The sequence below is a fragment of the Fibrisoma montanum genome, from assembly GCF_003583365.1.
Lineage (GTDB): Bacteria > Bacteroidota > Bacteroidia > Cytophagales > Spirosomataceae > Fibrisoma > Fibrisoma montanum.
In genome coordinates this window covers 864,881-1,095,566 of the sequence record NZ_QXED01000001.1, presented here as the reverse complement: position 1 = coordinate 1,095,566, position 230,686 = coordinate 864,881, and the positions used below count along the sequence as shown (strand labels likewise).

The 230,686-nt window shown below is 52.1% G+C and carries 217 protein-coding genes and 2 tRNA genes (2 of these 219 cut by a window edge); 126 read left to right on the top strand and 93 right to left on the bottom strand.

All coding sequences use genetic code 11. From position 1 onward, the window contains the following. Together DYU11_RS04670 and DYU11_RS04665 are read right to left on the bottom strand one after the other, a co-directional pair. Nucleotides 1-1,102, bottom strand: the 5' portion of a protein-coding gene (locus DYU11_RS04670) for a glycosyltransferase family protein (protein ID WP_119666443.1). The gene continues 44 nt to the left of window position 1, outside the view; 1,102 of the gene's 1,146 nt are visible here — the first part of the coding sequence; the start codon lies at nt 1,100-1,102; its stop codon lies beyond the left edge, outside the window. Between the two features lie 12 nt (nt 1,103-1,114). Next, nucleotides 1,115-1,948, bottom strand: a complete 834-nt coding sequence (locus tag DYU11_RS04665) for a UDP-2,3-diacylglucosamine diphosphatase (protein ID WP_119666442.1) — start codon at nt 1,946-1,948, stop codon at nt 1,115-1,117. Between the two features lie 112 nt (nt 1,949-2,060). On the opposite strand from DYU11_RS04665, the gene DYU11_RS04660 reads away from it, so the two are divergent. Beyond that, nucleotides 2,061-2,693 (top strand): acetyltransferase, encoded by a 633-nt coding sequence (locus tag DYU11_RS04660; RefSeq protein ID WP_119666441.1) that lies wholly within the window; start codon nt 2,061-2,063, stop codon nt 2,691-2,693. Nucleotides 2,694-2,759: 66 nt separating this feature from the next. Here DYU11_RS04660 and fcl read toward each other — a convergent pair whose 3' ends face one another. Both fcl and DYU11_RS33585 read right to left on the bottom strand, forming a co-directional pair. Further along, nucleotides 2,760-3,701, bottom strand: a complete 942-nt coding sequence (fcl, locus tag DYU11_RS04655; protein WP_119666440.1) for a GDP-L-fucose synthase — start codon at nt 3,699-3,701, stop codon at nt 2,760-2,762. A gap of 89 nt (nt 3,702-3,790) precedes the next feature. After that, nucleotides 3,791-4,006: a hypothetical protein gene (locus DYU11_RS33585; protein WP_229365693.1), complete on the bottom strand. Its 216-nt coding sequence runs from the start codon at nt 4,004-4,006 to the stop codon at nt 3,791-3,793. Between the two features lie 16 nt (nt 4,007-4,022). On the opposite strand from DYU11_RS33585, the gene DYU11_RS04650 reads away from it, so the two are divergent. After that, nucleotides 4,023-4,841, top strand: coding sequence for a toxin-antitoxin system YwqK family antitoxin (locus tag DYU11_RS04650; RefSeq protein ID WP_229365692.1), 819 nt, complete (start codon nt 4,023-4,025; stop codon nt 4,839-4,841). 3 nt (nt 4,842-4,844) lie between these two features. Here the strand turns inward: DYU11_RS04650 and DYU11_RS04645 are convergent, their stop codons facing one another. From DYU11_RS04645 to DYU11_RS04635, 3 genes are all read right to left on the bottom strand, one after another. Next, nucleotides 4,845-5,654 (bottom strand): tetratricopeptide repeat protein, encoded by an 810-nt coding sequence (locus tag DYU11_RS04645; RefSeq protein ID WP_119666438.1) that lies wholly within the window; start codon nt 5,652-5,654, stop codon nt 4,845-4,847. Between the two features lie 70 nt (nt 5,655-5,724). Then, entirely contained in the window at nt 5,725-7,152 is a 1,428-nt protein-coding gene (locus tag DYU11_RS04640; RefSeq protein WP_119666437.1) for a DEAD/DEAH box helicase, read from the bottom strand. Between the two features lie 41 nt (nt 7,153-7,193). Beyond that, a complete protein-coding gene (locus tag DYU11_RS04635; protein ID WP_119666436.1) occupies nt 7,194-8,078 on the bottom strand; it encodes a fructosamine kinase family protein in 885 nt (294 codons plus the stop codon). Between the two features lie 94 nt (nt 8,079-8,172). Here DYU11_RS04635 and DYU11_RS04630 point away from each other — a divergent pair, with 94 nt between their 5' ends. Further along, on the top strand, nt 8,173-9,387 hold the full coding sequence (locus tag DYU11_RS04630; protein ID WP_119666435.1) for an anhydro-N-acetylmuramic acid kinase: 1,215 nt from the start codon (nt 8,173-8,175) through the stop codon (nt 9,385-9,387). Here DYU11_RS04630 and mog read toward each other — a convergent pair. The 3 genes from mog to DYU11_RS04615 are packed head-to-tail and all read right to left on the bottom strand — an operon-like array spanning nt 9,384 to nt 12,759. Next, nucleotides 9,384-9,917 (bottom strand): molybdopterin adenylyltransferase, encoded by a 534-nt coding sequence (gene mog, locus DYU11_RS04625; RefSeq protein ID WP_119666434.1) that lies wholly within the window; start codon nt 9,915-9,917, stop codon nt 9,384-9,386. The two genes, DYU11_RS04630 and mog, sit on opposite strands and share 4 nt — an antisense overlap. Then, complete coding sequence (locus DYU11_RS04620; protein WP_119666433.1) at nt 9,917-11,734, bottom strand: glycosyltransferase; 1,818 nt, start codon at nt 11,732-11,734, stop codon at nt 9,917-9,919. The genes mog and DYU11_RS04620 overlap by 1 nt, the downstream gene beginning before the upstream one ends. Nucleotides 11,735-11,793: 59 nt before the next feature. Continuing rightward, nucleotides 11,794-12,759: an isoaspartyl peptidase/L-asparaginase family protein gene (locus DYU11_RS04615; RefSeq protein ID WP_119666432.1), complete on the bottom strand. Its 966-nt coding sequence runs from the start codon at nt 12,757-12,759 to the stop codon at nt 11,794-11,796. Between the two features lie 79 nt (nt 12,760-12,838). On the opposite strand from DYU11_RS04615, the gene purU reads away from it, so the two are divergent. Continuing rightward, complete coding sequence (purU, locus tag DYU11_RS04610) at nt 12,839-13,693, top strand: formyltetrahydrofolate deformylase (protein WP_119666431.1); 855 nt, start codon at nt 12,839-12,841, stop codon at nt 13,691-13,693. An 89-nt stretch (nt 13,694-13,782) separates the two neighbouring features. Next, complete coding sequence (locus DYU11_RS04605; RefSeq protein WP_119666430.1) at nt 13,783-15,378, top strand: sodium/sugar symporter; 1,596 nt, start codon at nt 13,783-13,785, stop codon at nt 15,376-15,378. A 47-nt stretch (nt 15,379-15,425) separates the two neighbouring features. Here DYU11_RS04605 and DYU11_RS04600 read toward each other — a convergent pair whose 3' ends face one another. Beyond that, a complete protein-coding gene (locus DYU11_RS04600; protein WP_119666429.1) occupies nt 15,426-16,154 on the bottom strand; it encodes a copper homeostasis protein CutC in 729 nt (242 codons plus the stop codon). A gap of 276 nt (nt 16,155-16,430) precedes the next feature. Here DYU11_RS04600 and DYU11_RS04595 point away from each other — a divergent pair, with 276 nt between their 5' ends. Continuing rightward, on the top strand, nt 16,431-16,652 hold the full coding sequence (locus DYU11_RS04595; protein WP_009284883.1) for a DUF2795 domain-containing protein: 222 nt from the start codon (nt 16,431-16,433) through the stop codon (nt 16,650-16,652). Between the two features lie 83 nt (nt 16,653-16,735). Here DYU11_RS04595 and DYU11_RS04590 read toward each other — a convergent pair whose 3' ends face one another. Beyond that, the gene (locus DYU11_RS04590; protein ID WP_199736662.1) at nt 16,736-17,218 is read right to left on the bottom strand and encodes a sterol desaturase family protein; all 483 of its coding nucleotides are present in this window, start codon (nt 17,216-17,218) and stop codon (nt 16,736-16,738) included. A gap of 189 nt (nt 17,219-17,407) precedes the next feature. Here DYU11_RS04590 and DYU11_RS04585 point away from each other — a divergent pair, with 189 nt between their 5' ends. Beyond that, entirely contained in the window at nt 17,408-18,058 is a 651-nt protein-coding gene (locus tag DYU11_RS04585; RefSeq protein WP_119666428.1) for an AlbA family DNA-binding domain-containing protein, read from the top strand. Nucleotides 18,059-18,117: 59 nt separating this feature from the next. Here DYU11_RS04585 and bioA read toward each other — a convergent pair whose 3' ends face one another. The 4 genes from bioA to DYU11_RS04565 form a co-directional block, all read right to left on the bottom strand. Beyond that, entirely contained in the window at nt 18,118-19,440 is a 1,323-nt protein-coding gene (gene bioA / locus DYU11_RS04580; protein WP_119666427.1) for an adenosylmethionine--8-amino-7-oxononanoate transaminase, read from the bottom strand. Further along, on the bottom strand, nt 19,394-20,020 hold the full coding sequence (gene bioD / locus DYU11_RS04575; protein WP_119666712.1) for a dethiobiotin synthase: 627 nt from the start codon (nt 20,018-20,020) through the stop codon (nt 19,394-19,396). Before bioD ends, bioA begins: the two co-directional genes overlap by 47 nt. A 58-nt stretch (nt 20,021-20,078) precedes the next feature. Further along, complete coding sequence (locus DYU11_RS04570; protein WP_119666426.1) at nt 20,079-21,218, bottom strand: aminotransferase class I/II-fold pyridoxal phosphate-dependent enzyme; 1,140 nt, start codon at nt 21,216-21,218, stop codon at nt 20,079-20,081. 180 nt (nt 21,219-21,398) lie between these two features. Further along, the gene (locus DYU11_RS04565; protein ID WP_119666425.1) at nt 21,399-22,424 is read right to left on the bottom strand and encodes a quinone oxidoreductase family protein; all 1,026 of its coding nucleotides are present in this window, start codon (nt 22,422-22,424) and stop codon (nt 21,399-21,401) included. Nucleotides 22,425-22,521: 97 nt separating this feature from the next. Here DYU11_RS04565 and ybeY point away from each other — a divergent pair, with 97 nt between their 5' ends. The 5 genes from ybeY to lhgD all read left to right on the top strand — a co-directional run bounded on the left by ybeY (nt 22,522) and on the right by lhgD (nt 27,051). Next, nucleotides 22,522-22,935, top strand: a complete 414-nt coding sequence (gene ybeY / locus DYU11_RS04560) for an rRNA maturation RNase YbeY (protein ID WP_119666424.1) — start codon at nt 22,522-22,524, stop codon at nt 22,933-22,935. 54 nt (nt 22,936-22,989) lie between these two features. After that, nucleotides 22,990-23,319 carry a YegP family protein gene (locus DYU11_RS04555; RefSeq protein ID WP_119666423.1) on the top strand — a complete coding sequence of 110 codons (330 nt, stop codon included), beginning with the start codon at nt 22,990-22,992 and terminating at the stop codon, nt 23,317-23,319. Nucleotides 23,320-23,412: 93 nt separating this feature from the next. Continuing rightward, nucleotides 23,413-24,360, top strand: a complete 948-nt coding sequence (locus DYU11_RS04550; protein ID WP_119666422.1) for a CPBP family intramembrane glutamic endopeptidase — start codon at nt 23,413-23,415, stop codon at nt 24,358-24,360. 132 nt (nt 24,361-24,492) lie between these two features. Further along, the gene (locus DYU11_RS04545; protein ID WP_229365691.1) at nt 24,493-25,764 is read left to right on the top strand and encodes an anthranilate phosphoribosyltransferase; all 1,272 of its coding nucleotides are present in this window, start codon (nt 24,493-24,495) and stop codon (nt 25,762-25,764) included. A 90-nt stretch (nt 25,765-25,854) separates the two neighbouring features. Beyond that, nucleotides 25,855-27,051: an L-2-hydroxyglutarate dehydrogenase gene (gene lhgD / locus DYU11_RS04540; protein ID WP_119666421.1), complete on the top strand. Its 1,197-nt coding sequence runs from the start codon at nt 25,855-25,857 to the stop codon at nt 27,049-27,051. Between the two features lie 189 nt (nt 27,052-27,240). On the opposite strand, the gene DYU11_RS04535 is transcribed toward lhgD, so the two are convergent. Next, nucleotides 27,241-27,639 (bottom strand): HNH endonuclease, encoded by a 399-nt coding sequence (locus tag DYU11_RS04535; RefSeq protein WP_262697093.1) that lies wholly within the window; start codon nt 27,637-27,639, stop codon nt 27,241-27,243. Continuing rightward, on the bottom strand, nt 27,639-28,037 hold the full coding sequence (locus DYU11_RS04530) for a hypothetical protein (protein ID WP_119666419.1): 399 nt from the start codon (nt 28,035-28,037) through the stop codon (nt 27,639-27,641). Before DYU11_RS04530 ends, DYU11_RS04535 begins: the two co-directional genes overlap by 1 nt. A 331-nt stretch (nt 28,038-28,368) precedes the next feature. Here DYU11_RS04530 and DYU11_RS04525 point away from each other — a divergent pair, with 331 nt between their 5' ends. Together DYU11_RS04525 and DYU11_RS04520 are read left to right on the top strand one after the other, a co-directional pair. Further along, the gene (locus DYU11_RS04525; RefSeq protein WP_119666418.1) at nt 28,369-28,875 is read left to right on the top strand and encodes a Dps family protein; all 507 of its coding nucleotides are present in this window, start codon (nt 28,369-28,371) and stop codon (nt 28,873-28,875) included. 81 nt (nt 28,876-28,956) lie between these two features. After that, entirely contained in the window at nt 28,957-29,409 is a 453-nt protein-coding gene (locus DYU11_RS04520) for an NUDIX domain-containing protein (protein WP_119666417.1), read from the top strand. Here DYU11_RS04520 and DYU11_RS04515 read toward each other — a convergent pair. The 4 genes from DYU11_RS04515 to DYU11_RS04500 all read right to left on the bottom strand — a co-directional run bounded on the left by DYU11_RS04515 (nt 29,360) and on the right by DYU11_RS04500 (nt 35,886). Next, nucleotides 29,360-30,760: a high affinity choline transporter 1 gene (locus DYU11_RS04515; protein ID WP_119666416.1), complete on the bottom strand. Its 1,401-nt coding sequence runs from the start codon at nt 30,758-30,760 to the stop codon at nt 29,360-29,362. The genes DYU11_RS04520 and DYU11_RS04515 overlap by 50 nt on opposite strands. Before the next feature lie 100 nt (nt 30,761-30,860). Beyond that, entirely contained in the window at nt 30,861-31,742 is an 882-nt protein-coding gene (locus tag DYU11_RS04510) for an inositol oxygenase family protein (RefSeq protein ID WP_119666415.1), read from the bottom strand. 88 nt (nt 31,743-31,830) lie between these two features. Next, nucleotides 31,831-33,468, bottom strand: a complete 1,638-nt coding sequence (locus DYU11_RS04505; RefSeq protein WP_119666414.1) for a sodium/sugar symporter — start codon at nt 33,466-33,468, stop codon at nt 31,831-31,833. A gap of 114 nt (nt 33,469-33,582) precedes the next feature. Then, the gene (locus DYU11_RS04500; RefSeq protein WP_119666413.1) at nt 33,583-35,886 is read right to left on the bottom strand and encodes an ATP-dependent helicase; all 2,304 of its coding nucleotides are present in this window, start codon (nt 35,884-35,886) and stop codon (nt 33,583-33,585) included. Nucleotides 35,887-36,173: 287 nt separating this feature from the next. On the opposite strand from DYU11_RS04500, the gene DYU11_RS04495 reads away from it, so the two are divergent. Genes DYU11_RS04495 through DYU11_RS32945 form a run of 4 tightly spaced genes read left to right on the top strand, consistent with a single transcriptional unit; the run spans nt 36,174 to nt 39,636 of the window. Further along, nucleotides 36,174-36,854, top strand: coding sequence for a response regulator transcription factor (locus tag DYU11_RS04495; RefSeq protein ID WP_119666412.1), 681 nt, complete (start codon nt 36,174-36,176; stop codon nt 36,852-36,854). A gap of 2 nt (nt 36,855-36,856) precedes the next feature. Beyond that, nucleotides 36,857-38,230 carry a HAMP domain-containing sensor histidine kinase gene (locus tag DYU11_RS04490; protein ID WP_119666411.1) on the top strand — a complete coding sequence of 458 codons (1,374 nt, stop codon included), beginning with the start codon at nt 36,857-36,859 and terminating at the stop codon, nt 38,228-38,230. Between the two features lie 57 nt (nt 38,231-38,287). Further along, nucleotides 38,288-39,262, top strand: a complete 975-nt coding sequence (locus tag DYU11_RS04485; protein ID WP_229365689.1) for a DUF8428 domain-containing protein — start codon at nt 38,288-38,290, stop codon at nt 39,260-39,262. A gap of 56 nt (nt 39,263-39,318) precedes the next feature. Further along, nucleotides 39,319-39,636, top strand: a complete 318-nt coding sequence (locus DYU11_RS32945; RefSeq protein WP_147367886.1) for a hypothetical protein — start codon at nt 39,319-39,321, stop codon at nt 39,634-39,636. Between the two features lie 114 nt (nt 39,637-39,750). On the opposite strand, the gene DYU11_RS04475 is transcribed toward DYU11_RS32945, so the two are convergent. Next, nucleotides 39,751-41,835, bottom strand: a complete 2,085-nt coding sequence (locus tag DYU11_RS04475; RefSeq protein WP_119666408.1) for a cation:proton antiporter — start codon at nt 41,833-41,835, stop codon at nt 39,751-39,753. Between the two features lie 22 nt (nt 41,836-41,857). Beyond that, entirely contained in the window at nt 41,858-42,430 is a 573-nt protein-coding gene (locus tag DYU11_RS04470; protein WP_119666407.1) for a hypothetical protein, read from the bottom strand. A 514-nt stretch (nt 42,431-42,944) separates the two neighbouring features. On the opposite strand from DYU11_RS04470, the gene DYU11_RS04465 reads away from it, so the two are divergent. From DYU11_RS04465 to DYU11_RS04455, 3 genes are read left to right on the top strand one after another with little or no spacing between them, the layout of a single operon-like run. Further along, nucleotides 42,945-43,520 carry an RNA polymerase sigma factor gene (locus DYU11_RS04465; protein ID WP_119666406.1) on the top strand — a complete coding sequence of 192 codons (576 nt, stop codon included), beginning with the start codon at nt 42,945-42,947 and terminating at the stop codon, nt 43,518-43,520. A 12-nt stretch (nt 43,521-43,532) separates the two neighbouring features. Beyond that, the gene (locus tag DYU11_RS04460) at nt 43,533-44,156 is read left to right on the top strand and encodes a hypothetical protein (protein ID WP_199736661.1); all 624 of its coding nucleotides are present in this window, start codon (nt 43,533-43,535) and stop codon (nt 44,154-44,156) included. Further along, nucleotides 44,140-45,189, top strand: a complete 1,050-nt coding sequence (locus DYU11_RS04455) for a hypothetical protein (protein WP_119666404.1) — start codon at nt 44,140-44,142, stop codon at nt 45,187-45,189. Before DYU11_RS04460 ends, DYU11_RS04455 begins: the two co-directional genes overlap by 17 nt. Before the next feature lie 34 nt (nt 45,190-45,223). Here the strand turns inward: DYU11_RS04455 and DYU11_RS04450 are convergent, their stop codons facing one another. Together DYU11_RS04450 and tpiA are read right to left on the bottom strand one after the other, a co-directional pair. Next, nucleotides 45,224-45,721 (bottom strand): cupin domain-containing protein, encoded by a 498-nt coding sequence (locus tag DYU11_RS04450; RefSeq protein ID WP_119666403.1) that lies wholly within the window; start codon nt 45,719-45,721, stop codon nt 45,224-45,226. Nucleotides 45,722-45,806: 85 nt separating this feature from the next. After that, on the bottom strand, nt 45,807-46,571 hold the full coding sequence (tpiA, locus tag DYU11_RS04445) for a triose-phosphate isomerase (RefSeq protein ID WP_119666402.1): 765 nt from the start codon (nt 46,569-46,571) through the stop codon (nt 45,807-45,809). Nucleotides 46,572-46,808: 237 nt separating this feature from the next. On the opposite strand from tpiA, the gene DYU11_RS04440 reads away from it, so the two are divergent. After that, the gene (locus DYU11_RS04440; RefSeq protein WP_119666401.1) at nt 46,809-48,068 is read left to right on the top strand and encodes an aspartyl protease family protein; all 1,260 of its coding nucleotides are present in this window, start codon (nt 46,809-46,811) and stop codon (nt 48,066-48,068) included. A 63-nt stretch (nt 48,069-48,131) separates the two neighbouring features. Here DYU11_RS04440 and DYU11_RS04435 read toward each other — a convergent pair whose 3' ends face one another. Continuing rightward, complete coding sequence (locus DYU11_RS04435; protein ID WP_119666400.1) at nt 48,132-48,854, bottom strand: hypothetical protein; 723 nt, start codon at nt 48,852-48,854, stop codon at nt 48,132-48,134. 141 nt (nt 48,855-48,995) lie between these two features. Next, on the bottom strand, nt 48,996-50,111 hold the full coding sequence (locus DYU11_RS04430; protein WP_147367885.1) for a hypothetical protein: 1,116 nt from the start codon (nt 50,109-50,111) through the stop codon (nt 48,996-48,998). A gap of 521 nt (nt 50,112-50,632) precedes the next feature. On the opposite strand from DYU11_RS04430, the gene DYU11_RS04425 reads away from it, so the two are divergent. Continuing rightward, nucleotides 50,633-51,406 (top strand): LuxR C-terminal-related transcriptional regulator, encoded by a 774-nt coding sequence (locus tag DYU11_RS04425; RefSeq protein ID WP_119666398.1) that lies wholly within the window; start codon nt 50,633-50,635, stop codon nt 51,404-51,406. A gap of 23 nt (nt 51,407-51,429) precedes the next feature. Here DYU11_RS04425 and DYU11_RS04420 read toward each other — a convergent pair whose 3' ends face one another. The 3 genes from DYU11_RS04420 to DYU11_RS04410 all read right to left on the bottom strand — a co-directional run bounded on the left by DYU11_RS04420 (nt 51,430) and on the right by DYU11_RS04410 (nt 54,112). Beyond that, on the bottom strand, nt 51,430-52,464 hold the full coding sequence (locus DYU11_RS04420; RefSeq protein WP_119666397.1) for a sensor histidine kinase: 1,035 nt from the start codon (nt 52,462-52,464) through the stop codon (nt 51,430-51,432). An 86-nt stretch (nt 52,465-52,550) separates the two neighbouring features. Continuing rightward, entirely contained in the window at nt 52,551-53,258 is a 708-nt protein-coding gene (locus DYU11_RS04415) for a response regulator transcription factor (protein WP_119666396.1), read from the bottom strand. Between the two features lie 116 nt (nt 53,259-53,374). Then, complete coding sequence (locus DYU11_RS04410) at nt 53,375-54,112, bottom strand: SdiA-regulated/phytase-like domain-containing protein (protein WP_158600212.1); 738 nt, start codon at nt 54,110-54,112, stop codon at nt 53,375-53,377. Between the two features lie 148 nt (nt 54,113-54,260). On the opposite strand from DYU11_RS04410, the gene DYU11_RS04405 reads away from it, so the two are divergent. After that, nucleotides 54,261-55,412: an AI-2E family transporter gene (locus DYU11_RS04405; protein ID WP_119666394.1), complete on the top strand. Its 1,152-nt coding sequence runs from the start codon at nt 54,261-54,263 to the stop codon at nt 55,410-55,412. A gap of 1 nt (nt 55,413) precedes the next feature. Here the strand turns inward: DYU11_RS04405 and DYU11_RS04400 are convergent, their stop codons facing one another. The 6 genes from DYU11_RS04400 to DYU11_RS04375 all read right to left on the bottom strand — a co-directional run bounded on the left by DYU11_RS04400 (nt 55,414) and on the right by DYU11_RS04375 (nt 60,451). Beyond that, the gene (locus tag DYU11_RS04400) at nt 55,414-56,043 is read right to left on the bottom strand and encodes an LON peptidase substrate-binding domain-containing protein (protein ID WP_119666393.1); all 630 of its coding nucleotides are present in this window, start codon (nt 56,041-56,043) and stop codon (nt 55,414-55,416) included. A 21-nt stretch (nt 56,044-56,064) separates the two neighbouring features. Then, complete coding sequence (locus DYU11_RS04395) at nt 56,065-56,853, bottom strand: cysteine hydrolase family protein (RefSeq protein ID WP_119666392.1); 789 nt, start codon at nt 56,851-56,853, stop codon at nt 56,065-56,067. Nucleotides 56,854-56,911: 58 nt separating this feature from the next. Then, nucleotides 56,912-57,970: a phosphotransferase family protein gene (locus DYU11_RS04390; protein ID WP_119666391.1), complete on the bottom strand. Its 1,059-nt coding sequence runs from the start codon at nt 57,968-57,970 to the stop codon at nt 56,912-56,914. 1 nt (nt 57,971) lies between these two features. Beyond that, on the bottom strand, nt 57,972-59,228 hold the full coding sequence (locus DYU11_RS04385) for an acyl-CoA dehydrogenase family protein (RefSeq protein WP_119666390.1): 1,257 nt from the start codon (nt 59,226-59,228) through the stop codon (nt 57,972-57,974). Between the two features lie 73 nt (nt 59,229-59,301). Then, complete coding sequence (locus DYU11_RS04380) at nt 59,302-59,511, bottom strand: hypothetical protein (RefSeq protein ID WP_119666389.1); 210 nt, start codon at nt 59,509-59,511, stop codon at nt 59,302-59,304. Between the two features lie 46 nt (nt 59,512-59,557). Then, nucleotides 59,558-60,451, bottom strand: a complete 894-nt coding sequence (locus DYU11_RS04375; RefSeq protein WP_119666388.1) for an EamA family transporter — start codon at nt 60,449-60,451, stop codon at nt 59,558-59,560. A 137-nt stretch (nt 60,452-60,588) separates the two neighbouring features. Between DYU11_RS04375 and DYU11_RS04370 the strand changes: the two genes are divergently transcribed. The 8 genes from DYU11_RS04370 (at nt 60,589) to DYU11_RS04330 (ending at nt 68,199) form a co-directional block, all read left to right on the top strand. Further along, nucleotides 60,589-61,134 (top strand): YceD family protein, encoded by a 546-nt coding sequence (locus tag DYU11_RS04370; protein WP_119666387.1) that lies wholly within the window; start codon nt 60,589-60,591, stop codon nt 61,132-61,134. 30 nt (nt 61,135-61,164) lie between these two features. Beyond that, complete coding sequence (rpmF, locus tag DYU11_RS04365; protein ID WP_119666386.1) at nt 61,165-61,359, top strand: 50S ribosomal protein L32; 195 nt, start codon at nt 61,165-61,167, stop codon at nt 61,357-61,359. Nucleotides 61,360-61,500: 141 nt separating this feature from the next. After that, nucleotides 61,501-62,442 (top strand): phosphate acyltransferase PlsX, encoded by a 942-nt coding sequence (plsX, locus tag DYU11_RS04360; protein WP_119666710.1) that lies wholly within the window; start codon nt 61,501-61,503, stop codon nt 62,440-62,442. A gap of 42 nt (nt 62,443-62,484) precedes the next feature. After that, entirely contained in the window at nt 62,485-63,468 is a 984-nt protein-coding gene (locus tag DYU11_RS04355) for a beta-ketoacyl-ACP synthase III (protein WP_119666385.1), read from the top strand. 92 nt (nt 63,469-63,560) lie between these two features. Beyond that, nucleotides 63,561-64,124 (top strand): elongation factor P, encoded by a 564-nt coding sequence (efp, locus tag DYU11_RS04350; protein ID WP_119666384.1) that lies wholly within the window; start codon nt 63,561-63,563, stop codon nt 64,122-64,124. Nucleotides 64,125-64,222: 98 nt separating this feature from the next. Then, on the top strand, nt 64,223-64,717 hold the full coding sequence (gene accB / locus DYU11_RS04345) for an acetyl-CoA carboxylase biotin carboxyl carrier protein (protein WP_119666383.1): 495 nt from the start codon (nt 64,223-64,225) through the stop codon (nt 64,715-64,717). 87 nt (nt 64,718-64,804) lie between these two features. Continuing rightward, on the top strand, nt 64,805-66,148 hold the full coding sequence (gene accC, locus DYU11_RS04340; protein WP_119666382.1) for an acetyl-CoA carboxylase biotin carboxylase subunit: 1,344 nt from the start codon (nt 64,805-64,807) through the stop codon (nt 66,146-66,148). A gap of 461 nt (nt 66,149-66,609) precedes the next feature. Next, a complete protein-coding gene (locus tag DYU11_RS04330; protein ID WP_119666380.1) occupies nt 66,610-68,199 on the top strand; it encodes an OmpA family protein in 1,590 nt (529 codons plus the stop codon). A 44-nt stretch (nt 68,200-68,243) separates the two neighbouring features. Here the strand turns inward: DYU11_RS04330 and DYU11_RS04325 are convergent, their stop codons facing one another. Continuing rightward, nucleotides 68,244-68,810, bottom strand: coding sequence for a hypothetical protein (locus DYU11_RS04325; protein ID WP_229365688.1), 567 nt, complete (start codon nt 68,808-68,810; stop codon nt 68,244-68,246). Nucleotides 68,811-69,193: 383 nt separating this feature from the next. Between DYU11_RS04325 and DYU11_RS04320 the strand changes: the two genes are divergently transcribed. Together DYU11_RS04320 and DYU11_RS04315 are read left to right on the top strand one after the other, a co-directional pair. Then, entirely contained in the window at nt 69,194-70,063 is an 870-nt protein-coding gene (locus DYU11_RS04320; protein ID WP_119666378.1) for a transglutaminase domain-containing protein, read from the top strand. Continuing rightward, nucleotides 70,060-70,506, top strand: a complete 447-nt coding sequence (locus DYU11_RS04315) for a hypothetical protein (RefSeq protein WP_119666377.1) — start codon at nt 70,060-70,062, stop codon at nt 70,504-70,506. The genes DYU11_RS04320 and DYU11_RS04315 overlap by 4 nt, the downstream gene beginning before the upstream one ends. Before the next feature lie 52 nt (nt 70,507-70,558). On the opposite strand, the gene DYU11_RS04310 is transcribed toward DYU11_RS04315, so the two are convergent. After that, entirely contained in the window at nt 70,559-71,494 is a 936-nt protein-coding gene (locus tag DYU11_RS04310; RefSeq protein WP_119666376.1) for a DUF8428 domain-containing protein, read from the bottom strand. Between the two features lie 336 nt (nt 71,495-71,830). On the opposite strand from DYU11_RS04310, the gene DYU11_RS04305 reads away from it, so the two are divergent. The 3 genes from DYU11_RS04305 to DYU11_RS04295 all read left to right on the top strand — a co-directional run bounded on the left by DYU11_RS04305 (nt 71,831) and on the right by DYU11_RS04295 (nt 74,524). Further along, nucleotides 71,831-72,652: an Fpg/Nei family DNA glycosylase gene (locus tag DYU11_RS04305; RefSeq protein WP_119666375.1), complete on the top strand. Its 822-nt coding sequence runs from the start codon at nt 71,831-71,833 to the stop codon at nt 72,650-72,652. 51 nt (nt 72,653-72,703) lie between these two features. Beyond that, nucleotides 72,704-73,564, top strand: coding sequence for a pirin family protein (locus tag DYU11_RS04300; protein ID WP_119666374.1), 861 nt, complete (start codon nt 72,704-72,706; stop codon nt 73,562-73,564). 249 nt (nt 73,565-73,813) lie between these two features. Next, the gene (locus DYU11_RS04295) at nt 73,814-74,524 is read left to right on the top strand and encodes a LexA family transcriptional regulator (RefSeq protein ID WP_199736660.1); all 711 of its coding nucleotides are present in this window, start codon (nt 73,814-73,816) and stop codon (nt 74,522-74,524) included. 76 nt (nt 74,525-74,600) lie between these two features. Here DYU11_RS04295 and DYU11_RS04290 read toward each other — a convergent pair whose 3' ends face one another. Beyond that, nucleotides 74,601-76,406, bottom strand: a complete 1,806-nt coding sequence (locus tag DYU11_RS04290) for an ABC transporter ATP-binding protein (protein WP_119666373.1) — start codon at nt 76,404-76,406, stop codon at nt 74,601-74,603. 316 nt (nt 76,407-76,722) lie between these two features. Between DYU11_RS04290 and fusA the strand changes: the two genes are divergently transcribed. Beyond that, nucleotides 76,723-78,843, top strand: a complete 2,121-nt coding sequence (fusA, locus tag DYU11_RS04285) for an elongation factor G (RefSeq protein WP_119666372.1) — start codon at nt 76,723-76,725, stop codon at nt 78,841-78,843. 113 nt (nt 78,844-78,956) lie between these two features. After that, complete coding sequence (rpsJ, locus tag DYU11_RS04280) at nt 78,957-79,262, top strand: 30S ribosomal protein S10 (protein ID WP_119666371.1); 306 nt, start codon at nt 78,957-78,959, stop codon at nt 79,260-79,262. Between the two features lie 125 nt (nt 79,263-79,387). On the opposite strand, the gene DYU11_RS32940 is transcribed toward rpsJ, so the two are convergent. Further along, the gene (locus DYU11_RS32940) at nt 79,388-79,591 is read right to left on the bottom strand and encodes a hypothetical protein (RefSeq protein WP_147367884.1); all 204 of its coding nucleotides are present in this window, start codon (nt 79,589-79,591) and stop codon (nt 79,388-79,390) included. A 27-nt stretch (nt 79,592-79,618) separates the two neighbouring features. On the opposite strand from DYU11_RS32940, the gene rplC reads away from it, so the two are divergent. The 30 genes from rplC (at nt 79,619) to carA (ending at nt 96,295) form a co-directional block, all read left to right on the top strand. Then, complete coding sequence (rplC, locus tag DYU11_RS04275; protein WP_119666370.1) at nt 79,619-80,239, top strand: 50S ribosomal protein L3; 621 nt, start codon at nt 79,619-79,621, stop codon at nt 80,237-80,239. Nucleotides 80,240-80,242: 3 nt separating this feature from the next. Beyond that, nucleotides 80,243-80,872, top strand: a complete 630-nt coding sequence (gene rplD, locus DYU11_RS04270; protein WP_119666369.1) for a 50S ribosomal protein L4 — start codon at nt 80,243-80,245, stop codon at nt 80,870-80,872. Nucleotides 80,873-80,874: 2 nt separating this feature from the next. Then, nucleotides 80,875-81,162 (top strand): 50S ribosomal protein L23, encoded by a 288-nt coding sequence (gene rplW / locus DYU11_RS04265; RefSeq protein ID WP_119666368.1) that lies wholly within the window; start codon nt 80,875-80,877, stop codon nt 81,160-81,162. 29 nt (nt 81,163-81,191) lie between these two features. Next, nucleotides 81,192-82,016 carry a 50S ribosomal protein L2 gene (rplB, locus tag DYU11_RS04260; RefSeq protein ID WP_119666367.1) on the top strand — a complete coding sequence of 275 codons (825 nt, stop codon included), beginning with the start codon at nt 81,192-81,194 and terminating at the stop codon, nt 82,014-82,016. A 7-nt stretch (nt 82,017-82,023) separates the two neighbouring features. Beyond that, nucleotides 82,024-82,302, top strand: coding sequence for a 30S ribosomal protein S19 (gene rpsS / locus DYU11_RS04255; protein ID WP_009284818.1), 279 nt, complete (start codon nt 82,024-82,026; stop codon nt 82,300-82,302). A gap of 82 nt (nt 82,303-82,384) precedes the next feature. After that, on the top strand, nt 82,385-82,780 hold the full coding sequence (gene rplV / locus DYU11_RS04250) for a 50S ribosomal protein L22 (protein ID WP_119666366.1): 396 nt from the start codon (nt 82,385-82,387) through the stop codon (nt 82,778-82,780). 6 nt (nt 82,781-82,786) lie between these two features. Beyond that, nucleotides 82,787-83,629 carry a 30S ribosomal protein S3 gene (gene rpsC / locus DYU11_RS04245; protein WP_119666365.1) on the top strand — a complete coding sequence of 281 codons (843 nt, stop codon included), beginning with the start codon at nt 82,787-82,789 and terminating at the stop codon, nt 83,627-83,629. Between the two features lie 83 nt (nt 83,630-83,712). Continuing rightward, nucleotides 83,713-84,144, top strand: coding sequence for a 50S ribosomal protein L16 (rplP, locus tag DYU11_RS04240; RefSeq protein WP_119666364.1), 432 nt, complete (start codon nt 83,713-83,715; stop codon nt 84,142-84,144). 19 nt (nt 84,145-84,163) lie between these two features. Continuing rightward, nucleotides 84,164-84,358: a 50S ribosomal protein L29 gene (rpmC, locus tag DYU11_RS04235; protein WP_119666363.1), complete on the top strand. Its 195-nt coding sequence runs from the start codon at nt 84,164-84,166 to the stop codon at nt 84,356-84,358. A 138-nt stretch (nt 84,359-84,496) separates the two neighbouring features. After that, a complete protein-coding gene (rpsQ, locus tag DYU11_RS33580; protein WP_040006866.1) occupies nt 84,497-84,724 on the top strand; it encodes a 30S ribosomal protein S17 in 228 nt (75 codons plus the stop codon). Nucleotides 84,725-84,727: 3 nt separating this feature from the next. Next, the gene (rplN, locus tag DYU11_RS04225) at nt 84,728-85,096 is read left to right on the top strand and encodes a 50S ribosomal protein L14 (protein WP_009284812.1); all 369 of its coding nucleotides are present in this window, start codon (nt 84,728-84,730) and stop codon (nt 85,094-85,096) included. 3 nt (nt 85,097-85,099) lie between these two features. Then, nucleotides 85,100-85,459 carry a 50S ribosomal protein L24 gene (gene rplX, locus DYU11_RS04220; protein WP_119666361.1) on the top strand — a complete coding sequence of 120 codons (360 nt, stop codon included), beginning with the start codon at nt 85,100-85,102 and terminating at the stop codon, nt 85,457-85,459. 20 nt (nt 85,460-85,479) lie between these two features. Next, on the top strand, nt 85,480-86,037 hold the full coding sequence (rplE, locus tag DYU11_RS04215) for a 50S ribosomal protein L5 (RefSeq protein WP_119666360.1): 558 nt from the start codon (nt 85,480-85,482) through the stop codon (nt 86,035-86,037). Between the two features lie 18 nt (nt 86,038-86,055). Next, the gene (gene rpsN / locus DYU11_RS04210; protein WP_009284809.1) at nt 86,056-86,325 is read left to right on the top strand and encodes a 30S ribosomal protein S14; all 270 of its coding nucleotides are present in this window, start codon (nt 86,056-86,058) and stop codon (nt 86,323-86,325) included. Nucleotides 86,326-86,414: 89 nt separating this feature from the next. After that, on the top strand, nt 86,415-86,813 hold the full coding sequence (gene rpsH, locus DYU11_RS04205) for a 30S ribosomal protein S8 (protein WP_119666359.1): 399 nt from the start codon (nt 86,415-86,417) through the stop codon (nt 86,811-86,813). 13 nt (nt 86,814-86,826) lie between these two features. Beyond that, complete coding sequence (gene rplF / locus DYU11_RS04200) at nt 86,827-87,381, top strand: 50S ribosomal protein L6 (protein WP_119666358.1); 555 nt, start codon at nt 86,827-86,829, stop codon at nt 87,379-87,381. Between the two features lie 31 nt (nt 87,382-87,412). Then, nucleotides 87,413-87,766, top strand: coding sequence for a 50S ribosomal protein L18 (rplR, locus tag DYU11_RS04195; protein ID WP_119666357.1), 354 nt, complete (start codon nt 87,413-87,415; stop codon nt 87,764-87,766). 7 nt (nt 87,767-87,773) lie between these two features. Further along, nucleotides 87,774-88,292 (top strand): 30S ribosomal protein S5, encoded by a 519-nt coding sequence (gene rpsE / locus DYU11_RS04190; RefSeq protein ID WP_040006521.1) that lies wholly within the window; start codon nt 87,774-87,776, stop codon nt 88,290-88,292. Between the two features lie 15 nt (nt 88,293-88,307). Next, complete coding sequence (gene rpmD / locus DYU11_RS04185; protein WP_119666356.1) at nt 88,308-88,487, top strand: 50S ribosomal protein L30; 180 nt, start codon at nt 88,308-88,310, stop codon at nt 88,485-88,487. A gap of 97 nt (nt 88,488-88,584) precedes the next feature. Beyond that, on the top strand, nt 88,585-89,061 hold the full coding sequence (gene rplO, locus DYU11_RS04180) for a 50S ribosomal protein L15 (RefSeq protein WP_119666355.1): 477 nt from the start codon (nt 88,585-88,587) through the stop codon (nt 89,059-89,061). Nucleotides 89,062-89,089: 28 nt separating this feature from the next. After that, nucleotides 89,090-90,406, top strand: coding sequence for a preprotein translocase subunit SecY (gene secY / locus DYU11_RS04175; RefSeq protein WP_119666354.1), 1,317 nt, complete (start codon nt 89,090-89,092; stop codon nt 90,404-90,406). A gap of 4 nt (nt 90,407-90,410) precedes the next feature. Next, complete coding sequence (gene map / locus DYU11_RS04170) at nt 90,411-91,247, top strand: type I methionyl aminopeptidase (RefSeq protein ID WP_374755979.1); 837 nt, start codon at nt 90,411-90,413, stop codon at nt 91,245-91,247. Nucleotides 91,248-91,254: 7 nt separating this feature from the next. Further along, nucleotides 91,255-91,473: a translation initiation factor IF-1 gene (gene infA / locus DYU11_RS04165; protein WP_009284801.1), complete on the top strand. Its 219-nt coding sequence runs from the start codon at nt 91,255-91,257 to the stop codon at nt 91,471-91,473. Nucleotides 91,474-91,558: 85 nt separating this feature from the next. Continuing rightward, the gene (gene ykgO / locus DYU11_RS04160) at nt 91,559-91,675 is read left to right on the top strand and encodes a type B 50S ribosomal protein L36 (RefSeq protein ID WP_009284800.1); all 117 of its coding nucleotides are present in this window, start codon (nt 91,559-91,561) and stop codon (nt 91,673-91,675) included. A 6-nt stretch (nt 91,676-91,681) separates the two neighbouring features. After that, the gene (gene rpsM, locus DYU11_RS04155; protein WP_009284799.1) at nt 91,682-92,059 is read left to right on the top strand and encodes a 30S ribosomal protein S13; all 378 of its coding nucleotides are present in this window, start codon (nt 91,682-91,684) and stop codon (nt 92,057-92,059) included. Between the two features lie 85 nt (nt 92,060-92,144). Then, entirely contained in the window at nt 92,145-92,540 is a 396-nt protein-coding gene (rpsK, locus tag DYU11_RS04150; protein WP_009284798.1) for a 30S ribosomal protein S11, read from the top strand. Between the two features lie 77 nt (nt 92,541-92,617). After that, nucleotides 92,618-93,223: a 30S ribosomal protein S4 gene (gene rpsD, locus DYU11_RS04145; RefSeq protein WP_119666353.1), complete on the top strand. Its 606-nt coding sequence runs from the start codon at nt 92,618-92,620 to the stop codon at nt 93,221-93,223. A gap of 165 nt (nt 93,224-93,388) precedes the next feature. Beyond that, on the top strand, nt 93,389-94,378 hold the full coding sequence (locus DYU11_RS04140; RefSeq protein ID WP_119666352.1) for a DNA-directed RNA polymerase subunit alpha: 990 nt from the start codon (nt 93,389-93,391) through the stop codon (nt 94,376-94,378). Nucleotides 94,379-94,462: 84 nt separating this feature from the next. Next, nucleotides 94,463-95,101 carry a 50S ribosomal protein L17 gene (gene rplQ, locus DYU11_RS04135; RefSeq protein WP_119666351.1) on the top strand — a complete coding sequence of 213 codons (639 nt, stop codon included), beginning with the start codon at nt 94,463-94,465 and terminating at the stop codon, nt 95,099-95,101. 90 nt (nt 95,102-95,191) lie between these two features. Continuing rightward, a complete protein-coding gene (gene carA / locus DYU11_RS04130) occupies nt 95,192-96,295 on the top strand; it encodes a glutamine-hydrolyzing carbamoyl-phosphate synthase small subunit (protein WP_119666350.1) in 1,104 nt (367 codons plus the stop codon). A gap of 39 nt (nt 96,296-96,334) precedes the next feature. On the opposite strand, the gene DYU11_RS04125 is transcribed toward carA, so the two are convergent. From DYU11_RS04125 to DYU11_RS04115, 3 genes are all read right to left on the bottom strand, one after another. Then, the gene (locus DYU11_RS04125; protein ID WP_119666349.1) at nt 96,335-98,515 is read right to left on the bottom strand and encodes a S8 family serine peptidase; all 2,181 of its coding nucleotides are present in this window, start codon (nt 98,513-98,515) and stop codon (nt 96,335-96,337) included. A gap of 119 nt (nt 98,516-98,634) precedes the next feature. Next, nucleotides 98,635-102,573: an AAA domain-containing protein gene (locus DYU11_RS04120; RefSeq protein ID WP_119666348.1), complete on the bottom strand. Its 3,939-nt coding sequence runs from the start codon at nt 102,571-102,573 to the stop codon at nt 98,635-98,637. 90 nt (nt 102,574-102,663) lie between these two features. Further along, a complete protein-coding gene (locus tag DYU11_RS04115) occupies nt 102,664-103,743 on the bottom strand; it encodes a TerC/Alx family metal homeostasis membrane protein (RefSeq protein ID WP_119666347.1) in 1,080 nt (359 codons plus the stop codon). Between the two features lie 145 nt (nt 103,744-103,888). On the opposite strand from DYU11_RS04115, the gene DYU11_RS04110 reads away from it, so the two are divergent. Beyond that, nucleotides 103,889-104,629 carry a glycosyltransferase family 2 protein gene (locus DYU11_RS04110; protein ID WP_009284790.1) on the top strand — a complete coding sequence of 247 codons (741 nt, stop codon included), beginning with the start codon at nt 103,889-103,891 and terminating at the stop codon, nt 104,627-104,629. Here the strand turns inward: DYU11_RS04110 and DYU11_RS04105 are convergent. Next, nucleotides 104,592-105,812, bottom strand: a complete 1,221-nt coding sequence (locus DYU11_RS04105; protein ID WP_119666346.1) for a type III polyketide synthase — start codon at nt 105,810-105,812, stop codon at nt 104,592-104,594. The two genes, DYU11_RS04110 and DYU11_RS04105, sit on opposite strands and share 38 nt — an antisense overlap. 100 nt (nt 105,813-105,912) lie before the next feature. On the opposite strand from DYU11_RS04105, the gene DYU11_RS04100 reads away from it, so the two are divergent. The 7 genes from DYU11_RS04100 (at nt 105,913) to DYU11_RS04070 (ending at nt 111,084) form a co-directional block, all read left to right on the top strand. Continuing rightward, complete coding sequence (locus DYU11_RS04100) at nt 105,913-106,776, top strand: UbiA family prenyltransferase (RefSeq protein ID WP_119666345.1); 864 nt, start codon at nt 105,913-105,915, stop codon at nt 106,774-106,776. Nucleotides 106,777-106,884: 108 nt separating this feature from the next. Next, nucleotides 106,885-106,957, top strand: a tRNA-Gly gene (locus DYU11_RS04095). A gap of 54 nt (nt 106,958-107,011) precedes the next feature. Beyond that, a tRNA-Leu gene (locus DYU11_RS04090) sits at nt 107,012-107,097 on the top strand. A 189-nt stretch (nt 107,098-107,286) separates the two neighbouring features. Next, nucleotides 107,287-107,895, top strand: a complete 609-nt coding sequence (locus tag DYU11_RS04085) for a phage integrase SAM-like domain and Arm DNA-binding domain-containing protein (protein ID WP_119666344.1) — start codon at nt 107,287-107,289, stop codon at nt 107,893-107,895. A gap of 1,264 nt (nt 107,896-109,159) precedes the next feature. After that, nucleotides 109,160-109,876: a TIGR04255 family protein gene (locus DYU11_RS04080; protein WP_147367883.1), complete on the top strand. Its 717-nt coding sequence runs from the start codon at nt 109,160-109,162 to the stop codon at nt 109,874-109,876. A 1-nt stretch (nt 109,877) separates the two neighbouring features. Continuing rightward, nucleotides 109,878-110,390, top strand: coding sequence for a hypothetical protein (locus tag DYU11_RS04075; RefSeq protein WP_147367882.1), 513 nt, complete (start codon nt 109,878-109,880; stop codon nt 110,388-110,390). Then, on the top strand, nt 110,338-111,084 hold the full coding sequence (locus tag DYU11_RS04070) for a hypothetical protein (RefSeq protein WP_147367881.1): 747 nt from the start codon (nt 110,338-110,340) through the stop codon (nt 111,082-111,084). The genes DYU11_RS04075 and DYU11_RS04070 overlap by 53 nt, the downstream gene beginning before the upstream one ends. A 178-nt stretch (nt 111,085-111,262) precedes the next feature. On the opposite strand, the gene DYU11_RS04065 is transcribed toward DYU11_RS04070, so the two are convergent. Next, the gene (locus DYU11_RS04065; protein WP_147367880.1) at nt 111,263-111,613 is read right to left on the bottom strand and encodes a hypothetical protein; all 351 of its coding nucleotides are present in this window, start codon (nt 111,611-111,613) and stop codon (nt 111,263-111,265) included. Nucleotides 111,614-112,057: 444 nt separating this feature from the next. Between DYU11_RS04065 and DYU11_RS33155 the strand changes: the two genes are divergently transcribed. After that, complete coding sequence (locus DYU11_RS33155) at nt 112,058-112,276, top strand: YodC family protein (RefSeq protein WP_119666339.1); 219 nt, start codon at nt 112,058-112,060, stop codon at nt 112,274-112,276. Nucleotides 112,277-112,335: 59 nt separating this feature from the next. Here the strand turns inward: DYU11_RS33155 and DYU11_RS04055 are convergent, their stop codons facing one another. From DYU11_RS04055 to DYU11_RS04010, 10 genes are all read right to left on the bottom strand, one after another. Beyond that, nucleotides 112,336-114,819: an OmpA family protein gene (locus DYU11_RS04055; RefSeq protein WP_119666338.1), complete on the bottom strand. Its 2,484-nt coding sequence runs from the start codon at nt 114,817-114,819 to the stop codon at nt 112,336-112,338. Between the two features lie 89 nt (nt 114,820-114,908). Continuing rightward, nucleotides 114,909-117,026, bottom strand: a complete 2,118-nt coding sequence (locus DYU11_RS04050) for a gliding motility-associated C-terminal domain-containing protein (RefSeq protein ID WP_229365687.1) — start codon at nt 117,024-117,026, stop codon at nt 114,909-114,911. A 383-nt stretch (nt 117,027-117,409) separates the two neighbouring features. After that, the gene (locus tag DYU11_RS04045) at nt 117,410-118,888 is read right to left on the bottom strand and encodes an ATP-binding cassette domain-containing protein (RefSeq protein ID WP_119666336.1); all 1,479 of its coding nucleotides are present in this window, start codon (nt 118,886-118,888) and stop codon (nt 117,410-117,412) included. Between the two features lie 99 nt (nt 118,889-118,987). After that, nucleotides 118,988-119,560 (bottom strand): hypothetical protein, encoded by a 573-nt coding sequence (locus DYU11_RS04040; RefSeq protein WP_119666335.1) that lies wholly within the window; start codon nt 119,558-119,560, stop codon nt 118,988-118,990. A gap of 283 nt (nt 119,561-119,843) precedes the next feature. After that, complete coding sequence (locus DYU11_RS04035; protein WP_119666334.1) at nt 119,844-121,178, bottom strand: hypothetical protein; 1,335 nt, start codon at nt 121,176-121,178, stop codon at nt 119,844-119,846. Next, nucleotides 121,165-121,716 carry an RNA polymerase sigma factor gene (locus tag DYU11_RS04030; protein WP_119666333.1) on the bottom strand — a complete coding sequence of 184 codons (552 nt, stop codon included), beginning with the start codon at nt 121,714-121,716 and terminating at the stop codon, nt 121,165-121,167. Before DYU11_RS04030 ends, DYU11_RS04035 begins: the two co-directional genes overlap by 14 nt. A 102-nt stretch (nt 121,717-121,818) precedes the next feature. After that, on the bottom strand, nt 121,819-123,111 hold the full coding sequence (locus DYU11_RS04025) for an Ig-like domain-containing protein (protein WP_119666332.1): 1,293 nt from the start codon (nt 123,109-123,111) through the stop codon (nt 121,819-121,821). Between the two features lie 105 nt (nt 123,112-123,216). Then, entirely contained in the window at nt 123,217-124,995 is a 1,779-nt protein-coding gene (locus tag DYU11_RS04020; protein WP_119666331.1) for a patatin-like phospholipase family protein, read from the bottom strand. Nucleotides 124,996-125,008: 13 nt separating this feature from the next. Then, nucleotides 125,009-126,619, bottom strand: coding sequence for an MBL fold metallo-hydrolase (locus DYU11_RS04015; RefSeq protein WP_119666330.1), 1,611 nt, complete (start codon nt 126,617-126,619; stop codon nt 125,009-125,011). A gap of 11 nt (nt 126,620-126,630) precedes the next feature. Beyond that, complete coding sequence (locus DYU11_RS04010; RefSeq protein ID WP_119666329.1) at nt 126,631-128,970, bottom strand: gluzincin family metallopeptidase; 2,340 nt, start codon at nt 128,968-128,970, stop codon at nt 126,631-126,633. Nucleotides 128,971-129,294: 324 nt separating this feature from the next. Here DYU11_RS04010 and DYU11_RS04005 point away from each other — a divergent pair, with 324 nt between their 5' ends. After that, entirely contained in the window at nt 129,295-132,156 is a 2,862-nt protein-coding gene (locus DYU11_RS04005; RefSeq protein ID WP_119666328.1) for a response regulator, read from the top strand. A gap of 80 nt (nt 132,157-132,236) precedes the next feature. Here DYU11_RS04005 and DYU11_RS04000 read toward each other — a convergent pair whose 3' ends face one another. Both DYU11_RS04000 and DYU11_RS03995 read right to left on the bottom strand, forming a co-directional pair. After that, on the bottom strand, nt 132,237-133,961 hold the full coding sequence (locus DYU11_RS04000) for a GMC oxidoreductase (protein ID WP_119666327.1): 1,725 nt from the start codon (nt 133,959-133,961) through the stop codon (nt 132,237-132,239). 107 nt (nt 133,962-134,068) lie between these two features. Further along, entirely contained in the window at nt 134,069-134,704 is a 636-nt protein-coding gene (locus DYU11_RS03995) for a gluconate 2-dehydrogenase subunit 3 family protein (RefSeq protein ID WP_229365686.1), read from the bottom strand. Nucleotides 134,705-134,946: 242 nt separating this feature from the next. Between DYU11_RS03995 and DYU11_RS03990 the strand changes: the two genes are divergently transcribed. Next, nucleotides 134,947-135,726 (top strand): MerR family transcriptional regulator, encoded by a 780-nt coding sequence (locus tag DYU11_RS03990; RefSeq protein WP_119666325.1) that lies wholly within the window; start codon nt 134,947-134,949, stop codon nt 135,724-135,726. Between the two features lie 47 nt (nt 135,727-135,773). Here DYU11_RS03990 and DYU11_RS03985 read toward each other — a convergent pair whose 3' ends face one another. Beyond that, a complete protein-coding gene (locus DYU11_RS03985) occupies nt 135,774-136,514 on the bottom strand; it encodes a nuclear transport factor 2 family protein (RefSeq protein ID WP_119666707.1) in 741 nt (246 codons plus the stop codon). 928 nt (nt 136,515-137,442) lie between these two features. Here DYU11_RS03985 and DYU11_RS03980 point away from each other — a divergent pair. From DYU11_RS03980 to DYU11_RS03970, 3 genes are read left to right on the top strand one after another with little or no spacing between them, the layout of a single operon-like run. After that, entirely contained in the window at nt 137,443-138,615 is a 1,173-nt protein-coding gene (locus DYU11_RS03980) for an acyltransferase family protein (RefSeq protein ID WP_119666324.1), read from the top strand. A 54-nt stretch (nt 138,616-138,669) separates the two neighbouring features. Beyond that, on the top strand, nt 138,670-139,857 hold the full coding sequence (locus DYU11_RS03975) for a hypothetical protein (RefSeq protein WP_229365685.1): 1,188 nt from the start codon (nt 138,670-138,672) through the stop codon (nt 139,855-139,857). 13 nt (nt 139,858-139,870) lie between these two features. Further along, nucleotides 139,871-141,520: a DUF8832 domain-containing protein gene (locus DYU11_RS03970; RefSeq protein WP_229365684.1), complete on the top strand. Its 1,650-nt coding sequence runs from the start codon at nt 139,871-139,873 to the stop codon at nt 141,518-141,520. Nucleotides 141,521-141,534: 14 nt separating this feature from the next. Here the strand turns inward: DYU11_RS03970 and DYU11_RS03965 are convergent, their stop codons facing one another. Next, a complete protein-coding gene (locus DYU11_RS03965; RefSeq protein WP_119666323.1) occupies nt 141,535-142,863 on the bottom strand; it encodes an esterase-like activity of phytase family protein in 1,329 nt (442 codons plus the stop codon). 263 nt (nt 142,864-143,126) lie between these two features. Between DYU11_RS03965 and DYU11_RS03960 the strand changes: the two genes are divergently transcribed. From DYU11_RS03960 to DYU11_RS03950, 3 genes are all read left to right on the top strand, one after another. Next, the gene (locus tag DYU11_RS03960; RefSeq protein ID WP_119666322.1) at nt 143,127-145,412 is read left to right on the top strand and encodes a glycoside hydrolase family 88 protein; all 2,286 of its coding nucleotides are present in this window, start codon (nt 143,127-143,129) and stop codon (nt 145,410-145,412) included. Between the two features lie 20 nt (nt 145,413-145,432). After that, nucleotides 145,433-146,188, top strand: a complete 756-nt coding sequence (locus tag DYU11_RS03955) for an SDR family oxidoreductase (RefSeq protein WP_119666321.1) — start codon at nt 145,433-145,435, stop codon at nt 146,186-146,188. Nucleotides 146,189-146,306: 118 nt separating this feature from the next. Further along, nucleotides 146,307-147,428: a glycoside hydrolase family 130 protein gene (locus tag DYU11_RS03950; protein ID WP_119666320.1), complete on the top strand. Its 1,122-nt coding sequence runs from the start codon at nt 146,307-146,309 to the stop codon at nt 147,426-147,428. Here DYU11_RS03950 and DYU11_RS03945 read toward each other — a convergent pair. The 3 genes from DYU11_RS03945 to DYU11_RS03935 form a co-directional block, all read right to left on the bottom strand. After that, complete coding sequence (locus DYU11_RS03945; RefSeq protein WP_119666319.1) at nt 147,397-149,619, bottom strand: sensor histidine kinase; 2,223 nt, start codon at nt 149,617-149,619, stop codon at nt 147,397-147,399. The genes DYU11_RS03950 and DYU11_RS03945 overlap by 32 nt on opposite strands. Nucleotides 149,620-149,632: 13 nt before the next feature. Further along, a complete protein-coding gene (locus tag DYU11_RS03940) occupies nt 149,633-150,820 on the bottom strand; it encodes a M20 metallopeptidase family protein (protein ID WP_119666318.1) in 1,188 nt (395 codons plus the stop codon). Nucleotides 150,821-150,892: 72 nt separating this feature from the next. Beyond that, nucleotides 150,893-151,588 (bottom strand): RDD family protein, encoded by a 696-nt coding sequence (locus DYU11_RS03935; protein ID WP_119666317.1) that lies wholly within the window; start codon nt 151,586-151,588, stop codon nt 150,893-150,895. Between the two features lie 183 nt (nt 151,589-151,771). On the opposite strand from DYU11_RS03935, the gene DYU11_RS03930 reads away from it, so the two are divergent. From DYU11_RS03930 to DYU11_RS03890, 9 genes are all read left to right on the top strand, one after another. Further along, entirely contained in the window at nt 151,772-152,716 is a 945-nt protein-coding gene (locus DYU11_RS03930; protein ID WP_119666316.1) for a stage II sporulation protein M, read from the top strand. After that, nucleotides 152,713-153,588, top strand: a complete 876-nt coding sequence (locus DYU11_RS03925) for a hypothetical protein (RefSeq protein WP_119666315.1) — start codon at nt 152,713-152,715, stop codon at nt 153,586-153,588. The genes DYU11_RS03930 and DYU11_RS03925 overlap by 4 nt, the downstream gene beginning before the upstream one ends. 24 nt (nt 153,589-153,612) lie before the next feature. Continuing rightward, nucleotides 153,613-154,497, top strand: a complete 885-nt coding sequence (locus DYU11_RS03920; protein ID WP_119666314.1) for a DUF7847 domain-containing protein — start codon at nt 153,613-153,615, stop codon at nt 154,495-154,497. Beyond that, nucleotides 154,481-155,260, top strand: coding sequence for a DUF4129 domain-containing protein (locus DYU11_RS03915; RefSeq protein WP_119666313.1), 780 nt, complete (start codon nt 154,481-154,483; stop codon nt 155,258-155,260). The genes DYU11_RS03920 and DYU11_RS03915 overlap by 17 nt, the downstream gene beginning before the upstream one ends. A 12-nt stretch (nt 155,261-155,272) precedes the next feature. Next, nucleotides 155,273-156,451, top strand: a complete 1,179-nt coding sequence (locus tag DYU11_RS03910) for a DUF4350 domain-containing protein (RefSeq protein ID WP_119666312.1) — start codon at nt 155,273-155,275, stop codon at nt 156,449-156,451. A gap of 96 nt (nt 156,452-156,547) precedes the next feature. Then, on the top strand, nt 156,548-157,537 hold the full coding sequence (locus tag DYU11_RS03905; protein ID WP_119666311.1) for an AAA family ATPase: 990 nt from the start codon (nt 156,548-156,550) through the stop codon (nt 157,535-157,537). Next, nucleotides 157,534-158,625 (top strand): hypothetical protein, encoded by a 1,092-nt coding sequence (locus tag DYU11_RS03900; protein WP_119666310.1) that lies wholly within the window; start codon nt 157,534-157,536, stop codon nt 158,623-158,625. The genes DYU11_RS03905 and DYU11_RS03900 overlap by 4 nt, the downstream gene beginning before the upstream one ends. Beyond that, nucleotides 158,622-159,449, top strand: coding sequence for a tetratricopeptide repeat protein (locus tag DYU11_RS03895; protein WP_119666309.1), 828 nt, complete (start codon nt 158,622-158,624; stop codon nt 159,447-159,449). The genes DYU11_RS03900 and DYU11_RS03895 overlap by 4 nt, the downstream gene beginning before the upstream one ends. Nucleotides 159,450-159,733: 284 nt before the next feature. Further along, the gene (locus DYU11_RS03890) at nt 159,734-161,083 is read left to right on the top strand and encodes a DUF58 domain-containing protein (protein ID WP_119666308.1); all 1,350 of its coding nucleotides are present in this window, start codon (nt 159,734-159,736) and stop codon (nt 161,081-161,083) included. Here the strand turns inward: DYU11_RS03890 and DYU11_RS03885 are convergent, their stop codons facing one another. The 9 genes from DYU11_RS03885 to DYU11_RS03845 form a co-directional block, all read right to left on the bottom strand. Continuing rightward, complete coding sequence (locus DYU11_RS03885) at nt 161,084-161,308, bottom strand: hypothetical protein (RefSeq protein WP_119666307.1); 225 nt, start codon at nt 161,306-161,308, stop codon at nt 161,084-161,086. Nucleotides 161,309-161,408: 100 nt separating this feature from the next. Further along, nucleotides 161,409-162,659 (bottom strand): NAD(P)/FAD-dependent oxidoreductase, encoded by a 1,251-nt coding sequence (locus tag DYU11_RS03880; protein WP_119666306.1) that lies wholly within the window; start codon nt 162,657-162,659, stop codon nt 161,409-161,411. A 3-nt stretch (nt 162,660-162,662) separates the two neighbouring features. Then, nucleotides 162,663-163,667, bottom strand: a complete 1,005-nt coding sequence (locus DYU11_RS03875) for a 4-hydroxyproline epimerase (RefSeq protein WP_119666305.1) — start codon at nt 163,665-163,667, stop codon at nt 162,663-162,665. An 11-nt stretch (nt 163,668-163,678) separates the two neighbouring features. After that, nucleotides 163,679-164,599: a dihydrodipicolinate synthase family protein gene (locus DYU11_RS03870; RefSeq protein ID WP_119666304.1), complete on the bottom strand. Its 921-nt coding sequence runs from the start codon at nt 164,597-164,599 to the stop codon at nt 163,679-163,681. Nucleotides 164,600-164,665: 66 nt separating this feature from the next. Beyond that, complete coding sequence (locus DYU11_RS03865) at nt 164,666-166,315, bottom strand: M1 family metallopeptidase (RefSeq protein ID WP_119666303.1); 1,650 nt, start codon at nt 166,313-166,315, stop codon at nt 164,666-164,668. An 88-nt stretch (nt 166,316-166,403) separates the two neighbouring features. Next, nucleotides 166,404-167,285, bottom strand: coding sequence for a twin-arginine translocase subunit TatC (gene tatC, locus DYU11_RS03860; RefSeq protein ID WP_119666302.1), 882 nt, complete (start codon nt 167,283-167,285; stop codon nt 166,404-166,406). A gap of 120 nt (nt 167,286-167,405) precedes the next feature. Then, nucleotides 167,406-168,695, bottom strand: coding sequence for a serine hydroxymethyltransferase (glyA, locus tag DYU11_RS03855; RefSeq protein WP_119666301.1), 1,290 nt, complete (start codon nt 168,693-168,695; stop codon nt 167,406-167,408). An 86-nt stretch (nt 168,696-168,781) separates the two neighbouring features. Then, nucleotides 168,782-170,137, bottom strand: coding sequence for a hypothetical protein (locus tag DYU11_RS03850; RefSeq protein ID WP_119666300.1), 1,356 nt, complete (start codon nt 170,135-170,137; stop codon nt 168,782-168,784). 34 nt (nt 170,138-170,171) lie between these two features. Next, nucleotides 170,172-171,041, bottom strand: a complete 870-nt coding sequence (locus DYU11_RS03845; RefSeq protein WP_119666299.1) for a helix-turn-helix domain-containing protein — start codon at nt 171,039-171,041, stop codon at nt 170,172-170,174. Nucleotides 171,042-171,201: 160 nt separating this feature from the next. On the opposite strand from DYU11_RS03845, the gene DYU11_RS03840 reads away from it, so the two are divergent. Both DYU11_RS03840 and DYU11_RS03835 read left to right on the top strand, forming a co-directional pair. Next, the gene (locus DYU11_RS03840; protein WP_119666298.1) at nt 171,202-172,035 is read left to right on the top strand and encodes a phytanoyl-CoA dioxygenase family protein; all 834 of its coding nucleotides are present in this window, start codon (nt 171,202-171,204) and stop codon (nt 172,033-172,035) included. 410 nt (nt 172,036-172,445) lie between these two features. Further along, nucleotides 172,446-174,554, top strand: a complete 2,109-nt coding sequence (locus DYU11_RS03835; RefSeq protein ID WP_119666297.1) for a cytochrome c biogenesis protein CcdA — start codon at nt 172,446-172,448, stop codon at nt 174,552-174,554. Between the two features lie 66 nt (nt 174,555-174,620). Here DYU11_RS03835 and DYU11_RS03830 read toward each other — a convergent pair whose 3' ends face one another. Together DYU11_RS03830 and DYU11_RS03825 are read right to left on the bottom strand one after the other, a co-directional pair. Then, on the bottom strand, nt 174,621-175,655 hold the full coding sequence (locus tag DYU11_RS03830; protein ID WP_119666296.1) for a fatty acid desaturase: 1,035 nt from the start codon (nt 175,653-175,655) through the stop codon (nt 174,621-174,623). Nucleotides 175,656-175,918: 263 nt separating this feature from the next. Further along, entirely contained in the window at nt 175,919-176,608 is a 690-nt protein-coding gene (locus DYU11_RS03825) for a porin family protein (protein WP_199736658.1), read from the bottom strand. A 144-nt stretch (nt 176,609-176,752) separates the two neighbouring features. Here DYU11_RS03825 and DYU11_RS03820 point away from each other — a divergent pair, with 144 nt between their 5' ends. Both DYU11_RS03820 and DYU11_RS03815 read left to right on the top strand, forming a co-directional pair. Continuing rightward, the gene (locus DYU11_RS03820) at nt 176,753-177,553 is read left to right on the top strand and encodes a DUF3050 domain-containing protein (RefSeq protein ID WP_119666294.1); all 801 of its coding nucleotides are present in this window, start codon (nt 176,753-176,755) and stop codon (nt 177,551-177,553) included. 141 nt (nt 177,554-177,694) lie between these two features. Further along, nucleotides 177,695-178,504, top strand: coding sequence for a lysophospholipid acyltransferase family protein (locus DYU11_RS03815; RefSeq protein ID WP_119666293.1), 810 nt, complete (start codon nt 177,695-177,697; stop codon nt 178,502-178,504). 60 nt (nt 178,505-178,564) lie between these two features. Here DYU11_RS03815 and DYU11_RS03810 read toward each other — a convergent pair whose 3' ends face one another. From DYU11_RS03810 to DYU11_RS03795, 4 genes are all read right to left on the bottom strand, one after another. Beyond that, entirely contained in the window at nt 178,565-179,986 is a 1,422-nt protein-coding gene (locus DYU11_RS03810) for an inorganic phosphate transporter (protein WP_119666292.1), read from the bottom strand. 151 nt (nt 179,987-180,137) lie between these two features. After that, nucleotides 180,138-181,205 (bottom strand): dual-specificity RNA methyltransferase RlmN, encoded by a 1,068-nt coding sequence (rlmN, locus tag DYU11_RS03805; RefSeq protein ID WP_119666291.1) that lies wholly within the window; start codon nt 181,203-181,205, stop codon nt 180,138-180,140. 49 nt (nt 181,206-181,254) lie between these two features. Further along, nucleotides 181,255-181,803 carry a CvpA family protein gene (locus DYU11_RS03800; protein WP_199736657.1) on the bottom strand — a complete coding sequence of 183 codons (549 nt, stop codon included), beginning with the start codon at nt 181,801-181,803 and terminating at the stop codon, nt 181,255-181,257. Nucleotides 181,804-181,867: 64 nt separating this feature from the next. After that, nucleotides 181,868-182,317, bottom strand: a complete 450-nt coding sequence (locus tag DYU11_RS03795) for a GatB/YqeY domain-containing protein (protein WP_119666290.1) — start codon at nt 182,315-182,317, stop codon at nt 181,868-181,870. A gap of 143 nt (nt 182,318-182,460) precedes the next feature. On the opposite strand from DYU11_RS03795, the gene DYU11_RS03790 reads away from it, so the two are divergent. Together DYU11_RS03790 and mnmH are read left to right on the top strand one after the other, a co-directional pair. Continuing rightward, nucleotides 182,461-183,180 carry a pyridoxine 5'-phosphate synthase gene (locus tag DYU11_RS03790; RefSeq protein WP_119666289.1) on the top strand — a complete coding sequence of 240 codons (720 nt, stop codon included), beginning with the start codon at nt 182,461-182,463 and terminating at the stop codon, nt 183,178-183,180. A 55-nt stretch (nt 183,181-183,235) separates the two neighbouring features. Beyond that, entirely contained in the window at nt 183,236-184,282 is a 1,047-nt protein-coding gene (gene mnmH / locus DYU11_RS03785; RefSeq protein WP_119666288.1) for a tRNA 2-selenouridine(34) synthase MnmH, read from the top strand. Here mnmH and DYU11_RS03780 read toward each other — a convergent pair whose 3' ends face one another. After that, complete coding sequence (locus DYU11_RS03780) at nt 184,283-184,864, bottom strand: hypothetical protein (protein ID WP_119666287.1); 582 nt, start codon at nt 184,862-184,864, stop codon at nt 184,283-184,285. A gap of 184 nt (nt 184,865-185,048) precedes the next feature. On the opposite strand from DYU11_RS03780, the gene prfA reads away from it, so the two are divergent. After that, complete coding sequence (gene prfA, locus DYU11_RS03775; protein WP_119666286.1) at nt 185,049-186,122, top strand: peptide chain release factor 1; 1,074 nt, start codon at nt 185,049-185,051, stop codon at nt 186,120-186,122. 82 nt (nt 186,123-186,204) lie between these two features. On the opposite strand, the gene DYU11_RS32935 is transcribed toward prfA, so the two are convergent. Continuing rightward, nucleotides 186,205-186,540, bottom strand: a complete 336-nt coding sequence (locus DYU11_RS32935; RefSeq protein ID WP_147367879.1) for a hypothetical protein — start codon at nt 186,538-186,540, stop codon at nt 186,205-186,207. 174 nt (nt 186,541-186,714) lie between these two features. Between DYU11_RS32935 and DYU11_RS03765 the strand changes: the two genes are divergently transcribed. Then, nucleotides 186,715-187,518 (top strand): polysaccharide deacetylase family protein, encoded by an 804-nt coding sequence (locus DYU11_RS03765; protein ID WP_119666284.1) that lies wholly within the window; start codon nt 186,715-186,717, stop codon nt 187,516-187,518. 463 nt (nt 187,519-187,981) lie between these two features. Here DYU11_RS03765 and DYU11_RS03760 read toward each other — a convergent pair whose 3' ends face one another. Continuing rightward, nucleotides 187,982-192,013: a S8 family serine peptidase gene (locus tag DYU11_RS03760; protein WP_119666283.1), complete on the bottom strand. Its 4,032-nt coding sequence runs from the start codon at nt 192,011-192,013 to the stop codon at nt 187,982-187,984. Nucleotides 192,014-192,266: 253 nt separating this feature from the next. Between DYU11_RS03760 and purE the strand changes: the two genes are divergently transcribed. Beyond that, nucleotides 192,267-192,758 (top strand): 5-(carboxyamino)imidazole ribonucleotide mutase, encoded by a 492-nt coding sequence (gene purE, locus DYU11_RS03755; protein WP_119666282.1) that lies wholly within the window; start codon nt 192,267-192,269, stop codon nt 192,756-192,758. 5 nt (nt 192,759-192,763) lie between these two features. Beyond that, nucleotides 192,764-193,564 carry a LysM peptidoglycan-binding domain-containing protein gene (locus DYU11_RS03750; RefSeq protein ID WP_119666281.1) on the top strand — a complete coding sequence of 267 codons (801 nt, stop codon included), beginning with the start codon at nt 192,764-192,766 and terminating at the stop codon, nt 193,562-193,564. Between the two features lie 9 nt (nt 193,565-193,573). Here DYU11_RS03750 and DYU11_RS03745 read toward each other — a convergent pair whose 3' ends face one another. Beyond that, entirely contained in the window at nt 193,574-194,383 is an 810-nt protein-coding gene (locus DYU11_RS03745; RefSeq protein ID WP_119666280.1) for a DUF481 domain-containing protein, read from the bottom strand. Nucleotides 194,384-194,477: 94 nt separating this feature from the next. Here DYU11_RS03745 and DYU11_RS03740 point away from each other — a divergent pair, with 94 nt between their 5' ends. The 3 genes from DYU11_RS03740 (at nt 194,478) to DYU11_RS03730 (ending at nt 198,063) form a co-directional block, all read left to right on the top strand. Then, complete coding sequence (locus tag DYU11_RS03740) at nt 194,478-195,470, top strand: Gfo/Idh/MocA family protein (protein ID WP_119666279.1); 993 nt, start codon at nt 194,478-194,480, stop codon at nt 195,468-195,470. 85 nt (nt 195,471-195,555) lie between these two features. Beyond that, nucleotides 195,556-196,719 carry an AIR synthase related protein gene (locus tag DYU11_RS03735; RefSeq protein ID WP_119666703.1) on the top strand — a complete coding sequence of 388 codons (1,164 nt, stop codon included), beginning with the start codon at nt 195,556-195,558 and terminating at the stop codon, nt 196,717-196,719. Between the two features lie 60 nt (nt 196,720-196,779). Next, the gene (locus tag DYU11_RS03730; RefSeq protein ID WP_119666278.1) at nt 196,780-198,063 is read left to right on the top strand and encodes a hypothetical protein; all 1,284 of its coding nucleotides are present in this window, start codon (nt 196,780-196,782) and stop codon (nt 198,061-198,063) included. A gap of 207 nt (nt 198,064-198,270) precedes the next feature. Here DYU11_RS03730 and DYU11_RS03725 read toward each other — a convergent pair whose 3' ends face one another. From DYU11_RS03725 to DYU11_RS03710, 4 genes are all read right to left on the bottom strand, one after another. After that, nucleotides 198,271-201,351 (bottom strand): efflux RND transporter permease subunit, encoded by a 3,081-nt coding sequence (locus tag DYU11_RS03725; protein ID WP_119666277.1) that lies wholly within the window; start codon nt 201,349-201,351, stop codon nt 198,271-198,273. Nucleotides 201,352-201,455: 104 nt separating this feature from the next. Next, complete coding sequence (locus tag DYU11_RS03720) at nt 201,456-202,520, bottom strand: efflux RND transporter periplasmic adaptor subunit (protein ID WP_119666276.1); 1,065 nt, start codon at nt 202,518-202,520, stop codon at nt 201,456-201,458. Between the two features lie 48 nt (nt 202,521-202,568). Beyond that, nucleotides 202,569-203,951 carry a TolC family protein gene (locus DYU11_RS03715; RefSeq protein ID WP_119666275.1) on the bottom strand — a complete coding sequence of 461 codons (1,383 nt, stop codon included), beginning with the start codon at nt 203,949-203,951 and terminating at the stop codon, nt 202,569-202,571. Between the two features lie 59 nt (nt 203,952-204,010). Then, on the bottom strand, nt 204,011-204,622 hold the full coding sequence (locus tag DYU11_RS03710; protein WP_119666274.1) for a TetR/AcrR family transcriptional regulator: 612 nt from the start codon (nt 204,620-204,622) through the stop codon (nt 204,011-204,013). A 261-nt stretch (nt 204,623-204,883) separates the two neighbouring features. Here DYU11_RS03710 and DYU11_RS03705 point away from each other — a divergent pair, with 261 nt between their 5' ends. The 11 genes from DYU11_RS03705 to DYU11_RS03655 all read left to right on the top strand — a co-directional run bounded on the left by DYU11_RS03705 (nt 204,884) and on the right by DYU11_RS03655 (nt 216,955). After that, nucleotides 204,884-205,528, top strand: coding sequence for a thioredoxin family protein (locus DYU11_RS03705; protein ID WP_119666273.1), 645 nt, complete (start codon nt 204,884-204,886; stop codon nt 205,526-205,528). 86 nt (nt 205,529-205,614) lie between these two features. Next, nucleotides 205,615-206,157, top strand: a complete 543-nt coding sequence (locus tag DYU11_RS03700; protein ID WP_119666272.1) for a sll1863 family stress response protein — start codon at nt 205,615-205,617, stop codon at nt 206,155-206,157. A gap of 257 nt (nt 206,158-206,414) precedes the next feature. Next, complete coding sequence (locus tag DYU11_RS03695; RefSeq protein ID WP_119666271.1) at nt 206,415-207,098, top strand: DUF3291 domain-containing protein; 684 nt, start codon at nt 206,415-206,417, stop codon at nt 207,096-207,098. A gap of 92 nt (nt 207,099-207,190) precedes the next feature. After that, a complete protein-coding gene (locus tag DYU11_RS03690) occupies nt 207,191-208,336 on the top strand; it encodes a helix-turn-helix domain-containing protein (protein ID WP_119666270.1) in 1,146 nt (381 codons plus the stop codon). Nucleotides 208,337-208,473: 137 nt separating this feature from the next. Beyond that, nucleotides 208,474-209,115, top strand: a complete 642-nt coding sequence (locus tag DYU11_RS03685) for an outer membrane beta-barrel protein (protein WP_119666269.1) — start codon at nt 208,474-208,476, stop codon at nt 209,113-209,115. A gap of 33 nt (nt 209,116-209,148) precedes the next feature. Then, nucleotides 209,149-210,282 (top strand): serine hydrolase domain-containing protein, encoded by a 1,134-nt coding sequence (locus tag DYU11_RS03680; protein ID WP_119666268.1) that lies wholly within the window; start codon nt 209,149-209,151, stop codon nt 210,280-210,282. A 49-nt stretch (nt 210,283-210,331) separates the two neighbouring features. Continuing rightward, nucleotides 210,332-211,141: an alpha/beta hydrolase gene (locus DYU11_RS03675; RefSeq protein WP_119666267.1), complete on the top strand. Its 810-nt coding sequence runs from the start codon at nt 210,332-210,334 to the stop codon at nt 211,139-211,141. Nucleotides 211,142-211,145: 4 nt separating this feature from the next. Further along, entirely contained in the window at nt 211,146-211,733 is a 588-nt protein-coding gene (locus tag DYU11_RS03670; RefSeq protein WP_119666266.1) for a hypothetical protein, read from the top strand. A 12-nt stretch (nt 211,734-211,745) separates the two neighbouring features. Beyond that, nucleotides 211,746-212,408, top strand: coding sequence for a hypothetical protein (locus DYU11_RS03665; RefSeq protein WP_119666265.1), 663 nt, complete (start codon nt 211,746-211,748; stop codon nt 212,406-212,408). A gap of 76 nt (nt 212,409-212,484) precedes the next feature. Further along, nucleotides 212,485-214,599, top strand: a complete 2,115-nt coding sequence (locus DYU11_RS03660; RefSeq protein WP_119666264.1) for a penicillin acylase family protein — start codon at nt 212,485-212,487, stop codon at nt 214,597-214,599. 238 nt (nt 214,600-214,837) lie between these two features. Beyond that, nucleotides 214,838-216,955, top strand: a complete 2,118-nt coding sequence (locus DYU11_RS03655; RefSeq protein WP_119666263.1) for a peptidylprolyl isomerase — start codon at nt 214,838-214,840, stop codon at nt 216,953-216,955. A 65-nt stretch (nt 216,956-217,020) separates the two neighbouring features. Here the strand turns inward: DYU11_RS03655 and rdgB are convergent, their stop codons facing one another. From rdgB to DYU11_RS03635, 4 genes are all read right to left on the bottom strand, one after another. Beyond that, the gene (gene rdgB, locus DYU11_RS03650; protein ID WP_119666702.1) at nt 217,021-217,605 is read right to left on the bottom strand and encodes an RdgB/HAM1 family non-canonical purine NTP pyrophosphatase; all 585 of its coding nucleotides are present in this window, start codon (nt 217,603-217,605) and stop codon (nt 217,021-217,023) included. 61 nt (nt 217,606-217,666) lie between these two features. Beyond that, on the bottom strand, nt 217,667-218,575 hold the full coding sequence (locus DYU11_RS03645; protein ID WP_119666262.1) for an FKBP-type peptidyl-prolyl cis-trans isomerase: 909 nt from the start codon (nt 218,573-218,575) through the stop codon (nt 217,667-217,669). Between the two features lie 105 nt (nt 218,576-218,680). Beyond that, nucleotides 218,681-219,568: a BamJ family beta-barrel-assembly machinery protein gene (bamJ, locus tag DYU11_RS03640; protein ID WP_119666261.1), complete on the bottom strand. Its 888-nt coding sequence runs from the start codon at nt 219,566-219,568 to the stop codon at nt 218,681-218,683. Nucleotides 219,569-219,662: 94 nt separating this feature from the next. Further along, a complete protein-coding gene (locus tag DYU11_RS03635; RefSeq protein ID WP_119666260.1) occupies nt 219,663-220,679 on the bottom strand; it encodes a DHH family phosphoesterase in 1,017 nt (338 codons plus the stop codon). 183 nt (nt 220,680-220,862) lie between these two features. Between DYU11_RS03635 and DYU11_RS03630 the strand changes: the two genes are divergently transcribed. After that, nucleotides 220,863-221,282 (top strand): nucleoside-diphosphate kinase, encoded by a 420-nt coding sequence (locus DYU11_RS03630; RefSeq protein ID WP_119666259.1) that lies wholly within the window; start codon nt 220,863-220,865, stop codon nt 221,280-221,282. A 27-nt stretch (nt 221,283-221,309) separates the two neighbouring features. Here DYU11_RS03630 and nth read toward each other — a convergent pair whose 3' ends face one another. The 3 genes from nth to DYU11_RS03615 all read right to left on the bottom strand — a co-directional run bounded on the left by nth (nt 221,310) and on the right by DYU11_RS03615 (nt 222,924). Further along, nucleotides 221,310-222,005: an endonuclease III gene (nth, locus tag DYU11_RS03625; protein WP_119666258.1), complete on the bottom strand. Its 696-nt coding sequence runs from the start codon at nt 222,003-222,005 to the stop codon at nt 221,310-221,312. Nucleotides 222,006-222,101: 96 nt separating this feature from the next. Continuing rightward, nucleotides 222,102-222,350 (bottom strand): hypothetical protein, encoded by a 249-nt coding sequence (locus tag DYU11_RS03620; protein ID WP_119666257.1) that lies wholly within the window; start codon nt 222,348-222,350, stop codon nt 222,102-222,104. Beyond that, nucleotides 222,325-222,924: an RNA polymerase sigma factor gene (locus DYU11_RS03615; protein WP_009284704.1), complete on the bottom strand. Its 600-nt coding sequence runs from the start codon at nt 222,922-222,924 to the stop codon at nt 222,325-222,327. Before DYU11_RS03615 ends, DYU11_RS03620 begins: the two co-directional genes overlap by 26 nt. Nucleotides 222,925-223,399: 475 nt before the next feature. Between DYU11_RS03615 and DYU11_RS03610 the strand changes: the two genes are divergently transcribed. From DYU11_RS03610 to DYU11_RS03585, 6 genes are all read left to right on the top strand, one after another. Further along, nucleotides 223,400-225,577: a tetratricopeptide repeat protein gene (locus DYU11_RS03610; RefSeq protein ID WP_119666256.1), complete on the top strand. Its 2,178-nt coding sequence runs from the start codon at nt 223,400-223,402 to the stop codon at nt 225,575-225,577. A gap of 41 nt (nt 225,578-225,618) precedes the next feature. After that, nucleotides 225,619-225,924 carry a (2Fe-2S) ferredoxin domain-containing protein gene (locus DYU11_RS03605; RefSeq protein WP_119666255.1) on the top strand — a complete coding sequence of 102 codons (306 nt, stop codon included), beginning with the start codon at nt 225,619-225,621 and terminating at the stop codon, nt 225,922-225,924. Between the two features lie 97 nt (nt 225,925-226,021). Next, nucleotides 226,022-226,711, top strand: a complete 690-nt coding sequence (locus tag DYU11_RS03600; protein ID WP_119666254.1) for a YjjG family noncanonical pyrimidine nucleotidase — start codon at nt 226,022-226,024, stop codon at nt 226,709-226,711. Nucleotides 226,712-226,747: 36 nt separating this feature from the next. Continuing rightward, nucleotides 226,748-228,772 carry an FAD-dependent oxidoreductase gene (locus tag DYU11_RS03595; RefSeq protein ID WP_119666253.1) on the top strand — a complete coding sequence of 675 codons (2,025 nt, stop codon included), beginning with the start codon at nt 226,748-226,750 and terminating at the stop codon, nt 228,770-228,772. Nucleotides 228,773-228,780: 8 nt separating this feature from the next. Beyond that, on the top strand, nt 228,781-229,560 hold the full coding sequence (locus DYU11_RS03590) for a 3-hydroxyacyl-CoA dehydrogenase (RefSeq protein WP_119666252.1): 780 nt from the start codon (nt 228,781-228,783) through the stop codon (nt 229,558-229,560). Between the two features lie 249 nt (nt 229,561-229,809). Next, nucleotides 229,810-230,686, top strand: partial view of a right-handed parallel beta-helix repeat-containing protein gene (locus DYU11_RS03585; RefSeq protein WP_158600211.1) — the 5' portion only. The gene runs 332 nt beyond the window's last position; 877 of the gene's 1,209 nt are visible here — the first part of the coding sequence; the start codon lies at nt 229,810-229,812; its stop codon lies off the right edge, out of view.

Sequence of the window (230,686 nt, the reverse complement as noted above, 5' to 3'; positions counted from 1 at the left end):
CGGTAGACGTCGTATTGCGCATCACTACCCGGTGGAGCGCCCCCAGGAACATGTAGTAGCCTTGAGCATGCCACGCCCGGAAGCGTTCGCTAACGGCAGGATCATGGGTTGGCAGATAGCTCAGGAGCTGATCCAGTTCGAAGCGATCGGATGCAATGCCAACACCCGCCCGCTGACCATCCAGCGCATTACACGCCTGTTCGTAGTGGTTAGGCTGCGGAATCATCAGGGCGGGCTTACCCAGGTACAGCGCTTCACATACGGATTCAAAACCAGCCGTGGTTACAATGGCAGTGCAGCGTGCCATGAAATCGAGGAAACGCTTTCCATCAATGGCATGGTATGTCAACGTAGCGTCAACGGGTTCGTCCGGGCGTTTAACCCAGCCGTGAAAGCCTTCGATACGAATGTCAGGGTGCTTCTGGTGCGCTTTCTCCAGTTCAACCTTCAGGCCAGCCTGCGTAACGTAAGCGAGCAGAAACGAATCTGCAACGGGCTTTCGTTGGGTAACTTCCTGACGTAGCAGGGGGGGAACTACGCGCAGTCGCTGAGCGGGCACATCAGCCTGCTTATCAAACGACAGCGCCAGGAGTTCGGCAGCGCCGAGGGCCGTTAGTCGGGAATTAACTTTGAACACCAGCCGGTCGAACCACCGCCGACGTGGAAACGGGAAATTCGGATGAAACGACAAATACTGGTGCGCAATACAAACCATCGGTATTGACGGACGTAAAAGCGCGTAAGTCAGGCCACCCAGCATTTCGTAAAAATTTACGACAACATCAGGGCGGTGGGTTTCGATGAAGTTGTATACCTGCCGGATGCTTTTCCAGAAGGGGCGGGCATACCGTATCGCCTGAACGGTTGTTTTGAAAGGTTCCAGCTCGTTTGTACCGGCGTTGTAAACCAACCCCGGACTGAAGATGGGCGTAACGGGCGCTTTGAATTGTTCACTGAAAAACGTCGGGACAGGCCGATCTTCTGTTACGCCCACCAGAGCGCCGATAACTTCGTGACCGGCGGTATTCAGGATTTGCGCCAGCGATAAAGCCTGCGTCAGATGACCCCGGCCTTCGCCCTGCACCAGAAAAAGTACACGCATGACTTGAATGGATTAAGCTACACGAAGTGCAAACTCAGGTTCACCAATGTGCTTTGTCTTCTTTTTAGGCCGTATTTCCTCTGCCTCGTTCTCTTCGGCCAGGTCAGAAGTGTAGTATAGAAGGCTCCAGTTGCCGTCGTGGTCTTCGACCAGGGCACTCAGCGATTCAACCCAGTCGCCGGAATTCATGTACAGAATCCCGTCGAATTCATGAATGGCTGGTTGGTGAATATGACCGCAGATGATGCCGTCGCAGCCGCGGGCCCGGGCCAGTTCGGTCAGTTTCTGTTCAAAATCGGAAATGTAGCTGACCGCCTGCTTGATACGCTTTTTGATCTGCTGCGAAAGCGAATAGTAGGGTAGGCCGCGCCAGTTGCGGTATTGGTTGTAAAACTTATTGACCCACAGCAGGAATGTATAGCCCAGGTCGCCTAGATAAGCCAGCCACTTCATCTGCGACGTAATCGAATCGAATACGTCTCCGTGGGTGACGTACAGCTTACGAGTGCCCGAGTTGAGGATATAATCTTTGCGGATGGAAAAGTTTTTACCAACTTTCAGAGGCATCACCTGATCCAGAAAATCGTCGTGGTTACCACGCAGGTAAATCACCTTGGTGTCGTAACGAACTATTTGCTTTAAAACGGTTTTAAAAAAAGCAGTGTGCTTTTTCTTCCAGGTGCCGTATTGTTTGAGTTGCCAGCCGTCAATGATGTCGCCGTTGAGAATTAGTTTCTGGCAGGAGTAGTTACGCAGAAACTCGGTGGCTTCTTTTGCTTTCGATCCAGCCGTTCCGAGGTGAATATCGGAAAGTACAATCGTGCGAAATTGCGTACTTGATTTCATGAACGAATTTATACTCCATAAATGATGTAGTGTTTATCACATTGTTACCAAATTGCGAACTATAGCGATCTAAACGAATAAGTGTTCATACTGACTTAATAATCACAGTACAATGGAGAATCCAGTGCTAATTTTTGGTGCCGGAAGTCTGGGCCTGACGGCTTTAGACTTATTTCAGCGCAACCAGGTGGTGGTGTACGGTTTTTTGGATGATAATAAAGAACTGCACGGAAAGGAGTTCGGGGCTGTTTCGGTGCTCGGCGAAACCGACGACGACGGCTTTCTAAAACTTATCGGTCAGAAATGTGAAGCTTTTATCGCCATCAGTGACACCCGGGTTCGAAAGCGGCTGGTGAAGATGCTGAACGAGCGCCGGAAGGTGCAGCCCGTCAATGCCATCCACGACACAGCCGTTGTGTCTGCCACCGCCAGCCTTGGTCATGGCAATCTGATCGCGGCCCGGTCGGTCATTAACCCCTTCGCCGAAGTGGGGCAACATTGTATCATCCAGGCCGGCACCGTGGTAGAAAGTCAGGCTAAGCTCGGTGACTACGTCCACGTAGGTACCGGAAGCCTGATTAATAGCGGAGTCGTTGTAGAAGAAGGGGCGTTTATTGGTACCGGTGTAACCATCGTAGCCGGTATAACGATTGGCAAAAATGCCAGGGTAGGGGCGGGGTCGGTCGTGGTGGAGAGCGTTGCCGCCAATGCAACGGTATTTGGTAATCCGGCCAGATCGATTTAAAACATAACTGCCGACTACGCCAATTACACAGAACGCGGTGTGATTAACGTAGTCGGCAGCACAGGTCTATTCGACGTACAACACTTCGTTGGCCAGGAAGTCCTGGTACGTCATTTCAAGCCCTTGCTTAAGATCGGTTTTGTGCTTCCAGCCCAGTGCGTGTAGGCGCGACACATCCATCAGTTTGCGCGGAGTACCGTCGGGCTTTTCGGTGTTCCAGTACAGATCGCCCTCGTAGCCGACCGTTTCCTTAACCAGCTCCGCCAGCTCGCGGATCGTTACGTCCTCGCCCGTGCCGACGTTCACGAACAGATCGTCGTTGTAGTGCTGCATCAAAAAGAAGCAGGCGTCAGCAAGATCGTCGGCGTGTAGAAACTCGCGCCGGGGAGCCCCGGTTCCCCAGACCTCTACACCTGGCTGACCATTCAGTTTAGCCTCATGAAACTTACGGATCAGCGCCGGCAGTACGTGTGATCCCTGCAGATCATAGTTGTCATTGGGCCCGTACAGATTCGTAGGCATTGCCGAAATAAAATTACAGCCGTACTGACTGCGATACGCTTCGCAAAGTTTAATTCCCGTAATTTTGGCTATGGCATACGGTTCGTTGGTCGGTTCCAGATAGCCACTCAGCAGGTATTCTTCCTTTAACGGCTGCGGAGCCAGCTTTGGATAAATACACGAAGAGCCAAGAAACAGCAGCTTCTTCACACCCGACTTGTAGGACGAATGGATGATATTTGACTCAATCATCAGGTTGTCGTACAAAAATTCGGCACGAAAGCTGTTATTAGCCAGAATGCCACCAACCTTCGCTGCCGCCAGAAATACGTACTCAGGTTGTTCATCGGCAAAAAAGTCGGTTACGGCCGCCTGGTTGCGCAGGTCCAGCTCCGATGAAGTTCGGGTAATGAGATTGGAATAACCTTCGGCTTGAAGTTTACGGACAATGGCCGAGCCGACCATACCCCGGTGTCCGGCGACATAAATGCGGGCCTGTTTTTCCACGACTGTGTAAAGGTATGTTGTGATGCCGAACGGCGTTGTCCGACAGACAAGTAGTACAAAATAATACCGCTTAGTAAAGCGTTGCAAAGCTAACAAACTTCAGGCATCAAACGTTTGCCCTTTTTTATGTTTGTATCCAAAATTAAAGTTAAGACAATATTCGTTTTGTTATCTGTAATTTCGGTAACAAAAATCTTCGCCCAAACGACCCCGCCGGCCTCATTGACAACGGCATCAAAGCCGGTTCTGGAGCCGTCGGGTGCATCGGCGTCGCCCTTTTCGTCGGTTCCTTCCTCCTTGACCACCCTCGGTTTACCGTCTATGCAGTCGCTTGGACTCCAGAAATCCGGTGGTGATGACGGTTCAGCGTTAGGAAGCGTCCAGGACCTGGGGTTGAAGTTAAAAGAATTCAAAAAAAAGCGCAGCGAAAAAAAATCAAAGAAAAAATTATCGAAAACGGAGTACGAGGGGCTGCCGATGATTAAAGCCTACACGAAGTTTGGCAGTGGTGACCGAACTGTGGTAGAAGAGTTCTATGTGCTCCGAAACAACGACCAGAAACCCTTGCCGTATGTCAAGGAGGTGTATCGGTATTATCAGAAATCCGGCCGCGTAACCAACGCTGTTCCCCGCGATCAGGGCGAGGGGCTGTTGTTACACGGACCCTATAAACGTTTTCAGAACGGCGAACTGATTGAGGAAGGGTTTTATTACGCCGGGATGAAAGATGGTCGGTGGGAGCGCTACGATGCCAAGTTCATGCTCATTGACAAATCCCGCTGGTACCGGGGCATTCCGGCCGACTCCCGTGTCACGTACCACGATTCGGCGCACAAAAAAGTAAAAGAGATCATACCGATCGAATACGGAAAGGTGCAGGGTACGTACATGGCCTTTCACGAAAACGGACTGCTGGCCGAAGAAGGAAAATATGAAAATGGCGTAAAAGTGGGCCGCTGGACGGAATATTACCCCACTAATCAGGTGGGTCGCCGGCGCCGGAAGCTCACGCAATATGCCCGCGACCAATGGGATACGGAGTTTGAACCGTATGTCATCACCGAGTGGGACGAAAAGGGTAAAGTCGTTTACGAACGGCCGAAGGAAAAAGTTGTCGAGGAGGAAGAAACCGACAATTAACGTCTATTTAAATACCCCCTTGGGATCAGGGTGGCGGGCCAGCAGATCGTTCAGGAACGTCAGGTCAATCGCCGACAAGTCGAGGCTGCGAGCCTGATGCAGGTATTCCCAAGCCTTGTTGTACTCGCCTTTCATGTAATTAACCAGCGAAAGTTTCTGATACGGATCGGCACTTCGGGGGTTGATTGCGACGGCTTTTAACAAGTGCTGCTCGGCTTCGGCGAGATCGTCTTTCTGCTGTTTAACCTGGTAATATTTAATCTGTACCGTAGCGAGATCGGTCATCAGAACGACATTGGAATCGGCTACGGCCAAGCCCCGCTTTAGCATCCGGATGGCATCCGGCAGCTTCTCTTTCTGGTAGCAAACGACCCCCAGGCCCCAGTATGCGTCTACGTTGTTATGGTTGAGCAACCAGGCCAGATTGAAGCGATAGGCGGCAGTATCCAGCTGACCATCTGAAATGTAATCCCAGCCGCGGTCGGCAAAAAACTTGCTGGCTTCCTGCCGGCTGCTGAAGTTTTGATCGCAATCGCTCAGGAAGTGCACCTCGTAATCAATCTGAGCGGCTGTTTTGGTCCGTTCGCCAAAAAGGGGAAGAACATTCAGGACGGCCTGGTTTTCGGTAGCGTCGGTAGCTGACTCGGAGGCACTTCCGTCGATAAACTGATGTTCGGATGCACTCCGTCCTGCCGAATCCGCCGACCGGTCCGAATTTGGACGAGCCGACGTAATTAGCTGAGTTGGCTGAGCCGCTGACAGCAGCGGTAACACAACCAGACTCCATTGTAACAGATTTATCCGAACACGCATACGCATCACACAATCGTGGTACTGTTTCGGTAAAACGAACGGGTGGCCAAGTTAGTACATTACCAGCGAATTACCGACGGCCTCCGCGAGGTCCTGATCGTTTAGAAGGGCTTGTCCGGCGACTACCCGGTCCCCCGGGTCTGGGTTTAGCGCCACTAAACTGGCTTCCAGTGGTTTGCGTCCGCTTTTTGGGTGACTGGCCAGCCTTTATGCCTGACTTTGACCGGCTTTTGCCGGGTGGCAGATTTTTCTCTTTTTTTTCGTGAAAGGCACCCAGAAACGTTGGGTCTTCTTTTCGGCGCTGCTCGTCAATTTCGCGAAGCATCGCCTGACTTTCATCGAATGGCGTTTCGGTAACCTCTACATTAGCCGGTACCGGTTCGCGCGGCACCGTCATCCGGATAATTTTTTCAATCTTCTTGACGTGATACTCCTCCGCCATCGTCACGAACGTAATGGCCTGGCCTGTCCGATTGGCCCGGCCTGTCCGACCGATCCGATGCACGTAGTCCTCGTAAATCAGTGGAACGTCGAAATTTATGACGTGGCTGACCTCGGCTACGTCAATCCCGCGGGCTGCTACGTCCGTTGCCACCAATACCTGAATGTTCCCTTCCTTAAAGGCTTCCATGGCATTGATACGGGTATTCTGGCCTTTGTTCGCGTGGATAACCTTGATCCGGTCGTCGGCTACGACTTTTCGGGCCAAAAATTTATAGATATTCTCGGCAGTTTGTTTCGTTCGGGCGAAGACAATTACCCGCTGAAACGCTTCATCCTTGATGAGAGAGCCTAATAGATTGATTTTTGTCCGGAAATTTGGCACCTCGTAGATAACCTGGCTAACCATGTCGGCGGTGGAAGCCTGGGGTGTCACTTCCACGCGGATCGGCGCTTCCAGAAACTCGCCCGACAACCGCTCTACGCGCTCGCCGAAGGTAGCCGAAAACAGCAGGTTCTGTCGCTTGGTCGGGATCACCTCCAGGATGCTCCGGATCTGAGGCATAAAGCCCATATCCATCATCTTATCGGCTTCGTCGAGCACCATGGTCTTAATTTCCTTCGTCGGTAGTTCACCCAGCCGGTACAGGTCCATGAACCGGCCCGGCGTGGCTACAATGATATCGACGCCCTTCTGTAAGGTTTCAATCTGAGTCTTTGGACCAAGGCCGCCGTAGAGAGCTACGTGCCGGAGGTCGGTGTATTTTGCCAGCTGGGCAATTGCCTCGTTGATCTGCATGACCAGTTCGCGGGTTGGTGCCAGAACCAGCGCCCGGGGTCGAACACCCTGCGCGTACTTAATTTTCATAAGTAGCGGTAAGACATAAGCAGCCGTTTTACCCGTACCGGTCTGCGCAATGCCCAGCACGTCGTGATTGCCCAGAATCAACGGAATCGTTTGCTGCTGAATCGGGGTTGGCTGCTCGTAGCCCAGATCGGCTACCGCATTAAGCAACTGACGGTTCAGGGCAAAGTCCTCGAAGGAAGTAATATCCATAGAAAGCTTGTGAGTCAGACGGGGTGTCACCAGCCTGACTATTAAAACTGTTTAAGTATCCGTTCTACCCCGCTGACGTAGCCTGACCCGAACAGATTGGTGTGGACAAGCAGCGGATAAAGATTATAAATTGGAACCCGATCGTCAAATCCGTCTTCCAGCGGAAACGCTTCATCGTAGGCGTCATAAAACCGCTGGTCAAAGCCGCCGAACAACTTTGTAAAAGCGAGATCGGCTTCTCTAAATCCGTAGTAAACGGCCGGATCGATCAAGGCCGGCTGGCCGTCTTCAGTCACCAGTACGTTGCCGGACCATAAGTCTCCGTGAAGCAGCGCGGGCCGTTCACTGGGTAACAAATCAGGCAGGCGTTCGCGAAGCCGATGCAGCGCGTCGTACACTTCTTTCGGCAGCAATCCTTTATACAGGGCCATACCGGCCTGCGGCAAAAGTCGCTGATCAAAAAAGAAGTCGAAGCCGTTCGCGGTGGGCGTGTTCGACTGCGGTAAGGAGCCAATGTAGTTATCAAACGCTAACCCAAACTTAGGCTGGGTGTGAGAATGAAGCAGCGCGAGCGACTGACCCAGGCTCTCCCAATAGTTTTTCCGGAGCTGACCAGACTCAATGAATTCAAGAATAAGGTAAGCTTTGTCGAGTTGCTGACCATACCCAATTACTTGTGGAATGAACAGCGCGTCTGTTTTCCGGAGCAGGTTAAGGCCCCGCGCTTCAACCTCAAACATGGTGTTCGATTCGGGTGTCTGATTCCACTTGACAAAAAACACACCCTCCGACGAGAACACCCGTGCAGCCATATTGATATCGCCCCCCGATAAAAACTGGGTTTCCAGCACGTCGACTGTCTGGCCCAGAGCCAGAAACAGTATGCTTTCAAAAAAGGCGAATTGTTCGTCACCCCAAAAATCCATGCGTCACTTGTTTGCCCACCGGCTGATTTTCCCGGCTGCTTAAAACCGAAGAAAACAAAATACAATACTTTTGCCGGATAGCTTTTGCCGTTCTATGAACCAACAACTCCAGAAACTCTACGATGTTGCCCGAAAACCCGTCCGGCGCATTATCGGCTTAATGTCCGGAACGTCGCTCGATGGGCTGGATGTGGCCTTGTGCCAACTGTCGGGCAGCGGTCCGGATACATCCGTAACGCTGGAGCAGTTTGCTACGGTGCCGTACGAGGACGACCTGAAAGCGGACATTCGCGGCATTTTTGCCAAACGGCAAATCGACTTCGAATCGGTATGCCTGCTCAACGCATACATTGGCCGACTTCACGGCCGTATGGTACTCGACTGCCTGCGTACGTGGAATCTTACGCCGGCTGATGTTGATATCGTAGCCAGCCACGGGCAAACGGTCTACCACGCTCCCAAAAGCCAGCACCGGCAGGATAAGTTCCCCAACGCTACGCTCCAGATCGGCGACGGCGACCACGTAGCCGCTACGACCGGCATCATTACGCTCAGTGATTTCCGGCAGAAACACGTGGCTCATGGGGGCGAGGGCGCCCCGCTGGCCGTTTATGGCGATTATTTTATTTTTTCCAAAGCCGGCGAAACCCGTATTCTGCTGAACATGGGTGGCATTGCCAACTTTACGTACCTACCCGCCAGTCAGGACGCAAGTCTGGTGTTTACAACCGACACCGGTCCGGGTAATACGTTGCTGGATGCGTATGCGCGTCGGTTCCTGAATCAGCCTTTCGATGAACATGGGCGGCTGGCTGCCAGCGGGCATGTGAATGCTGACCTGCTGCACGCGTTGAAAGAGTCTCCTTTTTTTGAGGCTCCCTTTCCCAAAACTACGGGGCCGGAGGTGTTCAACAGCGAGTATGTGGAAAGCGCTCAACGGCAGAGCGGTTCTGTTTCTATACCGGATGCTGACCTGATGGCAACGCTGGTTCAGTTCAGTGCCGACACAATAAGCGATGCGATTCGGCGCGTTCTGCCCGTCGACAAAACGGATTCCAGCCAGCAGGTCCGGATTTATATGAGTGGTGGCGGTATGCATAACCCCGCCCTGACAAACGCTATTAAGCGCCAACTGCCCGACTGTTCTTTCGGCCGTACGGATGAGCTGGGCATTGACGGTGACGCAAAGGAAGCCGTTTTATTTGCTGTCCTGGCGAACGAAACGCTCGCTGGCGGATCGGCTTCCTTTGGCGAAGGACGTTCCGGCGTACCGACCGTTACGATGGGGAAAATAAGCTTTCCAACCTAAGATTTAGGCCGGAACACCTTCATAACATCCGGGTTGGTGGTCAGGTAAGGGCCACCGATGAGGTCAATGCAGTACGGAATAGCCGGAAAAACAACCGATAAACATTGTTCAATAGCTGTAGGCTTCCCGGGGAGATTTAAAAGTAGAGTCTGGTTACGTATGCCGGCGGTTTGCCGCGATAGGATTGCCGTGGGAACGTAGCGAAGACTTTCCTGGCGCATCAGTTCACCGAACCCGGGCAGCATTTTCTGGCAAACGGCTTCGGTGGCTTCCGGCGTAACGTCGCGGAGCGCTGGGCCGGTGCCACCCGTCGTCACGATCAGGCAGCAGCCTTCGGTATCGGCCATATCGATCAGGGCGGCTTCGAGCTGATCCTGCTCGTCGGGGATAACCCGGTACACCGGCGACCATTCGCAGGTCAGCCAGGCTGTCAGCAGGCTCACTACCGCTTTGCCGGGAATGTCTTCGTAGATGCCTGCGCTGGCCCGATCCGATACGTTGATAACGCCAATCCGAATAGCTTGATCCATTACGGTTTCTTGCGCTTTAAGGCCAGATCGTGGGCCGTATCGTAGTACGACCGCAGATTGTTCCAATCGAACACTTCAGCGATGCTTTCGACCCGGTTACGCTGCGCAATCCGGTCGCGCTGGCTCATCCGAACGAACCTAAACAGGATACTGGCGAGCTGATCGGCGGCTTCGTTAAAGTTCTGCGTTTTTCGATTCACAACGTAGATTCCCCGATTCTCGTAGTCACGCATGATCTGCATGATGAAGTCGCCAAAACCCGACTGATCGCTCGTAACGGTAGGAATGCCCCGTACTACGCATTCGAGGGGCGTATAACCCCAGGGCTCATAATAGCTGGGGAAGATGCCCAGGTGGCAGCCCCGCACAAACTGACCGTAATCGAGGCCGAACAGAGGATTGGTGGAGGCAATGAAATCGGGGTGGTAAACGATTTTGACGCGATCGTATTCATTGTTGACCAGATTGGCCTGCTGGATAAACCGCGTCATATCGTCTTCCTGCACCAGGCTATGCGTTACAAACGGCGGCAGGTGCTTGGTTTTCCAGCTCTGGATGGTACGCCGGAGCCGGAGCCGCCAGTATTCATCTACAAACGCGTTCAGATCAGGCAGTGCAATGTCGTTGCTGGACGCAGCAGCTAAAAATAATTTTTCCCCGACCTGTTTCTGGATGGCTTCGGACGTTTCCCGAATCTCGTCGAGGAGCGCACGGCTGTGTAAAACCTCAGGGTCGATGGTATGGTAAGGCTGCCGGGTAACCATAAACATCACTACGGTGGTGTCCATGTTGGCTTCCCGCATCCGCCAGTTCAGCCGCGCCAGGGCTTCGAGTGTCAGATCATAACCTTTGTTGGAAAACTCGAATCGCCCTGATGTAAAGAAGTACAACGTTTTTTCCAGATCGAACGAGTAGCTCTGGAAGAAGTGCCCCATTACAAACTCATGGATCTTTTCCTTGTACCGAACATGGAGGTTCTGAAACTCGTGCGTGGCCACGAACCGCTGGATGTTCAGACCATTCGGCAGAATCAGATCGGGATTACGGCCAAGGAACACTTCGCACTCGCGGGCCGTAACGTCGCTGACAGTCGTAAACACGTGCGCCTGCAACGCCGACAGCCGTTCGATGGTAGCCTGCGCTTCGATGTTGTAATGCTGGGCTTCGCGCTTCCAGTCGAAGAACGGTAGTTTTCCGTAAAAGCCGGGCTCATTCTGCGCCAGATACCGACCGAGCATGGTGGCGTGGGTAGTGAACACCGTAGCAACCTTCACGTTGTCCCGGCGCAGATCAGGCAGACCGGTGCTGGCCATCCACTCGTGAAAATGAGCGACCAAATCGACCCGCCGGGCGTGTTCTTCGGCCAGCAGCGTAATGAACAGGCGAACCAGTTCGCCAAACGCGATCACCTGATTGACAAGGTCCTCTGCGTTTAGGGTCGATAGTTCGTAGCGCTCCCATAGCAGGCCTTTAAGTTGATTGAGCCGGTCAATGCTAATGCTGTTGATATCGAACAGAACCACCCGTGGGCGACCCGTAACGAGCCAGTAGCCATATTCAATATGAAAACCCAGTTGTCGCATTCTGCGGACGGTCTGGCCAATTTCGGTTTCGTCCGGTTCGGTGATGGGTTCAAATTCGACCGCTGCCTTCTGAGGGAAATACGGCCCGACCGCAACGTAATCGTCGTCCCATTTTTCCACCATGGCCGGTACTTTCGACCGAATAACCGTATAGATACCGCCAACCTGGTTGCAAACCTCCCAGGCAACCTCCAGTAGCAACTTCCGCTTCGACGTTGAGAATACCGATTCCAAGTTCTGTGGGTAGTTTTGTAAATATTACAAGAACGATTTAGGCAAAAAGAGGTTGCAAATTATTTCAAAAAAGAACCAGCTTCCAAAACTCTGTTGGTCTTATCCTGATAAAGTGTGAAATTAAAGCCGGGCTGAATACTATAAGCACCGTGCTGCCCCTGCTTGTTTACCGCCAGAAACCCAACCTGAATATCTTTATAGGCCTGCTTACTCGTAATTCGGCGGGCCGCTTCCTCACAAGCCTGCTGAGGAGTTCGTCCCTGGCGCATCAGTTCAACGACCAGAAACGAGCCGCAGGTCCGCATTACCAGTTCACCCAGCCCTGTAGCGCAGGCTCCTCCTATTTCGTTATCAACAAACAGACCGGCACCAATGATGGGCGAGTCGCCAACACGGCCGTTCATTTTATAGGCCAGTCCGCTGGTTGTGCAGGCTCCGGAAATATTCCCCTTGCTGTCGATGGCCAGCATGCCGATGGTGTCGTGCCGCTCTATGTTGATCACCGGCTTATACTGGGCCGTTTTGAGCCATTCGCGCCAGTTTTTCTCAGACTCTTTCGTCAACAGGTTCTCTTTTTTAAAGCCTTGTGCCAACGCAAAGGCTAAAGCGCCCTCGCCACTGAGCATGACGTGGGGCGTTTTTTCCATGACGGCACGGGCCACGGAAATGGGGTGCATGATGTGTTCCAGGAACGTAACGGAGCCGGCGTTACCTTTCTCGTCCATGATGCACGCGTCGAGTGTAACGCGGCCGTCGCGATCGGGCAGACCCCCGTAACCAACGCTGGTATCGTTTGGATCAGCCTCCGGAATACGTACTCCCGCTTCGACGGCATCCAATGCGCTGCCTCCTTTCGACAGTACGGCAATAGCGGCTTCGTTGGCTTTAATTTGTTTCCAGGTGGAGATTACCAGCGGACCGGAAGCAGGTTGATTCGTAACGGAAGAGGTCGTCTCTCCGAAGGTTAACGAAGGAAGTAGACCGGCTAGCGGCCCTAACGAAAGAAAACGGCGACGGTTTAGCATACAGGAAGGCTTGTGGCCCAAAATAAAAGAATAAACGTCTTGCATTTACTACTTTTAGCGGAATTATTGCGAATGGCTCATGGCAGACTCCGACAAACACATCCTGCTGATGGATGGCCCGGATACTAAGGGATTAATTTACCACGTAACGGGGGTTCTCTTCCGGCATAACTTCAATATCATTCACAACGACGAATACGTAAGTCCCTCGGGGCAGTTTTTTATGCGGACCGAGTTTGAGGCTGGGGTCACGCACGAGTCGATTAACGGCCCGGAGCTGCTGGATGAACTACGGTCTGTTATACCCGCCGGAATTACGTTGCGGCTAAATCCGAAGAAGAAGAAGAACATTGTGGTGATGGTGACTAAAGAACACCATTGCCTGGCCGAACTGCTGATTCGCTACGCCTTCGACGAGCTTGACGCCGACATTCTGGCGGTGGTCAGCAACTACAATACGCTCCAGCCGTTGGTCAGTAAGTTCGGTATTCCGTTTCATTACATCTCGCACGAACACAGAACCCGCGAAGAACACGAAGAAGCCATCCTGCGCACGCTGGCAATCTACCAGCCTGAATACCTGGTACTGGCCAAATACATGCGTGTGCTGACTCCCGGCTTTGTTAACCATTTCCCGAACCGGATCATTAATATTCACCATTCTTTTTTGCCCGCTTTCATCGGGGCTAATCCGTACCGGCAGGCCTACGAGCGGGGGGTTAAAATCATTGGCGCTACCGCCCACTTTGTCAACAACGACCTTGATGAAGGGCCGATCATTGCGCAGAATGTCAAGGGAGTGGATCATCGCCACACAGCCGCCGACATGGCCACCGAAGGGAAAGACGTTGAGAAGATTGTTTTGTCGCAGGCGCTGAAGCTGGTGTTCAACGATCGGGTGTTCATTCAGGGTAACCGGGCTATTGTACTGTGATTATATGGTTTCACCCTTTTTTGTAGCAGGATTATAGTATATTTCGGGTCAAAATAGTGCCCTAGCAAGCCCTCTGTATTGCCTTTGTCATGCAAAAACTTCAAACGCTCGACTACGTCGTCTTTTTTATCTATTTCATTATTGTAGCGGCTTACGGCTACTGGATTTTCAAGCGAAAACAAACCAAAGAAGCATCTTCTACCGATTTCTTTCTCGCCGAGGGCTCGCTGACCTGGTGGGCCATTGGGGCGTCGCTGATTGCCTCCAATATTTCGGCCGAGCAGTTCATCGGGGCGTCGGGCAACGGTTTCTCAATGGGACTCGCCATTGCCACCTACGAATGGATGGCAGCCGCTACGCTGATCGTGGTGGCGGTGTTTTTCATGCCGATTTATTTGAAGAACCACATCTTCACCATGCCGCAGTTCCTCACGAAGAGGTATAACAACACCGTTAGTACGATCATGGCCGTTTTCTGGCTGCTGCTCTACATCGTTGTGAATCTGACGTCAATTCTTTATCTGGGGGCGCTGGCTGTTAGTACGATCTCCGGACTGGACTTTACGCTCTGCATGATCGGGCTGGCTGTTTTTGCCATTGTAATTACCGTTGGCGGGATGAAGGTTATTGGGTACACAGACGTGATTCAGGTCTTCTTCCTGGTGCTGGGAGGACTGGCCACTACGTATCTGGCTGTCAATCTCGTTTCTTCTCAGTTTGGGCAGCAGGGCGTCGGAACCGGGTTGTCGCTGATGCTCGAAAAAGTACCGGATCACTTCCACATGATTTTCCCGAAGGGCCATCCGCACTACATGTCGTTGCCTGGCCTGTCGGTCCTGATTGGGGGGATGTGGATCATTAACCTGAACTACTGGGGCTGCAACCAGTACATCACGCAGCGGGCGCTGGGTGCCGATCTGAAAACCGCCCGCGAAGGCTTACTTTTCGCGGCATTCCTGAAGCTGCTGATGCCGATCATCGTTATTCTGCCCGGGATTGCAGCCTATACACTGTACCAGCAGGGGCTGTTTCAGCAGGAGATGCTGAAGAACGGCGAACTGAATCAGGATAACGCCTACCCCGTTCTGCTGAACCTGCTGCCGACCGGTCTGAAAGGGTTGTCGTTCGCTGCTCTGACGGCCGCCGTGGTGGCATCGCTGGCCGGAAAGGCCAATAGTATCTCGACCATCTTTACCCTCGACATTTACAAGAAATTTTTCAACACCAATGCCGACGAGCGTAACCAGGTGCTGATCGGCCGGATAGCCGTTGTCGTGTCGATGGTTATTGCGATCGTTATTTCGCCGTATATGGGTATCGACAAGAAAGGCGGTTTCCAGTTCATTCAGGAGATGACGGGGCTTGTTTCGCCGGGTGTGTTTGCGGCTTTCGCGCTGGGCTTCTTCTGGAAACGAACCAACTCGGCGGCAGCGCTCTTCGCCATTGTAGGGGGATTTCTGCTGGCCTTTGGCATGCAGGAGTTGTATGCCAACATTCCGTTCATTGACCGGATGGGGATCGTGTTCCTGATCTGCGTAGCGGTGATGGTCGTGATCAGTCTGATTTCGCCAAGCGATAAAGGGCTTGACATTGATGCGTCCATGTTTAAAACCTCACGTACGTTCACGACCGGAGGGGTAATCATCGTGGCGGTACTTACGCTTCTGTACGCGTATTTCTGGTAAAAGCACCATGCAGGGCCTACCGATACGTATCGGTAGGCCCTGCTGCGTTAAACGAAAGCCTGAACAACCGATTGAATGACCAGTTCGTCGGCTTCAATCCGCTCATACTCGGAAGGAATGGTCGACGCCATCGACACGGCGGGCTGCCGATACGCCATAGGACTGGGTTGAGATCGGCTGCCGCTCAGGTGGATAGCTGTAAGGCCAGCTTCGCGAAACAGCCCGGCGTTACGTGCCGATACGCCGGCTCCGGCCATGATCTCGATTCGTCCGGCGGCCTGGCGAACCAGTTCGCGAAGCAGCGGGATACCCGCTTCTGCTTTCGGCTGCTGGCCAGATGTCAGAATGCGTTCGGCACCGGTCCGAATGATGGCTTCGAGCGCTTCGGCCGGGTTGCGGGTCATATCGAAGGCCCGGTGGAACGTAACGGGCAGTGGTCGGGCAAGTTCAACGAGTTTATGGGTAGTGGCTTCATCGACGGTACCGTCTGCGTGCAGTACGCCCAGTACGAGACCATCAGCGCCCAGTTGTCGGGCTGTTTCGATGTCGGCCTGCATCACGGCCAGTTCAGTGTCGCTGTACAGAAAGTCACCGCCCCGGGGTCGGATCATAACGTAGATGGGAAGTGACACAGCCTGACGAACCTGCCGGATCAGACCGGCACTTGGGGTAATACCGCCTTCGCTCATACCTCCGCATAACTCAATACGGGTAGCACCGGCGCGCTCAGCCGCCAGACACGAAGCCAGTGAATAGGCACAAACTTCAACGGTCATTTCGAAAAGAGAGATTTTGTATCCTGATACAAATTTGTACGCGTTACCGCACAAAACGTATAGTAGAGTAAGTTAAAAAAACTATTATTGGCAAAAAAAGAGCCACAATCGTTCATTAATTCGCTGACTCAAAACAAAGCCGCATTCTGGTAGTTAATGGCCTAAATCCGGCTTATTGCCCTTTTATAAACATTTTTCGGGAAAAGGTCTTGGATATAAAGTTTTTTTTACTTTTGCACCCTTGTTGAAAAAAAGATAATAACTATAAAACTGACTATGTATTGGACACTTGAACTGGCATCCTATCTCGAAGATGCTCCCTGGCCCGCTACCAAGGATGAGTTGATTGATTACTCTATCCGCTCCGGTGCTCCGTTAGAGGTAGTAGAAAATTTACAGGAACTTGAAGACGACGGCCAACCGTACGAAAGCATTGAAGAAATCTGGCCGGATTACCCGACCAAAGACGATTTCTTCTTTAACGAAGATGAATATTGATCAGGGGATGATCTAAAAAGGCGTCGCTTGTAGAAACGACGCCTTTTCACGACCTCTGCGGAGCTACACTTACAAGACCAGATCTACACAGTTGCCGAACTAGACTTGCTGGCCGACCGACGAGGCAGCACGTCGTATTTTTTTGGGGCATACAGAAAGCCGAAGGCTTCGGCTCCTTCTTTGGTATGAACCTGGTGATGAACGTAGTGAGCCCGGATAATACGCTGCAGGTACGGGCTCTTCGCTTTGAATTTAATCTTCACCCGGCGGTGAACGATGACGTCGTGGAAGAGAAAGTAAAATACACCATATAACGTCACCCCAGCGCCAATCCAGGCTAAAAAGCGCCACTCGGGAATTTCGACCCCGCTGATGATCAGCGTAATGGCTACTGTGCTGAAAACCAGGGCAAACAGATCGTTCCATTCAAAAAAACCCTTGTGGTGGTTGTGGTGGTCATGGTGCCAGCTCCACAGAAAACCGTGCATCACATACTTGTGCGTAAACCACGCTACACCCTCCATAAATACAAAAGTTCCCAAAACTAAGGCAACGTTTACCAGCATTTCTGTGTTAGTTAAGTAGCAATAACTTGTTACGTCTCGACTTGAATAACGGTTTGCGATGCCTAAAAGTTGGCGGCTTATCCACAACAATTTAACGCAAAATAGAGATGTAGTATAGAGAGTTGCAAATTTGGTAGAAAGCCGTAACTTTAACACGATTCAGTGCTCAATCACTCGAACACATCGGTTATGGACTATCGAGCGCTCAAAGACCTGGTCAGACGGGGCGAGGGCAGCAATTTAGAGTTCAAACTGAAAACGAACCATCCCGAAAAAATTATTCGGGGCGTCGTCGCTTTCGCTAACACAAACGGCGGCATAATGCTCATCGGCGTGGGCGACGACCGCACAATTCCAGGCCTCAAGTACGCCGACGAAGACGAGTACCTGCTCGTTCGGGCCATCGACAAGTATTGTTTCCCCAAAATCAGTTACTCTATTGAACGGGTGTCGCTCTTCGATGAGCGGGAGGTTTTGGTGATTCGGGTGCCCCCCAGTCCAAACAGGCCGCATTACATCATCCCCGATCTGGCTGATCCCGAGAACAAAAAGGCGTATGTGCGCGTGGCCGACAAATCGGTGCAGGCCAGTAAGGAAGTGCGTGAAATTATGAAAGGCGAGCGCGCGGCCCGCGACATTCGGTTTACGTACGGAGACAAGGAACATAAACTGATGCAGCATCTCGGCGAGCACAACAGCATCACGGTTGATCTGTTTGCTTCCATAGCCGGGGTGTCGCGAAAAATTGCTTCCCGAACACTTGTGCTGCTGGTCCTGGCAAACGTACTTGAAATCCACCCCAGCGATGTAATGGATAAGTACACCAGCCGCGCTATCTGATTACACGGATCTGGAACGCTGTGTTGCGCAAATCCGTGTAATCAACAGCCAGATTCGGATCACCGGCAAAGTTCGCTCAGCAGGGCCTCCACCTGATCGTAAGCGTATTGAAGCTGCTCGTCGCTTGTGCAGTAGGGTGGCATGAAGTACAGCACATTGCCAAGAGGGCGCATCAGGACGCCCCGTTCCAGAAGAAAGTTATACGCTACGTCGCGAATGGTGTTGAAGTACGACGTTCCGCCTTCGGCTACCAGGTCAAACGCGAGCAGTGTGCCCCGCTGCCTGACACTAGCCACAGCGCCGGATCGGGATAGCCGCTGTCTGAAGGCAGCGTGATGCGCAGCAATACGCTCAAGATTAGCCAGTGTAGCCTCCGACAACGTCAGATCAAGGCTGGCCAGTGCGGCTGTGCAGGCCAGCGGGTTAGCAGTGAATGAGTGTCCGTGGAACAGGGTTTTGAATTTATCGTCCGACAGAAAGGCATCGTAGATAGGCTGCGCGCAGGTTGTTACGCCCAAAGCCATCGTGCCCCCGGTCAGCCCTTTGGACAGGCACATCAGATCGGGCTTCTCTTTCAGATAATGTGAAGCAAACAGGCGGCCGGTTCGGCCAAAGCCGGTCATTACTTCATCGGCGATGATCAATGCGCCATTACGTCGTGCCAGTTGAAACAGCCTGTCTAATACGTCGGGTTCGTACATAATCATCCCGCCGGCCCCCTGAACCAATGGCTCCACAATAAATGCGGCAACATCTTCAGTAAAGAGCGATTCGGCGAGTTGAAGTACGGCCTCTTCCTGACCGGGCACGGGAGCGGGGATGTAATCGACATCAAACAGGAACGGGGCAAACGGTGCTGTAAAGGCGCTACGTCCGCCAACCGCCATCGCACCAAACGTATCGCCGTGGTAAGCACCGTCCAGGGCTATAACCTTCTGTCGGGGCTGACCAAGGTTATGCCAATACTGAAACGCCATTTTCAGGGCCACTTCGACGGCCGTCGAGCCGTTGTCGGAATAGAAGACCTTAGCCTGATTGGAGGGCAGAACTGGCAGCAGGCGTTCGGCCAGCTCGACGGCGGGCTCGTGGGTGAAACCGGCAAAGATGACGTGTTCGAGCGTACGTAGCTGAGCAGCTACCCGCTCGGCAATGTATGGATGCGCATGGCCATGTAAATTCACCCACCACGACGAAATCATATCCAGATACGTCTGGCCGTTGGCGCCGTACAGCACAGACCCTTCGGCGCGAACGATAGGAATGGGCAACGGCGCCGTTTGCATCTGCGTAAACGGATGCCAGATAACGGCCTTGTCCCGTTCAGCGAGCGATGGGTTATTTGAAGACGGCAGAGAATTGCTGAGCGTACTGTTGGATAACATCGGGAGTAATGGCTGGCTCCTGCCCAATTCGGCCGAGGCAGGGCAGGTTGGTGTAATTCAGGATAAAGGTTTCTGTAGCCGGCACTGTCGGTCCATTGAAGAGCAGGCCGACCAGATCAATGTTCCGATTGCGGCAGGCCTCAACCGAGAGCAGCGTGTGGTTGATGCTGCCCAGATAATTGCGGGAAACCAGCACAACTGGTAAACCCAGCTGCTGCACGAGATCAATGTTCAGGTCACGGTCATTAAGCGGAACCATCAGACCCCCAGCCAGTTCGACGATTAACGCGTTGTCGGTTTGCGGCAGCCGGATGGTGTTCATGTCAATTGTAACGCCGTCGATTGCGGCTGCTGCGTGGGGCGATAGCGGCTCGCGCAATCGGTATGCTTCCGGGTGAAACTGAGACCTGGTGTTACGGATTAGCCGCTTAACCGTTTCGGTATCGGAATCCTCCAGCGCCCCCGATTGAACAGGTTTCCAATAGTCAGCCTGCAACGCTTCAACCAGTACCGCCGACGTAACGGTCTTGCCGATTTCAGTGCCGATTCCGGCGATAATAAATTGGTTTGGTGTTCGCATAAAGTGTATCTGCGCACGGATAAAATCCGCAACATCGGTCATCCATGCAATTGATGGACTAGCTTTTTATGAGTAGCAACAACGTATTGATTTCTTCCTCAGAGTTAAACGCGTGAATACAGACCCGTAGCCGTTCCTGACCGATTGGTACAGTTGGGCTGAGGATGGCCCGCACGTCGAAGCCGGCCTGCTGCGCTTTAGCCGCCACACTTCGGGCCGCGTCGTTACCGGGAACAATAAGACATTGAATCGGGGATTCGCTATCGGTCCACAGCGTATCGGGCAGAAGCTCATGCGCTTTCTGTTTAAAATAACGTACCCGTTTATGAACTTCCCGCTGAGCATGAGGCTCGTGCTGAAGGTGTCGATGAGCGCACCGAATGGCCAGCAAGCTATGCGGGGGTAAGGCCGTAGTGTAGACGAACGACCGCGCAAAATTAACGAGATAGTCACGTAGTACGGCCGGGCCAACCACAGCCGCACCGTGAACGCCCAACGCTTTTCCGAACGTATGCACCCGCGCAAAAACCCGGTCCTGCAAACCAAGCGCGACGACCAGGCCCTCGCCATTGGGTCCGTATACACCCGTTGCGTGCGCTTCATCAACAAGCAGAGCGGCACCGTAGTGGTCGCATAGGTCAGTCAGGTCACGCAAAGGCGCCTGATCACCATCCATGGAATAAACAGATTCGACAGCAACAAACACCTGACCGGTGGCCTGACGAAGTTTATGTTCAAGGTCATTCAGATCATTGTGGCCGAATCGATGGCGAGTTGCGTAACTGAGCCGGGCGCCGTCGATCATACTGGCATGAATGAGTTCGTCGGTCAGCAGCGTATCGCCCCGTTGCGGAAGGTTGGCCAGCAGGCCGATATTGGCATCGTACCCGGAGTTGAAAATCAGGCTGGCTTCCGTTTGATAGAAGCCGGCTAACTCACTTTCAACGGCTTCGGCGAGGGCCGTGTGCCCCGCTAACAACCGCGACCCGGTTGCCCCTGTCCGGTTGTTCACGTGCTCAAGATCGGCTTGTCGGATAGCGTCCTTCAGGCTCGTCGACCGCGCAAAGCCGAGGTAATCGTTGGAGCAAAAATCAATGAGCTCATCTGCCGTACGAAGCTGCCGGAGCAGTCCTGCCTGCTGCCGACTGGCTAAGCGATAACGTAGCTGGTCATGTATCGTGGCTGAAAAAGACAACATGCCACAAAGGTACGATGTCTCGTGAAGAAGACGGATGCTGGAGAGAGGATATAGGAAAATGTGAATAAACCTATAGTTATCCACATAATTTGTGTGGATAACTATAGCGCAATGTTAATTTTCCAACAAAAAATGATTAAACGGTATGGTAATTGCCGTAACAAAAAAGGCCGCAATTAGTTAAGCGTCTATCGTCAGCACAATCTTGCCGAACTGTTTGCCGTCGGCCATTCGACGCAACGCCTGCTCTGTTTCTTCCAGCCGAAACGTTTCGTCCAGTATCGGGATGAGTCGATACCGGTTAACAAACGATACCATGTCGGCGAATTCATGCTCTGTGCCCATGGTCGTGCCGTATATATTGAGTTGTTTGAAAAATACTTTCGGCACAACCACATCGGTGATGTTGCCGGTCGTGCCGCCAAAGATGACAATCCGGCCACCCGGCGCGGCTGCATCAACGAGTTTTGCGAAACCGGGTCCGCCCGCGCTGTCGATTATGACATCAAAGTAGCCAGTACGTCCGCCACCGGTTTCGGTCATCAGGGTCTTGAGCCAGTCGGTCTGGTGGTAGTTGACCCCGCCCCTGGCTCCCAGCGCTTTGGCTTTCTCCAGCTTTTCGTCGGAACCGGACGTAACCCACACTTCGGCCCCGGCGGCAACGGCAAATTGAAGCGCGGTCAGGGCTGCCCCCCCACCAATGCCCGTGATCAGTACCTTTTCGTGCCGCTCGTCTGTGTGCAATCCAGCCCGCGTCATCAGGGCTCGCCAGGCCGTTATGCCAACCAGCGGCAAAGCGGCTGCCTGTTCAAACGACAGGTGGCTGGGCTTATGGTGCAGATACCGCGCGTTAAGGGTTGTGTATTCGGCGAACGTACCGTTGTCAGGCATGCCGAATATTTTAAAGTCAGGACCGTAGAATCTGGGGTTGCTGCCCCAGTTGTGCGAGCAGTTGAGCATGACCTCCCGGCCTTTCCAGACCGGATCGACACCCTGGCCAACGTCAAACACAACTCCAGCCCCATCGGAGCCGAGAATAACGGGGAGTTTGATGCCCGGGTATAGTCCCTGCTGAATAAACACGTCACGGTGGTTCAGAGCCGCGGCTTTGAGCTGAACCAGCACCTCGCCCGGCTGGGGAACTGGCGTTGGTACGTCGATAAGCTGAACAGGTTGATGAGTGGCAGACAGTTGAATGGCTTTCATTTTTTCGCGGTACGTTGGATATTGGATGGTAGATTGTAGACTTGCGGACGGTTCGTCATTCTACATCTACTGTCCAGTATCCAACGGCTAAGAAGTTATGATTCGGTTCTTTAACGAAGATATTAATTATAAACTCCCCCAGAAACAGATTACCCGTCAATGGCTTAAACGGCAGGCTGAACGCGAAGGGTATGCGGTGGGGGACCTGAACTACATTTTCTGCTCCGACGAGTACGTACTTCAGGTCAACCGCGACTACCTGCAGCACGATTATTACACCGACATCATCACCTTCGATCAGGGTGAGGAAGAGGGCAAAATTGAGGGTGATATTTTCATCAGTGTGGAGCGTGTGACCGATAATGCCAGGCAATTGAACCTGTCAGTCGAGCAGGAAATGCGCCGGGTGCTGGCCCACGGTCTCCTGCACCTGTGCGGGTATGGGGATAAGACGGATGAGGAAGTACAACTGATGCGGACCAAGGAAGATGAATGGTTAGAAAATTGGTAATCAGTGCTTCGTATATGGATTAATGCTATCTCATCTTATAAAACTGCTACTATAATGGGCAAATTCGTCATCAATACCCGCAAGAATGGGGAATATCAGTTTCAGTTAAAAGCCGGTAATGGCCAGGTTATTCTGGTTAGCGAGGGATACACATCGCTGAGTGGCTGCGAGAACGGTATCGAATCGGTAAAAAAGAACGCGCCCAACGATGACCGATATGATCGCAGAACAACCGAGTCGGGCAAGTTTCGGTTTAACCTCAAAGCCGGAAACGGCCAGGTAATCGGAACCAGCGAATCATACGAAAGCGAAAGCGGCCGGGACAATGGGATTGAATCGGTCAAGAAAAATGCACCCGATGCGGAGGTCGTAAACGAAGCGTAATTAAAAGAATAACCAAAGGCGTCAGCGTATGAACGTGTACGCTGACGCTTTTACGTAGGTCCCAGTACCGACCCAACGTGTACCAGCTCAGGCATGTACCTTACTCCTATCAGAACCCTGTGGGGCGATCTGCGTACCCAGTTCCAGGCTGATTTCAAAGTTAATCTGTACGTAGCGACGGCCTGCTACGTTGCGCTGCTCATTTGTGTTAACTACGCGATTGACCTCGAAGACAGTTATATTGATGGCGATCTGACCAATCCGTGGCGCCCGCTGATGTACGCTGGTTTATACATGACATCGTACTACGGGGCGGTCTGGATCTGGACCCGCTTTCACCGTCGTCCGGACGTTTGGCATAACCCCAAATTCTGGACGTATAGTCTGACAGGTTTGCTGATTTATTCGTACTACGCCGGCTTTTACGGATACGCTGTCTGGAGCGAGCGGCTGTTTGATGGCCAGCTTTACGTCTTCTCCTACAAATGCCTCAGTAATCTGCATTCGGTCGTAACGGTAGCCGTGCCGTTGTATTTGTTCTACCGACTGGTTGACCGGCAGCCGAGTGGGTTTTACGGTATGGTGCCGAAACGGAAAGGATTATCCATTTATGGGTTGCTGCTGGCGCTGATGGTTCCGCCTATTGCCATTGCCTCTTTTCAGCCGGACTTTCTGGAGTCCTATCCAACCTACCGCGGAACCGATGCCGACGAGTTCTTCGGCGTGCCGGAATGGGTACCGGCCCTGGTATATGAATTGTGTTACGGCTGGGATTTTATCCCCACCGAGCTGGTTTTTCGCGGGTTTCTGGTTATTGGAATGAGTCGGTTTCTCGGACAGGGCGCTATTTTGCCTATGGTAGTCTGCTACGCAAGCATTCACTTTGGTAAGCCGCTGGGCGAAACCATTTCGTCGTTGTTCGGCGGTTATCTGCTGGGTGTGCTGGCTTTGTACACACGTAGCATCTGGGGTGGGCTACTCATCCATATTGGTATTGCATGGGGAATGGAAATAGCCGCTTTTGTGCAAACGGCTTTGTAGATAGTACGTCGTTTCCGGACGTTGTAAATAGTTGGCTATTAAATAAAAACACCGTTAAATAAGTAGCGTATTTCGGGCAATAACGGATTGTTTTTCTAACTTGAGAGTTCATTTCAATTTGTGCTTTCCGCTATGTCCACCTTTGATCTGGTACTGGACGCGCCAGCCGACACTCCGCTTGGCCGGGGCATCAAACACATTGGAATTGGTAAGTACGGTAGTAAACCGCTGCCACCTGATCTGTTGGCCGAATGTCGGTCGGCGTTGTCCGATCCATCAACGCACCCGCTGCAACGCGGGGCATTCCTGGGTGCTTTACTGGCTAAGGGACCAACGCCGGACGAGCGTACACTGGAGGACGTTATTGGCAAGGGCGCCTTTTCGCATCCCACTTTTTTTATCAACAAAGTATGTCCTGAACTACCAGTCGGTTTGTTGCCCATTGCGACCAAGCTGGTACGTGGCCATCTGCTTCAGGTCAGTGAAGCGCGTCAACTGGGCGACTATCTGTTCGGAGAAGGCAATTGCGAAACTTTCCGGGGCATGGCGGCCAGCATTATGCGCGTTCGGCATGAAACGAATGACGAATACCAGGGCCTGATGGAAGCGGCCGAATCAACGTTTTCGCCGGGATTTGGTCCCATTACCTGTGCGGACCGGCCACTGGTTCAGTTGGCTGAGCCCTTCGACGGGGTTGAGAACGGCTACCTGATTACGCCTGTTCTGGCTAATTTTTTTCAGAAACGAGGGTATGGGGCCGTGTCGGTTGTCGGACGCTCGGGAGGGCCGAAATTCACGCTCAACGCCCATGATCTGTACATGCACCTGGGGTGTCAGTTTTTGCAAAGTAATCACGAGCTGGATACCCCCCTCGAACCGTTTGGCTGGGTACTCGACCAGAAAGCCCTCTCGCCGGCGCTCAACCGGTGGGTCGACCGGCGTCGTACGATTATCAAACGACCGTTTCTGGCCACGTTAGAAAAGGTGCTCAACCCCTGCCACGCCCGAATTCTGGTGACGTCGGTGTTTCATATTACCTACCAGATCAAAATGGCGGAACTCGCGCTGCTGGCAGGTTTCGATGCGGCCATTGTGCTCAAACGCGGCCTGGAAGGTTCATTGGCGCCTTCAACTAGTCGGGCGAGCGGAGTGCTCTGTGCCGTGCGGACGCCCAAAGGACATCTGTTTTATCAGCACTTTGAGGCCGATCTACCGGCTTTTGTTCCGTTCCGGACCGAGTCTGAAACCCACCACGACCATCCGCAGGCTTCCGACAACGCCCGGCTGATTCGTCAGTTTTTACGAACCGGTCACAGCGACGACGCTGACTTTGACAACCGGGTTCGCTTTGCCGAAGCACTTTACGGTCGTGGGCTTGACTGGGTTGAGGGGCAACTGAAATAAAGCGAATCGATTCCTGAAGGGCGCTTGCTCGACTGCTACGTCGTTGGCGACAAACCCGTACCTTTGCGGTTGGCAACTAGCCACTTTGGCATGACAGACGTACTAATTATTGGCGGTGGTATTGTAGGATTAGCCACCGCTCTGCGATTGAAACAGCAACGACCCAACCTGAGCGTCGTATTGCTCGAAAAAGAACCGGCTGTAGCCCGCCATCAGACCGGCCACAACAGTGGCGTTATTCACTCTGGGTTGTACTACAAACCCGGTAGCCTGAAAGCGACCAACTGCATTCGTGGCTATCGTATGCTGCTCGATTTCTGTGATCAGGAAGGTGTACCTTATGAGCTTTGCGGTAAACTTGTCGTAGCGACCAAACAGGAGGAAATTCCCCAGCTCAATACGTTACATGAACGGGGGCAACTGAATGGCCTGGGCGGACTGCGTATGCTGACATTGGCCGAAATTCGGGAGATTGAGCCGCATGTCAATGGCGTTGCGGGTATGTTTGTGCCGCAGACGGGCATCATCGATTACAAGCAGGTCTGCGAAAAACTGGCCGAGAAGTTCCAGGCATTGGGTGGCGACCTGCGCCTGGGCGAACGTGTCGAGCAGGTAACGCCCGGTACCAGCCTGTCCATCGTGGTGACTACGAAAGGCCGCTATGAAACCAGGCTGGTGGTGAATTGTGCGGGTCTGTATTCTGACAAGATTGCTCAGCTAACGCAGCCGGGCGGGGTTGACCTGCGCATTGTACCGTTTCGGGGCGAGTATTATAAAATTAAGCCGCAGAAGCACTATCTCGTCCGGAACCTGATCTATCCGGTGCCTGATCCGAATTTCCCATTCCTGGGCGTTCATTTTACCCGCATGATTCATGGCGGGGTGGAGGCTGGTCCCAACGCAGTGCTGGCCTTTCAGCGGGAGGGTTACCGCAAGTCGGACATCAACGTAAAAGAATTATTCGAAACGCTGACCTGGCCGGGTTTTCAGAAGGTAGCCGCCAAATACTGGGAAACGGGCCTTGGCGAAATGTACCGTTCGTTTTCCAAGTCAGCGTTTACCAAGGCGTTGCAGGCGCTGATTCCTGAGATACAGGAAGCCGATCTGGAAGAGGGGGGCGCGGGTGTCCGGGCGCAGGCCTGTGATCGCACGGGTGGTTTGCTGGACGACTTCGCCATTCTGGAGAGTGAGCGGGCCATCAACGTCTGCAACGCACCATCGCCGGCCGCTACGTCGTCGCTGTCCATAGGGCAGACCGTGTCGGAGAAGGTGCTGGCGCGGTTCTGATATTTTACTGTCAGGACGCGAATTGTACGCCAAGGCCGCTAATCGGGATTTGCAATCCCGATCTACCCTGTCGAAGATTGTCAATCTGAACTTGTCCGGGAGAATTTAATTATAAATTCATGGCAGAGAGGGTCGGGATTGCAAATCCCGACCAGCAGAGTTCTCACCCTGAAGGGACCGAATTTATAATTACTTTATCGGCGGTAACTTGGGTGGGTGTTCTCCGATGGCCATCAAGGCACGACGCAGATTTTTGAGCGGTTTGCGATTGAGCCGAAGTACGTCAATTGTTACCCGACCGATAGCTGTTTTACCCACCAGTCCCGTCAGCGAATCGTCCCAAAGAAAGTGATCCTCCCAGACCATTGTTCGGGGGTTGAACAGAGGAGCCAGTTCTTGAGAAACGACATCGAGCGACTCGACTGTATCCGATTTGTAGACATTACAGCCGATGCACGAGTAGGCCAAATTGTCCAGTTCGCTGGTGCCTTGCCGGGTACGTGGAATGATATGCTCAATGGAAAAAGGTTCGGTAGCAAAATCAGCCGGTGATTGGCAGTATTCGCAGTACCCTTGCGAGCGTTGGATTACTGCTTGTTTTCGTTTGCCCGTAATCTTTCATGGCTTGTACCAAGCCCTAACTGCTGCATCAGGTCACGAACGGTAGTATGGCGAAGACGGGCCAGAGTGGTGAGGTATTTGAGTCGGCGAACGGTCAGGTTCTCCGTTTTTTCAATCAGTCGCACTAGTTCATCGTGCTCGGCTGGTGTAAGGCCATCTTGCCGAAGTTTCTGCTTAAGGGCCCGAAGCCGTTGAACCTGTACTGTTGGAAGCCCTTTGTTAATTCGTTTGAGCAACAAAGCTTCCTCTTGCTGAGGGTATGACCGGCGCACGCGCAAAGACACTACCTGATCGATAAAATCATCCAGGGTGCGGTTGTCCAATTGTTCGGCTTCCCGAAGAAGTGTCTGAGCTTGCAGGTTCATCAGGGGGGAAAGAGCGGTTAACTGAACACAAATATAACGTAAATAAACACGATTCTGGCGAAAAGCAAAGGTCGTTTCCCTATTCCGCTGGTCGAGATTTGCTTTGCTGATCGGGATTGCAAATCCCGATCTATCCTGTCGAAGATTTTCAATCTGAACTTGTCCGGGAGAATTGAATTATAAATTCATGGCAGAGAGGGTCGGGATTTGCAATCCCGACCAGCGGAGTGTTAACCTATGAATTATTGACGTCTTTACGGTGAAAACAAACCATTGATCCGGAAATCAGGTTCTGATGAAGACCAAGGTTTAACCAAAATCAAATCGCACCATGAATGCTATCAATCAGGTTGATGTGCTGAATACTCCTTCCGATCTGGAGGAATCTGGCCGGGAAAAAGTTGCTGAGTCGTTGAATCGGTTAATTGCCGATTTGTTCGCTTTGTACATCAAGACGAAGAATTACCATTGGCACGTGTCAGGCCGGCATTTTCGGGACTATCACCTGCTGCTCGACGAGCAGGCCGATCAGATCATTGCGACGATCGATCCGCTGGCCGAGCGAGTGCGCAAAATCGGTGGCAATACCATCCGGTCGGTGGCTCACGTAGCGCAGTTGCAGCGTGTGAAAGACAACGACGAGGACTTTGTGGCCCCCCGCGATATGCTGGCTGATTTGGTAGAAGAAAACAAAAAGCTGGCGCATAACATGCGGGAAACCCACGAAGTGGCAGATGATGCAAAGGATGTGGCAACCGCCAGCCTGTTAGAAAACTTTATCGACGAAGCCGAACAGCGGGTATGGTTCCTGTTCGAAGCCTCGCGGGAGGTGGCTTAAACTAAATAAAGAGCTTGAAGGGCGGGTTCCTTTTCGGTCAGACAGCTGAAGAGAAGCCCGCCCTTCGTATGTTTGTTACGTATGAAAGTTCGTCCCAGCGCCCTGATCTGGCGCTCTACTCAATTAGCTACCGACGTTTTATTGATGCATTACCGCTACGGAGGCCATGATGTGTTTGCCCTGCCGGGGGGAAACCCTGACCGGAACGAAACCTTACCGCAGACCGTTACCCGCGAGTTGCAGGAAGAGTTGGGCGTAACCGCCGATGTTGGAACGATGGTGCTGGCTGGTGAGATGCTTCTGTCGCAACGTAATGACGATGTACTGCACGTGGTTTTTGCCGCCAGCAACCTACAGGGTGAACCCGTGCTTAACCCCGCCGAAACCTCGGCTATTGATCTGGTCTGGAAACCGCTGGACGAATTAGATCGCCTGAATTTATACCCGAATGTTGGCCTTCACATTCAGCGGTGGTTCAACAGCGCTATTGACTTAGGCTATGTTGGGCGGATTGAACAGGCTTACTTTGACTAAGGCTGCCGCCAACCATACCGATGGCACTGGCCAGTAGTCCGTACATCATCGGTGGGTATTCGGTTTCAACCCAAAGGCAGAGTAACCACACCCCAAATCCGAGGCTGATGGATGCCAGGCAACCAATCAGATTGGCTCGTTTCCAGTAGATCCCGGCCAGCAGCGGCACAAACAGCGACACCAGACTGAATGCGGACGACTCGCCAACGAGGTCAAAAATGTTCATGTCGCGGGTGGTACTCATCCAGACGCAGATGACCGTAATGACCACTACTGCCCAGCGAATGGTACGCAGCAGCGCCTGATCAGTCAGGTCAGGCTTGAAAAACTTGACAATGTTTTCGCCGAAGACGGTCGCCGGTGCCAGAATCGCCCCGCTCGATACGCTCAGGATGGCTGAGGTAACCGCTCCGAAAAACAGAATTTGCAAGAACAGATTGCCGTGGCGCAAGACCATGTTCGGGATAAGGAGCTGATTGTCAGTGGGGAGGTCGGGGTGCAAAATTCTGGCGCTCAACGCAATGAAAAGCGGCAACATGGCAATAGTCAGGTAAAGCCCTGACGCCAGATACGACGCCCGCACGGACGTATCTTCCGACTTAGCCGCCATCACGCGCTGAAAAATGTCCTGCTGCGGAATAGAGCCGAGGCCGATGGTAAACCAGGCGGCCAGGTACTCAATCCAGTCCTTAAACGTATTGTGGGGCAGAAAACGGAAGAAACCGGGTGGTGTGCGTTGCTCAATCGTTTTCCAGCCACCTACGTCCTGCCAGAGCATAACGGTCAGCACGATCAGGGCAATGACGATAATAAGATTGTGAAAAAAATCAGTGATTGAGATTGACCACATCCCCCCCAGCAAGGTATAGATCATAACAATCAGGGCACTGAACAAAATGCAGTACTCCCGCTCTATGCCTGTTACTACGTTCAGAACAATGCCGATGGCGATTAACTGGGCCGCGATCCAGCTGAAGTATGATGGAATGACAATGATCGCCGACAGCAATTCCGCCGACCGACCGAAACGGCGGTTAAAGTAATCCGAAAAGGTGGTGATGTTCAGTCGATACAGCGGCCGGGCAAAGAATGCACCGACCAGGAACAGGCAGAGAGCCGACCCAAACGGTTCTTCAATTACCGCCGGAATACCATCCTTGACAAACATGGCCGGAGCCCCCATAATCGTTTCGGAGCCGAACCAGGTTGCAAACGTGACAGAAGCCGCCAGCACCAATGGCAGCCGTCGGCCCGCCAGCACGAAATCCTGCGAGGTCGTTACGCGCCGGGCCGCCCATGCCCCGATAGCAATGTTGGAAAGGAGGTAGAGGGTGATGAATAGCAGAAGCATGATGGCTGTTTAAACGCAGAGGAACAGAGGATGCGCAGAGGTCACGGAGTTTTTCTCTGCGATCTTTGCGTCTTCTCTGTTCCTCTGCGTTTAGAAAAAATTATAACCGAACCGTGGCGGGCAGGTACTTCGCAATCAGGTCTTCGTAGTACGGTTTCAGTTCGCTGACAACCGGTGGTTTCGGGCTTTTGGAGTACAGGTCATACGGGTTGAAGGCCTTCACCCACTTGAACATCGCCCGGTCATGATCGTCCATCAGGTGATCATACGCATGCTCGCGGTGCTGCGCGTAGAACGAGTGGTACCGGATCATGTACAACGCCGGCTCGGGCAGGTAATCTTTAGTGATCTGATACAGGTACTCATCGTGTCCCCACGACATGTGTACGTTCTTCAACCCGCAGTTTGGCTCGTAAACACCGAATTTCGTGTTAAACCGTTCGTCGTACGTATCGGGATTATCGGCAAAGAACTCCGGATACACAATCTTGTCGGAGTGAGCGCAACCTACCGGAAACGTATCACCTACAACCGCCCATTGCGGCTCCCCAAATAAACACAGCACCTTACCCATGTCGTGCAGAAAGCCCGTAAGCACAAACCAGTCCGGATGCCCATCAGCGCGGATGGCTTCAGCGGTTTGAAGCAGGTGCTGGAGCTGGTCAAGTTCAATGTCCGGGTCGGAATCGTCGACCAGCGTATTCAGGAATTCCATAGCGCCCCAAACCGGCATCTCCTTCTTGTCGAACTTGAGGAACTCGCGCTCCTTCTCCATCACGAAGTCGTAGGTCTGGTACTTATGATTGAGCCGGTAGAACTCACGTACCGTATCACGCTCAGGATCGTCGTAGTTGCGGTATTCTTCCTTGGCTTTATGCTCCGGTTGGGCCGCGTTCGGTTCAGGATAGCGGATCAGCAGATCGTCTTCCCACTGCTCAAGGCTCGCCAGCGGGCTGTGTTCGGTTGGGGTATGTGCTGTCATAAGGGTCAATTTTTGTGTGTAAACTTACTAATTATCAATTGGTTTTTAAACGCTAAGGGGATAGAGCTTACGCAGAGGGCGTAAAGGCCTACCAGAATAGGGTATAAAGAACCGTTAGAATACCCAGGATTGCGACTGATCCGGCAACGAACGAGGGGGTGACGCGGAACATGTGCTGGTCGACGGCCAAGCCCCTGGCGCTTCGGCGACCGGCTGAATCGGTTAACGTGATCAGTACCATCACCGCTACGTCGATGCAGAATACCCACATGGTTCGGTGCAGAAACGGAATAGGATCGGCGTCGACACCAACGGCGGCCATGAGCTCCGGCCAAAACTTAAGCACTGTCGAAAACGGGATGGTCAATATGGCGACGGCCAGGGCTGCTTTGGTCGTTGTCCGCTTCCAGAACAGACCCAGCAGGAAAATGGCAAAGACGCCGGGCGTAATGAAATTGGTGTATTCCTGAATGTACTGGTAAACCTGATCGAACGAACGGAGCATCGGGGCCAGCACGACAGCCACTACAAAAGCGACGACAACGGCGATTCGGCCTACGTTGACCAGCTTTTGTTCGGACGCGTTTTTGTCGAAAAACTTCTTGTAGATGTCGAGCGTAAAAATGGTCGAGATGGAGTTGCACTTCCCGGCCAGCGACGCAACAACAGCCGCCGTTAATGCCGCAAACGCTAACCCTTTCATGCCGGTCGGAAGCAGGTTCATCAGCACTGGATACGCCTGGTCGGGCTTAACGGTGCCGTTGGCATCGGTCATGGCCTGCTGGAACGTACCATTCTGGAACAGCACAAAAGCGGCAATACCCGGAATGACCACAATCAGCGGAATCATTAGCTTCAGGAAAGCCGCGAATAGAATGCCGCTGCGGGCCGTCTTCAGATCGGCTCCCAGGGCGCGCTGGACAATGTACTGATTACAACCCCAGTACGACAGGTTGTTGATCCACATGCCACCTAATACCAGCGACATGCCCGGTAGGTCGTCGTAATGCGGATGGCCTTTCTCGAAATACATATGAAAATGGCTGTCGGCCTGCCGGTGCAGAGCCTGTAAGCCGTCCCAGACGCTGTTGCCGCCAATTTTGTCAGCCACCAGTTGCAGGGCCAGATAGGTAACAACCAGCCCACCACACACCAGCACGATCACCTGGATCACGTCGGTATAGCCGATGACCTTCATGCCGCCCAGCGTAATGAAAATGGCGAAAACAGCCAGCGCGATGGTACACGTATTGAACGAAATACCCGCCAGTGATTCGATGGCAATGGCCCCGAGGTAAAGAATGGAGGTCAGGTTAACCAGTACGTAAACTATCAGCCAAAAAATGGCCAGAATTGTACTGACCGTATCATTATACCGCTGCGCCAGGAATTGCGGCATGGTATAGATGTGATTTTTCAGGTAGATGGGAATGAAAAATACGGCCACGATGACCAGCGTAGCGGCTGCAATCCATTCGTACGACGATATGGCCAGGCCCATAGCAAAACCAGAGCCGGCCATGCCGATGAAGTGTTCGGCCGAAATATTGGAGGCAATCAGCGACGCCCCAATGGCCCACCAGGTCAGCGAGCCCTCAGCCAGAAAGAAATCCTTAGTGTTTGTTTCGGCCGTTTTCCGGCGTCGATATACCCAGTAGCCGTAGCTGACAACAACAATGAAGTAAACGAGAAAAACGACGTAATCGGCAAAGGCAAGGTGGTTCATGGACACGGCAGGACTAATCTTCAGAACAAAAAGAAGATACTATTGCAATCTACCGTGTCTGCCCACAAAAAAGCCGGAGCCTGTCTGGCCCCGGCTTTTAGTAGTCTCGATTTGTTAAACGATCCTCAGTTTAGCAAAGCTCAATAGCAAGGTCCGCTCACCGGCCGTATCAAACTGAATGGTAGCCTTGCGCTCAGTGCCGTTGATGTCCATACTCTTTACAATGCCGAAGCCAAACTTCGGGTGTTCGACCTTCATGCCCGAAGCCAGCTTCGACGTATCGCTCGGAGCAAAGTCGGCAGAAGGTGTATGCGTTGAGGTTGGCTGCGGAGCCTGCCGTTGCGCTGTGCGCTGCGCCAATGAGCGCACGAAGCTCATTGAGCCGCCCGATGGCGTATCGTTGCGGTCGCGAACTTCACGTTCCGGCCGCTCGTAGCTCGCTGATTCCTGTGAAACCGACCGCATCCGCGACATTTTCAAATAACGCTGGTCCATCTCCATCAGGAACCGGCTCGGTTCGCAGACCTTCAGACGACCGTAGTTATAGCGCGTCTCGGCATACGACATCGTCAGGCGTTTCTCGGCGCGGGTGATGGCTACGTAGAACAGTCGCCGTTCTTCTTCCAGGTCGTTGCGGCTTTCGAGCATCATCTGGCTCGGGAACAGATCCTCCTCCAGACCAACAATATAAACGTACTTAAACTCCAGGCCCTTGGCTGCGTGGATGGTCATCAGCGTCACCTTGTCGTTGTCGCCGTCGTCTTCCTTCTCGTCAGCGGTGGTCAGGAGCGATACGGTTTGCAGGAACGCGCCGAGGCTCTTGTCGTCGTTTTCGGGGTTGTCGACAAACTCTTTGATCGCATTAAGCAATTCCTGAACGTTCTCATACCGAGCCAGCCCTTCAACGGTCTTATCCTCGTACAGTTCTTTCAGCAAACCGGACGCTTTGGCAATGTGGGAGGCTACCTCAAAAGCATCTTTCTTGTCCAGAAGGAGCATAAAGCTCTTGATCAGGTCGGCAAAGCCCTCGATGGCGATACCCGCCCGGCCCGCTACGTGTTTGGTAATCTCGCTAACGATCCCCCAGATCGATTCCTGTTTCTCGGCTGCCAATACAGCAATCTTCGCTACGGTCGTGTCGCCGATGCCGCGCTTGGGCAGGTTGATAATCCGCTTGAAGGCTTCCTCGTCGTTCTGGTTGACCGTAAAGCGCAGGTAGGCGATCAGGTCCTTGATCTCTTTCCGCTGGTAGAACGACAGGCCACCAATGATCCGGTACTTGATACTCACCTTCCGCAAGGCTTCTTCAAAAGCCCGCGACTGGGCGTTGGTCCGGTACAGAATCGCGAAGTCGTTGTTGATGAGCGAATCGTTCATTTTAGCTTCGAAGATGGACGAGGCAATCAGCCGCCCTTCTTCGTTATCCGACGACGCTTTAATGATTTCGATCAGCGGACCATCTTCATTGTCGGTGAAGACGTGCTTCTCCAACTGGTTCTTATTCCGGGCAATGATCGAGTTGGCCGCCTGAACGATCGTTTTGGTCGAGCGGTAATTCTGCTCCAACTTGACAATCTTGACGTTCTCTTTACCGTAGTCGCGCTGAAAGTTCAGGATGTTTTCGATGTTTGCCCCCCGGAAGGCGTAGATACTTTGGGCGTCGTCGCCTACAATGCAAATGTTCTGGTGAACGGCCGCCAGTTTGCGCGTGATGAGGTACTGCGATACGTTGGTATCCTGAAACTCATCGACCATCACGTGCTGAAACTTATGCTGATACTTGTGCAGAATGTCCAGGTGATCGCGGAACAGAACGTTCGTGTTGAACAACAGATCGTCGAAGTCCATCGCGTTGGCCTGAAAGCACCGCAGGCTGTATTGCTTGTAGATCCGGCCAATTTCGGGCATTCGTGCCGAAGCATCATCAGCCTGAATGACCGGGTTGTTCAGGTAATCGTCCGGACCAATGAGCCGGTTTTTGGCCCCTGAAATCCGCCCGAAGACGTTGTTGGCCCGGTACACTTTATCGTCCAGGCCCATTTCCTTGATAATGCTCCTGAGCAGCGACTTAGAGTCATCGGTGTCGTAGATGGAGAAATTACTGGTGTAGCCAATGGCTTTAGCTTCAATACGTAAAATCTTGGCGAACACGGAGTGGAACGTACCCATCCAGATGTTCCGGGCTTCGGTGCCTACCACCTTTTCGATCCGGTGGCGCATCTCACCCGCGGCCTTGTTGGTAAACGTCAGGGCCAGAATTCGGAAGGGGTCAACGCCGTTTTCGATAAGGTACGCGATGCGGTACGTCAGCACGCGGGTTTTGCCCGAACCGGCACCCGCTATAATCATCAGCGGTCCGTTGCCGTGCATCACGGCCTCCCGCTGTGGTTCATTCAACCCCGATATATAATCAACCATAAGAAGACGTTAGACAATAGATGCTGGACATTGGATTGACACGCTACCGTTCAGAAATCCAATATCCAGCATCTATACAGATAACAATCAAAACTACGAAAAAATTTGCTGAAGGTCAGTAACGATTCCGGCCGGATGCTCCATTGAATAGGAACTGGCCGCAGGGGTCAGGTAAGTCCTGATTAGTGGCCCTAACTTTCAGCCTGAACGGACTAATGATGACAAAAAGTATGGTTTAGGCGATCAAGAATATACCTTGTACACGTTTTAGTCAGAGAGGTAATGCTATGAAGATCCTTATAATCGAAGATGAAGTTAAAACGCTCCAGAGCATTAAGCAGGGGCTGGAGGAGCATCAGTGGGAAGTTGATGTAGCCTATGACGGAACGTTTGGTTATGAGCTGGCAACCCGATCGCCCTACGCGCTGATCATATCCGATATTATCCTCCCCGGCATAAACGGGCTCGACCTGTGCCGCAAGCTTCGGGCTGCCCAGATCGCAACACCGATCCTGATGCTGACGGCGCTTAGTACGCTTGACGACAAAATTATCGGGCTGGATGCCGGGGCCGACGATTACCTGATCAAACCCTTCGAGTTTCGTGAGCTGATGGCCCGGGTCAGGGCTCTGACCCGTCGGCAGGGAGCCGTCGTTCAGGGCACAACGCTGCTTAAAATCGCGGATCTCGAACTGAATCCGGATACGAAGCAGGTGATGCGGGCGGGCAAAGAAATTGCGTTGACGGCCAAGGAATTTCAACTGCTCGAATACTTCCTGCGCAATCAGGGCCGGGTAATCTCGAAGGTCGAGTTAGCCGAAAAACTGTGGGATGTTACCTTCGACACGGGTACTAACGTTATTGAGGTGTACATAAATTTTCTCCGCAAAAAGATAGACAAGAATTTTGAACCCAAAGTCCTGCATACACAGATCGGCATGGGCTATGTTGTCAAGATTCAGTCGTAACGATGAACATACGTACCCGACTTACCGGCCAGTTTGCCTTTCTGGTAACGCTCATTCTTCTGTTCTTTTCGGCCGGGGTCTACTTCTTCAGTGAACTGTATCTGGAACAGCGTTTCTATAAACGACTTCAGGACCGGGCTATCACCACAACTACGCTGCTTTTCGATGTACAACAGGCCGATACTACCGTTATTCGACTCGTTGACGCGGCCGTTAAGAATCCGCTGCTGAACGAAACCATCTCGGTCTACAACGCAACCTCCAGAACGTTTCTGTTTACGACGAATCCGGCCAACAACCAACTGCACGAACGCATAATCCCGCTGCTGAAACCGGGCCTTGAAACACAGTACGTACGACAGGATGATTACCAGCTCGTCGCCATTTATCTGACCAATTCGAAAGGCGGAAACTGGATCATTGTCAGCGGAATCGACCAGCCAGGAAACGACGCATTGAGCGACTTGAAGAAGATTCTGCTGGTTATGGTTCTGGCGGCAATTTTTCTGCTCGGGGTCGTCGGCTGGTTTTTCGCCGACCGCGCGCTGGCGCCCATGTCGGGGATCATTGAACAGGTGAATGCCATTTACCCCGCCAATGTTGAAAAGCGCGTTGAGCACCCTAACCGCTTTGATGAGATTGGGGCACTGGTAGCTACCTTCAATCGGTTGCTTGACCGCATTGAGCAGGCCATCGATACGCAGAAGATGTTCATCGCCAACGTATCGCATGAACTGAAAAACCCTTTGACCAAAATCAATTCGCAGATCGACGTAGCCCTCATTCAAAAACGGGAGCCGGATGCGTATGAACGAACGCTGAGGTCGCTGCGGGAAGATACGCGCACGTTGACGCAGCTGACCACTACGTTACTGGAATTGGCAAACGTCTCGATTCAGGTTAGCAACGTACCGCTCGAACCGGTTCGGATGGATGAACTGCTGTGGGAGGTTAAAACCAACTATCAGGAATGGCATCCCGATTGTCTGGTGCAGCTCAACTTCATCGACTTCCCGGACGATGAAGATGCGCTGCTTACCCAGGGGAATCGGCCCTCCCTACGTGTTCTGCTGATGAATCTGGTCGATAATGCCTGTAAGTTTTCGCCGGCCAGAACGGCTACAATTGATTTTCAGGCCAAGGAGGGCAGCCTGACCGTTGCCGTTTTTAACGAAGGGCCACCCATCCCGGAAGCCGACGTACCCTACATCTTCGAGCCCTTCTTCCGCAGCGATGCAACGGCGCAGTCAGGCAAAGGACATGGTGTCGGCCTGGCCGTTGTTGCTCAGATAACCCAGATGCACCAGGGTACCATTTCAGTAAGCTCCACGCCCCGGGGTACTACGTTCACGCTGACGCTGGCCAGCCTCGGGTAATTTTAAGGTAAATTTAAAGTGAGATTAAGTCCGCATTAAGTTGCGTGTTCTTGTTTTGTGCAGTCACTTCTGAAAGAGACAATGGGAGTAGGAGCAACCACAGCTAAACAGGGATTGGTAACCATGGCTATTGCGGCCCTGGTAGGTGTTACAACCCTGCTGGCTTACCTGTTCATGGACTCCCGAAACGAAGCGCTGGAAGTCCAGAAGCTGCTGGCGGTGAAGGTTGAACAGTTTGCGTCTACCCAGCAGAAACTGGATTCTATTTCAACCGTGCTTGACCAAAAGCTGGTTGAGGTGCGTCGGCTTGGCGGCAACGTCGCTGCGCTGGAACAGATCAAGTGGCAGTTGGAAAACGACAGGAGAAAGTTAAAATCTGATCTGACCTTTTCGATTCAACAATACAACCTGAAAATTAAAGATTACCGGAATTTTCTGGCTCAGAGCGAATCGGACCTGCAAAAGCTCCGGGATGAAAACGGCCTGTTGCGAAACAGAACCCGGGCGCTCGAAGAGGAAAAGCAAAACGTACTCAGCGAAAACGAGGGGCTGAAGACCGAACGAGCTGCATTGACGCAGACACTGGCCGACTACTCGCTTCAGAACGCGGAGTTGAAGAATCAGGTAACGATCGCGTCGGCCATGAAAGCGGTTAATGTGCAGGTAATTGCGCTGGCTGCCAATGGGAAAGAACGCCGGGGAGGCAGCTACAAAGCGTCGCGGATCGATCGGCTGAAGGTATCGTTCATTATGCCGGCTAATCCGGTAGCGGTGAAAAACGATAAAGACATTTACATACGCATACTCGATGCCAACGGGGCGGTCGTCAGCGAAAGCGGAGTAGGCGGTGTGATACCGTTCGAAGGTCGGGAAATCGGCTATACCATCCGGCAGGCCGTACCTTTTGAGAATAACGACCAGGAAGTAAACATCCTGTTCCGTAAAGAGAGTGCCTACAAGCCAGGTGTCTACACCGTAGAGATCTACGCAGAAGGCTTCCGGATTGGCGATGGCCGCTTTGATGTCAAGTAGCTACGCCCAATGAACACGCAAACCAATTTTAATGTAAACCATAAATCAATCAAGTTATGAAAAAAGTAATGGCAGCCAGCGCGCTACTCGTTGCGCTCACCGCCTTCGCGGCCAACGCCCAATCGACTAACTCATCAAACAGCTCTACATCTGGTACTTCAACCGGTACGCAAAGCTCAACGGCTACGAGTGGTACTACATCCGGCAGCCAGGGCAGCTCAACGTCTTCAGGCACTATGTCGTCAAGCCCGACGACTACGGGTAGCACCAGCGGGTCAATGACGGCCACATCCGGTACGACGACGGGTAGCTCGTCAACAACCGCTACACAACAGCCAAAGAGCAGCACCAGCGGTAATCCTCCGCGTCGGTAATTAGTTGCCCTAAGGGCCTTATGTCAGGAGTTCGGTTGAAGACCACGAGTCTTCGCCGAACTCTTTTTTTATACCCTGGTGGGGCTATCGCCAAACCAGCAAGCTGACCACTGACTAGCGAGGGGGGAGAATGGTAAAGAGTTCTACGTTCAGGCTGGCCGTTTCCAGCTGTTTCGGGTAGAGAATAATGAAACTGTTGCTCTCGAAATACGTCGTCAGGTAATAAGGCAGCTTGTCGAGATGGCCACTGTAGGAGGGGTGCCCTTTGCGCGAGGAAATGATCATGAAGAGATCGTTGGGTTTGATTTCGCGGCCCAGAATCAGAAAGTCGCTCCAGTTCTGAAACTTCCTGAACGTTTTCCGGATCGGGTTGGTCGTCCGCTGGCTGATTTTCTCCAGGTGGCGGATGGTGTCCGGGTGCGCGTAGAACAGCATATCAAGGCCCGCTTCCTTCGCCAGGTTGGTGATTTTATCGTACCAATGCCCGAAGCCTGGCTCCAGTTCGGCCTTGGGCGGAACCGCTACTACCATCCGCTGAAGCGTATTGAGCGGTTGGGTGGTTTTGTAGATGTAGATGGTCTCGGGCACCCGCTTCAGAATCTGCTCGGCAATCGGACCAAAGAAATCAGTGGCCTCTGCTTCGTGATGCAGGCCAACAACAACGTCGGTGATATTCTGTTCCTTAATCGTGTAGATGATGCCGTTGCTGATGTTGGCGTCGAATCGGGTAAGCGGAGTAAGCTCATGATCCGTAGCGGCTGCGTGCCTGATAGCCAAATCCAGCATCTTTTTTCCGGCCGCGCGGCCATTCTGGTTGTCTTCATCATCAATAATGTGAAGGGCGTACAGGGATGCGTTGCTCTTGGGCGGCTTCAGCATCAGGCCTAGATTGACCAGGTCAGTTACCGTTTCGGGATAAGCCAGTGAAATCATGATCTTTTCCGAGATTTCGGTGGTGACACTGCCTTCTTCCTCGCTCAACAGGGCAATCCGGCCGGAAGCTTTCTCGACGGCAAAGGAGCTGATGGTACACGTAACGAGAATCATCAGAATTGTGCCGTTCAGTACGTCTTCGTTCAGCAGGCGGATGGGTTCGCCAGTGATCGTTTCGCCGGTGATGATGTTATAGCCTACCAGCACGATGGCCAGCGTAGCGGCTGCCCGGGCGTTGCTCAGACCGAAAATTAGCTGACGCTCCTGCCTGCCCAGGCCGAATGTTTTCTGAGTCAGCCAGGCCGATAGGTATTTCGATGAGACCGCTACGGCAATCATAATCGCTGCTACTTTGAGCGCACTGACGCCGTTGAACAGTACCCGAATGTCGACCAGCATACCGACGCCAATCAGGAAGAACGGAATAAACAGGGCGTTGCCGACAAAATCGATCCGGTTCATCAGCGGAGACGAGTGCGGAATGAACCGGTTCAGGGCCAGTCCCGACAGAAAAGCCCCGATAACGGCCTCCAGGCCCGCTGCTTCGGCCAGAAACGCACCCAGAAACACCAGCGCCAGCACGAATATGTACTGCGAAATATTATCGTTGTATTTTTTGAAAAACCACCGGGCAATCAGCGGAAAGATAAATAAGACGATGGCCGCAAAAATCACAAAGGAAACAAACAGCCGCAGCCAGAAAGCCGAACTGATATCGCCTTTGGTCATCCCGACGATGGTTGCCAGCACCAGCAGGGCCAGTACGTCGGTAATCATCGTACCGCCGATGGTCAGCGTTACGGCCGGGTTGCGCGTGATGCCGTAGCGGCTGACGATCGAATAGGCCAGCAGCGTGTGCGACGCAAACATACTGGCCAGCAGGAGTGAGGTAAGCAGCGAGTAGTCCAGCAGATAAAACGCGGCCAGCGTACCCAGAATCATTGGCGTCAGAAACGTGTACAGGCCGAAGGTGATGATCCGGTTGCGGCTCTTGCGAAATTCTTCCAGATCCATTTCCAGCCCGGCCATGAACATAATGTACAACAGCCCGACCGTGCCGAACAGAACGATACTACTGTCGCGCCGGAGCAGATTCAGGCCGTAGGGCCCGATCACGATTCCTGAGATGATCAGTCCGATGATGTGCGGAATCCGGATGCGGTTGAACAGAATGGGCGCAAACAGGATGATAAACAGCACCAGCGAAAATATGATGACCGGATTTTTTAGGGGTAATGAAAAATCCAGGTCGGTAAGTAGGATCATGCTGATTGGGCGGGGTTAAAACTCATAACTTGGTCAGCTCGAGTGCGTACACAATTCGACAAACGCCTTCCCGAACAATCTCGCGCTGGCCCTCCATGGTAGAAGAAGTCTTGAAGCGTAAACTGACGGTTATTCTGGTGTTTGGAGCCAGCGAATCCTGCTGAGCCGTCAGGACCAGGGCGTCCTGTTTGTAGGAGCCGGTATAGACCCGAAACAGCTCGTTATTCGCTACAGCCTGGGCAAACACCCGATTGTCCCGGTAATTGATCGCCCACTGTTCCGTTTTGGTGTCACCGACAGCCGATCCTTCGCATGAGGTCTCGGTGCAGCGCATCTGCACCGACCACCGGCCAACCAGGTACGGATTATACACAACGGTTGAATCGCCGGTGGAGTCGACCGGGGCTGTGAGTGCTTTTTCGCGCCTGGTCAGATCAGCTTCCTTCAGGCTGAGCTGTTGTTCCCGCAGTACGAGCTGTTGCTCTTTTTGATCAAGCTCCTGGGTGCGACGGTCAAGCTCCTTTTCCCGCTCCTGTAACCGGCAGCCTGAAAGAGCGAGTATCAGCACGGCCGTGAGCCAAAACGCTAATCTCATTGGATACGAATGTTAACGGTCGTCAAAACCGGAATCTACCGGGGCAATTGATGAACTGGCACTGCGAACATACAAACACAACCTTAGAATCATATTAGATTTACCGGTTATACGCTGTAAAGCACACCGTTGTACCAGGGCTGTTTATCGTAAACAATTTTCCGGAGAATGTGGGCCGCAGGCAATCGGGACAGCTTCTTTGCGCAGGCACAGGGCTGGTCCAATAACAAGCCAACTGGTAATTGCCTGCCGATACGTGGTAAGGCTTTTTGGATACTGGTGGATTTACGCGGGAAATGGATAGATTCGTCTTTATTATCCAGAAAAACCGGGTTTGCACACGTAGTCTGTTTGGCACCGAAGCCCTGCCATGTAGTACATAATCAGGTAGTTCGGCGTTAAACGCTGAATTTGATGTCTTAGTATTTTATTTTTAAAAACGCGTGCAACGTTTTTACTTTCCGCTTGTCTTTGTTTCGACGTTCAACCTAAACCACCCGATACGCTGAACCTTTTGGAACCGAACCGATCCGTCGGACCGACGTACCCAGACCGACACGCTGATTTGGTCAAGCGCTGCCAAGCGGGCGAGCGTCGGGCGCAGTATGAGTTGTATCGCCAGTACGCCAAGGCGATGTACAACGTTTGTCTGCGCATTCTGAACCATGAGGCCGAAGCGGAGGATGTGTTACAGGAAGCGTTTCTGGATGCGTTCAACCACATTCAGTCGTTTCGGGGGCAGTCGACGTTCGGTGCGTGGTTGAAGCAGATCGTCGTCAACCGGGCGATCAACCACCTGCGCAGCCGACGGCTGGAACTGGTCGATCTGGATACCGGGCGGTTTGGGGAAGATGATGGACCAGATTACGCAGACACTGAACCTTATGATGAGGAGGGTGTTCAGCTAGAGGTAGAACGGGTCCGGCGGGCCATGCAGCAGCTGCCCGAAGGGTACCGTATAGTACTGTCGCTGTATCTATTCGAAGGGTATGACCACGAGGAGATTGGCAACATTTTGAAGATCAGCGAAACGACCTCGCGAACGCAGTATCTGCGGGCAAAAAAGCGATTGTTGGAAATGCTGACATAAACTGACAGGATGATGAAAAAAGATAACCTTGAGCGCTTCGTTCGCGACAACCGCGAAGCCTTCGACGACGCTGAACCGCCAATGGGTCTTTGGTCAAAAATCGAGTCTGGTCTTGGTGGGCCAGGTCTTGCTGATCCGATTGGTAACGAACGTGATGATACGTTAAGTGGAAGAGTTGTCCCGCTGAACGGAAACGCAGCGCGTGGTGCAGGAGGCTGGTTTAACCTGAATTGGCGGGTGGCTGCTTCGATAGCGGTGCTGCTTCTGGCGGGTACGCTGCTTTACAAAAATTACCAGCCAAAGACCGCTGCGCCGTCTGAACTGGTAGCCGCCGGCCCGGCCTATGCGCAGCAGGTGGCGCACTATACGCAGCTGATCGATAACAAACGCGCTGAGCTGAAACAGATGACCGGTAGTAACCCAGCGTTGTATGAGCAGTTTTCGGCTGACCTCGACCGGCTGGAACACAGCTACCAGGGCTTAAAAGCCGAATTACCCCAGAATCCAAACCAGGAGGTGTTAATCCAGGCGATGATTCAGAATTTGCAGCTTCAAATTAATCTTCTCAACGAACAATTGCGTGTGATAGAGCGCATTAAACATCAAAACCAGAAAGCGAATGAAAACGTGGTATAGCCTTTTTCTTTGCCTCCTGCCACTAACGCTGTTAGCTGGTACCGGAGAAGAAACAGGGGTGATTGAACGACGAAAGACAATTATCAAGCTCTACGACGTCTCCGAGAAAGATCATCTGGTAGTTGATAACCAGTTTGGCCAGGTGAGCGTTGAGCTATGGAACCGTAACGAGATTAAGGTACAGATCACCATCACGGCCAACGCCAATACCGAAGACAAAGTTGCTGAGTATTTAAGTACCGTAACGATCGACGAAAAGCGGGCCGGCGACCAGATTGTGCTCCGTACGAACATCCAGAAGCGTAATGATACGTGGACCCGGGAAGAAAAAGATGCGGAAAAGAAAAGTAATGTCCGCATTGATTACGTGATCTCAATGCCTCGTCAGAATCCGTTAACCGTAAAAAATAAGTTCGGCAATACGAACATACCGATGTTCCGGGCGCCGTTGAAGATTGAATCGAAATTTGGTAATTTCTATGCCTCGGAACTGAGCAATCCCGACACGGACATTAAAGTTGAGTTTGGAACGGCTTCCATAAAAGAAATGCAGAATGGCGACCTGGATATGTCGTTCGGGAGCCTCGACGTTATATCCGCCAATGCTATCAAATTGAATAATAAGTTCGGAAAGCTGAAGATTGGAGAGGCAAACCGACTAAATGCTAATGTGAGCTATTCTGAAACGGCTATCGGCACGCTACGTCAGTCGGGGCGGATAAAGATGAGCTTTTCCAAAGGATTCCGAATTGAGCAATTGCCCAAAACGGTCGACGATCTCGATATTCACGCTTCCTATTCGAGCGTTGTGCTGCCCCTGGCCGAAGGAACAAATTGCAATTTTGACATAATCGTTACGCACGGCGGCTTCAATTATCCAAGCAACAACCAGATCACGCTCGACAACCAGCCAAACGAAGGCGAACATCGCCCGGGTCCCCGCTTCACAAAGCAGTATTCTGGTAAAGTCGGTAGCGGCAACGGGGCTAAAGTTCGGGTAGTAGCCAGTTACGGAAACGTAAGTTTTAAATAGTTCTTTCATAGCTCGTCCGGGCCGCCCGGACGAGCTATGAAAGAAGCTCAATCACCGCCCGATGCTGCGGAAACTGCTGTAGCATCTCTTCTGGTTTTGCCAGTTCAAAATCAGCAAAGTCGAAGCCTGGTGCAACCGTACAGCCAACGAGCGAGTACGCCGTTCCGGCCGCCGGCTTTGAACCAAACCAGCTTCCGGCCGGCACAACCGCCTGAAACACCTCTCCCTGATCCGGATCAGCACCCAGCCGGATAATCGACAAGTTACCCGTAGCAGGCTCAATTACGAATACTTCCAATGGGCCACCCGCGTAGAAATGCCAGACCTCATCCGACTGGATGCGGTGAAGGGCCGATACGTGGTGGCTCTCCAGCAGGAAATAAATGGCGGTGCTGACGCTGCGGCTACCCGAGAATCGGTCGGGCAGTCCGGCCTTCGGCAGTAGTTCCGACGAGCGATACGTTTCGGCGTAGTAACCACCTTCCGGATGCGGCTGCATCCCGAAAGCATTGACCCAGTAGGCAGCGTTCATAACGTTTCAGGATTTTGTCTTGACGAACTGGTTGACTGATAGACTTACCCCTGCTGGGCCCAAATCAATCAGTCAACCAGCAGAACTACTGCCGTGCCTTTACGATGTTGGTAAACTCCCGCGACTTCAGAGAGGCTCCACCAATCAGACCGCCATCGACATCAGGTTGAGCAAACAGGTCGGCTGCGTTTTTCTCGTTGGCGCTGCCACCGTAGAGGATAGACGTGTTCTGAGCGATTTCGTCGCCGTAGGTCGAGGCAATGTGCTGCCGTAGTTCAAAATGCATATCCTGTGCCTGACCGGCCGATGCGGTCAGACCCGTACCGATTGCCCAGATTGGTTCGTAGGCAATAACTACGTTCGAAAACTGCTCGGGCGAGAGGTGGAACAGGCTTTCGGTGAGCTGCGATTTGACAAACCCGACATAATCACCATTTTCCCGCTGATCGAGGGATTCGCCACAGCAGAAGATAGGAATCATGGAAGCCTCCAGTACACGGTTCACCTTCTCGGCCAGCTGCGCGTTTGTTTCGTTGAAGTACTGCCGCCGTTCACTATGGCCCAGAACGACGTATTGTACGCCGACCGACTGAAGCATTCCTGCCGAAACCTCACCGGTGTACGCACCTGATTCTTTTTCGTGGCAATTCTGAGCGCCAAGCGCCAGACGGCCCTCAGTTGGAATGTATTGCCGCAACGTAGTGAGATAGACGGTCGGCGGGCAGATTACTACGTCCACTTCCCCCGTAATTTCGTCTCTTACCATGTTGATAACCTCAGAAACCAGTGCTTTGGCTTCGTCGAGGTTCTTGTTCATTTTCCAGTTTCCGGCAACGATTTTTTTACGCATAATTGTGAATTAACATGTTCATAACCAGTTATCCGAATCAATCGGCTGGCTGGTTTGTTTATCAACCGCGGGCGAAAATAGGGCTTTTCGGATGAACTAGCCGAGGCTGTTTGGTTTTATTTCGTTTAGCCGCTTCTAGACGGACTACGATAGAAGCGGGCTTACAAAAACCATTATTTAAAATTTTGTGTTTTTCAGGTAAAAAATTAGTAATTTCAATGCTATAAAGAGCTCTACATGAAAACGTTTCTGGTGCTGATCGGGCTGATGTGTGCTTGCGTAGTGGTTTGTGCAGACGACCACGGCACGCCAGACAAGGATCGGTATGGCTTCTTTATTGCCAACAACCGCACCTGGACCCGCATTCCCTTTCAGCTTCATTCCAATCTGATCATTGTTCCGGTCAAAATCAACGACTCGGACACGCTGCAGTTTATTCTGGATACCGGCGTCAGCAGCACAATCATTACGGATCCGGCTGCCTTCAAAAAACAATCGTTAAAGATGGCCCGAAAGGTTAAACTGTCTGGTGCGGGCGAAGGCGGCAACCTGACGGCATCCGTAGCGATTGATAACCGGTTAAGCGTTGGTGGACTGCGGGCTTCCCACCACAACATTGTCATTCTGGACGAAGATATTCTCAAGCTTTCGGAGTACGTAGGTGTGCCGGTACACGGTATTTTCGGGTACGAGATCTTCTCTAATTTCGTTGTTACGATCGACTTTCAGCATCGCGAGCTGACGTTGATGCAGCCGAAAAAATATAAATACCATAAGCGCAAAGGCGACCGCTACCCCATTACCATTCAGGATACGAAGGCGTACACCGACGCTATTTCGATTTTCGATGGGGAGAAATCGTTGCCACTGCGGGTTGTGCTTGATACAGGAGCCGGTCATGCGCTGCTGCTCGACCGGTCGCGCAATCCGGCCTCGCTGCCGTTGCCCGAGAAGGTAGTCAGGGCGCAGCTGGGTCGCGGCCTGAACGGGGTGATAAACGGTAGTCTGGGACGTATCCAGAAAGTCCGCTTCGGCCGATATGAACTGGATAATATTCTGGCTTCGTTTCCAGACAGCACCTCGTTTGGGATGAAGCTGGTCAACGCCCCCGAGCGCCAGGGCAACGTAGGCTGCGAAATCCTGCGTCGGTTTCGCGTTACGTTTAATTACAACGACCAGTACGTAGTTCTTAAACCGGTGAAGCGGCTGTTGCGCGAGAGCTTCGAGCACGACATGAGTGGGCTGGAGCTTCGGGCTCGGGGAGAACGGTTCCGGAATTATTATATTGAAAAGATCATCGACAACTCCCCCGCCGATCTGGCAGGGCTCAAAGAAGGAGACGAACTGCTGTTTGTCAACAATACCTCGACCAGCGAACTGACAATCAGTGATATCTACAAGCTACTCCAAAAAGGCGAGGGCAAAGAGGTGGCCATGCTGGTCCGGCGGGACGGCAAGATTTTTATCACCCAGTTTTTGTTGAAACGGCTTATTTAAGCATCGCTACAAACCAAAAAAGGGCACATTTGCAAGTGCCCTTTTTTGGTTATGTATTGTAGATTAGTTAATGATTTCAAAATCATTATCTACAATGTCAACCAGTTTCACGCTACCAGTATCACCTCTGGGAGTAATAACAATGAACTGTGTTGCTCTGCGCTGTACTACGGCAAAAGGTACACCATTTACCACAAAAAACTCTTTCAACGTACCGTCATCCGTATTACCATTGGTTCTACCAATATTGTTCCAGGTTTGCCCACCGTTAGTCGTACGTTCGATGCGAACCCTGTTTCCGTCTTGTCTGGCTCTTAAGTCGCCGATGGTGGCAGCACCATTTACTACTTCAGCACCAGATAGGGTTTGGAACAAGTCTACCAACTTTAAAGAACCACCATTGAATCGTGGCGTGTACACTACATTTCCTTTGCTGTAGTGCTTTCCATAGGCATAGACTACGCCTTTGTAAGAGAAAGCATCTGTTACAGTAGATGGGTTATCACCAGCCCCGTTTGTTCTGCCTATATTATCAGTAGTGTTTGCCAGGTAAAAATACAGTCTTCCAGTATCTGTAGTACGTACTACATCTGCTAAGGCATTGGCGTTAGTAAACTCGTTCAAAAAGGGTAAATTTTCAGCAACTACCGTTTCGTTAGCAGCAGCCACTCTGGCACCAGCATCATTAGATACTTCTTGTTGGGGCTGAACAGCTCCTTCTTTGTTACATGATGAGGCAAAGGCAAGCACAGCAGCCGCCGAAAGCAAAGTCAAACTTTTTTTCATGGGGAATTTTGTTTTTGAGATTAACTAATTAGAAATAAAGGCAAAGCAATTTTTCAATTGTCGACACGTGCTTATGAAAAGCGGTAGTGTAATAACTATTACGAAGTGGTCATTACACTACCGCTTTTAATTAGAATAAGACTACTGGCACGTACCAACTTCATACATGTCTCTTAAGCCAGGCAGGTTGTTAGTGCCAGTATATGGTCCACCCGGGTTACCGGCCGCGTCGTAAAACTCCAGGCTGGTGATAATCTTCATTCCTACAGGATTATTGTCCCTGAACGCTTTCTTGTTGAGGTTATCACCGGTATAAGTCGATAAAGAGTTACCCGTTACATTCAATAAAACCTGAATTCCACTACCCACTTTTCTGACTTCACTGATAGAGAAGGTCAGGTAAGAGCCATCGGGACCGTTTTTCCGATAGAAGCCAATAAGTTCATTGGCTGCGCCACCGTTTTTGGAACCGGCTGCAACGCTAACCTGCAATTCACGATTCGCGATATTACTTACAGGCAAAAGATTAACCTCGGTACCAATTTGCATGCCCGGAATAGAAGCCGACTGGTCTACAAATGAGTAGTCTTGGTCTCTCAGGCCTGTTGGCAAGGTGATCCAGGAAGTACTGGAGAACGCATCGCCAACCTTATACATGTCACGTAGGCTTGGCAGGTTATTCGTGCCAGTATATGGACCACCCGGGTTACCCAATGCGTCATAAAATTCTAAGCTTACCAGAAAAGCCTTACCAACCTGATTATTAGGGTCGTCTCGGAAAGCTTTCTTGCCTGAGTTGTTGCCGGTATATGTTGACAGGCTGTTGAATGTTACCTCCAACAGAACGTGTACCCCCGATCCTACGCTGATGGTATTCTTAATCTTAAACTTCAGGAATGAACCATCCGGTCCATTTATCAAGAATTTACCAAGGTCTGCAACAGCACCGGTGGTGTTTGTTGAAGTAACCTGCAATTGCCTGTCGTTATTGATCAACGATGCATCAGCGTTAATCTGCGTTCCAGCGGCCACACCATCCTGATCTACAAAGTTGAAATCCTGATCTTTTAATCCTGTTGGTAATGTAATAAGCTGCGAAGTGGGAGTAGCGCAGCTTGCCGTTGACGCCACGCCTATTCGCGCGGCTGCATTGGTTGAGCTGGCATCCGGCTGAATTTCGTTTTTACAGCTAACTGCGAACAGTAAGGCCAGTGACAGGCCCGTACCGAGCATGAATTGTGGTGTACTTGTTTTCATTGTTTGTGGTGTAAAATGTGTGTGTTTGAGAATTATGATTGGGGACTATTTGCAAACAGAAAGAAAGATTTCAGCCGTCAAGCATGCTTCTGTCTGCTTCTTGAAAAGGGCCGTTTGATGAGAAAATGGTGTATTCGACATGGGTAGCTTGTCTAGACAAATCCATGACAAAACTATCCTGATTTGTGCTCCTCTGAAATACTGATTATATAGTATTTTTAATCCGTTTTTAATGCGTAATATTTTATTTATCTTCCGTTTTAATCTATTGGAAGTCAATCTTATAAGAAGATTTATTTATATAGAACATGGTTTTATTGTTCATAGTTAATGTGTAAATTATTAAAAGGTGTTGGATTTTGTCTGAGTTTTATGGTATTATATAAATAAATATTTAGTAACAACTTGTTCTAAAAGCATGAATTGAGACTACATAACAAAACAAATTTTTATTATATAAAGTATATAATCAGAATCTTTACGTAAGTTAGATTCAATCCACACCAGCAAGAATAATTATAATGGAAAATGTATCTGTTGATTCTGTCAAAAGAGCCGGCCTTCTATTACCAATAAACAGGCTGCATCTAGAACCCCACGTTGAATCAAATCCCCTTCTGGAGCATGTATACCGAGCGGCAAATGTGATACCTATCCTGGTCGATATACCGTTTAAGCGTATACGCTACCTTGGTATCAATTCAGTAAGCTGGTGCGGCTGGACGTTAAACGAACTTTTTGAGGAAGGCTACGAATCGTATACCAAGAAAATTCATCCTGATGATCAACTGGTATTAACCCATGCCAATGATGAATTAAATGCCTACTTAAAGGACTGTGTTGCCCTCAAGGATAAATTCAATTTGGTGAGTCTTTGTACGTACCGCTTTATGCATAAAGCGGGTCACTATAGGCTATACAAGGAACAGCTTCAGCCAATTGAATTTGACGTAGACGGAAACTTGTCAGCAAAGTTAATTCTACTGACTGATGTCACCGACCAGCTCCCGGTCCACACACACTATGTCCGTACGTATGGTGTAAAGGGAAAAGAAAAACTGGCGCAGATTGATACGAGTCAAAAACAGATTACAAAACTTCAGGCTTTGTCGGAGCGGGAACGAGAAATAGTCAGGTATCTCATGCAGGGGTTTAACAGCGCCGAGATTGGAGAGAAAGTTTTTGTAAGCAAACACACCGTTGACACGCACCGGCGCCGGATCCTGCAAAAGCTCCGGGCCAACGATACGGTATCGCTCTACAACCTGTTTACGATGCTGCAACTGAACGGCTGACGTAGAAAAACTTCGTCGTTCGGTTAATCCATCCGGTCGAGTCTGAACCGGAACGTAGTGCCTTTTTCAAGCTTACTCATTACCGTCACTTTTGATTTGTGAGCGTTCAGAATGTGCTTCACAATGGCTAAGCCGAGTCCTGTGCCGCCCCGGTCTTTGGAGCGGCTTTTTTCGACGCGGTAAAAGCGTTCGAAAATACGGCTCAGGTGCTCGGGCGGAATACCGGGGCCGTCGTCACGTACGGATATTGACCAGTGTTTGCGATCTTCTTCAAACGAAACCAGAACGCGGCCGTTTTCATTGCCGTATTTGATGGCGTTCTCGATCAGGTTGGTCATCACCTGGGCAATGCGCTGGGCATCGGCTTTGACCCAGATTGGACCCGGCCGGTCGGCTTTAATTCGTAGCGTTGCGTGTTTGCTGTGAGCAATTTTCTCCAGTTGCTCAAAAATGTCTTCTGCAATGCCGCGGATATCGACCCGCTCGAAGTTCATCTTCACCTCACCTGTTTCGAGTTGCGAAAGCGCTACGAGGTCTTTTACCAACGCATCCAGCCCGTCGAGACTTTTAGCCGCTTTGTTCAGAAATTTGTCCCGAACCTTATCGTCGTCGATGGCGCCATCGATCAGGGTGTGAATAAACCCCTGGGCGGCAAAAATGGGCGTTTTCAACTCATGGGAGACGTCGGCCAGGAACTCGCGCCGAAACTGCTCCAGCCGCTTCAGCTCGTCAATCTCTTTCTGTTTCCGGGCTACGTACACGAAGATCTCGTCGTTCAGTTTCTTAAACGGATTCGTGTTTTTGATGATGCTCTTACGGGATATGGCAAAGTCGCGGATCTTCAGCTTGTGAATGGTTTTGTACATTTTGTTCACCTCCCGGTAAACGAGCAGTTCAATGGCATACAAAACCAGAAAGAACGAAATGGCGAACGAAGAAACCGCCACCACAAAAATCATGTTGAGCGTAACGCCCTCGACAAACGTAAGGAACGCTACGGTCAGGGCCGAGATCAGGCAGGCCAGCAGCAACGCGATAATGCGGGGACTCAGTGACATAATACAAAGATAAAGAGTGAAAGAACGAAAGAGTGAAAAGGCGAACCGGCTGATTCCGCGCTTTCACTCTTTCGACCTTTCACTCTTTATTCTGGCTGGTCAGTAAACATGTATCCGACGCCCTTCAACGTACGGATGTGTGTGTCGCCGATTTTCTCCCGAAGCTTACGGATGTGTACGTCTACGGTACGTTCCAGGACGTAGATATCGGCCCCCCAGATTTTTTGCAATAGTTCTTCCCGGCTGAATACCTTGTTGGGGTGCTGAGCGAGAAAGAACAGCAGTTCAAATTCCTTTTTTGGAAGAATAACCGTCTTATCGGCCTGATTAACCGAATAGTTTTTGCGGTTGATGGTCAACGTACCGATGTTGATCTGATCGCCGGGGTCAGCTTTCTGGGCTTCCCGCCGGAACAGGGCATTGATCCGGCTCATCAGCGCCCGCGGCTTGATGGGCTTGGTGATGTAATCGTCGGCACCCACTTCAAAAGCGGCCACTTCCGAGTACTCCTCCGATCGGGCCGTCAGATACAGAATGTATGTCTGACGCAGCTCCGGAATATCGCGAAGCTGGCGACCGGTTTCGATGCCGTCCATCTGAGGCATCATGATGTCAAGCAAAACAAGTTCGGGCAAGTACGTCCGGGCTACTTCAAGGGCTTTACGGCCGTCGGTGGCTGTGCGGACTTCGTAACCTTCTTTGGTAAGATTGTATTCCAACATCTCGACGATGTCAAGGTCGTCGTCTACTACCAGAACCCGGTGTAGAGGTTGAGCAGCTTTAGCAGCACTCATGTGAAGCAGTATTGGTGAGTGACCAAAAATACGGTGGTCGCCCGAAATTACACTTCTTAGCCACTATGTTATGATGTGGTGGGATATACTTAACAAAAATTTAACAGTATAACGATTCACTTTCTGGTGATCAGGTACAGTTTCCCCCGTTCGTTGGTCACAACCATGTCAGTTTCGGAAACAAACGCAACGGCCTCCGTTTGTCCCCTTGGTAGCCGGATGCACTGTTTGGGATACCGAAGAGTCAATTGATTGCTCTGAATCGAGAACAGCAGAATTTTGCCGTAGGTAAGCAAGGCCAGCGTACGGTAATCCGGGCTCACTGCGGCTCCCGTAACCATCGCCCGGCTGTAGATTGAGTCCTGGGGTTCCAGGGCGCTTTTACCGGCTACTGCCGGTTCCGGTCGGCTGGGTAGTTTATAGAGCCGCACGAAGCGATTTCGTAACGATCTGTTTTTAGAGAACAGATGCAGACTGTCGCGGTACCAGACCATCGCTTCCATGTCGAAATTGCGCCGGCTGCGGGGGGGCGGAAAAGCGGTCTGATCGGCGAAATGAAAAGGCAGGGGGATAACCTGTACCGTAGGCTTTAGGTCGATCCGATAGATGGACAGATCCCGGCGGTTGTTCTGATTATTACCAAAGTCGCCCACGAACAGAACCGTTGAATCCTGCTGGGCCATATCCTCCCAGTCGACATTGGCTGCCCCAGTTACCACAATCGAGTCCAGCAAGCGTCCCCGTCGGTCAATTTCATACAGTGTCGGTCGGCCTCCACCGTCGTTATGGGTCAGAAAGGTGCCACGGACCACCTGATACGTCAGTCCTGAGCTTTCGTTGACTACCTTTGGCAAACGTCCCAACTGTGTAACTTTGTACGCTGAGCGGGCCCGTTGAAACCCATTACGTTGCACGTCGGAGCGGCAGGAGCAGAACGCGGTTTTGATAGTAAATAGAAAGGCAATCAACGAATGCAGCATTGCTTAGCGTTTAAAATTCGTCATGGATAATCGAGCTCCTGAAATACAACTGCCATCGTACGCTAAAATTGCCTGCGTTCTGATCTCAATCGTCATTATCGTATACGGCTTGTATGAGCTACGCGACCTGCTGATTCCACTGGTGTTTGCCATTCTGTTTTCGGTATTGCTGTTTCCGCTGGCTCAGCGGCTCGAAAACTGGCGGGTGCCCCGGCTGCTGGCTGTTATTCTGTGCCTTATTATCACGCTGGCTGCGATCGTCGGCATTCTGTATGCCTTCTCTCTACAGATCAGCAACTTTGCCGAAGTCATACCGCAATTAATAGAACGGGGGAGCAACTACATCCGAAGTCTTCAGGCCTATGCCGACGAAAACCTGAACATCAACCGCCAGCGGCAGGTTACCGAGGCCACTAAATACCTGAATCAGCTGCTGTCGGAGGCCGGAACCATCCTGACCACTACGCTGCTGGCAACAACCAGTACACTCACGGATATCGTGCTGGTGCTGTTATTTATCTTCTTCTTTTTGCTATACCGCGATTTTTTTCGCTCCTTTTTTTACAAGGTCTTCAAGGATGTCGGGCGTACAAAGATCGATGCCGTGCTGTATCGCATCTACGCCGTCGTGAAAGATTACCTGGCGGGGCTAGTGCTGGTTATTCTGATCATCGGTACGTTGATGACAGTAGGCCTACTGATTCTGGGCGTAGATTACGCCGTTTTCTTTGGCTTCTTCGGGGCCTGTCTGGTGCTGATTCCGTACTTCGGTATCTCGCTCGGGTCGCTGCTGCCGGCGGCTTATACGCTCGTAACGGACGATAATCCACTGAAAGCGCTGGGGGCGATCGGTATTTTCCTTTTTGTGCAGACCATTGAGGGCAATTTCATCACGCCTTACATCGTCGGGTCGAAAGTGAGCATCAATCCGCTGGCGGCCATTGTTGTGCTCATCCTGTGGGAGCAGATCTGGGGGTTCCCCGGCCTGATTCTGGCCTTGCCGATGACGGCTATTATCAAAGTGCTGTTCGATGCCGTCGATGCGCTCAAACCCTATGGTTTTCTGCTGGGTGAAGCCGAAAAGCCCCGCCCACCGATCCGAAACCTGAATGAACTCACCAATCAATTGCCGAAGCGGGCCAAAAAGATTGGCGACATTGACGAAAAGGAATGAGCTAGAAATTCAGCGGATCCAGGTTTTTGAAATGCCCATTCATACGGATACGCTGTTTTGTACGCTCTATATCCGACACCACCGGAATGACGTTGTTGAGGTGCTTGATCAGGAACTGCTGCCGTTCGGATTCCGTATCCAGCGTCAGCAGTTCATACTCCTGCTCAATCGGCAGACCAACTTTGTGCGCAACCCGGTACGAGAAGTTCTCATCGTCGGGATTGTAATCAGTCTCAAGCTGCAGCAGGTCGTAGAGCCGCTCCAGCCGCTCAACCAGCAGGTCGATGTGCGAACTGTATGTATCGCCGGGTTCAACCAGCTGTACTTCTCCGCCGGCGTATAATTTGCCGGGAACCGGGTTTTCAAAATTGATCAGCCGAAATACGCTCAGTCCTTTCGTTTTAATATCCATCCGGCCATCGTCGTAGCGCTTGTGCAACGTAGTCACGTGCATCTCTGTACCGTAGCCCGGGAGCTTGTTGTTGATAAACGCCGGAATGCCAAAAGTTTTTTCTTCTTCGATGCACTCGTTGACAAGCTGGCGGTAACGAGGCTCAAAAATGTGCAGGTTCAGGTCTTCACCCGGATACACAATGAGGTTGAGTGGAAATAAGGGTAACGTCTTCTCCATAGGGTCGAAAAGTACGAGTTTTCAGTCAACAAACACCTCCTGAGCGGTAGTAAAACGAACGCCCCGGGCCTCCGCTTCAGCGTAGATGGGATCGGCCAGATGACCCAGCCCCGTTACGTCCGATGTGCAGTCGCTGACCAGTGTAATCCTGGAAACCAGCGCTGGCGCAAAATCCAGGATTTGCTTCAGGCTGTTGGCCACGCAGTGGGATTTGGCTTCGCCCATCAAATATACCGCATCAAAGCGATCCAGGTCAGCAATCAGGGACGTATTTAGCTGGGTTTCGGGTACCGCCGGATCAGGAACCTGCGCCCGAAAGATGCCAAAATGTTCCGACAGGGGGTGCAGGCCTTTCGGAACGGCGGTATAATCCAGTTCACGTTGTCTTGACCAGTCCTTCAGGGCGTCGAGCAGGGTGTCGTGCAGAGCCGCGCCCCGTGAACCGATCAGGCAGTGTTCAGGCCAGATAAAATGCTCAAACTGCCCGTCGTTTTCCAGGTCGCGTACGTACTGACGGGCTCTTTCGGCCGCAAACCGGGGGATCCAGCGATTCGTATCAACTTCGTGGGCAGTAATACGGGTGAATGGCGCAGGGTGTTGCCCATTGGCGTCCTGCCAGAACAAGGGGTGGGCAATATCGAGCAGATGATGCGTGTCCAGCGTTACGACAATGTGATCAATCCGATTGGCGTGTTGGCGAATAAGTTGCGCCATTCGCTCTACGTCCTGCTCGGCTCCCGGTACAAACAGCGCGCCATCGGGATGGCAAAAGTCAAACTGGGTGTCAATAATCAGAAAAGCAGTTTTCATACTATATCTTTTTCGGCAAAGAGGATAGAACGTAGTGACCCCCGTTCGGTCTACGGTCTCAGAATGATTGATTGTCCAGCGCTTTTGTGCCGGCCAGCGCCAGGGCCTGAACGCCGGTCAGCAGGTTGGCAAAACGCTCGTCGCTGGTCAGGCCCTTCTTGTACCGGTTGTAAATCTGCTGGACGACCACCGCATTTTTGAACAACCCAAAAACGTAGAAGTACAACAGGTTTGATACGTCGCGGCTGCTGCGATCGGCATAGCGCCGGGCAAATTCCTGGCGGGTCAGGTTGCCGGGTAACCACGACGGGTTCAGGGATTTTCGAAAATCGTCGTCATGCAGCTCCGACCAGTACGACAGCGACGTACCGACATCCATCAGCGGATCGCCGACGGTACACATTTCCCAGTCCAGAACCGCCCGAATGTCTGATAAACCGTCTGGATTCAGTACTACGTTGTCGTACTTGAAATCGTTATGTAATAGCGTTGGCGGGTTATCGGCGGGCAGATGATCGGTCAGGTAGCGGGCCAGATCGGTCATCGCCGGTACTTCGTCGGTCTGCGCGGCTACGTATCGTTTATGCCAGCCTTCAACCTGCCGCTGAATGTATCCTTCCGGTTTGCCTAAACTAATCAGGCCGGTCTGGTAAATATCCAGCGCATGCAGATCAGCCAGCGTGTCGACCAGCGATTCTGACAACCGGCGCATGGTGTCAGTTGAAACTCCCAGGCTGGCGGCCGATGGTGCCCGCAGGATAACCCCCGGCACGCGAACCATGATGTAGAAAGAACTGCCGATTACGGATTCATCATCGCAGTAAAGAACAGGCTCCGGTATGCGTTGATAGCCGGCTTGACGCAGCATGGTCAGCACGCGAAACTCACGGCCCATGTCATGACCGCCCTTTATGTCTTTTGCGCCGAAGGGTGGCCGGCGTAGAACGAACTCGCGCTCGCTCGTCTTGATAAAATACGTAAGGTTGGAGTAGCCGCCGGGAAACTGGCCGATGCGCTCAATGACGCCAACATTGGGAATAGTGTCGGCAAGATACGTCTGCAGCGAAGTCTGATTTACTTCCTCACCGGGCCGTATTGCCGTTGGGTTATCCATCATATCAGGCTCGGGTTGCTGCCAGATCAGCCGCTTTCTTTTTCGTGTCCAATCCGTATTCTTTCAAAATGCTGCGAGCCAGCGCGGTTTTATGCACCTCGTCGGCCCCATCATAGATTCGGGCACCCCGTTCGTGCCGGTAATACCACGGCAGCAGTACGTCGTCGGTAATGCCCATAGCACCATACACCTGAATGGCCCGGTCAACTACCTGCAGCATGATGTTGGCCACGAAAAACTTTATGGCCGAAATCTCATTCCGGACGGCAGCCGCCCCAAACTGGTCGATGTTGCGGGCGGTTCGCAAAACCATCAGCCGGGCTGCGTCTATCTCGGCGCGGCTTTCGGCAATGAACCCCTGCACAAACTGCTTTTCGCCCAGCATTACTCCTTCTTCCAGCTCCCGCGTAGCTGCCCGGCGACACATCAGGTCAAAACACCGTTCGCTAATGCCGATCCAGCGCATGCAGTGGTGAATCCGGCCCGGCCCAAGCCGTTCCTGTGCCAGAACAAACCCCATGCCTTCGCCCCCGATCAGGTTACCGACCGGAACCCGAACGTTGTCGTACCTAACCTCGGCGTGGCTGCCCCAATGGTCGCCGGCATCGCCCATGATGGAAATAGAACGTACCAGCTGGAAACCGGGTGTATCGGTCGGCACCAGAATCATACTGGCCCGGCGGTGTGGGGCTGCGTCTGGATTGGTAACGGCCATCACGATAGCGAACGACGCGCCGTCGGCCGAGGAGGTGAACCATTTATGGCCGTTGATTACGTATTCATCATCCGGTCCGGCGCCCCGGTCCAGAACGGCTGTCGTGCCCAGGCGGGTTGGATTAGAGCCGGCAAACTCCGGTTCCGTCATGGAAAAGCAGGAACGAATGTGCCCTTCTTTCAGCGGCTCCAGGTATTGGCGTTTGATGGCGTCCGACGCGTGTTTGTGCAGCAGCTCCATATTGCCGATGTCAGGCGCCTGGCAATTGAAGGTATAATGCCCGAACGGCGACCAGGCCAGTGCCTCACTCACCTGCCCGAACTCGCAGAGGGTAAGGCCCAGGCCTCCTTCCTCCACACTGTGTTGCAAGCCCCAAAGCCCTGCCCGCTTAACGAGTTCACGTTTTGCGTCCAGGTGTTTAGCAACCGTCGAGAAGTTACCGGTCAGATGCTCTGCCGTTTCGAGGGGGATCAGTTCATTCTGGACGAACTCGCGGATGCGTGGCACAAGGGCTTCTGTCCGGGCTGTAGCGAATAAGGATTCCATAAAGATGTGTTACATGCGGTTATACGACCGGAGCTAATCGATATCAGCGTACTAAACGGACAGACCTGCCGTTTTAGCTGTCTTTTCGATGCGGAATAACGGTCCAGTCTTTGGCATCGGAAGCGTGCTCTTTAACAAGTTCCTCCGCCACAACCTCCAGATTCTCTTCGTTTGTGGTGAAGAAATAGCTGTACGGGTGTGGGTCGTTGTTGTTGATTCGCACTTCAAAATATTCGTTGTGGTGCTCGATAGCGTGTTTCTCGACAAGCTGATAGTTAGCCATGGGAAATAATTCGTTTGTTAGACGTAGAACTAATTTAAACGAAAAGTTACTGGAAAACGGTGATCAAAACTGCGCCCACTACCATAATGCCGGCACCAATGAGCTTACGGACGATGTCTGTTTCCCGAAAAAACTGATAGCCAAACAAAACGCTGATCAGGGCCGAAGTCTGAAAAAGAGCCAGGGCATAGCCAACCTGCATCCCGGCTAGTGCCACATTGCTGGCAAGCTGCGTCAGGCCAACCGTCAGAAACAAAGCCAGGTACGTAGTTCGCTGAGAAAATAACAGCCGTACCTGCCCGGGCCATTGCCGACGAAGCGTCAGGCCAATCCAGACGAGCGAAAACAAAAACCCAAAAAAGCACCAATAAAAAAACGCCGTAGTGGGCGTGGATAGGACAATGGCTTTCTTTAGAAGTACGCCGTCAACCGCCGAAAAAACCAGGGCCGCCAGTCGTAAGCGTACTTCCGGCCGCTGAAATACGCCCCACGAGAAACCCTTCCGTTGTTGGGCGTTTCCCAGGACAACGTAGCTGCCGGCTAGGATCAGCAGAACCCCCAGCAGACCGAGCCAACTCGGTATTTCATGTAACAGAAAAATGCCAACCAGCATGCCCACTACGGATTTGTAGGCATTGATAGGACCCAGCACCGAGAGATCACCGATTTGCAGGGCCTTTACCAGAAATACGTTGCCAATTAAAGCCAGTGCGCCAACCAGCACCATGCTCTGCCAGAACGCTGCCGGCAGGTTTTCAAACCGGAGCTGCGACCAGAACGCCAGACAAGCCAGCGTAAGAAAGCCATACGTAGCGGCAATCACAAAAAGCGGATCGGCCGAACGCTGAGTCAGTTGTTTCTGAAAAACGTTGGAGAGAGGGTTGGCTACGATACGTAACAGAACGGCAAGCGAGGTCAGGCTAAGGACTACGAGAAGCATAAGGCTCTGTGAGTAGGAATGTCAAGTTTATAAGAAAGTTGCGGATCAGGTCATAGTCAACTTAATTTATCGCGATCACTTTCTTGATTCACAAACAATTCGTAATTTTGCGCTCTTATTTTTGAGGAGAGACAGAGGTGAACACATTACAGGCATACGACATCAATATCGTGGGGCTGGACAATAAGCGCTACGAATACGACTTTGTGTCGGACGATCCGTTCTTTGCCGCCCTCGATCAGGAACTGATTGAAAAGGGGTCTGTCCGGACTCATCTGGTGCTGGATAAATCGGAAACGATGATTCGGCTGGATTTTCATATTCAGGGTACCGTCGAGCAGGTCTGCGATCGTAGTCTCGACAGTTACGATGAGCCGGTGGATACGCGACACATGCTCCTGCTCAAGTTCGCCGACCACAACGAGGAACTAACCGACGAGATTGAGTTAATTGACCGGAATACGGTTACGGTCAACGTCGCTCAGTACATTTTTGAATTTATCAGCCTGTCGCTCCCGATGAAAAAGCTGCATCCGCGCTTTCGGGACGAAGACCAGGATGAAGATACCAATACCGACAACGGAAAAGTCATATATCGGTCTGACCCCGACGCCAGCGACGACGGGAATCAGTCCGGAACAGACCCCCGCTGGGACGCATTGCGGAAATTGAATAACAACTAAAAGTCGAACTCTGACAACTGTACATACGAAATGGCACATCCCAAACGCAGACATTCTAGCACACGTCGCGATAAACGCAGAACGCACTACAAAGCGACGGCCGTAACGCTCTCAACCGACGCTTCGACCGGCGAAGTTCATGAGCGGCACCACGCCCACGTTTTCGAGGGCAACCTCTATTACAAAGGCCAGGTGATCATTGAGAACTACGCCAAAACGGCTTAGGGTACATACAATAGCACGAAGTATTTCGCCGACGTCTGATCGAAGATGAACGCGAAATACTTTTTTATTGCCCTCCGCCTACTATTTTTACACGAATTTTTCCAAATCCAGCTCTGGCTGGATATTGAACAAAACGAGTCAATGAGAATTGCAGTGGACGCTATGGGTGGCGATTTTGCTCCGGAAGCTATCGTTGAAGGAGTTGTAATGGCCGCTGCCGAATTACCCGAAGATGTGACTGTCGTACTGATCGGCCGACAGTCCGTTATTGGGGAATTACTAAACAAGCACAACTCCGAATCAGCTGCAACAATTGAAGTTGTTCACGCCGAAGATGTGATCGACATGGGTGAGCACCCCACTAAGGCGCTCTCGCAGAAACCCAATTCCAGCATCGGAGTTGGGTTTAAGCTTTTGAAAGATAAGCAGGTCGATGCGTTCTGTAGTGCTGGTAACACGGGGGCTATGCATGTGGGCGCTTTGTTTAGCATCAAAGCGATTGAAGGCGTGCTGCGGCCTTGTATTGCGGGCTTTGTCCCGCAGATCAACGGTGGGCATGCTATCATGCTCGACATTGGTGCCAACGCCGATTGTAAGCCGGAAATGCTGGCTCAGTTCGGCGAAATTGGCTCCATCTACGCGCAGTATATGTTCGGTATAGCCGCGCCCCGCGTAGCGCTGATGAATATCGGTGCGGAGGAACAGAAAGGTTCGCTGGTAGCTCAGGCCGCTCATCAGTTGCTGAAAGATAGCCGTCGCATCAATTTCATTGGAAACATTGAAGGGGGCGACTTTTTCGCCAGTATAGCCGATGTGATCGTTACGGACGGCTTCACCGGTAATGCGATGTTCAAGCTGGGCGAATCGTTCTATCCGCTCGCCAAACAACGGGGAATTGACGATGAGTTTATTGCCAAAACCAATTACGAGTCAGTTGGTGGAAGCCCAATTCTAGGTGTGAACGGTAACGTGATTATCGCGCATGGTATCTCATCGCCACTGGCCATCAAAAACATGATTAATCTGGCTATTCAGCAAGTGAAAGCCGATGCTTATACAAAAATCGCACAAGTTCTCGCGTAAAGTCGGGAGTTTTGTCTTAACGCTCACGTATACCACCAACGCATGAGTAAAGCTGCCATAACGGGCGTCCACGGCTATGTGCCTGACTACGTGCTGACAAACGCCGAGTTAGAGCGCATGGTGGATACCAATGATGAATGGATTACAACCCGTACGGGCATTAAAGAACGCCGGTTGCTGAAGGGTGAAGGCCTGGGTACGTCGCACATGGCGGTTCGGGCTGTAACGGGATTATTAGAGAAAACACAGACAAAGCCTGAGGAGATTGATTTGCTGATCTGTGCGACTACTACGCCTGACTACGTGTTTCCTGCTACGGCCAACCTGATCTGCGATATGGTTGGTATTCGTAATGTTGGTAGCTTTGATATTCAGGCGGCCTGCTCAGGGTTCATTTATGCGCTGACAACTGGCGCCCAGTTTATCGAAACTGGCAAGTACCGTAAAGTGATTGTGGTAGGAGCCGATAAAATGTCGGCTATTATCGATTATACAGATCGAACAACCTGTGTCATATTTGGGGATGGAGCCGGGGCGGTGCTGCTGGAGCCTGCTGAAGAAGGGTATGGCGTACAGGATTCAATCATTCGGTCAGACGGAGCCGGCCAATACCATCTGTTTCAGAAAGCAGGCGGTAGCCGATACCCGCCCACGCACGAAACGGTCGAAAAACGCTGGCACTACGCGTATCAGGATGGTCCATCTGTGTTTAAGTTTGCCGTGAAAAACATGGCCGACGTATCCGCCGAAATCATGGAACGTAACCACCTGACCGGCGAAGACGTTGCCTGGCTGGTGCCCCATCAGGCCAACAAGCGGATTATCGACGCCACGGCGCAGCGCATGGGTATTGGCCCGGAGCGTGTCATGATGAACATACACAAGTATGGTAACACTACGGCGGCAACTATACCGCTTTGCCTGTTCGACTATGAATCGCAGCTTAAAAAAGGCGATAATCTGGTCATGGCTGCTTTCGGCGGAGGGTTTACCTGGGGTGCCGTCTACCTGAAGTGGGCTTATTGACTATTAGGTATCAAGTGTATAGTTCGCTGTTTGACATTTTAAGCTGATGAACTATAGACGTTGAAAATCAAACTACAAACTGTAATCAAGGAATGGCAACGACCGCAGATATCCGGAATGGGTTGGTCATCAACTTCAACAACGATCTATTTCAAATCACCGAGTTTCAGCACGTAAAGCCTGGAAAAGGCGCGGCCTTTGTCCGGACAAAATTGAAAAGCCTGACTACGGGCAAAGTGCTGGATAATACATTCAACTCAGGCGTCACCATTTACCCGGTACGCGTAGAGCGTCGGAAATTCCAGTTTCTTTACAAGGACGAAGCTGGCTATAACTTCATGGATCAGGAAAGCTTCGATCAGATAAACCTGGACGAAAAACTCGTTGAGGGCGCTGACCTGATGAAAGAAGGGCAGGAGGTCGAAATCCTGATCAATGCCGAAAACGAAACTCCGCTGACGTGCGAACTGCCCCCCTTCGTGGAACTGGAAGTTACGTACGCTGAGCCAGGCATTCGGGGCGATACCGCCAACAGCCCTAAAAAACCCGTTGAAGTTGAAACCGGTGCCCGAATCATGGTGCCGCTGTTCATCGAGCAGGGTGAGCGGATACGGGTTGATACGCGTACCTACGATTACGTTGAACGGGTAAAATAAATCAGTTGATGAGTTGGTGAGTAAGTACACAACTGACGCACCGCATCGCTTTTGCATCGCTAGCTATACTTTCTTACCAACTTACTGACTCTTACTTTATGGATACAAAAGACATACAGAAACTCCTTGACTTTATTTCGCAGTCGGGTCTGGACGAAGTGAACATTGAAACGACTGACCTTAAAATCAGTGTGAAGCGGTATGGCTCGGGAAGCCCCGTTGTTTCTGCGCCCACGCCCGCTGCATCTGCGCAGGCAGTTGCGCCACCAACGCCGGCACCTGTTCCTCAACCTTCAGCGCCGGTTGCTGCTTCGGCGACCGCTCCCTCTGCTTCCAAAGTTGATACGTCGAATTACGTGACGATCAAGTCGCCGATGATTGGTACGTTCTACCGATCGTCTAATCCGGAAACGCCCTCTTTTGTAGAAGTTGGTGACGAAGTCCGCGAGGGTAAGGTAGTTTGCATCATCGAAGCAATGAAGCTGTTTAACGAAATCGAGTCGGAAGTTTCAGGTCGTATCGTTAAAGTGCTGGTCGAAAACGCGACGCCTGTTGAATACGATCAGCCGCTGTTCTTAGTCGAGCCAGTGTAATCGTTTACGGTTTTCGGTGTATGGTTCCGGCGCGAAGGTGCTGGAGTAACTGCCCGTATATCGAAAACCCAAACCGTAAACCCATTCATGTTCAAGAAAATATTAATTGCTAACCGGGGCGAAATCGCTTTGCGGATTATCCGGACGTGCCGGGAAATGGGCATCAAAACCGTTGCTGTTTATTCGACGGCCGATCGGGATAGTCTGCACGTTCGCTTTGCTGACGAAGCTGTCTGTATTGGTCCGCCGGTAAGCAAGCAATCGTACTTAAGCATCCCGAATATTATTTCAGCAGCCGAAGTAACCGGAGCGGATGCTATCCATCCGGGCTACGGATTCCTGTCTGAGAACGCTGAATTTTCACAGATCTGCGCCGATTACGGTATCAAGTTCATTGGTGCTACGGCCGAACAGATCAACGGTATGGGCGACAAGGCCACGGCCAAAGCGACTATGAAAGCGGCCGGTGTTCCTGTTATACCCGGTTCGGAAGGCCTGCTGGAGTCAATCGACCAAGGGAAGTCGCTGGCAGCCGACATGGGTTATCCGGTGATCGTCAAAGCAACCGCCGGCGGGGGCGGTCGTGGTATGCGGATCATCCGGGAGGAGGCCGAATTTGAAAAAGCCTGGAACGACGCCCGGACCGAAGCCGGTGCCGCCTTCGGTAATGATGGATTGTATCTCGAAAAATTTGTTGAAGAACCCCGTCACATTGAAATTCAGATTGTTGGCGATCAATACGGTAAAGTATGCCACCTGTCGGAGCGTGACTGTTCCATTCAGCGCCGGCACCAGAAACTGGTAGAAGAAACGCCATCGCCGATTATTTCTCCCGAACTGCGTGAGCAAATGGGCGAAGCAGCTATCAAAGGCGCGCAGGCTATAGGTTACGAAGGGGCCGGAACGATCGAATTCCTGGTGGACAAACATGGGAAGTTCTATTTCATGGAGATGAACACCCGGATCCAGGTTGAACACCCTATTACGGAGGAAGTAACGGATTTCGACTTAATTAAAGAGCAGATCAAGGTAGCTGCCGGCGTTCCTATTTCCGGACGTAACTACACACCGAAACTCTATGCTATGGAGTGCCGGATCAATGCCGAAGATCCGGCAAACGGCTTCCGCCCATCGCCGGGTAAGATTTCGGTGCTGCACATGCCAGGAGGTCATGGCGTTCGGGTTGATAGCCACGTCTATGCTGGATACACCATTCCGCCGAACTATGACTCTATGATCGCCAAGCTGATCGTATCGGGGCAGTCGCGGGAGGAGGTAATCACCCGGATGAAGCGGGCTCTCCAGGAATTTGTTATTGAAGGAATCAAAACAACAATTCCGTTCCATATTAAGCTAATGGACGACCCACGGTTTCGGTCGGGACAGTTTACGACGCGTTTTCTGGAAGAATTCGATTTCTCAACGCTGTAGTCTTGTCTTTCATTCAACAAGAAAGCCACCGTCGAATACGAATGGTGGCTTTCTTGTTGTGCTACCAGTTATCGGCAGCGTCTTCATCCGGCTCAACCTGTTTAATTAGAAAGAAAGCGAAGCCCGCGAGAAATAACCAGCCCGCCGGGTTTTGCTGAACGAGATAAACAAGGCTTATGAGCAGACCGATCACACACAGGAGAAAGTTGCGCTTGGCTGTTCGGCGGTGCCGGTGGGTGGGATCTGGTGTTGAGGACGATTTAAGGAGACGAAATAAGACTTTCAAAGGCCTCATAATAGGTACGGTTATCAGACTCAGGTACGTTGGCCGCGAAGATAACCAACGATAAATCATATGCAGGTTATCAAATGATTTATTTTTAGCCCGAAAGTAACCGACAAAGGCACAAAATAGACTGACTTGTTTGGTCGTTACATACAGATGAATTCCCACGCTCCGAATGATGATGAATGCAGATAAGGCGGTACTCGCCAGTTTTTGTTTCCTGCTTTTCTGCAGTGTGCAGGCTCAATCTCCTAAAGATTCCCTTAAGGTTGAGAACCTGGGTAATCAGGTTAATTCAGAATACAATGAAATCAATCCGTTGATTGCGCCCGATGGGCGAACGCTTTACTTTGCCCGGATCAGCCACCCAAACAATACGCATGGTACAAAGGGTAGTCAGGACATTTGGTATTCAGAAGCAGAGCCAAGTAGTGGACAGTGGGGCCCCGCACGCCGAATGGGCTTTCCGCTAAATAAAGACGAGTATAACTGCGCGTATAGTATCACGCCCGACGGAAATACGATGCTTCTGAAAGGCGCTTACAACAACGGTACCTACGAAACGCGTGGCTTTTCGGTGAGCAAGCGTACAGCCAACGGGTGGTCGCCCCCACAGAAATTAGCCATTCCAGGCTATGAAAAAATGAGTCAGGGGCAGTTTGACTGCGGGTTTCTGTCGGCCGATGGGAAAGTATTGCTGATGGCGTTCAGCGAAAAGAAGAACAGCAAGGAAGACGATCTGTACATCAGCTTCCGGCAAAAAGACGGATCATGGAGCAAACCCATGAATCTGGGCCCTGAAGTCAATACAAAAGCTACTGAGACGACCCCGTTTCTGGCTCCCGATGGCGCTACGCTCTACTTCTCCAGTAATCGGGAAGGCGGACTGGGTAGCAACGACATCTACGTTTGTAAACGCGTCGACCGAACCTGGAAACACTGGTCAAAGCCCGTTAACCTGGGACCCGGTATAAACACCGACGGGTATGATGCGTATTACAGTCTATCCGCGTCGGGGGATTATGCCTACATGACAACGTTTAAAAATACGTTAGGCAAAGGCGACATTGTTCGAGTTAAGCTGTTTGATAAGGACAATAACGCTGCTCCGCAAACGCCGGCTGAGACCCGTCCTGATCCGGTAGCCTTAATCAGTGGTAAAGTTGTTGACCAACGCACGGGGAAGCCCGTGGAGGCACGTATTATTTATCAAACACTGCCCGACGGCGCTGAAGCTGGTGAGGCTACGTCAGACCCAATCACCGGGGAGTATAAAATTGTGCTGCCTTACGGTCAGAAATACAGCATGCGGGCGGTTGCCAAGAATTTTATTGCCGAAGGCGACAATGTTGATCTGACGCAAACCAAGGCGTTTCAGGAGATTAAAGGAAAGGATCTGAAGATGGTGCCTATTGAAGTAGGACAGTCTGTCCGGCTGAACAACATTTTCTTCGATACCGGGAAGTCAGAGCTGCGTCCGGAATCAGGGCCTGAGCTTGATCGGGTAGTAACGACCCTGAACGAGAATCCCAAGCTGGTAATTGAGGTTGGTGGTCATACAGACAACACTGGTTCGCGGGAGATTAACGTCAAACTATCGCAGGACCGGGCCGATTCGGTACGTGAATACTTCATCAGCAAAGGCATCGAGCCCGACCGGGTAGCCAGCAAAGGTTTTGCGGATACAAAGCCAGTGTCGACGAACGATACCGATGCCGGGCGCCAGCAGAACCGGCGGGTTGAATTTACGATTGTTAAAAAGTAAGGTAGCATTTACCGGGCAATTCGAATCGCCCGGTAAATGCTGTGTTAATCCAAGCCCGGTCGCTGAAAAGCACGTGCTTCGGGTAGAGTGGCCTCCATTTCCCGGCGCAACCGACTGAGAAGCGCAAGCATATCAAGCAGGTCGTCGGTCTTTTCAGGGTAATGAGTCAGAATTGTCTGCCAGGCAAGTAGCGACCGATCGATACTCACCAGCACCAGCTTTGCTTTGCCCAGATGATACGTCAGTAAAGGCTGATCCATCGTAGTATCTGTGGCGGCCCGAAGTGCTGAAACTGTTTTCACTGGAATCAGCGTACGATACCAGCGGATCATCTCCCAGGCGTCTTTCAGGCGGTTGAGTTTAACCAAAGCCTCCTCCTGCGTATGAAAGCCTAATTGTACCTGTTCAATCTGCTGCCGACCCGCCTGTTCGAGTAAGTTGACTTCGTCCTTAAACCAGTCACCGCTTAGGCGCATGTACTGATCAGCCAGTCCGGCTACCGGGTGTTTGCTGGCCAGTTCGCTGGAAGCGTCGGTGCGTTTCTGAAGTGCTTCCTGTTCCAGCACTTCCGGCGACGAGGCATTACCTGACTGCACACCAGACTGGCGCATCTTTTCTACATACTGTTTAGTCAGATTCAATGCTTCTGTAAGCTGCTGAATAAGCGATTCTTCCCGCGTGACAGAATCGTTGGAAGGCTGCGCTGCCTGAAGTTGGAAACTACGACAACGGCTTGTAAACAGACAGCGCTGACACCAGGAGTCGCAAAAGTTGTATATTCCCGGAATAAGTTCAGGTTGAGTATTCATTGTGTTTAAGTACGGCTCACGGTTTGTTTTGTAAATCTAACATATAACAAAATATTTGTTTTACAAATTGCAATCAGACAGTATATTCTGCAAAATGATGAGCCACTAATAACTTATTGTTAATGAGTTGCGTTACGAGAAGAGATGCAGATATTTGTGTCTTACATTCCCACAACTCATTCGCAATGCAACTCGATGCCGGGTGTGAGCTGTCGTTCGACGCTCAGGGCCCAACGCCCTTATTATTGATGCTACGTCCTCGGTCGGGTGCCGGCCAATGGGTAGTACGCGAGGAATATCAGATTAATCCCAGTGTTATTGTCACAGAGTTCACGGACCTCTACGGCAACTTGTGTCAACGGCTGGTAGCGCCCGAGGGACCATTCAGTATTCGGTTTATGGCTACCGTGCAGACCGCCGATACAATTGACGTAGCTCCCGGTGCACCGTATACCCCCGTGGAGCAATTGCCCGACGATGTACTGCATTTTACGCTGCCAAGCCGGTATTGCCAGGCTGACCAGTTAGGGCAGCTTGCCGCCGATATTACAGCTGGTGTCGAGCCGGGCTACGATCAGGCCGAAGCTATCCGGCGCTGGATTCATGAAAACGTAACGTATCAGTATGGTACCAGCAATGCCAGTACGTCGGCCGTTGATACCGCAGCCAGCCGGGTAGGGGTGTGTCGTGACTTTACACACCTGGGTATTTCGTTATGCCGTAGTCTGAACATTCCGGCTCGAATGGTAGTGGGTTACCTGTATCAGCTTGATCCGATGGATCTCCACGCCTGGTTCGAAGCGTTTGTCGATGGCCGCTGGTATACGTTTGATGCTACGCAGGAAAAACCCCGTGGCAACCGAATCACCGTCGCCTACGGTCGCGACGCGGCCGATGTGGCTTTCACCACTCAGTTTGGGCCAATGAGCTTGGAGAATATGCACGTGTGGGTAAACGCAGCCGGAACAGACAATGGTGACGAAAAAAACACGGACGAGGTGACAACCTTTTCGGCGTCTGTTGGGTCTAACAATCAAACGGATAGTGAGCTGTGAAAACACAACTTCTTTTCTTTGGTTTGCTGAGTGGTCTGGTGGCCTGTCAGAACGATGGTGACATCCAGCCTACGACGACGTTGGCCAGCGAGGTCGTTGGTACGTACCAGACCAACCAGTTCATCGACGTATTGACGTTGCCGGTTCCGTCGGATAAGATGCCAACGGTTGAGTTGAAGGCCGAGTCAGCGAATGAAGTGACCCTGATCGTTACCAAACGGTTTCCCAGCCGGGAGACCTGGACGCTTACGCATGCCGTACTAAGCCGACAGCCGGACCAGTCAATTGCTATTACAGCTCAGGGTGTACCGGTCGGTACCCTCCAGAAGGACCGGGTGTTTATGGATAATGGGATGGAAATACAGGGCCGTGTGCTCCGGATTCGTCTCAGCGGTACGTCCGTGTCCGACGAGGAACTGAATTTCACCGGATTTGTGCGATAAAAAAAAGCGCAACACCGTTGGGCGTTGCGCTTGCGTATCAATGAGGTTCTGTTTAGCGCACAGCGAACTCGCCGGCACCTATTTTATAACCTTCTGAAAAGAGTTCAATCGTGTACTTACCGGGCTTGTATGGAATACCACGGGTGTACAGCAATTCGACATTCTGACCGTTGCTGTTGTAGTTCACGGTTTGCTTTGTGGTGTAGATTGTCTCATTGCCATCGACCGTGAACGTACCAGAACCGTTTGCCATATCCGAAACAACGGCACCGGTCGGATCAAGGACCCGAACATATACCTCTTTCGGCTCCTCTTTTGTCAGCGGGTTGTCCAGCAGCGTGTACACAAGTTTGATTTTGTCGAGCCGCTTCGCTTTGTAAGCATCATCGTCGCTTACTTTCCCTTTTCTGTTAACAGCAAATACTTTCACGTTCTGTGCTTTCAGTGCAGCCGCCCGATTCACTTTGGTAGACAGCTCCTGATTCTGACTCACAACGTTGGTTACTGAATCGGCCAGTCGCTGGCGTTCGGTTTTCAAGCCCGTGTTTTCTTCGTTCAGAACCTGGTTGTTGGTTGCCAGCGTAACGTTTTCGCGCTGAAGCTGAGCAATCAGAGTATCTTTCTCTACCAGGAAAGCCTCGTACTGCTTGATTTTAGCGTCATATTTAGCGAGCGAAACGCGGTTGCCCCGGCGCAGAGCCGCCTTGTCGGCCTCCAGCTGAGTTTTCACTTTCTCCAGCTCACTAACATCACCGCCTAATTTCTGAACTTCTGCAATTTTTGCATCAAGGGCCGTCGAAATAGAATCCAGTTTAACCCGAGTGGTCGATAGTTCTTCTACACGCTCAGCGATGGTGACTTCCTGATTTTCGGACACCTTCTTCTGATCGAAATATAAATAACTTGAAACCCCGGCCAGACCAGTCATGATTATCAGAGCTGCCAGCAGGGCACCACTTGTTCTGGATTTTTGCGGATTGTTCTCCATAGCGATTAGATTAAATTAACAGTTAAACATGCACAATTTACTTGTGTAGAGGTTGCTTCATGCAAGGGTAGTTGGTGTAAGAAGGTAGAGTTCAGCTATGGATTTTATCTAAGGTGAAAACTTGTTCTGTAACGTACAAATAGGGTAAGATGTTGTGAAGGTAAGACAAAAAATAATAAGTAATTGTTCCATTAAATAAGTTGATTGACAAATAGTTCGGCCAGTTAATAAATACGACAAAAGGGCAAAAAACGGGAAACTAGGGGTCATGAAAAGCATTTTGGGGCCATGTAACAACATCAGTTTGGCGTGCGTTTTATAGGTAAAAAAACTTGTATGCCTGAGCTTCCCGAAGTTGAAATACGCCGTCAATACCTCGAAACATCGTCTTTGTATCAGACCATAGAACGCATTGACGTTGAGGATAAGAAATTACTGACTACCGACTATCAAATCCTTCTCGAACGCCTGACCGGCCGGCAGTTTACAGGTACCCGCCGGGTGGGTAAAAACTTATTCGTGCTGACCGACGCACAGCACGTAATTGTTCACATGCATTTCGGAATGACGGGCGATCTGGAGTACTACCACGCATCAGTTGATCGCCCCCGCTTTGCCCGCATCGTGTTCGGGTTCAGTAACGGCTTTAACCTTGGGTTTCTTTGCCCCCGGAAATTTGAGCGCATTGGCCTCGTCGATACTATAGACGTTTACCTTGAGCGGAAAAAAATCGGGGACGACGGTCTTGAAATTTCCGTGGAAAAGCTTGCAGAAGCAGTCCGGCGCAAAAAGTCATTGATAAAGCCGGTTCTTCTGGACCAGAGTACAGTGGCTGGGTTGGGTAATTGGATTGTTGATGAAGTGTTGTTTCAGGCTCATGTTCATCCCGAGCAGCGGGCTAATACGTTAACGGATGCGCAGCTTGTCCAGCTACATAGCTCTGTTCAGCTCGTTTTGCAAACCGCTATTCGCTACGAAGCAACGTACCGCGACTTCCCAGCGGATTTCCTTATTCACGTACGGGAGTGGGACGATTCGCCTTACGACGACGTAGAAGCCCACAAATTTTGCCCACGTTGCCGCACCCGGATCGAGCGGAAAGAAGTAGGTGGACGTACCACGTTTTTTTGCCCTAAAGAACAGGTTGTGCCAGATTGAACGTAACTTAAAATTATGTGTTATTGTAGTAAATGTATATACACGTAATGTATGGGTACAGCTCGCACAATTCAATCTATAAGTACCGCAACACCTAACCAAGTAGGCGACGGGTTCGTCGGTCTGAATGCCTTTCATCCACAAAACTCACGTCCCTACAATCCGTTCCTCCTGCTGGATCATCATGGCCCGATGCAGGTGAAACCGTCTGAATACCCCAAGGGAGTGGATCAGCATCCACACAGGGGATTTGAAACCGTAACGATTCTGTACGAAGGTGCATTAGAGCATCGTGATTCAGCTGGTAACCACGGTAAACTCTTTGCCGGGGATGTGCAGTGGATGACGGCGGCTTCGGGGATTGTCCACGAAGAAAAGCACGAGCAGGAATTTTCACGACAGGGTGGTCGGCTGAATTTTGTGCAGTTGTGGGTAAATCTGCCGGCCAAAGACAAAATGAGGCCTCCGCGCTACCAGGATATAGCGGCATCAAACATAGCCAGTGATACGCTGGCGGGTGGCGGTCAGCTGCGCGTCATCGCTGGAGAACTGGCGGGTCTGAAAGGGCCTGCTCACACGTTTAGTCCGGTTTTGCTCGCCGATCTGAGCTTGTCGGCTAATCAGACAGAAATCCTGAATTTCCCTGCTACATTTAATCTGGCTCTGTACGTGCTCACTGGCGAGATTAATCTGGCTGGGTCAACGGTAAGTCGTGGGCAAATTGCACTGACTCGTCAGGATGGCAATACGCTGACTGTAACGGCACTTACGGACTGCAAAATACTGATTCTAAGCGGGGAGCCTATTTTGGAGCCATTGGCAGCATACGGTCCGTTTGTTATGAACTCCCGTGAAGAACTGATCGCAGCTTTCGACGATTTTAAAGCCGGTCGGATGGGTACACTGGCCTGATTTTGAAGGCGATCATAAAGTATGATTCTGAAGACGAGCCGACATCAACTGTGTCGGCTCGTTTGATTTGTTGATACGTATAATTCTTAATTAAAATTAAGCGTCTCTGGCCTATCTGTCGTACGATAGTTAGCGCATAAAAAGCTAAATTCTCGTACTGTATCTTCAGGTTTTTATTGTAGTTTTGACCTAATCAAATCGAAGTGTATTCTATTGGTATTATAAATAGTAAAAAATCATACCATAACAATGGAAAGGATTGCCGGGAAAATTGAAGATACGTTAAGTATACAGGAACGACTCAAGCAGGTGTTTGATGCGCTCGGGCTGACTATTTATCAAATTGCCAAGGAACTAGGCGAGAATCCGTCTAAGTTTTACAATATTTTGAATGGCCGGGCTAAGCCCTCGTATGATACAATTATGAGCTTGCTGGCCTGCTATCCTCAGATTAACGCTGATTTTCTGCTGCGGGGTCTTTCTCCTGTCCTCAATAAGCCGGAAACCAACGCCATGTTGTTACCTACGGATGAGGAGTTGATCGATGTACCCTTCGTACCCGTTAAGTTCTACGCCAGTTTTGTCGAAACATACACCGACGGTTTTGGGCTGAAAGAACTGGAATCGTACCGGGTCAGGGCATCTGTTGCTAAAGGGCACAAGCCGGCCGTTGTTATAGAAATAGCCGGTAATAGCATGAGCCCTCAATTGGTACATGGCGCTAAAATATTGGCGGTGCAGGTTGATCAGGGCGATTGGGAATATCAGTCAGGTGGTGTCTACGCCGTCATGTACCGGGATTTTTTCGTCGTCAAGCGAATTAAAGACAATGAGCTTATTACGCGCAAATACCTGACACTGCATTCCGACAACCCCAATGGCGGTAGTGTCACTGTTGCGTCGCAGGATATTCGGGGCTTGTGGAAAGTGGTCGGCATCGTAGAGGCCCCGGTGGAATAAAGAATTAGTGCCCAATAAGCCGAAGCCCGAGCCACTGCGTAGTGGCTCGGGCTTCGGCTTATTGGGCTGAAGTAATCTAAATGGTAACCTCTTCCTGATGCAGAGCGGCCTTCTGATGGTTCCACATCTCCTGAAAAATCGCGTTGTCACGGCGAAGTTCGACGAACGTTCCCTCAGCAACAACCTGTCCGCTACGTAGAATATAGATGTAATCGAACATCGGCAGCAAGTGCAACCGGTGCAGCGTTGATACCACTGCTTTATCCGAAAACTCCTTGAGCATCTTGTGATAGATCTCAAACTCTGTTTTAGGGTCGACGCTGCTCGTAGGTTCATCCATCAGGACAATGTCGCTCGTCCGGGCGGCTAACACACCCCGCGCCAGGGCAAGTCGTTGCCGTTGGCCGCCCGACAAATTAAGCCCTTTCTCCTGAATGCTGGTTTCCAATCCCTCGGGCAGATGCCGAACGATGTCAGCAAAATGGGCCGTATGGCACACGTGCATAACGTCGTTGTCATCAAAAGGCAGGCCGAGTGTAATGTTGTAGCCAATTGTATTCTCAAAAATTTCCGGCTCCTGCGGCAGCAGCGTTACCGTATCTGAAATCACACTTAGATCCGGGTACGCAACACCGTCAACGTCAATTCGAAGCCCGGCTTCAGCAGGGTAAAGGCCGCGAAGCAGCGTCAGCAATGTGCTTTTACCGGAACCGCTCTCGCCAATCAGCGCGATTCGTTTGCCACGCTCCAGACTCAGATGAACGTTACTCAGACTAGCGGCTTTAGCGGTAGGCAAAGCCTCATCAACCAACGGAGCGTTGACCGTATGCGAGAAGTTTAAGCCGGTGAGTTGAATCTTCTGCCATGCGTCGGGCAGTCCAATGTCTGGTTTCTGTTGCTTATGCGCTGAAAAGGCCTCGCCAATACTGCGGGCCGTCTGAACGTCCGTATTAAACTGGACAATCTGAGTATACTGATACGCTACGTCGTTGAAAACGCTTGTGAACTGGTTTACGTAGCCCAGTAATGTCACGAGACCCCCTACGTAAAATACTGTACCCGGTGTCCAGTTTTGGTAAACGTACCCGGTGGCTACGACGGCATAGATCAGACCAATCAGCATACTGGCCACAAACCATTTCCATTCATTAATACGTACCTGCCGCATAAAAGGCGGGAATATATCAGCGATCCGGCTGCCGAAACCTTCTTCAATGCGTTTTTCGAGCCGCAACGTAATGACAGTACTAATATTGGACAGACTATCGAACAGCGTTGAAGACGCTACGTGCTCGCGTTCGTTGGTTTCGTCAAGCGCCTTAATAAACGGCCGGTCAAACCGAAGAATAATCCACACTGTCAAAACGCCCAGGGCCACACCAATAAGACCAAAGATCGGCGAGAAATAAAGCATTGCCCCGAACGAGAATACAAACTTCGACATGGCATGCAGGTACATGAAACCATTCTGGAAAAATGACTTCAATGCATCATACGCCTTACGGATACGGTTAATAGTCGCGCCACTGTGATGGTCTTTGTGCCATCGTACCGGCAGATGCAACGTCTGATGATATAACTCATCGAGGAAGTTACGGCTAAGATTAAAAGCCAGCCGCCGTTCCAGTACACGAGCCGGACCGTGAAAAGCCCATTCGAGTACTTTTAGGCCCATGAACCCTCCGGCATACATCCAGACAACATCCAGAACGGCTGTGTCTTTCCGCTGAATAGAATCGATAAACCAGCCAAACAGAATGGGGTGCAGCGCAACGACAATGTTCGCTAAGATGAACAGTACATATATCAACACATACTGCCGTTTTTCTTGCCTTGCATAGTGCCAGGCCGTACGGAGTAAGGATAGATACGGATTTTGCATGTTTTTAAGTTACGGTTTAGGTTTCAACGCGAAACCTGCTTACAAAATTGACAGAAAAAAAGAATTTTACATTCATGCTTTCTTTTCATATGTCGACTGTGAGCATAGATTTAATATATTTTTCATAGTAAGCCGATGGAAGGCTTTCAGCGACGCTCATTTGCTTGATTGGTAATCTTTATTTAAGAGTGCTTCTTTTGTTTTTCGATTGGCTTTCAGTAATTTTGCGACCTGATTCGTAAAAAGCGCCGGAAAGCGAACTACCACTCTGTACTTCCCGTTTTAGAATTAGTAGAAACTTAGTATCAACAACATAATGGCTCGCGATTTAAGATTTACGAGGAACATCGGTATTGCTGCCCACATTGATGCGGGCAAGACGACTACTACCGAGCGTATTCTCTATTACTCGGGTGTAAGCCACAAGATCGGTGAGGTACACGAAGGTGCCGCTACGATGGACTGGATGGAGCAGGAGCAGGAGCGGGGTATCACCATCACCTCTGCCGCCACGACTGTTAACTGGAACTACCGGGAGCAGAAGTATCACATCAACATCATTGACACACCGGGTCACGTTGACTTTACCGTAGAGGTAAACCGCTCACTCCGCGTTCTCGACGGTCTGGTGTTCCTGTTCAGCGCCGTTGATGGCGTAGAACCTCAGTCAGAAACCAACTGGCGTCTGGCTAACAACTACAACGTCGCACGTATCGGTTTCGTCAACAAGATGGACCGCGCGGGCGCCGACTTCCTGAACGTTTGCCGTCAGGTGAAAGAAATGCTCGGTAGCTACGCAGTACCTCTGCAGCTGCCGATTGGTGCCGAAGATAACTTCAAAGGCGTCGTTGACCTCGTCAACTTCCGGGGTATCCAGTGGAACGAACACGACAAAGGTATGACCTTTGTTGAGGTGCCTATCCCGGACGATATGCTGGAAGAAGCGACCGAGTGGCGTGAAAAACTGCTCGAAGCCGTAGCTGAGTTCGACGAAACGCTGATGGAAAAATACTTTGAAGATCCTGACTCGATCTCCGAAGATGAAATTCTGGCAGCTTTGCGTCAGGCTACGATCAGTATGAAGATCGTTCCGATGCTTTGCGGTTCTTCATTCAAGAACAAGGGTGTTCAAACCATGCTCGACTATGTGATGGCTCTGTTGCCGTCACCGCTCGACAAGGAGAGCATCAAAGGTACCAATCCTAATACGGGCGAAGAAATATCTCGTCGCCCGAGTTCTGAAGAGCCGTTTGCCGCTTTGGCGTTCAAGATCGCTACCGACCCCTACGTAGGTCGTCTGTGCTTTGTGCGTTCGTACTCAGGTACACTGGAGTCAGGTTCTTATGTTCTGAACAACCGTTCGGGCAACAAAGAACGTATCTCGCGTATCTTCCAGATGCACGCCAACAAGCAGAACCAGATCGAGCGCCTGGAGGCAGGTGACATCGGTGCTGTAGTGGGCTTTAAAGATATCAAAACTGGTGATACCCTGTCGGACGAGAAGCATCCTATTGAACTTGAGTCAATGGTATTCCCCGATCCGGTTATTGGTTATGCGATCGAACCGAAGAAAACGGCTGATCAGGATAACTTCAGTAAGGCTATTACCAAACTGATTGAAGAAGACCCAACGCTCCAGGTCGAATCGAACGAAGAGACTGGCCAGACAATTATCCGTGGTATGGGTGAGCTTCACCTTGAGATTATCATTGACCGTATGCGTCGTGAATTCAAGGTAGAAGTAAACCAGGGTGCACCACAGGTAGCTTATAAAGAAGTTCTGACCAAGAAAGTAGAAGGTCACCGCGAGGTGTATAAGAAACAAACCGGTGGTCGGGGTAAGTTTGCCGACATTGTGTTTGACCTTGGTCCCCGCGATCCGGAAGAAGATGGAACGGTTAAGCCGGGCTTGCAATTTGAGAATGCTATCGTCGGTGGTGTGATTCCAAAAGAATTCATCCAACCTGTTCAGAAAGGCTTTGAAGAGTCGCTCAAGAACGGACCGCTGGCGGGCTTCCCGCTCGAAAGCATGAAGGTGCGGTTGTTCCATGGTTCATACCATGATGTTGACTCCGATTCGCTGTCGTTCGAACTCGCTGCCCGGATTGGCTTCAAAGAAGCCGCCCGTCAGGCTGGTCCGAAATTACTCGAACCGATCATGGCTGTTGAAGTAATCACGCCGGAAGAATACACCGGTCCGATTACAGGCGACCTGAACCGTCGGCGGGGTATGATGAAAGGTATGGATACGAAAGCTGGTTCGCAGGTTATCAAAGCAGACGTTCCTCTGTCGGAACTGTTTGGTTACGTAACCGACTTGCGCACAATGTCATCTGGCCGTGCAACAGCCAACCTGACGTTCTCACATTACGAGATTGTGCCGCAGAACATCGCTGACAACGTAATTGCAAAAGAAAAGGGCACTGGAAAGGCCTAATCTATAAGCATTGGGCAGCAAGTTGAAATAGACTGCTGCCCATTTTTTGTGCCGTTCGGAGTAAATGGTTCTTTCGGCGGTATCTTATTTAAACACATAACGAACCAAGTATCATGAGTCAAAAAATTCGCATTAAGCTGAAGTCATTCGACCATACGCTGGTCGACAAATCAGCTGAGAAAATTGTCAAAGCCGTTAAATCAACGGGTGCTATTGTAAGTGGTCCCATTCCTCTTCCAACAGACAAGGAAATTTATACGGTCCTGCGCTCACCGCACGTCAACAAAAAGTCTCGGGAGCAATTTCAGCTTTGCACGTATAAGCGTCTGGTAGATATCTACAGTAGTAGTGCAAAAACTGTTGATGCGTTGATGAAGCTTGAGCTGCCCAGTGGGGTAGATGTGGAAATCAAAGTATAATAGGTTGACAGTTTGATGTAAATTGTAAGAAAAGTTTGGGATGATCCTAAACTTTTCTTACTTTTGCACTCCCAAACTCGGAAGTTGCACAAACGACATACGAAGGTGAAGGTCTGTTTTAGTCACTATGACTTAGCAGAAACCACATCTGACTTTCCGACAAGCACGGTTGCTTTAGCGCAGACGTACGCTGTCAGTTCAAGGTCAGGTGTAGTACGCCTGGCCTTTTTTGTTTGAATGATACGCTTGATTAATAAGCAGATAGAGTTGCAAAACGCTTCTGTTTTACCTAATTTTGCGGCTCCGTTTTTACGGGAGTAGTTTTTCATTTACCTGCTTACTTTAAACAAACACAAATGTCTGGTTTAATTGGCAAGAAAATCGGGATGACCAGCGTGTACAATGCGGACGGGCAGGCTCTGGCATGTACAGTGATTGAAACAGGTCCCTGTGTCGTTACTCAGGTTCGTACTGTCGAAAAAGACGGGTACGAAGCCGTGCAACTGGGTTTCGGTGAGAAAAAAGAAAAGCACACAAACAAGCCTGAGCTTGGCCATTTCAAAAAGGCGGGCACTACACCAAAGCGGAAGCTGGTTGAATTCAAAGAATTTGAACAGGGATTAGACCTTGGACAAACCTTGAAAGCCGCTGACGTTTTTGTTGAAGGAGATTTCGTCGACGTTGTAGGCACTGCAAAAGGTCGCGGTTTCCAGGGTGTAGTAAAACGTCATGGTTTCGGCGGGGTAGGCGGTCAGACGCACGGTCAGCACAACCGGCAGCGCCACCCAGGTTCTATTGGTGCATGTTCATTCCCCTCTCGCGTATTTAAAGGCCTTCGTATGGCCGGGCGCATGGGTGGCAATCGCGTAAAGGTGCAGAACCTGCGCGTCCTGCGGGTGTTGTCCGATCAGAACTTGCTGGTAGTAAGCGGTTCGATTCCGGGTGCTAAGAATTCGTACGTTATTATTGAGAAGTAGGCCATGGAAGTAATCGTATATAACAGTAAGGGCGAGGACACCGGCAAAAAGGTTACGCTGCCAGAAGAGATTTTTGGTATTGAGCCTAACCAGCACGCGATTTATCTCGACGTGAAACAGCACCTGGCCAATCAACGCCAAGGCACGCATAAATCAAAAGAGCGCGCTGAGAATGCTCACTCAACCCGGAAAATTAAAAAACAGAAGGGTACGGGTGGCGCTCGGGCGGGTAGCATTAAATCGCCCGTGTTTGTTGGCGGTGGTACCATTTTTGGTCCCCGTCCGCGCGACTATAGCTTCAAGCTGAACAAGAAAGTTAAAGCATTGGCCCGCAAGTCAGCTTTAGCTGTAAAAGCACAGGCTAACAACATTTCGGTAATTGATAACATTACCCTGGAAGCGCCACGTACAAAAGATTACGTGCAGTTTCTGAACGATTTGAATCTGACAGGTCGTAAAACACTGTTGATTCTGCCGAATGTTGACACAAACGTAGTGCTTTCGAGCCGGAACATCCAGAAGACGAAAGTAATGACGGCAGCGCAGGTCAACACGTATGATCTGATGAACGCTGATCAACTGCTTATTAGCGAAGAAGCCCTGTCGACCCTTCAAACTCTTTTTGACAAGTAATCATGAACGTTCTGAAGAGACCGATTATCACGGAAAAGATGACGGACCTGAATAAGCAGGGTAAATATGCTTTTGAAGTCGAATTGAAAGCCAATAAGCTTGAGATTCGGAAGGCCGTCGAGAAAATGTATGGGGTCAACGTTGAAACGGTTCATACGATGCGGACGCTGGGCAAAAAGCGAAGCAAAAACATCAATGGCCGCATTGTAACGGGAAGAACCTCAACCACCAAGAAAGCAATTGTGACGGTAGCAGAGGGTGAAGTCATTGACATCTACGCAGATCTGTAAACACCTGTTACCACACGTAATTATCAGTCATGGGAGTTAAGAAACTAAGACCAGTAACGCCAGGAACCCGTCAGCGCGTGGCTCCTGATTTTGCGGAACTGACAGCCTCCAGACCAGAGAAGAGTCTGCTGGAGCCCCTGAAGAAGACCGGCGGCCGTAATAACCAGGGCCGTCGCACTATGCGCTACATCGGTGGTGGTCATAAGCGGCATTACCGCATCATTGACTTTAAGCGCGATAAAGTCGGCGTTCCTGCCGAAGTCCTGACTGTCGAATACGATCCGAACCGTTCAGCTCGGATTTCTTTAGTACAGTATGCTGATGGCGAAAAGCGCTACATCATTGCGCCACAGGGTATCGCGGTTGGCCAGAAAGTTCAGTCGGGCGAAGGTGCAACCCCGGATGTGGGTAATGCGCTCCCGCTAAACATAATGCCAATTGGTACTATCGTCCACAACATCGAGTTACATCCTGGAAAAGGGGGGGCTATGGCCCGTTCAGCCGGCACGTATGCTCAGTTGGTAGGTCGCGAAGATAAGTACGCTATTCTGCGGATGCCGTCTGGCGAAACCCGTCGGGTACTAGGTGTTTGCATGGCTACGGTTGGATCTGTATCTAACCCTGATCACATGAACGTTGTGCTCGGTAAGGCTGGTCGTAACCGCTGGTTAGGTCGCCGTCCGCGTGTACGTGGTGTTGCGATGAACCCGATCGATCACCCCATGGGTGGTGGTGAAGGCCGGGCATCTGGTGGTCACCCGCGTTCACGGAATGGTCAGATTGCCAAAGGTTTGAAAACTCGTAAGCCAAACAAGGCATCTGATAACTTAATCATTAGCCGACGCAAAAAATAATAGATAAATGGCACGTTCACTTAAGAAAGGCCCCTATATAGATTTTCGTCTGGACAACAAAGTACAGACGATGAACGACTCGGGCAAGAAGTCGGTTATCAAAACCTGGTCGCGCCGTTCCATGATTTCTCCTGATTTCGTCGGTCATACGTTCGCTGTGCATAACGGCAACAAGTTTATTCCGGTCTACGTCACTGAAAACATGGTAGGTCACAAGTTGGGTGAGTTTGCACCGACCCGTAACTTCCGGGGACATACCGCTAAAAAGGATAAGGGCAAGCGATAAGCAAGTTTACGGTTTACGGATTCAGTTTCCCTAGTTGATTCAAACTGAAGACCGGTAACTGAAAACGGAAAACTTCAAAAAAATGGAAGCAGTAGCAAAGCTTAAAAATGTGCCCACTTCGCCCCGTAAAATGCGGTTGATCGCTGACCTGATTCGTGGGCAGCGCGTTAGCCGGGCGTTGGGTCTCCTGAAATATCAGCCGCAGGCAGGTGCCGCCATATTGCAAAAAGTGCTTTTGTCGGCCGTTGCTAACTGGCAGCAAAAGAACGAGGACGAACGTATTGAAGACGCCGACCTCTACGTAAAAACGATCTTTGTTGATGGAGGGCCAATGCTGAAGCGTCTGCGTCCTGCACCACAGGGCCGTGGACACCGGATCCGCAAGCGTTCTAATCATATCACAATTGTGATCGACAGCGCTGCAGCCCCGGTATTGTCAGACAGTGAAGCAACCACGCAAACATCCGAAAACGAGTAACACCGAATGGGACAGAAAATAAATCCGGTTAGCTTGCGGCTTGGTATTGTCCGCGGCTGGGAATCAAGCTGGTACGGCGGTAAAGAGTTTTCTGATAAGCTCGTTGAAGACGAAAAAATCAGAAAATACATCGCAGCCCGTATCCCGAAAGGGGCAATTGCGCGGGTTGTGATTGAGCGTACCCTCAAACGCATTACGCTGACAATCCACACGGCCCGTCCGGGTATCGTTATCGGTAAAGGCGGTGGAGAAGTTGATAAGATTAAGGAAGAGTTGAAGAAGATCACCGGTAAGGACGTTCAGATCAACATCTTTGAAATCAAACGACCTGAAATAGATGCGAAACTGATCGGTGAAGCAATCGCCCAGCAGCTTCAGGCACGTATCTCGTTCCGGCGCGCGATGAAGCAGGCAATCAGTTCTGCTATGCGTGTAGGCGCTCAGGGAATTAAGGTAAAGGTATCAGGTCGTCTGGGCGGTGCTGAAATTGCACGTTCAGAGCAATACAAAGAGGGCCGGGTTCCTCTTCACACACTGCGGGCTGATATTGATTATGCCATTTCAGAGGCACAGACCATCTACGGCAAGATCGGTATCAAAGTTTGGGTATTCAAAGGCGAAGTATACGGCAAGCGCGATCTGTCGCCGGCTGCTATGATGAGCCAGGCCCAGGCCAATGACCGTAATGCAGACCGGGGTGGTGATCGCGGTGAGCGTCGTCCGCGCGGAGATCGGGATGGTAATGATCGTGGTGGTCGCAACCGGAACGAGCGTGGTGGTGGTGATCGTGGTGGCCGGGGTGGTAATAACCGTGGCGGTGGAAACCGTGGCGGTGGAAACAGACGATAAATGGTCAAGCAGTTGGTTGGCCCAGTTAGAAGACAGAAACTGACTAACCAACCACTGTCCGACTGACTAACTACTACTAAGTCATGTTACAGCCAAGAAGAACCAAATTTCGCAAACAGCATAAAGGTCGGATTCCGGGCATCGCTTCACGTGGCCATGAGATTGCCTTCGGTACGTTTGCGATCAAGTCACTGGAACCGGGTCGTATTACGGCTCGGCAGATTGAAGCAGCTCGTATTTCTGTAACGCGGGCTATGAAACGTGAAGGGCAGGTCTGGATTCGAATTTTTCCAGATAAACCGATTACTAAAAAGCCTGCCGAAGTGCGGATGGGTAAAGGTAAAGGTGCTCCTGAATACTGGGTTGCTGTTGTTAAACCGGGAACCATCATGTTTGAAGCAACGGGTGTTCCCCTTGAAACAGGCATGGAGGCCCTCCGGCTGGCCGCTCAGAAACTGCCGGTACGAACCAAATTTGTTGTACGGCGGGATTACCAGGAAGGACAGCAAGCGTAATTCATAAGCGACTAAGCAAATGAAGAAAGAAGATTTTAAGCCCATGTCAGCCGACGAGTTGCGTAATGAAATTACTGCTGAACAGGACCGGCTGTTGAAGTTGAAGTTTGCGCATGCCGTTTCTCCCATTGAGAATCCTATGCGTATTCGCGAGAGCCGTAAGCGGATTGCTCGTCTGAAAACCGAGTTGACAGTAAAAACACGGCAAGCCTAATTATATAGTACGATGGAACAGCAGCAGGAGCAGCAGCCCGTACAAGGGCAAGAGCCAGCGGCAAGCGTTGAGCAAACCGCAACAGCTCCAGTACAAACTTCTCAGGAAGGAACTGGACGGAATGCACGGAAAGAGCGGATCGGTAAAGTGGTTAGCAACAAGATGCAGAAAACAATTACTGTAGCTGTTGACCGTAAAGTGAAGCACCCGATGTACGGTAAATTTATGCACCGTACTAAGAAATTTATGGCTCACGATGAAAACCAGGAGTGTGGTATCGGTGACACGGTTCGCATCATGGAAACTCGTCCGCTGAGCAAGAACAAGCGTTGGAGACTAGTCGAAATCATTGAAAAGGCGAAGTAAGCCATGGTACAGCAAGAATCAAGACTGAGTGTAGCCGATAACAGTGGCGCTAAAGAAGTGCTGGTTATCCGCGTTCTGGGCGGTACCGGTAAGCGCTACGCAACAGTAGGTGATAAAATTGTTGTGACGGTAAAGCAGGCTTTGTCGTCGAGCAATATGAAAAAGGGTACGGTATCAAAAGCTGTAGTTGTTCGCACTAAAAAGGAAGTACGCCGGAAAGATGGATCGTACATCCGGTTCGAAGACAACGCAGCCGTACTGCTGAATAATAACGATGAGCCGCGGGGTACCCGAATCTTTGGACCTGTCGCACGCGAACTGCGCGAGAAGCAGTTTATGAAAATTGTATCGTTAGCACCCGAGGTACTGTAAAAAATGGAAAAGAAAGTAAAGCTGCCGAAACATAAGTTTCATATTAAGACCGGCGATATCGTATTGGTCATTGGAGGTAACTCAAAAGGTCAGCGCGGGGTGGTAAAGGAAGTCATTGTGGAAAAAGATCGGGCTCGTGTTGAAGGGGTCGCTATGATTACGAAGCACTTGAAGCCGACTGCTCAAAATCCACAGGGAAGCCTCGAAAAAACGGAAGGATCAATTCACATCAGTAATCTGATGGTAGTGGATCCGACGACAGGGGAACCTACTCGTACCGGCCGCAAGTTGAACGAAAAGGGTAAACTGCAGCGCTTCTCAAAGAAGACAGGCAATTTTATTCCTGACGGAGGTCGTAAGTAAACCAGAAAAGGTCTAAAGAGATGGCAACGCCAAGACTGAAAGAAAAATATTTGAACGAAGTCGTACCTCAGTTGAAGGAAAGATTTCAGTATAAGTCGGTTATGCAAGTACCGCGGCTGAGCAAAATCGTAATCAATAAAGGTATTGGAGCAGCAGTCGCTGATAAGAAACTGGTTGACGTTGGGGTAGATGAGCTGACAACCATCACAGGTCAGAAAGCCGTCGCAACCATGTCGAAGAAAGCCGTTTCAAACTTCAAACTGCGCGAAAACATGCCAATTGGTGCGAAAGTTACACTTCGCGGTGATCGGATGTTCGAATTCCTTGATCGTCTGACTACGGTTTCATTACCGCGGGTACGGGACTTCAAAGGCGTTAATGACAAAGGATTTGATGGTCGGGGAAACTACACATTTGGTGTTCAGGAGCAGATTATCTTTCCTGAGATCAGCATCGATAAAGTAGCCCGTATTTCAGGCATGGACATCACTTTTGTAACGACGGCAACATCTGATAACGAAAGCTACGAGTTACTGAAAGCACTGGGTATGCCATTCGCTAACGCTGGTAAGAAATAACCGACAAAGGTTTAAATCATGGCAAAAGAATCGATTAAAGCACGGGAACGGAAGCGCGAAGCACTAGTAGCGAAGTACGCAGCGAAGCGTGCGGCCCTAAAAGCAGCCGGTGACTACGTTGGCCTTGACAAGTTGCCTAAAAACGCATCGCCAGTACGGCTGCACAACCGTTGCAAACTGACGGGTCGTCCGCGAGGCTACATGCGTAAGTTCGGCATCTCACGGGTAACATTCCGGGAGATGGCTTCGGCAGGTAAAATTCCAGGCGTAACCAAGGCAAGCTGGTAAGCCCAATCATCATTTTCATTTGTAATTCTGTTTCCGTAATTTTGCGAACTCTTTTGGAAACAGGGGTTTGCAAGTAACGCAACAACGAAATGAATACAGATCCCATAGCAGATTATCTGACTCGAATCAGAAACGCTATCCGTGCAAAGCACCGGGTTGTGGAAATTCCTGCTTCCAACATAAAGAAAGAAATCACAAAGGTATTGTACGACAAAGGGTACATTCAGAACTATAAGTTCGATGATAGTACGCCCCAGGGCATCATCAAGATTGCACTTAAGTACAATCCGGTTACGAAGCAGCCTGCTATCGTAGATCTTCAGCGCATTAGCCGCCCAGGTCTGCGTCAGTATCGGGGTGCCGATCAGCTGCCACGGATCTTGAATGGTCTGGGCGTGGCTATCATCTCCACCTCAAAAGGGGTGATGACAGATAAAGAAGCCAAGACACTTAACGTGGGTGGTGAGGTATTGTGTTACGTTTATTAATCTGGATTGAACGATGTCACGTATAGGTAAAAAACCAATCGCCCTACCCAGTAACGTAACCTTGTCTTACGACAACAATATCGTCACTGTGAAAGGCCCTAAAGGTACTCTGACCCAAACGATTGATCCGGACATCTCGGTTGAAGTCCAGGACGGTCAAATACAGGTGTCTCGCCCAACGGAACAAAAGCGCCATAAAGCTCTGCACGGTCTGTACCGTTCATTAGTAAACAACATGGTGACTGGCGTAAGTACAGGCTTTAAGGTCGATCTCGAAGTAATCGGGGTTGGTTATAAAGCGTCTGTTACGAACAATGTACTTGAATTGAACCTCGGTTATTCACACAATGTGTTCGTAGCTATTCCGCCTGAAATAAAAGTTACGGCGGTTACTGAAAAAGGGCAAAACCCGAAAGTATCATTAGAAGGCTTAGATAAGCAACTGATCGGCGACGTAGCAGCTAAAATTCGTTCCCTGCGTAAAGTTGAACCATACAAAGGAAAAGGTATTCGCTTTGTAGGTGAGCAGGTTCGTCGGAAGGCTGGTAAGTCCTCGTCAAAAAAATAATTAAACGCCTATTTGGTCGGAATCAAATAATATGGCAACGAATAAGCAAGCAAGAAGACAACGGATCAAATATAGCATCCGGGCAAAAATTTCCGGGACTGCTGAACGTCCGCGTCTATCTGTATTTCGCTCTAACAAAGCGATTTATGCTCAGCTGATCGATGATGAAGCAGGCCGTACACTGGCAGCTGCTTCTTCACTTGAGCTGAAGACTGAAATAGACGGCTTTACCGTCGACGCAGCGAAGAAAGTTGGTCAGCGGCTGGCTGAGAAAGCAACCGCTCAAAACATCAGCGCAGCTGTATTCGATCGAAACGGCTATTTGTATCACGGTAAAGTAAAAGCACTGGCCGATGCAGCCCGCGAGGGGGGCCTCAAGTTCTAAGCAAGCAATGGTAACGAACGCAGCAAGACCGACAAAGGTAAACGAAGCCGACCTGAAAGAGCGGGTGGTAGCCATCAACCGCGTTGCAAAGGTGGTAAAAGGTGGTCGCCGGTTCAGTTTCTCGGCGATTGTCGTCGTCGGTGATGGTAATGGAGTAGTAGGGTACGGCTTAGGTAAAGCAAACGAAGTAACGGATGCTATTGCCAAAGGCGTGGAAGATGCTAAGAAGAATCTGGTTCAGATTCCTTTGCTGAAGCATACGGTACCTCATGAAATGGAAGGTAAGTTCAGCGGTGGCTTTGTCCTGCTGAAGCCTGCAGCTCCTGGTACTGGAGTTATCGCTGGTGGTGCAATGCGCGCCGTGCTGGAGTCAGCCGGTGTGCGCGATGTATTGGCTAAGTCAAAAGGTTCCTCAAACCCACATAATGTGGTGAAAGCAACACTGGATGCACTGACTCACATGCGTTTGCCTCACCAGGTAGCTTTTCAGCGTCAGGTTAGTCTGGCGAAAGTGTTTAACGGTTAAAAGACAGCAACAGACATGGCACGAGTACGAATCACGCAGGTCAGAAGCACTATTGACCGTCCGCAGACACAGAAGAACGCGATAAAATCACTGGGATTAGGAAAGATCAACCGCAGCATTGAGTTGGAATACAACGACGCGCTGGCAGGTACAATCCGAAAGGTACAACACCTGGTGAAGGTTGAAGAAATTTAAGTATCTTTGCGATTCTTTTGATTCATTGGGCGCTGAAACATATGGCTTCAGGGCAAAATGAGTCAAAAGAATCAGCTATTTTTAACGAAACAGAACAATGAATTTAAGCAACCTTAGACCGGCTAAGGGTTCCGTCAGAGAGCGAAAGCGAGTCGGACGCGGGCAAGGATCAGGGATGGGCGGTACGTCAACCCGTGGTCATAAAGGAGCGCAATCGCGCTCAGGCTATAGCCAGAAATTAAATTTTGAAGGTGGTCAGATGCCACTACAGCGTCGGGTGCCAAAGTTTGGCTTTAAGAATCCGACCCGCGTAGAGTACAAACCAATCAATCTAGACTTGATCGAGGCCTTGGTTAAAGAAACGAACGCTACTGTTGTTGATCTTGCGTTTTTGAAGCAACACGGTATTGTAGGCAACAAGGACCTTGTGAAGGTTCTCAGCCGGGGGGAACTAACAGCTGCCGTTGAGATTCATGCTCATGCGTTTTCAGTAAGCGCCAAAGAGGCTATTGAAAAGGCAGGTGGTAAAGCTGTTGTTCCTGTTAGAGAAGTTAGCGAGGGAGCGAATCAATAAGTGAGCACGGCAACGGCCGCAACTTTTTATGAACCGATTCATCACCACTCTTAAGAATATATTTGCAATAGAAGAGTTGCGGACACGTATCCTCAACACGCTATTGTTCATTACGGCTTTTCGTCTGGGTACCCAAATTGTACTGCCAGGCGTTGACCCTGATCGTCTGAACCTTCGCCCGCAAGGGTTGCTTGGTTTGCTGGATACCTTTTTGGGTGGTGCGTTCAGTAAAGCGTCGATTTTCGCGCTGGGCATTATGCCGTATATCTCGGCCTCTATTGCAATACAGTTGCTGACGCTGGCTCTGCCTTATTTCCAGAAAATGCAGAAAGAGGGAGAGTCGGGCCGTAAGCGGTTAAATCAGATTACCCGTGTGTTAACGATTTTTGTGACGGCAGTACAGGCTATCACATACGTTCAGACAACTGTTCCTACCGAGGCTCTACTGATTGATCGGGGTTTGTTCACGATATCATCGGTATTCATTCTGACGTCAGGCACCATCTTTTGTATGTGGTTAGGCGAGCGGATTACGGATAAGGGTATCGGCAATGGTATTTCGATGATCATCATGATCGGAATTGTATCACGTTTGCCGGGATCTATTTATGGTGAAGCCTTGTCGCGTGGATCAGCAGGTGCTTTGATTTTTGTGCTGGAATTAGTTGCTCTGTTCTTCGTAATCATGGGGGCCGTAGTGCTCACTCAGGCAGTCCGTCGGATACCTATCCAATACGCGAAGCAGGTAATTGGTAACAAAGTGGTTGGTGGTCAGCGCCAGTACTTACCGCTAAAGCTTAATGCTGCGGGGGTAATGCCGATTATTTTTGCCCAGGCGTTGATGTTCATTCCTACGTATCTGGCAGGGCTTTTTTCAGAGAAAAGCGATTTTGCCGCTGGTGTTCAGAATGCTTTTCAAAGCTATACGACCTGGCAGTATAACTTGCTCTTTGCCCTGTTAATCATAGTCTTTACGTTTTTCTATACGGCTATTTCGGTTAACCCGACACAAATTGCCGATGATATGAAACGTAGTGGTGGTTTTATTCCAGGAGTGAAGCCAGGCATTCAAACGTCTGAATACATTGGAACGGTGTTAGACCGGATCACGTTGCCGGGCGCAATCATGCTGGCCATTGTTGCAATTCTGCCTGCCATCGCTAACCTGTTAGGCATGACGAGTGGTTTTGCCCAATTCTTTGGCGGTACGTCACTACTGATTATGGTAGGGGTAGTACTGGATACACTGCAACAGGTAGAAAGTTACCTGCTGATGCGCCGGTATGAAGGATTGATGAAATCAGGGCGGGTACAAGGCCGTGCCGGTGAGACTGTAGCCGCTTAACACGATGTCTGGGTCTGGGAAAGATAAAATGATTTTCTTCAGAAGTGATGAAGAAATCAACCTGATTAAGATTAGTGCACAGGTGTTGGGGAAAGCTCATGCCGAGGTTGCTAAACTTATTCGTCCCGGAATTACGACCAAGGAACTTGACGAGGTAGCCGAAACGTTTATCAGAGATAACGGTGGTTTACCTTCTTTCAAAGGTTATAACAAGTTTCCTGCTTCGCTTTGCATTTCTGTCAACGACGTGGTAGTGCACGGAATTCCCGGGCGTTACGAGCTTCGCGACGGAGACATTGTGTCGATTGATTGCGGTGTGTTGCTAAATGGCTTTCATAGCGATAGCGCGTATACCTACCCGGTAGGTGAAGTAAGTCAGGCCGTACGCCGTCTGTTGTCTCGAACCAAAGAGTCGCTCTATGTTGGTCTTGAGAAAGCCGTTGATGGAGGACGTGTTGGTGACATCGGCTATGCAATTCAAACGTACTCAGAGCGCTTTGGCTATTCGGTGGTACGTGAATTAGTAGGTCATGGCGTTGGTCAGCATCTACATGAAGCCCCGGAAGTACCTAACTACGGAAAGCGTGGCCAAGGTCCGAAGTTAAAGGAAGGAATGATTCTGGCAATTGAGCCGATGATAAACTTCGGTAAGAAAGGAATCGTTCAGGAGCGCGATGGATGGACCATCCGGACAGCTGACCGCAAGCCTTCTGCACACTTTGAGCATACGGTAGCAGTCCGTAAAGGAAAGCCAGAGGTTCTGACAACCTTTGAATACATCGAGGCAGTAACGGCAAACACAAGCCTGATGGTTGAAACGAGTGAACTGATGGCGGCTTAATGCGATTATGGCTAAACAGAATTCTATAGAGCAGGATGGTGTAATATTGGAGGCATTATCAAATGCAATGTTCAGGGTTGAACTGGCAAATAAGCACGAGGTAATTGCTCACATTTCCGGTAAAATGCGCATGAATTATATCAAGATTTTGCCGGGAGATCGCGTAAAGTTGGAAATGTCGCCTTACGATTTGAGTAAGGCACGTATTGTGTACCGGTATAAATGAGTTTGCAGTTTTTGGAATACAGTTTTCGGCTGGGTTGTTGCCGAAGGCTGATAACCGAAAACCAAAGACCGAAACTTTTTGAATCATGAAGGTTAAAGCGTCTATCAAAAAGCGCAGCGAAGACTGCATCGTGATCCGTCGGAAAGGGAAGCTGTACGTGATCAACAAGAAAAACCCCAGATACAAACAAAGACAAGGCTAAGCAAATATGGCACGGATTGCAGGTGTTGATATTCCGGACAAGAAACGTGGTGAGATCGCGTTGACCTACATCTACGGTATTGGTCGGAGCCGGGCGAAGAAAATCCTGACAGATGCTGGTATCAGCGTTGACAAGAAAGCAAGCGAATGGACTGATGAAGAATCAAGTGCTGTTCGTAACGCGATCTCAAATGAATACAAAGTCGAAGGGGCCTTGCGTTCAGAAGTTCAGCTGAGTATTAAGCGTTTAATGGACATCGGTTGTTATCGCGGACTACGTCACCGTAAAGGTTTACCGGTACGTGGTCAGCACACGAAGAATAACTCTCGCACGCGCAAAGGAAAACGGAAGACGGTTGCTAATAAGAAAAAGGCGACTAAGTAACAGTAAAACGTTTACAGTTTCCGGTTTACGACTCGTCGCTTAGTAGACTAACGGCAAGTAAGCCAAGGGGCTGACAACTAAAAAAATGGCTCAAGCAAAACGCAAAGACAAAGCGAAAAAGCGGGTAGTTGTTGTTGAACCGGTTGGTCAGGTACACATCCGGGCTACGTTCAATAACATTATCATTTCGATTACCAACATGAATGGCCAGGTAATTTCCTGGGCATCGGCTGGTAAAATGGGATTCCGCGGCTCTAAGAAGAACACACCGTATGCAGCTCAGACAGCTGCACAAAACTGCGCAGCCGTTGCTCATGAATTGGGTATGCGGAAAGCAGAAGTGTTCGTGAAGGGCCCGGGTTCAGGTCGTGAATCAGCGATTCGGACCATCCAGAACTCTGGTATCGAAGTGACTACTATCCGTGATATCACCCCGCTGCCGCACAATGGGTGCCGGCCGCCAAAGCGTCGTCGCGTATAATACGGATGACATGAATAGGGGCAGGCGACATTTAGTTGTGTCTGTCCAATGTTTCACAATTATTCATTCATTAAAGAATGGCACGTTATATTGGGCCAAAAGCCAAAATCTCGCGGAAGTTCGGCGAACCGATTCTAGGACCGAACAAAGCGCTTCAAAAGAAAAACTACGCGCCGGGTATGCACGGCCGCGGCCGTAAGCGGAAGCAATCCGAATATGCGGTTCAGTTGACAGAGAAACAAAAAGTAAAATACACCTACGGTATTCTTGAGCGCCAGTTCCGGGCACTCTTCCACCGGGCGCAGGTAAAACAGGGTATTACGGGTGAAAACCTGCTCAAGCTTTGCGAAGCTCGTCTGGATAACACCGTGTACCGCCTGGGTATTGCTCCTACCCGTCGGGCAGCCCGTCAGCTTGTGTCTCATAAGCACATCATTGTTGATGGTGAAGTAGTGAACATTCCGTCTTATTCGCTCAAGCCTGGTCAGCTCATTGGTGTTCGGGAAAAGTCGAAGTCACTGGAAGCCATTGCAACAAGCCTCTCTGCCCGGAATGTAAAGCGGTACAATTGGGTTGAATGGGATGGTCAGCAAATGACAGGGAAGTTTATTAGCTATCCTGAGCGTGATCAGATTCCGGAAAACATCAACGAGCAGTTGATCGTCGAATTGTATTCGAAGTAATCAGGTTGGCAGGATCAATTAGATTCTGCCAATTTATACCATATATAGTTTTCAGTTGCCGGTTTCGGCTTGGGGTGAATAGCCTGCGAACTGTTAACTACAACTGAGGACGGAATTAGTCTTCACTCCATAGGCAGACGAACTGCTGTAAAAAATACGAAACGTATGTCAATTTTAGCGTTCCAAATGCCCGACAAGGTCGTAGTGGAGAAAGCCGACGACTTTCACGGGGTGTTTGAGTTTAAGCCCCTTGAAAAAGGATACGGTGTGACAATCGGCAACGCCCTTCGGCGTATTCTGCTGTCATCGCTGGAGGGATATGCTATCACCAGCGTAAAATTCCCCGGCGTGTTACACGAGTTTTCCTCGATTGAGGGGGTTGTTGAGGATGTAACCGAGATTATCCTGAACCTGAAAATGGTTCGGTTTAAGAAGATTTCGGACATGGTTGACAACAAAATTACGGTTACCATCAAGAAGCAATCGGTCCTTAAGGCCGGTGATATATCGAAGTTTTCGCCTTCGTTCGAGGTATTGAACCCGGAGCTGGAAATCTGTCATATTGACGATACCCGCGATCTGGAAATGGAAATTATTGTGGAGAAAGGCCGCGGATATGTTCCGGCTGATGAGCCACGGGCCAACGAACTAGCGTTTGGCCATATTCCTATCGATGCTATCTACACGCCTATCAAGAACGTGAAATATAGCGTTGAGAACACCCGGGTTGAGCAGAAAACTGACTATGAGCGGCTGTTGCTGGACATTGAAACGGATGGGTCTATCCACCCGGAAGATGCTCTGAAAGGTGCAGCGTACATCCTGATTCAGCACTTCATGTTGTTCTCGGATCAGACGATGACGTTCGAAACAACTAAGCCGGAAGAAGAGAATGTCGTGGATGAAGAAGTACTGCACATGCGGAAGCTTCTTAAAACACCGTTATCTGATCTGGACCTATCTGTACGAGCCTACAACTGCCTGAAGTCAGCTGACGTACGGACGCTGGGTGATCTGGTTCGTCTGGAGATTTCAGATATGATGAAGTTCCGTAACTTCGGTAAGAAGTCGTTGACAGAGCTTGAACAATTGGTTGCCGAAAAAGGGTTAACCTTCGGCATGGACGTAGCCAAATACAGATTAGACGAAGATTAAAAAACAAAGGAGACAGGAGTAAGGAAAACGGAGAAAAAGGGTTAGTAAACTTTTCTCTTTCCTTCCTCCTCCCTTCACCAGACAATGAGACACGGTAAAAAAGATAATCACTTAAGCCGGACGCACGCGCACCGTGAAGCGATGTTGCAGAATATGGCTACGTCGTTAATCATGCACAAGCGGATTGAAACGACGGTGGCGAAGGCGAAAGAGCTTCGCAAATACGTTGAACCGATCCTGACGCGGGCCAAAGACGATACGTACCAGAATCGTCGGGTTGTTTTCCAGTACCTGAACAACAAGGAAACCATGAAGGAGCTGTTCGGTACGGTTGCTGATAAAATTGCAAGCCGGCCGGGTGGTTACACGCGCATCATCAAACTGGGTAACCGGTTAGGGGATAACGCCGAGACTTGCCTGATTGAACTGGTTGACTTCAACGAAACGTTACTGGCAGCTGCAGCTGAGAAAGCGACTACCAAAACTCGTCGGAGCCGTCGGGGTAGCGGTGCACGCCGGACTACCGGCGAAACTGCTGCTGCGCCTGTTGCGGCTGAAGCTACCGCTACTGAAGCGCCTGTCGCTGAAGAAGCACCGGCTGCTGAAGAGGTAACCGAAACGGCTCCTGTTGCTGAAGCACCGGAAGCTCCGGCTGCTGACGCATCGGCTGACGATAATCAAACTGATGCAACATCGACTGACGAAGAGCCAAAGCAAAGCTAATGATCAAGTCGTTTGCAATACATCAAAAGGGTTAACCGTCCAGGGTTAGCCCTTTTTTTTAAGCTTTAACTAACGAACGAAAACGTATCAATGAAACACATGCAGCAACGTGAAGCCCTGCTGGTTTTACAGGATGGTTCGGTTTTTCGGGGCTTAGCCCTGGGAAAAATAGGCACTGCCGGGGGCGAAATTTGCTTTAACACCGGCATGACAGGGTATCAGGAAATTTATACTGATCCTTCTTATTATGGCCAGGTCATCATCAATACAACATCCCATATCGGTAACTATGGTGTGCTTCAAAGCGCTGAGCAGGAGTCGGGTGGTGTTAAAATTAGAGCCATGGTGTGTAATTTCTTTTCACAGATACACTCACGACATCTGGCCGACGGTTCGTTGCAGGAGTATTTTGAGAAAGCAAACATTGTGGGTATTCACGGCGTTGATACGCGGCAATTGGTTCGCTATATCCGCGATAAGGGCGTAATGAACTGCATTATTTCATCGGAAATACTTGATCCTGAAATACTACTGGCGGAATTGAACAAGGTGCCGGATATGGAAGGTCTTGAACTCTCGTCGGAGGTATGCACGAAGGAAATTTACGAAGTGGGTAGCGAGGATGCCAAAGTAAAAGTGGCTGTACTGGATCTAGGGGTTAAGAAAAGCATTCTGAGCAACCTTACAGACCGGGGGGCATACTGTAAAGTGTTTCCCGCTCAAACGCCTTTTTCCGAGCTAGCTGCCTGGAATCCGGATGGTTTCTTTATCTCAAACGGTCCCGGTGACCCGGCAGCAATGCCGTATGCAGTTGAAACCGTCAAGCAGGCGCTGGAAACCGATAAACCGTTGTTCGGTATTTGCCTTGGGCATCAGATTCTATCACTGGCCAGCGGCATTTCAACCTACAAGATGCATAACGGGCATCGTGGCTTAAATCACCCGGTTAAGAATCTGATCACAGGCCGGTGCGAAGTGACGTCCCAAAACCATGGTTTTGCCGTCAAAGGAGACGAACTGCAGGATCATGCTAACGTTGAAGTGACACATTTGAACTTGAACGATAAAACAATTGAAGGAATTCGGCGTAAAGATAAACCCGCATTCTCGGTACAGTACCACCCGGAAGCATCACCAGGGCCGCACGACTCCCGCTACTTGTTTGATGAGTTTGTGAAGCTTATTAACGAATAAAAAAAGAGGTCGGACAGCACTGTCCGACCTCTTTTTTGCCTAATCCTGTTTCAAAACTTTAACCGTACGGCTTTCGGTAAGTGAGTTAATACGTAGCATAAAAAGCCCCGGTGCCTGACGACTGAGTGGAATGCGTATTTGTTGCCGGGCGGCCGCCTTATTGACAGTCTGGTCTGCAACGACCCGGCCGTCGGTGGTCACTAAGGAGACCGTTAAGGGCTTACCTTCAACACCAAGAATGGTAGCATCAATGTAGTCGCCTACGGCGGGGTTAGGCGTTACCTCGACGGATAGGCCCTTGCCCGCTTCCCTGGCGGCAAGACGCGCGGCTCCGGTAAGTTGCCGGGCTGCTTCAACCGCAAAAACCGCATCGATAAGTCCGGTTCCTGTTGCGTCGTCATACCCTTTGTCATTTCCATTGCCATTATAGGGGTTATTCATGTCAATGGCTGTTTTTGCCAGCACGTCGCGAAGCACAGTAGGCGAGGGCCTGGGACCGTTCCACGCTTCCAATATCAAAGCGGCTACGGCAGCCGCATTGGGGGCCGCTGCTGAGGTGCCAAAGAAATTAGGAATCGCGTCAGCGTCAATAGCGCTGTCTATAAAGAAGAAAGATGTGTTACCACCGTCAGGTGCTGTAAAGTCTGGTTTACGGGTCTTTCGGGGCGATTGGTAACGATTGCCGGCATCATCGAAAAGAAGTGGCGTACCGCCCAGCGACGAGAAGCCTTCAACGATTGGCGGATTAACACCGTAAGCCGGCGTATTGATATAAGGGGCGGCTGCTACCGACATGGCGCCTTCAGCGTTGGCATGCCCCACAACCGTTGATGCCCCCAGACCTGGGTAATCGGATGCATTAACGAACAACTCAATCCCGTAGGAAATATACTTCAGACGTTTAGGCTTCGGACCTGCATACAGCCCCACAAGCAGAAAAACGAGTTGAGGCTGGTCAGTGTCATTGAAATAGAAGATTTCCTCAACAGGTTGTTTGGCACCGATATTATCAACCAGAGAAGCGTCCAGTACAGTACCGTTCTGATCTACCAGCAGTACGTCTATATCAGACTGTACATTCCCAAAGAACGGATCATCCCATTGAAACCAGTCATCTATGTAGCCGCCGGGCGGTACAAGGAGCGGTTGAAACGGCTGTTGAGCGTTGAATTTATGTACTTCATACTCTCCTAAAAGCGGAATCGTTACGTTCCCACCTGAGAAGAAAAACCGTTCATACGAGTAATTGCTGTTATTACCGGCTGCCGTAAAATAGTAGACGCCCGCATTACGTACCTCGTTGACTGCCTGAGCAATAATACCGTTCTGAAAGAAGGGTTCTTGTGGATAATACACATCGTCAACGATGATGTCGCAGCCGGCCTCCTTTAGCCGCAGGATGTTTTCAGCAAATCTGGCTTCTCCGTTAAAAGCGCTGGCAAAAGCAAATGTTGCCGAAGGAGCCACGTCGTGAATTAACTCGATCATTGCCCGACCTTCGTCGCTTCCGGGTATGCCAAAAATGTCAGGCCAAAGCTCTTCTATCACCTCAACCGGTGTTATATAGCCGTTAGGGTTTCCAACGCCGGGTAGCTCATCGTTGGCAACCCCTGCAGCCGCACCACCCAGATAGTCGTAGCTATCAGACAGCACGCCAATCTTCAGGCCTTTGCCTGAATACCCCCGTAGTTGTCGAACAATGTTGGAGCGCATAGCCGTATCGCACTGGCCAATAATTGGATTGACCGCTCGCAGAGAGGGTTGAGACGCTGAAATAAGCCGTATACCTGGTAACGAGCCAGCTGCTTTGAGTTGGTTCGTTGGGATAAAGGCTGAAATGGACGAGCGAAAGGTGCCGGTAATGTCGGCCCCAAGTCCACGTAGTGAATTGGCTACGGCGTTGGCATCGCCCTCGGCCTGCGCGGTGACAAGTACCTTATCGCCCCGTACCCTTAATAGAGGTTTGCCGTTCTTCTTCAACCGGTCAGGCGATAGCCCATCGGCAATCTTTTGCAGCAGCCTGTCTAACCTGACCGATTTACTGCCAGCTAACGTACTGTTTTGAGCAAGCCGTACATGTTGAATTGAATGAACGTTGATTGGCATTTGAACCTGGCGGTCAACCTGGGCAAAGGTGGCTCCGGCAAAGCATCCGGTGAGTATCACTACGGAGGTTAATTGGCGGAAACAGAATGGTACATTAAAGGATAAGTTGAACATAACTAGTTGGTTTAAATTTATTAATAGTATTAGTATTGTCTAAAATACTTTAAAATCAATCTGACCGTAAACATATTGTATACGGTTATTGTAAATCTGATTTAGCGGTAAATGATCTGTTATGTGGTTGCGTGTTGCCAGTGCTGCCGACTCCAGATCCGTCGGAACGGCCAGCCTTTGGCCTGTAGGCCAAAGGCCTGATAGGCATGAGACTCTTTTACGGCTTGCTGGTAGTAGGCATCATCGTCGGTGAGGATGACCGATACGTAGCGTTCGTTTGTGCGTACGCTTAAATCAGCAAAGGGTAGTTCCGGTCGCCAGTCCGGATTGGTCTGAGCAAGTTGATTTTTCAGGAAGTAGCCAGTTGGTGAGCCTTCGTACAGACGGGGCTGGGGGCGAAACCGGCCTTCTGCAACCTCGCGGGCGTAGGTCAGGTAGGCCTTCAAAAGTAAAGGACCTTCGTTGATCGTGTTTTCAACGTGCAATTGTTCGGGCCACAGGCTGGTAACGAGGTAGATTCGTTCCCGAGCCCGCGTAACGGCTACATTTAACCGGTTGGCTCCTCCGCGGGTATTCAGGCTGCCAAACTGCATGGATACCTGACCGCGTTCATTTGGCGCGTACCCCACCGAAAATATGATTACATCCCGTTCATCACCCTGAACGTTTTCTATATTCTTCACCAGAACCGGTGGATAGGGGTTGCGGCCTGTTTCCAGTAAATCCTGAATCAGTTGCTGCTGTGGGTAGTTGAACGTAACGACCCCAATTGAGAGGGCTGGCTGTTCAGTTTGTAGCTGATCAATAAGTCTGACAACGGCTTCGGCTTCAATGAGGTTGGTATGCTGTTGCCAGATACCGTTGACGTTCAGGTAGCGTATGGCAGGGTCGGAGCGGTTTATATCGTCGAAATGGGGAATCAACGACAGCCGGTTTTTATAAAAATGCTGATTGGAAAACGTAATCAGGTCCAGAGAGCGACTCCGGTAGTGTTCGGTCAACGAAACCTGCGGCAATTGCTGAGCTGCTAATTCGAGCAGGGATTCTACGTCGAGCGATACCGGCAACTCATCGGCAGGATCTTCTTCAAGGCGGGTTCGGTACAGATCGCTCGGGCGCAGCTGCTGATTATCGCCTGTAACAATGATCTGTCTGCCCCGGAATATGGCCGGAATGCCGCTCTCTGCAAAGCATTGAGAGGCTTCGTCGAAGATAACGAGGTCGAACAGGTCGGCGCGCAACGGAAATATAGCTGACACCGATTCGGGCGACGCCATCCAGCACGGGACCAGTTTTACGACTTCATCAGCAAACTGCTCCAGCAATTTTCTGACGGGCCAGATGCTCCGTTTCTTGGTTGTCTGATGCAGCAAATCACGGTAGCTCACTACGTTATTGAGCCGGTTGAACGTCAAATTGCGGTACGTTTGCTCCCGTAACCGAATCAGCAAAATATCACGGCTCAGGGCCTGCTTTTGTCGGATACTCTCCTGTAAAGCCTGCTCTGTTTGTTGCATTCGCAACGACGACACACTGCGCAATTCAGGATGTAGTTGCTCTAGGTGTTCCAGCCAGGCGAGCCGCAGGGCGTTTTGAAAGACAGCCAGCCATGTGCGTGGCTGCGTGGACTGAAGGCGCTCAATAACCACGCGTTCAGGTTCGGAAAACGTATCATGAAGGCGGTCTGACTCCACCAGCAGCTCAAAATCAGTACGTAGCGACTGAACCAGTTCCTGAACAGCCACGTCAGCGGAGTAGATTAATCGTTCTATCTGCGTCTGAGTAAGGTACGTCAGCGAGTTGTTATACCGTACGGTTGCTGCCTGCAGCCAGTCTATGGCTTGTTGAAGGCCGTCTATAGCCGCGCTTTGATTGGTTGTTGCCGAAAGCCAGGGTAGTAAAAACGAAAAATGGGCAGTCAGTTTTGTCCACGTATCGGTAGCGAGCAAAACCACCTGATAGAGCTGGTCAAATGTCTGTTGGGTTTCGTGGGGCGAATCGCCTATCTGAAAAGCAGAGTCAAACTGGCGGGCAACGAGTCGAATTTTCTGTTCCCACGACAGTCGGTTTACAAAACGTTGTTCAAGCTCGCGCAGGTCGCTCAGAGAAACGGTCAGATTGTGCTGGTGGGCGATGGTTTGTAAAAAATCTTTATCGCCGTATACCAGCCAGCGAAGTACAGAAGCCCGAGCCCGTAGGCCATCCCGTAGCCGCTGCCCAAACGCTGCCGACTGCTCCTGCGGAATGGGGCTATCTAACAGACCCTGCCCGGCTATTGCATTTAGGGCTGATTTTTCGGTTTCAAACAAGGCCGCAGCGTTGGTAGGTAGTTCATTTGTTGCCAATCGGTGCAAGATTGACCAGACGCTTTTCTCACTCAGCTTCTGCCGGATAAACCGTAGTTCGTCGAGGTGTTTACCAGAATCGACGAGGGGTAGCCAGCCGGGTGGTTCGCCGAATACCCGTCGCCATTGGCTTACTTGCTCTTTCGCAAAACCGGGTAGTTCCGATACAAACTGGCTGATTCTGGGTAAATCGCCGGCGGTGAAGGAAGCAAAGCTGATGCGATCGGCCCAGGGATGGTCGGGGCCAAGCTGTTCGGCGTATGCTGCGTAGTTGCTAAGCCGTCTGCCGAACGTATCTGATTCTGTAAATTTAAAATGAGCATAGAGGTCGTCAAGCCGTATGGAGGGGCTGTTCGGGTCGCTCGTTAGATACAGTTCTTTAGGGGATAAACCGCAGGCCGTGGCATCAAACAAAGCTTGCTTGAACGTCTGTAATTCGGCAACCGCTTCATCGATCCGACGGCTTTCGGCGTCGAAATCCCGCTCCAGCAACACGGCATTGAGACTGTTGTTTAGCTGGCGGTAGGTGTCGATCTGTTCGATCTGATTAGCTATCTGGGCGTACAGCGCTTTCCGGTCGTCCTGAAAGTCGTGGACCAGGGCCATAAACGGTGCCATGCCAACCTGACTCAGCCGTTCATGAACAACATCGAGCGCGGCCCGTTTCTGGCAAACTAACAGCACCCGTTTACCCCGGGCGGCTGCATCGGCCATCAGGTTGGCGATCAGCTGGGATTTTCCCGTACCGGGAGGGCCCTGAACCACCAGCGATTGACCACTCCGGACAGTCCGGATGGCGGCCTCCTGCGACGCATCCATGGGGAGCGGGGTGAACAGTTTATTCTCGTTTAAAGGCAGAGAAGGACTGGTAGGCGATGCCGGAAAATCGAGATAAATCGGCTCTTCAGTTTCACCGTCGCCTGTGCTGGCATCACGTTCCGTTCGTTTGATCAGCTCATCGTAGTCGGGAACGAGAAAGGAGCCCGCTTGTGGAAAAATGCCTAGTACCGCTTCCGGGTAAAGTTTAAGTTCGCCGGTACGTTCAAGCTGCTCCAGGCCCTTTACCGGCTCTTTGTCATAAAAGCGGAGCTGATCGATAAATACCTCCTGATTGAAATTTAACTCCAGGGGTGTTGTTTTCAGCCACTCGTACAACTGCGTGCGGAATACAAGCGAGTCTTTGTCGAAATCAGCCAGGTCTTTATCAATTACCTCGTCCGGCAGTTTAACCTGATTGAAATGGCCGTAGGCTACCGCCAGAGTCGGGTTCAGAAAGGCCGGCTCATCGCCCCGGCGTAGCAGTCGCCAGTGTTTACCAGCCTGCTCCAGTTGAACCGGAAAGAACAGCAGAGGGGCATGAACCACAGAGCCATCCAGAAACTTACCCCGTATAAACGGCCAGCCCACAAACAAGTCTTCTGTGCCCCGCTCCTCAGTAATAAATCGTGCGGTGCGGTCAATACGCCGGAGCCGGCGGCTTACCTCGTTGCTACGTTGCTGGCGAGCGTCCAGTACGTCGCATAGGGGTATAGCAGATTTCCGGGCGATCAGGTCTGCAATGATTGAAAAGGAGGGTTTGTTGAGCAGAAAATCAGTTTCATGGAGGTCCAGAAACTGATCGAGTGGCAGGCTGGTCAGAATCAGCGAGCGATTACGGCGGCTCAGGTTGGTAAGTCGTCGGCGGAAGGTTTTCAGTGCGCGGGTAGTGAGCATTCGGAACCGGAGTTTAGCCTATACATGTAATTCCCCGGACTGTTACGAAAACAAGCCGGGGAATCAGTATTATGACGGTCAGCGTACCGCTCAGACTTCAACGCCTTCTTCTTTCTCTTTTTTCTTCTCCGGAATAGCCCAGGAGGCCAGAATACTCGTCGCCAGAATAGCGATGATGATGTACAGCGAATAGACGGGCTGGAAGCCAAGTTCTTCTAGGTAATGGTCCGTCAGCATTTTCACTCCGATAAACGTAAGGAGAACGGCCAGACCAACTTTCAGGAAGCGGAACTGGCTCATAATGCTCGACAGGAAGAAGAACATCGACCGTAGTCCCATGATGGCAAATACGTTCGAGAAAAAGACAATGTACGGGTCTTTGGTGATCGAGAAGATGGCCGGAATGGAGTCGACGGCAAAAATCAGGTCCGTAAATGCCACTACAATCACGATAATGAACAGGGGCGTTACGAACAGCTTGCGGTCTGACTTCCGACGGATAAAGAAATTTTCGGATACGTTTCGCTTGTAAACGTTCAGATAGCGGCTGGCAAACCGAACAACGGGGTGGCTGCTGGGTTCAATTTTCTCATCTTCTTCCTTCTGGAAGAACAACCGCAAACCCGTATAAACCAGAAACGCACCAAAAAGAAACATGATCCACTCGAACCGCTGCAGCAGAGCCGACCCCACGAAAATGAAGACAAAACGCAGTACGATAGCCCCCAGAATTCCCCAGACCAGAATCTTTTTGTAGTACCGCTCACGCACGCCAAACGACGTAAAAATCAGGATAAACACGAAGATATTATCCGCCGACAGCGAGTATTCGACCAGATAGCCTGTGATGTACTCAAGAGCCATGTTGTTCTGAAATCGCTGAAGGCTGGCCTGAAAGTCACCCTGAACAAGCTGGACATGATCGGCGTACAGATTCTGTATTTCCTGAAGATGGGCAAAGTCGGTAACGCCGTGTACCAGATACCCGTAGTTTTTCAGGAAAAAGTAGAACGCAATAGACAAACCCACCCAGATAGCACTCCAGGTAGCGGCCTCCTTAAAATGTACAACGTGGCTTTTCTGTTTGGAAAAAACGCCCAGATCCAGGGCCATTACCACCAGTACGAAGGCTGCAAAAGCCAGAAAAAATATAGTTTCGCTTGAGAGCATGATCTACATAAGACGGACAAAAAAATAACGTATCCGTTCCATAAAAGTTAACAACGGTTGTAAAACTACGTTCCAAATTGGGAAATGGGTGGGCTATACACTCAAAAATATTGTCATAGTGAAACAGACCCCGTAGTTTTGGCTTATGTTTAATGGTAAAAAAGTGGTTGTGGTTATGCCCGCCTACCGGGCAGCCTTAACGTTGGAACGTACCTATCGAGAAATTCCGTTTGATATTGTTGATGATGTTATCCTGGTCGACGACGCCAGTCCTGACAACACCGTAGAGGTAGCCCGCCAGCTGGGAATCCGGCATGTCATTCGTCACGACCGTAACAAAGGGTACGGAGGCAATCAGAAAACCTGCTATGCCAAAGCGCTTGAACTAGGGGCCGACATTGTGATCATGCTCCACCCTGATTATCAATATACGCCACTGCTGCTGACAGCCATGATTTCCATTATTGGCAATGATCTGTACCCGGTTGTGTTTGCGTCGCGAATTTTGGGGAAAGGGGCTCTGAAAGGGGGAATGCCGTTGTATAAGTACGTTGCCAACCGGTTTCTGACTTTCACGCAAAACCTGTTGATGAACCAGAAGCTATCGGAGTACCACACCGGCTACCGGGCGTTTTCGGGTGAGGTACTCCGCAGTCTGGATTTTACGCATAACTCCGATGATTTCATTTTTGATAATGAAATGATCGCCCAGATTTTCTATAAAGGCTATGAAATAGCCGAAGTGACGTGTCCAACCAAATACTTCGAAGAGGCATCGTCGATCAATTTCCGACGAAGCTCAATCTATGGGCTGGGCGTTCTGAAAACGTCGCTGTTTTATATGCTCACTAAGCTCGGGCTGATGCGCTGGAAGATCTTACGCTGACCAGCTCCGGCTCGGGCAGTACTACGTCCAGAATCATGGACTCCAGGGTCAGGCCGGGCCCGAATGCACAGCTCAGAATGTGAGGCTTATGATCGGGAATGACCGCTTCGCCCAAGGCGGTCAGACCGCTGTCGGTACCCAGCTCCTGCCAGATTTCGTGCAGCACGAACAGAACCGTGGCCGACGACATATTGCCAAACTGACGCAGCACGGTATAGGCATGCCGATTATCGTGGGCTGTCATGCCCAGCTGACGTTCGATAACTTCCAGAATTTTACGACCGCCCGGGTGGAGCGCAAACCCGCCGATGTCGTCTATCGTCAGGTCGCTGCGTTCCAGCAACTGATCCATAAGCTGGCAAATGCCTTTCTCAATATAAGCCGGAACCTCCGACGTCAACGTCATTTCAAAGCCAAAATCGCTTACGTGCCAGGCCATTTCGGCTTTGCCCTCGGGAAGCAGATCACAGTAAAATGACCGGAGCAGCAGCGATTTTTCGGAGCGAGGCTGCCCTTCGACAAGCACGGCCGCGGCCCCGTCGGCAAACAGAGCGTTCGACAACAGGTGGTCGACTTCGGTTTTCTTCTGGAAATGGATCGTACATAATTCCACACAGACGACTAGCACTTTAGCATCCGGATCGGCGCGCACGATGGCATCGGCTGCTTTCAGGCCATTAAACGCCCCGTAGCAGCCCATGAAATTGATGGCCAGACGTTGGGTAGTTGTAGGCAAGCCAAGGGCTTCGATCAGTTCAATGTCGGGGCCGGGGGCGTACAGGCCCGTGCAGCTAACTGTGATCAGATGGGTAATCTGCTGCCGATCGAAGGGGTCGCTGTCATCCCCCTGCTGCCGGTCGTTGAGGCAGTGTTCGATTGCCCGCATCGCCAGTGGCACCGCTTCCTGCCGATATACGCCCATGCGCTGGCTCACGGTCGGAAACGGCTCCATACCGGGCGTATTGGGAAAGAACGCAAACTCGCCGGATTGCCGGTTAAAATCGGGGAGTACGGAATGGCGCTGATCAATGCGCGTCTGCCGGTACAGAGCCGACAGGCGCCGGCGGTCGCGCTCGTCAAACTGCAGGGCTTCGGTCATAAAATCGATAGCCTGTTGCTGCGAGACAATATGGTCCGGCACGGCTGTACCAAAGCCGTTGATATAACTATTCGTCTGTCTCATCTCTGGGTTAATTGATCATTAGTACTGCTATATGAAAGGTATAACAACTGTTTAATACGAAAGTTGTGTAAATTGTCTGCGTGCTATCCTATCCTTTCGTATGAACGCCCGAGCCGTGTGGTTGCACCTACGGGTGCCCTTTTCGTTCTTTCTGCTGCCCGTATTCTGGTTCGCACTCAGTCAATCGCCACAACCAGATTCCGGGCGGGCCGTATTGGTAGTACTAATCATTCATCTCTTACTATACCCGGCCAGTAATGCCTACAACAGTTATTACGACAAAGACGAAGAGAGTATCGGTGTGCTGGAAACGCCCCCGCCTGTTGACCGAACCCTGTTGTACGTCGCCTGGGGACTGGATTTGTTCGCGCTGCTGTTAGGGTGGTTTGCTGGCCCCCCATTTGTCCTGTATCTGTTAATCTACGGCCTGATCTCGAAAGCGTATAGTCACGATAAAATCCGGCTGAAACGCTACCCGGTCGTCAGTTGGCTGGTGGTAGGTTTGTTTCAGGGCGCGTTTACGTATCTGATGACCTTCCAGGCCATCAATGACCTGCCATTGGTAGCGCTTGAACAGCCCAGAATCCTGCTGGCTGCCTTGCTGTGCACCCTGAATGTATTAGCCATTTACCCGATCACCCAGGTTTATCAGCACGCTGAAGATGCCCGCCGGGGCGATTTAACCCTGAGCCGGCTGCTGGGGGTTCGTGGAACCTTCGTTTGTGCGCTAGCGGTATTTACCTGTTCTATCGCCGGGTTTTATGTGTATTTTTGGGGACAGCAGCCCTTCTACTGGTTGCTGGGATTCTTACTGCCTGCCATGGTCTTCTTCTTAATTTGGTACAGGCATGTTCATCAGGACAGCAGCCGGGCCGATTTCCGGTCGACGATGCGGATGGTGACACTGGCCGGTATAGGGCTGAACGGATTCTTTCTGACCCTGCTGTTTTTAAGCCGTTCATAAACAAGCCGTTCAGCTGAGATCTGAATTTTTTTGCAAAAACCTCTTGACAAACGACCGTAAAGCATTAATTTTGCATCCACAATTCGCCACCGAAGGCGAAACCAAAACGCGAAAGTAGCTCAGCTGGTAGAGCGCGACCTTGCCAAGGTCGAGGTCGCGGGTTCGAACCCCGTCTTTCGCTCGACAAAAAAGGCACCGCCCGTCGGTGCTTTTTTTGTAGGTAGCGGACCTCCGCGCCGGGATGGCGGAATAGGTAGACGCGCAGGACTTAAAATCCTGTGGGCCGTAAAGCCCGTACGGGTTCGATTCCCGTTCCCGGTACAAAACGCTCTAAAATGAGCAAACAAGAGAAAGTAAAAGCCACTGATAACCAGTGGCTTTTGTGTTTTAAAGTCTTTGTTTTTCTCTTGCTTAGAGGTTGGTTAGCGTTACTTTGTTACTCATTTGTTACCCGATTTTGTTGGGTATTGCTTATATTAGCAATGGCAAACAAACGCTAACTATCCGCAAATGGCAGTAGCACTCAGGAAGAAATTACTCAGTAACGGAAAACACAGCCTTTACCTTGACATCTATACTGAGGAGGGGCGTAAGTACGAGTTTCTTAAACTTTACCTCTACAAACGGCCAAAAGACGAATTAGAGAAGCAGCACAACAAGGAAACTCAAAAGACCGCTGAAACTATACGGGCTAAACGTGAATTAGCCATTGGTGCGGCTCAGAACGGGGAGGCTCCTGCATATCGGTCAAAAGTTAACTTTCTTAACTTCTTTCAGCAGTACATCAAAAGCTACACCAAGAAAGATGTACGAATGTTTGAAGGGGCTTTGCGCTACTTCACTGAGTTTGCTGGTAGTCGAGACATAGTTACGAACGGATACGTATCGTTAAAATCTGTAACCGAATCATTGTGCTTTGATTTTAGAAGCTGGTTGGACGATCACGAGAACCTGAGCGGGGAAACGCCTTATGATTACTTTGCGCGGTTCAAGAAGGTATTAAAACAAGCTGTTCGGGATAAGTTGATAGCCACTAACCCGGCTGAGGAGGTTACGAACAAACGGGCGGATAAGACGCTACAGAAAGACGTTCTGAGCGTTGAAGAGGTTCAGTTGTAAAAGCGCGTAGCCGGTGCAAATCATAAAAGCCCTTAGCCACGCGCTTAGCCATCAGCCAGAAAATGAAACACGCTGAAGGTTTTTTCACGGTCAGAACGTGCGTAGGGGCATTGTTAATCGTTGGCAATTCTAAGTTTCACTACCGCTAAGCCACCCAAAATAAATGTGTGTCAAAATTGGGAGGGGAGGGTATAGCCAATTCTTCAGTCCAATCTAATTCCGACCGTTAGACCTGTTTTGTGTATCTGTGTGCAAAATCTTGAAAGGGGGGATACACCCGGCCTGAAAAGTTACCTTACAAATTTTAAAGGCGGTTTTTATTCGCTGAGGAAGTCCCATGAATAGGCCGTGAAGATCAATGAATGGCCATTGAATACCTATCAACTGAACATAGGGGAGGGTGATCAAATTCTTTGGCGTAAATTCTTTTCCCGACCGTTAGCATAACCCCGCGTGTGCATTGTCAAAATTGGTGGGGGGGTACCCTTACTTTCATATAAGTTCTATTCGATTAATATTCAATGATTTATACATAAATTAATTGTATCGCATTATGGGGTTATGGCCTAAAAATTTATAATAACGATTCCCTAACTTATTCGATTATGGGGCGGTGGCTTGACATAACATCCGCTAGGACAGAATTAGCATATGGATCAGTTGTTGTGAAGATTAACCTATAACCGGAGTTAAAAAAGGATGCTGTAACTGCTCAGCTGTGATATGAGCCATATTAAATTGGTTTGAGCATAAGAAGCCATAGAACACCAACAGTAGGACAATTGCAATACCTAGTAGTGAATGTTACCTTACCGCACTGAGATTTAGTCAATGCTATCAAAAAATCGTCAGACACACTTTTCAATGCATAAGTAACTGGAAATGAAGCGGTTATGCCTGTTGTATTGTTACACTAAAATTATAGACTTATTTAGTAATCTATCAAAGTTTACATCAACTAAGTATGGCATAAGCTAACAACCTTAAAAAATCATAATTTTTATAAATTTTTATAGGCAAGTTCAAATTTTGTGTTTCTTTACCCCATAACTTTGTTTACACCCTTTTAAGGTAAGGCATTTTTTGCACTTTTTCTATAAAATGCATAATTTGAGACCATTGAATCACTTTTTTTACCAGTTGTTCATTGTCTTTGTAAATAGGATGTAGCTTGTTTTGTATCTAGTAGGTTTGTGGACATATAGCATGTTCTAAAGAATGAGGACAGATATATGTTGGCAATCCACTTATAGCTGTTGTTAAATTGGAGCGTCTACCTAAAGAAATAATTCCTAATCCAATTCTTAGCTCCACTGTGGAGCTAAGATTTAAGAAAGGATTCTCAGATAACTATCTCAATGAAGTATTGGCTTACTGGAAAAATTCTTCATTGGAGTTACGACAGGAGACTTTTGATATGGCTGAGGGGGGGGCTGAAGGAAAGAGGATAATTTTACAAAACGAGCAATTTATGATATTGCTTGAGGAGAGATCAATTATTTTCGAGAATGTAAAAAGCTACCATTTATGGAGCAACTATTTTGCATTTATATCAAGAGCAATCGATGTAATTAAGGATGTAAAAGAGAATTTATTCTTGGAACGAGTAGGCCTTAGATATGTAAGCTTCTTTGAGAAATCGGACATGTCTGCTATCCAGAAGGTTTTAAAAAAACCTTTTCTGATGGTAGAAGATGAGCTAGGTCATATTGAAAATCCTAACTTTTATGGCAAGTTTATTTATTCCAGAAATGATATTGATTATCAAATTCAAATTGGAAATAAAATAGAATTAATGCCTGAAACTGAATTAAAAGAAGGTTGCGTTATTGACTTAGATATATCTACGATTAATAGCTTACCAGATTTCACTAGCGATGAACTATATAAATTGATTGACTTTTTGCACCATGAAGAAAAGTTACTTTTTATTTCAATATTAAATAAAGGATTTTTGGACTCTCTAACCATTAAGTACTAACATGGAAGCTTGTGCAACAAGAAGTCAAAGACCTTCCTTAAGCTGTAATATATCTGCGGATAGTACCCATACTATATCTGCTACAAGAAGGTCATTCATTCCGTCAATTAATGGAAACATGACAAAAGTCTCCTCATTGACCTTGGTAGACCCTAGAGTTAAGTTTTTAAAAGACAAAGTCAAATTAGAGCTTAGTCGATACCCAAAATATACAAAGGATGTTGATAAAGATCTAAGTAAGCTTGTCCACGATTTAATTATTGCGATTGTCCCTATTGAGTTTGAAAAAGTAGCAGTGGAAATCACTCCAAATGCTACATTAAAATTTAAACTACTTATTGACGAAGAAAAGCTATTAATCATCAGTAAGCCGCTTAAAGATAACGAGTTGAATGCAGATCAAGTTATTTTTAGCATATTTTTTAACAGGGAACTTGTAGTGAGCGATTGTAAAAATGTTCATGAATTGGTTAAAGGATTTAACAACTTTCTTGCATTACCATCTATTTCTTAAAAAGGAAGAAAGGTATCCTAAAGCTTTAATACCCTCAAATAGATTTAAGGATAAAATCGACTTAAGTCTAGTTAAGAGTAATATCTTGTTAGTCAGGAGGTCAGATAAGCCTTACAATGAGATCTTTGATGAATTGGGCCTTCTAAGAGAAGATGCATTTCATGAGAAAGAAGTTTTAGATATGTCACTTAACTTGTTAGGTGGAAAGTTTAGGATTAAGGATATAAAGTTCAACCCAAAGAATGAGGCAGCGAAAAGATGGACTGGTCAAAAAAGTTCTATCTATAAGATTTATAAATTTATAGAAATCCTCCCTAGTTCAATGCCCATTTTCTTTTGGTATAGCAGTATAAATGATAAAACTTTTCCTTACAGAAAACCTAAAAATCAAGTTCAAGAAAGTTTGATAAAACACTTGGATATAGACCTATCTAAACAGGGGAAAAACACACTAATAGATGTTGAGGCTCGTACTTTTGTAGCACATGATCCAACATTAGCTAATTATTGGCATATAGAGGTTAGATTTAATGATAAAGACAATATACAAATACCAAGGAAATCTGTCCAAAGTGCTTGGGGTAAGGATTTGGCAAAGGCGGCGCTACGAGAAGTTATTTGCGTTGCAGGGTTTTCAGATATAAGCTTAGCAAGTGGCTACCAGATTGCAAAAGATGAGTACTTAAAAGTATAGATAATTTATATGTCAGAAAATTGGCAATGTACCATAAAAATATTTGTATATAGAAGCTGAAATAAATAGCAATAGTTGTTACCCTGCTTTACAATTATATAAGAAGACCTGTTAAATATGAGGTTGTTAGTGGGTGATTCGCCAAGGTTAAATCTGAGAATTTGCTAACAAATAGCATTTATATAAGCTTTACCGTGTCATTTATAACAAACTCAGCTTCAATAAAGTATTTAAGTATTTCATCAAAGGAGACATGAGCTGTAAATGTGTAACCTCTATTTTTATCCGAAACCTCATTTAGATCAATTTTTACAATGTAAACTGCTGATGGACTACCATAATCATTTGTTTTCACATGTAGATGTGCTACTAAATTTTCAAGCGGATAATCTTTATGAATCGGAAAAAATATGGCGGTTAAACTGGCTTGTTCATCAACTGGCTTAACAACTGTCAATAAATGTGTATTCTTAAACATTGGAGTTCTATTGTATGCTGCTTCCTGAAGCTCTTTCAATGGCGTTCTCATATTAAGTAAAAGTAATAATGCAAAAATTATACCTCGCTTACAAAGGAAATTAAAGGCTTTATGCTTTGTGTCAAAGCATATGTATTTTGCGATTGTCAAGCTCCTTAAAGTTATTGCCTATTCGTCAATTTTGCAACAAAGTCTATTTTGTTGCCTATTTGTTACTTTTTAATCATAATATTCTGATTTAGAGCATCTTAAAGCCTTAGTTTTGTACCCGTTCCCGGTACCTCTCTAAATAAAAAGCCACTGATAATCAGTGGCTTTTTTGCTTTCTACTCCTCCGGTCCGTTTCAATCAATCGTGTACTTCGCTATAAACGTCAGCTCATACGATACGTAGTAAGCTCATTTTAATCCTTAGATAATGTAGGCAATTATATTAGTTCTATTTTTGCCGGCTCGGTAAGCTTTTTCCCGCGTACACTCAATTCAAAAACACACTATGGAAAAGTTAAAGATTGGAGACCCCGTGATGCTTACTTCCGATAGCCGGGTCATGACCGTTGTTGGTTTTGACCGGTTGACTGCGCTGAGAACTAAAGATCAGGCCATAGAAGATTTGCCGGAGGATCATTCGCAACCCATCTGTGAGTGGACCGATGAACAAGGCCGGCGCTTAAAGGCCATATTTACCCTTAACCAACTGTCAAGGGTTCACTGAAAGCAAAGGACTGCCCGCGGGCAGTCCTTTGCTTTTTCACTCCATCGAATAGCTGTTTCTTACTTTATCGCCAGTACTCTGAATTCGGTACGGCGGTTGCGCTGGTGCTCTTCTTCTGTGCAGATGATTCCGTCGGTGCAGTTATTGACCAGCATGGTTTCGCCCATGCCCGTAGCCGTCATCCGCCGGCGACTGATGCCTTTTGACGCCAGGTAATCAACAACGGCTTTAGCCCGCTGAGTCGATAAGGCTTTGTTATAAGCCGCTTCGCCCCGACTGTCGGTATGAGATCGGATCTCAATCACCAGCGAGGGGTACTTGCGCATGGTCGCTACCAGCCGCTCCAGCTCGCGGGATGCGTCGGTGCGGATGCTGAAACGATCCAGGTCGTAATAAATGTTGTCTATCGTAACAACGTCGCCGACGCTCAGCATCCGCAGATCGGCTGATAAAAGCTTCGGCTTGGCTTTTCTGGGTAGGCGTTTGATCCGGTTGGTGTTCGTGCCAAAAGCCGGCTTAGACGCAATCAGTGTATAATCGCACCCTTCGATCAGGTCGAAGAAGTACCGGCCATCGGCCCCCGTTACGTACTCGCGCTGAGTGCGGTCGCATTCGTTACGCAGGCGGACCGTTACGCCCTCAATCGGTCGGCGGGTAATCTCGCTGACAACGACGCCACGAATGCGTGAGCTGGTAAGTGAGCCGGCGTCGACGTCTTCGGCGGCTACAGTATCCATGACGATGGTCGGCTTGAACATGCCCATCTCCAGCCGCGTTGGCTGATCATCCGTCAGGGAGCGGGTCGTGAAGCCTACCGTACTGTTGACGTATCCGTCGCGGCTGGCCTGGAAAATGAAATCGTTGTCGCCTTCCAGACACATCCGAATCAGGCCGTTTCGGTCGGTGGTGAGCAGTTGTTCATCCCGCCCTTCCAGACGTCCTTTCACCTGCACCGTAACGCTGTCCAGCGGCTGATCCGTTTCAACGTCGTAGAGCCGAAGAGTCAGATCCCGGCAAGTGTATTGAGCAGCCTCGCGGACAAAGCGGTAGATATCGTCGTTTCCGGCGCGACGGTTGCTGCTGAAATAACCGGCGCGACGACCAGGGTCGGTAATAATACCAAAATCATCTTCGGCGGAGTTTATGGGGGCATCAAGGTGTTCGATACGCTGCACCGTCTGGCCGTTGGACAGTACCGCGTAAAAGATGTCCAGCTTGCCCAGTCCCTTCATCCCATCGGTCGAAAAGTAGAGATTGCCGGCATCATCGGCGAAAGGGAACAACTCATTGCCTTTGGTATTGATGTCTTTGCCCAAGTTAACAGGCTGCGACCAGCGCCCGTTGACGTAGCGGCTCACGTAGATATCTGTTCCGCCAAAGCCTCCCGGCATGTCCGAGGCAAAGTAAAGGAGCTGGTCGGGTTCGCCGGTACGGTCGCGGCCCAGGCTTGGATGCCCAACGGAGTATTCGTTGCTGTTGAAGGGGAGTTCTTCTACGTTTACCCATGCCCCGTTTATCTGCGTGGCCGTAAACAGCTTAAGCTTATTGACGCCCTCCGTGCTTTTGCCAGCTTTGCCGTCATTGTAGTTGTTTCGCGTGAAGATAATACGTGACCCATCCCGCGAAAACGTCACCGGGCCTTCGTGGTAGCGCGTATTGATCGACCGGGTAAAGCGTTGGGCTGCGCTCGTGGGGCGGGCATCATAACCAAGACCTTCGGCGATGTTGATGCCCAGTTCGAAGCCGGGTACCGTACGCGAATCATTGGGCGTAGCGCGGGTATACGCGTCTGCTCCCAGGCTACGGCCGTCCTTCGATTGGCCAGCGCTGGTTCGATTGGCGGGTGGTTTGCTCAGGCTGCCGTCCGGATTGACAATGCCGCTAACTTTTAAGGAGCTTCGATTAGGTACGTAGATCAGATCAAGGTAGTCGGTGCCACCTCCGCTCCCCGACGTTTCAATGGCGGAGCTGCCTTTTTTGCCGGCTACGTATACGAGGCCATCCCGGTAGAAAGCCGGGCTGAACTCTTCATTGGCTGTATTCAGTCCGAGGTATTCCAGCCGGTAGCGGCTGGGTACACCGCCACTACCCAAACGGGTTACGCCCGATTGGGGTCCAGACGGGGCCGGTACCCGCCGATCAGGCTGTTTATCTTTCTGGCTAAGGTACCGTTCGTATTGATGCTGGGCCTCCTGGAATTTACCGTTGGCAGCCAGCGTCTGGGCGTAGCGGAGCGTGAGTTGCGGATCGGTTGCCCCATCGGAGCTGAGCGCTTCGCGGTAAAATCGTTCGGCTTTCGGGTTGTCGCCAACCTGCTGATAGGCATAGGCCAGCTTACTCAGCGCCGTTACCTTCTGCGCCGGGGTTAGTTGATCACGCTGTTCGTCCAGAATCTGCGAGTAGGCGTCAATGGCCCGTCCGTATGCTTTCCAACTGAGCAGCCGTTCGGCCTGATAGAGCAGCGAATCCTGCTGCGCCCAGGCCATCAGACTGCTTATCCACAGCAACCCTCCTAAAAGTCCCTTTAACCAATATTGGTTCATTGGTGTAAATCGTCAACACGTACCGTTCGCACAGATACCCATCCGGCAAACGAATTAGCTTTCGAATCATTGCAAAATAAGCCCGACGCTTAGCGCATCAGGGTCAGAAAACGAGTAAACTCCCGCCCGTCGCTGCGTACGACCCGGTAGAAATACGTGCCGTCGGGTAAGCCCTGCCGGGGTTCATTCGTTCGGATGCCCTGGTTCGGCGTACCGTCCCAGTCGTTTTTGTAATCGTCGCTACGGTACACCAGGTGCCCCCAGCGGTTAAATACTTCCAGGCGAAGGGTCAGGCCCGGTGGTATCCGCTGGATCACAAACCGGTCGTTGATGCCATCGCCATTAGGTGAAAAACCCTCAGGAATGAACATCGTTGTGTCCTGCTGCGGTCGGATGGCCGATAACGTTACCAGGGTGGCTTCGGTATTGTCGGCCGGATCGCCGTTCAGGTCGGGGTCAACGGTGTTTCCGTTGGTCGAGCGATCCTGACGTAGTTTACCGTGTACATCGACCGCCCGTGCCAGGGCCGTATTGCTGAATGTCAATGTATCGGCCTGAGCTGGATCGAGCCGTACGGTCAGCCAGATACGTTTCCGCATCCCGGCGGGTAACTGACTCGCGGAAACGAGCAGTGTCGTATCAGCCCCCCGTCCGGTAAAGGACGCGTTGACGTACAGACCTTCGTCGGCCCGCACTTTCGCTGAGCGTATCAGAGCCCCTGCCGCCGTAAAAGCCGCGTCCAGATCGTCGGAAATCTGTACCTGTTGTAGGGTGTGATCGCCAAGGTTCTCTACGGTCAGCTGATACGTAAGCTCAACAAAGGAGCCGCTTTCGTCGGCCAGCCAGACCGGGTCGGCCACCTGCTTGCTCAGACCAATCACTTCGCGGGTTGGTGTAGGTGCTGCCACCGTAATGGTTGATGAAGCTCCCGCGCAGGGGCCAGTGCTGTCGGGGTCAGGTGTATTCAGCGTGAAGGCAACGGTTCCGCGCCGGTAATCCGCTTCGGAAAGCAGATAACGGGCGGCAAGGCCATTGGTCGCGAACAGGCCATTGCCGGCACTTTGCCAGCTGGCCTGGGTAGCCGAGCCCCCTAACCGACCGGTTAGCCGCACAACGCCTTTGGCCCAGTCTACCGAATCGATGCGGGCAACTACCGAAGCCGGATTGCTGAGGCAGGGGGGAATGCCATGTTCGCAGGGCGTAATCGTGACTGTTACCCGGGTTGGTTGGGTATAGCAGCCATTGGCGTCGCGTCCTGTCAGGTAATACGTACCCGCCAGCACGGCCCCCGGCGATTGCACCATTGGTGCGTCCAGGATCGAATCGGTACGGAATTCATAGCGGAGCGCAGTGCCCGTATTGGCCTGAATCGCCCGCGTCAGATCTGCCGTCTGAAACGGACAGCCATTCGTGAGGGTATGAGCAATCTGAAGGGTCTGGTCTGATGAACGAACGGTAATCGCTAAAGCCTGCGAACTATCGCTCAGGCACGTACCAACCTGGCACACGGCCCGGTACTGCACAGTTTGATAAGGCGTGACGGTACGTTCGACGCCAATGCCGCCGTCGGACCAGCGTACCGTACCGGTGCAGTTAGATGCCGTAAGCCGACTGCTTTGACCTGCGCACAGAGCTGAGCGGTCGGCGCTGATGACCGGGGAAGTTGGCTGGCCGATTTGCACCAGAACCGGAGACGAGGGCGTACTGATACAGCCTTGTTGATCGCAAAGGGCCTGGTATGCTGTTGATTGAGCGGGTTGAGCCGTACGGATCGATCCTACTGCCTGATCGGTCCAATGTACGGTTCCAGCGCAGTTTTTAGCTGTCAGCGTAACGCTGTCGCCGGGACAAAGCAATGAAGACGTAGCCACAACTACGGGAGCCTGCGGGGTTTTAACCTCTATTTTCCAGACGTCGGCAAAGCAACTGATGCAGCCGGCCTGGGCGCGGCAGATGGCGGTGAAACGGCTTGTCTGCTGCGGCTGAACGGTGATCTGGTTGCCGGTTTCTCCATTCGACCAGACAACCGTACCGGTGCAGCCGGTGGCAGTCAGCGTAACGGATTCGTTGCGGCAGATCGCTCTGGCCGACCCGGTAATAACAGGCGGCTCAGGAACCCGGCAGGTGTCGATCTGACCTTCCAGGCTCGGTACAGTGTAAGGATACGCAAACGCGTCGGACGTAGACAGACCAGTAACTGTACACACAGTTAGTAGTAGTCCGATTATCCGCATACATACATGTACAAATCTATCCAGTAACCGTCTCGTCATATAGTGCAGAACATTGAGTAAAAACAGACGAATATCATGCCAACAACCCAATTTTGAGGAAACAACGGCTTTTTGACAATCTTATGTTAGCTTTGATGGGGGTCAGTACACTTAGGCAACCATTTACGAAAGATGTGTACAGCGTGGGTCCGCTCTGCACAAAGTATGCCAACGCCATACACCTTTACTTTCTTCGTTAGTTTTCAATATTTACGATTGATAAAACAATTGTTACTTTCATAAACCCTTGCTTTTCAGGTAAAAGGACACCGTTTACGGCCGGTTTCTCATCAGTTGATCCCGGAATTTGACCACTCTCACAGCAGGTGAATAAGGCCCGCAGAAGCGGCTCCGGTACGGCTAAGTTGAAAAACCCGACTGACACAATCGGGAAGCTCCCGCCGATCGTGCGTAACAAATAACAGGGTAGCAGACACAGGCAGGGCGTCGAGCAATTGTCTCGCCAATTGAATACTGCGCTCGTCCAGCGCCTGAAATGGCTCATCCAGCAGCAGCAGGGGAGGGCGCTTAACGAATGCCCGGATCAGTAAAGTCAGGCGCTGTTCGCCGGCTGATAAGGTGCCGAATGCCTGATCCTGAAGATGGTTTATGCCAAAGTAGTCAAACAAGCTAACGAGTGTTGCTTCGGCCTGTTCGGATACGGGTCGGGGGACTACCAGCGTGTCGGTGAGCCCCGTAAGAGCTACTTGCCGGGCGGTCAGATGGCCGGGAAAATACAGATGCAGTTCGGGCGATATAAAACCAATCCGACGCTTTACGTCCCAGATACTTTCGCTGCGACCGCCGGAGCGATTCCCCCGCCGGTGGCCAAACACCCGAACGTCGTTGGCATACGCCTGTGGATGATCGCCGTATAACAAGCTCAGCAATACCGATTTGCCCGCGCCGTTCGCACCGAGCAGCGCCCATTTTTCACCGGCCCGGACCTCCCAGCTCAGATTGTTCAGGATACACGTTTCTCCGTAGCGAACCGTAACATGCTGCAATCGGAACGCTTCCGTAAAATCGGCGGGGGAGCTGCCTATCGTCGGCGGTTGCGGTTTTTCTGTGGACGGAACGGATGGCGTTAGGCTGAATTCACGGCAGGGGCCAGCCCAGCGGAGTTGTCCCTGATCCAGCCAGGCTACGTGGGTGACAAAGGACGGTACTTTGTCGGGCTCGGCAACTAATACCAGGCTTAGGCCATGGCTGACCAGTTCGCCCAGCCAATCGGACAGATCCTGCCGAAAGCTTGCATCCAGGCCTACAAATGGATTATCGATCAGCAGGACAGAGGGTTGCTGCAAAAACGCCTTACCGATCCGTGCTTTGCGAGTCTGTCCGTTCGACAGTTTGAGCAGCGATACATCCAGCAATGGTTCGAGACCGAGCCGCTGAACGAGGGCCAGGGCTTCGGGCGTGTCCGGACATTGCAGAAAATCACGTACCGTTGGTGCGTCGTCGCCCATGGTGGCGTGGTAGCGCTGCTGATAAAAGTGGCCGGTGTAGGAGAATTGCCGGGAATCTTCTTTGAAGGAAACGAACAGTACGTTCTGCCGGAGCCATTGGTACAGCGACAGGCCAGTAGCTTGCTGAGCCGGATACACCGCCTGGCCTACCCGAATGGGTAATAAACCAGCGAGCGCCTGCAGAAAGCTGGTTTTGCCAGCCCCCGTGTTCCCGACAACGGCCCAGCATTCACCGGTTCTGAGCGTCCAGTTAATATTGGTCAGAACAGGGGTATGGCTTCGGTAGACAGTAGCTTGTTGAATTGTAATCAGTGGCTGTAACTCCATACTAAAAAAGCCGGTTGGCTAACTTTAAATCAAAGTTAGCCATCCGGCTCAATATCACGCTCGGTACTTACCCATTAGCTGGGTATAATCATGCCGGGTTTATTTGATCGAATCCCGACGCATGGTTGATGATGAGTTCCGGCGATTCTTCCGATTCTTCCGGTCGTTCCCCATCTGGCGATTCGTAGTCTGGTCGGTAGTACCCATAGTCTGTTCAGACGTACCCATGGTATTCTGACTGCCCGACGTTGATCCTTGCTGCATAGTACCCGTTCCGGTCGAATACGAACTATTGTTCGTAGTTGAACTAGTGCCGGATGTCGAACCTGAGGTTCCGTAGCCGGATGTCGTCTGTGAATTCGGATACGTTGTCGTACCAGTAGTGCCGGTTGAATACGTACCTGAACCAGTAGTCGTTTGCGGCTGGGTCTGATACGTACCTGTCGGCGTGTTCGTGTTCGATGGATTCGAATACGTACCGGTTGTCGTTGATGGTTGTCCTGCTGGTGTCGACGGCTGAGGCTGTGTCGTCGGCTGCGACTGGTACGTACCTGTCGTTGGGCTTGTTGTCGTTGTGCCCGTATTGCTACCTGTTGAGTTTGTTGTCTGTGCGTTGGCACTCAGGGTCATACCGGCTACCAGCATGCACCCCATAATCATTACTTTTTTCATCGTTGAGTTGAACTTAATATTGTCTATCGTTTAACTTGATAACCGAACCTATAACGCCGGAAAAGTGCGGGTTGTTCGCCGGAAGGGTTATAGCTTCATGGGTCTCGACGGATCTCTCGCCTGAAGAATTTGTATTTTGAAGCGCTTTATGCTTATTTATTCATATTTTATAAATCGCTGAATTTCAATTATATATACTTGTTTAGTAGACTATACGTCAGAAGGTATAGTTTTTACTTTTGCGAAGAGGTTGGTACGGCGAAAAAAATCAAAAAAAAGATGCTTATTTTCTGAAACTGATGGTCAGGCCGTAGGTGTAAGGTCTTATTTTACAAAGATTTCTACGATCACTTACCGCGTTCAACCCGTACTGAACGGATGGTTCGATGCGGAGCCAGAGGTCGGATGTAAGGGGGCGTTCAATGCCGTACGACGCCTGAAGAAACGCGCCCTGTCGTCGAACTGGGGCTACGTATCCACCTACGGTAGCACCGGCGGTTAGGTAGTGGCTCCAAAGCTGTCCGCTGCCCAGCGAAACAATCAGATCGGTATTCAGGCCTACGTAATGATACCGGCCGGCAACAGCCACCGGGCGGTCGGCCATGGGCGTAAGGCGGACGGTCTGGTCGTTCACCCAGTTTACCTGAGTCGAATCGGTGGGGAGCGTGCGTAACCGATAGCGCATCGAGGTTCTCAACTGACCGTACGTCAGGCCGGCCCGCAGGCCAATCCGTTGGCTGAGCCGCCACTCTTTCCCGATCTGTATGCGGGAGCCGATGCGATCGGATGAAAACGTTCGGCTGGACTGAATCTGTCGGATGTATACCTCATCGTTTGTGTTGGGGCTGATCCGACGGTAGCTGTACAGGGCCATTACCGACGCGTACACACTCGACCGGCGTCGGCGCGAAACCGCCGGTGAGGTCGCCAGATGAGTCTGTTGAGCGCTGATCGGCGCGGCAGGAGGGGCCATTTGTGGTAACCGCAACCCCAGGTGCTGAAGCCGGCCTATGGTCAATGGCGCAGGTTCAGCTACCGACGCTACCTCGGTTAAAACATTAACCAGGTCGGTAGATGAATCGTCCCAATCAGGATACGTCGCATCGGTCGGCCGGATACGCCCACGATACGTAGCCGGTTGGCGATACCTGACCGACCCGGCAACACGAGCCTGTCGGGACTTCCCGGGCGACCGGTACGAAAACGTATTGTTAGTCGGGAAGGTAGCTTCCCTCTCCCGGACAGACGGCTTATTGACGGCTACTGACTGATCCGGATTGACAAGGGTAGATGAAGGCGACCGCTCAGGCGTCGTTGGCGATGACGCTGAACCGGAAGGGAGAGTCGATTTCCGGGCGGTACCAACCGGCGACGTTTTGACGGCAGCCGGTTGTTCCGGCAGCATTGGCCAGCGGTTGAGAGCCCACCAACTCATACCGATCAGCAGAAGAAGCGACACGGCAACCCGGCCGGCAACCCGACGTCGGTTGATGCGTACGGGTTTCGGAGTGCCCGCCAGAATACGGCCAAGCGCATCGGCCGCCGGCTCGGCTTCGTAGTGTTCCAGTCGCTGTCGGAACAGATCGTCCCAGGCCTGCTCATCCTCAGGAGTGTTCATAGCGAACGATACCCAGTTTTTTAAGTTTTTCTTTTAAAGCCGCTCTGGCGCGGGCCAGCTGCGATTTTGACGTTCCCTCCGAAATGCCCAGCATCTGGGCAATCTCGGGGTGGTTGAATCCATCGACCACGTGCAGGTTGAAGACCATGCGGTAGCCATCGGGAAGGTCCTGCACCAGGAGAACCAGTTCATCGGCCGACAGCCGGGCCAGCGTGTCGAGATGATCGTCGGTGCCCATATCCTGAGCGGCATCGTAGTCGGTTTCGGCTAGTAGCCGGTGGTTTTTGTGGTAGATGTTGATGGCCGTATTTACCATCACACGCTTCATCCACGGCAGCAGCCGGTCGGGTTGTTCGATGGTGTGGAGTTGTTGAAAGATTCGGATAAAGCCTTCCTGAAACATGTCTTCGGCCTCCGGGCGGCTACGGGCGTACCGCCGACACAACCCCATCAAACGCCCCCTGAACCGATGGTACAGGGCCGTCTGGGCTCGAGGGTCATTGCGTTGGCACGCCCGCAGGAGATCGAGGTCTGTCATAGTTGAGTAGGCCACCGGCCGTTTGCAGCAGGTTGTCTACTGCGGCCGTTTGCCTGTTCGCTCCTGCCCGTGACCAACCCTGCGTAATATACTGCAAACTAGTTACTCTTTAATCACGACCTTCACTTCAGCGGAAGATTTATTATTGAGTACATCAGTTACTTCGTATGAAAATTTGGTTTCGCCCGGTTTCGGGTTCTGATCCAGGGTGTACAGAATGCTGCCGTCGCGGAGTACGTCGAGCTTTACACTGCCGGGATTATTATTAATCCGTACGTCTTTGATACCAGCGCAGATACGGTCGTTCAGTAACACCGACAGCAGGACCACGCCCCGTTTTACGTCCAGGGCCGGGCGGCTCAGCGAAATGGTCCGTTCGTCGTTGACGGCCGTAAGCTTGCAGTTCGGATCGGCCGATTTAACCTTGATCCGTACGACCGCCTGCAGACATTCCCCGTTTTCGCAGCGCTGATACGTTAGTTCATCATCACCATTGTATCCCGGATTGGGCTTGTAGACGATTAGCTGGCCGAACTCACTCCAGCGCGTTGGAGTCAGCAGATAAGCGGTTCCGTTGGCCGGCTTTTGCGTAATCGTGAGAGGAACCTGCCGACTGGCTTTGCACAACTGATCGTTCAGCAGCGGAAACATAATCAGCGAATCACTCAGCAACCGCTGGCGGAAGCTTATCTGATCGTCGTTCAGCTTGAGTTGGCAATCTTTGAACGGGTCGCCAACCACAACCTTGACCGGCGCGAGGAGCGTACGAACCTGACCATCTTTGAGCGTAACGGTAATTTTGTAAAAGAAGTCGTCGTAGCCGTTGAAGTTCTCGTTGGGTTTATAAACCACCTTGTCTCCCTCGATGGCTACCGTACCATTTTTAGGCGCACGCAGGACGCCCAGTGAACTGGTGTTGACCGTAGCCGTACAGAACCGATCGTTTTTGAGCACTTCGATGGTCACGGCCGTGTTGGCGGCCGTCCGGACAACATCGGCGATCGTACCAGCGTAGCAGGGAATCCGGCTCGTGTCGGTCGTTACGTTAATGGTAAAGGGACGAACGGGTGCGCCCGCTTTGTCCGATGAAATGAGGAATTGATCGGAGCCATCGACGAAATCAACGTTGGGCGTGTAAATCAGTACGCCCTCTTTGCTGAACGACGCTTCTCCCTGCTGGGGGGCTTTGCTGATTTTGAACGTAGTGGCCGATGTCAGATCAACGTACGATTTCAGGTCGATGGCGACCTGCTGGGTGGGCATCGTGTAAAATTCAACCCCGGTGTTCGGCTCGTCGCCGGGGCTGACCTCCTGCCCAATTCGATCACAGGCCAGTATGCTGGCCGTCAGAAGTATACTTGTTAGTAAGCGAGTGTTTTTATAGAGGTATAGCATAAATGGGCGCATGTTTCAGACCGCTACTGGCCGGATAGACACGCCCTATCGTAAAAGGGTTGCATGCAGCATGTTGAAGCAACGTAAAACAAAACGCAGGGATGATTACCCTTGACTGGGTGGACTTGCCGCGGGGGTATCTCGGGGTGGTTGTGGGGCAGCAGAGCGACTGGGTGAATTGCCAACGGCAACATTCCTGAAAAATTCCGGATCGCGCTGATAGGCATCCCAAAGCTGCCTGGCTCGCTGCTGAACGTCGGCCGAGCGGGACCCGGGTTGGGGCGGGCGCTCTTCAAACTGCCGCAGCAACCGGTAGCACAGGGTCAGTTCGGCGCTGGCGATGATCGCATCGAGCCGGAATTTGTCATTCAGCCACCACAACGTAGTACCCATCGAGCGGGCCTGTTCAATCACCGGCTGGATCGTACGGAGTTCCTTTTTCCACTGCTTGGGTGTGTCCCGATCATTCTCGGCCCGAATCAGCCGATCCAGCACGCTCGACAGACGTTTATATTCCCGACCGGCTGCGGCAGCGGCATATCCCTGGCTCCGGATCCGGCGCAGAAAGATGGTGTCGAGCAAGGTCATAACGCTCGTTAACCGGATGGTCAGCAGATAGACGATCTGCTTGATCGACAGTTTGCGAATGGGCAACGTAGCCTGGCCATAGATGGGATCGAAGGGTTTGCCCGTTTCGTTCAGTTTACCGATGGCCCAGCGTACGGCCCATTGCAGACCAAACCCGACCGTTAGCGCTCCGCCGGCCAGCATCCCGAGCAGGAACCCTTCAAAGGGCGGATAACGCAGAACAAACAGGTGCAGGAGGTAATAGCCCAGCGCCACACCCGCCACACCCACCGCCCAGCGGAACCAGTTATCGACCTTACCGGGCAACGATTCCAATCGGTCGCCCTCACCGGCGCTGGGGCCGGGTTCAGGAGCCTTGTACAGATTAACCCCGGCGCTCGATACGTCGGAAATCAGCAGCAGCGACATGGGGCCGATTTTATCGTAGATCGGATCACCGGGCTTAATATCGTTCTTTTCGCAGTAACTGGCGTTGCGGTCGCTGGCGATCAGCAGGCTCTCGGTACCCTGGTTGTCGTAGACGCCACCATCGAGCAAAGCCAGCCGGTCGATGGGTAACCGCCCGTTATCGTAGTCGTAGAACAGCATTTCGCCGGGCTGGCGCGGAAAATCATCCGGCATTACCAGCGGTTCGAAGCCACCCGGGAAGCAGGACGAAGCCGCCACGATGTCGGCCAGCCGGAGCTGCCGGGCGTCGTTGGGTTGGACGAAAACGTTTCGATTGCCGATCAGGTAGCCGTCATCAATGCCCGATGCGTGCTGAAACCGGAACGCAAGTCCTGAATACAGCTCGGTGGCGTTGAACACCACCGTTTGCAGCGGGAAGCTGTCCAGATCGGATTCATTCCAGAACTCCCCGAACGTAGCGCCGTCAAACAAATCGCTGTCGTATACGTCGGCGAACGCCCGGATCAGCTTGTAGTTAGGCGAACTGCTGCCGGCCAGCGTTTTCTCCCACTGCTGCAGCGCTTTCCGCAGGAGCGTATCGTCGTACAGAATGGCGTAAAACGATTCGTAAATCGTATCGAACGGAACGCCCTGTTTGCGTTTCAGCGCGTAGTAGGCGCCCACGATCGTTCCGCCCGATACGGTCGAAATCATCCGAACATTATCGAGCAGGCCAAGCGTATTCAGGGCTCTGAGGGTGCCGAGGTGGTAAGCGGCAGCCCGGAAGCCGCCCCCCGATAAGGCCAGTGCAATGCGGTCGAAATCAGTATCCGACTGGATGCCGTCTGAGGGAACTACCTTTGGTGTTGGTTCCGGCTCCTGATTGGCAGGCGTGACTGGTGTGGTCATTGATAAGGGTGGTTTAGGCAGATGCGTCTCGGGGTGGTGTGATCGTCAGGTCAACGTAGTTGATGGTTCGATCGTCGACCGGTACGTCGACCTGGAGGCTGACTTTTAGTTTCGACTTGATGAGCTCGTCTTCCTCCGGCCAGTTCTGGGGCAGGGTGAGGTCATCGGCCCGCAGGAACCGAACCGGTGCCTGACGACGCGAATCGGTAGGAATGTTGGCAAACGCATCCAACAGATTCTGGTACGGAATGTCATTCCAGCGATACCGCCGGGCAGTCTGTGCGTCGACCGGGATCAGGGCGCAAAGCTTCGGACTGGTCATCTTCTGCAGCCCCGTTCGTTTCGGTGTGGCGTTGTGACTGCCGTGGTGCCCTACCTTATAGAAGACCGTCTTTTCCAACAAGGTCTCCGGCGTTACCGTACGTTTTTTCCCTTTCTTGTTTCCCGGTACCCGCCATACAAACTGACGTTTATACTGAGGATTATTGCTGGCGTTCGTAAAATCATCGTCCCAGGCCGACCAGACACCGTATTGCGCATCGCCGGGAAAGAACAGCACCTCGCCAGTCTCAATCAGTTCAATGGCAAGTACCAGACTCGTGTTGTTGGTATACTGGTTTAGTTTCAGCGCCAGACTCTCGGCCGAGTTACGCCAGTCAGTATCGATGCGTCGCCAGTCATTTTCGTCGTCGAAATATTGATGCAGTACGCTACTGTCGCGTCCACCGCCTTTCATCTGCTGGAACCGGCGTTCGAGCAGCGACCTCTCGTAGCTGTTGCTGTTGCCGTTGAACAACTTAGGCGACAAACGCTGGTAGTCCGAGCCCGGCTCCAGCCGAACCGGGACAATGTATTCCTGGTCAAACGGCGCTTTCGATACGTATTCCGCAAAGGTTGTGGCGGAGTCAAACGCCCGACCGAATGAATAGGTGTCGGCTATATAATCGGCACCTATGTACAATTCGCCGTGGACATGGCTCTCTCCGCGTCGAATGTATTCGATGGGCGGTGGGCCCAGCACATAAATCCGGACGCCGGGAATGTCGCTGCAGAATTCGCCCGGCATGAAGTAGCGGGTCTTCTCAGCCTGGCCAATGAGCCGATCATAAATCGGATTGGCATGATGCTTCCTTTGATCGGGTTCGTCGGTTGCGTCTACGTCCCGCTCAAAGCGAAACAACTCGCTCAGCAGGTTGCGGGTCCCCTGACTGTTCAGACCGAGTTCCTCCCGTTGTTCCGGGGGCAATAACTGAAAGGCAGCCTGCAGTGTAGCCCGGGTTTGGTCTTTGTACTGACGCCAGTCTTTAGCCGGGTCATAGTCGGGGCGCTCGGTCCAGCCCAGCCACAGTTCCCGGATGCTGAGCTGGTCAATAATGTCTTTGGCCTGGCGGAAGCCCGAAATGTGATCTTCGTGCTCATGCGTAATGACGAGGTAATCGAGGGGTTGCCTGTCGAGACCGTCTTCGTGCAGGTGGCGGGCAATGGCCTGCATGTGTTCGGCCTGCCCGCCCCGAACCCCAAAATCGATGAGCATCCGGGTCGTTTTGTCGGGGTGCCGGAACGTCAGCAAAAAGCAGTCGCCGAAGCCAGTGCAGTACATGCGGATGGTAACGTCGTTGAGCATGCGGTTGAGGATTAATGGCCCTGGTGGAGAATGGCAAATGCTTCCGTCGCCTGATGCGGCCCAACGAGCCGGGGCGCAAACGGCGATTCCGTTTCTGATGGTACGTAGCAGTACAGGCGCACAATTTCGGCCGCTGCCCGCTCCGCGCTGATGACGTGCCGGTTGTTCTGCAACCGGATCATGTCCTTTCGAATAAAACGGGTTGTGCGCTGATCGATGTTCAGGACAATGGTACAGCCACCTTTGAATCCATACGGCTCATCATAACCAGCCAGCTTGATCTGGCAGGTCTGCATGATGGTCATGACGACCTGGTTGATAACGTTCATTTCCGGCCCTATGCGCTGGGCCCGGCTAAGCGTATAGACCCCGTAGTTCGGGCAACCGTCCAGTTCGTCGATTGACACCCACTCAACCATAATTTCTTTCATCCGTTCGGGCATCCCGAGTCGGTTCAGTTCGGCCAAGAGTGCGTTGTTGAGCAACGTCATACTGAGGTCATTGCAGATTTTCAGGTCCGCCGGATTCAGCAGAAGGCCCATTAAACCCTGGAATCGTTTCAGCGAGTCGCCGTCAAATTCCCGAATGGCCTGTTCAATCCGGCGTTTATAGTCGGTCGTCAGGTTAAACAGGGCCTCGCGGTTCTGAAGCATGAGCGCCGTGTCGTCGAAGTATTTTCGAACCAGGTATTTAATCGTAGCCAGCGAATCATGCCCTGATGTTCGCATTCGTTTTGGATTGAGCATCGCGGGCTGCTGCTCCGCTGTGGTGATCGGCTGAATGAGCTGAGCGTACAACGGCCGAATGGTATCCAGCCAGACATGCCAGGTGTGGGGCAGGGCCTGCTCCGGCGTCATGTCGGTTTTGGGCTGCAAGCGCAGCCATTCGGCGGGCAGGTAATAGATTTCATTAAGAAGATCGTCGACCCGTCGTTTGAATCGTTCCGGCTCCGATGCTTCCAGGCTTTTGCTGTTGAGGGCAGCAGGCGCCAGGCTGTTCATGGGCAGTAAATCACTTTCCTGGAAGCAGGAGTGCGTCAGATTCTCGACCGACAGCGTGCGGATACCGGTCGGATAAATGCCCCACCGCTTGAATGACTCGACAAACGCTACCCGGTAGCCCATCGGATCGTTGGGAACGAGGTCGACATCGGCCGTTATGACACCCCGCAGGAAGTCGCCGAACGTACTACCCACCGGGGGGCAATAGTCCAGCGCCCGGATACAGATCGTCAGAAACTGTTTGGCCGTTCGGGAGGCTTCGCTGGCCAGTCGACGTACCAGATCGGGGTGCAGATCGCCGGCCGGCATAACCCCCGTGCCGTTGGTAGCGATGCGGTACAGATCGGCAGTACGTTTGCGATAAATATTCAGGAATGCGTCAAATACGGCCGCAACCAGAATACTGCCACGAGCGTGGGGTTCGGTCTCTTCCTCGTAAAGTTTCGGATTGGGTGTGACGGGGCGCCATTCTTTTTTCTCGTTGTCGGCGTTGCCGATGGCGTTGCGCAGGGATCCATGATTACCCACCGCCAGACCCATCTGCTGCGCCAGTTGAGCCAGCCAGTTGTCGCTTCGGAGATCACCCCGCGTCCGGGCGATCTGGTTTTCGATCAGGTCGGTAAACGTAAAATGCTGAAACAGGGCGACCAGATCCGAAAATGCTTCGTGGATGGCCAGCGTATCCCGGTGCAGCGGTACGATGTAGCCTTTGTGAATGCCGTCGATCAGGGCGTGGGTGACCTCATGCGTAATGATGTCGTGCGACAGACACGTAAATACCAGACTGCCGGGCATCAGGGCCGTTACGTCGCTGGGGCGGGCCGGAAAATACCCGAACAAGACCGCCTTACGAGAAGGGCTGTAGTAGGCGTTGGCGTCGCGCAGGGCATGCGGATACAGCCGCAACCGCTGAACATAGGTTTCGGTTGGCCAGCCGTCGGCATCGACCGGCCCTTCCCGCGACGACCAGAGTACGGGGCGGCCCAGCGCTTTCTCGAAGTTCTGAATAGTCGTCATCGCCACGGCGTACACCATCTGCTGATGGAACTGCGGATTCCCTTCGGAGGGCGGCAGTCCATCCTGCGCCAGCAGAATCGGGTCGTTCAGGTCGAGAGGAGGATAGAAAGCGCCACTGGCCGGGTCCACATCGATTACCTCAACGTATTCGCCGATTGGCCCGGGCTTCAGGTCGCTTTCCCAACGTACCGGATAAACCAGCGTGTTGATACCTACCGAATTGAGCTGAACGGCAAAACTGGGATCAAAGGCATACCCCCGCAGACGCCGGAATACCGGCTGCAGGGATGAATCCATGATGTTGTGCGAGTGACCAACCGGCTGCGGTTTCATGAGCGTACGTATTGGAGTAAATTTATACGCTTTGTAATAATTTATAGCTTATCGAAACGTCTATCTTGAGTAAACGTAACAGTGATTGATTGATCGGTAGCTAATCCGTATGAGTTTATTAATTCAAGTAAGTTATGAAGCCTGATTAGAATATACACCTGGTGTTGAATACATAGGCAATTGATTTAAGTCGTCAAACTGACTACTTGCCGTATTTTGTATTGATTTATAATTATGAATTTACGTAAACAAATATATAAGTTGTTTCTTTTTTAAGTTACTTATAACTTGCGGTCAGTCTTTACAACAATACAGATTTTACTCATGTATTGTAACCACCGTAACAAGAGCATTTCAGGCTTGCAGACAGGGCCGTTTTCGCCGGAGCGCCGAACAGGCAATGCGTTCGGCCGCCCCTGGTTTGATAGACCCGGTACCGTTCGGAATGCCTGTAAATCGAGGAGCCTGCTGTTTGTTCTGCTTTGTTGCTGTTTCCTTCAGGGGTATGCCAGCCAACCGACGGCCGTACGGGGCGTACTGGATCTGCGCAACACAGATTTGTCGAAGAACGTAGTGGCGTTGGATGGCGAGTGGAGGTGGTACTGGCACCAATTGCGCAAGCCTGAACAACCTGATGCCGGATTTGAGTTTATTCGGTTTCCGCAACTGTGGAACGCAGCCACCTGGCAGCGGCAGCCTATCTCGGCCCAGGGTTATGCGACCTACTCGCTAACCGTCCTGTTGCCGGCTCATTCGGTTGGGCTGGCGCTGGAAGTGCCGGATCAATACTCGACCTACCGGCTTTTTGTGAATGGTAAAGTGTTCGCGCAGGATGGCACCCCCGCCACTACGCTGGCCGAAACCCAGCCTCACTGGTCAACCCAGCTGGTCGAACTGCCCGCTACGGGCGATACGCTTCAGCTACTTATGCAGCTGGCTAATTTCCACCACGCGAAGGGCGGAACGGCTCAGGCGATGCGGCTGGGCGAGCGAACGCGGCTTGCGGCCGTGCTGACAATGGATCACGCCCTCGATCTGTTTCTGACGGGCTGTCTGTTCATGAGTGGGCTGTTTTTTCTGGGTCTGTTTGGCTTCAGCCGTACTGATCGGGCCATACTCTATTATGGCCTGTTCTGCCTGATCTATTGCTATCGGATCGTCGGCACCCATCCTTACGTACTGCATACGATCCTGCCCGATCTATCATGGCAACTGACGGTCCGGTTCGAGTATCTGTCTCTATACCTGGGCGTGGCCATCTTCGTAGTTTATACGCACACACTCTATCCACAGGATACGAACCGCAAGATCAGTGCCGTGATGACCTGGCTGTGCGTTGGGTTTGCCGGCACCGTGCTACTACTGCCAACGGTTCTGTTCACCAAATTCATGAATCTGTTTCTGGCGCTCATGGTCAGCTACATCGGGTATGCGTTTTACGTATACTGGCTGGCGGCCAAACGTCACCGGCCCGGAGCGCGCTATTCGCAGATGAGTACGGCTTTGTTGATGGTCGTTTTTGGCCTGATCATCCTGCAGTACTTCGGGGTAGCGATGCCGGCAAAAGCGATATTGTTCATAGGGTATTTGGGTTTTTTCTTTCTTCAATCGCTCGTGTTGGCCTACCGTTTTGCTTTTGCGCTCAGCGAAGCCCGCCATACGGAGAAACAGTTTCTGGCCAACATGAGCCACGAGATCCGGACCCCGCTCAATGCGATCATTGGTTTCTCGAACCTGCTCGATACGGCCGCGTTAACCGGACAGCAGCAGGAATTTGTTCGTTACATTCATACCGCCGGCAAAAACCTGCTGACAATCGTTAACGACATCCTCGACATCGCCAAGATTGAGGCCGGTAAGCTTCCATTAGAAATCATTCCCTTCAGCATCCAGTCGCTCAGTGATTCGATCCGAACCATGCTGCTGCCGACGGCCGTCGATAAGGATTTACAACTGGTTGTCGATGTGGACCCAACCCTGCCGCCGGTGCTGCTGGGCGACCCTACCCGCCTTACTCAGATTCTGCTCAACCTGCTGAGTAATGCCATTAAGTTTACCAAACAGGGGCGCGTAAGCCTGCGCATCGACCAACGGGACGTATCGAATGGGTTTGTACGGGTTCGGTTCGTGGTGCAGGATACCGGTATTGGCATCGACCCCGGGGTGTTGCCTTATATCTTCGAACGTTTCCGGCAGGCCAGCGATTCAACCACCCGGTTCTACGGCGGTACGGGCCTCGGTCTGAGCATTGTTAAATCGCTGGTCGAACTACAGGGTGGCTGGATTCGGGTGTCCAGCGTACCGGGTGAAGGCTCTTGTTTCACCCTTGAAATTCCGTATGAAATCGGTAAAGGCGAGAGCGACCAGGCGGCTACAAAAAGCCTAGCAAGCTGGAAATCGACCGGGCAGACCTTACGGATACTGGTTGTGGAAGATAATCCCATGAATCAGAAACTGGCGCTGAGTGTACTAAGCCGCCTGGGTCATTCGGCCCAGGTTGCCGAAAATGGGGAACAGGCCCTTGAATGGCTTCAGCGCAGTACGTTCGATTTAATTCTGATGGACATTCAGATGCCGGTGATGGACGGCTACACCACAACACGCCACATCCGTACTACGCTGCGAAAGAAAACGCCGATCATCGCGATGACTGCCCATGCCCTGGCAAGTGAACGGGAACAGTGCCTTCAGGCCGGCATGAACGACTTTTTGTCGAAACCCTTTCTGCCCAACGATCTCCAGCAACTCATTCGTAAGTACGTGCCCAGCGGACCGGAGCTGGAGGTGGTTGCTGAGCCGGAACGCATCCCGGTAGCCGATGCGGCCAGTTTTACGATGGAACCCCTGCTGAAGGTAGTCGAAGGCGATTTGTTTCTGGCAACTCAACTGCTGGAGTTGTTTCTAAGTCAGACCATCGAGCAACTGCAGCAGATACGTCAGGTGATGGCCGTAAATGAACTGAATGTCATTAGTCAGGTACTACACAGCCAGAAAGCGTCCATAAAGATGCTGGGCTTAGACAAGGCTAGTCTGCAGCTGGAAGAGATCGAAGCGCTGATTGGCGCAAAAGCGGCCCCGACCTTAATTGTCGCACGGGTGCAGACCTACACGCTGACGCTCGAAGCCGAACTACCCCGCATTGAATCGGTCATGCTGTCGGCGGTGCAGAAACTGCCATCTGCCTAAACGCGCTTCAGATCAGGATTATCACAAAAATAAAAGCAGCCGGCCCTGGGGCCGGCTGCTTCGTATCTAAGCACTACTGCTTACAGATTGCCTTTCTTCATTTCCTTCACGGCGAAATCGGCGGCACGGGCCGTCAGGGCCATGTACGTCAGCGACGGGTTCACGCATGAAGCGGACGTCATGCAGGCACCGTCGGTGTTGAAGACGTTCTTCACGGTATGAATCTGGTTGTGCGCATTCAGTATCGATGTTTTCGGGTCGCGACCCATGCGGGCCGTTCCCATTTCGTGGATACCGATACCGGGGTGCTTCGATTCGTCGTTGTATGGCGTTACGTTCTTGCAACCGGCGGCTTCGAGCATTTCGGCTGCGTCGTTCATCATATCCTTCCGCATCTTCTTCTCGTTCTCGCCGTAAGCAGCATCGAACACGATCAGCGGCAGGCCCCACTTGTCTTTCTGATCCGGCGACAGGGTCATGCGGTTGTTCGGATCGGCAATCATCTCGCCGAAACCACCAATGCTCATCGTCCACTGACCGGGGGTAGTCAGGCTCTCCTTAAAGTCGGCACCGAAGCCTTCAACCCCGTTACCGCGGTTCCAGCCGGCCCGGCCTGCACCACCCTGGTAGCCGAAGCCACGCACGTAGTCGCGCTTGTCATTACCCCAGTTGCGGTAGCGCGGGATATAAATACCATTGGCCCGGCGACCGTAGTAATACTGATCTTCCAAACCTTCGTACGTACCGGAAGCACCAACGGCCAGGTGGTGGTCCATGATGTTACGGCCGAGCTGGTCTGAATCGTTACCCATACCGTTCGGGAAACGCTTCGACTTCGAATTCATCAGAATGGCCGTGCTGGCAAAGGCCGAGGCATTCAGGAAGATGATACGGGCGTAATACTCACGTACCTGCTTGGTGTTCTGATCAATGACCCGAACGCCGGTTGCCTTCCCTTTCTGCTCATCGTAAAGGATCTCCGATACGATTGAATCAGGGCGTAGCGTCAGTTTACCGGTCTTCATAGCCGCCGGCAGCGTAGCCGCCTGGGTGCTGAAGTAGGCACCGTACGGACAACCGCGCATACACTGGTTCCGGAACTGGCAGGCCGCCCGACCGAGTTCGTAGTGGAACTGTTTCGGCTCTGTCAGGTGCGCCGTACGACCCATGATGATATGGCGACCGGCAAACGCCTTTTCCACCCGCTTCTTTACTTCCTTCTCCACGCAGTTCATCTGCATCGGCGGCAGGAAATTGCCATCGGGCAGTACGTCCAGCCCGTCTTTTGCTCCCGAAATACCGGCGAAGCCTTCTACGTAGGTGTACCAGGGGGCGAGGTCTTCGTAGCGGATCGGCCAGTCAACGCCGATGCCTTCCTTCGCATTCGCCAGAAAGTCCTCTTTGTTCAAGCGGTAGCTCTGCCGTCCCCACATCAGCGACCGGCCACCCACGTGGTAGCCCCGAATCCAGTCTACCTGACGACCTGGCTTTTCGAGGTACGGGTTTTCTTTATCGTTCTCGAAGTGATGGCGCCATTCTTCGTTGGCTGTGTAGCCGGTACGCATGTTGGCCCAGTACTCCTCGGCAGCCAGCGTCGTAACGCGGCCCCGGTGGGGGAAATCCCACGGATTTTTAGTCGCTGTTTCGTAGCCTTCAATGTGCTTGATGTCGCGGCCCCGCTCCAGCATCAGTACTTTCAGGCCTTTTTGAGTCAGTTCCTTTGCGGCCCAACCCCCTGAAATACCCGACCCAACGACGATGGCGTCGTAGGTCATATTTTGTTTAGCGTCAATATTGAGATTCATTGTTAGCAGGTTTTCTGTTTCGGTTTACAGCGGCCGGCGCCCCGGGATTTCGTACTGGCGTAGTACGTTCGGAGTGCAAAACCGAAAACTGTAAACAGTAAACTGTCTTAAATTGCCCACGCCTTCTGGCCGGGCTTCAGCGGCACGCAGCCTTCGTACCGACCCGGAACGGCTACGTACTCCAGTGCCTGTGTGCAGCCGATTTCGGAGGTGAAATACCCAGTCAGCGTCAGGTCCTTCATCATGGTAAAGAACGGCGTTGCACTTTTACGTTTCTCGTTCGGCATCTGCACATCCTGCTGACCGCTGGCATTCTGCGCCCTGGCTTTGGCCATGTCGGCGCGTTGCTGCTTGGCATCGGCTTCCAGCTTCTTCACAATCTCAATGCGCTGCGCCGGATCAAGCTGAACGAATGCCTTGCCGTAGGCGTCCTGGCTCAATTTGTTGGTCTGCGCCAGGCCTTCCAGAAACTGCTTCTGGTCCGCTTCTTTGTAGCAGTCTTTCACTAAAATATCAATGATCTCATTGACCTTAGCTGCTTTGGCACCCGGCGTTTTTGTGGTCGGTATGATTGTTTCAGCCAGCTCGGCAACGGTTGCATCCTGGTCGGCCGTGAAAAAGACCGGCTTACCGGTCGTGGCCCGACGGATGGCCGACGCTTCGAGCGTATCGGCCAACGCAGGCAGCGACACCGTAGTGCCGACCAGCGCGGCAACCCGCATGAGGGCGTCTCTTCTGTTCATGGAATTGAGCGAGTTAGTCGTTTCAGATAGAACGATGTAAGGAAATACAAATGTATAAAAATCAAGGATTGGATAGGAGGATTTAGAGATAAATTCAGAATGGTTATAAAGAGCATGGCACTCCGTATCTAAGCCCTTCACAACCCGTTGGTTATGCTTTGGAAAAAAAGTGAAATTTTCTCTTGACTCTCCCCTTACGTCATAGGCTACTTTTACCGCGTCGACCACAACCACAGCCACGTATGAAACACTATTCTGTCAGGAAACTGGCGAAACTGGCGGGGGTGAGCGTGCGCACGCTCCACCACTACGACCGGTTGGGGCTTTTGAGGCCATCCGTCCGTACCGAGGCCAGGTACCGACTCTATGGCGAAGACGAGTTGATCCGGCTGCAGCAGATCCTCTTCTATAAAGAACTGGACTTTCCCCTTACGGAAATAAAGTCCATTCTGGATGCCCCTGATTTCAACCTGCTGACGGCGTTGCAAAGCCATCGGCAGGCGTTGGAGGTCCGCCGGGACAGGCTGTCGGTGTTGTTGGATACGATCGATAAAACGATGGTAAAACTTAAAGGAAAAGAAGGTATGCTTACAGACGAAGAATTATATGCGGGCTTCCCCAGAGAGCGGGCGGAAGCCTACCGACAGGAAGCCGTCGCCAAGTACGGCGCTCGGGTAGTCGAGGAATCGGAGAGCAAACTGCGGCAGATGGGTAAACTTAATTTTGACGCCCTGAAGGCCGACGCTTCGGATATTGCTCAGTCATTGGTTCGTTTGCGGGACGCTGACCCAACCAGCCCGGCAGTACAGGCGCAAATTGCTCGCCATTATGTCAACATCCGGATGTTTTGGGGGGACTCCGTCGGCGGGGGGAACGTAACGGAAGCCTACAAGGGCTTAGCGCAACTGTACGTGGATGATCTCCGCTACACAGCCAGCTACCTCGGACACGAAGACCCTGCTTTTGCCGCGTTCCTGAATAGGGCGATGGTGTATTTCGCCGATACGCAACTTGCTCAATAGTGGGGGCCGAACCCGTTGTGCAACGGGTTCGGCTTTGCTTAGAACAACTACGCTGTTGTGCGCTTAAGACTCCAGTGTTCGACGATTCTGCCGGTACTCAGACGGAAAATGTCGTAGAACGTAGTCGGTTTCTGCTCGAACCACCCACTCGCCTGCACGACTACAAAATTGCCTTCGCCGATGATCCGATGTACCTGATCGACAGTATGGTTATTGTTCGTCTCGTGGAGGTAGTTTTCTAATCCCGCGAGGCCATTAGCGATTGCCGGGTTATGCTGAATCAGATCCTGCGACACAAACCGCGGAAGATCGCCAAGTTGCCGGTTAACGTAAACAAGTTCGAAGAACGTATTGACCATTCTCTTGTTCGCCGTCGCAAGGGCGACATCCTCAACTGGCATTGGTCCATCCATGATCAGGTGTCCGTTGGCCGTTGCTGCTGGTTCATTCTCAACGGCATCCCAATGCTCGGCCACTTTACCCTCTTCAAACCGAAATACGTCAATAACGGCTTTTCGCTGCCCTCCCCAGTCGAAGCAGAGGTTTGTCACTACGTAGTCGCCGTCGGCGATCAGGCGCATGAACGGCTTAGTGGTTATGGCCGGCTTAGGCATCTGCTTCATGTATTGAAGCGCTTCAAGTACACCGGCTTTGCCCGGCTTCATACCCGGACTGTGTTGAATGTAATCATCAGCCAACACGTGTTCGGCAAAAGCTATATCGCCCTGTCCCATCGACCGGACGTAGAAATCACGGATAATTGATTTGTTGAACGCTTGCTGTTGCATGGCTTGGTTCTTCTGAAATGATGATTGGAAACCTTCAGGCGCTACTAGCCAGGGCGTCGTTGACAGCAACTGTTTTTCGCGACGCCGTATCAGCTATAAGCCCTGAAATCTGGAAAGCGAAAGATGACAGACGGAGTGAGTCTGCCTGGAATGCAGCGTAAGAGGTGATATTAGCCTACCTACGCGGAGAGGAAGGCGTTTTCAGAAAACGGCTGCGGTATGTATTGGAGAGGATTGTCAACAGAGTAAATGTAAAGACTTTTTCGTTACGAGGAATCATCATCTCTTTAGCAGGCAAGGCTGGTAGTCGATGATCTACGATTTATAAATCTCTGTACATCGGTTTATCGATACTATCCTGTGCCGCCAATGTCTATACCCTTAGAGGTTGTTTGGGGAAGGCCGTTTTTAATCATAACGGAAAGCCTGATGAGCCGTCAGTAATTAGTTGGTAAACAGCTTTCAGCGAACAGAAAGGTACTGAAGCTTCAGTGTTCACTGGGATTTGTTTTGTATTAGAATCTTTTCGTATTAACATCTAATGAACATAGCTATGTTCATGAGTTTTTAAAAAAATTTAAAATTTGTTTTAAGCAGTATATACTCATAAATGGTGAATTGGTATTAGTTAAAAACACGACTTCACTATACGTGTTTAGTTGGTGTAATTTTTTAAAACAAATCTCTGTAAATCAATAAGTTGATAGTAAGATTTTTTTGAATAAATAGTGCTAAAATAAATATAAATACTTACAATATTTTTGGCTCGTTTGACTTCAGTTTATACTCATAGTATTCGGGATTTGTGGCAACCGCTTAGTTAATTATTTAACTATTCGCATCGCTTTAATACTAAGTTTGTTTAGTACCCTAAAAAAAGCGTACTCACCTTGTAACTAACTACTTAACTGTGTCTACTTCTGGAAAAATGCGTTATTACGGCCTGGATTCCGTGCGGGTCAGTATGATGATGCTGGTTCTGATTGCCCATGCCGGGGCAAGTTACGTTGACAGACCTAGCCAAAATTGGGGGAATTTTCATGACGCCAAATACAACCACCCCTTTTTCGAATACCTTTTTCTTGTAATCAATGTGTTTTGCATGCCGGTATTCTTTGTGTTGTCCGGATTTTTTACCGCGCTGATAATACAACAGAAAGGAGTACGGTACATGATTAGTAATCGGTTCAAGCGGATCTTCCTGCCGTTTGTAGTTTTTTTAATCCTGATCTTCCCGATTGCATACGTAGGGTTCCGGGTTGCAGCCAGTGGCTCACTTCAACAAGGAGAAGTAGCCATCCGGGCTTTGCTAAATGGACAAGTGTACTGGGGACTGATTCACCTTTGGTTTATGTACTACCTATGGTTACTGTGTATAGTAGCCGCAGGGGTACTGTTTGTCGTAAACAAACTACCTGCACAATGGAGACAGGCAGGTATGGCGCTATTCGAGCGGATAGCCACCAGCCGGTTCTATTTGTTAATTCCGGGCTTCATTTCCTATCTGGCCCTATTGCAGATGTACGGACCATGGACTGAAACGCCCGCTTCTTTCAAGCCATCGCCCCGGATGCTGCTGTTGTTCGGTATATTTTTTGGGTATGGCTGGCTGTTACAGCACAGCAGACATCTACTACAACGCTTTACGGTGCGGCCCTGGTTGAATACAGGCTTGGGGTTAATATTCGGGATCGCTTATTTGCTGGTCTTGTTTAATCCACAGGTCTTTCCAACGCCAGCTGCGTATTTTGCCACAGCCATGGCCATGTCGGCTAGTTGTATGTGGACGTTCATTGCCGGGTTGATTGGCCTTGGCCTTCGTCATAACAACCCGACTCCGTTTAATACAGTACTCGCTCAGGCCTCGTACTGGATTTACCTGGTGCATCTTCCGCTCGCAATCTGGATTCCCTACGCACTGCTCGACTGGCAAGTGTCTGTTTTTATAAAGTTTGGTGTAACCCTCACCGGTATTCTGCTGCTCACCTTCGGCTCATACCTACTGTTGGTACGCAGTACATTTATTGGCCGTTTTCTGAACGGCCGAACGTACCCACCCATCGGCCTGAAGTGGCTTACGTTGCAAACTCAGTCGGCGTAAAACCAGCAGTTAAACAAACGAAATAAAATGAACACCGACCTTACTATCAATTCTGTGTTAGCTCAAGAGCCGGTAGCGGCAACTAAACTATCGGCAATCAGTATTCCATCAACGATCTATGCGGTTGTGCTGTCCTCGCTCCTCATTGTGTGGAGTATTGTCTGGGACATTATGTGGCACATGAGTATAGGTCGGGACGGGCTGTTTTCACCGCCCCACGTCGTGATGTACGTTGGGGCCATCATCGCTGGTTCCTTCGCTGGTTATACCATTCTTGCCCGAACGTTTAAAGCGGATCATCCGGATCGGATTCAATCGGTCCGCTTCTGGGGGGTGTTCTACGGCTCCACCGGTGCTTTATTCTGCGTGTGGGGGGCCGTAGCGATATTAACGTCCGCTCCCTTCGATAATTGGTGGCATAGCGCCTATGGCCTGGATGTACAAATTCTTAGCCCACCCCATGCGCTGGGTCTGATAGGTATGACGTTGCTTCAGTTTGGAGCTTTGGTAAGTGTACTGACCCTACGCAACCAGCTTAAAAATAAGACAGTTACCAAAGTCGTACAAAAACGTCTGGAACTCCTGTTCATCGTGTCGGCAGGGTTTCTGATGACGATGATCTACATCCTATTTTATGAAAAGTTCATGGATGGGCAGGGGCACAGATCCCAGTACTACATACTTGCCAGTCTGTTTCTGCCGATTTATATGATGGCAATTGGCCGCACTTCGGCAAGCTCATACCCGATTACAAAGCTGGCTGCCATTTACATGCTGACTATACTGGTGCCTAGCTGGATACTTCAGTTTCTGCCGGCTACGCCCAGATTGGGGCCGGTGTTAAATAACGTCACTCATTATCAGCCGTTCCAGTTTCCGTTCCTGTTGGTCATTCCAGCCTGGGTGCTTGATACGGCCATACAGCGTTATCCAAAACGCTGGAACGACTGGAAGCTGGCTGGTTTAGTGGCCCTGTTCTTTCTGATCACGTTTACGGTTGTGCAGTGGCCGATGAGTGAGTTTATGCTTACTTCTCCCTGGTCGCGAAACTACTTTTTCATGAGTTATACGTGGCCATTCAACGCTCCGTCTGATTATCCGTATCGGTATCAATTCAATCCCGGACTACACGAAACCATGCCTCAACTGCTACGTGGATGGGCAATCGCCCTTGTCGCTGCTTTTTTGTCGGCCCGGGCCGGTCTATGGATCGGTGCCTGGATGAGAAATATATACCGGTAAACGTACCCGAAAAATGCGCAAAACAACACTCCATTTATTTCTGATTTTCCTCTTCTCAAGCTGTTTGATTACGCTCCAGGCTCTGGCGCACGTAGGCAGTCCAGGGGTGGTTATGCAGCGGTCGGCGGGGCCTTACCGGGTTCTGATTCACATTACACCTCCCGATGTGGTGCCCGGTACTGCCCAGGTTTCGGTATGGGTAGAACAAGGGCGCGTACGGACCTGCACAGTACGGCCAATTTACTTCGACAGTGGTGACGAAGCGTCGCCGACTCACGATGAGTTGAGCCCGACCGACCAGCAGCTGACCCGCTTTGACGGAATTGTCTGGCTGATGGGTTTGGGGGCCACCAGCGTTGAATTGCAACTAAGCGGCCCCGATGGCTCCGCCAAAATTGAGGTTCCCGTTATGTCTATAGCTACGGCTCAGCGTGATATGCCAGCAATAACCGCTCTACCGCTGGTGCTGCTCGGGACGTTTCTGTTCGTTTTGATGGTCACTATTGTTGGTATTTGCGTAACCCAAACCCGGTTGAAGGTTGGTCAGCAGCTACCTACTTCCTGGCAGCGCTCCCGATGGATGGCTATGGGGCTAAGCTCGGTGCTATTACTGATTTTGTTAACGGGAGGACGTTTCTGGTGGAACAGCCGGGCCCGCTTCTATTCCGATATTGTCCTGTACAAGGCTCCTAAAATCCATCCGTCGGTTAGGTCATCAGAGTTGGGCAATCAACTGACAATTACTATTGATTCAACCAGTATCAAGCAACAGTCGCGACCGTTGAGTTTTCTGGTGCCAGACCACGGGAAGCTGATGCACGTTTTTCTGGTTAAGCTGTCGGATGCGGGCGCGTTCGCGCATCTGCATCCAACCCGGCTCGATACGTTGAATTACCGGGCCGCTTTACCAGTGTTGCCCAGTGGGCAGTATCGTTTGTATGCCGACATTGTATACCGCAATGGGTTTGCCGAAACACTTACAGATACGGTACAAATTCCCTCGTTGTCAGCATCTTCATCGACCCGGTTTTCCAGTGATGATAGCTGGCTGATCGGCCAGCCGGCCAACGCGATTCGTCAATTACCCAGATTGGATGCGAGTATGGCACCTTGTGGTATACCGGCTGTACGGGTGCCTCTGGCCGACGGAAGTTCGCTGGTCTGGACGGATAAACCTGGTCAGACACTGGAAACGAATCAAATGTATCGACTACGATTTGCTGTTGCCGATAAAGCCGGGCGCCCGGCTCCGCTGGAACCCTATCTGGGTATGACCGGTCACGCAGTTATTGTGCAGACCGATGGCCCTGTATATACGCACCTCCATCCCGTCGGTACGTATTCAATGGCGGCCGAAGCCTCTTTGGTTGAACGAATTGAAGATACCGTCCGTACATTTTACTATCCTGACCCTCGGCAGTTCCGGGATAGTATCGACCGGTACTTGGTTAGTTTGCAGGCGCTTCCAGACGCTGAACGAAACAAAAAACTGGCCGGGGCTATGCAGGGCATGAGCCATCCGGCCAGTGGTGGACTTCACTCAAACATGGTCGAGTTTCCGTATCAGTTTCCGCAACCTGGCAACTACCGGATTTGGGTGCAGGTTAAGCGAAATGGACAGGTGCTAACCGGTGCTTTCGACACGGTTGTCAAAGCCGATTAAACAGACTCAGAACGTTACTTCAGCGGTTGCCGCAACGTAATGAAATACACGCGGTTCTTGTCGACCGTACCGTTGGCGAGCAGTTTTTGCGTGTACTGACCCGTACCGAGGATGCCAAAGTCGTCGTCGTTGCAGATGGCCAGCGTCTGAGCACCAATCAGCGCAATTCCTTCGGCTTTGTCGTGTGGATAAACCGGCGTTACGTCCGTTGCCAGGTCAAGCACCAGCTGCTTGCTGACCGGCACGATGCCGTTGGCCTGCAGGTTGGCCAGCGTTTTCAGTTCTTCGACCGTTTTGCCGCCGTACAATTTGCCGTTTGCGCCGTTGGCCGGGTCAGAAATATCGGTCGCTCCGGTCAGGTCAATTTTATACACCCGCTTGAACAGCGTGCTTTTGTTGGCTTCGCTGCCGAACTCCCCGTCGCGCTCCAGTACCAGAAATGTGGTGTTGGTAATCGCGGTGATTTCGCTGTTAGCCTGCAGATTAGCCCGTTCGATGAGGTAGACGTACTGTTTGGTAGCGCCCGTTGCGATGTCGAACGTCAGGATGCGTGTAACCAGTGAGCCGGAAATGGCAGCCGCCGACGGGTTGTACAGCGGAAACTGCATGATGCCGACGAGCGTCTTGCCGTCGGGTGTAATGGTCAGGCCTTCCATGCCCCGGTTAGCCCGACGCGTGGCAAAAACGGCCGGAATCTGTCGTCCGCCGGTGCCATTGTTGAACGGGCTTATGCGCTCGATAGTCCGCCCCGTGGCATCCAGATGAACCAGGTGCGGGCCGTACTCATCGCTGAGCCAGAACGTACCGTCCGGGGCCAGGGCCATGCCTTCGCAGTCGATGCCATCCGCGCTCGGCGTAATGGTATTATTCGCCAGGTCAAGGGCCGTTTCGCCCGTACTGCCCTGATTGGCTGGGTTGGGCAGACCGTTCAGTTTACCACCGGTGCTGTTTTTCAATTCAATAATCTGCTCGAGTACCATCCTGCCGTCTGTACCGACCCGGAACTTGCCGATCTGCGGAGTGAAGTCCGGCCGGGCAAAAATCTTGATGTTCGTTGTGCCGACAGGCCCATCAATATTAGGGCCCCGGTCGGTGAGCATGTAGAACACGGCCGGATCATTCGGATCCCCCACGATGGCTGAGCCAAAACCGCCGTTGAATACGTTCACGCCGTTCACGTTCGCCAGAATTGTCGGCAGGAACGTACCCGGATTAATGGCATCCGTTACGGCCGGATAGCCCGGAGGGGTTGGAAACCGGTGGTCATTACAGCCTGCAGCCAGCAGGGCAACAGCCGTTGTTACGCTGACGAGCGCGGTCAGAGAAGTAAAGGATTTTGACATAGCAGGGAGAGGTTGCGGTAAAAGCGCAAAATTCGGCTTGCTATATTACCTGACTGTGAAGGAATTGCTCGCTGGTATGAAGCGATTGTTAAGCTTCCGGGCTCCGCTGCTCGCCTGTTGCCCGACCGCTACGTCGTAATTGCTGTACCGTAGCCTTAATTCTACGGCCATAACAAACTCTTTATTGTTTCATATATGAGCCAGGTGAGTAAAGCAACTGGTTCATTCCGAATGGCTTAATTTATGATACAATCGATACTTGTATGTCCGTAGGTGTTGTTTCTTCGCACGAACCTGCTCAACCAGACGTAATCTCACAATGGGCATCGGGCCTGAAGAATTCGCTCGGTCAGAACAGGAACCGGACGGTCGCTGCTCTTCAGTTTTCGACCGGTCTCCTGGAAATCTGCCTCGATACAACTTCGTTCTGGATTATATACAGCTTTCCGACCGGTGGCAAGGTGGCCATCCGGGCCTGTTATGATCCTCAGGCGCTGTATGACTACACCAGTCAGGAAGATGGTGACCGCGCGCTGGGTTTTCGGATTAACGGGGCGCTTGGCCAATTTCACGTACGGCTCGAACTGCTCGACAACGACCGGCCTTTTCTCCGCTATACGACGTCGCTTCGGCCAGCGAGCGCGTTTACGGTGCAGTCGTTTCCGCGGGATGTGTACCTGCTCGACAAAACCTACGATCCGCTGAAAACCGAGGGCGTGGTTCATATTACGCAGAATGGCCCGACATCGGGGCTGGCGTATGTGTCGTGCCTGAAACCAAAAGGCCCAACGCTTTTTTACTTCCAGAACCTAACGGCGCTCAACGACTTTTTTGAACAGACCCGGACCGAACCGAGCAGCGTAGTCGGCGCGAAGTGGCCGGAGCTGGGCTTGTCGCTCCCCTCGTCGGATACGCCACTGGCCAAACACCGGGACGTTGTTATTTCGGACGCGTTTCTGACGTTACGTGCTGATACACCTAAAGACGATTACCAGACAGCTGACTGGTTCATTGATGAATTTGCCCGCGTGTACCGGCTGCTCGACAAACCGGCGACAGCGTATTACGACTGGCCTCAGGCGGCCGACAAAACCATCCGGTCGCTGAGCCGCTCATCGGCCTGCTATCAGCGGATCAACAACCGCTTTTACCTCAATGCCTACGTTGGCTCTTCGGAAAAACCACCCGAGAGCATGGTGCAATTGTGCGTGCTGGTGCCGATGCTGGCCTACCAGGCGTGGAAAGGGCGTCCGTCAAAACTGGCCGAACAACTGCGCCAGAACGTACCGTCCTTTTACCGTGACGATCTGAAAACGGTGGTTCGGTGGTTGCCTGGCCGGCCATTTCGGAAGTCGGACTTGAGCGAGGAAGAAGACCATAATAAAATGGACTCCTGGTATCTGTTTCATATCCTGATGAACCTGGGGCGCCTGGCGCTGCAGGGCGACGAAACAGCCAGGGAAATATTCTTGAAATCCCTCGATTTCGCCATTGAAGCTGCGCATCGATTCAAGTATGAGTGGCCGGTTTTCTACCACGTGAAAACGCTGGAAATCTTGAAAAGTGAAACCAAACCCGGCGAGAAAGGTGAGCAGGATGTGCCGGGGGTGTACACCTACGTAATGATGCAGGCCTTCGAACTAACGAACGACGACCGCTATTTACGCGAAGCGGAACTATCGGCGGGTAAGCTGGTCGGCAGTGGATTTAACCTCCTCTATCAGACGAACATTACCATTATGAGCGCAGTGGCTCTGGTCAAGTTGTGGAAAACGACCGGAAACCGGTTGTACTTCGACCTGAGCCGGCTCTGTATTGCCAACACCATCGCCAAGATGTGGGTCTGGAACGGTACGTTCGGCTTCGGCAAAAATTACAATACGTTCATGGGGGTTTCGTGCCTGAAAGATGCCAGCTATATCGCGGCTTACGAGGAAGGGGAGTCGTTTGCCACTGCGCTCGACTACCTGCGCCTTTTGGGTTCTGACGCGTCGCCTTCGCTTAGTCTGATGCTGGCTGAATACATGAAGTACCTGATCAACCGGGGCCGGTACTACTACCCGTATGAACTCCCCGGCGAGGCCGTGGCCGATCAGTCCAAAGAAGGTCAGATTCGTCGTCAGCTAACGATTCCGCTCGAAGATCTGCGCACCGGCTGGCAGCAGGCCGGACAGGTTGGCCAGGAGGTATACGGCAGTGCGAGCGCTTTTGTGGCCGCGGCCTATGCCTACCAGCGCCACGAAAGAATGCCGCTGACGATCTTTGTTGAGTACCCCGTTATAGAATCCGGCTTTCGGGATAGCCGGCCTGATACGGGCGAATACTTTATGCACCTCGCTGGTGTGCCTGAGTTGGCCTGCCGGTTACGAATTTTTCCAAACCACGGGTCCCTGCCTAATGTTCGGGTGTTTACCGACTCGGAGACACCGCACGAAATTCTACAGAAAAACCGAACCCAAACCTACATTGACTATGAAGTCGTGGGTGGAACGCGGTACCGCATCGAATGGCAAACGGGTCGGCGCAAACGCTCAACCAAGAAATCCTAATCAACCAGAAACACAACGTTATGGAAAGTCAGCACATACACACGAAGACAGAGTCCCTGGAGGGCAAACGAATTCTGATTACGGGTGGCACGACGGGCATCGGCCGGGCCACAGCGATTTTGCTGGGTTCGTACGGCGCCAAAATCTTTACGCTGGGGCGGCATCAGGAGCAGCTGGACGAAGCGCTGACGCAGATCCGGCAGGCGGGCGGACAGGCCGAAGGCATACTCGCGGATATGTCGAAGCAGGCCGATATCGAGCGCGTTTTTCAGCAGGCAGACCAGACGCTGGGTGGGCTGGATATTCTGATCAACAACGCAGCCCTGGCCGCTGAAGGCATCGGCGAAATGGAAACCGAAGATTGGCGGTATGCGCTCGAAACCAATATGCTGGGCTACATCGGCTGCACCAAGGAAGCCGTTACGCGCATGCAGCAACAGCAGAAAGGCCACATCGTTTTCATTGGCTCAATGAGTGCCGTTGGTCGCGAGGCCGGAAGTTCGGTGTACGTGGCTACTAAAACCGGCATCCAGGGCTTCGCTGAATCGTTGCGCAAGGAAGTGAACGAACTGGGCATTAAGGTCAGCCTGATCGAACCCGGAAAAGTAAAGGCGGATATTCACGGAACAAGTGCCGACGAGCAGGAAGAGGAAATTGCCAAAGAGCAAATGCTGCTGGCCGAAGACATCGCCGTTGCCGTCCACTACATCCTCACCCAGCCCCACCGCTGCGACGTGGTTGGGCTACAGATTCGGCCGCATAAGCAGGCGATTTAAGCCCATACATTGTTCCAATTTTGCTTAGGCGTACTGGGGTTGATGGGGTGACGTAGTGTCAGGTTCAAAACCAATCACTACGTCAACCTATCAACCCCGGTGCGACCGCTTGCTGTCTATGAACTTTTCAACCGATTTTATCATCTTCGGCCCCAACGACGTTGACCTGCAGTATTCACCCCTGCGCCGGACGATTCAGGCTGATACGTATGTGCTGGGGGCGTTTAACCCCGGTCTGACGCGGTTGCCGAACGGGAATCTGCTCATCATGATCCGGGTCGCCGAAGCACTACGTCAGCCGATTGTCGGGACGCAGATTCATAACATCCGATGGGATTCGGAGCGTGGCTACGTACTGGATGCCTATGACCTAAACGCCGTCAATGCCGCCGACCCCCGGAAGTTTCAAATTCTTGATTACCCCTTCAGGGTGATGGCGCTTACGTCGCTGTCGTGGCTGCTACCGGTTGAACTGAATGAAGACGGTACCGAAGTGCGGCAGATTCACTACGACAAGATCATCGCACCCCAGCGGTCGTATCAGGAGTATGGTGTCGAAGATGCCCGCATTACCAAAGTTGATGATACGTACTACATGACGACCTGTTCGGTCAGTGCCGAACGACACTGCACTACGTTGTATACGTCAACCGACGGACTAAACTACACCCTGCAGGGTATCATCCTTGACCATCAGAATAAGGACATGGTGCTGTTCGAGGGTAAGGTCGACGGGATGTTCTACGCCCTTACCCGGCCGCTTGGCGACCTGTATTTTGCCTATGCACCCGATAGCCCGTATCTGCCCGGCCCGGCCATTCACCTGTCGGAGTCGCCCGATGCGCTGCACTGGAAACCCGTCGATGAGCCGTTTATCCGGGCGCGTAAAGCGTCGTCGTCTACCTCGAAGATTGGCGGAGGCACGCAGCCCATCCGAACGGATACGGGCTGGCTGCTGCTGTATCACGGTGTAGAGCGGCACGGCGTTGTTGGTATTTACAGTACGTTCTGGGCGTTGCTGGACGCCAACCAGCCCGCCCGAATCCTGCGGCTGGAGGATCAGACGCCCATCCTCTCCGCCCGGCCTGACCTACTGGAACACCTGAAAGACCAGATCTACGTCACGGATGTCGTGTTCACAACCGGCATCATCGACGCGGGCGATTACTACGTGGTGGCATCCGGCGAAGCGGACTTAGCCTGCCGCATTACGCATCTGCCGAAGTCGGTGTTTGCGTAGGCAGGCGAATAGTAAATTCTGTTCCCTCGCCTTCCTGACTGACTACGGTCATCTCGCCACCATGCCCTTTTGTGACGATGTCGTAGGCAAGGGATAAACCAAGTCCCGTGCCTTGTCCGGTAGGTTTTGTGGTGAAGAACGGCTGAAAAATTTTGCGCTTAACCGATTCTGGTATGCCTGTACCATTATCCCGGACGCAGATAATTACGTTGTCAACGTGGCGCTGGGTCTGCACCGTGACTGTTGGCTGGTACTCGGCATTCCGTTGCTCACCGTTTGTACGAGCCTTTTCCTGTACGGCATAAAAGGCGTTGTTGTACAGATTGAGCAGCACCCGGCCAATGTCCTGGGTTACTACCTCTACGTTCGGCAAGGAGGGGTCGTAGTTAGTAACAAGCTGGCAGTTGAACAATTTGTCTTTTGCCCGCAGACCGTGGTAGGCCAATCGTAAGTATTCGTCAGCGAGGGCATTCATGTCGGTGATTTGCTTTTCGCCGGTGCTGGCGCGGCTATGCTCAAGCATTCCCTTCACGATGGCGTCAGCCCGGCGACCATGGTGGCGAATCTTGCCCAGGTTTTGGTGCAGATCAGCCAGGATTTCCTCTTCTAACGCTTCGTCACGTTGGCCTTTGTGTCGTTCTTCATTTAACTCGTCCAGCAATTCCTCACTCACTTCGGCAAAGTTGTTAACGAAGTTAAGCGGGTTCTGAATTTCGTGGGCGATACCGGCCGTCAGTTCGCCGAGCGATGCCAGCTTTTCTTTCTGAATAAGTTGATCCTGGGTAGCTCGCAGCGTTTCGAGCGATTGCTGTAGTTCGGCCGTGCGTTCCTTAACCTGCTGCTCCAGTCGTTCGTTCTGGCTGGCAATGAGCCGGCTGCGCTCAATCTCGCGCTCTTTTTCGAGCTGTTCTTTTTCGATAGCCTGCTGCACTACCTGCCGGCGCGTCATATTGTAGCGGTTGATGAGCGCTCCCGAAAAGAAAATGATCATCCAGGCAAAGCAGATCGTCTCGGCGTATTCAAAGATTGGCGGTAGATACCGGTTAATATTGATCTGATAGTAGATGCGAGCAAAAGTTCCTACCAACGTATAGCTCCACCAAAAGAACAGTTGTAAAATGGCGATGAACACGTAGCGCGCATCCGCTACGTCTCGTTTCATCATTCGATACGTCAATACTAGACAGAGAACATAGACCACCCGAATAATTACCTCCAGCGCCAGGTACATTTCTATCTGCGGAACTAAGGCGTAGCGATAAGAGATGATCTGGAAAATATTCATCAGCACCGTTAGCACCAACGTAACGGTTATAGCTTTGCTTAGTGAAGCGAGCTGGGCGTCAGGCTGTACAAACTGCCGGATCGATTGAACGAAAAATACAAAGAACGTAATGAAAAAGAAGGTGGATACAAATCTGAACGCATAAGGATACTCGCCGAAAAAAGTGGCCTGGATATAGCTCGAATTACGGTCCAGAACAAAGAAGAGCAAACAAACGGCAAAATACAGGTATACCTTCTCTTTCGTAGAGTAGAAGATAGTCAGATTATAGATTGCGGCTAAGAGCAGTATCCCGATCGCTATTCCTGCAAACCAGAAATCTTTCCACCCGTCTTGTCCCCGAAAATAGCTGACAATGTTATCCTTATAGCCTTTTTCGGTTTGAAAATAAGCTGATAAATACGTTATGGGTTCGTTCCATAGGGCAGTTTCGGTACGTTTATAGATAACTGTCTCCTGTCCCGGCGCAAGGGATAACGGCAAACGGCTCTGCTCCTGCAAACCTTCATAAACCGGTAGCTGGCTATCGGGCACGAGGTAACCCGTACGTTGATGCTGCCAGCGATTGAGGGAGTCGCGCCAGTACATATCGAAGTAATCTGCGACGCCCGACAAATAAAGATGAACCGAATGGGGGCGATCGTTCTTTAACCTCATCCGCTGCCAGTAGAAATGCGCGACCCGGTACTTGTCGTATAGCTTCGCGTATCGAAACCCGGTACTACGTTGCGCCTGATCGAAGGTCAGCGTTCCTCCTGGGTCTTCCAGCACCTGAAAATGCGCCGTATCCAGCGAAAAAGTGGCTGTATCGGTTTTTATGGTATACACCGGTGGCCAGTCGCGTTGCGCCAACGTACTGGTTAGGAGAATGAACCAAAAGAAAAGGGTTAGGCAGGTATTTTTCACGCACTACAGTTCATTAAAAGACGTCCAACTCCCGGACAGCCAGCCAGCTCATCAACCCGGCGCCCGTTTCCAGGGCCGCTTCGTCGATGTCGAAGGTTGGCGTATGAACGCCCGAGATGATGCCACGCGCTTCGTTGCGGGTACCGAGCCGGTAGAAGCAGGAATCGACAACCTGCGAGTAGAACGCGAAGTCTTCGCCGGCCATCCAGAGATCAAGGTCAATGACGTTGTCGGCACCCATGTACTCAACGGCCTGCGCCCGCAGCCGACGGGTCAGTTCGGGGTGATTCTTGAGGAAGGGATAACCGCGAACGATGGTGAACTCACAGCTTCCGCCCATGGCTTCGGCCATACCTTCGGCCAGCTTCTTCATGCGTTCCAGGCCCTTCTCGCGCCATTCCTCGTTCATGCACCGGAACGTCCCCTGAATCGTTACCTCGTTGGGAATCACATTCGTAACACCGTCGGCGATGAACCGACCAAACGACAGCACCGATGGGCTGGCCGGGGGGCGGTTACGGCTGATGATCTGCTGCAGGGCCACGATGATGTGCGACGCAATCAACACCGGATCGACCAGCGTGTCGGGCATGGCACCGTGCCCGCCTTTGCCTTTCACGGTCAGGTACAGTTCGTCCGTGCTGGCCATGTACATACCCTCGCGGAAGCCAATTTTACCCACCGGGATGTTCGGCGCTACGTGCTGGCCAATCATACTGATCGGGGCCGGGTTTTCCAAAACGCCGTCTTTAATCATCAGGGAGGCCCCGCCGGGCGCTTTCTCCTCGGCCGGCTGAAACACCAGCTTCACGGTGCCTTCGAACTGGTCGCGCAGGACGTTCAGGATACGGGCCACACCCAGTAGTGACGCCGTATGTGCATCGTGTCCGCAGGCATGCATAACCCCCTCGACGGTCGATTTGTACGGTACGTCGTTGGCTTCGTGGATGGGCAGGGCGTCCATGTCGGCCCGTAGCCCAACGACTTTGCGGGTAGGGTTTTGGCCTTCGATGATCGCCACCAGCCCCGTACCGGCAATGCCTTCCTGGGGCGTCAGGCCGATGGCTTTGAGCTGGTCGGCTACGTAGGCCGCCGTATTATGTTCATGAAACGATAATTCGGGGTGGGCGTGCAGATGTCGACGGGTAGCAACAATGTCGGCAGCGTATTGACGGGCTAGCGATTTTATGGCGTCTTGCATAAGTGGCTGGGCCAAGCTCCAGCTTGGCCGTGAATATCTTGACAGGCCAAGCTGGAGCTTGGCCCGGACGAATTATTGCGTTGTTAAAAACTGATAATCACTGACAATCGTTTCCAGAAACGCACGGCTGTGTAAGTCGCTCCGGATGCCGGTCACCTCTTTGATCTTTTCGGCGGTACGATCCTGTACGGTGGCGTCGCCCCGGCGCAGGGCTTCACGCACGATGGCAATGTCGCGGTCCGACAGCAGCCGGACATCCGGAAACTGCACGTAGTAGTCCGTTCGCAGGGGCTGATACACAACATCGCTGAGCGATACCGCCGGTTTTAGTTTAACGACGGTTGTGCCGGCGGCAATATCCCCAACGCGCTGTCCTTTACCGTTGGCTGCGATGGCAATGACCGCAACGAGCCCACCGAAGAGCCGCGTATCGACAATGCGCAGCAGCCACCGCAGCAGATAAGCGCCCAGCCCGGGCTGCGACCCGTCGAGCATTACAACGCGGATGCCCAGGGCAATCTTACCGACACTGCGGCCATTGAGCAGCCATTCGCAGACCAGATCATAAATGAAAATGGGCAGGATCACGATGAGCCCTACGTAAAAATTGCCCGGCCGGATACTCAGCGCGGCCGGAATGCCCAGCGTCACGGTCAGCCAGCCCAGAAACACCACGTAATCCAGCAGCGTGGCCAGGATCCGGTCGCCGACACTGGCCGGTTCGTATTCTAACAGAACGTTTTGGGAGGTCTGGATCGCAACGGACATAGAACGCGGTATGAGTTGGGCAAGTGACTGTCGGCAACGGTTCGTTGGCTGTGGTTCACCGGCTTTACAAAATTAGTACGCATATACTTTGCCGTTCGCATAAAAATCGCCAATTTTTCAATCGCAGTCCAGTAACTAGCCGTTGATACAAACTGTACGGGCCAACTCTCAACCAACTTACCCATGCGCGAAGCTGCTTTCGTTAAACGCAACACGGACAAATGGCGCGATATTGAGCAAAACCCGACCAATGATCCGGACGAACTGACGGCCCGTTACGTAGAACTGACCGACGATCTGTCGTATGCCCGGACCTTTTATCCCGACTCGACCGTAACCCGTTACCTGAACGGACTGGCCGCGCAGATGCACCGGGGGCTGATGCAGAACCGGCGCGACGACCGCAATCGGTTTCTGACGTTCTGGACGCACGAACTGCCCTTTCTGTTCCGGCAGTCGCACCGGCTGCTGTTTATCTCGTTCCTTATATTTTTTGTGGCCTGCGTGCTGGGCTGGGTGTCGGCCGCGCACGACAATACGTTCGTGCGGCTGATTCTGGGCGATCAGTACGTGAACATGACGCTGGAGAACATCAAAAAAGGCGACCCGCTGGGCGTTTACAACAGCGACGACCAGGCAACGATGTTTTTACAGATCACCCTCAACAACATCTTTGTCTCGTTCCGTACGTTCGTGTTCGGTCTGTTTGCATCGGTCGGCACCATGGCAATGCTGTTTTTCAACGGCGTCATGCTCGGATCATTCCAGTACTTTTTCTACGAACGGGGGCTGCTGCTGGAGTCGGTGCTGAAAATCTGGATACACGGAACCCTCGAAATTTCGGCGATTGTCATTGCCGGTTGCGCCGGGCTGACGGTAGGGAATAGCCTGCTGTTTCCGGGGACGTACCCGCGGCTGGTATCCTTCCGGCGGGGCATCAAGCAAGGACTTAAAATTGCGGTTGGCCTGGTACCAATCTTCATCATGGCTGGTTTCCTCGAAAGCTTCGTTACCCGACTAACCTTACCACCGCTTGTCAGCGCCAGCATTATTCTGATGTCGGCGGCTTTCATCATCTGGTATTTTATTCTCTATCCTATCCAGCTTAATCGTCGTTCCCGTTTATGAATCAGCTTGTTGTGCTGCATCGCCGGCGAAATTTTACGGAGATTCTCAACGTATCGTTCGAGTACCTCGTCCGGCATTACCGAACCCTGCTGACGCCCATGCTGGTTGTCGCCAGTATCATGAGCTTGCTGGTGAGCATTGCCACGCGGGTATTCCAGATGGGTTTGCTGGTACGCGCCCGAACCACAATCTCAATGCCGACGGGTCGATCCTCTTACTGGAGTTTGATGGCGCCAATCGTCACCCCTTCGTATTGGATTCTTCTGGGGTTGTCTTTGCTGAGCGGGGTGCTGGTGAGTATGATTGTGTACAGCCACGTACTCAGCTATGAAGAAAATCCGGATGAGCCCATTACGGTCGGCAGCGTCATGAGTTGGTTCGAGGCCAAATGGTTCAGGGTGGTGCCTGTTGCGCTGGTCAGTGGTTTGCTGGTAATGACCGGCCTTCTGCTGTTTCTGATACCTGGTATCTATTGCGCCGTTGCGCTGAGTTTGATCACTTTTGTCGTGATGCGCGAAGACCTGGGGCTGGTTAGTGCCATACGCCGTTGTTTTGCCCTGATTGCCGGCAACTGGTGGTTAACGCTGGGCGTTATCCTGATTATGTGGGTTATTAGCTTTGTTGTGCATACGGGCACGAACGCAATCGCTCTGGCTGCGCTGGGACGTACCTATCTGGCTAATCCAATAATTCAGGTGATCACCAGTACGGTGATGGGTGTGTTTGGGGCGTTGCTCAGTGCTCCGCTTTACCTGGCCCTGGCGTTCCAGTATTACAACTTGCTGGAACGGAAAGAAAGTATCGGCTTGCTTAATCAGGTGGAAGCCATCGGCATCGCGCCGGATCGTCAGCCTCATCCGGCCGACGAATGATTCATCCATCAACCTTAGTTTACCATGATTCAGCTTTTTCAACAACGTGACTTTGGCGATAAGATAAATGCCACTTTTACGTACCTGACCCAGCAGTTTCGCAGCCTGAGCCTGGCGTTGCTGTACATTGCCGGCCCGGTGGCGCTGGCGTCGGGAATTATGGCGGGTGTTATCCAGTCCAACATCCTGGAGTTTTCGCGACCGTCGGACGAGGCTGCCGGCAGCTTTCGGTTGATTGGTCTTACGAGTATGATCTTCTCGCCGGTGTTCTGGTTGATGGTCCTGGCCAGTGTGCTGGCTAATCTGATGGTGGCGCTCATCACCTACGCGCACCTGAAACTGTATGAGCGGACAAAAGGCGGGCCGATAACCGTAGCGGATGTCTGGACCGAGGTGCAGCCCGTGCTCGGACGTGGACTCATTATTTCGGTGCTCGGGTCCATCATTACGTTCATCGGCTTTTTGTTTTTCTTCATTCCCGGCATCTACGTCGCGGTTGTCTTTTCGCTGGCCTTGGCCGTTACGTCTTTCGAAGGCACTGATTTCGGCCAGACCTGGGACCGGTGCTTCAGACTGATTCGGGAAAAGTGGTGGTCAACGTTCGGGCTGCTGGTTGTCATGGGTATTATTGTGGGCATCATAGGGCTGTTGTTTTCCATGCCAAGCACCATCATCGGTGGATTGGTGGCGGCTGATCTGCTGCCCGACCTGTCGCGCGTGTGGGTGGTAGTGGCCAACGTAATCAGTACGGTTGGCCAGGCTTTGCTGAACAGTTTGGTTTTTCTGGCGGTAGGATTTCAGTATACAAATCTGGTTGAACGGCAGGAAGGGCGGGGATTGCTGTCGGCAATCGACTCCATCGGTACTTCACCGGCTCAACCGCGTGCTAACGATGAAGGTGACTTTTAAGGCAATAGCCGGCCTGACCGGCCGGCGGTTTGTGCTGTACGCGCTGCTGCTGGGCTGGTTCGTGGCAGCAGCACCCGCCACCGCCCAGACCACACCGCCCCGGCCACAACGCGCTGCCGAGGGTCAGGATGACAGGGGGCAGGGACCGCGTGTTCGGTATCCGTCCGAAGAACGACTGAGCGACTACCGCGACGACCGTGACTACCAGTACGGCCGCGATCCGGCTCCACCCGACAATCCAATCGCTCGATTCTGGCAGTGGATACTGGGCAAAATCACTGATTTTCTACGTAGTGATTCGTACCGGAACGTCTGGCAATACGTGATGCTGGCGGTCATTGCGGCCCTGGTCATCTACCTTCTCCGGAAGGCCGAGGTGCTGGGCTTTCTGTTTCCCGGTAAGGCGCAGGCCACGGAGCTTGATTATGAAACGCTGACCGAAAACATCCACGCCATTCCTTTTGACGAAGCCATCGACGAAGCCGTGGCCCAGCGAAACTTCCGGCTGGCAGTGCGGCTCCTGTATCTGAAAACGTTGAAACAACTGACCGATCAGGAACGTATTGCGTATAAACCCGACAAAACAAATCGGCAGTACGTTTACGAACTGGCCGGGTCTCCGCTTCAGGCTGATTTCGAAGCCCTGACGCAGCAGTTTGAATACGTCTGGTACGGCGACTTTCCGGTAGATGAAGCCAGATATGAACAGATAAGCCATAGTTTCCGGCAATTTTTTGCGGTGAAGCAGCCGGTACGTGATTAACCAACCAGACCGTTGAGACCGAACAAATACCTCCTTATCCTGCTGGCGACCATAACGGTGTATGCGTTGTTCGAGTATTACCGGCCGAAGCCGATCAACTGGCAGCCGACGTACGAAAACGACGACAAGATTCCGTTTGGCACCAAAGTATTGTATGACCTGATGCCGGAGGTTATGCAGCCAGACGTCCGTACAGTGCGACTACCGGTATATAACCACCTGACCGAAACACCGTTGCCCGGCCGGAGTAATTACGTGTTCATCTGCCGCGATTTCGATGCCGACGGCAACGATCTCCGGCAACTGTTTGCCTATGTCCGGAAGGGTAACAATGTGCTTGTCTCGGCGTATTACGTACCCGACAGCCTGAGCCGGGTGCTGGGCTTTAAAGCCGAAGTGAAAGCCCCTATTCTGAGCGACACGACGCTGGTCAATAATTTTGTAAATCCAAACCTGCGCAAACCAGGGGGGTATAATTTCTTCCACGACGACGGCCGGAACTACCTGAAGCTACTAAAGCCACAGCAGATAACCGTTCTGGGTCGTAATGCCCGTGGGGAGCCGGTGTTCATCCGGGTACCGTATGGAAAGGGGCAGTTCCTGATTCATAACCTGCCGCTGGCGTTTACGAACTACTACGTACTGAGCCCCAAAACGTCGGACTACGCCTTCAAGGCCCTGTCGTATCTGCCCACCTTGCCGACCTACTGGGACGAATACCAGAAACAGGGGCGCTTCGATGAGGAGCAGCAGTCGATTTTACGCTACGTCCGAACGCAGCCGGCTTTGAACTGGGCGTATTACCTGGTCGTTGTCGGCCTGATCGTGTACGCCATTTTTGCCGGTAAGCGGACGCAGCGGGTGATTCCGGTGGTGGAGCCACCCCAGAATACCTCACTGGATTTTGTAAAGACGGTCGGTCGGTTGTATTTTCAGCAGGGCGATCATGATAACATGACCCGCAAAAAAATGCAGTACTTTCTGGCCGAACTGCGTGAACGATACGGCCTGAACACAACCGTACTGGATCGGGAGTTCACCGAAACACTGGCTCGGAAAAGTGGTGTTTCGATGGAGGAAGCCGCCGAACTGGTACGACTCCTGCGCAACACCCAGGCGAGTATTTCGCTGTCGGAATATGATTTGCTTACCCTGAACCGGGCTATCGAAAAATTCAACCAAACCATCTGAATCGGGCTTCCGCTGCGTTAATCTGATTGTAAACCGCAAAGCGTTCATGCGTACAAAATCAGGTTAATCAGCCAAATCCCGGTCTGAAAACACTTTATGACTCCGCTTGAAACTCGTCTGGATTTAACCAGTTTAACCGTCGCCGTTGATGCCATCCGCAGCGAGGTCAGTAAAGTTATTGTCGGTCAGCAGCAGACCCTTGACCTGTTGCTGACGGCCCTGCTCGCCGATGGCCACGTCCTGATCGAAGGCGTACCGGGCGTTGCTAAAACCCTTACTGCCAAGCTGCTGGCCAAAACTATTTCTGTGCAGTTCAGTCGCATTCAGTTTACGCCTGATCTGATGCCGTCTGACGTGCTGGGTACGTCGGTTTTTACGCCCAAAACCGGCGATTTTACGTTCAAACAAGGCCCTATTTTCGCCAACATTGTTCTGATCGACGAAATCAACCGGGCTCCGGCCAAGACCCAGGCCGCCTTGTTTGAGGTCATGGAAGAGCGACAGGTGACTAACGACGGCACTACGTACCGGCTGGATGAGCCGTTTATGGTGCTGGCCACGCAAAACCCGATTGAGCAGGAGGGAACGTACCGCCTGCCCGAAGCGCAACTGGACCGGTTTCTGTTCAAGATCGTGGTGGGTTACCCAGCCCAGGCCGACGAAGTGAACATCCTCCGTGGCCATCACGAACGCCGGAGTGCCGGCTACCGAAACCTGACCGATGCGGTGGAAGCGGTCACGTCTGTGCTGTCGGCCGAACAGTTGACAACGCTGCGCGGCCAGGTTCACCAGGTCCACGTTGAAGATAAGCTGTTTGATTACATTGCCCAGATTGTGCAATCGACCCGGGCGAATAAATCACTGTATCTGGGCGCATCACCGCGGGCGTCGGTGGCGTTGCTGAACAGCGCCAAAGCGCTGGCTACGCTCCGGGGCCGCGACTTTATCACGCCCGAAGATGTTCAGGAACTGGCTGCGCCGGTGCTTCGTCACCGGGTGCTGCTGACGCCCGAGCGCGAAATGGAAGGGGGTACCGCCGACGACGTGATTGCGCAGTTGCTGCAAAAAGTGGAAGTGCCGCGATGAAAGTTGTTCGGTCAGTCCTGGTACTTTGGTTGACGACGGTTGTCAGCACTGGATTTGGGCAAACGCCGATACGGGAGCAATTGATAGGGACGTGGATTGGTCTTGGTGTTCAGTACGACGACTCCTTCTACCGGCCGTATCCGATCAGTATGACACTGACGGCCGACAGCAGTTACGTGCTACGTCTGATTGACCAAAATCCGCCAGCGCGACGTGCTACCTGGTCGTTCGGCAACCGGTCAATACGGTTAGATACCAGCACTTACAAGGTTGGTCAGTGGACGCTGACCGCTGATACGCTTCGCCTGACGGGAATCTATCCGCTTTCGTTTCAGCGGCTAACCGACATAGCCATCGATTCCGTGCTGGCTTACCAGACACTCCTCGGCCACGTCTGGACAACCGACAGTTTGCGTTATGCGCTGCATGCCGGCGGGTCAGCCTGCCTTGAGAACACCAAAACGGGCGATATTGCCATCCACTGTTGGCGATTGGCGAAGGTTGGGCAATCTGTTTTCCTGGTTATAAAAGGCAACCAGCAGGGTTGCGAGGGCAACTTTCAATTTCCCCTTCAAATCATGCAGGTTTCGCCTGAGGCTGTGGTGTGTATCGGCGGAAACGAACGAGGGACTGACCGGCTTGTGTTTCGACGGGGTGCCGCTTTGAAAGCCGGAGAAAGCTGTCAGCCCAAAGGCTTTCAACTGTGTAATAGCTACGCTTATCTCCCTTTTCATTTGTATCCGTATTACACGTACCGGCGCGGACGGCTCCATGCTATTCGCCAGGTAGTCGAACGGGAGTATAAGCCGATTAGCTTGCCCGGGCAATCAGGGCTGATCCGGTTTCGCTTTATGATTAACTGCATGGGCGAGGCAGGGCGGTTTGAGGTGCTTGAAGTCGACGAAGAGTACAAAACATCTCAGTTCGATATCCGCATTACAAGCCAGCTAGTAGACATCTGCCGCAATAAATTAACCGACTGGGAAGCTGGCCATCCAAATGGATATCCTGATTCACCTGCTGCTGATACCGTGTGCCTGCTCACGTTCCGGCTAAAAGATGGGATGATAACCGAAATCTTTCCATGAAATTTATCTTTCTCATGTCAATGTTTCTGATACCCATTCTTGCTTCGGCCCAGGACGAATCATCATTTGGCTGGATGAGTTGGACACTGGCCGTCAATGCCAAAGACACGGTGCCCGGCCAGTGGGAGGGCAGTGATCGGCTACGAGCTTGGCTAACGAAAAACAGTACAACAACGAAAGACAGCATCAGGAAAGCAGACCTTTATGGGTCTCGGGCGCTAATGGCCCTTAAACATGGTTACTATGACCTTGCCTTTGCTGATTATGAAATGTCGGCCAGACTAAACCCTAAAAGCCGGGGGCAAGTGGGGTGGCGCTACGTATTTCTACTGCGTGACTACGCACGCGCCCTGGCACACCTGGAAGCATTTGACGCGTTGACGCCCAACATCGACGATCCTATTGACGATTATTCGGTTAGTTATCTGAAAGGCCGGGCGCAGGCAGGTTTAAAGAACTATGAACAGGCTATTAAGGAGTATACTGTTGCTATTGCCAACCGCGAAAATCGGCACGGCCCTGAGTGGGTAGACTACCGCTATTCGGTCGCCCGCGCTGTCTCGTATCTGGGATTACGACAGGCTCAACATGCCTTAGTTGACTTGGACAAGGCGTTGAAGAATAACCCAAAAAGTGCCATGGCTCATTACCACCGGGGACGGGCACTACAACTACTGGGCCGCAACTCGGAAGCGCGGGAAGCGTACCGGGATGCCTTGTTTTTCGTCCGCAGCCAGCCGTTTGAACGGGATTTTTACTACGAGCAGCCCGACGCAGCTTATGAAGGGCAGATTGAAGCCGCTTTACAGGCCTTAAAACCATAACGTAACATGGAAACAGGCTTTCAACGCATCAGGATTAGACTTGATACAACCCGCAAAAACACCGGTCACGTTATAAACTTCACGATGCGACGCTTATTTTATTGGCGCATCGCATCGGCAGTATCGTTGCTGACAAAGAGCAGACAAACGTCGGGCTGATTGTGGTAGAAGCATGAAGCGGTCGGGCAAAACTGGAGTGGCCGGGTGCTGGAACGGCAGATAAATGCCTTATACTACGGACGTCAATGTGATAAACTGCTGTTAAAATAAAACCACCGCATTTCTTGAAAACACTTCGCGCTTTGTTCATTTCTTCCCACACCTGGTCGATTCTTATCGGGTTTGTGCTGTTGTTTGTAGCGGCCTACGGTCTGCCAATTTTATTTCCGGTGGCTCAGGTAGGGTTTGCGGTATTCGTACTCCTGTTGCTGCTGGATGGGATGGCCCTGTTCCGTTCCCGAACTACGTCGGTTTTCGCCCGGCGCGAAGTGCCCGACCGGCTTTCAAACGGGGATGAGAATCCGCTTACCATCTACGTTGAAAACCGGTACCCGTTCCAGATCGACGCAGACGTAATCGATGAAATTCCGTTTCAGTTTCAGCGCCGGGACGTCCTGTTTCGGGTTCGGCTGAAGCCCCATGAAACCCAGGCTATCCGCTACGAACTCCGCCCAACGCGCCGGGGTGAATACAGTTTTGGGGCGGTCAACGTTTTTGTGCTTACTCCGCTTGGCTTGCTGAAACGGCGGTTTCAGTTCGAAAAAGAAAAGATGGTAGCCGTGTACCCCTCGTTTCTGCAAATGCGCCAGTATGAACTGCTGGCGGCAACCAACCGCCTGAACGAAGTAGGAATCAAGCGCATCCGGCGCATCGGCCACAGCATGGAATTTGAGCAGGTGCGCCCTTATTCAACCGGCGATGATGTCCGGACGGTAAACTGGAAAGCTACGGCACGCCGGACAGATGCCGGTGGGGCTACGTTGATGACCAACGCCTATCAGGATGAACGTTCGCAGCCGGTGTATTGCCTGATCGACAAGGGGCGCGTGATGCGGTCGCCGTTCGAAGGACTCACTCTGCTCGATTATGCCATCAATGCGTCGCTGGTGCTGAGTAACATCGCTCTGATCAAACAGGACCGGGCCGGAATCTTGACGTTTTCGGATCGAGTTGGCCAGTTGCTGCCCGCCGACCGTCGCACGGGCCACATGCTGAAGATTCTGGAACTGCTGTACCGGCAAAAGACCCGCTTTCTGGAATCAGACTACGAAGCCTTGTACGCGGCCGTTCGCACAAACATACGCCAGCGAAGCCTGCTGCTGCTGTTTACCAACTTCGAAACGCTGAGCGCAATGCACCGCCAGCTGCCTTACCTGCGTCGGTTAGCGAAAGACCACCTGCTGCTGGTTATTTTCTTCGAGAACACGGAACTGCGCAGCCTGCTGGATCAGCCCGCAACCGATACGGAGCAAATTTACCTCAAGACAATCGGCGAGAAGTTCGCGTTTGAAAAAAAGCAGATCGTGAAGGAGCTGCAGCAATACGGCATCCAGACCATCCTGACGGCACCCCAACATCTGACGGCCGATACGGTCAATAAATACCTGGAACTGAAAGCCCGGGGGATGATCTGATCAGTTGCCGGTGTCGGAGAGGCCACCTTTCACGCTCTCGTAATCGGACTTGATCCGGCCCACTTCCCGCGCCAGAAACGCTTGCAGCTGCTCGTTGAAGTCAGCTTTGTCGGCGTCGGAAAGCGATGCGTATAAATCCTTCAGCTCCTGATTGATTGCCGCCCGTTCAGCATCATCGGCCGCATTGATGGAGCGAATGTGGTATTTTCTGAAATCGAATTGCATTGAGTAGGCCCTGTGATCGGCCGGTCAGTTCTGTATGGTAAAGATAGCCATTGAAGGCTAAGTAGGCCAATAGATTTATCCATGTAGCGGCCTGCGGGCTCTACGTTCGGCCGAAACGGGTCGGGCTGAACGGCTCCAGCGGCTGGCTGACGGGCTGGTTGCTAATGACTTCGGCCACCAGTTTGCCCGTAGCGGGGCCCAGACTGACTCCCATCATACCGTGCCCCGTGGCCAGAGTGACATTACGCAGGTGATCGACCCGACCGATGTACGGCAGACCATCCGGCGAACAGGGCCGCAGACCCCGCCAGACGGTTTCGGTGGCGGGCATGGCTACGGGTAAGTCAGGATAGTACTGATTGACGGACTGCACAATACCCCGTACGCGGTTTGGATTCACCGACAAGTCCGTACCCGCAATTTCGAGCGTACCGGCAATGCGCAGATGACCGTTCATGGGTGTGGCCGTAGCCCGGGCTTCCAGCATGATGGCCGGTATCCGGATCGTTGCAGGGGGCTCAGTAAGCATAAAGCTGTATCCTTTTCCACCCTGAAGCGGCAACGACAGCCCCAGTTTTTTGGTCAGCTCCGGCGACCAGGCTCCGGCCGCCAGTACTACTTCGTCAAATTCATACGAACCTGCGTGCGTAACAACTGCCTTGATCGCTCCCCGTTCCAGGCGAAAATCCGTAACCGGTTCCTGCTCCCGGATTATTACGCCCATCCGACGCAACTGAGCGATAAGCCCGCTAATGAGTTGATTTGGGTATATGTGCGCGTCGCCGGGGTAGTATACGGCCCCACGAACCGTTAGGCGCGTTTCCGGTTCCAGATCCTGCACCTGCTGAGCCGACAGCACCTGCGCATCGATCCCGGCCCTGTTGGCTACGTCGGCTTCTTCGGCCATCTCGTGCTCAGCCTGGGGCGTTTTGTAGAGCATCAGTAATCCCCGCTCCGCCCAGCCAAACGCCATGCCCGAGTCAGTGGCCACATCCTGGTATAATCGTTTGCTCAGCAGACTAAGGTCACGGAGGATAGGTATTGAGCGCTCTACGTGTCCGGCCGTCGCGTTCTGACGGAAAAGCCAGCCCCAGCGGATCAGGTCGCGGTTAAGCCGGGGTTTGACGTAGAACGGACTGGTCGGACTGAGCATCCAGCGAACACCTTTGGCAATCATGCCCGGAGCCGCCAGCGGAATGATGTGGCTGGGCACAATCATGCCTGCGTTGCCGTGCGAACAACCATCGTCCAGGCTGCCTTTGTCCAGGAGAGTAACCTTGTGGCCTTCTTTTTGCAGGTAATACGCCGAAAACAACCCGCTGATCCCTCCGCCAATGATCCCAATCGTCATCATTTAAATTACTTGAAAACCATGTACGTACGGATCGTCCTCGTCCAGCAGAATCTGGTTGTATCCGTGAATAATTGCCCAGCCTTCGATACTCGGCACGATGGCTGGTTTTCCGCCCAGCTCCGTTTCGGCTTCGATCCGGCCAATAAATCTGGAGCCGATGATGCTCTCGTGAATGAAGTCGTCACCGGGTTTTAGCCGACCTTTGGCGTACCACTGGGCCAGGCGGGCCGAGGTGCCGGTTCCGCAGGGCGAACGGTCAATCGCTTTGTCGCCGTAGAAGACCGCGTTGCGGGCCGTTGAGGTTGGGTCCAGGGGCTGACCCGTCCAGAGGATATGGCTCAGCCCATTGATCGTCGGGTTCTCGGGGTGCGTGAATGTATACAGCTCATTCATTCGCTGCCGCATGGTCCGCGCCCAGGCTATCAATTGCTCGGCTTTGTAGTGCTCCAGTCCGGGGAAATTCGGCTGCGGATCAACGATGGCGTAGAAGTTTCCACCGTAGGCCACATCGACGGTCAGCTCGCCCAGGTCAGGGCATTCGACAGTCAGGGCTTCAGCCGCCAGGTACGACTTGATATTGGTGATCTTGACGGACTTGACTTTTTTGCCTTCCTGCCGGTATTCGGCCCGCACCAGGCCCGCCGGGACCTCGAGGTTTAACACGCCCGGCGTTCGGGGTTTGACTAGCCCCTGCTCAATCGCAACCGTTACCGTACCGATGGTGCCATGACCGCACATGGGCAGGCAGCCCGACGTTTCGATGAACAGAACGGCCGCGTCGTTAGCCGGATCGTGTGGGGGATATAAGATGCTGCCCGACATCATGTCGTGGCCCCGCGGCTCAAACATCAACCCCCGGCGAATCCAGTCGTATTCGCGCAGGAAATGCTGCCGCTTTTCGCTCATCGTAGCGCCCTGAAGGTGCGGGATACTGCCGCCCGTCACGACGCGAACGGGATTGCCGCAGGTATGGGCGTCAATGCAGAAAAAAGAACTGAACGACATCAGACAACCGATTAATTGGCCAGCACCAGTTCCTCCGGTAACGCAGGACGGTTAGCCAGGCCGTCTTCAATAAGGCTGAGTATCCGTTGCCGCTCGGGATCGATGAGCGGAAGCCGGGGCGCCCGGACGTGTTCGGTACCGATGCCGGTGGCCGTTTCAGCGAGCTTGATGTATTGTACCAGTTTAGGGTGAATGTCCAGTTCGAGCAACGGCAGAAACCAGCGGTAAATAGCCCGGGCTTCGTCGAAGCGACCGGCCTTCACCAGACGATACACGGCGACTGTCTCGCGGGGGAATGCGCACACCAGACCGGCCACCCAGCCATCGGCACCCATCACCAGCTCTTCCATCGCCAGCGTATCAACACCACACAGAATTTTGATTCGGTCGCCAAAGCGGTTGCGCAGCCGCGTTACGTTCGATACATCGCGGGTCGACTCCTTCACGGCCTGTATGTTCGGGAACGCCAGCAATTCGGCAAACATGTCGAGGGTCACGTCAATTTTATAATCAACCGGGTTGTTGTAGATCATGATCGGCAGATCGGTTGACTGCGCGATGGCTTTGAAGTAGGCCGTTGTTTCGCGGTCGTCGGCTTTGTAGCGCATCGGAGGCAGTGCCATCAGGCCGCTGGCGCCCAGATCGGCCGCTCTTTCGGCAATCCGAATGGCGTCGCGGGTGGCACCTTCGGCAATGTTTAAGACCACGGGCACTTGTCCATCAATGTGCTCGACGGCCGTCCGGACCAGGGTTTCCTTTTCCTCAGTCGTCAGCGTACTGGCTTCTCCGAGCGATCCGCCCAGAATAACGCCATCCACGCCCGCGTCGAGCTGGGCTTGCAGATTGGTCCGGAACATCGGAATGTCTAACTGGTCGTCGGCGGTGAACTTGGTCGTCAGCGCCGGAAATACGCCCTGGAACGTGAACGTCATGCTGAGAGAGGTTTAAGCGGTCGGTTTGAGCTAATAAAGAAACAACATTGTACGTATAGAAACACGTCATTGCGGCATCACCTGCCGAATGTAAACGTAATAATCGGGGTCGATCGTCAGCGTCCTGATTCCCTTCGCCGGCATGCTTTGCCAGCGGGTCGTTGGCCGGATCACCGGCGAGGGGCCGGTTTCATTGGCGCAGATCTGCACCGGCATATCGAACCCGGGTACGCAGTTTGCCCAGCGATAGTGCAACTGACTATTTACAATCTGGTATTCCAGAACCGGTATGCGGGTATCGCGCAGGTACTGATCAAACACTTTTTGCAGATTTGCCTTTACGCCTGCGTGTTCGATGATGTATCGTTCAATCTGCCATCCCTCTACGGTGTGGTGGTAAAAGGTTTCGTTCAGGCCGCGCAAGATGTTTCGCCAGCGCGTATCGTCGTTCACCAATTGCCGGATGGTATGTAGCATGTTCCCACCTTTGTAGTACATATCGCCTGAGCCACTATGGTTCACGTTGTACGTGCCGATGATCGGTTTGTCGTTGCGGATTGCCTGCCGACAACCAACTACGTAGGTGGCACCGGCGTCTTTGCCATAGTGATACTCGATGAACAGGTTTTCGGAATAGTTGGTGAAACTTTCGTGGACCCACATATCTGCTACGTCCTTATAGGTGATGTTATTGGCAAACCATTCGTGGCCGGATTCGTGGATGATGATAAAGTCCCAGAGCAGCCCCCAGCCCGTACTGGATAAATCGCGCCCCCGGTAGCCATTCCGAAAGCCGTTGCCATAGGTGACCGAACTCTGGTGCTCCATACCCAGATACGGCGTTTCGACCAGCTTGTACCCATCTTCGTAGAAGGGATACGGCCCAAACCAGTGTTCGAAGGCTTTCAGCATCGGCTTGACCTGCTGAAACTGCTGCCGGGCCGAGTCCAGGTGCTCGGGAAGCGCGTAATACGTCAGGGAAAGCGGACCCTTAGCGCCCTGGTACGTTTCGGACCACGTCTCATAGTTGGCAATGTTGAGGTTGACGCCGTAGTTATTGATCGGATTGGTCACAAACCAGTCGAACGTACGTGTGCCGTCGTTGTTGTCGACCACCCGGCGGAGCCGCCCGTTCGATACGTCGGTCAGCGGTTTTGGTACCGTTACGCTGATGAGCATGCTGTCCGGTTCGTCGTACATGTGGTCTTTGCAGGGCCACCACGAACTGGCCCCCAGCCCCTGGCAGGCCGTAGCGATGAACCACTGCCCGGCCCGGTCGCGCGACCAGACGAAGCCGCCCTGCCAGGGGGGGAGCTTGGCCACGCGGGGCTTTCCGGCGTACTGCACCGTTATGGTTTCGGTCTGGCCGGGTTGTTGCAGTTTGGGTAACGTAACGAAGTAGGCGTTGCCATCCTGCCGGACGGTAAGCTTCTGGCCGTCCTGTACGACGGAGACAATTCGCAGTGGCCGCTGTAGATCAACCTGTAAGGTTTGCCCCGGTTTGAGCACCCGGTAGCGGATGGTCGTGCTGCCGCTCAGGGTACTGTCGGTCGGGTTGACCTTCACCTGAAGGTGATAAAAGGCAAGGTCCCACCAGGCTCGTTCCGGAGTGATTGAACCCCGGAGGGTATCGTCATGCGTGAACACATACTGCTGCGCCGATGCAGACCCTGACAGGATCAGAAAGGCTAAAAAGCCCATTAACGTATTCTTCATACAATCCATAAAAACACCGAAGCGGTGAAGTTACTTAAACTTCACCGCTTCGGGTACTGTGCCGGGCCGTTTTAAGCCAGGCAGAGGATTAATCGCGGGTTGTCAGGGCTCGTTCTTCCTTCAGCCGGGCCCGCTCGATGGAGCGTGATACCAGAATACTGACTTCGTAGAGAGCAGCCAGCGGCAGCGCCACCAGAACCTGGCTGTAAATATCAGGCGATGGCGTGATGATACCGGCTACCACCAGAATCACAATCCAGGCATGTTTGCGGTACGTCTTCATAAAGGCCGGCGTCAGAAGGCCTACCTTCGACAATACAAAGGCTACCATGGGCATCTGGAACACAAGTGCGCAACCAAGCGAAAGCGTTGCCAGCGTACCGACATACGACGTTATATCGAACTGGTTTTTGATCTCGGGCGAGATTTGATAATTGGCCAGGAAGTTGATCGCCAGTGGGGAAACGATGAAGTAACCAAAAAGCAATCCCATCAGAAACAGCAACGAGACGTAGAATACCGCTCCTCGGGCGGCCCGCTTTTCAACAGAGCGCAGACCCGGCTTGATGAAGCGCCACAGCTCCCAAAACGCGTAAGGAAATGCAAAACTTAACCCAATGATCAGTGACGAAGTTAGCGCCATGGTAAATGGATCAGCCATACCAAGTGCCTGCAACTGAAAATTCAATTCCTTTACACACAAGTCGTCGTAGCCCGTTGCATCGGCCAGCTTACACATCATCCGGTACGTCCAGAAATCGGGGCGTTTTGGAGCAAGTATAACTTTGTCGAATATATCCTGAATAAAAATGAAGGCAATTATCGCAAACACAAAAATTGACCCGACCGCACGAATGATATGCCACCGAAGCTCTTCAAGATGCTCCAGAAAGGTCATCTCTTTCCCTTCTTCATTGTCAATGTCCTGCTCCTCGTCCTGCTCTTCGTAGAAATCCTGATCTAATGGCATAACTTCTAAAGGAAAAGAGAACGCAGATGACGCTGATTAAAAACTGGTTACTGGTGTATCAGTATTGACTTGTCTAATCAGCGAAACTGCGTTCTATTATTTTATTCTAAAACAAAAAACCTACGCGTACAGCGGAAATGCCTTCATCCATTCGTTGATTTCTTCTTTAACGGTCGCCAGCTCACTTTCGTTGTCGTGATTCATCAGTACGCGGTCAATATATACGACGATCTGCTCCATGTCCGATTCCTTCATGCCGCGGGTTGTCATGGCCGCCGTACCGACGCGCATCCCCGAGGTAACCATCGGCGACTTGTCGTCAAACGGTACCATGTTTTTATTGATGGTAATATCGGCTTTGATCAGCGTGTTTTCGGCCAGTTTACCCGTTAGGCCTTTTGAGCGCAGATCGATCAGCATCAGGTGGTTGTCCGTACCGCCCGAAATGATCTGGTAGCCCCGGTCAACGAACGCTTTTGCCATCGCCTGTGCGTTGGCTTTCACCTGCACGGCATAGTCGTAGAAATCCTCACTCAACGCTTCGCCGAAAGCTACGGCCTTGGCCGCGATAACGTGCTCCAGCGGACCGCCCTGCGTGCCCGGGAATACGCCCGAATCGAGCAGCGACGACATCAGCCGCACTTCACCTTTCGGCGTTTTGATACCGAATGGGTTCTGGAAGTCGTTCCGCATCATAATCAGACCCCCCCGCGGACCACGCAGCGTTTTGTGCGTTGTCGTCGTCACGATGTGGCAATGTTCGAGCGGATCGTTCAGCAGCCCTTTGGCGATCAGGCCGGCCGGGTGGGAGATGTCGGCCAGCAGCAACGCACCGATTTCATCAGCAATGGCCCGCAGCCGAACGTAATCCCAGTCGCGGCTGTAGGCCGACGCACCACAGATCAGCAGCTTGGGGCGCTCGCGCTTGGCGGTTTCTTCAACAACATCGTAGTTGATAACGCCCGTTTCCTTCTCAACACCGTAGAACGTCGGACGGAAGTATTTGCCGGAGATATTGACGGGGGAGCCGTGTGTCAGGTGACCGCCGTGCGACAGATCAAAACCAAGAATGGTGTCGCCCGGTTGCAGGCAGGCCAGGAAAACGGCCGTGTTGGCCTGCGCACCTGAGTGCGGCTGGACGTTCGCCCACGACGCACCGAACAGTTCCTTGATGCGATCGATCGCCAACTGCTCGATCTGGTCCACTACCTCGCAACCGCCGTAGTAACGCTTGCCGGGCAGGCCCTCGGCGTATTTATTGGTCAGTACGCTTCCGGCGGCTTCCATCACTTGCGGTGACACGAAGTTTTCGGAAGCAATAAGTTCAATACCCGACTCCTGGCGGTGTTGTTCTTTGGCAATTAAGTCAAACACCTTGGTGTCGCGGGCGGTGGTTGTTGCAGTCGTCATAGTCAATTGGCTAAAAGCAATTTTCGCTGTACAAAAGTACGGCTAAATTGCATAAGACGCGTAGATTTTTGACGACGTCCGGATGCTTACTGCACCTCAATCAGCCGTTCCAGCGGTTCGCCTTCAATGATGCGGCCGTCGGGGTACTCGACAAACACCGACAGCACGTATCGCCCTGGCTTTACCAAGTCCGGCATACGTATCGTGGATGGATAATCACTATTATAAATGCCCGAGAACTGGGCGATTATGATAGACTCGCTTGCGTGGCTGGCCGCCGTAAGTCTGAACTTAATAAGCGCCCCGTCGCCGTAATCTGGCCGGACAATAGCTCTGTACCCCTTATTTCGTTGTAAAACCAGCGGGTTTGCGGTTATTGGTTCCAGCAAATTCGTGCCCGTTCCGCCCGGCCATGGACCCAGCGTAACCAAAGCGGGCTGGTTAATGTGTCCGACGATTGGGTAGCGAAAACGATCGTCGACAGGCCGGCCCTGAACAAGTAGCTGAACGTCATAATAACCGGCGGTTACGTTACCAGGCAGGTCAAAGGTTACTGTCCAGCCGTAGGGAGAAACGGCGGTGGGTTTCAGTCGAAACGTCTCGCCGGTTGCTTTACTAAAAAGCAGCTCCGGGTTGTCGTCGGCAAACAGGTTTTCGCCCCGGAGGACACTGTTTTTACCGGCTGCTACCGTGAGCCGGTCGAAAAAAGAGAGTCGTGTTAACGAAGGCTTTCCTTTTAGGAACAGCAGTTTCTGCTGCGCTACGGCCCGCCGACCGTTTCCTTTTTGGATTTCGACCGTGTACTCTCCCGGCCGAACGCGTTGCGGCACTTGTAAGTCGAACTGATTCATAGGTAACTCATTTCCATACGCACAATGAGCGTTAAGGGTATCTCGCTCCCCTGTATCGGTTCGGGTCAGAATAACATTGCCTTCCGGTACGCCGTCGACGAAGTTGTCAATACGTACGTAGAGCGGGCGACCAATGGTAGCCCTTGTCTGGTTGTCAATAAACCCGATCTTCAGCGGTCTTGGCTGCCTTACCGTAAACCTGAAAATTCTCAGTTTACCGGTACTGCCAAGTACGTACACACCCCCTACGGATGGGTCGTTGTCACAGACCTGGATGCGATACGAGTCCTGCTGCTGCCAGATTGAACAACCCGGCGCCAGTTTAAACGACGTAGCTTCGTAATCGACTTTCGTTAATGTCTCGGGGAGAGTCAAACTAATTTCCTGCTTTGCGTTGTCAATGGTGATGTTCCCGGGTGGAAAACCCGGGATGGTAACCTCCAGAATGCGCGGTTCGTCCGATGGCGTAATCTCCTGCTTTTTCGGGCGGCAGGTAACCAGCAATGGTACGAGCAGCAGATATAGAAATGAACCAAACCGGTTGAATGGCCGTGTCGGGAAGGGTATGGAATAAGTAGTCAGTATGTTCATCAATTCACTTATTCGCGCAAACCGCCAATCTTAATCACTTCCGGCGCTGAACCGTCTGATAATTTAAGGGAGTCAGGCCGGTATGCAGCTTGAAGAGCCGGTGGAAATGAGAAATGGTGTTGAAACCGCACTCCAGACCTACCTGACTCACACTAACGTCGCCCGTAGCCAGAAGTTTACGAGCGTGGTTGACGCGAAGTTCGTTCAAATACTCAACGAAGGACTTTCGGGTACGTTTTCTGAAATACCGGCAGAAAGCGGCCGGAGCCATCCCGGCTACTGACGCAATCTGCTCAATCCGGACATCCTCCTTGAAATGAGCCAGAACGTACTCCAGCACACGTTTCATGCGCTCGGTTTCGGCTTCGCTCGGAGCGAGTTGGTAGCCTTCGCTGGCAAGCAGTTCAACAGCCATGTCGCGGGTCAACTGATTCAGAATACCCAGAAAAGCCAGCAGTTGGTCAAAGCCCGAACGAGTCACCAGCCGGTTCAGGTCATCGGCTACCTGTCGGCTGGCGGCCGGACTGAAACGCAGGCCGTAGCGGGCTCGGTGCAGCAGTTGCTGTACCGGCTCGGCTTCGGGCAGGGCTGCCAGACCACGTTGCTCGAAGCCGATTGGAAACTGAATGGCAATGGACTCCGCCGGATACGGGCGGTCAATGCGGTAAAAATCATCGTCACTACGCCAGAAATGGGGCATGTTCGGCCCAATCAGAACCAGATCACCGGCCTGAAACGGTTCAACGCTATCGCCCACAAATCGACGGCCATAGCCCGCTGCGATGTAGGTGAGTTCGTATTCGGGATGAAAATGCCAGGGAGCGTCAAAGTAGGGTAGTTTGAAACGCCGGACCAGCAGCGAGCTTTGTTCGGCAATGGCTACTTTTTCGAATAAAGCTTTCATCTGTGCGGTTTCTTAACTGGATGGTGCCCTCAAAAGTAGTATATTGATCAAAATTGTCTATAAATTGGTGAAATATTCTGACTTTCAGCTACGTGTGGTGCACTACTTTTGTCATGATGATTCGTACTAAACTCAGTTAAACCAGTATCGACCTCAGCCAATGGAAGCGCTTATTGATAAAGATCAGTTGCTCGATGAGTTAGAAAGCCCTTATACCGTCAGTCCGGAAGCGATTGCGTTTTACCGGGAAAACGGGTACGTAAAATTGAAGCAGGTGTTGAGTCCGGCTGTGCTGTCGTACTACGGCGACATCATCACCGATCTGGTGTTTAAGCTGAACACGCTGATCAAGCCGATGGAGGAGCGCACAACCTACGAGCGGGCGTTCCTGCAAATTATGAACCTCTGGCGGGAAGACGAGTCGGCCCGTGAGTTCGTCTTTTCGAAGCGTCTGGCCAGGATCGCTACTGACCTGATGGGCGTTGAGGGCGTTCGGCTATACCACGACCAGGCGTTGTACAAAGAACCATCAGGCGGCATCACGCCCTGGCATGCCGATCAGTTCTACTGGCCGCTGGCGTCGCCGAATACCGTAACGGTCTGGATTCCGTTGCAGGAAACGCCAATGAATATGGGACCGCTGGCCTTCGCCGAGAAAAGCCAGACGGTTAGTATTGGCCGCGACATCGAGATCAGCGACGAAAGCGAGCAGATTCTGTCGGATGAGTTGCAGAAGAAAAACTTTGCCGTCAACGATACGCCCTTTGAACTCGGAGAAGTGAGTTATCACGCCGGCTGGACGTTCCACCGCGCTGGTCCGAACGTATCGGATAAGCCCCGTAAGGTCATGACCATGATTTATATGGACAAGGACCAGACCATTATGACCCCGCGTAACAGCTACCAGCAGGCCGACCACGCCAAGTGGCTTGACAGCTTCCCCATCGGCGGCAAACCAGAAAGTGAGTTGAATCCGGTGCTGTTTAGTTATTAGACGTGTTGAGTCGGTGATAAAAGGCAAGGACTGCTGGTCTGACGGTACGTCAGACCGAAATACCCAGGTCTGACGGTACCTCTGACCGACTGACCTAACAACAGGCTGGATGCGAATTGTGTATAAAAGAAAATAGAGTGTTGCATTTGGTCAGACGTACCGTCAGACCTGAAACGCACTAGGTCTGACGGTACGTCTGACCGAACGTAGCTTTGTACGTTCTTGTACATAATGATCTATTCTTGGCTGGTTGTTGAGCCGGTCAGACGTAGCGTCAGACCTGGGTGTTTCGGCCTGACGCTACGTCTGACCGGCGGTCCTTGTACGCTTCTTTTTGTTTACCGCGCTGAATGGAAATATTTTTGTAGGAAAACTGTTGTATCAGTGACTACCAAACTACCCCACGCGGTATGAAATCATTTTTCGCGCTCGTTGCGTTGCTGTTGCTGCCGTTTGCAACGTTCGCCCAAATTTTGAAACCAGCTTCCTGGTCATTCAAACCGGCCCAGTCGTCGGTTAAGGTAGGAGATGTTGTTGAACTGCGTTTCACGGCCAATATTCAGGATGGCTATCACATTTTTTCCTCAAATGTCAACCCCAAGATTGAGGTTGGGCCCCTGCCAACGGAAATTAAACTTACCCCGAATGCTACTTACGAGCTGGTCGGAAAAGTAAAACCTGTTAGTAAGGTCGAAACCAAGTATGAAGAAATCTTTGAGGGCGACGTTTACGAGATGCGCGGGCGAGCCCAGTTCGTGCAGAAAGTAAAGATCCTGAAAGAGAATCCCGTTCTTTCCGGCACCGTTGATTATCAAATCTGTACGGATATAGACGGGCAATGTATACCTGGTAATGAAGATTTTACATTCGACATTACAGCGACTGGCACACCGGACAAAACGGCGGCTACAACTTCATCACCTCAGGCCACATCCACTGCAACAAAACCAACTCCTGAAACCGCCGTTGCCACGACTCAGGCCCCCGCTTTAACAGCCACCGAGGCCGTTGCGCAGGAGGCACCGACTGTCAAGGAAGCGGTTAAAGCACCGGAAGAAATTCTGGCCAATTCAACCAATACACCAGCCAATACGAGTGATGGCTCTATGGCCGGATTCATCGTCGCGGCTTTTTTGTCGGGTTTGCTGGCCTTGCTGACCCCCTGCGTCTTCCCAATTATCCCGATGACGGTCAGTTTCTTTACGAACCAGCCGGGTGGGCGGTGGAAAGCCATCCTGTACGGCGTGTCGATTATCGCCATCTATGTTCTGATCGGTACGCTGGTGTCGCGGATCAACGGTCCGGCTTTTGCTAATTTCGTCAGTACCCACTGGCTGCCAAACGTCCTGTTCTTTGCCATTTTCTTTGTTTTTGGCCTGTCGTTTTTAGGATTGTTCGAGATTGTATTACCCACTTCGCTGGTCAACCAGGCCGACGCGAGATCGGAACGCGGTGGTCTGCTCGGTATCTTCTTCATGGCCTTTACGCTCGTGCTGGTGTCGTTCTCCTGCACGGGTCCGATTGTGGGTAGTTTGCTTGTTGCCTCGGCGGGGGGCGAAGTAGTGAAGCCGATTGTGGGTATGATGGCTTTTTCGTCGGCCTTTGCCGTACCGTTTACGTTGTTTGCCGCTTTCCCTCAGTGGCTCAAGAGTTTGCCTAAGTCGGGTGGCTGGCTGAACTCGGTAAAAGTCGTGCTCGGTTTCCTGGAGCTGGCGCTGGCACTCAAATTCCTGAGCATTGCCGATCAGGTTTATCACTGGGGCCTGCTCGACCGCGAAATTTTTCTATCGTTCTGGATTGTGATCTTCGCCCTGATCGGTTTCTACTTTCTGGGTAAAATCCGGTTGCCGCACGACAGCGAAACCAAGACGGTGAGCGTACCGCGTCTGCTGATGGCCATACTGACGTTCGCGTTTGTGGTGTACATGATTCCGGGGTTGTGGGGCGCACCCCTGAAAGCACTGTCAGGGTATCTGCCTCCCGAAACCTCGCAGGATTTTAACCTCACAAACCGGCAGACTGCCGCAACCTCGGCATCTGATCCCTTGTCGGTGACACCTAAGTACGGTAATCTGTTCCGTTTGCCTCACGGCCTGCAGGGTTTCTTTGAGTATCAGCAGGCACTCAACTACGCCAAACAGGTCAACAAACCGGTATTTATCGACTTCACCGGCCACGGCTGCGTGAACTGTCGCGAGATGGAAGCCCGCGTCTGGTCTGATCCGGCCGTCCTTCAGCGACTCCAGAACGACTACGTTGTGGTGGCGCTCTACGTCGACGACAAGACCGAGCTGCCGCAAAGCGACTGGTATACCTCAACCTACGACGATAAGGTAAAGAAGACGATCGGTGCGCAGAACGCCGACTTGCAGATTGTCAAATACAACAACAATGCCCAGCCGCACTACTGCCTCGTCGACCACGACGGGAAGCTGCTGGTAGCACCCAAAAACTACGACCGCAGCATCGACAGCTTCGTGCAGTTTCTCGATGAGGGCAAAACAAAGTTTAAAGGTTAATTGACAGTATCAGTCACAAAAAAAGACCCCGGCGTTCCGGGGTCTTTTTTTGTGACTGATGCTGTACTAGACCGCTGCGGTATTCGAGTGAATGGCCTGCGATTGCACAAGTTCCAGATCCGGCTTCGACTCGTCGATGAGCGATACACGGCCCCGGTCTTTCCGAACAATGCGCGAAAACAGCGAAATCTCCTGGTCGAACAAGAAGCGGAAGAACAGCCGGACGTACGACGTGTGGTACTTCAACGTATCATAAAACTCAGGGGCTTTGGCTTTGATTTCCGGAAGCTTATTCCAAGGAATAGACGGAAAATCATGGTGTTCGTTGTGGTAGCCGACGTTCAGGTTAACCCCATTCAACTGACCGTAATAACTGTACGTTTCCTGATTCGGATCGAGCGTCAGATAATGCTCCTGAATCCAGCGGGCACCCAGCGGATGCAAACCCACCGAAAAAAACAGGCAGAGCGTCAGGAAAGCCAGAGCTTTCCAGCCCAGCAGCGCGACCACCAGGACATCGAATACCAGTTGAACCACCAGATTGGCAATGACCCATTTGTCGATTACGGCCAGTTCGCGGCACCGGATCGTCCGAATGCCCTGAAAGATTGGGAACAGCAGCAGCCAGATGGCCTTCCCGATTGCGTAGTTGTTGATCAGCCGAGCTTCGTACCAGTCGGGCAGATCGGCATCCAGTTCATGAATACCCTGGAACGAGTGGTGCTTGAGGTGGAAGTTTTTAAACGAGATAGCCGTAGGGAATACAGTCGGCAGGTTTGCGAAAATGCCCGCCCAGGTGTTATGCGACGGTATCCGGAAAATCAGGTTGTGGGCGGCTTCGTGAATGCAGACAAACAGTGTATGCGCCGGAAAAGCACCGATAAACCAGGCCGCGGCCACGACAACCCACCACGACTGATCGCGCACGAGGTAGGCCATCGCCACCATCAGGGATACACAACCCAGAATGACCCAGAACGTAGTGGGGTTTTTCTGGCCAATCAGTTTTTTTAAGTCGGGGTGAGCTTTCAGGATTTGGCGGGTCCGGATGCGGTGAGGTTCGGATGCCGTAGAATAGACAAAGTTGGTCAACCGGTTCATACAGATGTCGTGTACGCTAAATTTTACGTAGGCAAAGGACAGTAAAAGTAACCAAAAATTTTGATTTGTATGATTCGCGCAAAACGTATCTCTACAATATTAGCGGTCGGGCAACAAAAAGAAAAGCGGAGCCAGGCGGCTCCGCTTTTACTATATTCAGGTTGATTCAACAATGTATGAGTGAATGATGGGGTAGTAAAGAAACGGTGGGTACTGTCAGTCAACTTTCAAATTAAACACCCCATTTTCGTTGACAATGCGTTTTAATAACCGATTGGGAACGAGTAGCCCAGCGATACGCCAATGCCCCGGTTCCGGACGTTTACGTTCACGACCGGCGTCTGTACCTGCCGGGTGAAACCGTGGGTGTAACGTCCTTCGACAAAAAACTTACCCGCCCCGGCATCAAAAGCCAGACCAAGTCCGCCGACACCACTAATGTCCCAGCGGTTCATGCCTCCGCCGTAATTTATATCCACGTCGAATGGCTTCGTGGTAAACAGCGCCGTTGCCCGCGTCCGGACGCGTCCGTTCAGGGCGTAACCTACCGATGGGCCGGCAATCAGGTAAGGCTGAACTGCGCCGTCGCTCAGGTTCACTTTCAACAGCAGTGGTACGTCGAGGTTCCGCGACTGGTACGAGATACGAGCGCCAATCGGCAGTTCAAAACCACCCAGGTTGAGGTCGAGGCCTTCTTTCACGACAAAGCCTTTCTGTACGTAGCCGATCTCCGGACGGAACGATACCCGCTCACTCACCGGAATGTCCAGGAACAGGGCTCCCATCGGTCCGGGTGAGGGATGCAGCGTAGGGGTCAGATTGCCAAGGAACTCCGGTTTTGAGGCAAAGCCCCAGTTCGCACCGCCCCGGATGCCGATCTGCACCTGAGCAAAAGACGTTTGAGCAGTCAATAAACCAAACGCGACGGCTCCAGCAAGCAAAATTCGTTTCATGGTGTTGGTTGTATTCATTTAGTTGTTAAAACCCGATAGTGGGAGCGTAGAACGTCGGCAATAGGCAGTCAACTGGTCTTTTTGTGCAAACTTGTTAGTTAGACATGGCGTTACTTGAAAAGATTAACCAACATCAAAAAAAATATGCAACCCACTCATAACGAGCAGTTAATCAGGCTTTCAGAACGAATTGAGCCCCTGCGGCAGCAGCTTGTAGCTCACCCACTATATGAATCTGTCCGGGATTTGTCCGGCTTGCGCGTCTTCATGGAGTCGCACGTCTGGGCTGTCTGGGACTTCATGTCGCTCCTGAAAAAACTTCAGCGTGACCTGACCTGCATAGATGTGCCCTGGCTGCCGGTCGGCAATCCGGAAACTCGCTACCTGATCAACGAGATTGTAGTCGGCGAAGAAAGCGACGTAGACCCTGATGGCAATCGGTTAAGCCACTTCGAATTGTATCTGAAGGCCATGCGGCAGGCCGGAGCCGGTACGGGGGCCATTCAGCGCTTTATCGACGAGCTTACGGACAGACGCTCGGTGCAGGATGCGCTGGACAACGCCGAACTGCCCGAAGGTAGCCGCGCTTTTGTAGGCTTTACGTTCGATCTGCTCGGCCATGGAAAGCTGCACGAGATTGCAGCCGTGTTCACGTTCGGCCGGGAAGACCTGATTCCGGACATGTTCATCGCGCTGGTCCGGCAGCTCCGCGAACAATCGCCCGAACAACTGGCGCTGTTTACGTACTACCTCGAACGCCATATTGAAGTGGATGGCGACCACCACTCGCACCTGGCCAAAGCCATGACGGCCGAACTTTGCGGGCAGGATCCACAACGCTGGGAAGAAGCCGCTCAGGCGGTGGAAGCTGCCTTGCGCACCCGTATCGCGCTGTGGGATAGCGTCCATCAGCAAATCACCATACCAACGCCGGAAATGGTCTGATGGCTTGGAAATCAGCTTTTTTGTACCCGAGTTTGCAAACAGCAGGCTCGGGTATTTTATTTGCGCTCTTGTCTGTAGGATTTTTTCCCGAAAACATTGAAGCGGTTTTGTAGCTTTACTGGTTGCGCGACCCTAACCGTGATGAAATACATTCAACCAACTAAATACAGTTATCTGCCAAAATTCCTGGCACCACTGGATGTACTCGGCCTGTTTGAATGCGACCCCTTCGGCAATTCGCTCCTGATCCGACGTATGCTGATCGGCATTGTCGGCTGGCTGACCTACGCCCGCTACACCGTTGTGAACCGCATTCAGATTGAGGGTACCGAGCATCTGGAAAACCTGCCAATCAATAACGTCCTGTTCTTATCGAATCACCAGACGTACTTTGCCGACGTTATTGCGTTCTTCCACGTTTTCTGCGCGGTGAAGTGGGGCTTTAAGAATACGTTGCTGCCCCCTATGTATCTGTTTGGCCCCCGGGCCCGGCAGTACTACGTAGCCGCTTCCGAAACCATGAAGAAAGGGTTTGTGCCCCGGGTGCTGGCGCAGGCCGGCGCCCTCACCATCGAGCGGTCGTGGCGGGCCGATGGCCGGGAAGTAAAGCGGGAGGTGGATACATCGGCGAACGACAAAATCGCCAGTGCGCTTGCCCACGGCTGGGTTGTGAGTTTTCCGCAGGGTACAACGAGTCCCTACGCACCCATCCGTAAAGGAACGGGCTACCTCATTAAAAACAATGATCCAATCGTGATTCCCGTGGTGATCAACGGATTCCGGCGGGCGTTTGACAAGAAAGGCCTGCGCTTTAAGAAACGGAACACGTTGCTGACCATCCGCTTTAAGGAGCCGCTTCAAGTAAGCCCCGACGATACCGTCGACGATCTGGTTGCTAAAGTCCGCCGTGCCATTGAGCAGGACGTACCGGCCTGGGTAAAACAAGAATAGCCCGGCTCGGAAGTCGGGCTACTACGGCCTGGCTGAACCAGACCACTCGTACGGTCAGGGCTACAGGAGCCAGCGGAAGAAAATATACAATGTAAACGACAGCAAGATCGACACCGGGAGGGTCAGCACCCAGGCCAGGGCAATGTTGCGTACCGTTCCGGCCTGCAGGTTTTTGATACCCCGATTGGCTACCATACTTCCCGCAATACCCGACGACAGGACGTGGGTTGTACTGACCGGCAGCTTGGCCCACGAAGCCAGACCAATCATGCTGGCCGCGACCAGCTCCGCCGAAGCGCCCTGGGCGTAGGTGAGGTGCTGCTTCCCGATTTTCTCCCCAACCGTTACTACGATCCGACGCCAGCCGATCATTGTACCAAGACCCAGCGACAGGGCAATCATCAGAATGACCCAGAACGGGGCGTAGTCCGTAAACCGGCGCAGGCCATTCTCTTCACTCAGGCTTGTTTTCAGTACCGATAATTGATTCGAACTCAGATTGGCACCCTCATCTTCGGCAATCTTGTTCATGTTGCTGTTGATCAGCAGCAGATCGCGACGAACCTGCATCCGCTGTTCCTGCGGAATCTGGTTGTCGGGCAGGTTGCCGCTTAGCATCGACCTGAGTTCTGCCAGTTCCGTGCGGGTGTGCGCCAGGCGGGTCTGGTTGGCAGGCGACAGTTGACTTGGGTTCAGTGCGCCAATGGTCTGCTCAATTCCGGCGATGTTGGTCTGCATGGACCGGGGATCAACATCCGATTTAACGGCAAACTGGAACGGCACAATACCAATCAGAATCAGCATTACCAGGCCCACGCCTTTCTGGCCGTCGTTGCTGCCGTGAAAGAAGCTGACCAGCGAACAGGTCGTAATCAGAATTCCCCGAATCCACGACGGCGGAAGCATGTGCTTCTTGGGTTCCTTGAACAGCTGATCTTTGGCTTCTTCCGGTACGCTCCGGCGCAGCAGAAACATCAGCACAATGGCTAAGCTGAATCCCAGCAGGGGCGACAGTAGCAACGCCTGCCCCGTTTCGATGGCTTTTTCCCAGTTAACCGCTGATCCCTCCGTATTTTCCGGCAGGGTTGAGAACGCCAGCCCAACCCCCAGAATAGAGCCAATCAGGGTATGGGAACTGGAGCTGGGAAGGCCAAAATACCAAGTTCCTAAATTCCAGATGATAGCACTGATGAGCAATGCCAGCACCATGGCTATGCTGTGGTAAACGTTCTGATCGACGAGGAGTTCAACCGGCAGGAGGTTGACAATACCCATTGCGACGCCAATGCCACCGAGCAGAACACCGGCAAAATTGCAGATGCCCGACCAGACAACGGCAACGGTGGGTTTTAGGGAGTTTGTATAGATAACAGTTGCCACTGCATTGGCGGTGTCGTGGAAACCGTTGACAAATTCAAAAGCACAAGCGGCAAATAAACTTAGAAAAAGCAGGAGAAAAACATCCGTTTCTAAACCAAACATAGGTGGGTGATCTTCTGTGATATAGCTCGTACGTAAGGTCGTACGTCACCTTTGGCCACAAAAGTACAGCAAACTTTCGTAGCGGATTGTTACGGAATTGTTAAGAGGAAACGGGCGTGTATTGCTAACAAGGGCACTCTGATAAATTAACTTACTGCTTGCCAGCCAACTGGCCGCAGGCTGCGTCAATGTCCTTACCCCGGCTCCGACGTACGTTTACCGTTACGCCCTTGCTCTCAAGGAAACCGGCAAATTTGTCGAGGGTTTGTGGATCAGTATTCCTGAAGTCAGCCTCAGCGATAGGGTTGTATTCTATAATGTTCACCTTCGCCGGAACCCGCTTCGTAAACGTCCAGAGTTCTTTGGCGTCCTGCAACGAATCATTGAAGTTGTAGAACAGGATGTATTCGAACGTAACGCGGGTTCCCGTTTGTTTGTAGAAGTAGTTGAGTGCGTCGCCCAGTGCTTCCAGCGTATTGCTCTCGTTGATCGGCATGATCTGGTCCCGCTTCTGGTCGTTGGCCGCGTGGAGCGAAAGCGCCAGGTTAAACTTGACCTGATCGTCGCCCAGTTGCCTGATCATTTTGGCAATACCGGCCGTTGACACCGTAATGCGCTTCGGCGACATACCCAGGCCCTCGGGCGACGTAATGAGCTTAACCGACTCCATCACGTTCTTGTAGTTCAGAAGCGGCTCACCCATACCCATATACACGATGTTGGAGAGTGGGGTGCCGTAGTTTTCTTTCGCCTGCCGGTCGATCGCTACGACCTGATCGTAAATTTCGGCGGCATCCAGGTTACGCTTGCGGTCCATGTAGCCCGTCGCGCAGAATTTACACGTCAGGGAACAGCCCACCTGACTCGATACGCAGGCCGTCATCCGGTCAGACGGTCCCGCACCGGCGGACCGGTCGTCGCTGCGTAGCGCCGGAATCAACACGCCCTCAACCAGATTGCCGTCGAACAACCGGAACGACGACTTGATGGTACCGTCGCTGCTGCGCTGCTGCGTCGCAACGTTCAGCGGTCGAATCTCAAAATGGCTGTTGAGCAGCTCACGCATCGACAACGACAGATTCGTCATCTGATCGAACGACAGCGCCGATTTTTTCCAGAGCCACTCCTGTATCTGCTTCGCCCGAAAACCTGGCTCACCGTGCTGGACGAGCCAGTCCATCAACTGCGCTGCAGTCAGTTTACGAATATCCTGTTTCATACATTTAAAGAGTGAAAGAAGGAAAGAAAGCACATGGAAAACCACTCAGTCATTCTGTCGCTCTTTCACTATCTAGTATTTCTGCCCGCCACTTTTTGCCGGTTTCCAGTCCTTTGGGCACCCAGACGGCCGCTTTATCCATCACCTTCGGGGCCACCGGGAGGATGTAGGGGTAGAGAAACGTACCGTCGGTCTGGCGGGCGGGGACTTTCACTCCCATATAGCTGAACAACCAGAACAGCACACTAATTCCAAAGACCCACGTAAATAAACCCACGGCGGCTCCGGCCACGCTGTCGAAGGTACCCAGCAGCGTATATTTCAGCGAGCGACGCAACGAATAGCCGATCTGGTTGATCATGAACACCACCGGGAAGAAGATGATCGAGAAGCCCAGCCAGGGCAGAATCTTCCGGGCTAGTTCGCGGCTGATGTACGGACTGAGCAGATCAATGCCAAATCCGAGGAATTTCAGGCCGATAATCATCGCTACCACAAAAGCAATCACCGCAATGACCTCAATCAGTAGACCCTTGCGGTACCCGTTGAAAGCGCCCCAGGCGAGTGGTACAAGAATGAGCAGATCAAGGGTTTTCATGGGAGTATGCATGGTGCTGGAACGAAGGGAAAAAGGGTTACCCCTGTGCCCTGAGTCCCATGCCCTACGCTAGTAACGATTTAACCATGGCCGAAATGGCCTTTCCATCAGTCTGGCCGGCTAGTTCTTTGGTGGCCACGCCCATGACCTTCCCCATATCCGACGGCGACGAAGCACCGACGCGGGTAATGATGTCCTGTACTTTTGCTTTTAATTCATCTGGCGACAGCTGCTGCGGCAAATACGTTTCGATAACGGCAATCTCGGCTTCTTCGGTGTGCAGGAGGTCTTCGCGGCCCTGCTGCCGGTAGATATCAGCCGAATCTTTGCGCTGCTTGACGGCTTTGGTCAGAATCTTGATTTCATCTTCGGGTTTCAGTTCGCCGGAGCCACCTTCCTTGGTCTCTTCCAGCAGAATCATTGATTTCAGCGCCCGTAGTGCCCGCAGGCGGTCCTGATCTTTGGCCAGCATGGCCTGTTTAATATCGGCGTCGATCTGTTGCTTTAATGCCATACATTTTAAAAGAGAAATAGTGAATGAGCGAAAGCGCAAAAATATTCGGCTCGCATCCCTGAACCTTCGTTGTTTGGGCAAAGTTACGAAACCAGCGGGGCCTTTCGCTCTTTCACTCATTCGCTCTTTCTTTCTTTACTAAAATGACCCGACTCAGTGTTAATATCAATAAAGTGGCTACCATCCGTAACGCCCGGGGCGGCAACAACCCAAACCTGATCAAAGTAGCGCAGGACTGCGAACGCTTCGGAGCGCAGGGCATCACGGTTCATCCCCGGCCCGACGAGCGCCATATTCGTTATCAGGATGTGCTGGATCTGAAGGAGGTTGTTACAACGGAGTTTAACATTGAGGGCAATCCCGACGACCGCTTCATTGAACTGGTCAGACGCGTCCGGCCGGAACAGGTAACGCTTGTTCCTGACGCGCCCGACGCCATTACGTCCAACGCCGGCTGGGACACCATTCGGCACGCCGACCATCTGCGCCGTCTGGTCGATACGTTCAAAGCCGATGGAATTCGTGTATCAATCTTCGTTGATGCCGACGAGCGGATGATCGAAGGGGCCAAAGCGGTGGGAACCGACCGGATCGAGCTGTACACAGAGCCCTACGCGGCTCATTTTAGTGACGATCAGGAGGGGGCCATTGCCCCGTTTATCCGGGCTGCTGAACGGGCGCAGGCTGTGGGGCTGGGCCTCAACGCCGGCCATGACCTGAGCCTGGACAATCTGCGGTACTTTGCCGAGCGTGTTCCCGGTTTGCTGGAAGTCTCGATCGGTCATGCGCTGATCTGCGATGCCCTGTATTTCGGCCTGGAGAACACCATTCAGATGTATTTGCGGGAATTGATGATAGCCTAGCCGGTTTCGCCGATTTATTGCGTAAATTGATTATCTAATTCGCGACATCCGTGGCATGGTACGCCAGTTGACAATAGATGAATTTTTAGGAAAGGCCCAATCGCTGCCGGTCATCGACGTACGGTCGCCGGGCGAGTTTGCCCATGCCCACATTCCGGGGGCGGTCAATATTCCGCTGTTTGATAACGACGAGCGGGCGCTGGTCGGCACCCGCTACAAGCAGGCGGGGAAAGATGCGGCCGTGCTGCTGGGTCTCGATCTGGTAGGGCCAAAACTGGCCGGTTTTGTTAAAGAGACAAAAAAGCTGAAGCCCCCTGCGGGCGAGGTGCTCGTTCACTGCTGGCGGGGCGGTATGCGGAGCGGGAGCTTTGCGTGGCTGCTGGACACCGCCGGTCTGACGGCTTCGACGCTGGTTGGGGGCTATAAAACGTACCGGAATGCGGTGCTGGACGCCCTAACCGAACCGCGGCAACTGATTATCCTCGGTGGCAAAACCGGCAGTGGCAAAACCGACATCCTGAAAGAACTGGCCCGCCAGGGCGAACAGGTGGTCGATCTCGAAGGATTGGCTCATCACAAAGGATCGTCGTACGGGGCCATTGGGCAGCCTCCTCAACCGAGCAGCGAACAGTTCGAAAACCTGATTTATCAGCAGTGGCGCACCCTCGATCCGGCCCGGCGGATCTGGCTTGAGGACGAAAGCCGCAACGTCGGTACGTGCTTTATACCCTTACCGCTCTGGCTCCAGATGCGGAAAGCGCCGGTCGCTTTTGTCGACGTACCGAAACCAGTACGCGTCCAGCGGCTTGTGCAGGAATACGCGGGCATTGACCATAACCTGCTGGTCGAGGCCACCGAACGCATCCGCAAACGGCTTGGGAGTCAGACTACGCAGCAGGCGCTCGATGCGCTCGCTCAGGGCGACTATGTACACGTAGCCGACCTGACACTGGCGTACTACGATAAAGCCTACCTGCATGGGCTTTCGCAGCGCGATCAGACCCTGGTTTACCCGCAGGTCGTCACGACCGATTGCCCCGCCGACACGGCCGGACGACTCATCGCCTGGGCGAACGAGCTACACGACGTACCTGCCCGGTAGCTAGGTCTTCTTTTTGGAATTTATCCGGCGAATCACCTCCCGCTTGCTGAACGCCAGCCGCCAGACCGCTAGTTTTTCTTTCTGATTGCCAAAGCAAGTCTGACAAATCGGATTGCTTTCCGGTATGGGGTTGTTGTAGATGAACAACGTATCGTTGATCTTCTGGATGTTGGAAATTTGGGGCAGGTTCTGTTCGGCATTGTACAGATACGCATCCAGAACCTCGCGCTCCTTCGGACTCAGGGCCTTGTTCTGCACATCTGCCTCGCCCAGCAACTGAATAGTTAGCCCGTAGTTCTTGGCGATTGCCTGTGTTTTTGGCAGGTTCTGCAACGCACAGAATGCTGCCTGCCTGGCCGGATCGGTTGTTTTTGCCAGTTGATCGGCCAGTTCACGCTGGGCTACAGCGGTGATTTTAGCCCCCAGGTTATCGACCGTCGATACCAGGTCGGCGTTCGTGACCCGCTTTATTTTCATGTCGGCCATTTCCTGCTTTAACTCTTTCGTATACTGCACCCGCTCGGGATTGCACGACAAACCGACAAATACAAGAAATAAGGAAAGCAAACCAAAACGATTCATACCTGAAAGCCTGATGGCTGAAGATGGGTTGTTAGGTGAAAAACAGTTGGGTCTGCCGCTTGGTTGCACATTCGACAAGGAAACTGCCAACTGGCCGAAATTTCGTAATTTTGCTTTTACGTGGCGGTAGGCTTGTTTTTACGTTAAGCGGTTCTAACGTCCAGTATCTAACGTCCCTACAATTATGCTTGATCAGTTAGAAGCCATTCGTGAACGCTTCGATGAGGTTGCGCAGCAGATTGTGCAGCCTGAGGTCGTATCCGACCAGAAGCGGTTCATGAAGTTGAGCAAAGAATATAAAGATTTAGAAAAGATCGTTGTTCAGTACCGGGCCTTTACCCAACTGCTGGAAGAGATCGATAATGCCAAAAAAATCATTGCAACGGAGAAAGACGAGGATTTTCGCGAACTGGCCAAAGCGGAACTGGACGAGTTGATGCCCCGCCGGGAAACGCTGGAGGAAGCGCTCAAGGAGATGCTCATTCCGAAAGACCCGAACGACAGCAAGAACGTCATCCTCGAAATTCGGGGCGGTACCGGGGGCGACGAAGCGGCCATTTTTGCCGGTGATCTGTTCCGGATGTACCAGCGTTTCTGCGACCGGATGGGCTGGCGGATGTCGCTGGTGGATTATACCGAAGGGACGTCGGGCGGCTACAAAGAAATCATTGCTGAGGTGGAGGGAGAAGACGTGTATGGCAAACTGAAGTTTGAGTCAGGTGTTCACCGGGTGCAGCGCGTGCCCGCCACCGAAACCCAGGGCCGGATTCATACGTCGGCAGCCAGTGTGGCAGTCCTGCCCGAAGCCGAGGAAGTAGACGTAGAACTGAATATGAACGACATTCGGAAGGATACGTTCTGCTCGTCCGGGGCCGGTGGACAGTCGGTTAACACGACGTACTCGGCCGTTCGGCTTACCCACATTCCGACGGGGCTGGTTGTGCAGTGTCAGGATGAACGCTCGCAGTTGAAAAATTTCGACAAAGCCCTGACGGTACTCCGTTCCCGGCTCTACGAGATTGAATTGCAGAAACACAACGACGCCATTGCCTCGCAACGCAAAACGATGGTGGGCAGTGGCGACCGGTCCGACAAGATCCGGACGTACAACTACCCGCAGAGCCGCGTAACCGATCACCGGATTGGCCTGACGGTCTACAACCTGTCGGCCGTCATGGATGGCGACATCGACGAATTTATTGAACAGCTGCGTATTGCCGAAAACGCCGAACGCCTGAAAGAAGGCGCGACGGCTTGATCAACCTAGTTATACATTACGAACAACGCCCGGTCTTGTAATAAAGCCGGGCGTTGCGCTTGTATGACGTTGATGGGTAAAGTTATCTTCGTTTGGGAGACGGTATTTGTAAATTTTTTGGCAGTAAGTCCTTCTGATCGCCCGGCAGACTGGGGTGCCGGTTGTACGGATTCGGCATTTTGTACTGCTGGGACAGATCCGGAGTTTTAATGGGCATATTATCCAGTTCAGCCCGGACTACGTTGGCAGGATCTCCCGCGTTTCGGTAGAACTCCGTACCCATGGGTAATATCGGTGGTTGAGGGCGACGCGTCGAGTCGGACAGGGTTGGTTGCCTCGGCGTGGGCCTTACTGACTGAGCGTTTGCCAGACCGCAACGTAGAGTCAGACAGAGGAGCAGTATACCGAATGTCTTCATAAATCAGGTAAGGTTTTATCTGTATGATGGTAAGGATTCTATAAATGCATAAACCGTTGCGTATTGATTATCAAAATAGTGGATTTGGATGTAGAAGCCTGGGGTGGGAGTAGTTACAACCCCTGTTCAGGGCATAAAGATGAGATTATGACGTTTAAGAGCTTTTGACAGAGTATGACTATCTTGAAGAACGGAACGTTGCTGCTAGGCCTGTTTATTACTCTTGTCATTACGGCTACAGCACAAAACAACACGCCCTGGAAGGGCAGGAAGTGTGCGGTTGTGCTGACCTACGACGATGCGTTGACTGAGCACATCACCAAGGCCATTCCGGCCCTGAACGTACTTGGCCTGAAGGCAACGTTCTACATTACTGATTTTGGTGGTCTACAGGCGCAGATTCCGGCCTGGCGGTCAGCGGCCGCAACCGGCCACGAGTTAGGCAACCACACGATGACACACCCCTGCGAAGGTGGTCGGCCCGGCCGCGAGTTTGTGAAACCGGACTATGATTTGACAAAGTACACGCTGCGCCGAATAACCGATGATATCCGGACAATGAATACGGTGCTGACGGCCATTGATGGAAAAACCAGGCGAACCTTTGCTTATCCCTGCGGAGATACCAAAATCGGCGGGGTTCCCTATATCGACGGAATGAAAAACTCGTTTGTTGGCGCAAGAGGTGTATCTCCAGCGATAACCGGTGCCGACAAAGTTGACCTCTACAACATCAATAGCTTCATGGTAAACGGCCAATCGGGTGAGGAACTGATTGCGCAGGTTAAGCAGGCCGAAGCGAAGCAGGGCGTATTGGTATTTCTGTTTCACGGCGTAGGAGGTGGGCACAGCCTAAACGTTTCGCTGCCCGCGCATCGCCAATTGCTGACTTATCTGAAGCAGCACGAAAAAGATATTTGGATAGCCCCGATGGTCGACGTCGCTGAATTCATAAGGGTTCAGCAAGCCAGGCAATAAAGACCTGACCGGCGATACCGGCTTACGCGTTTGGTTAAACAATTATTTTTAGCTAGTTTTAATTTTTCCTGTCACTTTTTTAATATATTTTCAATCTCTGGTGGGGAAAGCAGCTATATCTTTGTAATAAGGTTTTAGACCAATAACGATCGATTTAGTAGTAGGCTTTCCGGTCCCACCGTTTACCAGTAGCCAAAACACGATATAAGATTTTTCATAACGTTGAGTAAATCAGACAGCCCCCATCACTGATGGTGGGTTGTTTTGTTTTTAGGGAAACTGAAAGCCCGGCACTGCCATTTGGTGGAAGTGCCGGGCCTGATCGTATAAACTAAAGTCAATTACTGATAATTGTTAATTCTGACGCGAGTTACTCATAACTCACTACCAGGCTGATTGCTTACCATTTGTAACCCACGTTAAACGACCACCTGTAAGCCTGTGCCGTATTTGACTGAAACGGCTACTGTTTCCGAAGGCGCTTCACCTGAACAGGCTGATCTGGTGCCGTTTGTACGGTCACGAAGAAGGTACCGCCGGGTAAGTCAGCTACCGATAGCTGGGTGGCGTAAACTGTACCATCCCGTTGCAGGGGCGCGGTTCGGATCAGGCTGCCCCGGCTGTCAATCAGTTGGAGTGTGGGTGGCTGTTTCAGGACGGTTGGGGTTGAAAACGTTACGGTCACCTGATTGGTGGCTGGGTTTGGATACACCGTCAGGGAGCCGCTTTCGGCATCGGGTTCCGTTGCCAGAATCGCCAGGTACACTTCGTTGGAAATGCTTTCGCCACATCCATTGACATTACCCCGAACGGAATAACGTCCTGTCTGCACAACTACGTAGGTTTGAGCGGTTGCCCCCGGAATAGGAACCCCATCTAGGAACCACTGATTGCCCACCGTAGCGTTAGATACCAGTGTGAAGCCATCGACCGTAATGGTGGGCGTCTGGGGTGTACGTACCGACACCGCTACGGCTGTGGACGTAACAGGCAAACAACTGCCGGCTACCTGTACAGCATAGCTGCCCGACGTAGTGGCTCGCAGCGTGCTGCCGGTAGCTCCCGATATGGCCCGTCCTTCACGAAGCCACTGGTAGGACAGGCCTTCGCCGGTGTTGGCCTGAAGGGTTACGTTGGCTCCCTGACAGATGGTTGTTGAACCGTTGGCCGTGATTGACGCGGTTGTCAACGCACCCTGGCCGACGGCTACGGCTACGCGCTGAGGTGCCGGGCAATCAAGCGAGCGAACCCGCAGGTTATAGAAATAGTACCAGGCGCTCTTGAGCGTATCGATGCCCGTGCCGGTATTGAACAACGCGCCTTTTATGGTCACGATTGGGGTACCGTTGCTGGTAGTCAGGCGGTACGGAAACCCATTGACGCCCACGTTGCTACGGAAAATGGATGCACCCGCTTCGTAGTCAACCGTAATTTTATACTCTCCAGCCGACGGAATCCGTAGGTTGAGCGGGTACTCAGCACCTGGGTCGTCGGGATCATCGACCAACTGCCCGTTGGAGGTGGCCGTCAAACTTTGGTTGCGCGTAGGCACCACGTCCAGCGTAACGCTCGACACCACCGTTTCGTCATAGCGACGGACCGTAAACGTCAGGCGGCCGGCCGATCCGATGTACAGGCGGGCACTTTCAAGCAGGAGCGGTACCTGCGTCGAGAGGAGAGGAGCCGGGCCAAAGTTGCCGGCGTACGAACCACCCCCGAACGCCTTTTTGTCGACCGGGCCAATTGTTCCGCCAAAGTCGTTCAGCACGGCATAAAACTGCCCGCTGGCCGGTAGCTGCCGAATCCCGACCCGATTGCCGGCCCCGAGTAAATTACTGCCTGTAGCGGCATCGTACCAGAAAGCCGTACCTCCGCCGGTGTTGCTGAGCACGAAGGCCGTGTCGCTGCCGCAGCGGGTTACCGTAAACTGACCGTTGCTGGGAGCTGCTGCGGTAGTCCGGATGTCAGTGAACGTATTATTGGTGTTGTTCTGGTCGGGACTAAGGCTGGTTGTAACCGTAAACCGGTACGTCTGCCCGGCAACCAGGGGAGTGGTGGCCGGAACTCTCAGGGTCAGGACGCTCTCACGAAAGGCGGCCACCGATCCAACCGTACCCGTCAGGCTGGTCACTTCGGTATTCTGGGCGTTGGTGATGCGAACCGTAACGGGAACATTCCGCTGTTCGGCCGTTCCAAAATTCCGGATTCGCACGGCAACTGATACGTCAGAGTTTGTCTGGCCGCAAAAACTGGCTTCGGGCGAAACCAGCGCCACAGCGCCTACGTCGTTGGCGGTTTGTACTACCCGCAACAGATACTCCTGAATCTGCCCGCTGGCCACTGAACCGCAGGCGCTTACGGCACCCGGGTTGTCGGTATCGGCAGATACTAAACGAAGCCGGATAAACTGCCCGGTTTGCACCGACGATGGAACGGTTACTGCACTCGTGAACGGAGCCGAACCGTTCAGGACCCCCGATGTTGCCAGAGTTTCGTCGGCGTCGTCAAAATCGCCGTCCAGATTCCAGTCGGCAAAAGCTTTTACAACAACGTTTCGGGCTTGACCGCAAGTACCGAGCGTCAGAGAAAGGGGTAGTTGCTGACCGGCCTGAACACTGGCTATGGTTTGCAGAAAATCACCGTAAGTTGTGCAGTTTTCCGGCCCTCGCTGATCTACGTTGCTGAATTGAACCCGGTCAATCCGGCTACCGGTCGCGTTGGGGGCGACTGCGCAATAGGCTTTGCCGCCGATGCCGCTAACGAGCAGCGCAAGGTCCTGTTTGCCGCCCTGCAACGTACCTTTGTGACCAATGGTAAGGGTATAACTTTTTCCTGGCGTTGGATTGTCGATGATAATCTGCTCTACGTTATCGCGGATATTGTCGCCACGGGTCGCGGCCTGGTTTGGCTGCTCAGGATTCAGTATCCAGGGCAGAATGGGCTGTTTGCCATCGCTGACGCGGATGTCGAGATCGTTGACCAGTTTAATTGTCCGGTCGTTCAATGTGGCAGAAGCGACCGTCCCGGCCGGGTCGGTCCAGCAGATCGTTACAACCAGCGGTCCACGGCCCGAAGCCACCACCGGCAACGTATACGTCTCGCCCTGATTCAGCGTCCGTTCATCAATCAGGTGGCTGGCATCCGTGTTCAGAATGACCCGACCCGCTTTTTCGTCGTTGAGCAGGCCCCAGCCGTTGCGGTAATCCGGGCCGGGGGCATCACCGGCTTCGTCGGCCGTGTGGATAGCCAGTGCTTTCAGGGTAGACGAGCGCATGAACCGACCGTTGTTCCGCTGCGAAAACAGCTCCTGAAGCAGAAACAGCGACCCTGCTACGTTCGGCGACGACATGGACGTACCGCTCAGGGTTGTGTAGGCCGAATTGCCATTGGCGCTCGTCGACAGTACGCTTACCCCAACGCCGACAATATCCGGCTTGATCCGGCCGTCGTCGGTTGGGCCCCAACTGCTGAACGATGAAATAGCCACATCCGACGGCTGATTGTATCCAAACGACAGCGTGCTGATGGCTCCGACGGTCAGGATATTTTTAGCACAGCCATACGTACTGATCTGGTCGTAACCGTCCTGGTCTTTTCGCGGATTGTAGCTGATCGTCCGTCGGCTGACGAGGTAATGCGGCTGGCCCGAAACGGGGCCATTGCTGCCGTGGCTGTTGCCGGCCGACTTGACAATCAGGTAGTAGGGGGCATTTTGAGCGATCTGATCCCAGCTTCGGGCGTCTTCGTTGTAGAAGCCAAATTTGTAATCGTCCGTAGCGCTGATAGCCGTGTCGCCCCACCATTCCCACTGAGCCGCTCCCAACCGGCTTGAGTTGAAAATCCAGCCGGCTTGAGCGCCATACGAATGGTTTGAGACCAGCAGGTTAGGGGCGGCCGCTACCATCTCAGCATCGTCGTTGTTGAAGTCATACGCCCTGAGATCGGCCCCGAAAGCCATACCTTTCACCTGCGTATTTTTACCGGCGGCTATCAGGATACCGGCCACGTGGGTGGCGTGAACGTCGCTGCTGCTGGCATTATCGGCCTGCGCTACGCGGCTGCCTGATTCACTGTCGTTGAACTCAACGTGCGTATCCAGCACCTTACCGCCGTCCCAGATGCCCAGTTTGCCGGCGAGGGTTTTGCCCGATAAAGCGACGCCTAACGTACCACCTTCGTACAGGGCTGATGTCCGGGTGCTCTGGCCCGCCCGGGTTGTGCTGTGCGTAGCGTCGTAGAGGAGTTCGCCGTGGGGACTGACGCCCCTCAGTTTCAGCGTGGTACCATCGGGGCGACGTTCTTCGATCAGGCGGTTTCGTTGCCGGGCCAGTTCAACTGCCCGCTGGTAGTTTGCGTTCCGATACCGTTGAATTGTTTGTTGAAGCGTGTTTATCTGCGCTTTTTCACGGGCGCTGTACTGCGGCAGGGGCTGCGCGTTGAGTGCAGCCGGAAGCCCTAGAAGCAGACCAATGAATAAGGGTACACATCGTTGCATAATACAGAGGGCAGGTTGGATTCTAACCCGACAACGAATGTACGAAATGAGCCAGATAAATAGCTGATTGGGCGATAAAAGTCAGGCAATTAGCGACGGGTCTGGTCAGTTAGACGACCGTTGCTAAAAAAGCAGTAACTCTGGCGTTTGAGTAGGGTTCAATTCCGGTTTTTTTGAATAATTTTTGGGGTACCTCCACCAAACTATGCGGTAAACTGCGTTATTTCGCATATAGTCATAGTTACCAGATCGAATGGTAGGCATTATCATGGGTAGCCTCTCCGACCGCAGCGTCATGCAGGAGGCCGCCGACATCCTGACCGAGCTGGGCGTAGCCTGGGAAATGGATATAGTTTCTGCGCATCGCACGCCCGAAAAAATGGTCGATTACGGCAAGTCAGCTCGCGACCGGGGCCTCAAAGTTATCATCGCCGGGGCGGGTGGGGCGGCTCATCTGCCGGGTATGGTGGCGTCCCTGACAATCCTGCCCGTGATCGGTGTACCGGTCAAATCAAGCAACTCCATCGATGGCTGGGATTCGGTGCTGTCTATTCTGCAAATGCCGGCCGGTGTACCCGTCGCTACGGTTGCGTTGAATGGGGCACGTAATGCCGGTATTCTGGCCGCTCAGATCGTTGGCACGTCTGACGAAGCCGTGGCCCGGAAACTACTGCAATACAAGGAAGAGCTTAAAGATAAAGTAGCGGAGATGAGTCGTCAGCTAACTGCTACCCCTAACCTATAAACTACATGGAAGCCGAAAAACGAACTTCTGACTCACGTTCAACCGGAACATCAACGCTGCCCGCTATTACGCTGGTTGTGCTGGTTGGCCTGATTGCGGCTTTGCTGTACATTGGCTATGAGTACATTGCCGATGATACAAACGGCTCCGAAGAGCTAACCAACGTAGCGCTCGATACCACGCAGCAGCCCCTGGCTATGCAGAATGAGCAGGAAATGCTGATGGCACCCGAAGAAGTCGATACGTCGTCGCAGCCGGTTCCGGTCGATCTGTCGCAAGCCGAACCACCCGCCGAAGCGCCGGTAGCCACAGCCGAAGACATCGCCGAAGCCAACCGTGAAACCACCACCGCAAAGGCGGCTGCAACGGTGAAGCCCGACGAAAAGCCCAAGGCCGAAAAAACCGAGGAGCGACCGAAAGAAGAGAAACCAAAAGCGGAGAAACCCGCCGAGAAGAAAGAGGAGCCGGTTGCCGAGAAGCCGAAGATCAAACCCGGTGGTGTCGCTACGTCGCACACGGTTGGTGCCGGCGAAACTTTTTACGGGGTAGCCAGTCGATACAATATGAAAGTCAGCACGCTGAAAGAACTGAATCCGAACGTATCGGAAACGGATGTGAAAGCAGGCGTGACGAGGCTCAAGGTTAAGGCAATGGCTGTTCATACCGTTGGGCCTGGCGACGTACTGCGGGTAGTGGCGCAGAAGTACGGGGTCAGCAAGGAAGCCCTGATGCGGGCCAACGGCAAAACCAAGGACTTCGCAGCCCGGGGCGAAAAGCTGATCATTCCCTACCCCGACAAGCAATAATCGCCCGGGCTATTTCTTCTCAAAAACAAATCCGCCGGTGAGCCGAAAATCATTGTTTTTCCGGCCCGGTACGACTACGCTCTCGTAGGCATTGGCCACGGTAGAACGCAGGCTCAGTAGCGCCGACAGCTTTACCTGAACGCTCAGCGTAGCATTCCAGCGGATGTTGCGCCGGCCCAGAGCGGGCTGATAAAACGCCGTGTGGGTAACTGTCCAGCGGTCTCCGCCAAAGGTATATTCCCCAAATAGTCGGGCCGAATTCCGGAAAATGTTGATGTCGTTCAACTCCGCAAAGTCGGTACGTTCCTGCAAAATAACGTTCGTGATGGACAGGTAAGCCCGTTTGCGGTTAATCAGCTTGTAGCCAACCCCGGCCGCGGCCGTCCACCGTTTCAGAATCCGGCGCAGGTTACTCCGCTCAAACGACCCGAACGCCAGGTAGTAGAGCCGGTCTTCGTACCGGAACGTAGACCGCAGGTCGCCGAGCCATTCGCGTTCGGCCAGGATTCCGTTCTGCTTGCCAAACACAAACGAGGGCGTAGTCGACAGCTTAATCTGGCGGCTGAGTTCGTAGTCGATGGCGCTGCTGAGTTGCAGCAGGGTACGTGTTACGTTCCCGGCCGTAACGGTACCGTCGGCGGTCAGGCGGTACCGAAAAATAGGCGTCACCGGCGCAACTGCGGGATTGGTAAGCGAATCGGTGGCTGTGCTGTCGGGGGTAGGGGTAGAGGGACGCAATGGGTCCGGCTGTTCAACAATCTGAGCCGAAGCGACATGCACAAAGCACCAGAGACAAAGTAAAAACGAAAGAACCTTCATAACGTACTGCTAACGGATACTGGCTGGCAAATAGGGGAAAAATGCCGTAAGTTGCCACCCGCATAGTAAGCAGACATACTAACCACTCAGGATCATGCCTATTCGCTGGGGTATTTTAGGGGCCGGTCGGATTGCCCATAAGTTTGTGCAGGATTTGCTGACGCTGCCGGGAATAACGACGGGCGAAGTGGAGCTGTATGCCGTTGCATCGACTTCGGCAGAACGAGCCGCTGAATTTGCCGCGCAGTACGCCATTCCGCATCAGTTCAGTACGTACGATGGCCTGCTGAGTCTGCCCGACCTGGACGTTGTGTACATTGCCACTCCGCACGTGCAGCACCACGAAAACGCGCTGATGTGCCTTCATGGCGGCATTGCCGTGCTGGGCGAAAAACCGTTTGCGATGAATCTGGCGCAGGTACGTGATATGGTCGACACGGCGCGTTCCCGAAAGGTATTCCTGATGGAAGCCCTGTGGAGCCGTTTTATGCCGGGCATCGTGTCGGCACTGGAACTGATTGAATCGGGTGCTATCGGCAAGGTCACGTCCGTGAAGGCCGACTTTGGGTTCAAAGCACCGTTCCTGCCCGAACGACGGCTGTTTAACAAGGCGCTGGGTGGTGGCGCCCTGCTGGATATCGGCATCTACCCACTGTTTCTGGCGTACCTTGTTTTGGGAAAACCCGCTACGTTGAAAGCATCGGCAACGTTTGGAACAACCGGCGTTGATGAGCAGTGTGGCATGGTGTTGACATACCCGGAGGGGCAACTTGCCCTGCTGGATAGCACCCTGATTGCCCAAACCGAAACGGCGGCCGTGATCTACGGCGATAACGGATATATTAAACTGCACAGCCGTTTTCAGGATACGCGAAGCGTGACTGTCAAAAGCGGAGAGGAAGAGCCCCGCACGCTGACCTTCGACCGCAATACATTCGGCTACGCCTACGAAGCACAGCACGTTGTTGACTGCCTGCGCGACGGCCTGACGGAAAGTCCAGTCTGGTCGCTCGAAGATAGCCTGAACCTGATGGAACTGCTCGATGCCGCCCGCGCTGAGGCCGGTATTACGTACGAGTACCAATAGAAATAGCAGCCGGGGTTATCGTTTGGCGAGGACAATCCCTACTTTTGTGGCTTTTAACCATACGGGCCCCGCCCGTTCCCGGATGATGACTGACCGCTATGCCCAGCGCGGAGTTTCGTCGCAGAAAGAAGACGTTCACCGTGCCATTGCCCAACTCGATAAAGGCCTTTTCCCCAAAGCCTTCTGCAAGATTGTTCCCGATACGCTGGCGGGTGATCCTGATTTCTGCACGATCATGCACGCCGATGGAGCCGGTACCAAATCGTCGCTGGCTTACCTATACTGGCGCGAAACGGGCGATCTGTCGGTCTGGCGGGGCATTGCGCAGGATGCGGTTGTGATGAATACCGATGACCTGATCTGCGTAGGCGCTACCGGCCCGATGCTGCTCTCGTCGACCATCGGACGAAACAAGGGGCTCGTTCCTGGCGAAGTTATCGGCGAAATTATCGCTGGAACGGAAGACGTACTGGCCATGCTCCGGGAACACGGTATTGCTATCTACAGCACGGGTGGCGAAACCGCCGATGTCGGTGATCTGGTGCGGACGGTGATTGTCGACAGCACCGTGATTGCCCGGATGCGTCGCGATCAGGTCATCAGCAACGACCGGATTCAGGCCGGCGATGTGGTGGTTGGACTGGCGTCGTTCGGGCAGGCGACCTACGAAACCAGATACAACGGCGGGATGGGCAGCAACGGCCTTACCTCGGCCCGCCACGACGTACTGGCGCATTACCTGGCCGAGAAATATGCCGAGAGCTTCGATCCGGCTGTCGACCGTTCTCTGATCTACAGTGGGTCAAAACAGCTGACTGATCCGGTGGAGGGTACCGGCCTGAACGTAGGTCAACTGGTGCTGTCGCCCACGCGGACGTATGCGCCCGTTGCCAAAGTGCTGCTGGATGAGCTTCGGCCACACATTCATGGGATGGTACATTGCTCGGGCGGGGCGCAAACAAAAGTGCTGCACTTCATCGACGACCTGCACGTGATCAAGAACAATCTGTTTCCGGTACCGCCCCTGTTCCGGCTTATTCAGCAGGAGAGCGGAACAAGCTGGCAGGAAATGTACAAAGTCTTCAACATGGGACACCGGCTGGAAATTTACCTGCCCGAAGCGTATGCTCAGCGTGTCATTGAGATTGCCGGCTCATTCTCTATTGAAGCGCAGGTAATTGGCCACGTCGAAGCCTACGAAGGGAAGCGGGTAACTATAGAAAGTGAAATGGGCACATTTTCATTTTGATTTAATGAAGGGCCTTTCATGAAACCGTAGCTTGCGGGCGAAATAGAAAACGCCCCACCGATGAAAAAGCTGTACCTCTTCATTGCATTCGTTACAAGTACCTTTTGCTTGTCAAAAGCGCAGACAACCTACTTCCAGCAAAACTTTTCTGCTGGAGGCAATACCAGCGATTACGTTAGTACGTCGCCCAACACGGGTCAGTTTAACGGATTAGCAGGACTGAGCGCTACCATTACAAATAACGCTGTGCAGTTTACCCGGCCAACGGACAGCGGAACCGGGCATATGTCCCGATCAACCAATTTCGCCGGGCCACCTACTTCGTTGCATGTCCAGTTTAGTTTCGAAGTGATTTCGAACGACTTAACCGCAACTGGTACCAGCGCTGTCATTTTCTACGTTGGGAGCGCCTTTAATTCGGGGCCTCAGAATCCTAGTAACGCCGAAACGTATGCCCGCATAGGCTTTAATTTTTCAAGCACCACATCAGGACAGTTTCAGGTACGGACGATACCCGCCGGGGGTGGGGGCACCAATAGCGCTTCTTTCTCGGGTCGGCAGACCATTACGTTTGCCATGAACAATACAGGAAGCAATAATGTCAAGTATGTTTCGCCCACGGGGGCAATGGAATCCCTAGCCGACGATACGTATGATGTTTGGGTTGGCACTACAAAAGTTTTTAATGACCAGCCTGTTATAACACCTACCCAAAACATCAATAATTTCAAATTCAGAATCAACAACGGTATTGGTGTTGTGCAGATCGGTACCCTGCTTATGCGCGACATCTCCGGAACGCTCCCTGTCGAACTCGTCTCGTTTACGGCTAAGCCGGCCGGAAAACACGTGCAACTGGCCTGGTCTACAACCTCCGAGCGTGATGCCGCTCGGTTCGTTGTTGAACGTAGCAGTGATCTGAAGGAATATACAACGGTCGGGGAGGTCGCTGCCAAAGGAACCACCGACCAGCGGCAGTATTACGGGCTAACCGATGAATCGCCCCTCACCGGAAACAATTACTACCGGCTCAGGCAAGTTGATACCGACGGGTCTATGCAGTACAGTAAGATTGTAGCGGCCGTCATGGATGATGAAACGCCTTCTTTTGAGCTGAGGGGTAATCCGGTCGATCGTAACGCGATTCAACTGGTATCGCGAAATCTGACAAACGCTATATATCATCTCACCACCCTGACCGGGCAGGAACTGGCCGTTCGGGCAGAGCCGCAGGCCGATCAATCGTTGTTGTTGACGCCTGCACAAGGATTAGCGCCCGGTGTTTATCTGCTTCGTGCCCAGCAGGGCGCTACCCGGCTGGTTCGAAAGGTCGTAGTGCGATAACGCGATTACAAAATTGACAGCCCCGGTTTGCAACACAACTTGCAAACCGGGGCTGTTGACGTTTGGGCCTAAGCTAGCTTCAATTTACTACTGCGCTTTACCCTAACTCCCTGAAGAGGCTTAGCTCCGCCATTTCAAATGCTTGGCTCAGCAGCGCCAAGTCCCTTCAGGGATTTGGGGTGAGGATACAGCTATGCTAAAGTAACACTAAGCTAGCGCCGGCTCGATTTCTTCTTCGGCCGGGGCTTTTACCTCCACCCGGGGAGGCAGCAGCTTGTACAACACCGGCGTTACGATCCGGGAAAGGATTGTGCTCGAAATCAGTCCGCCAATCAACACCCACGCTAATGGGGAATACAGTGGATTGCCTTCAACAGCCAGCGGAATCAGGCCGCCAATGGCCGTAAGAGACGTCAGGACAATGGGAACGAATCGGACCTCTCCAGCTTCTTTGATCGCATCAACCAGCGGCATACCCTGTTCGCGAAGCTGGTTTGTAAAATCAACCAGCAGGATGGAGTTTTTGACTTCAATACCGATGAGTGCAATCAGGCCGATAACCGCTACGAACGAGAAGGGATTACCCGTCAGGAGCAGGGCAACAATGGCTCCGATGATACCCAGCGGAATAACCGACAAGACAATCAGCGTACTCTTAATCGTACCAAACTCCAGAATCAGCACCGCCAGGAAGCCGAACACCGTAATCATGATGATGGTCCCCAACCCCCCGAACGACTGCTCCCGGCTTTCCAGTTCACCGGCCGCTTTGTAGCGGAAACCAGCCGGAAACTTCATGGCGTCGAGTTGCTTCAGAACGTCGTTGTACACGTTATCGACCAGGTAGCCGGTTTTGACAAAGCCCGTCACGCTGACGTACCGGTCTTTGTCGTAGTGCCGGATCAGGCTGGTGCCGGTTTCAAACTGGATGTCGGCAACCTGTCGTAGGGGTACGGCCCCGCCCGTTACGGTATTGACGTACAGGTTATTCAGTACAGACTGATCCGATACGCGGCCCTTAGGCAACGTTACGTTGATCGCGTAATCGTCGTCTTCAGCGTCGTTCTTGAACGTACCAACGTTCAGCCCAGCCACGGCCAGCCGGATAGTGCGGTTAACATCGGCAATCGATAAACCCAGTAGCCCGGCCTTTTCTTTGTTGATCTTGATGCGCAGATCGGTTTTTCGGTTCGCGAGCGGGTTATTGACGTAGATCAGGCCGGGTGTCTGCTTCAGTACCGTTTCAACTCGGGCGGCCACTGTCCGGAGCGTATCGAGGTTTTCGCCGAAAATCCGGATGGCAATCGGGGCCTCCTGAGCCGGCCCCTGTTCAAAGTCTTTCACCTCAATTCTGGCGTTGGGGTAATATCTGAACCGCTCCCGGTATTTGTCGATCAGGGCGCGTTTCTCAACGGGGGACATATCTGCCAGCTGCACAAAAAACTGCGAGAAATTGGCCGATTCGCTTCGTTGGATGATGTTGTAGTAGATACGCGGGTTTCCTTTGCCAACGTTGGTGGTGAAGTGCCTGATGGCTGGTTCGCGCTTCAGTTCGCCTTCGACGTAGCGCGCAACGCGGTTGGTTTCCTGCAGGCTGCTACCTTCGGGTGTTTCGATGTTGATCAGAAACTGCGGTTTTTCGGAAGCCGGGAAGAGGCCAAAGCCAACCTGCGGCACCAGCGACAGCGCACCTGCGAAGATAGCACCGGCTACCAGCAGAGCAACGACCGGCCGTTGCAGGGCGGTATTGAGCAGGCGGCTATACGACCCACTGATGAGCCGCTTCAGGGCACGCATGAAAATATTGCCCTGGGGGTTGTGCTCTTCTTTCAGCAGCCGCGACGACAGGAACGGCACGATGGTGAGCGATACGACAAGCGAGGCCAGTACGGTGAGTACGACGCCCATCGGCAGCGAACGAATGAAATCGCCGGAGCCCTCGGGCAGGAACAGCAGCGGCAAAAAAGCCAGAACGAGTGCTGTAGTACAGCCAATGACGGCCAGGGTGATTTGCCGGGTGGCTTTGATGGCGGCTTCGCGTTTTGAATACCCTTCGCGCAGGTATCGCTCAATATTTTCGACCACTACAATGGAGTCGTCGACCAGAATTCCCAGCGCGACAATCAGGCCCACGATACTTAACTGATTGATGCTGAAACCGGCGAAGTTGAGGAGGGTAAGACCAATGGCCAGCGACAGCGGAATGGAAATCATGACGACCACAGCCGCCCGGAAACCCAGCGGCAGCAAGGTCAGCGATACCAGCAGGATGGCGATCCCGAAGTCCTTGGCAAACCGCGACAGCCGCTTACCAACGCTGGCGGCCTGGTCGAAGTTTTTAACGAGTTTGATGTGGGGCGGCAGTTTTTTGGCGAAGTCGTCAATAATTGGGTTTATCTGCTGACCAACCTTATCGATGTTCTCGCCCATTTTCTGCCCGGCCGTAATCAGTACCGACCGGTGACCGTCGAGCCGGGTGATGTGCGTTTCATCTTCGAGGTTGAAATCCACGTCGGCAATGTCGCGGAGGTAGACAATTTTCTGACCGTTGGTCGAAACGATGGTGTTACGGATTTCATCGAGCGATTGGTAGTCGCCGGAGGTTTTGACGTTAAATTTTCGACTGCCCGCCTGGATGCTGCCACCGGGAATATTCAGGTTTTCGGCTTGCAGTGCACCGATGACGCGATTGGTCGGGATGCCTTCCTGCGCCATTTTCTCGATGTTCAGCGACACCCGCACAATGCCCGCCGGATAGCCCCAGTCTTTTACGTTCTTGAGACTGGTCACTTTCTCCAGCCGTTCCTTCAGCGATTCGGCGTAGTTGCCGAGTTCCTTATCCGACGCCACTTCCGATTGCAAAGCAACCTGAACGATGTTCACATCCGAGGGCGAAAACTTCCGGATTTCGATGTTGAAGATGTCCTGCGGTAGTTCATTCCGAAGGGCGTTGACCTCCCGGACCACTTCCTGATACTTCTCGTCCGGGTCCTGGCTGTATTCGTATTCAACCTGGAGCACCGCCACGCCGTCGTTGATGTCGGTAATGAGGTGTTTAACGTTGTCGAGCTCGTTAAAGCGTTTTTCGGCCGGGTCAACGACCAGTTCTTCCATATCCAGCGCGTCGGTGCCGGGATAAACAAAAACGACAGCAAACTGAGGAGCCGTAAATTCAGGGTCTTCGCCCCGGGGCATATTCAGCAGCGAGTTGATGCCCAGCGCAGCGACGCCGATAAACAGCACCAGCATAAACTGCCAGTTTTTAACGGAAAATTCGGAGAGGTTCATGGCTGTAAGGGATAGCCACCGATCACACAAATCAGTACCGTTGGCTTACTAAAATTTACTGACTTAGTAAACCAAACTGGGTCAATCTGCGCATTCAGCGACAATTAGTTGAGAATGACGGTCGATTGCTCAGTCAGAAAAGCCGACCCGGCCGTAACGATTTCCGTTACGTTGCTCAGGCCGTTGGTCAGCAATACCTTGCCGCCGTCGAGGAAACCAATCTGTACGGGTATCTTCCGGACGTGCTTCCGGTCGTCGGCGAGGGTATATACAAAGCCGTCTTTACCGTTGCCTTCCACAATCGCTTCGACTGGTATCACTGCGTACGACCGGCTCTGAGCAGGCTGCAGCGTTACTTTGGCAAATAAACTCGGAGCCATCTTCACGCGTCCCGGATTGATGCGTACCTCCACTTCATACAGCTTGTTCATCGGATCGGCTGCCTGCGCCAGTTCACTGATAGTGCCCGTAAACGTGTGATCGGGGTAAGCATCGAGGATGATACTGGCGCGGTTGCCCAGCCGCAGCCGCGCCCAGTCCTTGTCCGACACGCCGACCCGAACGACCCAGTCGCCGGGGCGGTTCGACGAAATCTGGAAAACGCCCGCTCCTGCTGAGGCAAACTCGCCTTCGTTCATGAGTTTACGTATTACGGTACCGTCGACCGTCGAGCGAATCTGGGCGTAGGACCGGTTGAACTGCGCAATGGTCAGGTTTTGGGTGGCTACGTTCTGGCCGGTGGTAGCGTTCTGGAGTTGTTCGAGTGTAGCGGCCGTGTCGGCGTAAAGAGCTTTTACGCGGTCGAGGTCACGCTCCGCTTTTTCGGTAGCCAGTTGGGCCTGACTTACCTGCGCGTTAATTTCGGTGAGGTCGAGCGTAGCCAGCAACTGCCCTTTGCGGACAAACTGCCCTTCGTCGACGTACAGCTTGTTGATAATGCCGCCAACCTTGAACGACAGACGCGCTTCTTCGGCCGACGAAACAAGACCAGAAGCCGTTACGGGTTCTGCCCGCACCACAGTAGTTACTTTCGTGAGTTTCACGGGGATGACCGATTCATCGGCCGTAGTGGATTGGTTTGCTGAGCCCCGTTCGGACTCGGCTTTGCTGCTGCAGGCCCATACAACAACGGCCAGCAGGAGGGAGGCAAACATGTGTTTTAATTTCATGGTTGAAAAGTTGATTAATGAGGAATGTCAAAAATTGATTGGCGTGGCTTATTGCACGGCCACGGCGCGGTCGAGGGCGGCCCGTTTCACCAGTACGTCCATGCGGGCCAGCGACAGCTGCAGTTCGGCCGTCAGCCGGTCGTTCTGGTAGCGCAGGAACTCGATCAGCAGCGCCTGCCCGTTGCGGTATTTACTGTCGATCGTCCGGAATGTCTGATCGGCATTGACCAGGCCACTTTGCGTAGCTGCCAGGCTTTCGGTAGCCGCGTCGAGGTCGTAGTAGGCTTGCAGCACCTGAAGCTGGATCTGGCGCTGAACCTCTGCCAGCCGGGTTTGCAGGACATCGGTCTGAATTTTAGCCTGCTGAATTTTTGAGCGTTTTTCGTAACCCCGAAACAGATCCCACTGCAAACCAATCTGCGCTACGACATAGGCCTGATTCGCTAATGAATACCCAAAGCCCTGGAAACCCATGGAGCCGCCTACGTACAGATTCGGAATTCTGGCGTTCGCTTCGTTCAGTTTGACCGCCGTTTGAGCCGCCCGCAGCGAACCGCCCAATTGGGCCAGTTCCTGCCGCCCGCGGAGGGCCGTTTGCTGTAAGTCGGTGAGGTTTTCCTTCGACTCGGGCAGAATGCGCGTCAGCGATGAGTCAACGTCGATGCTGTTGGTCAGGTCGCGGTTGAGCAGAAAATTGAAATAAGCCCGGGCCGTTTCGCGATTTTTCTCCGCTACGGCCAGTTGCTGATCCAGCTTGCTGACCTCGTACCGGGCCGACGTAACGACCTCTTTCGTCGCTACGTTGTTGTTGACCAGTTTTTCGTTGAGCCGGGTCAGTTCGCTGAGCACTTTTCGCGAATTGTCAAAGACTCGGATGGCGTCGAGCGTTTGAAGGTACTGGTAATAGGCCGTAGCGATGTTGTACCGCAGCTCATTCTCGACCACGCGCCTGCGAGCTTCCTGGGCTGATACCAGTTGTTTGTTGATTAGGTAGTTGTATTGAATATCCGTGTTGAAAATAGCGTAGGAGACAGAAACCTTCGTATCATGAAAATTGTGCGGAGCCAGCAACTCGTTGACGTTCGCAATGTTTGTCGGAAAGCGATCAACGCCGGTTAACTGATTCAGGGTGCGGTAGGCCGGATTCAGCAGATCGCCGACCGGAAATTCGAGCCGCCGACCCCCGGCGGCCACCGAGTACGTTGGATTAAAGGCTACGCGGGGATAAAACAGCGACCGGGCTTGATTTAACGACTCGGATACGCGACTGATCTCCAGTTTCTCCTGCCGGAGGGCCAGGTTATTCGAAAGGCCTTCGCCAATGTAGCGATCTAAAATAGCTGACCGGGGCTGAGCAAAACTGGCCTGAGCGATCAGGACCAGCAGAAAAACGAAACCCAGCCAATGAACAATTGTTAAGACTGTTTTCATGATCGTTTATTAGTTTATGAACAGTGTTTAGTGATGTGGTAAAAAAAAGTGGCCCCTCCTCAGAGGCCACGACGTATTGTATCGCAAAAAAGCTGAAAGGCATCCTCCATGATCTGCTGACGGTCACACTCGGGAAACATGTGCATCCGTTTGCGCAGAAACAGAGCTGTATACCCATGAATGCTGCTCCAGATCATCATAGCAGCCACCTGCGGATCCTGCTTACGAAAAACGTTGGCATCAATACACTCCTGAACCACCAGCATCAGCAGGTTGAAAGCCCGATCCCCTTCTTCCCAGTCTTGTTTTTCCAGCGTTTCCATCGGAGCCGTCATGATAAACATAAGATCGAACAACTCCGGGTTGTCTATTGCAAACTGTATATAAGCCCGACCCATGGCGACCAGCTTCTCAAACGGATCTGTAAGCGTCAGAATAGGCTGAAACTCGTCAACCATTTTTTGAAATCCCAGCCGGTGCAGGGCGTATAACAGTTCGTTCTTGTCCTTAAAATAAAGGTAGATCGTAGCCGGGCTGTATTCAATTTCATCGGCAATGTTTCGGATACTTACTTTTTCGTAGCCGTTGGCGATGAATAGCCTCTGGGCTGCTCCCAGAATGAGCTTCCGCATCTCCTCTCGTTCCCGTTCCTTCCGTTCTACAATTCCCATGACTCAAAGTTAACAGTACAAATATACTGAACAGTGTTTAGTTTGCAAGAGGTGTTTATAAATAGAGTCTGATAATTGATTAAACGGTAGTTGTGAGCTTTAAAATGAGAATCTGGTTAGTTATTCGATTTATACCTGACAAACGACTTTTAGATTTGAAAATAAAGGTGTTGGCTGACTCGGTGGGTATTCACGGCGATACGTATCAAGTCTTTGTACAACTGATTAATCTTTCCGGTATATTCGTTATCTAAGTAATACATGCAAAAGCTACTACGCATAAACTCGCTGGCAACTGGTGCAACTCTACTGGCCCTTATAGGCTGGCTCGTTGCTCCATTGCTTCATGCCCAGTCGCCTAAAGGGTATGCCATCGGTGATCCTGTGGCTGACTTTCGGCTTAAGACCACGGATGATCGTAGTATCGGGCTGGGCGATTACCGGAGCCAGAAGGGTCTTATCCTTGTGTTCACGAGCAACCATTGCCCTTTTTCCAAAGCGTATGAGGATCGGGTTCTGGCACTTGACCGACGATTTGCTTCTCAGGGCTACCCTGTGCTGGCTATTATGCCGAACGACCCGGCCGCGTATGAGGATGATTCGTTCGACCGAATGAAAACCCGCGCCCGTGATAAGGGGTACACGTTTGCTTACGCCATTGACGAAACCCAGGCGGTGGCTCATGCGTTCGGTGCTACACGGACCCCACAGATTTTTGTGCTGAAGCAGACAAACGGGCAGTTCACGCTACAGTACATGGGGACAATTGACGACAGTCCACAGGACGCTGGTAGTGTGCAGCGCCGGTATGTAGAAGAGGCCGTCGGGAATCTGCTGGCTGGTCGCCCGGTTCAGACACCGGTTACCAGGCCTATTGGCTGCATGATTAAGTGGAAGGGACTGTAAGATACCTATTGTCAGTACTCAGGTGTGTGTAGGTTGGCACGGCGTTTGCCAAGCGCTTCCCAGAAACAAACTACACACGAAACGCTATGAAAAAGATCACCTTATTACTGCAGAAAGTTGCTGGTACAACAATGCTCGTAGCCTCACTGGCTCTGTTGCAGGCTTGTGGTTCTGATAATAAGAATGAGTCCCGGACTGAAGACGCCCTGGAAAACACCGGTGATGCGATTGAGGCTGATGCGAAAGATGCTTCGGCCGAAGCCCGCGAAGACCTTGACCAGGCTGGTGATAAAGCTGAAGCAACCGCCGATGAGGCCGCTGCCGATTTCCGCGAGGAGCGCGATAAGGCGGTAGCTAATATCAAAGAGCAACAGCGCAAACTGGATACCCGCATTGATGAGTTACGTGCTGATATCAAACGTGAAGGCGCTCAGGCTAAGGCCGAAACGAAAGAAGAACTTGCTGAGCTGGAAGCCGAGCGGAAAGAACTGGGCGACGATCTTCGCGAAGCTCAGAACGCTACGGCCGCTGCATGGAAAGACGTAAAAGCGGGTTTTAAACGGGCTGGTAAAGAATTAGGCAATGCCTTCGACCGGGCCGGCGACAAGCTCGATAACGATAATAAATAATACCGATTACCCTTTAGTGGTGTTAAAACGCCGACCCAATTTGTGGTCGGCGTTTTTTGTGGAAAGCTGTGGTGGATTTTCCACGATGTCATACTAATAAATGCACACAACGTTTAGGTAGTAACTGCAGGAAAAACAGAAAAAGAAAAATTTCTGAAAGATGTTTATGGCTCTGATAAAAGCGTTCGGGCACTGAACAAACGAACAAATTTACGTGCTGATAGAACAAGGCGTTTGTCGGCCTGTTTATACGTATCATGCCCCTTGTAACGGTTACGATTCTACACTACGCTGCCCTGGCCCGCTTTCGGGCGTTCGCAAACATGGGCCGCTTTCTGATGAAGCCCATTCAGGCCGATGGGCTGCGGTTTCAGAAGCTGCTTGGCAGTGGTCTTAACTTTGGCCTCGTTCCCGATTTTTCAACGTACGTATTTTTAGGCGTCTGGGAAGAACAGGCTGCCGCCCGGCATTTCTTCCAATCTGACGGGTATCGGGATTTACAGCGCGGCACAACGCAGGTCGGAACGCTTTATCTGCAACCCCAGCGTTCCCATGGTCTTTGGGATGGACAAAATCCGTTCATGACTACGAAGCCGGAAGCCGCTTCATCACCCGATCCCACGGCTCCGGTTGCGGTGTTGACCCGAGCCACCATCCGGCCGCGTGCCCTGCCTGATTTCTGGCGACACGTACCCCAGGCCCGGCAGCGCCTGAACGACCACCGCAACGATCTGGTGTTCGGAATTGGCGTTGGTGAAGTGCCCCTTGTGCAACAGTGTACGATTAGTGTCTGGCGTAATCCGGCGGCTGTCGATCAGTATGCGTACCGGCAAAGCGGCCATAAAGAGGTCGTGCGGTTAACGCGCCAGCGACGCTGGTACAGCGAAGAGCTATTTGCCCGCTTCAGCGTATTACGCATCGACGGTCAGCTACCGGCATAACTTCAACTGGCACATTCAGATATAATATTGAAAGCCAGTAAGTTTACGGACAGTTGAGTACTTTTGGCGATCCGGAACATTCCGCCGTTTCAATGGCCAGTCTCCTCCATCTATTCACCGCAGGCAGCCTGTTGCTGACCGCTTTTCTGCTGTTTACCCGGCCCGGCAACAGCAACCGGGTCGCCAACCGCTGGATGGCCGTTTTTCTGTTTATCCTGTGCCTCATCTTTATGGATGAAACCCTGACTATTCTGGAACTTAACCAGGAGCTGCCCGGCATAAATGATGTACTGGGGGTGTGTATCCTGGCTGTGGGGCCGGCCTATTACCTAAGCGTTTACGCATATACCCACCCGCAGCCGAATGGGCTGCGGGCCAGTTTGCTCCACTTTCTTCCGTTTCTGCTGTTTCTGGCCATCGCCTTGGTGCTGATGCTTCTCAGCGAAGAGCAACTTAACGCCCTGAAGCAGCAGCTTCGTAAGACCAATACGGCCCTGATTGGCGCCGTGATTATCATTCTGAACATTAGCCAGCTCATTGCGTACTGTTTTTTTTCGCTCCATCTCATCAACCGGCACCAGCGGACGATCGCCCTGTTTGCCTCGTCGCCTGATTCAGTCGATCTGTCGTGGCTGAAGTATCTGGTTTACTGCGTGTTCTTCATGGTTGTAGTTTGGGTATTTATCCTGATTTTTCCGAAGATCGACCCATACACTACGGTTTTTTATTTTGCGAGTGTTTATTACGTAGCTTATTATGCGCTGAATCAGCCGGATGTTTTTCCGTTCTCCGAAGCCGATAAAACGGCCATTGCTGAGGTAATTGAGGAAGTAAACAGCCCACTGCCCGCTGAGGATGAACCCAGAAAGGCCCTGCTGACCCCGGCTGAACTACAGGAGGCAAAAGCCCGGCTCATTGCGTCGATGGTGGTTGATAAGCTTTACCTCGACAATGAGCTGACGCTGCCGAAACTGGCCGAGGTGACGCAGCTCAGTATTCACAAGCTGTCGTTTCTGCTCAACAGCGATCTGGGCCTGAATTTTTATCAGTTTGTCAACGGCTACCGGATTGAAGAAGCGAAACGGTTGCTGACCGATCCCAAAATGGGTCACCTCAGTATCGAAGGCATTGCGTACGAAGCGGGATTCAATTCTAAGACGGTATTCAATACGTCGTTCCGGAAAGCAACCGGTCAGTCCCCATCCGGGTACCGTAGCCAGTGGCTGGCCCTGGCCTGATACGCCCCTGTCGTTCGGATTTATCCATCCGAACGTCCTTCTTCCGCTCTAGTTGTTCATCTGGATAAATCCGAATCCAGCATTGGGCACCCTGCCCGAACATTGCAGCAGCTTTTAACACAAACGTCTGCAATGTCATGAAAAGAATTCTCTTACTCGTAACGCTGATTGCCGCGCTGCTCTACGGGGCGGCTTTGCCGGTGTTTGCGCAGGAAAATGATTTGGCCCGCCACCGGGTCGAACTCCGGTTCAGTTACACCATGCAACGCCCGTTTGCGGCCCCGACGCCTACTTCGCTGCTGTACGTCAGGCAGGCGTATCGCTGGCGGCAGGGCCTGGGAATAGGGCTGCGTTACTACGCTACCGGTCATCTCTTCACCGAGTATCACCTGTCATTTTCGCCGGAGGGGAACGGCTCCAATCAGCAGTTTACCAACGTCAATTACCTCAAAAATTCTTTCCTGATCGGCTACAGCAGCCGACATACAAACCAGGTAATGGTCGATGTATTCACGGGCATTGACTACAACGTACGGCTGGGGGCCAGGCTGAAAAACACTGTCAGCGGCCAGTCGGAGCCGGTCAGCAGCTACTTCCGGAAAACCGTCCTGAGTCTGCCGCTGGGTGTTGGCCTGAAAACGACCATTGGCAGTAACCTTCTCGTGGGGGTACAGTCGTTCGTAAGTGTCAGTCAGAATGTATCAGCTCAGTCATCGGCGCGGACTACCCAGTTTATCGTGCCGGCTTTTCGGCTCACCGCATCCACGTTTCTCAAATAAGTACCCAGCTAACGAATCAACGACTACCAGACTATGAAACTGTTTCTTTCACTCCTGAGCATTTGGGCTTTGGTAGGTTGCACCGAAAAAGCCATTTCCCCCGACCGGGGCAGTACCCTCGACGCCGAAATTGAGCGCGTAGCAAAAGCCAGCATCGTTTTCAGTCAGGCCCCCGGCATGGCCATCGGGGTGCTGAAAAACGGCCAGACCACTTTCTACAGTGTAGGCGTGCAGAACCTGTCGACCGGCAAACCCTTCGACGAGTACACAATTGGTGAAATTGGCTCTATTTCTAAGACCATGACGGCTATATTGGCCGCCGAGCTCGTTAACCAGAATCGCCTGTCGCTGTCGGCCCCGGCCAATCAGTATCTGCCAGCTTCGTTGCAGATTCCGGCCAAAGACGGTAAAGAAGTTACGGTGCTGCACCTCCTGAATCACACCTCCGGACTGGTCACTGACCCGGACGACATTCCGATTAGCCCGAACAAATTAGCCCAGCCCTTTGCCGAGTATTCAGAAAGCCGACTGGCCGCTTTCCTGAAACGTACTTCCCTCAAATCGGTGCCAGGTTCGACCTGGGTTTACTCGAATATTGGCATGGCCCTGGCCGGTATCATTGTCCGTCAACTGGCCGGTGAGCGCATTACAAAACTGTACGACGATCGTATTTTCGGGCCGCTGGGCATGACCATGAGCTACACCAATCTGGCCAAGGCCCCAGCCTCAAACGTGGCTCAGGGGTACATGGGACGCAAGCCGTTCGACTACTGGACCCTGGCGGAGCCTTATGAGTCGGTGGGGTACATCAAATCGAACGTTCACGACATGCTCACGTACCTCAAATTCCTGACCAACCCGCCCCGGAACGCCCTCGGTGAGGCTTTGAATCTGACCAAGAAACCCACCTTTCTGATTAAACAGGGCGACCAGTCCGTAAATGGTCACCCGTACCACGACCTGAGTGCGGGGCTGGCCTGGGGGATAGTACTCAATGGCAAAAACGAGAGCATCTACAACCACTCCGGTGGCACCTACGGTTTCTCATCGTTCATGTGCTTCAACGAGCAGCAGAAAACAGGGGTCATTATCATCGCCAACGCTGGTATTACGCCGGAACTATCCACAATCGGACTGCAGATTCTGCATCTCGTTGAAACATACTGAACCGAATAAATCACCAGACATTAACCGAACTTTTTATTAACCTAATGATATGAAACCGAATAGAATAATCTATTTACTAGTTGCCGTTGCGTTTCTGTTTTTGCTCAACGCCTGTAGTTCCGATGTTGAACCTGATCGAATTAAAAAGTTTTCTATCCGGTCGACAAACACAGGGACAAACTATGACATATCGGTCGTGTTACCGAATGCGTACAATGCTAGTTCACTTTATGAAACTGTGTATGTACTAGATGGCAATTCGTTTTACCTGAATACGGATAAAATTGCAAAATTAACTGATAAAATAAGCGCAAAATACAACAAGCAAAATGTCATAGTTGTAGGTATAAGCTCCAAAAATGACAGAGAAAGGGATTTTACACCAACCATATACGAGAGCGAAGGAGGAGGCAGTGAAAGCTATACCCGCTTCATCGAATTTGAGCTAATTCCAAAAATTGAGAAGGAGTATTCAGCTAATACCACGGCAAAAAGCAGGGTACTTATTGGTCATTCAAAAGGAGGGTTATTAACAGGTTATTTTTTCACCAAGCATCCTGACGTATTCAACAACTATCTGACATTAGGGCCTTCTTTTTGGTGGGACAACTACATTTTCTTCAAGTATGAAGAGCAGACAAGGGCAGCAAATAGGCAAAAAAATAACCTGGTTTTTCTTGGTTGTGGCGAACTGGACCCTCTAAATGCGCTTACGGCAATAGAATGGAATTACAGGCTCACTACATTTTATCCGAACTGTAAACACGATTTGCAGATACTCCCCAAACTGGGCCACGTACCTTCGGCTCTTGGCAATGCTGAAGCAGGACTTGACTTTTTTTTTAAAAATAAACCTTGAACTCATGAAAAAATATTATTCAATACTGATTGCTTTTCTTCTGTTGGTGAGTTTTCGCGTACAGGCACAGGACAGCCTGCAAACATTCAAGTCCAGGTCTTTTAGAAGTATCGAACTTAAAACGGGTATTGGGTTTGGGTATCCTCCCCAATTGTATAAAATTCCGATCAATGTAGTGTATCAACAAAACCTGAAAGGAGGGTTCTCGGCAATTATATATTCGGAAATTCTACACCAATCGTTCAGCGTCCCAAAACTTAATTATAACGCCAGCGAATTTCTTTTCCTGCAATCGTTGGGTATCGGCAGAACCATTGGCAACGGCCGATTCAACCATGGCTTGTATGTACTCGGAGGAGGCAGAGTTTACCGCACAACGCTGACATTAGACGAATCTGATTTCAACCAGAAATCGCTTGTGACCAGGACAGTTTCGCCCGAGTTAGGTCTGATGTACAACCTGAAAGTCGGCAGAAAACGATTCTATTATTCGACGCAATTGTATTTCGTTTTAACACCTTTGAAAAATTTTATTGAAGCCCGGCACTCTTTGATGATGGGCGTTGGCTACCGACTGAACTCCAGAAAATAAACATTTCCTACGATGAAAACTATACCGACTTTACCAGCGTCCCGGCTGAGCATACTACTGCTGGGGCTAGTCCTGTCGCTCAGTACGGTGTACGCCCAGCCGACCGGAACCCAGACAAATTCAGTCCATCGGTTCAGCACTAGTCTGGGCGGTCTGAGCGACTTCAAGCAGGGTGCTTTTCTGTTCGGCGAACTGGGTTTTGGCCTGAGCCGCCACCTCAGCTTGGCCGTCACATTGCACCGCGACGATACCCGAGAAAACTGGTCCGACGGCTCCAAAGGCTACTACTACCTGTATGCGCCTACGGTGGGGCTCCGGCTTTCGCAGCATGCCAACGGGCGCGGCCTGTTTGCCCAGGGCGGTGTTGGGTACGCGCTGGCTAACCTCCGCGTCACGGAAGCCGATGGTAGGGTTAAAACCGACGCTGGAAATGCACCCATTGCCAACTGGAAACTCGGCTACCGGTGGAGCCCGCGCTGGGGCCGAAAGCCAACCGGGCTGTTCATTGAGGGGCTGCTGAACTACTCTGTTGCGTGGCAGGACCTGGTGCTGCAAACCAGCCCCGCCCCGACCGGTTCGCCCGCCCGCCGGCCGACGCTCGATTACCACTCCTGGAACAACTACGCCGGAAAGGTAGGGCAGACGTTTCTGATTGGCATTGGGTACACATGGTAACGCTTGACTATGAGCCACTTGTTTGCACGTGTTTTGAACTGTCCGTACCTTGAAACCACCCCAATACCGTACTTGTATGCGTTTACCTGTCTTCCTATTTTGCGGACTGCTGCTGAGTTTGTTTGCCCAGCGGCTGTCGGCGCAGCCTATTCAGACTGACCGCATTCAGATAGTGCGCGATACGTTTGGCGTAGCGCACATTTTTGCCCCAACCGACGCCGAAGTGGCCTACGGACTGGCCTGGGCCAATGCCGAAGATGGGTTCGCTACGATGCAGCAGCTTTACCTGATTGCCAAAGGGCGGGCCGGTCGCCACCAGGGTGTTGGCGGGGCGTTGTACGATTTCACGCGGCAGGCTTTTCACGTACCGCAGCTGGTGCAGGAGCGCTATGAGAAAGACCAGTCGCCGGCGTTTCGCCGGTACGTCGATGGCTACGTCCAGGGACTGAACGCATATGCCGCTACTCACCCGAAGGAGGTTCTGGACAAACAGCTATTCCCGATGACCGGGGCCGATGTCCTGCAAGGGTACGTCATGGCTACCTTACAGGAGCAGGGGCTGATTGGTCAGGTAGGGCGGGTGTTCGGCGCCGGGTTCGACACGGTACGAAACCAGCCTGCCAATCTGCCGGGACGGGGCTCGAACGGACTGGCGCTGGCCCGGAAATGGTCAACCGACGGGCAGACCACCCGGCTGTTAATTAACCCGCACCAGCCCTTATCGGGAACAGGTTCCGTTTATGAGGTACACCTGTGCAGCGATGAAGGGCTGAACGTACACGGCGGCCTGTGGCACGGGTCGATGAACGCCGGAACCTTCGCCAACGAACACCTGGCCCTGATGACCACCACCAACGGCCTCGATTTTGTGGATGTGTACCAGCTTCGGGTCAACCCGGCCAATGCCCGTCAGTACTGGTTCGACGGAGCCTGGCGTGAGCTGCAGCCCGAACGCATCCGGGTAAAGACCAAGATCTGGAAGTTTCTGAAGATCAACCTCAAACGGACCATTTACCAGAGTGTATACGGCCCGGCGTTTCGCACCAAAACGGGTCTGTTTGCTCTCCGTTGCGGAGGAGCCATGCGCATCGGCATTGCCGAGCAGTTATACCGCATGAACAAAGCCCGCAATTTCTCTGAGTTCAAGCGGGCGGCCAACCAGTTTCCGTTCGAGAACTTTGTTTACGCCGATAAAAGCGACACCATCTTCCTGGTCAACAATGGGCTGGTGCCCCGGCGTAACCCCGCCTACGCGTGGCGGGCGACGCTGCCCGGCGATACCTCGGCCACGCTCTGGACGGATTTTCATGCCATCGACGACCTGGTCTGGTACCTCAACCCCCGGGCCGGTTATCTGTACAACACCAACAATACGGCCTTTCGGGCTACCGACTCAACCGAAAACCGGCAACCCCGGCACTACCCGGCCTATTTCGGCGAGCGCCATACGGTTCAGAACAACCGGGCGCTGCGGCTCGAACGGCTGATGCACGAATCTGGCCCTACGCTGTCGGACGAGGCCTTTCGCCGGCTCAAATACGACGTACAACTCCCGCCCGATAGCCCGTCTATGGCGTTTCTGGACGACATCGCCCAGCTTAGCGAGAGCGACTATCCCGACGTCGCCGACCTGATTCGCCAGCTGCGGGGGTGGGACCGCCGGTGCGTAGCCGAAAGCGAAGCCGCCGGGAGTCTGTTGGTGCTGACATGGTACTTTTACAGCCAGAAAGGGCTGTCGAACTTTTCCCGGCTCAATCGCTACGATACCGACACCTACCTGAGCGGCCTGCGGTTCACGAAAGCGTACCTGAACCGGCATTTCCGCAAACCGTCCGTCCCGATGGGCGAATTGCTCCGCTACCGGCGTGGCTCCGTTGATCTGCCCCTGTTCGGCTATCCCGATGTGCTGGCGGCTGTTACGCCTATGCCGGGGAAAGACGGCGTGTTTACGCCGGTTCAGGGCGACGGGTTCGTGATGTTCGTGTCGTTCGGCCCAACCGGTGTTTCGCTCGAAACATCACAGGCGTATGGCAACAGCAACAATCCCGGCAGCCCCCACTATACCGACCAGATGAACCTATATGTGCAACGCCGAACTAAGACCATGACGCTGAACCGGGCCGAGGTCATGCGCAAAGCCGTCCGAACGTATGCACCGGGGCATCGTTCCGGTCGTGTTAAATCATCTTAAATACACGATTATATAGACAGTATGTCAAGGACGAAGCTAAACTAACTCTGCTTTGCCAAACTTTTGGCTGTCAATTGCTTACAGATTATTCAAACGCCGGCTTTCAATTGGGTCGCCTGTACGTAGCAAAGGTAATTCCGGAGAAGACCTCTGTATCAGTTGCGTTCTCTGATTTTCCACTTGTAATCCAGCAGGAAAAATTGTTATTTTGCGGGCTAAATATTGCGCAAAAAGCGAAATGTCTGTCATTAACAAAATCAGAGAACGTTCAGGCTGGGCTGTCGGTGTTATCGCTGTCAGCTTGATTCTGTTCATTGTGGGGGGCGATCTGCTGGGTAGCCGTAGCCTGTTTGGTGGTAATAATCAGGAGGTTGGCGAGATTGCCGGCCAGTCGATCAATTACCAGGATTTCAACGCCAAAGTCGATGAACTTCGGGCGCAGTTTGAGCAGCAGACCGGACGCGCTCCGTCTGAGCAGGACCTGGCTCAGCTTCGTGAACAGGCCTGGAATCAGTTCGTATTCGAAATTGCCTATCAGGAGCAGTTTGATAAGCTCGGTCTGGAGGTGTCGGAGCAGGAACTGGTTGACATGGTGCAGGGTAACAACATCAGCCCCGCCGTTCGGCAAGCCTTCACAAATCCGCAGACAGGTGTTTTCGACAAGAGCGCCATCATCAATTACCTCAAGGGACTCCGGAATCTGCCTCCGCAGCAACAGGCCGCCTGGGCTAACTTCGAGGCTAATCTTAAGCAGGATCGCCTGCGGGAGAAATACGAAAACCTGATGCGCCTGTCGGTGTTCGCAACGACCGCCGAAGCGCAGAAAGAATACCAGGCTCAGAATTCAAAAGCTGACATCAAGTTTCTGTTCGTGCCGTATTATACCATCAACGACACAACTGTGAAGGTGACGGATTCGCAGCTTCAGGACTATCTGAACAAGCACAAGGATGAATACGTGGGTGCCAATACCCGCACCATCCAATACGTAACGTTCTCGGTTGCGCCGTCAAAAGAAGACAGTGCTGGCCTGTATAATGAAATTAAAACCCTTGCACGGGGTCTGGGGGCCGCAAAGAATGATTCGACTTTTGCTTTGCAGAACAGCGACGTTCGTGTACCGCTTTATCTGACAGCTGGCGAAATGCCGGAACAGCTCCGCGCATCGATCCCGACGTTCTCGGCGGGTGGTATCTACGGTCCGTTCCGCGAAGGCAATACGTATTTTATTTACAAATACGGTGGTACCAAGCGTGACACCAACTTTACGGCCCGGGCCAGCCACATCCTGATTCGCCCGACGGCGCAGACCGATTCTGCGAAAGCCGATGCTCGTCGGCGGGCCGAGGCCTTGTTGCAACAGATTCAGGGCGGTGCCAGTTTCGAAGCCCTGGCGCAAACCAACAGTGCGGATGGGTCAGCCCAGAACGGTGGCGATCTCGGCTATTTCAAAGACAACGGCCAGATGGTGAAACCATTTGAATCGGCGGTGTTTGGAGCTACCAGCGCCGGTCTTATTCCGCGGATTGTTGAAACGGATTTCGGCTACCACATCATCAAAGTAACTGAGCCGAAAACGAACGTACTGTACCGCATTGCAGCTATTGGTAAAACCATCGCCCCGAGTCAGACTACCCGCGACGAAGCCCTGCGGAAAGCGGATGAGTTCGCGGCCAGCGTACAGACAAAGGAAGAGTTTGATGCCAAAGTGAAGGAAGATAAATCGCTGGTCGTTGCTACGGCCGAGCGGATTCCGGAAGGTGCTAACCAGATCAACGCCCTGACCGGCTCAGAAGTGCGTCAGGTAGTACGTTGGGCATTTGACGATAAAACTGATCTGAACAGCGTATCCGAGCCGTTCGAGGTGGGTGACCAGTACGTGATTGCGGTCCTGACTAACAAGACGGATGAGGACGATGTGAAAGTAGACGACTATCGCAGTGAGCTGACGACCAAAGTTCGCAACGAACTAAAGGCCGAGCAGATTCTGAACAAACTGGGTAATGCCAGCGGCTCACTGGAAACTATTGCACAGAAGTACGGTGCGGGCGCTCTGGTCGAAACCGTAACGGATGTTAACCTGGCTACGGGCTTCCTGCGCAGCGCTGGTGTTGATCCGGTTGCGTTGGGTAAAGCCTTCGGTCTGAAACCGGGCAAACGGTCGAAGCCATTCGCTGGCGATGGTGGTGTGTTAATCGTAGAAACGTCTAAGCTAACGCCAGCTCCTCCGGTTGCTGACTACGCACTGTATAAAAATCAGATTCAGCAGAACACATCGGCACGGACGAGCTTCTACATCAACGAAGCGATTAAAGAGGCCGCTAAGATCGAAGATCGCCGGGCAAGGTTTTATTAAGCATATAACGTAATGTAAGAATCCCCGCTGGGTTTGCCATTTTGGCAAACCCAGCGGGGATTCTGCTATTTGACCTGTTCCTTCAGGTACGCGACCATCTTCGCCAGCGCCCGCGACCGGTGGCTGATCTCATTCTTTTCGTCCAGGTTCATCTCGGCAAAGCTCCGGTCGTAGCCTTCTGGTTGAAACACCGGGTCGTAACCAAAACCGCCCGTACCGCGTGGCTCCGTCAGGATATGCCCCTCGATGGTGCCTTCAAACTGGTGTTCAACGCCATGCAGAATCAGGGTAAAAATCGTTTTGAAACGGGCCTTGCGGTTCTGAAAAAGCTGACCAGCCAGGTTTTCCAGCAGCTTTTCGATGTTTTTGGCGGCATCGCGTGTTCCCGAATAAAAAGCCGAGTCGACGCCCGGTTCGCCGTCGAGTACGTCGACCTCTAGGCCCGAATCGTCGGCGAAGCAGGAAATACCGAAATTAACCCATACGTATTCAGCCTTCTGGCGTGAGTTGCCGGCAATGGTTCCACTGGTTTCCGGTAGTTCATCCGTACAGCCAATATCGGCCAGTGTTTTCAACGTAAAGGCATCACCCAGGCGAGCCGTTACTTCCTTTAGCTTGTTCGTGTTGTTGGTGGCAAAGCAGAGTTCCATAGAGCAAATAAAAAAGCCGTTCATAGTAAAACTACGAACGGCTTAAAAGAACAATTAAATCTTATTGAATTCTAACAACTGTGATTTCAAATATCAAGGGTGTATAGGGTAAAATTCTATACGTATTAGTTGTTTGATCAAAGCTACCTGTAGCGCCATAACCAAGCGCCGATGGGAAAATCAGGGTCGCTTTTTCACCAACCCGCAGTTTTGTCACGCCATTCTCAAACCCCGGAACCACAGCTCGGGTACCTACCTGAAACGAAAAGGATCCATCCGATCTGGAGTCAAAAACAGTCCCATCAGGGCGCTTACCCGTGTAATTAACAAAAACAGTTTTACCCGTCGTTACCTGCACTGAATCCGGGCGCGATTGCGTGACGGCTACCCGAAGTCCATCGTCCGTCTTCTGAGTGACGTTGATCTTATTCGTACTAATGTATTCTTCAATCCGTTGTTCTTCGGTCCGCACGCTGACAATACGCAAATCATACCGTACTGGTGCGTATTGAGGTAATAAAAGTGTTCCTTCACGGTTGCCGTCCTGCGCTGATGGCACCAGCAACGTAGCTTCTTCACCGGCGCGTAGTTTCAAAACACCAGCGTACAGGCCGAGCGTGATACCAACGGTGTTAGCACCGGCCAACGCCACCGTTCTGGGATTATTCGCAGCAATGTCGGTGCTATCGACAATCACATTATCCAGCCGACGGGCAATGTAGTGATACTTCACCTGATCGCCTACTTTGGGCTCCTGACCGTTCGGCACGGTCTTGGTTTTGACAAAGTAAATGCCCTCGGCTGTTTTTTCTGCGTTCAGGTTATTCTGCGTGAGATACTGTTGAATCTCCGCTTCGTTTTCGCGCTGTTTGCGGTCGATCAGGGCTTCGCCGGGCTGCTGGCAGGAACTTACCAGAATGGACGAACCCAAAAATAAAACCGATAATGTCTGCAGAGAATTTAATCGCATTGTCTTACGCTGCTAAATGCTTGTTTACCAAAGCGGGCGATACGTATCGCCCGCTTTGAGATAACGAAAAAATAGGAATTCAGGTGCCCGGAACGAGCCAACAGATTAGTTAGCCGTTGGGTTTTTCTGAATGTCGATCAGTTCAATGTCGAACAGCAGCACCGAGTTTGGCGGAATGCTCTGGTTGCCCTGCGGACCATATGCCAGTGTCGACGGAATGATCAGGGTTGCCTTCTCGCCTTTGTGCATTTTCATCACGCCTTCTTCCCAGCCCGGAATCACCTGGCCTACACCAATCGGAAACTGAGCTGGTTTGCCCTGCGCCTGCGGGTTCGTACGTGAGCTGTCGAAAACTTTACCATTCAGGAGCTTACCCGTGTAATGAACCTGCACGATGTCACCCCGCGACGGCGTTGGGCCTGAACCCGGCTGCGTCACGACGTAGTAGACACCGGAATCTGTTTTCTGAGCTTTGTCGCCCAGGTTCTGCTTGGCGATGTAGTCGGCGATGGTTTTCGCATCAATGCCTTTCTGTTTCTCAAAAGCACTGGCCTGCGCTTTCTGGTATTCTTCCTGCGATTGGATATCAACCACTTTTACGGCGATACCGATGTCCGTACCTTTCTGAACGCCCGGGGGCAGTGGTTGCATAGCCCGCGTAAAGAGCGAATCGGCACTGACGTAGAACGTAGCGCTGTCGCCTTTGGTGAGCATGGTCAGACCTTCTTCATAGCTGCCCTTAAACGGCGGAACCTGGAGCAGCATCTGGAACGGAGCACCTTCTTTGTGCGTATCCCGCAACACCGAATCCTTGCTGTTCAGCAGGGTCAGGTGCATGGTCATAATGTCGCCGACTTTTCCTTTGCGGCCACCTTCATTTTGCTCGTGAATCTGGTATTTTAAGCCATTTTGCGTCACCTCGACGCGGTTTTTCCCGCAAGCAGCTACTACGGCGACTAAAAGGGCGGCTTTCCCGAAATTTTTGAAAAACATGAGAGAGTTACTGGGTTATAACACTAATCTAAAAAACGTCAGAACATACAGTAAAGGTACAGACCGACAAGGATTTAAGTTCAATAGCAATCGCTTACACCATTTCCAGTAGCTGTTGCTGATACTGCGGCAGTACGGCCAGCAGCCGACGTTCGGTTTCTGCGAGCGACTGTCTGGAACGGCCACCAGCCGCGTTTTTGTGGCCACCGCCCTCAAAATGACTACTGGCCAGTTCGCGAACCGAAAAATCACCCACCGACCGGAACGACAACCGGACTTCATCACCCCGATCGATCAGAATAGCCGCCATGACCACACCTTCGACCGAAAGGGCATAGTTGACCATGCCTTCTGTATCGCCGGTTTTGGACCGGTATCGTTTCAGTTCGCTGTCCGTCAGGGTGATGTAGGCAAATTTGTACTGAGGCAATACGTTCAGTTTCTCGTTCAGTACGTAGCCCAGCAGGCGAAGTTTATCGAGCGAAACGTTGTCGAAAATACGCCGGTGAATGCTGCTGACATCAATACGGAGATCGACCAGTTCGGCAGCCATCCGGTGTACGTTGCCTGTGGTAGTTGGGTGCCGAAACGAACCCGTGTCCGTCATGAGGCCGGCATACAGACATTCGGCAATCGGAACGTCGATTTCGTCTTTGTCGCCCAACTGAACGATCAGCCGGAAAACGAGTTCAGCCGTTGCAGCCGCCGTTGAGTCCCACAACGCCAGATCAGCAAAGGATTCGGGTTCGAGATGATGGTCAATCAACACCTTACGGGCGCGGCTTTGCCGGACCATAGGGCTAAGTTCACGAATGCGGTCGAGGCTCGAAAAATCCAGGCAAAAAATAACGTCAGCTTCTTCGAACAGGCGGGCAACGGTAACACGCACCTTTTCATCAAAGGCAATGACTTTATCATTACCAGACATCCATTGCAAACTCAGTGAATAATCGGTCGGCGTAACAACGGTTACCCGGTGGCCCCGTTTCCGGAGGTAACCAGCCAGGCCCAGCGACGATCCCATCGCGTCGGCGTCGGGGTTTTGATGCGTTGTAATCAGCACCGTTTGCGGCTGATCAATCAACGCGCCAATCGCTTCAATATCCTGCATACATAAACAGCCACCCGGCTGTAATCAAAATTCAAAAATACGAATAATTTGGATATCAAGCGGGTAAAGCTGAACAGTCGGGCAGAGGTTAGGTGCCAGGAAGGGCGCCATCGGCTGCACACGTGGCTTTGTAGCTGAAAGTTAGTAGCTTTGCACCCAAATAAAATTTGGATTATACCCCTAATGGCGACTAACCGTACGTTTACCATGATTAAGCCCGATGCCGTAGAGGCAGGGTACACCGGTGCAATTATAAAAATGATTGAAGAAGCGGGATTTCGGATCGTAGCAATGAAGAAAACCCAGCTAACAAGCGAGCGGGCCGGTCAGTTTTATGCGGTTCACCGTGAGCGTCCTTTCTACAATGACCTGCGTACATATATGTCGTCCGGAGCCATCGTTCCGATGATTCTGGAAAAAGAGAACGCAGTAGCCGACTTCCGTAAACTGATCGGAGCCACGAACCCCGCCAATGCGGAAGAAGGCACAATTCGCAAGCTGTACGCAAAATCGATTGAAGCCAACGCGATTCACGGCTCCGACTCAGACGAGAACGCCGAGATTGAAGGGAATTTCTTCTTCTCAGGTTTAGAGAAGTACTAACCTCGTATAAAGCCTGTTGTTCGGGATTCACTGCTGTTCAACCCTGCTGGGTAGTTCAGCCGTTGAACCTCCAACTACAGGCTTTACTCTTTTTTCGTAATACTTACAGAAATCCCGCAGGTCGCATACCTCACACTTCGGCGACCGGGCCAGGCAGACGTACCGGCCGTGCAGAATCAGCCAGTGGTGCGATTTGTAGACGTATTCTCTGGGAATATGAGCAACGAGGGCTTTCTCAACGGCCAGTGGCGTCGTTGCTGTTAAGGGGGCCAGGCCCAACCGGTGCGATACCCGGAATACGTGCGTATCGACCGCCATCGTCGGCTGGTTGTACACGATTGATAAAATTACGTGGGCCGTTTTTCGACCAACGCCCGGTAGTGTCTGTAGTGCTTCAACCGTCGACGGAATCTCCCCGCCAAACCGTTCCATCAGCATCCGGGCCATACCGACCAGGTGTTTGGCTTTATTGTTGGGATACGAGACACTTCTGATGTAGCTGAATACCTCTTCAACCGAAGCCGCGGCCAGTGATTCAGGCTCCGGAAAACGGGCAAACAGAGCCGGAGTTACCTGATTGATACGTTTGTCGGTACACTGAGCCGACAGAATCACCGCGACCAGCAACTCGTAAGGATTGCTGAAGGTCAACTCCGTTTTCGGTTCCGGAAAGTGCTGGGTGAAGTAGTCAAGAAAACGGCGGAATCGTTCTTTTTTCTGCATAACAAAACGGACGCCAAACGCTGGAACCGGACTTTCAATACTGAATAAGTCCAGTTCCAGTGTTTAACGTCTGGGAAAACAAAACCCAACGGCTTGCTACGACTGTAGCTTCGCTGCTGGGTTTGGCGGATAATTCCGGGAATAGGCAAGAATGGACTCAACCGTGCTGGCGCGTGGCTGGCGTTCAATCTTGTTCATCAGCGCCCGAAGTTCGAGGGCGTCCAGGAAGAAGGTCATTAACTCCGGTTCTGACATCAGAGCGTCTTCGATGAGTACGTTTTCCTCTACTGAGGTTTCCTCATAGACGTACCGGATTACATCATCTTGGGTAAAAGTTTTTATCATAGCTCGGCGAACGTTTGCTAAGTTGCTTGCGCAGATTAATCAGCGCATAACGCATACGTCCCAAAGCCGTGTTGATACTTACACCGGTCGCGTCGGCAATTTCCTGGAAACTCATTTCCTCATAGTGCCGCATGATAAGCACCTGCCGCTGTTGCTCCGGCAACCGCTGGATCAACTCGCGCAAATGCTCGTGTGTCTCCTGCCTGATCTGAAGTGATTCTACTGAATCTTCTGCAAATTCGAGCGTGTTGAACACACTGCTTCCGTCTTCAAACACCACATTGGGGTAGCGTTTATCTTTTCGGAAATAGTCAATGGCCAAGTTGTGGGCGATCCGAATAATCCAGGGCAGAAACTTGCCTTCTTCGTTGTATTTACCAGACTTGATGGTTTCGACCGCTTTTATGAACGTGTCCTGCATCAAATCTTCGGCTACGTACTGATCTTTAACAATCAAATAAATAGTCGTGTAAATCTTCGACTTGTGCCGTTGCAACAACTTTGCAAAGGCCTTTTCATTACCACGGATGTACAGGGAAATCAGCTCACTGTCGTTTACCTGGGCTTTTTCCATTTTCAGTAAGACAATTAGGTAACGTAGAGCTTTGCTTCGATAGTGTGTGATGGGGTTAAGTTTTTTCCAATCGTGGTAATCCGGGCTATAAAAATAAGAGATTTAATGCCTCATTTGCAAACCTATAGGCAAAATATTTGCCAAAAAATGCAATACTACCGAAAAATAAATTGTCGATCACGCAAAACAGCATTAAAATGAGGTATTTTGGAATAGCCAAGTTTTTTCGCTGAATTGTTCTATTTACGGCTTATTCGTTAGTATAGATTCTAAATAATCGGTAATCGTTTAAATTGCTTGAAAAATTTTTTGAACGGTTGGCAGACGATTCGTCACTACTGGTGCGCAGTTCATACGGCAAAACTAACAATTCATTCGGATAACCAAAGATTTTGACCGTTAAACAATTGATAATCTGACTACAGTGTTTACTTTTAAGCTTCGTATTAACGACTATCGTTCAATACGTAACCTGATGAGATCACTGGCGCTTTGGATTGGTTTGCTGATGTGGTGCACAACTTGTTTTGCACAGCGCTCAGTATTGCCCGAAGTGAACTTCGACCGCCGGGGTGATCATCACTACATGGATAGCCTGCGAACACTGGGGCATCAATATTTGCGATCTACCGAATCGGCTACGCCCCGGCGTCGTCGGGATACGCTGCAGCTGGAAGGCCTGCGCTACCTGGCCGTCGTCTTCAAACAGTGGGGGGCTAATCCAAATGACAGCAGTTATCACTACGCCCACCGGCTGGTTCAGCAGGCTCAGCAGGCTGGTCATGTATTGTACCAGGTGCGCGGGCTGATGCTGGAGGAGTTCTACTTCCGCATTCGGAAAAACGATTTTCCCAAGGCACTGCAAATTAACCAGCAGGCGTCTGCGCTGGCTGCAACGCTTCCCCATGCTACGTCGCCCCTGTGGCAGGTGAAAATGAACATGGGCGACATTTATGCGTTGCTGAAAGATTACCCAAACGCGCTGCACAGCTACCGGGCGGTGCTGACGCTACTGCCCCAGAATACGCTCGTATCGAAGCAGAATCGACGATTACTGCTGGCGCAGGCTACCAGCCAGATTGGGGAGGTGTTTGAACGGCAACAGCGCTACGATGCCGCTCAGGCCCAGTTTGAGGAAAGCCGGCGTATTACCCGCGAGACGACGTCGCAGACCAACATTGCGTATGCTGAAGAGCGGCTCGGTGATTTTTACATAGCTCGCCAGCAGTTTACCAGAGCCGTTCCTTATTACGACAATGCGCTGGCCGTCTGGAAACGGCTGAATAACGTGGTGGGCGAAGCGTCGGTGTGGGCGCGTCTGGCTGAGTGTTACGCCCAGACGGGGCAGCCTGCTCTGGCCATCAGCTACGGTGAAAAGGCGATGGCGGTTGCCCGGGAGCGCGAAAACCTGAGGATCCGGCAAATGGCCAGCCAGGCGCTCTACCGGGCGTATCGGGCCGATGGACAAACCGAAAAGGCACTCGCTCAATTTGAAGATTTTAACATGGTTAAGGATAGTCTGAACCGGCAGAAACGGATCGAGGAGATACTGGCTATGCAAAATCAGTATGCGATCAGTAAGGTTCGGGATGAAGCCGAAAAACGGGAGCTTATCCAGCAGAAACAACTGATTAATATTCGGCGCCAGGCTGAAATTGCGCGGTTGCGGGCCGAAGCGGAGCGAGAACAACTGGCTGGTGAAGCCCGCATGAGCCAGCTGCAGCAACGTATTGAAACTGAACGGCTTCGGGCCGAAGCCGAAAAGAGCCGGATTGAACACCGGGCGCGGATCGATACCCTGAGCCGGGATATTGAGCGGGAATCGCTGATGCGAACTTTCCTGACCATGGGGTTGGTGATGTTCCTGATTTTCGCCATCGTTTACTTCCGTAAGAGCCGGCTGATTGCCCGCCAGAAACAGCAGATTGAAGAACTGAACCGGGGCCTGGAGGATAAAGTCGCCATCCGGACGGCGGAGCTGCAACTGGCTAACGATCAGCTCCGGGCCAAAAACCGTGAGATTCAGGAAGCGTTGCTACGCGGGCAGACGCTGGAGCGAAAGCGGATGGCGGCCGACCTGCACGATAGTCTGGGAGGGTTGCTGAGCGCCATTCGGGGGAGTTTGTCGGCGCTGAATCCCACCCGGCTGTCGGAGTCGGAGCAGCGGATTTATCAGAATCTCCAACTGATGACCAAAGAAGCTTTTGCCGAAATTCGCTACCTGTCTCATAACCTGCAGCCTGACGAGCTGGAGAAGCAGGGTTTGTCAGAAGCACTCGTTCGGCTCACCGACAAGTTAAATTTGATGCAGCAGATTACGTTCCGGCTCGATACAACCGAACTGACACGCCTGGATAAACTAACCGAATTCAACCTCTATTCAATCTGTATCGAACTGTGTAGCAACATTCTGCGCCATTCAGAAGCCACAGAGGCCGACATCCTGTTCCGACGTTTCAACGGTGAACTGAACATGATCGTCAAGGATAATGGGCGGGGACTGGAGCGGGTCGATGCATCGGGTATGGGGCTGCGGAACATTCAGGCCCGCACAGAAGCCATGAATGGACGCTACGAAGTGCATTCGGGCGCTGGCGAAGGAACGACCTTTATTTTTATCCTGCCTACCTCTTCGGATATGGCAACGGTTTAACGGGGCGGTGTTACCTTTGGCCCTGAATTCAATCCGTTGTCATGAAGTTCAAAAAGCACGTTTTTATCTGTACAAACCAGAAACCGGCCCCTAAAAAGTCCTGCGGGGAAGAGCATGGTCTGCAATTGGTTGAAGCCTTCAAGCAAGCCCTGAAAGACCGGGGGTTGCAAATTGAGATTCGCGCCCAACGGACCGGATGCCTCGATGCCTGTGCGTTTGGGCCGGCCCTGGTGGTGTATCCTGAGGGGACTTATTACGGCAATGTACAATTGTCGGACGTAGAGGAAATTGTCGAAAGTCACCTGGTGAATGATCAGCCGGTGGAGCGGTTGAAGCTGCCGGTTTAAGTGTAGAAAGTTCAGGTTCCAGGTGTCAGGTCTGCGCCAAAGTCCAGCCGCTCCGGACTTGATACCTGGAACAATTAATGTCCTAGGTCGTAACGGTATGTATAAACATCTTTTTTTCGATCTGGATCATACGCTGTGGGATTTTGACCGTAACTCGGCCGAATCGATCGCGGAAATCTATGATTCATTTGGGTTAGTTAAGCTCGGAGTTAGTTCAGCCGAGGAATTTAGTCGTCACTTCATTGAAATCAACCACAAGCTCTGGGCCGATTACGATAAGAACATAATTACTCATTCGTATATCCGCGAGAACCGCTTTCCGCTCGTGTTTCAGGCGCTGGGCATTGCCGATACAACTTGCTGCGCGGATCTGAACGATGAATACCTGCGGTTGCTGCCCCGTAAGCCACACCTGCTCGACTCGGCCCGGGAAGTGCTGGACTACCTGACCGGCCGCTATACCCTGCACATCATTACCAACGGATTTGCTGAAATTCAGGCCGTAAAGCTCGATAGCGCCGAAATTGCCCACTATTTCACCTACGTAGTAACCAATCAGGAAGCGAACGCCAAGAAACCTGATCCGCTTATTTTTCAGTACGCGCTGTCGGTCAGCGGGGCGGCCCTGGAAGAGAGCCTGATGATCGGCGACAACTACGAAGCGGATATTCTCGGCGCTAAGGCGGTGGGTATGGATACCGTATTTTACAACACCCGGGGTCAGATTGTGCCCGATCCGCCGACGTACACCATTCAGCACTGGAAAGAACTGATGGCTATTCTGTGAGTCAGTAAGAGCGATACCCACACGACTTTTGCAGGCATGAAGCTACGTAACCCCACCTTTTTCTGTTGCCTTTTTCTGTTGTCGCTTGTCTCGCGGGCGCAAACGGTCGATGTCTGTGTATACGGCGGTACGTCGGCGGGCGTTATGGCTGCCTACGCGGCCAAAAAAGCGGGAAAGTCCGTCATTCTGATCGAGCCGGGACGGCATCTGGGTGGGTTGTCGTCGGGGGGACTCGGTGCCACGGATATCGGCAACAAATTCGCAATAACAGGACTGGCGCGTGATTTTTACCGCCGGATCGGCAAACACTATGGTCGGCTGGAGCAATGGACGTTTGAGCCGCACGTAGCCGAAAACGTGTTCGGGCAATATCTGAAACAAGACAACGTACCGGTGTTAATGAACTACCGGCTGGCGGGGGGGCGTAAAGACGGAAGTAAACTGCTGGCCATTGAACTTGAGCAGTCGGATTTGCCCCGCAAACAAACGAACCGAACCATACAAGCCAGGCAGTTCATCGACTGCACCTACGAGGGTGACCTGATGGCTTTTGCCGGAGTTAGCTTCACGGTCGGGCGCGAAGCCAACAGCCAGTATGGCGAAACCTGGAACGGCGTGCAGTATCTCGACAAGCACCAGTTTCCTGATGGGGTGGACCCGTACGTTATCCCCGGCAAACCCGAAAGCGGATTGCTCTACGGCATCAGCGACACCAAACTGACTCCCGACGGCTCGGGTGATGCCGCTGTGCAGGCGTATAACTACCGCCTGTGCCTGACCGACGACCCCAAGAATAAGATTGACATTACGCGACCGACCAACTACGATTCGACCCGCTACGAGTTGCTGCTTCGACAGATCGAGAAAAAGGTCCCGAAGGAGCTAACCTGGAATCTGATGCACTTCGTGTCCATGCCAAATCGCAAGACGGATATTAACAACTGCGGTGGTTTTTCGACGGATATGATCGGTGCTAACCATGACTACCCAAACGCCAGTTATGAGCGTCGGGCGCAGATCATCAACGAACACGAAGCGTATACCAAGGGGCTGCTGTACTTCATCGGCCACGACCCCAGGATGCCGAAACACCTCCGCGACGAGATGCGTCAATGGGGGTACCCTAAGGATGAATACGTGGATAATGAGCACTTTTCCCACCAGTTATACATCCGCGAAGCCCGGCGGCTGGTGGGTGAGTACGTTATGACCCAGGCCAACTGCGAGGGGAAAGCGAAGGTGGAAGACGGCGTTGGAATGGCGGCCTATACCATGGATTCCCATAATTGCCAGCGCCTGATCGTCGAGAAAAACGGCGTAAAAATGGTCAAGAATGAGGGCGATGTTCAGGTAGGCGGCTTTCCACCCTACCCGGTCAGCTACCGGGCGCTCGTTCCGAAGCGAGGACAGTGCCAGAATCTACTGGTACCGGTCTGTTTATCGGCCAGCCACATTGCTTATGGTTCGATTCGGATGGAGCCGGTCTTCATGGTACTGGGGCAGGCAGCGGCTCTGGCTGCCTGTCAGGCCATTGACGAACAAAAAGCCGTGCAGGCCATTAACGTAACGAAACTACAGGCCCGGCTGGCAAACGATCCACTGTTGACCGGCAGCCTTCCGGAGATACTGATCGACAACGACGATACCAATCGGGTCCGGTTAACGGGCCAGTGGAAACGCGAGACCCAGGGCGGCAAATACGGTACGTCGATGCTGGTGCATAGCGCAAAAGATAAGTCTGGCTCCGTTCAGTTCATGCTGCCGGATAACCGTCCTGGCCGGTACGCTGTTTACGTGTACAATCCGGTTTTGTCGGGCGGAGGAGGAAACCCCGGCGAATATGGACTACAAACGGAGAAGGCCAGCCGGGTAACGATACGTCTCCACGATGGCCAGTCGGTTAAGCAACTCAGTTTGAATCAGCAGCCACAGGCCAACGACTGGATCAGCCTCGGCGAACACCGGTTACAGAAAGGCTCAGCCCCGTTTCTGGAGCTTAGCAGCGACGGAGCAAACGGCGTCGTTGTGGCCGATGCAATCTTATTTATTCCTGTCAATTAACTGATTTCATGCAACTTCAACAAACTACGGCCATCGTCACTGGAGGGGCCTCCGGCTTAGGCGAGGCTACCGTCCGGCTTCTGTCCCAGCATGGGGTAAACGTCGTTATTCTGGACCTGAACGAACAACGCGGCCGGGCACTGGCCGAAGAACTTGGATCAACTACGCGCTTCATCAAAACGGACGTAACCAGCGAAGCCGACGTACAGGCCGCCGTTGATCTGGCCGTTCAGACGTTCGGCGGGCTGCACATCAACGTCAACTGTGCGGGGATTGCCGAAGCTCGTAAAACCATTGGTAAGGTCGATGGTGTGTATGGACCCCATGCACTGACGGCTTTTGAGAAAAGTGTCAAGATCAACCTGATCGGAACGTTCAACGTTATCCGGCTGGCGGCTTTCGCCATGGAAAAAAACGAGCCGAACCATGAGGGCGAACGGGGGGTCATCATCAATACGGCATCGGTAGCGGCCTACGACGGTCAGATCGGACAGGCGGCCTACTCGGCGTCGAAAGGCGGAATCGTCGGCATGACGTTACCCATCGCCCGTGATCTGTCCCGGTCGGGCATTCGGGTCATGACGATCGCCCCCGGTCTGTTCGAAACGCCGTTGCTGGCCGGACTGCCCGAAGAAGCCCGGTTGTCGCTGGGCCAGCAGGTACCGTTTCCTTCGCGACTCGGCCGACCGGCCGAATATGCGCAATTAGCAAAGGCCATTATCGAAAATCCGATGCTGAACGGCGAAGTCATTCGCCTGGATGGGGCCATCCGGATGGCCCCCAAATAGAATCGGGTTGCCGGAGCCAATTGGAGTTATCACACTCCCTGGAAAAACTATCATTTTTGCCAGCTTTAGCAACCGCCTAGTAAATGCAGCAAGAATAATTGGTGGTATCCTCTAATTTGTCGTTACGTAATCAGGCGGCTGTTAATCAGTCTCTTGTAACAGATTCCCGTTCGATTGCCGATTGGTGCGATCTGGTCCCGTTTAACTATCGAGACGCCGATGATGAACCGATTTAGAAAAACACTACCAATGAACGCATTTGCAGCCCTACTGCTGACGTTGCTGCTGTCTAACTGCAAGCCCGCAGAGGACAAACCAACTGCTCCCGCCCCGACCCCTCAACCCGGGTCAAGCGTGTTCAAACCTAAGTTTATCATTGATAAATCGGGGCTGCACGATGGGGTAGCGATGGGCGTTAAGCCCGGGGATACCATTGGCATTAAAGCCGGCGAATACACGTTCTTCCGATTTCGGAACTTTACGGGCAGTGAGGATAAGCCTATTGTGTTTATTAACTACGAAGGGCTTGTGCGGGTGTACTCGACCGAGGTTAATCAGAGTAACGTATCGTTTTCTTCGTCGCGCTATTTCGTCCTGACGGGTCAAGGAGCCGCTAACATTCCCTATGGTTTTAAAATTGGGGCTCCTTACAAAGATGTAAGTGCCCTGGTTATTGCCGGCAAAAGCTCCGACGTAGACATCAATCGGGTAGAGATCGACACGGCTGGTTTCGCCGGGATCATGGCCAAAACCGACCCCGCGGCCAATGACCCGACTACCTGGCGCGGTAACTTTACGATGTACAACGTCAAGGTTCACCATAACTACGTCCACGATACGCGGGGCGAAGGCCTGTATATCGGCAATTCCTTCTGGAATGAGGGCGTGAATAAAACTCTTTTTCCGCACGAGATTCAGGGGCTGGAAATCCACCATAACCTGATTGAGCGGGCGGGCTGCGAAGGGATTCAGTATGCCTGTGCAGCCAATAGTTCAGTGCATGACAACAAAGTGAAAACGTCGGGTCTGTCACCGTTTGCCGCCTACCAGGACAATGGCGTGCAGATTGGCGGGGGCGTTTCGGGTGAGTTTTACAATAATGAAATCGATAAAGCCCGCAACATCG

What these genes read in the sequence shown, in the direction of transcription:
- DYU11_RS04665 (WP_119666442.1), bottom strand. Translation starts at nt 1,948, where the DNA reads ATGAAATCAAGTACGCAATTTCGCACGATTGTACTTTCCGATATTCAC.
- DYU11_RS04660 (WP_119666441.1), top strand. Translation starts at nt 2,061, where the DNA reads ATGGAGAATCCAGTGCTAATTTTTGGTGCCGGAAGTCTGGGCCTGACG.
- DYU11_RS04650 (WP_229365692.1), top strand. Translation starts at nt 4,023, where the DNA reads ATGCAGTCGCTTGGACTCCAGAAATCCGGTGGTGATGACGGTTCAGCG.
- DYU11_RS04645 (WP_119666438.1), bottom strand. Translation starts at nt 5,654, where the DNA reads ATGCGTGTTCGGATAAATCTGTTACAATGGAGTCTGGTTGTGTTACCG.
- DYU11_RS04640 (WP_119666437.1), bottom strand. Translation starts at nt 7,152, where the DNA reads ATGGATATTACTTCCTTCGAGGACTTTGCCCTGAACCGTCAGTTGCTT.
- DYU11_RS04635 (WP_119666436.1), bottom strand. Translation starts at nt 8,078, where the DNA reads ATGGATTTTTGGGGTGACGAACAATTCGCCTTTTTTGAAAGCATACTG.
- DYU11_RS04630 (WP_119666435.1), top strand. Translation starts at nt 8,173, where the DNA reads ATGAACCAACAACTCCAGAAACTCTACGATGTTGCCCGAAAACCCGTC.
- mog (WP_119666434.1), bottom strand. Translation starts at nt 9,917, where the DNA reads ATGGATCAAGCTATTCGGATTGGCGTTATCAACGTATCGGATCGGGCC.
- DYU11_RS04615 (WP_119666432.1), bottom strand. Translation starts at nt 12,759, where the DNA reads ATGCTAAACCGTCGCCGTTTTCTTTCGTTAGGGCCGCTAGCCGGTCTA.
- purU (WP_119666431.1), top strand. Translation starts at nt 12,839, where the DNA reads ATGGCAGACTCCGACAAACACATCCTGCTGATGGATGGCCCGGATACT.
- DYU11_RS04605 (WP_119666430.1), top strand. Translation starts at nt 13,783, where the DNA reads ATGCAAAAACTTCAAACGCTCGACTACGTCGTCTTTTTTATCTATTTC.
- DYU11_RS04600 (WP_119666429.1), bottom strand. Translation starts at nt 16,154, where the DNA reads ATGACCGTTGAAGTTTGTGCCTATTCACTGGCTTCGTGTCTGGCGGCT.
- DYU11_RS04595 (WP_009284883.1), top strand. Translation starts at nt 16,431, where the DNA reads ATGTATTGGACACTTGAACTGGCATCCTATCTCGAAGATGCTCCCTGG.
- DYU11_RS04590 (WP_199736662.1), bottom strand. Translation starts at nt 17,218, where the DNA reads ATGCTGGTAAACGTTGCCTTAGTTTTGGGAACTTTTGTATTTATGGAG.
- DYU11_RS04585 (WP_119666428.1), top strand. Translation starts at nt 17,408, where the DNA reads ATGGACTATCGAGCGCTCAAAGACCTGGTCAGACGGGGCGAGGGCAGC.
- bioA (WP_119666427.1), bottom strand. Translation starts at nt 19,440, where the DNA reads ATGTTATCCAACAGTACGCTCAGCAATTCTCTGCCGTCTTCAAATAAC.
- bioD (WP_119666712.1), bottom strand. Translation starts at nt 20,020, where the DNA reads ATGCGAACACCAAACCAATTTATTATCGCCGGAATCGGCACTGAAATC.
- DYU11_RS04570 (WP_119666426.1), bottom strand. Translation starts at nt 21,218, where the DNA reads ATGTTGTCTTTTTCAGCCACGATACATGACCAGCTACGTTATCGCTTA.
- DYU11_RS04565 (WP_119666425.1), bottom strand. Translation starts at nt 22,424, where the DNA reads ATGAAAGCCATTCAACTGTCTGCCACTCATCAACCTGTTCAGCTTATC.
- ybeY (WP_119666424.1), top strand. Translation starts at nt 22,522, where the DNA reads ATGATTCGGTTCTTTAACGAAGATATTAATTATAAACTCCCCCAGAAA.
- DYU11_RS04555 (WP_119666423.1), top strand. Translation starts at nt 22,990, where the DNA reads ATGGGCAAATTCGTCATCAATACCCGCAAGAATGGGGAATATCAGTTT.
- DYU11_RS04550 (WP_119666422.1), top strand. Translation starts at nt 23,413, where the DNA reads ATGTACCTTACTCCTATCAGAACCCTGTGGGGCGATCTGCGTACCCAG.
- DYU11_RS04545 (WP_229365691.1), top strand. Translation starts at nt 24,493, where the DNA reads ATGTCCACCTTTGATCTGGTACTGGACGCGCCAGCCGACACTCCGCTT.
- lhgD (WP_119666421.1), top strand. Translation starts at nt 25,855, where the DNA reads ATGACAGACGTACTAATTATTGGCGGTGGTATTGTAGGATTAGCCACC.
- DYU11_RS04530 (WP_119666419.1), bottom strand. Translation starts at nt 28,037, where the DNA reads ATGAACCTGCAAGCTCAGACACTTCTTCGGGAAGCCGAACAATTGGAC.
- DYU11_RS04525 (WP_119666418.1), top strand. Translation starts at nt 28,369, where the DNA reads ATGAATGCTATCAATCAGGTTGATGTGCTGAATACTCCTTCCGATCTG.
- DYU11_RS04520 (WP_119666417.1), top strand. Translation starts at nt 28,957, where the DNA reads ATGAAAGTTCGTCCCAGCGCCCTGATCTGGCGCTCTACTCAATTAGCT.
- DYU11_RS04515 (WP_119666416.1), bottom strand. Translation starts at nt 30,760, where the DNA reads ATGCTTCTGCTATTCATCACCCTCTACCTCCTTTCCAACATTGCTATC.
- DYU11_RS04510 (WP_119666415.1), bottom strand. Translation starts at nt 31,742, where the DNA reads ATGACAGCACATACCCCAACCGAACACAGCCCGCTGGCGAGCCTTGAG.
- DYU11_RS04505 (WP_119666414.1), bottom strand. Translation starts at nt 33,468, where the DNA reads ATGAACCACCTTGCCTTTGCCGATTACGTCGTTTTTCTCGTTTACTTC.
- DYU11_RS04500 (WP_119666413.1), bottom strand. Translation starts at nt 35,886, where the DNA reads ATGGTTGATTATATATCGGGGTTGAATGAACCACAGCGGGAGGCCGTG.
- DYU11_RS04495 (WP_119666412.1), top strand. Translation starts at nt 36,174, where the DNA reads ATGAAGATCCTTATAATCGAAGATGAAGTTAAAACGCTCCAGAGCATT.
- DYU11_RS04490 (WP_119666411.1), top strand. Translation starts at nt 36,857, where the DNA reads ATGAACATACGTACCCGACTTACCGGCCAGTTTGCCTTTCTGGTAACG.
- DYU11_RS32945 (WP_147367886.1), top strand. Translation starts at nt 39,319, where the DNA reads ATGAAAAAAGTAATGGCAGCCAGCGCGCTACTCGTTGCGCTCACCGCC.
- DYU11_RS04475 (WP_119666408.1), bottom strand. Translation starts at nt 41,835, where the DNA reads ATGATCCTACTTACCGACCTGGATTTTTCATTACCCCTAAAAAATCCG.
- DYU11_RS04470 (WP_119666407.1), bottom strand. Translation starts at nt 42,430, where the DNA reads ATGAGATTAGCGTTTTGGCTCACGGCCGTGCTGATACTCGCTCTTTCA.
- DYU11_RS04460 (WP_199736661.1), top strand. Translation starts at nt 43,533, where the DNA reads ATGAAAAAAGATAACCTTGAGCGCTTCGTTCGCGACAACCGCGAAGCC.
- DYU11_RS04455 (WP_119666404.1), top strand. Translation starts at nt 44,140, where the DNA reads ATGAAAACGTGGTATAGCCTTTTTCTTTGCCTCCTGCCACTAACGCTG.
- DYU11_RS04450 (WP_119666403.1), bottom strand. Translation starts at nt 45,721, where the DNA reads ATGAACGCTGCCTACTGGGTCAATGCTTTCGGGATGCAGCCGCATCCG.
- tpiA (WP_119666402.1), bottom strand. Translation starts at nt 46,571, where the DNA reads ATGCGTAAAAAAATCGTTGCCGGAAACTGGAAAATGAACAAGAACCTC.
- DYU11_RS04440 (WP_119666401.1), top strand. Translation starts at nt 46,809, where the DNA reads ATGAAAACGTTTCTGGTGCTGATCGGGCTGATGTGTGCTTGCGTAGTG.
- DYU11_RS04435 (WP_119666400.1), bottom strand. Translation starts at nt 48,854, where the DNA reads ATGAAAAAAAGTTTGACTTTGCTTTCGGCGGCTGCTGTGCTTGCCTTT.
- DYU11_RS04430 (WP_147367885.1), bottom strand. Translation starts at nt 50,111, where the DNA reads ATGAAAACAAGTACACCACAATTCATGCTCGGTACGGGCCTGTCACTG.
- DYU11_RS04425 (WP_119666398.1), top strand. Translation starts at nt 50,633, where the DNA reads ATGGAAAATGTATCTGTTGATTCTGTCAAAAGAGCCGGCCTTCTATTA.
- DYU11_RS04420 (WP_119666397.1), bottom strand. Translation starts at nt 52,464, where the DNA reads ATGTCACTGAGTCCCCGCATTATCGCGTTGCTGCTGGCCTGCCTGATC.
- DYU11_RS04415 (WP_119666396.1), bottom strand. Translation starts at nt 53,258, where the DNA reads ATGAGTGCTGCTAAAGCTGCTCAACCTCTACACCGGGTTCTGGTAGTA.
- DYU11_RS04405 (WP_119666394.1), top strand. Translation starts at nt 54,261, where the DNA reads ATGGATAATCGAGCTCCTGAAATACAACTGCCATCGTACGCTAAAATT.
- DYU11_RS04400 (WP_119666393.1), bottom strand. Translation starts at nt 56,043, where the DNA reads ATGGAGAAGACGTTACCCTTATTTCCACTCAACCTCATTGTGTATCCG.
- DYU11_RS04395 (WP_119666392.1), bottom strand. Translation starts at nt 56,853, where the DNA reads ATGAAAACTGCTTTTCTGATTATTGACACCCAGTTTGACTTTTGCCAT.
- DYU11_RS04390 (WP_119666391.1), bottom strand. Translation starts at nt 57,970, where the DNA reads ATGATGGATAACCCAACGGCAATACGGCCCGGTGAGGAAGTAAATCAG.
- DYU11_RS04385 (WP_119666390.1), bottom strand. Translation starts at nt 59,228, where the DNA reads ATGGAATCCTTATTCGCTACAGCCCGGACAGAAGCCCTTGTGCCACGC.
- DYU11_RS04380 (WP_119666389.1), bottom strand. Translation starts at nt 59,511, where the DNA reads ATGGCTAACTATCAGCTTGTCGAGAAACACGCTATCGAGCACCACAAC.
- DYU11_RS04375 (WP_119666388.1), bottom strand. Translation starts at nt 60,451, where the DNA reads ATGCTTCTCGTAGTCCTTAGCCTGACCTCGCTTGCCGTTCTGTTACGT.
- rpmF (WP_119666386.1), top strand. Translation starts at nt 61,165, where the DNA reads ATGGCACATCCCAAACGCAGACATTCTAGCACACGTCGCGATAAACGC.
- plsX (WP_119666710.1), top strand. Translation starts at nt 61,501, where the DNA reads ATGAGAATTGCAGTGGACGCTATGGGTGGCGATTTTGCTCCGGAAGCT.
- DYU11_RS04355 (WP_119666385.1), top strand. Translation starts at nt 62,485, where the DNA reads ATGAGTAAAGCTGCCATAACGGGCGTCCACGGCTATGTGCCTGACTAC.
- efp (WP_119666384.1), top strand. Translation starts at nt 63,561, where the DNA reads ATGGCAACGACCGCAGATATCCGGAATGGGTTGGTCATCAACTTCAAC.
- accB (WP_119666383.1), top strand. Translation starts at nt 64,223, where the DNA reads ATGGATACAAAAGACATACAGAAACTCCTTGACTTTATTTCGCAGTCG.
- accC (WP_119666382.1), top strand. Translation starts at nt 64,805, where the DNA reads ATGTTCAAGAAAATATTAATTGCTAACCGGGGCGAAATCGCTTTGCGG.
- DYU11_RS04330 (WP_119666380.1), top strand. Translation starts at nt 66,610, where the DNA reads ATGATGATGAATGCAGATAAGGCGGTACTCGCCAGTTTTTGTTTCCTG.
- DYU11_RS04325 (WP_229365688.1), bottom strand. Translation starts at nt 68,810, where the DNA reads ATGCGCCAGTCTGGTGTGCAGTCAGGTAATGCCTCGTCGCCGGAAGTG.
- DYU11_RS04320 (WP_119666378.1), top strand. Translation starts at nt 69,194, where the DNA reads ATGCAACTCGATGCCGGGTGTGAGCTGTCGTTCGACGCTCAGGGCCCA.
- DYU11_RS04310 (WP_119666376.1), bottom strand. Translation starts at nt 71,494, where the DNA reads ATGGAGAACAATCCGCAAAAATCCAGAACAAGTGGTGCCCTGCTGGCA.
- DYU11_RS04305 (WP_119666375.1), top strand. Translation starts at nt 71,831, where the DNA reads ATGCCTGAGCTTCCCGAAGTTGAAATACGCCGTCAATACCTCGAAACA.
- DYU11_RS04300 (WP_119666374.1), top strand. Translation starts at nt 72,704, where the DNA reads ATGGGTACAGCTCGCACAATTCAATCTATAAGTACCGCAACACCTAAC.
- DYU11_RS04295 (WP_199736660.1), top strand. Translation starts at nt 73,814, where the DNA reads ATGGAAAGGATTGCCGGGAAAATTGAAGATACGTTAAGTATACAGGAA.
- DYU11_RS04290 (WP_119666373.1), bottom strand. Translation starts at nt 76,406, where the DNA reads ATGCAAAATCCGTATCTATCCTTACTCCGTACGGCCTGGCACTATGCA.
- fusA (WP_119666372.1), top strand. Translation starts at nt 76,723, where the DNA reads ATGGCTCGCGATTTAAGATTTACGAGGAACATCGGTATTGCTGCCCAC.
- rpsJ (WP_119666371.1), top strand. Translation starts at nt 78,957, where the DNA reads ATGAGTCAAAAAATTCGCATTAAGCTGAAGTCATTCGACCATACGCTG.
- DYU11_RS32940 (WP_147367884.1), bottom strand. Translation starts at nt 79,591, where the DNA reads ATGAAAAACTACTCCCGTAAAAACGGAGCCGCAAAATTAGGTAAAACA.
- rplC (WP_119666370.1), top strand. Translation starts at nt 79,619, where the DNA reads ATGTCTGGTTTAATTGGCAAGAAAATCGGGATGACCAGCGTGTACAAT.
- rplD (WP_119666369.1), top strand. Translation starts at nt 80,243, where the DNA reads ATGGAAGTAATCGTATATAACAGTAAGGGCGAGGACACCGGCAAAAAG.
- rplW (WP_119666368.1), top strand. Translation starts at nt 80,875, where the DNA reads ATGAACGTTCTGAAGAGACCGATTATCACGGAAAAGATGACGGACCTG.
- rplB (WP_119666367.1), top strand. Translation starts at nt 81,192, where the DNA reads ATGGGAGTTAAGAAACTAAGACCAGTAACGCCAGGAACCCGTCAGCGC.
- rpsS (WP_009284818.1), top strand. Translation starts at nt 82,024, where the DNA reads ATGGCACGTTCACTTAAGAAAGGCCCCTATATAGATTTTCGTCTGGAC.
- rplV (WP_119666366.1), top strand. Translation starts at nt 82,385, where the DNA reads ATGGAAGCAGTAGCAAAGCTTAAAAATGTGCCCACTTCGCCCCGTAAA.
- rpsC (WP_119666365.1), top strand. Translation starts at nt 82,787, where the DNA reads ATGGGACAGAAAATAAATCCGGTTAGCTTGCGGCTTGGTATTGTCCGC.
- rplP (WP_119666364.1), top strand. Translation starts at nt 83,713, where the DNA reads ATGTTACAGCCAAGAAGAACCAAATTTCGCAAACAGCATAAAGGTCGG.
- rpmC (WP_119666363.1), top strand. Translation starts at nt 84,164, where the DNA reads ATGAAGAAAGAAGATTTTAAGCCCATGTCAGCCGACGAGTTGCGTAAT.
- rplN (WP_009284812.1), top strand. Translation starts at nt 84,728, where the DNA reads ATGGTACAGCAAGAATCAAGACTGAGTGTAGCCGATAACAGTGGCGCT.
- rplX (WP_119666361.1), top strand. Translation starts at nt 85,100, where the DNA reads ATGGAAAAGAAAGTAAAGCTGCCGAAACATAAGTTTCATATTAAGACC.
- rplE (WP_119666360.1), top strand. Translation starts at nt 85,480, where the DNA reads ATGGCAACGCCAAGACTGAAAGAAAAATATTTGAACGAAGTCGTACCT.
- rpsN (WP_009284809.1), top strand. Translation starts at nt 86,056, where the DNA reads ATGGCAAAAGAATCGATTAAAGCACGGGAACGGAAGCGCGAAGCACTA.
- rpsH (WP_119666359.1), top strand. Translation starts at nt 86,415, where the DNA reads ATGAATACAGATCCCATAGCAGATTATCTGACTCGAATCAGAAACGCT.
- rplF (WP_119666358.1), top strand. Translation starts at nt 86,827, where the DNA reads ATGTCACGTATAGGTAAAAAACCAATCGCCCTACCCAGTAACGTAACC.
- rplR (WP_119666357.1), top strand. Translation starts at nt 87,413, where the DNA reads ATGGCAACGAATAAGCAAGCAAGAAGACAACGGATCAAATATAGCATC.
- rpsE (WP_040006521.1), top strand. Translation starts at nt 87,774, where the DNA reads ATGGTAACGAACGCAGCAAGACCGACAAAGGTAAACGAAGCCGACCTG.
- rpmD (WP_119666356.1), top strand. Translation starts at nt 88,308, where the DNA reads ATGGCACGAGTACGAATCACGCAGGTCAGAAGCACTATTGACCGTCCG.
- rplO (WP_119666355.1), top strand. Translation starts at nt 88,585, where the DNA reads ATGAATTTAAGCAACCTTAGACCGGCTAAGGGTTCCGTCAGAGAGCGA.
- secY (WP_119666354.1), top strand. Translation starts at nt 89,090, where the DNA reads ATGAACCGATTCATCACCACTCTTAAGAATATATTTGCAATAGAAGAG.
- map (WP_374755979.1), top strand. Translation starts at nt 90,411, where the DNA reads ATGTCTGGGTCTGGGAAAGATAAAATGATTTTCTTCAGAAGTGATGAA.
- infA (WP_009284801.1), top strand. Translation starts at nt 91,255, where the DNA reads ATGGCTAAACAGAATTCTATAGAGCAGGATGGTGTAATATTGGAGGCA.
- ykgO (WP_009284800.1), top strand. Translation starts at nt 91,559, where the DNA reads ATGAAGGTTAAAGCGTCTATCAAAAAGCGCAGCGAAGACTGCATCGTG.
- rpsM (WP_009284799.1), top strand. Translation starts at nt 91,682, where the DNA reads ATGGCACGGATTGCAGGTGTTGATATTCCGGACAAGAAACGTGGTGAG.
- rpsK (WP_009284798.1), top strand. Translation starts at nt 92,145, where the DNA reads ATGGCTCAAGCAAAACGCAAAGACAAAGCGAAAAAGCGGGTAGTTGTT.
- rpsD (WP_119666353.1), top strand. Translation starts at nt 92,618, where the DNA reads ATGGCACGTTATATTGGGCCAAAAGCCAAAATCTCGCGGAAGTTCGGC.
- DYU11_RS04140 (WP_119666352.1), top strand. Translation starts at nt 93,389, where the DNA reads ATGTCAATTTTAGCGTTCCAAATGCCCGACAAGGTCGTAGTGGAGAAA.
- rplQ (WP_119666351.1), top strand. Translation starts at nt 94,463, where the DNA reads ATGAGACACGGTAAAAAAGATAATCACTTAAGCCGGACGCACGCGCAC.
- carA (WP_119666350.1), top strand. Translation starts at nt 95,192, where the DNA reads ATGAAACACATGCAGCAACGTGAAGCCCTGCTGGTTTTACAGGATGGT.
- DYU11_RS04125 (WP_119666349.1), bottom strand. Translation starts at nt 98,515, where the DNA reads ATGTTCAACTTATCCTTTAATGTACCATTCTGTTTCCGCCAATTAACC.
- DYU11_RS04120 (WP_119666348.1), bottom strand. Translation starts at nt 102,573, where the DNA reads ATGCTCACTACCCGCGCACTGAAAACCTTCCGCCGACGACTTACCAAC.
- DYU11_RS04115 (WP_119666347.1), bottom strand. Translation starts at nt 103,743, where the DNA reads ATGCTCTCAAGCGAAACTATATTTTTTCTGGCTTTTGCAGCCTTCGTA.
- DYU11_RS04110 (WP_009284790.1), top strand. Translation starts at nt 103,889, where the DNA reads ATGTTTAATGGTAAAAAAGTGGTTGTGGTTATGCCCGCCTACCGGGCA.
- DYU11_RS04105 (WP_119666346.1), bottom strand. Translation starts at nt 105,812, where the DNA reads ATGAGACAGACGAATAGTTATATCAACGGCTTTGGTACAGCCGTGCCG.
- DYU11_RS04100 (WP_119666345.1), top strand. Translation starts at nt 105,913, where the DNA reads ATGAACGCCCGAGCCGTGTGGTTGCACCTACGGGTGCCCTTTTCGTTC.
- DYU11_RS04085 (WP_119666344.1), top strand. Translation starts at nt 107,287, where the DNA reads ATGGCAGTAGCACTCAGGAAGAAATTACTCAGTAACGGAAAACACAGC.
- DYU11_RS04075 (WP_147367882.1), top strand. Translation starts at nt 109,878, where the DNA reads ATGGAAGCTTGTGCAACAAGAAGTCAAAGACCTTCCTTAAGCTGTAAT.
- DYU11_RS04070 (WP_147367881.1), top strand. Translation starts at nt 110,338, where the DNA reads ATGAATTGGTTAAAGGATTTAACAACTTTCTTGCATTACCATCTATTT.
- DYU11_RS04065 (WP_147367880.1), bottom strand. Translation starts at nt 111,613, where the DNA reads ATGAGAACGCCATTGAAAGAGCTTCAGGAAGCAGCATACAATAGAACT.
- DYU11_RS33155 (WP_119666339.1), top strand. Translation starts at nt 112,058, where the DNA reads ATGGAAAAGTTAAAGATTGGAGACCCCGTGATGCTTACTTCCGATAGC.
- DYU11_RS04055 (WP_119666338.1), bottom strand. Translation starts at nt 114,819, where the DNA reads ATGAACCAATATTGGTTAAAGGGACTTTTAGGAGGGTTGCTGTGGATA.
- DYU11_RS04045 (WP_119666336.1), bottom strand. Translation starts at nt 118,888, where the DNA reads ATGGAGTTACAGCCACTGATTACAATTCAACAAGCTACTGTCTACCGA.
- DYU11_RS04040 (WP_119666335.1), bottom strand. Translation starts at nt 119,560, where the DNA reads ATGAAAAAAGTAATGATTATGGGGTGCATGCTGGTAGCCGGTATGACC.
- DYU11_RS04035 (WP_119666334.1), bottom strand. Translation starts at nt 121,178, where the DNA reads ATGAACACTCCTGAGGATGAGCAGGCCTGGGACGATCTGTTCCGACAG.
- DYU11_RS04030 (WP_119666333.1), bottom strand. Translation starts at nt 121,716, where the DNA reads ATGACAGACCTCGATCTCCTGCGGGCGTGCCAACGCAATGACCCTCGA.
- DYU11_RS04025 (WP_119666332.1), bottom strand. Translation starts at nt 123,111, where the DNA reads ATGCTATACCTCTATAAAAACACTCGCTTACTAACAAGTATACTTCTG.
- DYU11_RS04020 (WP_119666331.1), bottom strand. Translation starts at nt 124,995, where the DNA reads ATGACCACACCAGTCACGCCTGCCAATCAGGAGCCGGAACCAACACCA.
- DYU11_RS04015 (WP_119666330.1), bottom strand. Translation starts at nt 126,619, where the DNA reads ATGCTCAACGACGTTACCATCCGCATGTACTGCACTGGCTTCGGCGAC.
- DYU11_RS04010 (WP_119666329.1), bottom strand. Translation starts at nt 128,970, where the DNA reads ATGAAACCGCAGCCGGTTGGTCACTCGCACAACATCATGGATTCATCC.
- DYU11_RS04005 (WP_119666328.1), top strand. Translation starts at nt 129,295, where the DNA reads ATGTATTGTAACCACCGTAACAAGAGCATTTCAGGCTTGCAGACAGGG.
- DYU11_RS04000 (WP_119666327.1), bottom strand. Translation starts at nt 133,961, where the DNA reads ATGAATCTCAATATTGACGCTAAACAAAATATGACCTACGACGCCATC.
- DYU11_RS03995 (WP_229365686.1), bottom strand. Translation starts at nt 134,704, where the DNA reads ATGAACAGAAGAGACGCCCTCATGCGGGTTGCCGCGCTGGTCGGCACT.
- DYU11_RS03990 (WP_119666325.1), top strand. Translation starts at nt 134,947, where the DNA reads ATGAAACACTATTCTGTCAGGAAACTGGCGAAACTGGCGGGGGTGAGC.
- DYU11_RS03985 (WP_119666707.1), bottom strand. Translation starts at nt 136,514, where the DNA reads ATGCAACAGCAAGCGTTCAACAAATCAATTATCCGTGATTTCTACGTC.
- DYU11_RS03980 (WP_119666324.1), top strand. Translation starts at nt 137,443, where the DNA reads ATGCGTTATTACGGCCTGGATTCCGTGCGGGTCAGTATGATGATGCTG.
- DYU11_RS03970 (WP_229365684.1), top strand. Translation starts at nt 139,871, where the DNA reads ATGCGCAAAACAACACTCCATTTATTTCTGATTTTCCTCTTCTCAAGC.
- DYU11_RS03965 (WP_119666323.1), bottom strand. Translation starts at nt 142,863, where the DNA reads ATGTCAAAATCCTTTACTTCTCTGACCGCGCTCGTCAGCGTAACAACG.
- DYU11_RS03960 (WP_119666322.1), top strand. Translation starts at nt 143,127, where the DNA reads ATGTCCGTAGGTGTTGTTTCTTCGCACGAACCTGCTCAACCAGACGTA.
- DYU11_RS03955 (WP_119666321.1), top strand. Translation starts at nt 145,433, where the DNA reads ATGGAAAGTCAGCACATACACACGAAGACAGAGTCCCTGGAGGGCAAA.
- DYU11_RS03950 (WP_119666320.1), top strand. Translation starts at nt 146,307, where the DNA reads ATGAACTTTTCAACCGATTTTATCATCTTCGGCCCCAACGACGTTGAC.
- DYU11_RS03940 (WP_119666318.1), bottom strand. Translation starts at nt 150,820, where the DNA reads ATGCAAGACGCCATAAAATCGCTAGCCCGTCAATACGCTGCCGACATT.
- DYU11_RS03935 (WP_119666317.1), bottom strand. Translation starts at nt 151,588, where the DNA reads ATGTCCGTTGCGATCCAGACCTCCCAAAACGTTCTGTTAGAATACGAA.
- DYU11_RS03930 (WP_119666316.1), top strand. Translation starts at nt 151,772, where the DNA reads ATGCGCGAAGCTGCTTTCGTTAAACGCAACACGGACAAATGGCGCGAT.
- DYU11_RS03925 (WP_119666315.1), top strand. Translation starts at nt 152,713, where the DNA reads ATGAATCAGCTTGTTGTGCTGCATCGCCGGCGAAATTTTACGGAGATT.
- DYU11_RS03920 (WP_119666314.1), top strand. Translation starts at nt 153,613, where the DNA reads ATGATTCAGCTTTTTCAACAACGTGACTTTGGCGATAAGATAAATGCC.
- DYU11_RS03915 (WP_119666313.1), top strand. Translation starts at nt 154,481, where the DNA reads ATGAAGGTGACTTTTAAGGCAATAGCCGGCCTGACCGGCCGGCGGTTT.
- DYU11_RS03905 (WP_119666311.1), top strand. Translation starts at nt 156,548, where the DNA reads ATGACTCCGCTTGAAACTCGTCTGGATTTAACCAGTTTAACCGTCGCC.
- DYU11_RS03900 (WP_119666310.1), top strand. Translation starts at nt 157,534, where the DNA reads ATGAAAGTTGTTCGGTCAGTCCTGGTACTTTGGTTGACGACGGTTGTC.
- DYU11_RS03895 (WP_119666309.1), top strand. Translation starts at nt 158,622, where the DNA reads ATGAAATTTATCTTTCTCATGTCAATGTTTCTGATACCCATTCTTGCT.
- DYU11_RS03885 (WP_119666307.1), bottom strand. Translation starts at nt 161,308, where the DNA reads ATGCAATTCGATTTCAGAAAATACCACATTCGCTCCATCAATGCGGCC.
- DYU11_RS03880 (WP_119666306.1), bottom strand. Translation starts at nt 162,659, where the DNA reads ATGACGATTGGGATCATTGGCGGAGGGATCAGCGGGTTGTTTTCGGCG.
- DYU11_RS03875 (WP_119666305.1), bottom strand. Translation starts at nt 163,667, where the DNA reads ATGTCGTTCAGTTCTTTTTTCTGCATTGACGCCCATACCTGCGGCAAT.
- DYU11_RS03870 (WP_119666304.1), bottom strand. Translation starts at nt 164,599, where the DNA reads ATGACGTTCACGTTCCAGGGCGTATTTCCGGCGCTGACGACCAAGTTC.
- DYU11_RS03865 (WP_119666303.1), bottom strand. Translation starts at nt 166,315, where the DNA reads ATGAAGAATACGTTAATGGGCTTTTTAGCCTTTCTGATCCTGTCAGGG.
- tatC (WP_119666302.1), bottom strand. Translation starts at nt 167,285, where the DNA reads ATGCCATTAGATCAGGATTTCTACGAAGAGCAGGACGAGGAGCAGGAC.
- glyA (WP_119666301.1), bottom strand. Translation starts at nt 168,695, where the DNA reads ATGACGACTGCAACAACCACCGCCCGCGACACCAAGGTGTTTGACTTA.
- DYU11_RS03850 (WP_119666300.1), bottom strand. Translation starts at nt 170,137, where the DNA reads ATGAACATACTGACTACTTATTCCATACCCTTCCCGACACGGCCATTC.
- DYU11_RS03845 (WP_119666299.1), bottom strand. Translation starts at nt 171,041, where the DNA reads ATGAAAGCTTTATTCGAAAAAGTAGCCATTGCCGAACAAAGCTCGCTG.
- DYU11_RS03840 (WP_119666298.1), top strand. Translation starts at nt 171,202, where the DNA reads ATGGAAGCGCTTATTGATAAAGATCAGTTGCTCGATGAGTTAGAAAGC.
- DYU11_RS03835 (WP_119666297.1), top strand. Translation starts at nt 172,446, where the DNA reads ATGAAATCATTTTTCGCGCTCGTTGCGTTGCTGTTGCTGCCGTTTGCA.
- DYU11_RS03830 (WP_119666296.1), bottom strand. Translation starts at nt 175,655, where the DNA reads ATGAACCGGTTGACCAACTTTGTCTATTCTACGGCATCCGAACCTCAC.
- DYU11_RS03825 (WP_199736658.1), bottom strand. Translation starts at nt 176,608, where the DNA reads ATGAAACGAATTTTGCTTGCTGGAGCCGTCGCGTTTGGTTTATTGACT.
- DYU11_RS03820 (WP_119666294.1), top strand. Translation starts at nt 176,753, where the DNA reads ATGCAACCCACTCATAACGAGCAGTTAATCAGGCTTTCAGAACGAATT.
- DYU11_RS03815 (WP_119666293.1), top strand. Translation starts at nt 177,695, where the DNA reads ATGAAATACATTCAACCAACTAAATACAGTTATCTGCCAAAATTCCTG.
- DYU11_RS03810 (WP_119666292.1), bottom strand. Translation starts at nt 179,986, where the DNA reads ATGTTTGGTTTAGAAACGGATGTTTTTCTCCTGCTTTTTCTAAGTTTA.
- rlmN (WP_119666291.1), bottom strand. Translation starts at nt 181,205, where the DNA reads ATGAAACAGGATATTCGTAAACTGACTGCAGCGCAGTTGATGGACTGG.
- DYU11_RS03800 (WP_199736657.1), bottom strand. Translation starts at nt 181,803, where the DNA reads ATGAAAACCCTTGATCTGCTCATTCTTGTACCACTCGCCTGGGGCGCT.
- DYU11_RS03795 (WP_119666290.1), bottom strand. Translation starts at nt 182,317, where the DNA reads ATGGCATTAAAGCAACAGATCGACGCCGATATTAAACAGGCCATGCTG.
- DYU11_RS03790 (WP_119666289.1), top strand. Translation starts at nt 182,461, where the DNA reads ATGACCCGACTCAGTGTTAATATCAATAAAGTGGCTACCATCCGTAAC.
- mnmH (WP_119666288.1), top strand. Translation starts at nt 183,236, where the DNA reads ATGGTACGCCAGTTGACAATAGATGAATTTTTAGGAAAGGCCCAATCG.
- DYU11_RS03780 (WP_119666287.1), bottom strand. Translation starts at nt 184,864, where the DNA reads ATGAATCGTTTTGGTTTGCTTTCCTTATTTCTTGTATTTGTCGGTTTG.
- prfA (WP_119666286.1), top strand. Translation starts at nt 185,049, where the DNA reads ATGCTTGATCAGTTAGAAGCCATTCGTGAACGCTTCGATGAGGTTGCG.
- DYU11_RS32935 (WP_147367879.1), bottom strand. Translation starts at nt 186,540, where the DNA reads ATGAAGACATTCGGTATACTGCTCCTCTGTCTGACTCTACGTTGCGGT.
- DYU11_RS03765 (WP_119666284.1), top strand. Translation starts at nt 186,715, where the DNA reads ATGACTATCTTGAAGAACGGAACGTTGCTGCTAGGCCTGTTTATTACT.
- DYU11_RS03760 (WP_119666283.1), bottom strand. Translation starts at nt 192,013, where the DNA reads ATGCAACGATGTGTACCCTTATTCATTGGTCTGCTTCTAGGGCTTCCG.
- purE (WP_119666282.1), top strand. Translation starts at nt 192,267, where the DNA reads ATGGTAGGCATTATCATGGGTAGCCTCTCCGACCGCAGCGTCATGCAG.
- DYU11_RS03750 (WP_119666281.1), top strand. Translation starts at nt 192,764, where the DNA reads ATGGAAGCCGAAAAACGAACTTCTGACTCACGTTCAACCGGAACATCA.
- DYU11_RS03745 (WP_119666280.1), bottom strand. Translation starts at nt 194,383, where the DNA reads ATGAAGGTTCTTTCGTTTTTACTTTGTCTCTGGTGCTTTGTGCATGTC.
- DYU11_RS03740 (WP_119666279.1), top strand. Translation starts at nt 194,478, where the DNA reads ATGCCTATTCGCTGGGGTATTTTAGGGGCCGGTCGGATTGCCCATAAG.
- DYU11_RS03735 (WP_119666703.1), top strand. Translation starts at nt 195,556, where the DNA reads ATGACTGACCGCTATGCCCAGCGCGGAGTTTCGTCGCAGAAAGAAGAC.
- DYU11_RS03730 (WP_119666278.1), top strand. Translation starts at nt 196,780, where the DNA reads ATGAAAAAGCTGTACCTCTTCATTGCATTCGTTACAAGTACCTTTTGC.
- DYU11_RS03725 (WP_119666277.1), bottom strand. Translation starts at nt 201,351, where the DNA reads ATGAACCTCTCCGAATTTTCCGTTAAAAACTGGCAGTTTATGCTGGTG.
- DYU11_RS03720 (WP_119666276.1), bottom strand. Translation starts at nt 202,520, where the DNA reads ATGAAATTAAAACACATGTTTGCCTCCCTCCTGCTGGCCGTTGTTGTA.
- DYU11_RS03715 (WP_119666275.1), bottom strand. Translation starts at nt 203,951, where the DNA reads ATGAAAACAGTCTTAACAATTGTTCATTGGCTGGGTTTCGTTTTTCTG.
- DYU11_RS03710 (WP_119666274.1), bottom strand. Translation starts at nt 204,622, where the DNA reads ATGGGAATTGTAGAACGGAAGGAACGGGAACGAGAGGAGATGCGGAAG.
- DYU11_RS03705 (WP_119666273.1), top strand. Translation starts at nt 204,884, where the DNA reads ATGCAAAAGCTACTACGCATAAACTCGCTGGCAACTGGTGCAACTCTA.
- DYU11_RS03700 (WP_119666272.1), top strand. Translation starts at nt 205,615, where the DNA reads ATGAAAAAGATCACCTTATTACTGCAGAAAGTTGCTGGTACAACAATG.
- DYU11_RS03695 (WP_119666271.1), top strand. Translation starts at nt 206,415, where the DNA reads ATGCCCCTTGTAACGGTTACGATTCTACACTACGCTGCCCTGGCCCGC.
- DYU11_RS03690 (WP_119666270.1), top strand. Translation starts at nt 207,191, where the DNA reads ATGGCCAGTCTCCTCCATCTATTCACCGCAGGCAGCCTGTTGCTGACC.
- DYU11_RS03685 (WP_119666269.1), top strand. Translation starts at nt 208,474, where the DNA reads ATGAAAAGAATTCTCTTACTCGTAACGCTGATTGCCGCGCTGCTCTAC.
- DYU11_RS03680 (WP_119666268.1), top strand. Translation starts at nt 209,149, where the DNA reads ATGAAACTGTTTCTTTCACTCCTGAGCATTTGGGCTTTGGTAGGTTGC.
- DYU11_RS03675 (WP_119666267.1), top strand. Translation starts at nt 210,332, where the DNA reads ATGAAACCGAATAGAATAATCTATTTACTAGTTGCCGTTGCGTTTCTG.
- DYU11_RS03670 (WP_119666266.1), top strand. Translation starts at nt 211,146, where the DNA reads ATGAAAAAATATTATTCAATACTGATTGCTTTTCTTCTGTTGGTGAGT.
- DYU11_RS03665 (WP_119666265.1), top strand. Translation starts at nt 211,746, where the DNA reads ATGAAAACTATACCGACTTTACCAGCGTCCCGGCTGAGCATACTACTG.
- DYU11_RS03660 (WP_119666264.1), top strand. Translation starts at nt 212,485, where the DNA reads ATGCGTTTACCTGTCTTCCTATTTTGCGGACTGCTGCTGAGTTTGTTT.
- DYU11_RS03655 (WP_119666263.1), top strand. Translation starts at nt 214,838, where the DNA reads ATGTCTGTCATTAACAAAATCAGAGAACGTTCAGGCTGGGCTGTCGGT.
- rdgB (WP_119666702.1), bottom strand. Translation starts at nt 217,605, where the DNA reads ATGGAACTCTGCTTTGCCACCAACAACACGAACAAGCTAAAGGAAGTA.
- DYU11_RS03645 (WP_119666262.1), bottom strand. Translation starts at nt 218,575, where the DNA reads ATGCGATTAAATTCTCTGCAGACATTATCGGTTTTATTTTTGGGTTCG.
- bamJ (WP_119666261.1), bottom strand. Translation starts at nt 219,568, where the DNA reads ATGTTTTTCAAAAATTTCGGGAAAGCCGCCCTTTTAGTCGCCGTAGTA.
- DYU11_RS03635 (WP_119666260.1), bottom strand. Translation starts at nt 220,679, where the DNA reads ATGCAGGATATTGAAGCGATTGGCGCGTTGATTGATCAGCCGCAAACG.
- DYU11_RS03630 (WP_119666259.1), top strand. Translation starts at nt 220,863, where the DNA reads ATGGCGACTAACCGTACGTTTACCATGATTAAGCCCGATGCCGTAGAG.
- nth (WP_119666258.1), bottom strand. Translation starts at nt 222,005, where the DNA reads ATGCAGAAAAAAGAACGATTCCGCCGTTTTCTTGACTACTTCACCCAG.
- DYU11_RS03620 (WP_119666257.1), bottom strand. Translation starts at nt 222,350, where the DNA reads ATGATAAAAACTTTTACCCAAGATGATGTAATCCGGTACGTCTATGAG.
- DYU11_RS03615 (WP_009284704.1), bottom strand. Translation starts at nt 222,924, where the DNA reads ATGGAAAAAGCCCAGGTAAACGACAGTGAGCTGATTTCCCTGTACATC.
- DYU11_RS03610 (WP_119666256.1), top strand. Translation starts at nt 223,400, where the DNA reads ATGAGATCACTGGCGCTTTGGATTGGTTTGCTGATGTGGTGCACAACT.
- DYU11_RS03605 (WP_119666255.1), top strand. Translation starts at nt 225,619, where the DNA reads ATGAAGTTCAAAAAGCACGTTTTTATCTGTACAAACCAGAAACCGGCC.
- DYU11_RS03600 (WP_119666254.1), top strand. Translation starts at nt 226,022, where the DNA reads ATGTATAAACATCTTTTTTTCGATCTGGATCATACGCTGTGGGATTTT.
- DYU11_RS03595 (WP_119666253.1), top strand. Translation starts at nt 226,748, where the DNA reads ATGAAGCTACGTAACCCCACCTTTTTCTGTTGCCTTTTTCTGTTGTCG.
- DYU11_RS03590 (WP_119666252.1), top strand. Translation starts at nt 228,781, where the DNA reads ATGCAACTTCAACAAACTACGGCCATCGTCACTGGAGGGGCCTCCGGC.